Genomic DNA, 230,686 nt, shown 5'->3' with positions numbered 1-230,686 from the left:
AACCTTCGGGAGGACGCTCACCACTTTGTGGTTCATGACTGGGGTGAAGTCGTAACAAGGTAGCCCTAGGGGAACCTGGGGCTGGATCACCTCCTTATACGATACGGATAGTTTGCTTCTGCTTTTTAAAGCGGAAACAAATAAGTCGCGATGAGTGTTCACACAGATTGATGGTTTATGTAGTTTAAGAGATAGAAGATATCCCAATATCTTCGACTTAGTGTCCCGTTCGTCTAGAGGCCTAGGACACCGCCCTTTCACGGCGGTAACAGGGGTTCGACTCCCCTACGGGATACCATTGGGTCGTTAGCTCAGTTGGTAGAGCAGTTGACTTTTAATCAATTGGTCGCAGGTTCGAATCCTGCACGACCCACCATTTTCTCAAGATATGGGGCTATAGCTCAGCTGGGAGAGCGCCTGCCTTGCACGCAGGAGGTCAGCAGTTCGATCCTGCTTAGCTCCACCATTCTTGATTCGATGGGCGATTAGCTCAGTTGGGAGAGCACCTGCCTTACAAGCAGGGGGTCACTGGTTCGAGCCCGGTATCGCCCACCATCTTTAAGTGTTCTTGTAAAAGAATCTTTAAAAATGGTTTCGAAAGAAATCTAGCTCTTTAACAATTTGGAAAGCTGACGAATAACAACAATCCCCATCTCTTTGAGATGCGTTGTTATTCAATTAAAAGTTCTCAAATCCTAAAACTATGTTTTAGGTACCAACACACATTCAAGTGTTCTTGGAAACACCACAATTTATTGTGATGTTTATATTTGAGTCCGGCAAAATCGTGTCTCCATCATGTTTAAAAAATTGGAGACAACTTTGGTTGTTTGACTGTAAGACCCTTTGGGGTTGTATGGTTAAGTGACTAAGCGTACACGGTGGATGCCTTGGCAGTCAGAGGCGATGAAAGACGTAGTAACTTGCGATAAGCCCAGATTAGGTAGTAACAACCATTTGAGTCTGGGATTTCTGAATGGGGAAACCCACTAGCATAAGCTAGTACTGTTAACTGAATACATAGGTTAACAGGGCGAACCGGGGGAACTGAAACATCTAAGTACCCCGAGGAAAAGAAATCAACCGAGATTCCGAAAGTAGCGGCGAGCGAAATTGGACTAGCCCTTAAGCTTTTAATGAGACAGGTGAAGGCTCTGGAAAGTGCCGCGATACAGGGTGATAGCCCCGTAACCGACATCTCATCATCAGTGAAATCGAGTAGGGCGGGACACGTGATATCCTGTCTGAATATGGGGGGACCATCCTCCAAGGCTAAATACTACTGACTGACCGATAGTGAACCAGTACCGTGAGGGAAAGGCGAAAAGAACCCCTGTGAGGGGAGTGAAATAGAACCTGAAACCGTGTACGTACAAGCAGTAGGAGCAGGCTTTGTCCTGTGACTGCGTACCTTTTGTATAATGGGTCAGCGACTTATATTCAGTAGCAAGGTTAACCATCTAGGGGAGCCGTAGAGAAATCGAGTCTTAACTGGGCGTCGAGTTGCTGGATATAGACCCGAAACCAGGTGATCTAGCCATGGGCAGGTTGAAGGTTGAGTAACATCAACTGGAGGACCGAACCGACTAATGTTGAAAAATTAGCGGATGACTTGTGGCTAGGGGTGAAAGGCCAATCAAACCTGGAGATAGCTGGTTCTCCCCGAAATCTATTTAGGTAGAGCCTCGGACGAATACTACTGGGGGTAGAGCACTGTTAAGGCTAGGGGGTCATCCCGACTTACCAACCCTTTGCAAACTCCGAATACCAGTAAGTACTATCCGGGAGACACACGGCGGGTGCTAACGTCCGTCGTGGAGAGGGAAACAACCCAGACCGCCAGCTAAGGTCCCAAATTATAGCTAAGTGGGAAACGATGTGGGAAGGCTTAGACAGCTAGGATGTTGGCTTAGAAGCAGCCATCATTTAAAGAAAGCGTAATAGCTCACTAGTCGAGTCGGCCTGCGCGGAAGATGTAACGGGGCTAAGCTATAAACCGAAGCTGCGGCAATGCATTTTATGTATTGGGTAGGGGAGCGTTCTGTAAGCCGTTGAAGGTGAGTTGTAAAGCTTGCTGGAGGTATCAGAAGTGCGAATGCTGACATGAGTAACGATAAAGGGGGTGAAAAACCTCCTCGCCGGAAGACCAAGGGTTCCTGTCCAACGTTAATCGGGGCAGGGTAAGTCGACCCCTAAGGCGAGGCCGAAAGGCGTAGTCGATGGGAAACGGGTTAATATTCCCGTACTTCAACTTATTGCGATGGGGGGACGGAGAAGGCTAGGTGGGCCTGGCGACGGTTGTCCAGGTTCAAGTGCGTAGGCTTGAGAGTTAGGTAAATCCGGCTCTCTTTAAGGCTGAGACACGATGTCGAGCACCTACGGGTGTGAAGTCATTGATGCCATGCTTCCAGGAAAAGCCTCTAAGCTTCAGATAAGTTGGAATCGTACCCCAAACCGACACAGGTGGTCGGGTAGAGAATACCAAGGCGCTTGAGAGAACTCGGGTGAAGGAACTAGGCAAAATGGTACCGTAACTTCGGGAGAAGGTACGCTCTTGACGGTGAAGTCCCTTGCGGATGGAGCTATTGAGAGTCGCAGATACCAGGTGGCTGCAACTGTTTATTAAAAACACAGCACTGTGCAAAATCGTAAGATGACGTATACGGTGTGACGCCTGCCCGGTGCCGGAAGGTTAATTGATGGGGTTAGTCTTTGGACGAAGCTCTTGATCGAAGCCCCGGTAAACGGCGGCCGTAACTATAACGGTCCTAAGGTAGCGAAATTCCTTGTCGGGTAAGTTCCGACCTGCACGAATGGCGTAATGATGGCCACGCTGTCTCCACCCGAGACTCAGTGAAATTGAAATCGCTGTGAAGATGCAGTGTACCCGCGGCTAGACGGAAAGACCCCGTGAACCTTTACTACAGCTTGGCACTGAACATTGACCCTACATGTGTAGGATAGGTGGGAGGCTTTGAAGACGGTACGCCAGTATCGTTGGAGCCGTCCTTGAAATACCACCCTTGTAGTGTTGATGTTCTAACTTAGACCCGTTATCCGGGTTGAGGACAGTGCCTGGTGGGTAGTTTGACTGGGGCGGTCTCCTCCCAAAGAGTAACGGAGGAGCACGAAGGTGGGCTAATCACGGTTGGACATCGTGAGGTTAGTGCAATGGCATAAGCCCGCTTGACTGCGAGAATGACAATTCGAGCAGGTGCGAAAGCAGGTCATAGTGATCCGGTGGTTCTGAATGGAAGGGCCATCGCTCAACGGATAAAAGGTACTCCGGGGATAACAGGCTGATACCGCCCAAGAGTTCATATCGACGGCGGTGTTTGGCACCTCGATGTCGGCTCATCACATCCTGGGGCTGAAGTCGGTCCCAAGGGTATGGCTGTTCGCCATTTAAAGTGGTACGCGAGCTGGGTTTAGAACGTCGTGAGACAGTTCGGTCCCTATCTGCCGTGGGCGTTGGAAGATTGAAGGGGGCTGCTCCTAGTACGAGAGGACCGGAGTGGACGAACCTCTGGTGTTCGGGTTGTGTCGCCAGACGCATTGCCCGGTAGCTAAGTTCGGAATCGATAACCGCTGAAAGCATCTAAGCGGGAAGCGAGCCCTGAGATGAGTCTTCCCTGACCCCTTGAGGGTCCTAAAGGGTTGTTCGAGACTAGAACGTTGATAGGCAGGGTGTGTAAGCGTTGTGAGGCGTTGAGCTAACCTGTACTAATTGCCCGTGAGGCTTAACCATACAACACCCAAAGGGTTTTGATGGACTCAAAGCAAGAGCAGATTGAATGTGTAGAGAACACAATAACAGCTTTCCAGATTAAAGAATTTGCTTGGCGACCATAGCGATTTGGACCCACCTGATTCCATGCCGAACTCAGAAGTGAAACGAATTAGCGCCGATGGTAGTGTGGGGCTTCCCCATGTGAGAGTAGGACATCGCCAGGCTTACATTTCGTTTTTAGATTTTAGAAAAATCTAAAGGCAAAAACTTAGACTCAAGAGTCTAACCAGTGCGGAGCGGTAGTTCAGTTGGTTAGAATACCGGCCTGTCACGCCGGGGGTCGCGGGTTCGAGTCCCGTCCGCTCCGCCACTTATTCAGAAACCTCGCTATGGCGAGGTTTTTTCGAATCTAAAATTAGAAATACTCTACAGGGGTGTAGCTCCAATTGGCAGAGCAGCGGATTCCAAATCCGCGTGTTGGGAGTTCGAATCTCTCCACCCCTGCCATATATAAGGCTCTAGCCATGCGGCTAGAGCCTTTTTGCTTTTTGATGTTGAACTAATTTAATTGGCAGAGCCGCGGATTCCCCGATTTACCAAAGACAGCGCGTGTTGGGGTGAAGTTTTCGAATCTCTCTACCCCTGCCATATATAAGGCTCTAGTCATGCGGCTAGAGCCTTTTTGCTTTTTGATGTTGAAATATTCAATTGGCTGAGCAGCGGATTCCCCGATTTACCAGAGACAGCGCGTGTTGGGGCGAAGCTTTCGAATCTCTCCACCCCTGCCATCTATATCCACTTTAATCACTTCTTGGCTAACAACTGCATAGTGTTTCCCGTCTCTGGACTGTCTTATAGAATCTATTTATCCAACAACGGCACTTTAGGGTGGGTGAAGTTGTTACTCTAAACAAAAATTTCAACGTAAGTGACTCCTGTAACGTTTTAAATATCAAGGTGTTCACGGCGAGTAGGTCGTTAATTTTTGTCGATTATTTGTCTCTGAGCGGTACAATAATGGTACAAATCTTTCTAGGGGCAGTTATGAGTCAACTTTCTATTCTTGGCTTTATCGCAATCGGTGGTGCTTTCGGCGCATGTTCTCGCTATTTGATATCAGAGTTGTGCATTGTATTGCTAGGTCGCGGTTTTCCATACGGAACGCTTACCGTCAACGTAGTAGGCTCTTTGATTATGGGACTGCTGATCGCCGCCTTTGAAAACGGTCAGCTGTCCACTGAGCCTTGGCGGCAGATTATCGGCCTCGGTTTCCTAGGCGCATTAACAACCTTTTCTACTTTTTCGATGGACAATGTACTGCTGATGCAGCAGGGCGCTTTTTTAAAGATGGGCCTCAATGTGCTACTCAACGTTGTACTTAGTATTTCTGCTGCCTGGGTAGGGTTTCAGCTCCTAATAAAAACTTGAGGTCGAAACGCAAATCTCTTTTTTTAACATTTTTTGAACAGGTCGGCTTGGTTTAACCAAGCCGATTTTATATACTCGTTTCACTTGTCGGAGTGCCTTAAGGCTGAGACCGTTAATTCGGGATCCGTTGAACCTGATCAGATTAGAATCTGCGAAGGGAACAAGAGAGATATCTTTACCAGTATCACACTGGTCTTTTATCAAATATCGGATAGCACTAAGCGCCATCTCCAGCGCAGCGTTCGATACCTCTTGTCGCATCTTTCCGCCAAGCATTTTTATCCAAAATCTTTTTATCTAGAATAACAAGCAAGGAAAAATGCTATGTCGAATCGCAAGCAAGCGAGACTGGAAGCTAAACAATTCATCGATACACTTTCTGTCCAACCATACCCAAACTCTCATAAGGTGTATGTTGAGGGCTCTCGCCCGGATATCCAGGTGCCAATGCGAGAAATTACCCTCGCCGATAGTCTTGTAGGTGGCACTAAGGAAGCACCAGTTTTCTCACCCAATGAGCCTGTGCGTGTCTATGACACGTCTGGACTCTATACTGACCCAAACCATGAGATTGACCTTTATAACGGCTTACCTAAGCTTAGAGAAGGGTGGATTGAAGAGCGCGGTGACACAGAGTTACTTGATGAAGTAAGCTCGGTGTACACAAAGGAACGCTTAGAAGACCAAACGTTAGACGAACTGCGTTACGGTAATCTACCACGCATTCGACGTGCCAAAGATGGTCATTGTGTGACCCAATTGCATTACGCTCGTAAAGGCATTATTACCCCTGAAATGGAATATATCGCCCTTCGCGAAAATATGGGGCGTGCTCAATACCGCGATGAAGTGCTGAATCAACAGCATCCGGGTCAAAGCTTTGGTGCCAATCTGCCAAAAGACATTACCGCTGAGTTTGTACGTAAAGAAGTCGCCGAAGGTCGCGCGATTATCCCTTCTAATATCAACCACCCAGAATCCGAACCAATGATCATTGGACGTAACTTTTTGGTCAAAGTAAACGCCAACATCGGTAACTCATCGGTCACTTCTTCGATTGAAGAAGAAGTAGAGAAACTAGTATGGGCAACGCGCTGGGGTGGAGATACCGTTATGGATCTCTCTACTGGACGAAATATTCACGAAACTCGCGAGTGGATTCTACGTAATAGTCCAGTGCCGATCGGTACTGTACCCATGTACCAAGCGCTTGAGAAAGTGAACGGTGTTGCGGAAAACCTTAACTGGGAAGTGATGCGCGATACTCTAATTGAGCAAGCAGAGCAAGGCGTTGACTATTTCACTATCCATGCTGGTTTACTACTTCGCTATGTGCCAATGACAGCTAAGCGTGTTACTGGCATCGTTTCTCGTGGTGGTTCTATTATTGCGAAATGGTGTTTAGCGCATCACCAAGAAAGCTTCCTATATACCCACTTCCGAGAGATCTGTGAAATCTGTGCCAAGTATGATGTCGCACTTTCTCTTGGCGATGGTCTTCGTCCAGGTTCGGTTGCCGATGCTAACGATGAGGCTCAATTTGCAGAACTTCGCACCTTAGGTGAGCTGACTAAGATTGCCTGGGAATATGATGTTCAGGTCATTATCGAGGGGCCTGGCCATGTTCCTATGCACATGATCAAAGAGAACATGGAACAGCAGTTGGAGCACTGTCATGAAGCGCCTTTTTATACGCTTGGTCCACTGACAACCGATATTGCGCCTGGTTATGACCATATCACTTCCGGTATTGGCGCAGCGATGATCGGTTGGTATGGATGTGCCATGCTTTGTTATGTCACACCAAAAGAGCACTTAGGCTTACCAAACAAGGAAGACGTCAAGACAGGGATGATCACCTATAAACTGGCTGCGCACGCAGCTGATTTGGCTAAAGGTCACCCCGGGGCTCAGGTGCGAGATAATGCTTTATCTAAAGCTAGGTTTGAGTTCCGCTGGGAAGACCAATTTAACCTAGCACTTGACCCAGATACCGCGCGCGCTTTTCATGATGAAACTCTGCCTCAAGAATCTGGAAAAGTTGCCCATTTCTGCTCTATGTGTGGCCCTAAGTTCTGCTCGATGAAGATCTCGCAAGAAGTTCGCGAGTACGCAAAAGACACTCAGCAAGTTGCCGCCGACCAAGCTATCTCAATCAAAATGTTGGATGATCCTCTTGAGGGGATGCGTCAGAAATCGCAAGAATTTAGAGAGTCAGGTTCTGAGTTATACCACCCAGCAGCACATGCCGAGGTAAGTGACTAATGAGCAAAATCCTTATTCCGTCATCACTGATTGAACTGACAGGTCTAGTTCAAGAATGTCTGTTGTTGGCGAAAGAACAGGGTTTTAGTATTGAAGACATTGAGTTGGGTGTGAGCCCAACTCAATCTTTTCAGCTTGTTCGCGACCAACAGACCACACGCATAGCGACAGATCTTATTGATGGATATGACTCTGAGCATGAGAGTTCATTTGTGCTCAATTACCGCTCTGCTTTATCGGTAGAAGCGTGTGCTAAGCAACCGTCGAAAGCGATTTATATTGGTATTGCTGATACGCAGGTATCCGATGAAAAGGATAAAGGGCGTCAGCTTGATATCTGGCGTCACCCCATTAACGATGAAGTGCGAGCGCTTTCCGTTAAGTCGAAGGTAAGCGCGAAGTTTATACCTGAGAGCCACCTTGCTTGGATTGTCACGCTGACAGTACTCGATTTTCCTATCGAAGATGCGTTAACTCTCGCTCGGGGCATGACAACTCAACAAGAGAATGTTTCACGTGAAACACTATCGAATGGCAACGTTGACGAGGGGAAGCCAACTCAGTGGGCTGACCAATTTAATGATTTCCCCACACCTGTACTGGAGGATAACCGACTAGGTATTCAAGTTGGTTGGTCTGCACAAGGCGAGAGCGTCAGCTTTCCAACTCTAACTAAGCAAAGTCTGGGGCTCTATCCAGTTGTTGATGATGTTGCTTGGATTGAGCGCCTACTGCCACTAGGCATCAACACAATTCAACTACGAATCAAGAATCCACAACAAGCCGATTTGGAACATCAGATCATTCGAGCAATTGAGCTAGGTCGTCAGTATCGAGCACAAGTGTTCATTAATGACTATTGGAAACTAGCAATCAAGCATGGCGCTTATGGCGTTCATTTAGGACAAGAAGACATAGAAGAATCGAATTTGGATCAGCTATCTAGAGCCGGCATTCGTCTTGGCCTTTCTACTCATGGTTATTATGAACTACTGCGCATCGTACAAATTCATCCTAGTTACATAGCATTAGGGCATATTTTCCCAACCACTACTAAACAGATGCCATCGAAACCACAAGGTTTGGTGCGCTTGGATCTGTATCAAAAGCTGATTGATAGCATCCCTTATACAAATACAGAGGCTGCTTTCCATCCTTCAAAAGATAAAGCAATTAGTGACAATGTGTTCGGCTTTCCGACGGTCGCGATTGGTGGCATTGACCCATCTAATGCAGACCAGGTTTGGCAAACAGGTGTTTCGAGTTTGGCCGTTGTGCGAGCTATTACGTTGGCTGAATCCCCTCAGTCCGTTATCGAGTTCTTCGCACAACTGATGAAGGAAAGAAAACTAACGTCGACTCATCAGAATAGTGAATTGGTGGATACCAAGAGAGGCGAGCATGCTCACGGATAATCAGTTCCTTCGTTATCAGCGTCAAGTCGCTCTGCCTGAAATTGCCGAAGTTGGGCAAGAGCGTTTGAGCAAATCGCATGTGCTGATCATCGGTTGTGGTGGATTAGGGAGCGCAGCGAGTTTGTACTTAGCATCTGCGGGCGTTGGTAAATTGGTTGTGGTTGATGACGATGAAGTTGATAGCAGTAACCTGCAACGTCAGATCATATATCGTGAACAAGACCTCCAAGTTGCGAAAACAGAAGCGACGGTAAAGCAACTTACTGAACTTAATTCTATGGTTCAAATTCGTGCTCTCAATAAGCGATTGGACAAAGAACAGCTGCAGATTGAGGTAATGCTGGCGGATGTGGTACTCGACTGCACCGACAACATGCCAACGCGCCAGCTCATTAACCAAGTCTGTTTCGAACAAAACACGCCGCTCATCTCCGCGGCGGCAATTGGTTGGCAAGGGCAATTCGCTGTTTTTGATTACCAATCATCAAGTGAACAAGACGTGGAGAGTAAAGCCTGTTACCGCTGTTTGTATCCGTTTGATGAATTACCACACACGCAAAAGTGCAGTGAGAGCGGTGTCCTCGGTCCGGTGGTGGGCACGGTTGGCAACTACCAAGCAATAGCGGCAATTCAAAAACTGGCGACGGGAAAGTTTCATGTCGAGACTGCCAAGCTGCATCTGTTTGATGGATTGAAACTGCAATGGCAAACCATGGCGATAAGCAAAGACAAACAGTGCCAAGTATGTGCTCAGATTTAGCTTACGAGTAATGGGTAGAATTAGGAGAGTTGGAAGTAATGACGTTATCAGAACAACAAACAACACAAATGACCGCTGCTAACTTAGATGTGATCACTATTGTCATCAATGACCAGTCACATCAAGTTGCCAGTAAGTCGAATCTACAGCAAATCATTAGTCAATTTGCGCTGCCTGAAATGGGCTGTGTTTTTGCAATTAATAACAATGTTGTTCCCCGCAGTGAGTGGGCTAGCACAGTTCTTTCACAGGGAGATAGCATCTCTTTGTTTCAAGCGATCGCAGGGGGCTAAAGTCGATGCTCAAAATTGGTGATAAACAATTCGAATCAAGACTGTTCACGGGAACAGGGAAGTTTGCCAACAGCCTATTGATGGCACAAGCAATTCAAGCATCGGGTTCTCAACTAGCGACCATGGCGTTGAAGCGCGTGGACATCAACAACCAGCAAGACGATATTTTGCTGCCGTTAGTAAAAGCGGGCGTGAACTTATTGCCGAACACCTCGGGTGCAAAGAATGCAAAAGATGCTGTGTTTGCTGCTCAACTGGCGCGAGAAGCGTTAGGCACCAACTGGGTAAAACTAGAAATTCACCCAGATCCCAAATACCTCATGCCTGATCCTATCGAAACGCTTGTCGCTGCTGAGCAACTGGTTCGTGAAGGCTTTGTTGTGCTTCCTTACTGCCATGCAGACCCGGTTCTGTGTAAGCGATTGGAAGAAGTAGGATGCGCAGCAGTGATGCCATTGGGTGCGCCAATTGGCTCTAACAAAGGGATTGTTTCTCACGACTTCTTGGAGATTATTATCGACCAAGCTAATGTTCCTGTCGTTGTCGATGCGGGTATTGGCGCACCTTCACACGCCGCGCGTGCGATGGAAATGGGCGCGGATGCCGTGCTCGTCAATACTGCGATTGCAGCTTCGAGCGATTCCGTTGCGATGGCGAAAGCATTTAAGTTGGCGGTAGAGTCGGGGCGTATGGCTTATGAAGCCGGGCTTGCTGGTAAGGTTTCTCATGCGGTTGCGTCGAGTCCACTGACTTCCTTTTTGGATGAGCTCTAAGTGAGGTATTCATGAGCTTCGTTGAGCAGTTTAAACAGCTAAATTGGGATGACATTTCGATGTCGATCTACGCCAAAACGGCACAAGATGTTGAACGCGCGTTGAATAAACCCAAGCGCGACTTGGAAGATTTCAAAGCGCTGATTTCACCAGCAGCAGAAGCTTATTTGGAGCAGATGGCGCAGCTGTCTTACGCGGCAACACGCAAGCGTTTTGGTAATACCATGTCGCTTTACATTCCACTGTACCTTTCTAACTTGTGCGCCAATGCTTGTACATATTGTGGCTTCTCGATGGAGAACAGAATCAAGCGTCGTACTTTGAATAGGGACGAAGTGGCTGCAGAAGTCGAAGCGATCAAGCGTATGAAGTTTGATAGCGTGTTGCTGGTGACAGGTGAGCACGAATCCAAAGTCGGGATGAACTACTTCCGCGAAATGGTACCGATGATTAAGCAACGTTTTAACTATTTGGTTATGGAAGTACAGCCGCTAGATCAAGACCAATACACAGAGCTCAAGACGCTGGGTTTAGATGCGGTGATGGTGTATCAGGAAACCTATCATCCATCTACCTATGCTGAACATCATTTACGTGGCAATAAGCGCGATTTTGAATACCGACTTGAGACGCCCGATCGACTTGCAAAAGCAGGCATCGATAAGATCGGTATTGGCGCTTTGATAGGATTGGAAGAGTGGCGTACTGACTGCTTTTTTGTTGCCGCACACTTGGACTATTTGGAACGAAGGTACTGGCAAACTCGCTATTCAATATCGTTCCCGCGTTTACGCCCTTGTGAAGGTGCGTTGCAACCCAAGTCAGTGATGACCGATAAACAACTTGTTCAGTTGATTTGTGCGTATCGTTTGTTGAACTCAGAGGTCGAGTTGTCACTATCGACGCGAGAGTCTTCGGCATTTCGAGACAATGTATTGCCATTGGGAATCACTTCAATGTCGGCTGCTTCAAAAACTCAACCAGGGGGTTACGCATTAGAGGATGTAGAACTTGAGCAGTTTGAGATCAGTGATGAGCGGAGTGCGAGCAGTGTCGAAACCATGATTAGGGCTAAAGGCTTTGACCCAGTATGGCGAGACTGGCACGCTGCTTACTCTGGTTAGCTCTGGGAGTGAAAGTGTTTCACGTGAAACATGAGATGAGGAAGAGGGTTGGTGCAAAGCATCAACCCTCATTTCATTAGTAGCTATGCGTTAATGGCAGCGTAGCTTGGCGCAGCCACTGTTTAACTTCCCCTTCTACAAGTGGGCTAATCTCATCCCAAACCTTTTGATGGTAGTCGTTGAGCCAAGCGAGCTCGGGACGAGTGAGCATATCAACGTTGATATTGCGCTTATCGATAGGGCAGCGAGTAAGCGACTCAAATGACAGAACAGGGAAGTCACCATTAGTTGGGGTTTCAACAACAAGCTCTAGGTTTTCGATACGGATGCCAAACGCGTCTGCACGGTAGTAACCCGGTTCGTTGGAAAGCACCATACCTTCGGTAATAGGAACATCAATCAACCTTTTTGAAATGCTCGCTGGGCCTTCATGCACACTCAAGAAGTGACCAACACCGTGACCAGTGCCGTGATCGTAGTCGTAACCTTCCGCCCATAGGTGTTGACGAGCGAGGGTATCAAGCTGATAACCGCGAGTTCCCTTTGGAAAACGCGCTCGAGCGATACCGATGTGGCCTTTTAGTGCCAATGTGAACTGATTGATCATCTCTTGGCTCGGTTGACCAATTGCAATCGTGCGAGTGATGTCGGTAGTGCCATTTAGGTACTGACCACCTGAGTCGACTAGGTACAGAGTATTTAACTCAAGCTGACCGGGCTCCGGTTGGTTCTCGTGGTTGTAGTGACACATGGCGGCATTGCTACCGGCGGCAGATATGGTATCGAAGCTAAGATCCATCAGTGTTGGATCCTCGCTGCGAAACGCCTCGAGCTTATCGGCCAAAATCGCTTCGTTGTGTAGGTTGCCAGCAAGCACTTCTGTGTCGAGCCAACATAAAAACTTGCTCATCGCCACACCATCACGAATATGGCAAGCCTTCATACCTGCAATCTCGACTGGGTTCTTTGATGCTTTGGGCATTAGACACGGATCGGCTTTACTGACTACCGTTGCGCCAGCGTTCTGCAGAATCAGCTTAAACCATGCGTTACTTGTCGCAGGGTCAACCAGTACATTCTTGCCAGTTAGGTTTTCTAGTCGTGCTTGCAATGCTTCTGGGTGATGAACCGTCACTCCCGCACCAACATGAGCGTCAAATTCAGCAGGTAGACGAACTGGATCTAGGAAGTATTCTACGCTTGAATCTGAATGCAGAATCGCGTGAGAGAGAAGAACAGGCAAACGTGATACATCAAGACCACGTACGTTCAATAGCCAACAGATAGAATCAAGGGCTGTGATTACTGCGCTGTCTGCGCCGGCTTTTTTCACAAGCTCTGCGATTTCTTGGCGTTTGCTTTCACTTGATTGACCAACTGCTTCTGTTGCCATTAGGCGAACCTCAGAAACCACAGGGGCAGGGCGATCGTGCCATAGCTCATCAATTGGGTTGCTGGCGAGTATCTTAAGTTCAACTGTCTCAGCAAGTTTTGCCTGTGCCGCGTCGAGCCAAGCGGCGCTATGCATACGCGGGTCGATGGCGACAGACGAACCTGCACTGAGTTGCTGCTTGATCCAATCAAGGGCTGGCTCGTCGATAAGATGGCGATATTCGAATAGCTCCGCCGGCACTTGCTTAGTCACTTGTACCGTGTAGCGGCCATCAACAAAAATAGCGGCGTTGTGTTGAGTTATGACGGCGACACCCGCGGAACCGGTGAAACCGGTTAGCCAATGTAAGCGCTCGTTGTGGGCCGGTACATACTCGCCCAGGTACTCGTCTTCATGGGGAACTAATAGAGCATCGATATTGTGCTCTGCTAACCATTGGCGGATAGCCGAAACACGTTGTTCTGTAGTGGTAAGCATCAACATAAATCCTTCATTCGATATTGCGTCCTTCGCAATGATGACTCATCGTTTGGACAATGCGACTAAGCTACTCTTTTTATGTGCTAGCTGCAAATGATCTCAAGTCGCTGGTTTTTTCATTGATTATTTGCCTTATCCAAGCAAGGGCAGGATCATTCTCTCTATCTCGATGCCAAAATAGCGTATATGCCATTGGCGGAAACTCCATTGGCAAGGGGAGAACCGTAAGATCAAGCTGCTTAGAGGCTAACTCTACAAAATGGCTCGGGGCAGTAAAGATAAAATCAGTATAGGAACAAAGACTCGCCGCGCTATTAAAATCAGGCACTGTGATACCGATATCGCGCTCTTTGCCAATGTCTGCTAATCGGTAATCCAGTAGCCAACGTTCATTGCCATCACATCGAACTTGTACGTGACGCTGAGCAAGATAGTTGTCCAGGGTCCAAGGCTGTGTGAGTGCAGGGTGTTGGTTACGCACTAAACACATCTGCCTATCGCGATAGATTTCAGCCTCGCAAATATCGCTAGGAGGAAGCATGGTCAGCTTGGCATCGTTGATGTCGATATCTTTGCCTGTGATGCCGAGATCGATCTCGCCACCTTGTATACGGCGAAAAGTATCGTCACTCCAAGCGTGAGTACTGATGGTAACACCGGGTGCCTGGCTAAAAATTTCCGGCAAGAAATGCGGAAGAATCAGCGGATAAACACTCTCTACCGCGGCAATTTGATAGCGGTAGTCACTGCTTGCGGGTGAAAACTGCTCAGGTTGAGTTAACTGCTCCAACTGATTGATCAAGTTGTCGAGTTTAGGCTTGAGGAATAACGCTTTGGGCGTTGGTTTGAGCCCGTGGGCATGACGCACAAAAAGTGCATCATCAAACTGGCTACGTAACTTCGCTAGGTTTTTACTGACCGCTGACTGACTAAGGCAAAGGCGATGAGCAGCACGAGTTACATTTTGCTCCTCGAGCAATACCCGTAAACACACCAGCAAGTTGAGATCAATTCGCGCCAGCTTTTCAATATTCATAGAAATTCTCAAATGGAATAGTGGTGATGACTAATCATCATTTTTAGGCATATCTAGTTTAGACTACAATCGCGGCTTATTCATTAGTCCAACACTACAACTGGAGATAGCTGTGCAATCGACTCAGTACCCAATGCCGAAGAAGCAACAACTCATTCTGTTGACCCTTTTGGTGCTCTTTAGCCCGCTCGCGATTGATATCTATCTACCGGCTTTACCAATGATCTCCGAGGCGTTTCACGTGGAACATGCCTTGGCACAAGATACGATTACCTGGTTTCTGTTTGCTATGGGGGTAGGGCAACTGTTCGCTGGCCCTCTTGCAGACAAACTCGGACGTCGAACTGTTGCATTGGGTGGCGTTAGCATCTACGCAATCAGCGCTTTATTGGCGTGGAGCGCTCAGAATATCGAGTGGATGTTGGTGTCACGACTGCTACAAGGCTTAGGTGCGTGCGCGACATCGGTAGCGGCCTTTGCAACAGTTCGCGATATGTTTGGCCCTCAGAAAAGCGGCAGGATGATCAGCTATCTAAATGGTGCGATCTGCTTTATTCCGGCTTTGGCCCCTATCTTAGGAAGTTGGCTCACCCAGCAGTTTGGTTGGCGCTCGAACTTCAGTTTTATGGCCGGCTACGCAGTGGTTGTGCTCACTATGTTATGGGTTGGTATGAAAGAAACCAACCCAGAAATGAGTACACAGCCAGTATTTAAACTTGGCCGATATCTGGATGTGGTGAAAACGCCTTCTTTCTTGTTCCATGCAAGTTTATGTATGTTGGCGATGGCGGTTATCTTGGGCTATGTGACATCAGCGCCTGTGGTTCTCATGGAGAACTTGGGCTTGACCATGAATCAGTTTACCTTCTGGTTTGGCGTGAATGCGGTGATTAACATTATCGCATGCATGGCAGCGCCTAAATTTATGGACCGGTTTGGTACTCATTGGGCGCTTACAGTTGGCATCATCACCTTGATGCTCGCTGGCGTGATGATGCTAGCCATGATGGACAAGGCAACAGCATTGGCCTTTATGCTACCGATTTTCTTCTCATCGGTTGGATTTGCTTGGATTCTTGGCGCGGCTGCTGGCAAAGCGCTTGCGCCGTTTGGCGATAAAGCGGGAACAGCCGCAGCGCTGCTTGGCCTATTTCAGATGAGTGGGTCAGGTTTAGTGGTTGGCACGGTGCAGCGATTGTCGATGGAGCCACAAATGATGATTGCAACGCTGATGCTGGTAGTGACTCCAGCACTATTCATCTTGTGGTCTAAACCGGGCAAAAACTGGCATTACGCTACGGCGTAGAGCGCTTGATAAACCGATAAAACGCTGTATATTTGAGCTTTCATAAACGAGCTTGGTGGAAAAAACGCAGTAATGTCAATGACAACCTACGAGATGGCACGTGTTCTAGAGCAACTAGAACAAGCACCAGAAAAAGTAATGTATGGTCGGATCTTAAGTGAGTTAGGTAGCCAAAGTAGCGAACGTATTCGCAGTGCTGCGAAATATGTCCCTTTGCCTGTGCTGCGCGACATGGTGTATCAGTTCCAACAAGTGATAGAAGCGCGCAAGGATGAACAGCTTGATCTGTTGGCCAAAGAGATTGCCGACCAAGGCATTTCGGTGGAAGATTTAAAAAACTACCTTGCCGGTAATAAGTAAACGACACTAGGGTCTGTTGACCTTTCGAGCTGATTTTTGCAGCTCTTTGTGGGAAATTTATACAAGGCAGAGGCTTTGACGTGTAGTTGCTCTACATAAAAAGCCGATAACGCAGTAGAAATGAACCACAAAGGCTGCCCGAAGGGTTCGGCTAGAATCGCTCTATGCTTTGTTAAGAAGTACTGGCTTAGAATAACTAGGCGACATACTCCTTGCCGCGCATAGAACGATTCTATCTCGAACAAAATTTAACCTCGAAAGTTAAACAGACCCTAATATCAAGGCTCGCCAAATGGCGAGCCTTTTTTATGGGTTTACGTTACGGTTGATAGGGTTTTGCAGCGAAATGAGCGTTTCTGTTGATTGAACCTCATCGATTGCTTGCAGTTTGTCGATTAATACGTACTGCAGCTCTTCTATCGAACGACACATCAATTTAACGAAGATATTGTAAGCACCGGTGGTGTAATAGGCTTCAACCACCTCTTCCAGCGCATTGAGCTTTTCTAATGCTGAATGGTAGTCACGTGCGGCATTGAGATTAATTCCAATAAAGCAGCACACGTCGTAACCCAGCTTCTTGCTGTCGACGATCACTTCCGTCCCTTGAATGATGTCTGCAGATTTCATTTTTTCGATTCGCACGTGGATAGTGGCGGGGCTAACTTCAAACAGTTTGGCCATTTCAGCGTAAGGGGTACGAGCATCTTCCATTAATGTTTTTAGGATGGCCTTGTCGAGATCATCCAGTTTGGTGGTTTGAGATTGCATGTCACTCCCTGTTGCGAATGGATACTAAATTTGGATAAGTACAAATGATGACCAGTGGTGTTACAATTATATCCATACTTCCCTGATTTAGTGACTTATTTTGCTGCGTTTCTGCCTTCTCGTTATTAGTGCTTTTTGCTCTGCAATAGCAATCGCGGATGAGAATGACATTTTAGTCATTCATTCCTACCATCAAGGTTTGTTTTGGACAGACTCATTTCAGTATGGTTTAGAGCAGCAGATTGAGCCCTACAATCTCTCCACAAGAGTTCTCTATCTCGACACCAAGCGCATGCAAGATGAGCACTACCTGCAGCAGCTCTATTCGCTATACAGAACCAAATTTGAACAAGAGTCGTTTCACGCCATCGTGGTATCAGACAACACCGCTTTAGAGTTGGTCAATCATCTGGGAGATGTCATAGGCGACACTCCGGTGATCTTTGGTGGTATCAATAATTACGAGCCGTATCTGCATAGGAATATCAACGCCACAGGTGTGAGAGAAAACGTCGACTTGGCGGCGAACATCGCGTTAATTGAGCGGGTTCAGCCACAGCTGGAGTCGATTTATATTATTACCGATCACTCGATAACTGGCGCTGCTGCTCAAAGTGAGATCGGTAAGTTTATGACCGAGTATCCTCAATATCATGGTCGAATCGTCTCCTATATTCCCGACAGTTTTAACCAGTTGCTTGATTTTGTGGCGCAGCTCGACGAGCGCTCTGCGGTTATCTATTGGCTCTACTATCGCTCTCGCAGCGGGGAAGTCGTCTCTGATACGCAAGTATGGAAAGGGCTCAACCAAGCCGCAAAAGCGCCTATTTATATGGCTCATGATTATGGATTGAGCTACGGCGCCGTTGGTGGTGTGATTCAAGATGGGGTTCAGCATGGTCAGCAAACTGGCGCGCTGCTGGTTAAAGTACTCGAAAACCCAGGCTCGCCTTTGCCACCTATAGAAATGGGCATCGCAGAAATTAAACTCGACTACCAAGCGGTTCAACGTTGGGAGCTCGGCGTCGAGGGTGAGGCAAGTGCTGTTCTGTTTAATCGGCCGCCAAGCTTCACTGAAAAGTACAGGCATCAGTTAGAGTTTATCGCTTCCCTCACTGGCATTCTTATCTTGGTTATCATCGGCTTGGTTTACTATTTAGGGCGAATGAAACGCAGTGAACAGCTCGCCAAAGAGAGTCAGACCTTGATCGAGATGGTGTTCGACCAGAGTTACCACTTCATCGGGGTATTAGATAGTCAAGGTGCTGTGATTTCGAGCAATCGTAAACTGCATGATTTACTTCATGATCAGAGTTTTAGTATTGAACGCCCAATATGGCAACACCCGCACTGGGAGAATGAGTCAGCCCAGCAGATCAAGCACTACTTTAACGAGCCTAAGCAGGCGCAAAACGCGCAATTTGAAGTCGAGATTTGGCATGAAGAATTGGGCGCCATCGTGCTCGAGCTAGCGCTAAAACCGATACCGTCCCCTAGCAGTGAGCTGCAGTTTCTATTGGAAGCACGAGACATTACCTCGCGCAAAGTGACCGAAGAACGATTGTTTCAGCGAGAAGCAAACCTGAGCCATTACTATGATCAACAACCGGTGATGATGGTGACTCTGGATGAGCACAACCGTATTCAGCAGGTCAATCAATTTGCAGAGCAACTACTTGGCTACACTGAGGATCAAATCTTGGGTCATCGCCTGAGAGAGTTCTATCTTCACAAGGATGCACTTATCCCACGTCAGGTCCTGCTTCAGCCGAAACAAGCCATCAAAGGGGTATGGCGACGAGATATAGAGTATCGCCACGCAGACGGGCAGACCGTGTGGATTCGCGAGAACATCCGCCCGCTGGTGGAAAGCGGTCATCTGTTGATTGTGGGTGAGGATGTGACCGAAACCCGAGCTTTGGCTGAGCAACTTAAATATCAAGCGGAACATGACTTGTTGACCGGAGCCTACAGTCGCAACTACTTCGAAACAGCGCTTAATCAAGCATTGGAAGAGGTCAAGGACTGTACTCGCACTCATGCGATGTTGTATATCGATTTGGACCAGCTAAAAGTGCTGAATGACACCGCGGGCCATGAAGCAGGTGATGCGGCGATTCAATTCTGTGCCAGCATGTTAGAAGACGTGTTGCCATATAACACCATTTTGGCGCGAATGGGCGGCGATGAGTTTGCAATTCTACTCAATGACTGTACCGAACTGGATGCCAAGAAGCTGGCGACGACCATCATTAATACTCTCAGTGAACAGGCGTTTATTTGGGAAGACATTCGTCTCAGCCTAACCTGTTCAATCGGAATTCGCCTAATTGACCATACCGCTTCCTCGCCGCAAATGGTTCATGCTCAAGCCGATACCGCGTGTCACGCCGCCAAAGAAGAAGGGCGAAATCGCTACAACCTTTATTGTTTGGATGACAAAGAGTTGCGTCGCCGTGAGCAGGAGATGGAGAGCGTCAACCTTGTGCATCATGCACTGGCAAATCAGCGGATTGAATTGTTCGCTCAGCGCATACTGGACTTAAGTGGCGAAGAGCGAGGAATGCATTTTGAAATACTGATCAGGATTAAGAATGGTCAGGGAGAGTACATTTCACCCGGTATCTTTATGCCAGCCTCGGAACGCTACAACATTGCTCATCTGCTGGATAAGCAAGTGGTCACTCAAACTCTCGCCTTTTTTGAGCAGCACCCACAATTGATCGATAAGCTAGCTCTGTGCTCGATTAACTTGTCAGGACACTCGATGGGCAATAGCGAGTTTATTCACTACTTACTCGATATATTGGGTCGTACCAAAGTGCCATGTCACAAGATATGTTTGGAGATCACCGAAACGGCGGCAATGAGCAATATGAATCAAGCCATTGAGTTCTTCAGTCAATTGAAAGCATTGGGCTGTCAGATCGCGTTGGATGACTTTGGTTCAGGTTTGTCGTCGTTTGGCTACTTGAAAAAACTGCCTGTCGACATCGTTAAAATCGATGGCATCTTTGTCGCTGACATGGATAGCAATGAGATCGACCACTTAATGGTGCGCTCGATAAACGATTTGGCGCATCAAATGGGTAAGAAAACGGTGGCGGAGTTTGTCGAAAATAGTCAAATCATCGAACAACTGATGGAGTTGGAAGTGGACTACGCACAAGGCTATTTTATTGGCAAACCCAAACCGCTTGCTGAGTTGGTAGAACAACTGAGCGTGATTGAGAAAGCTTAGTACCAGAGCACAAAATCCAGTACACTTCGCCACATATTCCATGCAACGTTTAGGAGCGCTCAGTGCAACTGCAGCTTCAGTGTGAAGACTCAACTCAACGAACTCGATTTGACCAGCTGACTCAGCGCTGGGGATTGTGTCACAGTGACGATAGCCCATTTGCATTGGTGTTAACGGAGCAAAGGCTTGAACTGCGCAAGTTGGATGAGCCGAAATTGGGTGCCATTTATGTTGATTTAGCTGGTGGTGCGGTCGCGCATCGACGCAAGTTTGGTGGTGGTAAGGGCCAGGCAATCGCTAAAGCCGCTGGTTTGAATAAAGGCAGTACACCGACTGTGCTTGATGCCACCGCCGGGTTGGGGCGTGATGCTTTTGTATTAGCGTCACTCGGCTGCAAAGTACAGATGGTCGAGCGTCACCCTGTGGTTGCGGCGCTGCTTGATGATGGCTTAACGCGAGCCAAGCAAGATAGCGAAATCGGCGCGTGGGTGAGTGAACGAATGAGCCTTATTCACGCCTCGAGTCACGACGCGCTGGCTAAACTGGCGGCAGCCCCCGACTTTGTGAGTCCTGACGTGGTTTACCTCGATCCCATGTATCCACACCCAGAGAATAAGAAAAAGAGCGCCTTGGTCAAAAAAGAAATGCGCGTTTTCCAATCTTTGGTCGGAGCCGACCACGATGCAGATGGCTTATTGGAACCCGCACTAGCCCTTGCTAGTAAAAGGGTGGTGGTCAAAAGGCCAGACTACGCTGAGTGGTTAGATCAACGTCAGCCGAGTATGGCGATTGAAACGAAAAAGAACCGTTTTGATGTGTACGTTAAGGCTGCTATGAGCAAGTGATTAATCTGTCAATTTGATGAAATGTCGCTTGCCTAACCTGAGGGTTATGGAGTATACCTTAGTAAGAATTATTCGTATTCTTAGCTAAGGGTGTCGATGTGGCTAAACGTCTGTGTAAGATGAATCGCAAACAAATTGCAGAAAACTTGGGCGATATTCACCGTCTTGTGGTTGAGCCTAAGTATGTCTGCCGCTCTTGTGCTCGCTCGTCATCGGACAGTTCAAGCCTTTGTAAGCCTGCGGCTATTCCCCCGCAAGCATGCCAAGAAAAATCCATCGGTGAGCAGCAAAAATGTGGCTTATTGATTGAAGCGCTGCCCAAGCCTCGGACATCACCACAGCAAGCGCAAGCGGTACGACGCATCGTTGAGCGGGTAAAACACAAAGCGCAGCAGTCAACATCGCTGGCGCGAACAGAAGCAACAGCAGTGACGACAGAGCCTATCGATAAAAAAGCGATCAAGAAGGCGAAGAAGGCCGCTAAGAAGCAATTTAAGCAACAGAAGAAGCTGATTAAGCTGGCGAAAAAGCACAACAAGTTATTGAAGAAACAGCGCAAGCTTGAGGCGAGTATCGAGGTTGCCAAGCAGCAACAAGCGTTACTCTCTGAGAGCAATCTAAAGCAAAGCAGCGCAAATCTGCATTAATACCAAACAGCATTAAAAAGTCGCCCTCCATTTAGAGGGCGACTTTTTTTAGGCTTGATAGCTTTGCTCTACTTTGCGTTTGACCCAGGTCTCGTTGACCCACAAAGAGAGCAGAATGATGCTGCCGCCAATGGTCAGTTGAACCAAATCGACATCGCGGTTCCAAATCAGAATGTTAACCAGAAGGCCCGCCGGAACCAGAGCATTGTTCATCACCGCAAGGGCACCTGCATTGACCATAGTGGCGCCTTTGTTCCAGGCAAAGTAACCCAAGCCAGAGGCAACTAAGCCCAAGTATATGAGTACACCCCATTGAGTAGTGGTGGTGGGAAGCTTATCGAGGTTGCCCATCAGTGCAAAAGCAATCGTCGCGACACACAACGCCCCCAGATAGAAATAGCCAAATATGGTGTGCTGTGGCAGTTCGACCTGATAACGCTCCATCAGGTACTTGTAACCGACTTGGCCGATGGCAAAGCAGATGTTGGCCCCTTGAACCACCAAAAATCCGACGATGAAGTTTTCGTTGATGCCAGCAAATTTAATCAATCCGGCGCCCACAACGGCAATCGCCGCCGTGACTAGATACCAAGGTGAAAAACGACGTTTAAGCAGATCATAAATTAAGGTGACATAGATGGGGGTGAACACGGTAAACAGCAGCACTTCTGGTACCGATAACAGCAAGAAAGATTGGTAGTAGAAGCAATACATCAAACCGAGCTGACAACCGCCAACCAGCATCAATTTGCCGATCAGCCCTTTGTCGACCCCTTTGAATTTCAAGAAAGGTAAAAATACCAAACTGGCCAGCGCGACTCGTATCCACACTGAAAACCAAGAATCGACCTGACCGGCGAGATAGACGCCGATCAGGCTAAATGAAAACGCCCACAGCAAGGTGACCGCAGATAAATACCCCATAAGTACGACTCATTATCAAAAACAATGTGGGGCAGTGTATACCAAGATTGAACCGTGATCAGTCTTTGAGTGGTACTACCAACATATCGACCGGTGAGCAGTTGATTAACTGTCGAGTCGAAGAGAGCAACTTGCTCCAAAAATCTTGGTGATGACCACATACCACCAGGTCGATATTAAACTCGTTAATTGTATCGCACAGCTCGTTGCTTAAATCACCGCTGCCAACCAGCGTGTGTTTAATCGGAAAATTGGCATGTGCGGCCAGATCTTGTAGCTGTTTCTGCGAAGCCTCAATCGCTTGGTGTTGAGTCTCGGCTAAATTGATGTCGATAAGCCCGGTATAAAGCTCAGCGTAATTGACATCGATATGCACAAAAGAGACGACCGCATCGAGCGGCTTGGCAAGTGCGACCGCCTTATCAACCAACAATTTGCTGTCTTCAGATAGGTCGATGGCAACCAGAATATGTTGATAACTCATAATGCTATCTCCTTGTAAGGGTCTGATTACAGATTAGCACCTTGAATTGATTAATTTTGCCAAAGTGATCTCAGATCCACATTTGCCATACAAAGTGTTATGGTGATGAACATGATATAGTCAATTTAACTTCATAGACTTAGTAGGAGTGGTAGATGCTTTCTCAAGCAATGGTCGAACAATTGAATGAGCAAATTAATCTCGAATTTTTCTCATCCAATCTATACTTACAAATGAGTGCTTGGTGCGAAGACAAAGGATTTGAAGGTGCTGCTGAATTTTTACGCAAACACGCCGTAGAAGAAATGGAGCATATGCAGCGTCTTTTCACTTACGTGAGTGAAACGGGCGCAATGCCAATCCTAGGTGCGATTGACGCGCCTAAACACGAGTTTAATAGTCTGGGTGATGTGTTCCGCGAGACTTTCGAGCACGAGCAGATGATTACCGACAAAATCAACAAGCTGGCTCACTTAGCGTTTACGTCGCAAGACTATTCAACATTCAACTTCTTACAGTGGTACGTTGCTGAGCAGCATGAAGAAGAGAAGTTATTTAAAGGGATCTTAGATAAGTTAGATCTTGTCGGAGAAGACGGCAAAGCCCTGTTCTTTATCGACAAAGATTTAGCAGCTTTGGCAAAAGAAGGTTCATCTTCAATTATGGATGCCCCTGCTGAGTAATTTTCAGCGCGAGACGCTCTAACATAGGTCGTCTTTTTCTCCGGGCATGAATGAAGATGTAGGGAGGAAAAGATGATCAATGCTGATACCGTTCTATTTACACTGATGATGGTGACTCTGGTTAACATGGCGCGTTATTTGACTGCGCTACGTTCTCTAATCTACATCATGCGAGAAGCGCATCCGCTGCTTTACCAACAAGTCGATGGCAACGGCTTCTTTACCACTCACGGCAATGTGACCAAACAAGTCCGACTGTTCCACTATCTTAAGAGTAAAGAGTATCATCACCACCATGATGAGGTCTTTACCGGTAAGTGTGAGCGAGTCAGGGAGCTGTTCATCTTGTCCACCTCTTTACTCGGTGTCACTATGTTGGCTGCGTTTATTCTCTGATCACAGACGAATTGGCAAGCTAGCCAAATGCCGTTAAAATAGCCTTTCGATTTTGCAAAGGATGTGCGCAGGCACATCCTTTTTTATTGGTTTGAAGAGTAGTAGTTCATGGCAGAAAAGTTTGATGTTGTCATTATTGGCGCGGGTGCGGCAGGGTTAATGTGCGCAGCACAAGCGGGCAAACGCGGGCGCAAGACGTTAATCTTGGATCATGCTAAAAAGCCGGGTCGCAAAATATTGATTGCCGGTGGTGGACGTTGCAACTTTACCAACTACGATGTATCGGCCAATAACTACTTGTGTCAAAACCCTCACTTCGTTAAATCGGCTTTGTCTCAATACACCAACTGGGACTTCATCTCGCTGGTCAGTCAGCATGGGATTGAGTTTGAAGAGCGCGACCACGGTCAGCTGTTTTGTGTCGGTGATTACACCTCAAAAGACATTGTAAAAATGTTGCTCACCGAGTGCGATTTACCCACTGTCAGTCAACGTTACCAACAAGACGTGCACCAGATAGAGAAAACCGAGCATGGCTTTACTTTGCATGCCAACAACAGCGTTATCGAGTGTCAATCTTTAGTGGTCGCGACCGGCGGATTGTCGATGCCTAAGTTAGGTGCGACGCCGTTTGGCTACAAGATTGCTGAGCAGTTTGGCTTGAGTGTGGTGCCTACCAGTGCCGGACTGGTGCCTTTTACCTTGCATAAAGAAGATAAGCAGGCGTTAGCTGAACTGTCAGGAATTGCTGTACCTACTGAAATCACTGCCCAAGATGGTACCGTCTTTAAAGAGGCATTGCTGTTTACTCACCGCGGTCTCTCTGGCCCGTCAGTGTTACAAATCTCATCTTTTTGGCGCGCAGGGCAGAAAGTGTCGATCAACTTGGTGCCGGATGTTGACCTTGATGAGTTACTGCAGCGTTCGCTGGAAAAGCACCCTAACCAGAGTTTAAAGAATACTTTATCGAAAGTGTTACCGAAGCGTTTGGTTGAAGTATTGATTGAACTGAAACTGCTCGAAGACAAACCGTTAAAGCAGCTAAACAGCAAACAATTGGCGGCGGTGACCACTCAATTGCAGCAGTGGCAGATCACACCAAACGGTACCGAAGGCTATCGCACCGCAGAAGTGACTTTGGGAGGCGTGGACACCGATCACCTATCGTCAAAAAGCATGGAGTGCAAACAGATCAGGGGCTTGTACTTTATCGGCGAAGTTGTCGATGTGACAGGATGGCTCGGTGGATACAACTTTCAATGGTGCTGGAGCTCGGCTTATGCAGCAGGCCAATGGGTGTAAAAATCCGCGCTGAATCAAATAAGAATTCACTCATTAGTACTACACTTAGCGTTATAAAAAGGTGAAGGGCATCGAAGGAGTGAACTCTATGAGTCAACAAGCACTGATCTCGCGGATTAATGAGTTACCGCGCATAGAAAGCGTGTTGCAAGAACTGCTAGAAATGGTCAACAGAGACACAGTCGATTTTAGCGAGTTGGCCCATAAAATGGCGATGGATCAGGTGTTATTGGCTCGGGTGTTGAGGATGGCCAACTCAGCCCAATTTGGTGGCGTGAAAGGGGTGTCTAACATCAACGACGCCATCGTTCGTATCGGCATTGGCGCCATTCGCAACCTGATCTCTTCATCGATCCTTGCCTCTAGCTTTCCTAAGCTTGAAACCCTCAATATCAAAGACTACTGGGCGGGCACATTTGAAATCGCCACCATCGCCAGTGCGATTGCCAAAGACATCAAGTTGGACCCGAATGAAGCCTTTACTACCGGCATTTTGCACAATATTGGCGAGTTGATGATTCATACTTTAGAGCCAGAAAAAGCGTTGGCGATTCATCAGCGCGTGCGGGCGGGTGAAAACGCCGCGAAAGTGCAAAAAGAGGTGCTGGGGGTCGATGCGCAAGAGCTCGGTGCGGTATTGGCCGAAAGCTGGAAGTTTCCCAATGAGTTGATTGATGCGATAGCGAACGTCAACCACCCTTCGAAAGCGGTGGAGTCGAAGCGTTTAGCGTGTCTGCTCTATTTGGCTCGCGATGCCCACAATCGCTGGGACACCATGTTAGAGGAGCGCGAGAAACAGCGCTATCTGGCCAATAGTCGAGCCGCACAAGCGCTGCAGGTGTCCCCCGAATTAGCGACGAAGATCGATAAGGTACGCGGCCAAGGCAGCGAGCTGGCTTACCAGTTGTTTTGAATAACAGCCTGTCAACTTGGCTGTTTGCTCAGATCTTTTTTGCCAAATTTGATCTGTTGGATCGCTAACCCGGCCACAATCAATACTAAGCCAATCAGTGTCGCTGGGTGGATCTCTTCGCCAATTATGGTCGACAACAGCATCAATGAGATAAACGGCGAGGCAAAAATCAGATTGCTGATGCGCGCGGTATTTTCCGTTAACTTGAGTGCGCTCAACCAGAGGACAAAGGTCACGCCCATTTCAAATAGGCCAACATAAGTGACCGCGAGCCAGCCTTGAATCGTGATCTGGCTTATACCTGTCCCTTCATATAGGGTCAAACCAATGGCAAATGGAATCGCGACCAAAAAACCTAACAGGACCCCAACCACAGGGTCGGCTTTGTTTTTCGCATTTAAGATCCAATACCCCGCCCACAGTAAGGTCGAGAGCAGCGCCAATCCAACCCCTGTCGGGCTGTCAAAGTTGAGCCCAAGCACATCGCCTTTGGTGGCGATGACGATCACCCCCATATAACTAAACGTACAAGCGAACCAGTCCTGCTTGCGAATTTTTTGCCCTAAAAACACCGCCGCCATTAAGGTTAAGGTGATAGCCCAGCTGTAGTTAATTGCCTGCGCTTGTGAGGCGGGCAGTAGGTCGTAGGCTTTAAACAGAATGATGTAGTAGGCGAGTGGATTGATTATGCCAAGCAGCAGGTAATACCAAGGGTTGGATAAGAACGTCGCAGGTAATTGACTCAGCTTACTCGTGACAGCACAGATGACCAGCAGTGCCAATGCAGACACTATGCTGGCAATAGTCAACATCTGGATGGGGGAGAACTCCGCCAGTGTCAGTTTAAAAGCGGTGGCTACTGTCGACCAGAGTAATACGGCACTGAGACCTAATCCTAACGCGCGACGCTCGTTCATGATGCTCCTTATCCTAACTGCCGTGACCATCTTCGGCTCGATCGGCGGCGATAAAAACGCCTAGTCTAGCGGTTCGGTATCTAGCCGACAAACTGGACATTTATCCAGTAGGCAAATACCATTGAATCACTATTTGATTGAATCGTTAAATCTCTATTATGCAATGGATTCTTGAGCATCAAGCGCTGATTGCCAGCGGTGCAGCTTCAGCCCTGTTTAGTGCGATCGTGGCCGGTTGGTGGGTGAAGCAGAAGATGCGCTTTGACCAACAACGGTTAGAACAGCAGTTAATGGCCAATCAGCAACTGACTGATAATCAGATTCACCAACTGCAAGCCCAGTTAGCAGACGCTCAGCAGGAACTCGACGAGTTGGATGCTGAGCGAGACAAAGCCGCCTATGAGCTGAAACAATCACACGGAAAACTGATGGCCGTGCTCGAGAAGCTTCGCTATTTCGATGCGGTCAAACAAGAGCGCCAGCAATACGCGGATGACTTGAATCAAGTCCGTGAGCAAAAAGCTCAACTAGAGGCACAACTGCGTGAGCAGCAGGCACGTCATGAACAAGAAAACAAAGCCAATCAAGAGAAGCTGCAATTATTGGAGCAAGCGGAAGAGCGGCTCAAACAGCAATTTGAGCATTTAGCCAATCAGTTGTTTGAGGCGAAAACCGCTAAAGTTGACCAACAAAACCGCCAGAGCTTAGAGGGCTTGCTATCGCCACTGCGTGAGCAGCTTGAAGGGTTTAAGAAACAGGTTAATGACAGCTTCAATCAAGAGGCCAAAGAGCGCCATACCTTAGTGCATGAATTGAAGAACTTACAGCGTCTTAACGAGCAAATGACCAAAGAAGCACTCAACCTGACTCAAGCATTGAAAGGTGACAACAAGCAGCAAGGCAATTGGGGTGAAGTGGTTTTGGCGCGGGTATTGGCTGAGTCGGGTTTGCGTGAAGGCCATGAATATCAAACCCAAGTCAGTTTGCAAAACGAAGCGGGAAAGCGTTATCAACCTGACGTGATTGTGCATTTGCCGCAAGACAAGCAGGTGGTGATCGACTCAAAAATGGCGCTGGTGGCGTACGAACGTTATTTCAACGCCGAGACAGATAACGCACGAGATAAAGCCCTAAGTGACCACTTACTTGCGTTAAGAGCGCACATCAAAGGCCTTTCACAAAAAGATTATCATCAACTCAAAGGAATCCAGAGCTTAGACTATGTGCTGATGTTTATACCGGTTGAGCCGGCTTTCCAGGTGGCGATTCAGGCCGATCCGAGCTTAGTGAAAGAGGCTATGGAGCAAAACATTATTTTGGTCAGTCCGACTACCTTGCTGGTGGCGCTGCGTACGATTGATAATCTGTGGCGCAATGACAGGCAAAACCAAAACGCTCGAATTATCGCTGAACGAGCCAGCAAGCTGTATGACAAACTGCGACTGTTCGTTGATGATATGGAAAGCCTAGGTGGGGCACTGGATCGGGCCAATCAAAACTATCAAGGGGCGATGAACAAGTTGGCCACCGGGCGGGGCAATGTGATTCGCCAGGCAGAGAGTTTTAAACAGCTAGGGGTTGAAGTGAAAAAGCCTATCACCAGTTCGCTGGTGGAGTTGGCCCAACAGGAGCATCTCACAGAAAACCCTCACACCGTTAAAAATGACTCGCTCGCCCAAAGACATACGGATGAGGATAAAGTAAACTAATCGCCCGCAGTACTGGGCGTTGTTATTCTCGTACTGCTTGAAGAGGAATCATCATGACGGATACAAGCGTGCAATCGAATACAGCATTAGAATCAAATGAAACCACGCATTTTGGTTTCACCACAGTAGCGAAAGAAGAAAAAGTGGCCAAAGTTGCCCAAGTGTTCCACTCAGTGGCGGCTAAGTACGACATTATGAATGACTTAATGTCGGGAGGCATTCATCGCCTTTGGAAACGCTTTACTATCGACTGCAGCGGTGTTCGTCCTGGTCAACGCGTCTTGGACCTTGGTGGCGGTACCGGAGACTTAACCGCAAAATTCTCGCGCATTGTCGGAGAAAAAGGCCACGTCATTTTGGCCGACATCAACAACTCCATGCTCAATGTTGGTCGTGACAAATTGCGCGACAATGGCATTGTTGGCAACGTGCACTACGTTCAGGCCAACGCTGAGGAACTTCCGTTCCCAGATGACTACTTTGATGCGATTACGATCAGCTTCTGTCTGCGCAATGTTACCGACAAAGATAAAGCGCTGCGCTCGATGTTCCGAGTGCTCAAGCCAGGTGGTCGCTTGCTGGTGCTGGAGTTCTCCAAGCCAATCCTAGAGCCGTTGTCGAAGATTTACGATACCTACTCGTTCCACTTGCTCCCTAAGATGGGTGAGTTGGTGGCCAACGATGCAGAAAGCTACCGTTATCTTGCGGAATCTATTCGCATGCACCCTGATCAAGAAACGCTGAAAGGCATGATGGAAGACGCGGGCTTTGAACAGACCAAGTACTACAACCTAACCGGTGGTATCGTTGCGCTGCACCGTGGTTACAAATTCTAAGGTGAGTTGCTATGCCGTTTGAACCACTTGTCACTGCTGTTGTTGAGACAACCTTGAATACCTTGATCAAAGACGACCCAGAGCTGGGACGTCGTTTGGCGCGCTTAAAAGGTCAGGTGATTCAAGTCCATCTCAAAGAGGTCAACAAAACCCTGACCTTTATCTTCAGTCAGCAAATCGACGTATTGGCCCACTATGAAGGTCAACCTGATTGCTACTTATCCTTGAATCTCTCTGTACTGCCAGAGCTGCGCGATCAATCCAATATTACCAAGCTAATCAAACAAGATAAGCTGGTGTTAGAGGGGGATATTCAATTGGCGCAGAAGTTTTCCCAACTGATGAGCGACTGTAAACCGGATATTGAAGAGTGGTTATCGCGCGCCACGGGAGATGTGGTGGCGCACACCCTAGTACAGGGGGCGAAAACCATGGTCGACGGTGTGAAAAGTGAGTGGCGTAAGCAGCAAAGTCACTTGGCCCAAGCGGTGACTGAGGAGTGGCGAATGGCACCTCCACCACTCGAAGTGGCCTATTTTTGCGATCAAGTCGATGAAGTGAAAAGCCAAGCCGCACGTGTAGAGGCGCGCCTCAATCAGTTACTGGAGCGCGCATGACATTAACCGAATTGCGTCGTCTCTATCATATTATTCGCGTGCAATTAGAGTATGGCCTTGATGAACTGCTGCCTACTCACCAACTGACCAAAGCGCCACTATTGGCGCGAAAAAGCCTGTTTTGGATTCGCAATAAACACGCGGACAAGCCGCTAGGGGATCGCCTGCGCTTAGCCTTGCAGGAGCTTGGTCCGGTATGGATTAAGTTTGGTCAGATGATGTCGACGCGCCGCGATCTATTTCCAGAGCACATCGCTGATCCGCTGGCGCTATTGCAAGATCAGGTGTCGCCTTTCGATGGCCAACTGGCCAAACAGCAGATCGAACAAGCGCTAGGCGGACCATTAGAAACCTGGTTTGATGACTTTGATATTGAGCCACTGGCCTCCGCTTCGATAGCGCAAGTGCACACCGCTCGACTTAAATCGACCAACCAAGAAGTGGTGTTAAAGGTTATTCGTCCCGATATTCGTCCGGTGATCGATGCCGACCTTAAGTTGATGTACCGAATGGCGCGTATTGTTGCCAAAGCGCTACCTGAAGCCCGTCGCCTAAAGCCGGTTGAGGTGGTGAGAGAGTATGAAAAAACACTGCTTGATGAACTCGACTTAAGGCGTGAAGCGGCCAATGCGATTCAGCTAAGACGCAACTTCGAAGGCAGCGAGGAACTGTATGTTCCGGAAGTGATTACCGATTTCAGTAATAAAACTGTCATGGTTTCTGAGCGAATATATGGCATCCAAGTTTCTGACATCGAGGGGCTGGTGGCTAACGGCACCAACATGAAACTCTTGGCTGAACGTGGCGTGAGTGTATTTTTCACTCAGGTATTCCGCGACAGCTTTTTTCATGCCGATATGCACCCGGGCAATGTGTTTGTTGAGCCACAGCACCCAGAAAATCCGCGCTGGATTGGCTTGGATTGCGGTATTGTCGGCACCCTAAACAGTGAAGATAAGCGCTATTTGGCAGAAAACTTTTTAGCCTTCTTCAACCGAGATTACCGCCGGGTGGCGGAATTGCATGTTGAATCTGGCTGGGTTCCACGTGAAACCAATGTGGATGAATTTGAGTTCGCAATCCGTATTGTTTGTGAGCCGATTTTTGCTAAGCCGCTTTGCGAAATTTCATTCGGTCACGTGTTACTGAACTTATTCAATACCGCGCGTCGCTTTAATATGGAAGTGCAGCCGCAGTTAGTGTTGCTGCAAAAAACTTTACTCTATGTCGAAGGGCTAGGTCGTCAGTTGTATCCGCAATTAGACTTGTGGGAAACCGCTAAGCCATTCCTTGAAGAGTGGATGATGAATCAAGTGGGGCCAAAGGCCGTCATCAATGCAGTGAAAGATCGAGCACCCTTTTGGGCCGAGAAACTTCCTGAGCTTCCTGAGTTGCTGTACGACAGTCTGCGTCAGGGTAAAATGATGAACCAACGCATTGATCAGCTTTATCAAGGCTATCGCTCGACCAAGCGGCAGCAGGCGACCGGGAAATTTTTATTTGGTGTCGGGGCCACATTAGTCGTATGCTCGGCAATATTGGTCAACAGCACCTATGAGCAACTTTCGTTGGCGAGCGCTTTCGGCGGGGTCACATTTTGGTTGCTTAGTTGGCGAGCTTACCGCCAATAGGCGTTAAACTCTTGAAATAAATTTGTTTAATAAGACCCGAGGTAAAAAGAATGGGTGGTATTAGTATTTGGCAACTCTTGATTATTGCCGTGATTGTTGTGCTGCTGTTTGGTACGAAAAAGCTGCGTGGCATTGGTGGCGATCTAGGTGGTGCTGTTAAAGGCTTTAAGAAAGCCATGAGCGAAGATGAGTCGGACAAAGACAAGAAAGACGCAGACTTTGAGCCAAAAGCGGTAGAGCAGCAGAAAACGGACGCCACTGCTGAAACTAAGAAAGACAAAGAGCAGGCATAGATTGTGTTTGATATCGGTTTTTGGGAACTGGTATTGATCTCTGTCGTCGGGCTAGTGGTCCTTGGCCCTGAGCGTTTGCCTCATGCTATTCGCAGTGTCTCTAAGTTTATTGGCGCCGCTAAGAATATGGCAAACAGTGTCAAAGATGAGCTTTCACACGAGCTAAAGGTACAAGAGCTGCAGGATAATTTGCGTAAAGCTGAGCAAATGGGGATGGAAGATTTATCTCCTGAGCTTCGTTCTTCAGTGGAACAGCTCAAGCAAGCTGCGCAAGATGTTCAGCGTCCTTACGCGAATAAAAGTGATACGCCGACGAACAGTGCTGAGGAGGCCAACGAAACGGTTGAGTCGACTTCAAATGCCAATGATTCCGTGGGCGCTGTTGAGAGTATAAACACTCAGTCAGCCCCGCAGGCTGATAAAAAAGCCGAATAGTCTCGTTTAGGAGGAGCTGCACATCGGTAGCTCCTTTTTGATCTTCTAGAATAGAGGTTTACATGTCTTCTGTTGAGCAGACACAGCCTTTGATCAGCCATCTACTTGAGTTACGAAACCGCTTATTGCGTGCGATTGTCGCAGTGTTGGTGGTATTTCTCGGGCTGATCTATTTTGCCAATGATATCTATGAGTTTATCTCCGCACCTTTGGTAGAAAGGCTACCAGAAGGCGCGACTATGATTGCCACCGATGTCGCATCCCCCTTCTTTACCCCGTTGAAGCTAACCTTAGTCGCCTCTATTTTTCTAGCGGTGCCGTTTATCTTGTATCAAGTTTGGGCGTTTGTTGCTCCAGGCCTCTACAAACATGAACGCCGGTTGATCATGCCACTGATGTTTTCCAGCTCGCTGCTGTTTTATTGTGGTGTCGCTTTTGCCTACTTCGTGGTTTTCCCATTGGTGTTTGGCTTTTTTACCGCGATCTCGTTAGGTGGCGTCGAGTTTGCCACCGACATATCCAGTTATCTTGATTTTGTGCTGGCGCTGTTTCTTGCCTTTGGTATCGCCTTCGAGGTGCCAGTGGCGATTATCTTGCTGTGTTGGACGGGCGCCACTGATCCAAAGAGCCTGAGTGAAAAGCGGCCTTATATCGTGGTGGGCGCCTTTGTCGTCGGTATGATGTTAACGCCGCCCGATATGATTTCACAAACACTGCTGGCGATTCCGATGTGTTTACTGTTTGAAGTGGGTTTGTTCTTTGCGCGTTTCTATGTGCGTAAAGATGACAGTGAGGATAGCGTCGAAGAGTAGCGCTTTGATTGAACGGTACAAAAAACGGGGTTGATAGTGGACTATCAACCCCGTTTTTTATCGGTCAGATAGACTTCGCGAATCACAGGCGAAACAAGGTTTTCGCATTCTGGGTGGTCATTGTGTCAACTTGCTCGATAGTCATGTCTCTTAAGTCGGCCACGCGCTGAGCCACAAGCGAGGTATAGGCAGGTTCATTGCGCTTGCCGCGGTGAGGAACAGGAGCGAGGTAGGGGCAGTCGGTTTCCAAGATCACGTAATCCATATCAAGGTGAGGAATAACCTTGTCCATCCCGCCGTTTTTAAATGTCGACACACCGCCGAGCCCTAAGTGAAAACCCAAATCATTGATCGCCTTGGCTTCCTCTAGGCTCCCGCCGAAACAGTGAAACACACCGGAGAGGGTGCCATTTTGCTCCTTGCTCAGCAGTGCGAGGGTCTCTTGAATGGAGTCACGAGTATGAATCACTACCGGCAGTTGCAGCTCTTTGGCCCAGTTGAGCTGAGTGACAAAGGCCATTTCTTGCTCTGCTCTATAGGTTTTATCCCAATACAAGTCGATGCCGATTTCACCCACCGCGATAAAGTTGTGCTTAGCAAACCAAGAATGAATGACCTCTAGGCTATGTTTGACATTGCCATCAACGTAGCAAGGATGAAGGCCCATCATAGAGCGGCACACTTGAGGAAACTGAGCTTCAGTCGCCAACATAGGTTCAATCGACTCCAAGTCGATATTGGGCAGCAGAATCTGTTCGACGCCTTGCGCTAGAGCGCGTTGAACCACCTCTTCTCGGTCGTTATCAAACTCATTAGCGTAAATGTGTGCGTGGGTATCAATCATGGTCAATCTCTTGCTTGATAGTGAAGCGCTAGTATACGGCAGTGTGAGCCTTGGGTCATTTTTTGCATTTTTCGACGTTGTTGCTAGCGTCGTTGATGTGGAGTGATATTATGCAAACCCAAGCACTTTCACCAGACAAGGAGAATAGAGTGTCAGTATCGATTCAAGGTCAATTCCCTGGCCGTCGTATGCGTCGTCTACGTAAACATGACTTTAGCCGCCGTTTAATGGCTGAAAACCAATTATCGGTGAATGATCTTATCTACCCTATGTTTATTTTGATGGGCAAGGATCGTCGCGAAAGCGTTGAGTCTATGCCGGGCATTGAGCGTTTGTCGATTGATTTAATGCTCGAAGAGGCACAATACCTTGCGCAGTTAGGTGTACCAGCGATTGCTCTATTTCCTGTGGTGAATCAAGATGCGAAGAGTGTCTGTGCAGCAGAAGCCTACAATCCAGAAGGTTTAGTTCAGCGTGCGGTACGTGCGCTCAAAGAGCATATCCCTGAAATCGGTGTCATCACTGACGTTGCACTGGATCCTTTCACGACCCACGGTCAAGACGGCATTATCGATGAAGAGGGTTACGTGCTTAACGACGAAACTACTAAGGTTTTAGTTAAGCAAGCTTTGTCACATGCAGAAGCGGGGGCGGATGTGGTGGCGCCGTCGGATATGATGGATGGTCGTATTGGTGAAATCCGTAAAGCGCTCGAACAAGCCGGGCATATCAATACCCAAATTATGGCGTATTCGGCCAAATACGCTTCCTGTTACTACGGACCATTCCGTGATGCGGTCGGCAGTGCGGCCAACCTAAAAGGTGGTAACAAGAAGAACTACCAAATGGATCCGGCTAACAGCGATGAAGCGATTCATGAAGTCGCGATGGACATTAATGAAGGTGCAGACATGGTGATGGTGAAGCCGGGTATGCCATACCTTGATATTGTTCGCCGCGTGAAGTCAGAACTGGAAGTACCGACGTTTGCTTACCAAGTGTCGGGTGAGTATGCGATGCACAAAGCCGCATTTGCTAACGGCTGGCTTAAAGAGCGCGATACCGTTCTGGAGTCACTACTATGCTTTAAACGTGCGGGTGCTGACGGCATCTTAACCTACTTTGCTAAAGATGTGGCCGAGTGGCTGGCAGAAGACAATGCCCAAGCGGCCACCTTCCTAAAAGTAAACGAAGAGTAAACTGAGTGTTTGGTGAAAAGCTGGCATTTGCCAGCTTTTTTGTTTTGGAGAGAAATCGTGACCATCATCTATCGTGAAGGAAGCTTGGAAGAGTGTGTCCAAGTGGTACAGCAGATTAAAGAATTTGCACATAAAGAAACGGTTGAAAGCTTATCTGCCCGTCTCGAAGGGAAAGTCCGCTCTTTGATTCAGGTAGCGAAACAAGGCGATAACCTGCTCGGATTCAAAATTGGCTATCAGCTAGATGACAACACCTTCTACAGCTGGTTTGGTGGAGTCTCATCACTGGCACGCAACAAAGGCGTTGCCCAACAGTTACTTGAGATTCAAGAGCGATGGGTGAGAGAGCAAGGGTATCGACAGCTCAAGGTGAAATCTCGCAATCAGTTTCCATCTATGCTGCGCTTGCTGCTACGTAATGGTTATATGATCGAAAAATTTGAGCCAAAACAGCCGCTAGAGGAAAGCCGAATTCACTTTGTAAAGCAGATGAGTAGTGAGCAATAAAATTAAATGAGACTTTTTCTCATTTAACTGTTGACCAATTAAATGAGAATGGTTATTATTTATCTCGTCTTAGGGAATGAGAGAAGTTCACAAGGACGTGCACAGCCAGTTTCATCAATGAATTGGTCGAGTGCATGACTGAGAGCTTGCACGAATTCTTTTTGACACGACATTGCTCACATTGCTTCCAGTGTAATTTATAGCTTTATGGCAAAGCAGCTCTTTATGAAATTGCTTTGGCCCTTTTTTGCTAGGCGACATCGAAAGATGTCGCTTTTTTTATGTCTACGATTTGGCAATGAACAAAAGGACACCAATAGTCTTTTCCACAATCCAGGATCAAACACGGATCGATCTCTGCCTGATCGATCAATAATTAAATTGATTAAAAACAGCTATTTAAAGTAGGGTAGAGCAGAAATGGCAGGGAATTAATATCCTGTGGGTAAATACTATAAACAGAGTTATCCACAGTTGGAGGGTGAGGCTGGTGTGAAAAGCAACAAATATGTGAGTAACCCATCAAGAGTTAAAATGGATTCACTGAGTCAGTCATGGCATCCTAAGCAGATCTTTTTGCATTTTCTTTGGATACGTAAAGACTATGGCTCATATTCCTGATAATCCGTTAATTCTGATCGACGGCTCTTCTTACCTTTATCGCGCTTTTCATGCCTACCCTGGCACCATGAGCAACGGTGATATTCCGACTAACGCGGTGTATGGCGTGGTAAACATGCTGCGCAGCATGATGCGTCAATTTGCATCTGATCGAGTTGCGGTGGTGTTTGATGCCAAAGGAAAAACCTTCCGAGATGAAATGTTTCCTGAATACAAAGCTAACCGTCCACCGATGCCGGATGATCTGCGTTGTCAAATCGAGCCATTGCACAACGTCATTCGAGCAATGGGCTTGCCGTTGATCTGTGTACCGGGTGTTGAAGCGGATGATGTGATTGGCACTCTGGCTCACCAAGCGTCGCAAAATGGTGTCCCTGTGCTGATCAGCACTGGTGACAAGGATATGGCGCAGCTGGTCGATGACAACATTACCCTGATCAACACCATGACCAATGTAGTGCTAGACCGTGAAGGGGTGATTGAGAAGTTTGGCATTCCTCCAGAGCTTATCATCGATTACTTGGCCTTGATGGGTGATAAGGTTGATAACATTCCGGGCGTTCCTGGCGTCGGTGACAAAACCGCTACTGCGTTGTTGCAAGGTATTGGTAGCTTAGAAGACATCTATCAAAATCTGGATGACATCGCTGGATTGGGCTTCCGCGGCTCGAAGGCCATGGCGAAGAAACTGATCGACAATAAAGACAACGCCATGATGTCTTATGAGTTAGCGACCATCAAGTTGGATGTGGAGCTCGAGCAAAGCTACCAAGAGCTGGTTAAATCCGTTCCAAATAAAGATGAACTGGTGAAGCTTTACGGTGAGCTGGTGTTCAAATCTTGGCTTAACGAGCTGCTTGAAGGTGGAACTGGTGTGGTTGAAGCCGACGAAAAGTCAGGGGCGATGCGCTCATCTAACACCACGACTAAGGCCCCGGAGCTGAATGTATCGGCGGTCAATATTGACCGGAGCCAGTACCAAACCATTCTCGATCAGCAGACGTTTACCACTTGGCTGGATAAGCTCAAAGCTGCCGACGTCTTTGCCTTTGATACTGAAACCGATAGCCTCGATTATATGGTGGCAAACCTGGTCGGGGTGTCTTTTGCTACTCAAGAAGGCGAAGCGGCTTACGTGCCGGTGGCGCATGATTATTTGGATGCGCCGCAGCAACTCGATCGTGATTGGGTTCTTCAGCAACTGACGCCTATCTTGGAAGATGAAAACCAAGCGAAAGTTGGGCAAAACCTCAAATACGACGCCAGTGTGCTCGCACGCTACGGTATCGAGATGAAAGGCATCAAGCATGACACCATGTTGGCCTCCTACGTTTACAATAGCGTTGGCGGCAAACACGACATGGATAGCTTAGCGCTCCGCTTCCTTCAACATAGCTGCATCTCCTTTGAACAGATCGCGGGCAAAGGCAAAAAGCAACTGACCTTCAATCAAATTGAGTTGGATGAAGCGGCTCCTTATGCGGCCGAAGATGCCGATGTCACATTGCGCTTGCATCACCGTTTGATGGAAAACATCGAGCAGGATGAAAAGCTGAAAGCGGTGTATGAGAACATTGAGATGCCTCTCGTGCCGGTATTGTCGCGCATTGAACGCACGGGCGTGCTGATTGATGACATGAAGCTCGCTGCGCAATCACAAGAAATTGCGAAACGTCTTGATGAACTTGAGCAGCAGGCCTACGAAGTGGCCGAGCAAGAGTTCAATATGAACTCGCCTAAGCAGCTTCAAGCGATTCTATTTGAAAAAATGGGCCTGCCTGTTGTTAAGAAAACTCCATCTGGCACCCCATCGACCAACGAAGAAGTGTTGCAGGAGCTGGCGCTCGACTATCCGCTACCTAAGCTGATTTTGGAATATCGCGGTCTGGCTAAACTGAAGTCGACTTACACCGATAAGCTGCCGAAGATGATTAATCCAGAGACAGGCCGAGTGCACACCTCTTATCATCAAGCGGTGACAGCCACCGGGCGTTTATCATCCACCGATCCAAACTTGCAGAACATTCCAATTCGCAACGAAGAGGGACGCCGGATTCGTCAGGCATTTGTTGCGCCACATGGTTTCAAAATCATGGCTGTCGACTACTCGCAAATTGAGCTGCGTATTATGGCGCACTTGTCGGGGGATAAAGCACTGCTTGAGGCCTTCCAGCAAGGCAAAGACATTCACGCCGCTACTGCCGCAGAAATCATCGGTGTCGATATTGACCAAGTGACCAGTGAGCAGCGCCGCCGAGCTAAGGCGGTGAACTTTGGTCTTATCTACGGTATGAGCGCGTTTGGTTTGGCCAAGCAGCTAGGCATTCCGCGTGGTGAAGCACAGCAGTATATGGACACCTACTTCGAGCGTTACCCAGGGGTGATGCAGTACATGGAAGATACGCGAAGCGCTGCTGCTGAGCAGGGCTATGTCGAGACCATTTTTGGTCGTCGTTTGCACTTACCGGAAATTAAATCGCGCAATGGGATGCGTCGCAAAGCTGCTGAACGTGCCGCGATCAATGCGCCGATGCAAGGTACAGCCGCCGATATCATTAAAAAGGCGATGCTGCTGGTGGATCAATGGATCCAACAAGAGGGCGATGGCCGAGTTAAGTTACTGATGCAGGTGCACGATGAGCTGGTTTTTGAAGTTCAAGAGTCAGCTTTAGCCGAAATTGAAAGTAAAGTACAACAATTGATGGAGTCTGCCGCTGAGCTTGACGTGCCACTCGTCGCTGAGGCTGGTCACGGAGATAACTGGGATCAGGCGCACTAGACAAAATTCCAACTGAAACAGAGAAATAACATGAGCCAGTGCACAAACGCTGGCTTTTTTTTATATCTAAAAAAGTTAGTGGCAATAAGTGCTTGGTGTAGTTTAATAAAATTTTAATGAAAAAAAACTACAAAAATGGTTTTCATTTCTGACCAATTGTTGTACATTAATCGACGTAGGGTACAGAGGTAAGATGTTCTATCTTTCAGACCTTTTGTTTCACGTTATTGGATTAGGCTGATTCAGCCGCCCCAGTCAGCTTTTGACTGGGGCGTTTTTTATTGGGCGAAGCAAAATTTTCCCAGCCATATTTCCCGCATTATTTCGCCCCCATTTCCAGTGCATCTTTCCCGAGGCGTGAACCGCGTCGTTTGTAATTTTGCAAAAATTTGTAACTTTATACCAATCACACTTTAGTTATTTCGAATGGATAATCAAAGCGAGCAAAAACAAGCTTTCGGTGATTTATGATGGCTAAGTGTATAAAAATTAGAGAGTTATATTTTTATTTGAGCAGGCGGGAAGGGTTTGCTGCGGCTGCGCTAGGCTATTGATTTCACGAGCTGAATCGATGACCATTAGCGCATAATAACTAATAACGATGATTTCTCTCCCGTTGCCCCGCCAGGAAGGTGGGGCTCTTATTTTCTAGCGACGTAAAAAAGCCCCGACGCATCAGGGCTCTGTTATTTATCGCTGTGCTTATTCTGCTGCGGCGTTGTCATCAAGTTGCTCTTGTTGCGTGACCTCTTCAGTGAGTTGTGCGGCCAGTGCTGGCGCAAACCACTCATCAAGCTTGTTACGTAGCACGTCGACGCCAATGCCTTTCAATGAAGAGAAGGCTGCGACGCTGACATCACCGCCAAACCCGACTGCATCTTTCTTGATCTTTAACACTTGTGCTTTACGCGCACCACTTTTCAGTTTGTCTGCTTTGGTCAGCAACACTTGGACTGGGATACCGCTGTCCACTGCCCAAAAAATCAGTTGTTGGTCGAGGTCTTTCATTGGATGACGAATATCCATTAATACCACCAACCCTTTTAAACACTGGCGTTTCTGCAAGTACTCACCGAGCGACTTTTGCCACTTCTTCTTCATTTCCATTGGCACTTGGGCAAAGCCGTAGCCGGGTAAATCGACAATGTGACAGCCGTCGGTCACCTTAAATAAGTTGATCAGCTGAGTACGACCAGGTGTTTTACTGGTTTTGGCTAAATTGCGCTGGTTGGTCAATCGGTTAAGAGAGCTAGATTTACCCGCGTTGGAGCGCCCTGCAAACGCAACTTCGATACCTTCATCTTCAGGCAAGTGACGAATATCAGGTGCACTGGTGATGAAATGCGTGTTTTGATAATGAATTTTTACGCTCACTGTTAACTCCATCTCGACTTTGTGTAGTCGATTGATTACTTTTTTGTGAAATTGTGTAAAATAACCGTGCTCGGCATAAGGTCGCCTATTGTACCATGAGTGTGAACGCAGAGTGGTACCGGAAGCTTGATAATTATAATGGAATGTCATGAAGAAATTAGCGCTAATCTTGAGTCTTTTAGCCAGCTGCTCTGTGTGGGCCCAAGGCAGCATTGAAGCTGGTAAAGCAAAATCCCAAACTTGTGTTGCCTGCCACGGTGCTGATGGCAACAGTCAACTCGCTATGTACCCTAAAATTGCAGGTCAGCATGCTAAGTATATTGAAAAGCAGCTTAACGACTTCAAACTAGGGATGACTAGCAATGGTAAGCAAGGTCGTTACGACCCAGTAATGAGTGGTATGGCTATGCCACTGTCAGAGCAAGATATGAAAGATCTCGCTGCTTACTATGCCTCTTTGCCTATCTCTAGCAACTCAACGCCTGAAAACGTGGTAGAGCAGGGTAAGGCTCTTTATACCGCTGGTGATGCAGAGCGTGGTTTAACGGCTTGTATCGCTTGTCATGGTCCGCGCGGCAACGGCACAGAGCTTTCAGGATTCCCTAAAATCTCGGGTCAGCACGCCGACTACATCAAAGCTCAGCTAGAAAAGTTCCGCTCAGGTACTCGTGAAAACGATATGAATGCAATGATGCGTGATATCGCTAAAAAGCTGACTGATGAAGATATCGATACTCTTTCTAAATACGTTGGTGGCCTGCACTAAGCCCTACCTATCCGTTCGAGCATAAGTTGTAATGAAAAAGCCCAAACCATTGTTTGGGCTTTTTCATGTGCGCTTGCTTACGAATGGCTGTGCGTTCAGCCGAGCAATCTTGCTCATTGCGTTGTAAGAGATCGTCCATACTTTGTTTCTTTTTTTCCTTAGGCTTGAACCTAACTTATTGAAAGCTAGAGGTAACAAAATAGTGTTGAAAAAATTGTCTACTTTTTGTCTGTAATGGATTGCATCCAATCAGCAGCCAGTTAAAGTGGACACATCGGCAGGGCGCTGATCAGGGATTTCAGACTAGGACGTCTACCAAGGATGCGAGTAAAGGATACTCGGTCGAACAAATGGAGCAGGGTCAGCAGGACGTTGACTCGATACGGATGGTCAACTTGTCTAATGGTTTAAGACAGCGCAAAGGATCAGGTTAAGGACTAGCCCAGACCACAGGAAGTCAATGGAAAGCCAAAATTCACCAGGACGGTGACAAACAACACCTTTTGCAGGGAAAGCGCGAAAAACAAAAGGACTATTGGGGTACACCTATGTGTACAACACAGTTTTGCCAAACGGCATTTAGAAAGCGATAGAGTTACTCTATCGCTTTTTTTATGGTTAATTTTCTATAATTGGTGATTGTTTGCACAATAACACTCCACTCTGAGCTGAGTTTCTGGTATGTTTCGCATCCCTGTTTGAGGATGTAATCATGCACAATTGCCCATTATGTCAAAGCATCGACACTGAGCACTATTTTGCAGACAAGCGTCGCGACTATCTCCAGTGCCGGCAGTGTGAGTTGGTGTTCGTCAATCCAGATCAGCGTCTGGATGCGGCGCAAGAGAAAGCACACTACGATTTGCATGACAATGACCCCAGTGATGTTGGTTACCGACGGTTTCTGTCTCGGTTAAGTCAACCAATCTTGGAGCGCATTGACCCACACTCTCAAGGGTTAGATTTTGGTTGTGGGCCCGGTCCAACATTATCACTAATGTTGCAAGAGCAGGGACACACGATGAGCTTGTACGACATCTACTATCACCCAGATAAACAAGTGTTAGAGACGTCGTATGATTTCATCACTGCCACCGAGGTGATCGAGCACTTATATGAGCCGGACCGTGTGTGGCAGCAATGGTTAAATTTGGTTAAGCCAGGTGGCTGGATTGGTCTTATGACTAAGATGGTTATTGATGTGGACGCATTTGCGAACTGGCACTATAAAAATGATCCGACTCACGTGATCTTTTTTAGTCGCGCAACGTTTCAATACCTGGCAGAGCGGGATCAGCTCGAGCTTGAATTTATTGGTAATGATGTAATTTTACTGAGGAAAGCCCAGTAATGAGCCGTAGTAAGAAATCGAGATCAGGCGGTAACGGCGATATCGTCGTGGTACGTAACCGCACACAAGCAGATGTAGAAGGTCGTTTGCGTAAAAAGGATAAAAAACGCAAAGGGTTAAAAACGGGTAACCGTAACTCAGATGCGAAAACAGCAAAGCAGCAAACGTCTGGGCAACAGCGTGACCCGCGTTTGGGGAGCAAAAAGAAAATTCCTCTCATTGTTGAGTCGGCGAAGAAACCAACTAAGGCAGAACGTCGTATTAACGCAGAGAAAGAACTCGAGATGCTCGAAAATGATGCTCAGCTCAATGTGCTACTTGATCGCTTAGAAAATGGCGATCACCTAGGTTCTGGCCTACAAAAGTACGTTGATGAGAAGTTAGCGCGAATCGAAGTTCTGATGAAACAACTGGGTCTTTATGAAGAAGAGCCAGAACAAGACGAGGAGCAAGAGGTAGTTGCCCCGGCTTCATCGAAGAAGTCTGCCAAGAAAGTGGACTCTGACGACGAGCTTCTATCTCAGTTCGAATCGTTGGATCTGAACCAATTTAAAGGGTAATGAGACAGTATGAATGTAACCTTATTAGTCATTATAGGCGGCGTCATTATTTTGGGCTTAGCTTCTTATGCAGGTTACCTTCTGCTGCAACTCAAGAAGCAAAAGGAATTGCAGCAGCAATACCAAAAGTTGGCGATTGAAAAGCGCAACGCCAACATCTTCGAGAGTGTCCACGTATTGTGCTTAGCAGGCATTCAAGAACAGTGTGATTTGTCGGAAATCAGTATTCGTCTCTACAACATCATGGACTATGTGCAAGGTGAGCAGCGAGTCGATTTTGAACAAGAGTTTCCGGCCACCTCAGAGCTGTTCCATATCGTGAAAGATATGGCGCGTGGCGAGGAGCGACAGAAGCTGGCGAAAAAAGAGCGGATGAAGCAAAACCTTGAGCGCCACAAAGCCGAGTCTCGACTTCAAGAGGCCATCATCGAAGAGCTTAAACGTCTGCAGAAAAAAGTTCAGCCCCTCAATAACCAGATCACGATTCAAATGGTCTAAGTGTGCTTGATTCGCTCCTGTTTAGGCAGGAGTGATCGAGCTAGCAAATCTGAGTATTGCTCCTCAAAAAGTTACTTGTCTCACCGCCTGCGCGAGCGAGGTGTGGCAAAATAGCCCGCTAATTACAATGGCGCCAAACGCCTGAATAAGCCCCATAGCTCAAACGGAAATACCAACATGTCGCAGCCTGTCGTCGCAAGCCAGCAAATCGTCTGGGATCAAGCCATTCTAGATAAGTACAACTATTCCGGTCCTCGCTATACCTCGTACCCGACGGCGCTAGAGTTTCATGAAGCCTTTACCGTTGCTGACTATGATATGGCTTGTACTCAGTATCCAGATAGGCCGCTGTCGCTCTACATCCATATCCCGTTTTGCCACAAGCTTTGTTACTACTGTGGCTGCAACAAGGTCATTACTCGTCACTCACACAAGGCTGATGAATACCTTGATGTGCTTGAGCTAGAAATTCGTACTCGTGCGGCACTGCTCCAAGAGCGCAAAGTCACGCAACTGCACTTTGGTGGCGGTACGCCGACCTTCTTGTCTAAGGCGCAAATCAGCCGTTTGATGGCGATCTTACGTGGTGAGTTCTACTTTGAAGCTGATGCTGAAATCAGTATTGAAGTCGACCCACGTGAAATTGAGTTAGATATGTTGGATCACTTGCGTGGAGAAGGCTTCAACCGTTTGAGCATTGGGGTTCAGGACTTCAACAAAGAAGTACAAAAGCTGGTCAACCGTGAGCAGGATGAAGCGTTTATCTTTGCCATGGTGGAACGGGCTAAACAGCTGGGCTTTCGTTCGACCAACTTAGATCTTATCTATGGTCTGCCAAAGCAAACCAAACAGTCGTTTGCTGAGACACTCAAGCAAGTTCTGGAGATGACGCCGGGTCGCTTGTCGGTATTTAACTACGCTCACATGCCGCAACTGTTTGCTGCGCAGCGTAAAATTAAAGACGACGATCTGCCTGTAGCCGAAGAAAAAATGGCGATTCTGCAAGACACGATCACCACACTGACTGAGGCTGGGTATCAGTTTATCGGCATGGACCACTTTGCCCTCCCTGACGACGAGCTCGCCGTCGCGCAGCGCAATGGCGTACTGCATCGAAACTTCCAAGGTTACACGACTCAAGGAGAAGCAGATCTCATTGGGTTTGGGGTGTCGGCTATCTCTATGATTGGCGATGCTTACGCTCAGAATCAGAAAGAGCTGAAAAAGTACTACGCTCAAGTTAACGACCAACGTCATGCTTTATGGAAAGGGGTAGCGCTAGATAGTGATGACTTACTACGACGTGAAGTGATCAAGCAGCTTATCTGTAACTTTAAGCTCGACAAAATGGCGATTGAGTCTGAATTTAATGTGACGTTCAACGACTACTTTAAACAAGACTTAGAGCTGCTACAGACTTTTATTAACGACCAGTTGGTAGAGGTCGATGATAGACAAATTCGCGTCACACTGCGTGGCCGTCTGCTGATTCGCAATATCTGTATGTGCTTTGATAAGTACTTAAGAGCGAAGGCTAGGCAGCAGCAGTTCTCTCGCGTTATCTAAATTTTCATCGAACTTGAAGCCACCATTTTTCTCTGTACTGAAAACGGTGGCTTTGTTGTTTCTGGCACTAAGGTTATGGGGCGATATAGGTATCGTGGGCGGTATCCCATAACGCTTTGACCAGCGGGTTATCTAGCTGAGAGCGCTTGCAGCACACGCCGAGTTTAAACGGCTTAATCGAAGCAACTTTAAGACGCTGAATTTTCTCTTTCACTGGGCTGTTATTGATCACCACATCGGGGGCAATGCCTACCCCACAGCCTAATGCCACCATACTGGCAATCGCCTCATGACCAGACACTTGTGCATAAATGGTTGGTTTTATCTTCATCGCCTTAAACCAAGCGTTAGCCCGCTCTCGCGCGGTACCTGACTCAGGGACAATAAAGGGAATCGACGACCAATCCGGCTTTTCTTTCTGCAGCTCCTGAGCAAAGTTGCTCACCCCTAATGGTGCGATGACAGAGAGAGGGATCTCACTAATGGTTTCAAACTCGATTCGCGCTGGCAGTTGTTCCGGTTTTGCCGAGATGGCGATATCGACTTCATCGGCCAGTACCTTTTCAATCGCTTGAGCTGGGTCTCCGGTTGAGAGTTTAAATTCGATAAATGGGTGCTGGAGACGAAACTCTGAAAGCAGTTCGGGAAGATGACTGTAACTGGCTGTCACCGAACAGAACAAGCGAATCTCGCCTTTTAATTCCTGCTCCTGACCTTTGAGCTGAGAGTGGTAGTTTTGCCATTCTCCAACTATTTTCAGCGCGACTGGCAACAACTTTTTCGCCGCAGGGGTCAACTCGACACTTCGATTGTCGCGCACAAACAGCATTTGGCCGTTATCGCTTTCGAGCTTTTGTATTTGACGGCTGAGCGCCGACGGGCTGATGTGCATCGCCGAGGCCGTTTTGGCGAAGCTCTTACTATCACACAGATGAATGAACAACTGCAGACATTTAATGTTCATGAAAGGGTCATATCCTTGTTGCATTAATTGCAATTACTAATTGTGAATATATCACTTTAAGCAATTAAATACCTGTTTTAGTATGAACTCATTCGGTCTGCAAGCGACCGACCTCAACGGAAAAATTCTTTAAAGGAGCGCCCTAATGGCTAACTATTTCAACACTTTAAACCTACGTGAGCAGCTAGACCAATTGGGTCGCTGTCGTTTTATGGACCGCAGCGAATTCGCGACTGAAGCGGATTACTTAAAAGGTAAGAAGATTGTCATCGTTGGTTGTGGCGCTCAAGGCCTAAACCAAGGTCTGAACATGCGTGACTCTGGCCTAGATGTGGCATATGCACTACGCCAAGCGGCGATTGACGAGCAACGTCAGTCATACAAAAACGCAAAAGAGAACGGTTTTGAAGTAGACAGCTACGAAAAGCTAATTCCTAGCGCAGACCTAGTGATCAACCTGACTCCAGATAAGCAGCACACTAACGTGGTTGAAACCGTTATGCCGCTAATGAAAGAAGGTGCTGCACTGGGTTACTCACACGGCTTCAACGTGGTTGAAGAAGGTATGCAAATCCGTAAAGACCTAACCGTGGTGATGGTTGCACCTAAGTGTCCAGGTACAGAAGTACGTGAAGAGTATAAGCGTGGCTTTGGCGTTCCAACACTTATCGCTGTTCACCCAGAGAACGATCCAAAAGGTGAAGGTTGGGATATCGCCAAAGCATGGGCGGCAGGTACAGGTGGTCACCGTGCGGGTTGTCTAGAGTCTTCATTCGTTGCAGAAGTGAAATCTGACCTAATGGGTGAGCAAACTATCCTATGTGGCATGCTACAAGCTGGTTCTATCGTTTCTTACGAGAAGATGGTGGCTGAAGGTATCGACCCAGGCTATGCAGGTAAACTTCTACAATATGGTTGGGAAACCATTACTGAAGCACTGAAATTTGGTGGTATCACCCACATGATGGACCGCCTATCAAATCCAGCGAAAATCAAAGCATTTGAGTTATCGGAAGAGCTAAAAGAGCTGATGCGTCCACTGTACAACAAGCACATGGATGACATTATCTCTGGTCACTTCTCAAGCACCATGATGGCAGACTGGGCAAACGACGATGCGAATCTACTGGGCTGGCGCGCAGAAACTGGTGAAACGGCGTTTGAAAACTACCCAGAAACAAACGTAGAAATCTCTGAGCAAGAGTACTTCGACAACGGTATCCTAATGGTTGCTATGGTTCGCGCGGGTGTTGAGCTTGCGTTTGAAGCGATGACTGCATCAGGCATTATCGATGAATCTGCATACTACGAGTCGCTACACGAGCTACCACTTATCGCCAACACCGTTGCCCGTAAGCGTTTGTACGAAATGAACGTGGTTATCTCAGACACAGCAGAATACGGTAACTACCTATTTGCTAACGTTGCGACGCCGCTACTTCGCGAGAAGTTCATGCCAAACGTGAGCACCGACGTGATAGGTAAAGGTCTAGGTGAAACGTCTAACCAAGTGGATAACGCTACACTAATCGCAGTAAATGACACTATCCGTAACCACCCAGTAGAGTACATCGGTGAGGAGCTGCGTGGGTACATGACGGATATGAAGAACATCGCGGTAGGCGGCTAATCTTCTTCGCTAATGAGCTTAATTTCTTTGTCGGTAATACTCATTTGCTAGCGCAAACTCCGTGTTACCTCCGCGGACTTAAGCTCTTAGCTGTGAAGACCTAATTCTTCGCAATTTGTTTAAGGGACTTAATCTCTTAGCTTCGAATATACAATCTGCGAAATTGCGTTAAAGCAAAGCAGTCAGAACTCCAGATAGACTGGGGTCAATAAATACAAAATAAGACACAACATCTAAGCAAAAGGCCTGGTCACCGTTGACCAGGCCTTTTTTTTAACGCTAATCTTCGAGATACGAGAGCGGACTTCGTCCTGCTAGAATCTAGAACGCTTCGCTTCTCGCTTATTTGTCAGCAAGCTTCGCTTCTAGATCCGCCAGCTTGGCTTCCATCTCGGTCAGCTTCTGACGAGTGCGCAGCAATACTTGGGTTTGCACATCAAACTCTTCACGGCTAACCACGTCGAGCTTGTTAAGCTGACCTTGAATGACTTGGCGAACTTTTTGGTCGACGTCTGCACCTAGCTCTTTTACTGGCGCAGGCATAGAATCGTGAATTTGTTTAGCGATTTGCTCTAGTTTCTTTGGGTCAAACATGTGACTAAAACTCCTTTCAATTTGTCCTCATTCTATGTAATTGATACGCGAAAGTCGCTAGTTGGATAGCAAAATTTCGAAGCGACCATCAGCAAGTAGGGCAAAAAAAAGGTCACCGAAGTGACCTTTTACCTATTAACTATCTGTTGGGCTATCGATTGTCGGCGATTTCTCGACAAGCTGCTTTGGCTTCATCAGCACGAGCCAGTTTTTCCAACTCCTTGTCTTCGACAAAGATTGGCAGTGGCTTGTGTTTTTCCGCTAGGTAGCTGTAAATCACCGGCAGTACAAACAGAGTAAAGATAGTACCGATTGCCAGACCCGCAACGATGACAATACCGATACTAAAGCGCTGCGCTGCACCAGCACCACTTGCGTACATCAGCGGGATAAGACCAGCAATCATGGCTGCTGTGGTCATTAGGATAGGGCGTAGACGAACTTTCGCCGCTTCCATGACCGCTTCTGTTTTGCCGAGTTTGTTATGTAACTGCTCTTCTTTCGCCACTTCACAGATCAGGATACCGTGTTTGGTAATCAGACCAACCAGCGTGATGAGGCCTACCTGAGAGTAGATGTTCATCGTTGCTGCACCCCAAGCTAGCGCAATCAGGGCACCGCAAATTGCGAGTGGTACTGACACCATGATGACCAGTGGATCTTTCACCGATTCAAACTGAATCGCCAGAACTAGGAAGATGATCGCCAATGCAAGACCAAAGGTTGCGTATAGTGCGCTACCTTCAGTGACATACTGACGCGCTTCACCCATGTAGTCATGGTTGTAACCACTTGGCAGTTTCTCGGCGGCAATCCCTTCAAACCAGTTAATAGCATCACCCATGGCCGTGCCCGGTGCTGGCACCGCGCCGACGGTTGCTGAGTTAAGCTGGTTAAAGTGAGGAAGAGAGCGAGGCTCTGCCACCACATCGATGGTAATCAAACTACCCAATGGAACAGCTTTGCCATTCGCACTGCGCACGTAGTAGTTATTCATCGATTCTGGATTCAAACGCCACTTGCGTTCAACCTGAGGAATAACCTCATAAGAGCGGCCGTTAAGGTCGATACGGTTAACGTAACCGTCTGCCATCATAGTACTCAGCGTGATACCAATATCTTGCATGGTCACACCGTATGCACCGGCTTTGTCTTTGTCGATGTTGATTTTCATCGTCGCTGAATCGTAGTTCAGATCCAGGTCGGAATAGACAAACATCGGGCTCGACTTCACTTCGGTCAGCACGTCGGTTGCGATAGAGAACAAGCTCTCAAACGCATTTGGCGTAGTGATAACAAACTGAATCGGCAGACCTGAGCCCGCACCTGGAAGCTCTGGCATCTGGAATGCCGTTACCGCCATGCCCGGCACGTTACTGACTAAGCCACCGACACGGTTTGCTACTTCAGACTGGCTGGCTTCGCGCTCGCTCCACGGCACCATAGAGGCAATACCAAACGCCTGGTTCGAGTTGGGCACCCCGGTAAATACCTGGGCAAAAGCGACTTCTGGCTGATCAGACAGAATCGCATTGACGTCGTTCATGGTGTTTTGCATGAAGTCTAAGTTTGCGTTAGACGGGGCGGTACCCAATAGCATGACCACGCCTTTATCTTCCGACGGTGCCAGTTCACTTGGGATGAACTTGAACAGCATTGGCAGGCTGGCAAATACGATAATCGCAAAACCAATCACCACAGGGCGGCGTTGCATCACGGCTTCAAGCATCTTCGCGTAACGGTTAGTCATGCCATCGAGGACATGGTGCACCTTCTGCTCAAACTTGCTTGGTGCTTCATTGGCCTTAAGCATTTTTGAACACATCATTGGCGAGAGAGTCAGGGCCACGATGCCAGAAACAAACACTGAACCCGCTAGGGTTAAGGCAAACTCTTTGAACAGTGAGCCAGTGATCCCACCCATTAACGCAATCGGCGCATATACCGCACCGAGTGTCAGCGTCATAGCAATAACCGGAACGGCGATTTCACGGGTACCGATGATCGCGGCGCGGAATGGCGATTCGCCGAGCTTGATATGGCGGTCGACGTTCTCAAGAACAACGATCGCATCATCTACTACAAGACCGATGGCTAGAACCATCGCCAGTAGCGTCATCAGGTTCCAAGAAAAGCCCATTGCCTGCATCACCATCGCCACACCAATCAGCGATAAGGGGATGGTCACAATAGGGATCAGTACCGCGCGGAATGAACCCAGGAACAAGGTGATCACCACCAGTACGATCAATGCCGCTTCTACGATGGTTTTGATGACTTCATTAATCGACTCATTGATCGCGATGGTAGAGTCATACATCACGTTCATCTTGATGGTACTTGGCAGGTTACGCTCAAGCTGAGGCAGTAGCTCAAGTACATCAGCGGCAATGTTAATCGGGTTGGCGCTTGGTGCGGCGTTAATCGCTGCGACCACCGCTTCCTGGCCATTGGCGCTGGCGCGGTAGACATCGTGACTCTTCTCTAAAGTTACTTTAGCGATATCACTTAAGCGGGTAACATCACCTTCATCACTGCTGATCACTAAGTTCGACAGCTCATCAACGTTGGATACTTGCGTATCGGCGCTACCGTTGTAGAGAACGAATTCACCGATGGCTTGACCTGTCGCCGACTGATAGTTGTTGGCGTTTAATACGCCCATCACATCGGTCGCGGTTAGGTTAAGCGCGGCCATCTTTGCCGGATCGAGCCAGATGCGCAGGGCGTATTTCATACCACCGTAGAGGTCGACTTTAGACACACCGTTAACCGTAAACAACTGTGGGTTGATCACGCGTTCTAGATAATCCGTGATTTGGCTCGAAGAGAGTTCATCACTGGTAAAGCCAATGTAAAGTACCGCTGTGGTCGAACCGGTAGACATAGTTACCGTCGGGTCTTCCGCTTCTTTTGGAAGCTGAGAGCGCACCGAGTTAGTCTTAGCCAGCACGTCCGACAAAGCAGCGTTAGGGTCGGTGTTTAACTTCATATTGACGGTGATGGTGGATTTACCCAAAACCGATTGAGAAGTCATGTAATCAATATTGTCCGCTTGCGCGACGGCTTGCTCCAGAGGCTGAGTAATAAAGCCTTGGATCAAGTCTGCACTGGCGCCGTAGTAACTGGTTGAAACCGTCACTACCGTATTGGTCATTTCAGGGTATTCACGGACCTGCATTTTGAAGATCGCTTGTAAACCAAGCAGAGCAATCAAAAAGCTGATCGATACCGCTAAAACCGGACGTTTAATAAAAACATCAGTAAAGCGCATGAGGCCTCCAGTTACAGCATTGGTGTTTCAGCGGGTGGAGTAGTTGCATCGCTTTCTACTACACGAACTTTTGCTTGGTTACTTAGACGTACTTGACCTGAAGTCACCACCACATCACCTGGATTCACACCTTCAAGGATGTGGGCGATATCTTGCGTACGTTCACCGACTTTCACCACTTGCTGGATCACGCGTTTTTCACCATTCTCTTCTTTGACGATGTAAACATTGTCACCATATAGAGTAAAGGTGATCGCGGTCTGCGGCAGAGTCACTTGGTTTTCAAGCTTAGGCAGGATGATGTTGGCACGTGCAAACATACCACTACGTAGCTGACCATCGCTGTTTGGAATGTCAGCTTGCACCTGAATCAGACCACTTTGGATGTTAACCGCAGGTTCAATGGCTGAGATTGAGCCTTTGAACGCTTTTTCAGGGTAGGCATCGACAAAAATATCGACGTCTTGACCCATCGAGATACGAGAAATATCCGTTTGAGGAACGGTAAAGCGTAGACGCATTACGCTGGTATCCTCTAGGCGTACGATGTCGGTGCCCGATTGTAAGTATTGGCCCAAATAGACATTACGAATACCCACAACACCATCGAATGGGGCTTTAATCTCACGGCGATCAATTGCGGCTTTCAGGCTCTCGATATCGGCTTTCAGTGAGAAGTAGTTCGCTTCTGCTTCGTCGTAAGCTTCTTTAGAGATAGAGCCTTTAGTGTACAAGCCTTGATAGCGCTTATATTTAGCTTCAGCAGCAGGCAGTTTGGCTTCTGCACTCTTTAGGTTGGCTTTTTCTACTTCAGAGTCGAGCAATACTAAAGGCTGGCCCTTTTGCACTTGTGTACCTGAATCAAAGGCAATTTTGTCAATCACGCCGCTGGTTTCATTGGCAACGGTGACCCCTTGGTTTGGCTCGATAAAGCCGATTGCCTCAATCACAGGCACCCAATCTACGGCATCAACAGTGGTTACTGTGACCGGAAACTCAGGCTCAGGTCGGTTTGCCATGTACTCAGCGATTTTCTGCTGCTTGAATAGGTTGAAACCTATCACGCTGCCAAATAGCAGTACCGCGATAAGTAGCATAAAAAAGGTCCACTTTTTCATTCTGACTAGAACTCCAACTTAGTGTTTTATAATCGCATCCCAACTGGCTTCGATCGCGGCTTCAATCGCGTCTTGATCCAGTTGGTAATATCCGAGAGATTGTTTACGGGCCAAAGTGACACTGACTTCTAAACTCAGTGCTGCTAGAACCGGATTGTCTAAAGGTTTGAATACGCCCTGTTCACGACCTTGGGTAAACATTTTGTCTACCTTGTGAAACATTTTTCGCTCGACTTCTTTGGTCTCATGGCTACGCACACAAGGCAAAGAGTCGTACTGGGCACGGTTTTTAAACAGCTCAATGTTCGACCCTGAATGGTCAAAAATGTTTAACCACATTTTGCGAAACCTTTGTTTTAAAGGCATATTCTCATCAACGCCACGCTGAATGATCTCAGCGTTGCGTTGACAAACGGTTAAACGCACTTGTTGTAACAAGTCTTCTTTATCAGCGAAGTAGCGATAAATCGTTCCTGCTGCAACCCCTGCTGTTTTGGCTAGCTTATGCATTGATAGGCCATGGAAGCCTGATTCCGCGATCAGTTTTTCCGCTGCATCAATAATCTTCTGTCTTTTATCTTCCATTGGATGATACCCAGATTGGCATAGCATGACTGTGAATGAACGTTCATTCATTATAGCGTAGGTCACCCTTGCATATGCAACAAAAATTAACAAAACAGAGATAAATAATTCTCAATCACGCAGAACAGCGCCGTGCATTCGATCTGTATTCGGTATAAACATAGCAATCTAGTAGTGTCACCATTATTATATGCGCCACCTTTTCCCACTTCTGAGATAGCCATGAAGCTGAACCCCAACCAAGACCAAGCTGTGAAATACGTATCTGGACCTTGTTTAGTGCTTGCCGGCGCGGGGTCGGGTAAAACGCGCGTGATCACCAACAAGATTGCGTACCTGGTGCAGCAGTGTGGCTACAAAGCGCGCAATATTGCGGCGGTGACCTTTACCAATAAGGCGGCACGCGAGATGAAAGAGCGTGTCGGTCAGACGCTGGGCAAAAACGAATCCAAAGGCTTGATGGTTTCGACCTTTCATACCTTGGGTCTTAACATCATTAAGCGCGAATACAAAGCGCTCGGTTTAAAGTCTGGTTTTTCGTTATTTGATGATCAGGACCAGCTCGCATTGTTAAAGGAACTGACAGAACAACAGTTGGACGGCGATAAAGACCTATTGCGTCAGTTGTTGAGTACTATTTCGAACTGGAAAAATGACATGTTGACGCCCGATCAAGCCAAAGCTATGGCGAAAGGGGAGCAACAGCAGCTGTTTGCCTTCTGCTTCGAGATGTACCAAAAACAGATGAAGGCCTACAACGCCCTCGATTTTGATGACTTGATTTTGTTGCCAGTGTTGTTGCTGCGTACCAACCAAGAGGTGCGCCAGCGTTGGCAAAATCGTATTCGTTATCTGCTGGTGGATGAGTATCAAGATACCAACACCAGCCAGTATGAGTTGGTCAAGTTGATCGTGGGAGAGCGCGGGCGCTTGACCGTGGTGGGAGATGATGACCAGTCTATCTACTCTTGGCGCGGGGCAAAGCCGCAAAACTTAGTGTTGTTGGGCGAAGATTACCCCAACTTACGCTTGATTAAGCTGGAGCAGAACTACCGTTCAACCAGCCGCATTCTGCGAGCGGCGAATATTTTGATTGCCAACAATCCGCACGTGTATGAAAAATCGTTATTTTCTGAAATCCCTGACGGCGAGAAGCTCAAAGTCTTGTTGGCGAAAAACGAGGAGCACGAGGCGGAGCGTATTACCGGTGAGTTGATTGCACATAAGTTTGTTAACCGCACTGACTACAAAGATTACGCGGTGCTGTATCGTGGTAATCACCAATCGCGCTTGATTGAAAAGTCGCTGATGCAAAACCGAGTACCGTATAAGTTATCGGGTGGCACCTCATTTTTCGCGCGATCAGAGATCAAAGACATCATGGCTTACCTAAGAGTGTTAGTGAACCCTGATGATGACAACGCTTTTTTACGTATTGTGAACACGCCGCGCCGTGAAATCGGCCCAGTAACTTTAGAAAAACTGGGCAGTTACGCCAATATGCGCGGAAAAAGTCTGTTTGAGGCCAGTTTTGAGCTTGGGCTTGAGCAATCGCTCAGTGGTCGCGGGCTAGAAAACTTACGCCGATTTACCGCTTGGTTGGTAAAAATAGCGGATCAAGCTGAGCGCGGCGATACGGTTGAAGCGGTTCGCTCTTTGGTTCGCGATATCAATTACGAAGATTGGTTGTATGAAACCTCTGCAAGCCCTAAAGCGGCAGAAATGCGAATGAAGAACGTATCCGATCTCTATTCTTGGATCGTTGCCGATTTAGAGGGAGACAACTATGACCAAGAAGAGAAAAGCCTCAAAGAAGTGGTTCAACGCCTGACATTGCGTGACATGATGGAGCGTGGTGAAGAGGATGAAGAGAGCGATGCGGTTCAGCTCATGACATTGCATGCTTCGAAAGGCTTAGAGTTTCCATACGTTTACTTGATTGGTGCCGAAGAAGGGATATTGCCACACCAAACCAGTATCGACGAAGACAACGTCGAAGAAGAGCGCCGTTTGATGTATGTGGGTATCACTCGTGCCCAACGCGAGTTGACCTTCACTATGTGTAAGGAGCGGCGTCAATTTGGTGAGCTAGTTAAACCGACACAGAGTCGTTTTTTGGATGAACTGCCGTTTGATGATGTCGAATGGGAAGTGACCAAAAAGCCGGTGACCCAAGAGGAACGCATGGCCAAGGGGCAGGCGCACATTGCAAACTTGAAAGCGATGTTTAATAAGAAGTAATGAAAAAGGCTTGGTATCGACCAAGCCTTTTTTCTATCGGATTTGATGCTCTATATAAAGAGGGAGTTTACAGCCCTTCGATCATGTGATCGATAGCGGCGATGATCTCGTCATCAGAACAGTCCATACAGGTACCTTTGGCAGGCATCGCGTTGAAACCGTTGATCGCGTGGTTGTTGAGCACGTCACGACCTTGCGCCAATCGAGGAGCCCAGTCGCCAGCATCACCTGTTTTCGGTGCGCCACTCACGCCAGATGCGTGACACGCGATACAGAATGTGCCGTACACGCTTGCACCATCACGAGGACCGGTTGGCTCAGCTTTTACTGGCTCTGCTCCCGCGAGGTAAACATCACCTACAGGCTTAATACGCTCAGCAATAGCATCATATTCTTCTTGGCTTACACTGGCTGCAAAAGAGGCGCTAGAAAAAGTGATTGCAGCGACCAAAGCGGTTAACATTTTTCGAGACATATCCATTAAACTCACTTTACATTCCTGAAGGTAAGTGCTTGCTTACCTGTTATTAGAGTGGGATTTGATCAACAGCGACGAAAAGCGCGTAAAACCCTGAGTTGCTGTTAAATCAATGTAAATAATGGGTGATTATATCCTGTTAACTTGTTGCAATAAACAACAAGTTAACCGCTTGTAGACTAGTATCTAATGGGAAATAGGGGTTTATCACACTTTAATTGCCCAAAAAGGCGCCAAACAATAAAAAAAGTTTAAAAAGTACTAGACGACATTGTGTGATATCCGTATTATTCCACTCCGCCGATAGGGCATGCGCCCGTAGCTCAGTTGGATAGAGCGTTGGCCTCCGGAGCCAAAGGTCGAAGGTTCGAATCCTTTCGGGCGTACCATTCGCTCAAAGGTGTATCGGTGAAGTACAGTGGTGGCTATAGCTCAGTTGGTAGAGCCCTGGATTGTGATTCCAGTTGTCGCGGGTTCAAGTCCCGTTAGCCACCCCATTTATTCTGGTAGCATAAGCTTCCCGTTCTGATTAAATGCAGGGCAAAACATATCGTCGGTGAATAGCGCAGCTTGGTAGCGCATCTGGTTTGGGACCAGAGGGTCGGGGGTTCGAATCCCTCTTCACCGACCACTATTTAGCTATTATGAGTCAATCTGGTAATAGCGCACCTTGGTAGCGCATCTCATTTTTTGAGAAAGAGCGGACCAGAGGGTCGGGGGTTCGCCTGATGTTTAAATCACGCTCTTCACCGACCACTATTTCGTTTTTCGCTATAGCGATGAACACTATAATCTGATGGTGGCTATAGCTCAGTTGGTAGAGCCCTGGATTGTGATTCCAGTTGTCGCGGGTTCAAGTCCCGTTAGCCACCCCATTACTTTAGGTAACATAAGTTTCCTGTTCTGGTTAAATACAGAACAAAACATATCGTCGGTGAATAGCGTTGTTTGTAGCGCATCTCGGCTCTTGGAATAAGCGGGACCAGAGGGTTGACCCTCTCTAACGTAAACCAAGTAAAAAATATATCGTCGGTGAATAGCGCAGCTTGGTAGCGCATCTGGTTTGGGACCAGAGGGTCGGGGGTTCGAATCCCTCTTCACCGACCACTATTAGAAAAGCCGTAGCAGAAATGCTACGGCTTTTTTACTTTCTGGTATTTAGGATTTGATCCTGAGTGGGGTTCGCCTGACGTTCAAGGAATAGCTCTTCATCGGCCACTATTGAAGCCCTAGACTAGCCGTCCGCGACGAGAGACTAGGGCTTTTTACTGTCTGTAATATAGTCAATTCGAACCCAAAGCGGGGTTCGTCTGATGTTCAAGGAATGGCTCTTCACCGGCCACTATTAAGAAGCCTCGTCAGCAATGACGAGGCTTTTTTGCATTTGGAGTCTGGACTAGAACCTCAACAAAGCCCTAACTGGCCATCCGCAACGAAAGAGCAGGTTGCTTGCCTTGTACAGTGGTACTGCTAGTGCGGTGAGTTTGTCTTTATTTATTGATTACGCATCAACATCTCTTTTTATCTTGTCATTCCGCAAAAATATCGTGGTCAATATCACTAAATTTTTACTTATTAACTAGAATATAGTTTGGTTAAATTGTGACTTAACTCAGATCATAATCTTATTATCTGTACTTTAATAGATTTATGTTTTTTATTTGTTAATTGGTGTTTTGTTGTTTGGTGTGAATTTATATTCAAATTGAGTTCTGATTTTTTATAACTAAAAGTAGTAATTAATAACTCTGAGCCCTTATTTTTCAGCTTTTTGTTTGAGTTGAGTTTGTGGTTAGACCAATTGATCATCTAGCTGTTTTGCATATTTATTTTGCTATAGTGCTTGGTTTTTGTTCGATTTCGACTTTTTATCCTATGTTTGTTGCTTTTCTGTGAATTATTTGCCAAATTGATGACCTTATAAATTGCCGGAACACTATTCTGGCAGGAATGGATTCACTTTTCAGACAGGGCAGAAAGCTGCCAAAGCAGTAGAGGTCTGGTTAATGTCACTCTTAGAAGTTAAAAACCTTCGTATTGAATACCCTTCGCGTCATGGGGTGCATGCCGCTGTTAAATCACTCTCTTTTAATATTGAGCGTGGCGAAATCGTCGGTGTGGTTGGCGAGTCAGGTGCCGGTAAGTCGACCGTAGGTAATGCGGTTATCGATCTACTTAGTCCTCCAGGGCGTATCGCCAGTGGTGATGTGTATCTCGATGGAGAGCTTATTTCAGGCTTGAATCCTGAGCAGATGCGCAAAGTCCGCGGCTCCAAAATTGGATTTATCTTCCAAGACCCAATGACGTCGCTCAACCCACTGTTTACCGTCGAGCATCAGTTAAAAGAGACAATTCATGCCAACATGAAGGTGTCGGATGAAGAAGCTTATCAGCGCGCATTGTCACTGATGCAACAAGTGGGTATCCCTCAACCAGAAAACCGTCTCAAGCAGTACCCTCACCAGTTCTCTGGCGGCATGCGTCAGCGCGTGGTTATTGCCATCGCTTTGGCTGGCGAGCCTGATCTGATTATTGCAGACGAGCCGACGACCGCTTTGGATGTATCGATCCAAGACCAGATCCTGACTTTGATTCGCGATTTGTGTATTAAGAACAATGTCGGCTGTATGTTAGTGACCCACGATATGGGTGTCGTGTCGAACGTAACTGACCGCGTGGCGGTGATGTACCGAGGCGATTTGGTTGAGTTTGGTCCAACGGCTAAAGTGCTTGGCGACCCAGACCATACCTACACGCGCAGCTTGATCTCGGCGGTACCACGTTCCGACATGAAGCTGGACCGTTTTCCATTGGTGAGTTACATCGAAGAAGCGGCCGAGATGAAGCCGTTAGATGTTAAGAATCACTGGTTAGGGCAGAGTCAAGATGAGCGTGAATACACAGGTCCACTGCTCAATGTTGAGAACGTTAATCTTCGCTTCGTCACCAAAGACTCTCTATTTGAAAGTCGCCGCGAGTATGTTCAGGCATCAAACAATGTCAGCTTTGAAGTGTACGAAGGTGAGACGTTCGGTTTGGTGGGAGAGTCTGGTTCAGGTAAGTCGACCATTGCACGTGTGATTGCTGGCCTGTATGCGCCAGACCAAGGTCGCGTGACGTTTGAAGGTATTGACCTAACCGGCTTGAAGTCAGAGAAAGAACGTCGCCCAATGCGCCGTCAGATGCAGATGGTGTTTCAAAACCCATATACATCAATGAACCCGCGCATGAAGGTGTTTGATATCATTGCCGAGCCTATTCGTTTCCATAAGCTGACCAACAGCGAAACGGAGACACGCCAAATCGTAAATGATTTGCTCGAGCACGTGGGTTTAGGCCATATGGCTGGTCTTAAGTACCCGCATGAATTTTCTGGTGGTCAGCGTCAGCGCATCTCGATTGCTCGCGCCTTGGCGACGCGACCACGTCTGTTGATTTGTGATGAGCCAACGTCTGCATTGGATGTGTCGGTTCAGGCGCAGATCCTAAACCTACTCAAAGATTTACAAGATGAGTTAAATCTCACCATGCTGTTCATCAGTCACGACCTGCCAGTGATTCGCCAAATGTGTGATCGCGTAGGGGTGATGCAAATGGGCACTCTGTTAGAAGTGGCGCCAACCGAGCAACTGTTTAGCGCTCCACAGCACGAGTACAGCAAGCAACTTATTTCTCTGATGCCAGAATTTACCGGTTTGAGAGAAGAGGTAGTAAAAACGGCGTAAGTCGTCGATCTTACCCAGCATTTTGGGTGAATAAACAGAAGCAAACACAACAACTAGGGATAGAAAATCCCGCATAAGGAGTTATGCAATGAAAACCATGAAAAGCAAACTAGTAGTGGCTTTAATGGCAGCTGGCCTTAGCTTTGGCGCAGCAGCTGCAGATATCACCGTCGCTTATGACGCAGATCCAGTGTCTCTTGACCCGCATGAGCAATTGTCTGGCGGTACACTGCAGATGTCTCACATGGTCTTTGATCCGCTTATCCGTTTTAACCAAAAAATGGAATTTGAACCTCGCTTGGCTGAGTCTTGGGAACGTATTGATGGCGAAACCATGCACTTCAATATTCGTCAGGGTGTTAAGTTTCACTCGGGCAACATGCTGACTGCTGATGATGTGGTTTGGACGTTTAACCGTCTGAAAAACTCTCCAGACTTTAAAGGCATCTTCGGCCCAATCGCGTCAATCACTAAAGCGGGCGATTACAAAGTAGAAGTAAAAACTGACGGCGTTTACCCACTGGTTGAAAACGTGATGACTTACCTGTTCCCAATGGACAGCAAGTTCTACTCAGGTAAGACAGATGACGGCAAAGATAAAGCTGAGCTAGTTAAGCACGGTAACTCATTTGCATCGACTAACGTTTCTGGTACTGGTCCTTTCATCATCACTCAGCGCGAGCAAGGCGTGAAAGTGACGTTTGAGCGTTTCAATGATTACTGGGATAACGCATCAGGTGGTAACGTTGATACGCTAACGCTGGTTCCAATCAAAGAAGACGCGACTCGTGTTGCAGCGCTTCTGTCTGGTGATGTCGACATGATTGCACCGGTAGCACCAAACGACTACAACCGTATTGAAAAGGCAAAAGATGTAGACCTTTACACTATGCCAGGTACGCGTGTTATCACCTTCCAAATGAACCAAAACAGCAACCCTGCACTGAAAGACGTACGTGTTCGTCAGGCGATTGTCTACGCGATCAACAACGAAGGTATCACCAAGAAAGTTATGAAGGGTGCGGCAACAGCAGCAGGTCAGCAGAGCCCAGTTGGCTTCGTTGGTCATAACCCAGATCTTAAGCCTCGTTACGACCTGAAGAAAGCGAAACAGCTGATGAAGGAAGCGGGTTACGAAAATGGCTTCACGCTAACTATGATGGCGCCGAACAACCGTTACGTAAACGACGACAAGATTGCTCAAGCGACCGCCGCTATGCTGTCTAAGATTGGTATCAAAGTTGATCTGAAGACAATGCCTAAAGCGCAATACTGGCCAGAGTTCGACAAGTGTGCGGCAGACATGCTGATGATCGGTTGGCACCCAGATACTGAAGATTCAGGTAACTTCACTGAGTTCCTAGCGATGACGCGTAATGCTGAAACGGGTAAAGGTCAGTACAACTGTGGTCACTACTCTAATGCAGAAGTGGACAAGTTGATCGAAGAGACTAACAAGATGACTGACCTAGAGAAACGCAGTGCAGCTCTGAAGAAAGTTGAAGAGATCCTGTACAACGAAGCGGCGTTCGTTCCTCTACATTGGCAAGATCCTTCTTGGGCAGCGAAAGGCAACGTTGATATTGGTCCAATCATCAACGGTATGAACTTCCCTTACTTCGGCGACCTTGTTGTTAAATAAGCGCGTGTTGTAAATCGAAGTTGTGGCATCCACCATCCGGTGGATGCCCAGTTAATTTTTTGGTACTTAACTTTGTTTCAGTCGGGTTGAGTGCCATTTTTAAGACTGAAAGTTGCGAGCGATATTGATCGATTTCGCAGACTGAATTCTATGGAAAGTAAAGGGGCAAGGAATGTTTTCGTTTCTGGTCAAGCGCCTGTTTCAGGCACTGATAGTGATGTTTGTGATCAGTTTGGTGGCGTTTGCCATTCAGGACAATCTGGGTGACCCATTGCGTGAGCTGGTAGGTCAGTCGGTTTCTGAAGCAGAGCGTCAAGCTTTGCGTGATGAGTTAGGCCTTAACGATCCCTTCATTACAAAATACACTCGCTTTGTTGGCAATGCTATACAAGGTGATTTAGGTACTTCATATTTCTTCAAGCGCCCAGCGGTTGAAGTGATCTTGGACAAGTTGGTTGCCACGCTCGAGCTGGTGTTTGGTGCAACCTTGATAATTATTGTCTTCTCTATTCCTCTTGGCGTTTACTCGGCCATTCATCCCAAAAGTGTGTTCACTAAGATAGTGATGGCGGGCAGTAGTATCGGCATCTCGATTCCGGTGTTTTTGACCGCAATTATGTTGATGTATGTGTTCTCTATCGAGTTAGGTTGGCTGCCATCCTATGGGCGGGGCGAAACCGCGAATGTCTTAGGTTGGGAGTCTGGGTTCTTCACCTTAGATGGCTTAGCGCATTTGGTACTTCCATGTATCGCACTGGCTTCGATCATGCTACCGCTGTTTATTCGCTTGGTACGCTCAGAGATGCTTGAAGTATTGAGCTCGGAGTACATCAAGTTTGGTAAAGCGAAAGGTTTGGCGCTGAACAAGATCTATTACCAACACGCGCTGAAAAATACCATGTTACCGGTCCTCACCGTTGGTGGTGTACAGATTGGTACTATGGTTGCTTACACCATCTTGACTGAAACGGTTTTCCAGTGGCCAGGTACTGGCTTCCTTTTCCTTGAAGCGATTAACCGTGTGGACACCCCGCTTATCACTGCTTACGTTATTTTCGTCGGCCTGATCTTCGTTGTGACCAACACCATTGTTGATTTGCTGTACGGCATCATCAACCCAACCGTTAATTTGACAGGTAAAGGAGCATAATCATGAGTCAAACAGTGGCTGCTCCTTCTCGCTGGGAGCGTTTCAAACAATCGGATTTTCTTTATTACTTTAAGCGCGATAAGGTCGCCATGGCGAGCTTTAGCGTATTTATGTTGTTTTTGATAATGGCTTTGGCAGCGCCGGTCATTGCACCTACCGACCCTTATGATCTCTCCTCGATAGATATCCTAGACTCGGAATTGCCTCCTTCTTGGATGGAAGACGGTGATGAGCGCTTCCTGTTGGGAACGGACGAGCAGGGCCGTGATATTTTCTCGACTATTCTTTATGGTTCACGCTTATCTCTCACCATCGGTTTCTTAGCCGTTGGTTTGCAGCTGATCCTGGGGATTGTCATCGGTCTATCAGCGGGTTACTTCGGTGGCCGTATCGATAGCTTCTTGATGCGCTTTGCCGATGTGCAGCTCTCGTTTTCAACCATGATGGTTGCGATCATCGTCTCGGCCATTTTCAAGGCCAGCTTTGGTAGCGACTTCTACAGTCAGTACGCGGTGGTGATGCTGGTGGTGATCATCGGTGTTGCTGAGTGGCCGCAGTACGCGCGTACCATTCGAGCCTCGGTGTTGGCGGAGAAGAAAAAAGAGTATGTTGAGGCTGCACGCGTGATGGGCTTTAAAGCGCCACGTATCATGTTCCGTCACATACTGCCTAACTGTCTGTCACCGATTTTGGTTATCTCAACGGTACAGGTGGCAAACGCCATTATGTCAGAGGCGGCACTTTCTTTCCTAGGCTTAGGCCTGCCTGTTGACCAGCCATCGTTGGGCGCGCTGATCAGTATCGGCTTTAACTACATCTTCTCAGGTGCTTGGTGGATTACCGCCTTCCCAGGTGTGGTGTTGGTCACATTGGTACTGGTGATCAACTTGCTAGGTGACTGGTTACGAGATGTATTTAACCCCAAAATTTACAAAGGGTGATCCAGCCTAGGATTTCCAGCTAAAAATCTCACTACACTAAGAGCCGTCATTCATTGCGGCTCTTTTTTTGCATTCTCAATAACGATGCGCTTTAGCGTCAATAAGATAGCGATAATAGCATCAGTGAACCAACACGGATTTAGTTTGAACAGTATGGGTATCAATATGGCGTTGAAGCCGAACAAAACGTATTGGAAGCAATGGACACTCTTAGCGGTATTGGCTGTACCATTTTGGTCACCGCTGGTGGCCGCAGAAGAATTTCTCTGTGATGCCACGCAAGCCTCGACCGAACAACTGCCTGTGCTTGATGCAAGTTGTCCAGTAGGCAACGGTTTATGGGGAAAGTCGATCCCGAAAGGCTCGCAATCGACCTTTTGGATTCAATGTGGGGTGTTTAGCCAACCTTTATCTTTACCTAAGGCAAAGCAGCTATATAAGCACATTAGTACCGATGTCTGGGCCAAACCAGAAGACAAAGCCTATCGCTGCCTCATTGGGCCGTACAATGATTTCGTCATCGCAAAGCAAGAGCTGGCCAAGATCCAGACTGAACCAGGCTACAAGCAAGCATTTATTCGTGAGGTGGTGAAAGGCGCTCCGGTGAAAGCGCCAAAACCAAAGGCGAAACCTAGTACTAAACCGGCGGCAAAGCCTAAGCCAAGTAAGCAAGCGACCACCGTCATTCCAGAGCCGGTTAAACCTCAGCCGGTAGTCGCTCCGCCACCAGAGGCTCCACAAACTCAGCCACAACCGACTGAGCGTGAGCAGGATGTAACGATACGCCTGACGACCAAGGTCGCAGGGGTGGAATACAAGGTTCCGTATGTGATGTTTAGTGACGACCAGTTCTACATGGAGCATGAGCTGCCTTGGAACCGAATGGATTACGACGGCGCGTATAAATTGTGTTCTCGCTTGGGGATGCGTATGGCCACGCAGCAGGAGTGGCAAGCATTGCTTAATTCGGGAATGATGACCAAAGCTAAATGGCCGATGCACCTGCCATACTGGGGCGCTGAACGTACGGGGTTATTCACCAGTGGCAAAGTCAATCAGCTGAAAGGCTCGTCGCTACTTAATGTGATTTGTGTGAAGTAAAAAAAGCAGGTCTGAGACCTGCTTTTTTGTTAATTTTATTTTAAAAACAACCGGTTAACGCATAGTGACAAACTCTTCTGAGCCGGTTGGGTGAATAGCAACCACTGAGTCAAAATCCGCTTTGGTTGCGCCCATCTTCATCGCGACACCAAAGCCTTGGATCATTTCATCAACCGTGAAGCCGATACCGTGTAGACCCACGACGGTCTCTTCTTCACCGGCACAAACCAGTTTCATCTTACATGGCTGGCGATGTTTAGTGACGGCGGTGTACATTGCGGTAAAGCCCGACGTATACACTTTAATGTTTTCTTTGCCGTACTTCTCTTCAGCTTCCTGAGTTGTCAGGCCAATAGTACCGATAGGTGGATGGCTAAATACCACGGTAGGCACTAGGTTGTAGTCCATCTTCGCGTTAGGTTTATTGTTAAACAGGCGCTCAGATAGCTGACGACCTGCTTTAACTGCGACAGGAGTAAGTTCGATGCCCCCTTCCATAATATCGCCCACACAGTAGATGCCTGGCACGTTGGTTTGCTGGAACTCATCCACTTTGATGTAACCCGCTTGGTTGGTTTCGACACCGGTTGAAGCAAGGTTAATTGCGTCAGTCGCCGGGTGACGGCCAATCGCCCAGATTAATTGGTCAACGTTTTGTGTGTTGCCGTTTTCAAGGTGTAGCGTTAGGCTTCCATCGGCTTCTTTCACCACTTGTTTTGGAATCGAGTGAGTGTGCAGTTTCGGCCCTTCAGCTTCCATCACTTCAACTAAGGTTTCGATGATCATAGGGTCGAAGCTACGCAGTGGTGACTCTTTACGGCAGAACAGATGTGTTTCAGTGCCTAAGGCATTCAATACACCTGCAATTTCTACAGCGATGTAGCCCGCACCAATCACCGCGACACGTTTTGGCTGTTCGTTCAGCTCAAAGAAGCCGTTGGAGTCAATGCCGTATTCAGCCCCAGGAATGTTTGGAATGGTTGGACGTCCACCGACAGCGATTAAGATATGGTCTGCGGTGTAATGCTCACCGTTTACTTCTACCGTTTTAGCATCAACAAACTTAGCAAAGCCTTTGATCACCTGAACCTTATTGTTACCAAGAACACGGTCGTAAGATTGGTGGATACGGCCAATGTATGCCTGACGACTCTCAACCAGTTTGCTCCAGTCGAAGCCTTTCACGTCGACGTCGAAGCCGTAATCTTCAGCGTAGAGGTTCATCGCTTCAGCGATTTGCGCGCCATGCCACATCACTTTTTTCGGTACACAACCCACGTTAACGCAGGTACCGCCAAGGTCTTGTGCTTCGATGAGGGCTACTTTTGCGCCGTACATAGCTGCACGGTTTGCCGATGCGATGCCGCCTGAGCCGCCACCGATACAGAGGTAATCAAAATGAGTCGCCATTACTTTCTCCGAGCTGATTAATTTTTTGAATGCGTTATAGAGTATATCGGGATGAGTGAGAGTAAACTCAATCCGTTACTATGCTTTGCTGCTACTTATCATAAATCGACAACGCACTATTTCCCAATGAGAAAAAGTGCGCAGGATTATGACAAATAGCGATAAAGCCAAGCGTTAAGTTCTAGGCTGGATTACTCTGGAACAATCCATTCTACGTTAAAGTGACCAGTCGCCGGGGCGATGGCTTGTTTTAAGAACGGTAGTATCTCGTTCATTTGGCTTTCGAGTTTCCACGGCGGGTTAATGACTATCATGCCCGATGCTGTCATACCGCGCTCGTTGTTATCCGGTGCGACGCCGAGCTCAATTTGTAAGATTTTACGAATGCCGAGCCCTTGTAAGCCTTCAATCATGTCTTCAATATCGCAGCGGTTAACCACAGGGTACCAGATGGCGTAGATGCCGGTCGCCCAGCGTTTGTAGCTCTGGTAAATCGCTTGAACCACATCTCGATACTCTTTGGCCAGCTCATAGGGCGGGTCAATCAGTACCAAGCCACGGCGCTCTTTGGGCGGCAAGCTGGCTTTCAAACGCTTAAACCCGTCTTCCTTAAAAATGCTGACTTGGCGATCTCGGTGGAACTCTTGCTCCAGCAACGGGTAGTCGCTGGGGTGAAGCTCGGTGAGCACCATGCGATCTTGGCGACGCAACTGAGCGCGGGCGACCCGAGGTGATCCCGGGTAATAACGGAGCGTATCACCGTTATTGAGTGCCTTAACTGCATCGAGGTAGCTTTCCAACGCAGCTGGAATAGGCTGTTGCTGCCACACCCGGGCGATGCCTTGTTTGTATTCACCCGTTTTCTCCGACCATTCATGAGTCAGGTCGTAACGACCAACGCCTGAATGGGTATCGTGGTAAACAAAAGGCTTATCTTTTTGTTTCAAAGCGTCGAGGATCAGGCTTTGAACAATGTGTTTAATCACATCGGCATGGTTGCCGGCATGAAAGCTGTGGCGATAACTTAACAAAATGACACTCTCATATGGGGAGGCAAACAAAATAGGCTTTAGTATATACCCAAATGCACCCAAGAGGCAGGCTTGAGCCATTTGGCTGAGCGGTGTTGGCTTGGGGTAAAGATAACGCCAACTATTGAAAAATCGTGAACCTACCTATATTTACTAGTAAAGCCACGATAAATTTGTACGGCGAACGCTCGGTTCGCATCGCCAATAAAAGGAATGTTTATGTCTAATCCACTTCTTAGCTTTACTGATTTGCCACCGTTTTCGCAAATTCAGCCAGAGCATGTCAAGCCAGCGGTAGAGCAGGCGATAGCAGACTGTCGGGCCAAGATTGAGCAGGTGCTCGATGGTAATGACCAACCCACTTGGGACAACTTAGTCGCGCCAATTGAAGAAGTGGATGACAAGCTGAGCCGTCTTTGGTCGCCTGTCAGCCATATGAACTCTGTGGTCAACAGTGATGAGCTGCGCGAAGCGTACGAGAGTTGCCTACCGCTATTGTCTGAGTACGGTACTTGGGTTGGTCAGCACAAAGGGCTGTTTGAGGCATACAAATCGATCAAAGCGAGCGAGGCATTTGCTAGCCTGACGCGTGCCCAACAAAAAACCATCAATGACGCATTGCGCGACTTTGAGTTGTCGGGCATTGGCCTCCCTGCCGATCAGCAGCATCGTTATGGTGAAATCAGCAAACGCATGTCGGAGCTGGGCTCTAAGTTTTCGAATAATGTTTTGGATGCCACCATGGGTTGGACTAAACACATTACCGATGAAGCTGAGTTAGCCGGCATGCCAGAATCGGCGTTGGCGGCAGCGAAAGCGGCGGCCGAAGCGAAGCAACTGGATGGCTACCTGCTGACATTGGATATCCCATCTTACTTACCCGTGATGACCTATTGTGATAACCAATCGCTGCGCAAAGAGTTGTACGAGGCGTATGTGACTCGCGCATCGGATCGCGGTCCCAAAGCGGGTGAATGGGACAACACTGAGATCATCAATGAGCAATTAAAACTGCGCTACGAAGTGGCTCGTATGCTCGGTTTCAATACCTTTAGCGAAAAATCGCTCGCCACTAAGATGGCCGAGAGCCCTTCGCAAGTGTTGGGTTTCCTCAATGATTTAGCCAGCAAAGCCAAACCGCAAGGTGAGCGAGAAGTCGAAGAGCTGCGCCAATTTGCCAAAGCAGAATTTGGTGTTGAGGCGCTTAACTTGTGGGACATCGCTTACTACAGCGAAAAACAGAAGCAGCACCTGTTCCAAATCTCGGATGAAGAGCTGCGCCCTTATTTCCCTGAAGCCAAAGTGGTAAGTGGCTTATTTGAAGTTCTCAATCGTGTGTTTGGTATGAGTGTCAAAGAGCGTGAGGGTGTGGACACTTGGCATGAGTCGGTGCGTTTCTTTGATATTTTTGATGCGGATGAAAATCTGCGCGGCAGTTTCTATCTCGACTTGTATGCGCGTGAGCACAAGCGAGGTGGCGCGTGGATGGATGAGTGCCGGGTGCGCCGCATCAATGCCTCGGGTGAGTTGCAAACGCCTGTGGCGTACCTCACCTGTAACTTCAACCGCCCTGTTGGTGATAAGCCGGCGTTATTTACTCATGATGAGGTAGTGACCCTGTTCCACGAATTTGGTCATGGCATTCATCACATGTTGACTCAAGTGGATGTGGGTGCGGTATCGGGCATTAATGGTGTGCCTTGGGATGCGGTAGAACTACCGAGCCAGTTCTTGGAGAACTGGTGTTGGGAAGAAGAGGCGCTTGCGTTTATTTCCGGCCACTACCAGACGGGCGAGCCATTGCCGAAAGAGATGTTAGATAAGATGCTCGCGGCGAAGAACTTCCAATCAGCGATGTTTATTCTTCGCCAATTGGAGTTTGGTCTGTTTGACTTTACCTTGCACACTGAATTCGACCCAGACATTGGCCCACGCGTATTAGAAACGCTCGCAGATGTGAAAGCCAAAGTTGCGGTATTGCCTAGCCTTGAGTGGAACCGATTCTCGCATAGTTTTAGTCATATCTTTGCGGGTGGATATAGCGCAGGTTACTACAGCTACCTATGGGCTGAAGTGCTCTCTTCGGATGCGTTTTCGAGTTTCGAAGAGGAAGGGATTTTCAACCGCGATACTGGCCAACGTTTCTTGAATAACATTCTAGAGATGGGTGGAAGTGAAGAGCCGATGGAACTGTTTAAGCGTTTCCGTGGACGTGAGCCACAAATTGATGCGCTTTTGCGCCACTCGGGCATTGCTGCTTAACCCAGAAACTGATTGTTATCTCAATAATTTATCGCCCCGCTACTGTAGCGGGGCTTTTTTTGGTTACTATGTCGGTGACACTGATAAGGAGAGAGTAGTATGACTTTTAAGATGGGGGCACTGGTTGCAGTTGCCTTTGGTCTAGCGCTAACAGGATGCGCAGAACTGAAACAGGCAGGGACGGACATTGGCCATGCTACCCGTGATGCGGGGACGGCGATCGGCCATGCGGCACGTGACACCACCAGAGCGATTGGCCATGCATCACGAGATGCGGTGACATCGGTCAAAGAAGATTTGAGTGATTAGTCGGCCAACTGATTGCGTAGCCATTTATCTAATGACACAACACCCGCTCCCCAGATAGTGCTTATCAACAACATTAAACCCCACAACTGATGGTCGTAGAAGCCTTGCTCCCACAGCGCAGGATAAGAAACCACCGCGATGATATTGAAAGCAAATAACAAGATGGCGACAGGTCGAGTGAAAAGCCCAAGTGTGAGAAAAACCGGCAGGCACAACTCTGCGGCAGTAGCTAGATAAGCGGCGAATCGCCAAGGTAAAAATGGAACTTGATACTCATACTCAAACAGGTACAAGGTACTGTCCCAGGTGGCAATTTTAGTCAGTCCTGCATTAAAAAATACCCAAGCTACCCAGCATCGACATAACAGTAACAGCAGTGGCACTAAGCTCTGCTGGAGAGTGCTTACTAGCTGGTCATAGCGACTTAGCCAAGCATTGATTGAATAAGACATAGTGTGTTCCTAGTTTACTGCTCAAGGGTGAAACCCGAGAGCATTTCAAGTTGGTTGAGTCGGTCGAGACACGCAAGTAGCGACGGCGCGACATCGCCGAGTAAGGTTTGGGCTTGGAGCTGCTTGAGTAGTGTGTACTCGTTTTCCGACAGCGTGCTGCTCCAGACACCGCAATGGGCTTGATAGGCCATCACCCCTTGTTCTGCTTGATTAAGGTCTAGAGCAGAAAAGTCGTTGTGTTGGATAGCTCGTCGCAGTGAGAATAACGCGTAACAGGAGGAAAACCCGACCACACTAGCGTGAAGATGCACTCTTATCTGCCCCTGTAAAGCTGGGGGAATTTGACTCAATGAGTCTAAAGGACGAAGTTCGCTCGGCGCTGCTGTTTGATTGTGTTGCTGGATGGCTCTATCCATCGCCCACTCAAAATGAGCCACTTCAGCGCTGTAGGGGGCGGCTTCTACGAGGGCAGGAAACTGAGTCAAGGTATCGGAAAATCCGCGTCCATAATGACTGACGTCACCCGATGTGAGAGGGTGTTGCAACACATGCCGGCGAGCAACCTGGGCAAAACACTCTTCTCCCCATAGTGCGAGTAACATCGGGTAGGTGGCTTGCAATACTTCGCTCAAACTGATGATAAAGTTGTTGCGATAAATCTGCAGTCGCTGCTCGGCACTAAAGTCATCGCTGACAATATCGCATTGCTCCGCGTTGGCTTGGTAATGCAGCGCGGCGTTGAAGCTGGACTGCAGCTGGGCAAGACTGGGTGGGTGACTCATGAGGCCTGCCTATTTTGATGTTGGTGTAAGTAATCACTCGCTTTCTCTGCCTCGGCGAGCAGAACGGTCGGCGCTGGAATGTCTATGTCCCACTCAATCAGGGTATGACGTGCTCCGTTTCGCTCCAACCAATAGTCGAACAGTTGCCAAACCGCATCACTGACTGGTTGACTGTGAGTATCAATCCATATTTCGCCTTGCTCTAGCGCTTTGACCGTAAATCCAGCCAAGTGAATCTCGTCTACCGCGTGAGCGGGGATGGCATCAAGATAGTGGTAAGGGTCAAAGCCATGATTGAATGCGGAAACATGGATATTATTTAGGTCAAGTAGCAAACGGCACTCGGTACGCTGTTGTACTTCACGTAAAAACGCCCACTCGCTGATGGTGGAATGCTGATAGCGTAAATAACTGGATGGATTTTCGATCAAAAGGGGGCGTTTAAGCGCATCTTGCACTTCCAGCACATTACGACAGAAAACTGTTAACGCTTCTTCGGTGTAGGGAAGCGGCAGCAAGTCATTGAAGTAGTGGCCGCCATTTTGACTCCAACTGAGATGGTCTGAAATCAACAATGGATCGAGCTCGTCGACTAAATGCTGTAATTGGGTTAGATGGTGGCGATTGACCCGCTCGACACTACCAAGTGAAAGGCCAATGCCGTGACAGCTGATTTGATAATGATTGGCGAGTTCTCGTAACTGATGGCGTGCATCTGAGTTGGGTTGAAAGTAGTTTTCGCTGTGGATTTCAAGCCAGCTCAACGAAGTGGGCTGCTGGGTAAAAAAATCCAGGTGCGGAGTTCTCAATCCAACGCCAACCTGTTGATGAAAATGGGTCACGGTACGCTCCTTGTCGGCGAAATGAAAAGCGATCTGGATGAGCTCAGATCGCCAAACAGTGTCGGGTTATGATGATTGAGTGCTACCGCCGGAGAGTTTGCCGCACAAGCCTTTTGGTACCACCACAAAGGCATCGGATTGGTTATCTTGTTTTGCTGTTCCGGCACATGAGCTGGTTTTGGTCGCACAATCGTTTTTGCCCGCTTTCGCCACGCCGTAGCATTTCTCTTTTTCTGCAGCAACGGCAGGTGCCGCTGTCAATAGGGTTCCGCCTAGAGCAATAAGGCCAGTTATCGCGGTGGTCACAGCAAGGTTAGACTTTTTCATAATAGATTCCTCTGAATGGGTTGCTTTACTTATATCGGCAAACTGCTGGTTAAAAATCCAACGGCTTGCTTACCCAATAGGAGCGAAGTCGGTAGAGAAAACTTTCATCAAAATTATCTTTCTTCGAATATTTGTTGGCTTTTTAAATGTAAGGCAATGAAAAATAGAGCAATTTATTTTTGATTTTATTACTGGGACTATTTGTGTTGCGGTTGATGGTGTCCCTAGCATCTTAAGGTCACTCGGGTATAATGCCGTTATATGTATAGATAAACAGTAGCTGAGCACCCCATGGATCCTTCATTACTCCTCGATGGTTTGAACGACAAACAGCGTGAAGCTGTCGCCGCCCCACTTGAAAACCTGCTCGTGTTGGCGGGCGCAGGCAGTGGTAAAACACGTGTGCTGGTTCACCGTATCGCGTGGTTAATGTCGGTCGAACAAGCGTCGCCGTTTTCGATTATGTCGGTGACCTTTACCAATAAAGCCGCGGCGGAAATGCGCGGGCGTATTGAAGAGTTGATGATGGGCAGCGCATCGGGAATGTGGAACGGGACTTTCCATGGCATTTGTCATCGGATTTTGCGTGCACATTACCTAGATGCCAAGCTACCGGAAGATTTCCAGATTATTGATAGCGACGATCAGCAGCGTTTACTGCGACGTCTCATCAAAGCGCAAAACCTCGACGAAAAACAGTGGCCTCCGCGTCAGGTCGCTTGGTGGATCAATGGTAAGAAAGATGAAGGTTTACGCCCGAAACATATCGATGCCTACCACGATCCGGTGACCAAAACTTATCTCCAGCTTTATAGCGCTTACCAAGAAGCGTGCGATCGCGCCGGCTTGGTCGATTTTGCCGAGATCTTGCTCCGAGCGCATGAGCTGTTGCGTGAAAAGCAGCATATTCGCGAGCATTATCAGGCCCGTTTCAAACACATCTTGGTCGATGAGTTTCAAGATACCAACAACATCCAATACGCATGGCTCCGTATGATGGCAGGGCCAGACTCTCACGTGATGATTGTCGGCGATGATGATCAGTCTATCTATGGTTGGCGTGGGGCCAAAATCGAAAACATTGAGAAATTCACCCGTGAGTTTCCAAGTGTCAATACCATCCGCCTTGAACAAAACTACCGTTCGACCAAAACCATTCTTGAAGCGTCCAATACCTTGATTGCCAACAATACCGAGCGTATGGGTAAAGAGTTGTGGACAGACGGTGCAGAAGGTGAGCCTATCTCTGTTTATTCGGCTTATAACGAATTGGATGAAGCGCGCTTTGCGGTCAACAAGGTCAAAGAGTGGCAAGACAAGGGGGGAGCGCTGAACGACGCGGCGATGCTATACCGTAACAACGCTCAATCGAGGGTATTGGAAGAAGCGTTGATTCAAGCCGGGCTGCCGTACCGAATTTATGGCGGCATGCGCTTCTTCGAACGCCAAGAGATCAAAGATGCGCTCAGCTACCTAAGATTAATGTCCAACCGCAACGATGATGCGGCCTTTGAGCGCGTGGTAAATACACCCACCCGGGGTTTGGGCGATAAAACCTTAGAAACGATTCGTTTTGCCGCTCGTGACCGAGGATGCACCTTGTGGCAAGCGAGTACTGCGCTGCTCGAGGAGCAAGTGCTGCCAGGCCGAGCTGCTGGCGCATTAAGCCGCTTTGTCGAACTTATTCAAGCTCTTGAAGACGATACGTTTGAAATGTCCTTGCATGAGCAGACTGACCACGTGATTAAGTATTCAGGTCTGTTTGCCATGTATGAACAAGAGAAGGGTGAGAAGTCGAAAGCGCGAATAGAAAACTTGGAAGAGCTGGTGACGGCAACCCGCCAGTTCGAGAAACCAGAAGAAGCGGAAGAGATGACGCTGCTGACCGCGTTCTTGACGCACGCCGCCTTAGAAGCGGGTGAGGGCCAGGCGGATGAGTTTGAAGATGCGGTGCAACTGATGACCCTGCACAGTGCCAAAGGACTTGAGTTCCCGTTGGTATTTATGGTCGGCGTCGAGGAGGGCATGTTCCCTAGCCAGATGTCCGCCGAGGAGGCGGGCCGCTTGGAAGAGGAACGTCGCCTCTGCTATGTGGGTATGACGAGGGCGATGGAAAAACTCTACATTACCTATGCGGAAATGCGCCGGCTATATGGCCAAGATAAGTATCACAAGCCTTCCCGTTTTATTCGTGAACTGCCAGAAACGTGCTTGGATGAAGTGCGGATGAAAGCGCAGGTCAGCCGTCCGGCTAGCTCGGGGCGCTTTAGCCAAACGGTAGTCAAAGAGAGTTTTAACGAAACTGGCTTTAGTTTAGGTGCGCGCGTGATGCATCCAAAATTTGGTGAGGGCACCATCATTAATTTTGAAGGCAGCGGCCCACAAAGCCGAGTACAAGTGGCGTTTAACGGCGAAGGCATTAAGTGGCTGGTAACGGCGTACGCCAAACTAGAAAAGCTGTAATTCTCTAAAGTGGTTTTTCAATATGTTTGAGCTTTAGACGAGGCGACAATCGAGCGAGACCCCTGAGCATAGGGAACCTATGTGATGGGGCGAGTGAGGGCAGGCAACGGAGTATAAAGTTTAAACATGCAGAAAAATAGACAAAGAAAAACCCCGAGGGCTTACGCCCATCGGGGTTATAGTCTTACTCGCAGCAATCCAGCTACTAAAAGTGCTCCATGCATCAAATCCATGATAGTGTGCTGTAATCCGTCAGCTTAGTCCTTTCGTCGCCTTCCTAGCGGTGTCCTAATGATCTTATCCTGATCTGCTAACAATCCTCGTTAGCGCACTTCACTTGTTCCCTGAGCGGTGTCCCTGACATCATCCTGATGTTAAGTCCTTGCCTCATCCAGAGGTGTCCATTTCCCATCCTTAGTAGCAACCATCCTAGTTACTATTGCGTCCGTTCAATGTCCAATTTGCTTTCCATGCCGACTACTCATCCTGAGTAACCGTATCTTCATCCTGAAGATTACCAAATCCGTGGTAATTTCCTGTTCCGTGTCAGCATCCTTCCGACAAGGTTCATATTACTCGTTTGTCGTAAGCGAGCAAGAGTAGGCAAACGTTTATTTCGATAAAAATTCGCTTGGTTTTTAATCAAGTTCAAATAAAACAATGGGTTAAAGTGTTGTGATTACATTTTTCTTAGCAAAAAAGCTATATTTACTCACTGCTATGTAAGAGATCTCGCACAAACTCGCGGGCTGATCGGTATGCCCGCCTGAATAATGGGTCAATCTTCAGTGAGTAAATGCTATGGGAATGGAAATTATTCCCATCTAAAACAGGAGTTTGCTTAGCGATTGCCACAAAATACTGAGGCCGACCACACTGAACAAAACGCCACACAAACCATCAATATAGACCGCAAGTGCTTTGATTCTGCGCTGCATGCGTGATGTAGAGAGTGCCCAAGCGAGAAAAGAAAACCAGCCGAGCGATAAGCTCCATAGAATCACCAGCGCTATCCCTTTGCCGGTTAACGACATGCTGGCAGGCACTAGGCTCGACATTAAGCTGACAAAAAACACTAACGCTTTGGGGTTGAGAATATTGGTAGCAAAACCACGTGAAAAAGCTTGGCGCTTATTACTCAGCAGTAAGTGTGCCGACTCGGTATTCTGCTGTTCACTGACAGGTTGACGCAGTGTGTTAACGGTCGCTTTAAGCGCACCATAGCCGAGATAGGCTAAGTAGCTGCCTCCGGCAAACTGCAATAGGGCAAATAGGGTTGGTTGCTGATGAACGAGATAGCTTACCCCGGTTAAACTCAGCAATGAGTGAAGCAGAATGCCAAACGACAGCCCTAGCGCGATGTACAGTCCTGTCTGGCGGCCATAGCGTGTGGCATTTTGTACCACTAAAGCAAAGTCAGGCCCCGGACTCATTAGAGCAACAAAGTGGACGACGGCGAGGGTAGATAAAATAGTCAGTTCATTCATGGCGATATTTGTTAATCATTACAATGCATCACTTGATGGTGCCATTGTTTTTACGGTTAGGATTGTAAAAAACTAACACTGATCAATTAATCTTAGAGGGGCTGACCCCAAAAGTGGACTTGAACGCTTTGCTAAAATGAGCCTGATCATAGAAACCGACTTGATGAGCAACTTCGGTGCCGTTTACTCCCGCTTTTAGCAGCTTCATGCTCTGTTCCATCCGTAAGCGATTAAACCAAGCATATGGGGTGAGTCCGACCTTTGCTTTAAAGTGACGCTGAAACTGAGTTGGGCTTAGTTGGCACAGGTTAGAGAGTTGCGCTAATCGAACAGGTTGGTCAAGGTGAGCGAGGAGATACTCTTTTAAAGTTGCCATTGACTGCTTGCCTAGTGGCAGGGCGCGTTTCTGGCTGCTACTGGCGTAGCGTTTGAATAAGTGTTCAAACCCCTCATAAGGCAAGCAGTCCTTGGCTAATTGACTGACTTGATCTTGCGCTAACCACTGATGGAGTGAACTTAAAGTATTAAACACGTCACTATCTGACACGATCAGTTGTTTAAAATGAATTAACTGATTAGGTTGGCTCAACTGAGCCAGGTCACTGAGCCACGATGGGTCGAGTTCAAATACTCGCACTTGATAGCCACTATCGAGTATCGATTGTCCATCGTGGAGTTCGTCTGGTGGCATGATCACCAGTTGGCCTTGGCCAACATTATGCCGCACTCCTTGGTAGTGAAAGGTCTGCAGCCCACCAGTGATTAGACCAATATGAAAATCAAGATGGTAGTGTCGTGAAAAAGCGAACGAACGGTAGTTCGCCTCAATTAAACTGATTTCTCTATTTGGTGTGGTGTGATAGTTGACCTGATCCATAAAACAAAAAGCTTGGTGATTATTTCACCAAGCTTATAACTTGAGCGTAACCTTGTCTTGTAAAAAACGATCAGCTCGCGGTGGCAGCAGCGCGTTTCACCTGACGATTGTTCTTTATCCCATCGACACTAAACACCAGCAGTGCTCCCCAAATAAACGCAAACGTCACCGCTTTGTCGGCGCTAAAGGCTTCGCCATACACCAGCACTGCCAGTAAAAACATCAAGCTCGGGCCGATGTATTGGAAAAACCCCAGTGTCGAGAGTTTTAGTCGTGTTGCGGCACCGGTAAAACAGAGCAACGGCAGTGTGGTGACAATACCCGCTGAGATTAACAGCAGATTGAGTTGAGTACTGTTGAGTGCCATATTCGACGTTGGGGTGTCGGCTATCCATACTAGATAGATGGCAGCGGCGGGTAACAGTAATAGCGTTTCAATAAACAGTCCGGTTTGCGCATCTAAGCTGACTTTTTTACGTAGTAAGCCATAACAACCAAAACTGAGGGCGAGAATAATCGCTACCACGGGCACTGAGCCGAAGGCGATTAATTGCACCATCACCCCGCAGCTCGCCAGCAGCACCGCAAACCACTGCATTTTGCGTAAGCGCTCGCCGAGAAACAGCATTCCAAGCACCACATTGATCAGTGGATTGATGTAGTAACCTAAGCTGGCATCGAGCATGTGATTGGCATTGACTGCCCAAATGAAGATTAGCCAGTTGGCGGCAATCACAACCGACGTCACTAACAGATAGGCCATCTTCTGTTTCGACTTTACTACCTCAATCACACCGCGCCAACGGCGACCAAGGTGAAGCAGTAGCGCTAGTAACAGAAACGACCAAACAATGCGGTGACTGAGAATTTCTAACGCAGAGACATCCGCGAGCGACTTAAAATAGATGGGGGCGATGCCCCACATGGTGTAGGCACCAATCGCGAGCAATACACCCTGTTTGGCTCTTTGTTGTTCTTCTAAAGTCATGGCGGTTTACTCATGTTAAAGATTTTTACAAACTGAAACATGCAGTATACGAATGACAATTAAAATCACCTAGCAATTTGCGGTTTTATTCACCTTTAAACCCCACTACAATGTGCCCCTTGCGCTAAAGGCGCACATGCCTTGTAACTCGACAGAGATAACTGATGACCTCAACACTACTCGCTCAGCAACCACCGGCCGACTTGCCGACGCCACAAGACATCTTGCAAGATGTGTTTGGCTATCAGCACTTCCGTGATGGTCAGCAAACAGTGATTGAGTCAGCGGTGGCTGGGCAAGACAGTTTAGTGATTATGCCTACCGGTGGTGGTAAATCACTCTGCTACCAAATTCCTGCATTGGTGCGCGAAGGGTTAACACTGGTGATTTCACCACTGATTTCATTGATGAAAGACCAAGTGGATCAATTGAAAGCTAATGGGGTGGCGGCAGAATGCATTAACTCTACGATGCCGCGAGAAGAGTTGATCTCGGTATACAACCGTATGCATTCAGGGGCGATTAAACTGGTTTACGTGTCGCCGGAGCGGGTGCTGATGCGCGACTTTATCGAGCGGCTGCATAATTTGCCGTTGTCGATGATAGCGGTCGATGAGGCGCACTGTATTTCTCAATGGGGGCATGATTTCCGCCCAGAGTATGCCTTACTTGGTCAGCTCAAGCAGACGTTTGCTCGTGTGCCCGTAATGGCGCTGACAGCGACCGCCGATGATGCGACACGCAAAGACATTGTTCAGCGCTTACAGCTCAATCAGCCTCACGAGTATTTGGGCAGTTTCGACCGACCGAATATTCGCTACACCTTAGTGGAAAAGCATAAGCCAGTGTCGCAAGTGGTGCGTTTTCTCGAACAGCAGCGTGGCCATTGCGGCATCATCTACTGTGGCAGTCGCAAGAAAGTGGAAATGGTCACTGAAAAGCTGTGCAATAACGGCCTGCGAGCGGCGAGCTACCATGCTGGACTGGATGCTGACGAACGCGCCTACGTGCAAGAAGCATTTCAGCGCGATGATGTCCAAATTGTCGTGGCCACTGTGGCGTTTGGTATGGGGATTAACAAGCCCAATGTGCGTTTCGTCGTGCACTTTGATATTCCACGCAATATTGAGTCTTACTACCAGGAAACCGGCCGTGCGGGTCGTGATGGCTTACCGGCTGAAGCCATGATGTTGTACGATCCTGCCGACATCAGTTGGTTGCGCCGCATGCTCGATGAAAAAGACGACGGTCCGCAAAAGCAGGTTGAAGCGCACAAACTGAACGCAATGAGTGCGTTCGCCGAAGCGCAAACGTGTCGTCGTCAGGTGCTGCTCAACTACTTTGGCGAGTATCGTGATAAGCCATGTGGCAACTGTGATATCTGCCTCGACCCACCTAAACATTTTGATGCCACCGAGCAAGCGCAAAAAGCCTTGTCGTGTGTCTACCGCGTGAATCAGAGCTTTGGTATGGGCTATGTGGTGGAAGTGTTGCGTGGGATGCAAAATATCCGTATTCGCGAAAATGGGCATGACAAGCTCTCTACTTATGGCCTGGGTCGAGACAACAGCCATGACTATTGGGTCAGCATCTTTCGTCAGTTGATCCACAAGGGTCTGCTGTTTCAGAACATTACCCGTAACTCCACCTTACAATTGACCGAAGAGGCACGTCCTCTGCTGCGTGGCGAGATGTCACTGGAACTTGCTGTACCTAGGTTAGACACGGCGGCGCGTGCAGCGAAGTCGGATAAGTTATCGAGCAAGAACTACGATAAGAAGCTATTTGCCAAATTACGCAAATTGCGTAAAGCGATTGCCGATGAAGATGGCTTGCCGCCTTACGTGGTATTCAGTGATGCCACCTTGATTGATATGGCGGAAATCCTACCCACCTCCTATGGTGAAATGTTAGCGGTCAACGGTGTCGGCCAGCGCAAGCTAGAGAAATACGCCGATCCTTTCTTAGATTTAATTCAGGAGCATTTGACTCATCATGGCTGAGACACAAACGGAATTTGGTCTAATCGAATATCAGGCCGATGAAGGTCGCTTAATCATTCGTACCCCAAGTTTTGATTTTGATAGTTTTCCCGAATTGGCGCAGCGGTTAGTTTCCATGTTGTCTGCCACGGTGATCGAAAAGCAGTGGGACGCCGATATTCACTCTTGGCTGATTGATTTTGAAGGTTGCCAACTGTTCTTAAAGTCAGAACACTATAGTGAAAGTGTTTGGTTTGAAGCCTTGGCAATGGATGCCTCGCGTGAAGAGCTCGACTTCTTAGCCTCTCTGTTTAAGAAGGGTTTTTAACCCCATTTCCCTCCGCCAACGATTGCGTCATATTGCTCGCTTGCAGTGCAAGTTGGTTAATGTATAATCGCCGGCCGCGATATTAGCTTGGTGCAAATATCGACATTTTTTGTTTCACATTATTGGTCAGAGTCCTTCCTTGGCTTGGAAGTGATTCGATTTGGGTTCCCTCACCCCCAAACCAAACTAAAAAGGTATCGCATGAGTAACTTTACCCCTGCGCAGCAGCGCAAAGCCCTTTTTCTATTAGTTCTGTTTCACCTGATCATTATTGCCTCCAGCAACTACTTGGTTCAGCTTCCGTTTACCGTGTTTGGTTTTCACACCACATGGGGCGCATTTACCTTTCCATTTATCTTCTTAGCCACCGACCTCACTGTGCGCATTTTTGGTGCTCAGCTGGCTCGCAGAATCATTTTCTTGGTGATGCTTCCTGCGCTTGCGGTGTCGTACGGGTTGTCGGTACTGTTTTATGAAGGCGCATTCCAAGGCTTGAGTCAGTTAGGTGAGTTCAACTTGTTTGTAGCGCGGATCGCGATTGCTAGCTTTATGGCCTACCTACTCGGCCAGATCCTTGATGTGCACGTGTTTAACCGCTTACGTCAGCTAAAACAGTGGTGGGTGGCACCGACCTGTTCGACTTTGTTTGGTAATGCGCTAGACACCATCGCCTTCTTTGCCATTGCGTTCTACCAAAGTCCGGACCCATTTATGGCCGAGCACTGGACTGAAATCGCGCTGGTGGACTACGGGTTTAAATTGATCATCAGCCTAGGCCTATTTGTGCCTATGTATGGTGTCTTGCTTAACTATTTGGTGAGAAAGCTCACAGCGGTTAACCCAGACTTTAAGGTGGTGGGGGCCAACTAGTTAGTGGTTTCTTAGTGGTCTAGATGAAAATAAAAAAAAGCCCGAGCGATGCTGTCGTTCGGGCTTTTTTGTATTGGAAATCAGTATTCCACAATCGATAGCGGCCAGCCGATATCGCTCTGGCGGTTAGCTTCAATCTCAAGCTCTGCGGCGGTCAGCGGGTTGGCCTGGAGCCAGTCACCTTTGATGGTGAGGGTAAGTTTGTCGTCATTGGAGCTTAGGGTCACATTTGGCTCTAGCTCTGGATTGCGACGATGAGTCAACAATACTGACAGACGCAGCAGTCTCAGTACACGCTTGGCACTGGTGCTTGACAGGGCGTGCTGCTCAGGTAGTGAAGTCAGCTGCTCTCGGTAGCGGCGAGTCAGTTCACCCAATAGGTGCTTCTGGGCACGAGTAAAACCGGGCAGATCTAGGCTTTGTAGTAGGTAAGCACTATGCTCGCCACCTTTTTTGAAGTCGATGGTGAGTCCGATTTCATGCAGCTTAGCCGCCACTTCCAGTAGCATTGCGCCGTGTGGTTCAGCTATCCAGTCGGGTTGGCACTCAGCCAGCAGCTTACCTGCCATGTTCGCTACTTGCTCACTGTAGGCGATGTCCATCTGATAGCGGTTCTGCACGCTAGTAATGGTGCGCGCGCGAATGTCATCTTGTTTCAGTTCATCAACCATGTCGTAGACTAAGCCTTCACGCAGTGCGCCACCGGCGAGCGTCATAGACTCGATTTGCAGCAACTCAAAGATCGCGATCAGTATCGATAGTCCGCTTGGAAACACTAGCGCGCGCTCCAAAGTCAGTCCTTCAATTTCGAGCTCTTCTAAGTGATCCGCCAGCATCGCTTGTTTTTGCAGGCGCTTGAGTTTGCTATGAGTGATCACCTCATCCATGCCTTGCGCTAGCATGATTTCTTGTAGCGCTTGCACGGTACCTGAAGCACCAACACACACATCCCAACCAATTTGACTATAACGTTCAAGTATTGGCTCAAGTGTTTGTTTGGCTGCTTGAATCGCATTGTTAAAATTGGAGGCAGTTAACTGGCGATCTTTGAAATGACGCTCAAGCCAAGTCACGCAGCCCATTTTCAGGCTGGTGAGCGCTTTAGCCTCAAAACCCTCACCAATTATAAGCTCAGTACTGGCGCCGCCAATATCGACCACCAAACGGCGGCCACTGCCACCTGAGGTATGAGCAACGCCGCGATAGATCGTCGCAGCCTCTTCTTCGCCACAGATCACCTCGATGTTGTGGCCCAGAATCTGGTTGGCGGTTTGAAGAAAAACATCCGCATTGGTGGCGGTGCGCAGTGTCGCGGTACCGACAATGCGAATGTTCTGCTTAGGGATATCTTGCAGTCGTTCGGCAAAGAGACTCAAGCAGTCCCATCCACGTTGCATGGCTTCTTGGCTTAGCGCGTTGTTTTCGTCTAAGCCAGCCGCAAGGCGAACTTTGCGTTTAATTTTGGCCATGGTTTGAACGCTGCCATCAATGTGACGCACAACGAGCATATGAAAACTGTTCGACCCGAGGTCGATAGCAGCGTAAAGCGGAGATGAAACGGCTTGGCTCATAGTCGACTTAAGAATCCTTTTGTTGGCGCTGACGTGAGCGGTTGTTTGGGCGACGTTGACCTGAACGGGATCCGCCCGTGTTGGTACGACGTTGCTGCTGTGGACGATTTGAGCGCATACGAATTGGGGCTGGCAGATCTTGGATCAGCGCGCTTGGGTCGTAGTCTGACACTGGAATGGTGTGCTCAATGTACTCTTCAATTGGTGGAAGGTTAATCGCGTAATCTTCACAGGCAAAGCTGATAGAATGGCCGCTCGCTCCTGCGCGTCCGGTACGACCGATGCGGTGTACGTAGTCTTCGCAATCGTCAGGTAAATCAAAGTTAAACACGTGCGTAACTTGTGGGATGTGTAAACCACGTGCTGCCACGTCAGTCGCAACCAATAAGTCAACTTCACCCTTAGTAAACTGCTCGAGAATACGTTCACGTTTCTTCTGTGGAACGTCACCAGTAAGCAGACCGACACGATGACCATCTGCCGCCAAGTGGCCCCAAATAGACTCACACTTGTGCTTAGTGTTGGCGAAAATGATCGCGCGCTCTGGCCACTCTTCTTCGATCAAAGTTTGCAGTAGCGCCATTTTATGTTCGTTCGATGGGTAGAACAGCTCTTCTTGGATGCGGTGACCGGTTTTCACTTCTGGCTCAACCACAACATGCTCTGGGTTGTGCATGTGCTCAAATGCTAATTCTTGAACGCGGTAAGACAGCGTGGCAGAGAACAGCATGTTCAAACGCTCTTTCGGTTCAGGCATGCGGCGGAACAAGAAGCGGATGTCCTTGATAAATCCAAGATCAAACATGCGGTCGGCTTCATCCAGTACCACAGCTTGAATATGGTTTAGGTTAAAGACCTTTTGCTTGTAGAAATCGATAATACGGCCAGTGGTGCCAATAAGGACATCCACGCCTTCTTCGAGCTTAGCAAGCTGTTTATCGTAGCTTTCACCGCCGTAGGCAAGTGCCGCTTTGATACCAGTACTCGCAATCAGCGGTTCAGCATCGTTATAGATCTGAATCGCGAGTTCGCGAGTTGGCGCCATAATAATCGCGCGTGGCTGGTTTGGCTTACGACCTTCATGCTCCGAAGTAGTCAATAAGTGGTTAAAGGTAGCAGTCAGGAAGGCAAGGGTTTTGCCTGTGCCCGTTTGGGCCTGGCCTGCAATGTCTTGGCCGGTGAGCAGTACCGGCAACGCCAAAGCTTGGATTGGGGTACAAAATTCGAACCCTTTTTTCTCCAAACCTTCAGTGATTTGAGGGGCTAATCCCAAATCGGCGAACTTTTGCTCTGTGATATGCGTCTTTTTCATTGCTATAGAATATCAGCTTAAGCTTGCAATACGAAAGTAAATACATTCCAATAGGGCATCTAAATACTGGTTATCATCCAACCAGTTCCGAAAAAACACATTGGAGTGGAAGATGAGTGATAAGATTTTGCAGCTAACTGATGACGGTTTTGAGAACGATGTGATCAACGCTGCAGGCCCAGTTCTGGTTGATTTTTGGGCAGAGTGGTGTGGTCCTTGTAAGATGATCGCGCCTATCTTGGACGAAATCGCTGACGAGTACGAAGGCAAACTCACTATCGGTAAACTAAATATCGACCAAAACGCAGGTACTCCACCTAAGTTTGGTATCCGCGGTATTCCAACGTTGCTTCTGTTCAAAGACGGCAACGTCGCAGCGACTAAAGTAGGTGCTCTTTCTAAGACTCAACTTAAAGAGTTCCTAGACGCTAATCTGTAATTCGCTGATTAGATAAGACCGTGCAGTCCCACTGCACGGTTTTGTTTTTGAACACCAACAAAATCTAGACTAGGCTAGTATTTAGTGCTAATTTATCGCACGTTAAATAAACAAGTATCTCTTCTTGGTCGATCCTGTGACCAAATCCATCTTAACCAAAAAAACAGATCCTATTTTGACTAAACAAGTATCCACCACCATGAATCTAACAGAACTGAAGAACAGACCTGTGTCTGATCTTGTCAAACTTGGCGAAAGCTTGGGCCTTGAGAACCTAGCACGTCTGAGAAAGCAAGACATCATCTTCGCCATCCTTAAAGCGCACGCGAAAAGTGGTGAAGATATTTTTGGCGACGGGGTTCTGGAAATACTTCAAGACGGCTTTGGTTTCTTACGTAGTGCGGACAGCTCATATTTGGCGGGTCCTGATGATATTTACGTTTCTCCAAGTCAAATTCGTCGCTTTAACTTGCGCACAGGTGACTCGATTGCCGGTAAGATTCGTCCGCCAAAAGATGGTGAGCGATACTTTGCACTATTAAAAGTCAACACGGTTAACGATGACAAACCAGACAACGCGCGTAACAAGATTCTATTTGAAAACTTGACGCCACTGCACGCTAACGAGCGTATGGTGATGGAGCGTGGTAATGGTTCGACAGAAGATATTACTGCTCGTGTTCTCGACCTCGCGTCGCCAATTGGTAAAGGTCAGCGTGGTCTGATTGTTGCTCCGCCAAAAGCGGGTAAAACCATGCTGCTGCAAAACATTGCACAGAGCATTGCTTACAACCACCCAGAGTGTGAGCTAATGGTTCTTCTTATCGACGAGCGTCCAGAAGAAGTCACCGAGATGCAACGCCTAGTCAAAGGTGAAGTGATTGCCTCTACCTTCGATGAACCAGCATCTCGTCACGTACAAGTTGCCGAAATGGTAATCGAAAAAGCGAAACGTCTTGTTGAGCACAAGAAAGACGTGGTTATCTTGCTTGACTCTATCACTCGTCTAGCGCGCGCCTACAACACAGTCGTACCGTCATCTGGTAAAGTGTTGACCGGTGGTGTGGATGCTAACGCACTGCATCGTCCTAAGCGTTTCTTTGGTGCAGCACGTAACGTCGAAGAGGGTGGTAGCTTGACGATCATCGCTACTGCGCTAGTGGATACTGGCTCTAAGATGGACGAAGTGATCTACGAAGAGTTCAAGGGTACAGGTAACATGGAACTGCATCTGAACCGTAAGATTGCCGAGAAGCGTGTCTTCCCTGCGATTGACTTCAACCGCAGTGGTACTCGCCGCGAAGAGTTGCTCACCAAAAATGATGAGCTACAGAAGATGTGGATATTGCGTAAGATCGTTCATCCAATGGGTGAAATCGATGCAATGGAATTCCTCATTGATAAGTTGGCCATGACCAAGACTAACGATGAATTCTTCGATGCGATGCGTCGCCAGTAATCGCTGATAAATATTGACAACGCCCCCGCAGTAGCGGGGGCGTTTTTGTTTGCATTCTCAGCATAGAGGGCGCACAATGAGTGAAATGTTACAAGGAGGTTAACATGCAACAAGGAATGTTGTCGTCACTACTCCTGTCTAGCCTATTGTTGTTGTCGGTGCCGAATGTGGCAGCCTCTGAGATGGAGGTGCAACAGGTCGATCAATGGCTCCAAGCGCCACAAGTGCAGGGGAAAGTCGGCGAGCTTTTTCAGTTGGCTATCGAAGATGATGTCGATGGGCTTAACTTTGCACTGCAAAGGTTGTCGTTACCCTTTCAGGAAGCCACGCGTTTTCTGCTGTTGAAAAAGATCGAAGAGCATAACTTAGTCCTGACTTCGAAAATGGCACTGTTTATTGAACAGCAAAAGGCCATGGTTCCGACTTATCAGGTGCTAGAGCGTGGAGATGGGTATGAGTTTTCAGTGCCCGCCTTTGACTATCCCGCTATTGCTAATCGACTGCTCAAGCAGTGGCGTCAAGACCAATCAACCCTACATTTTTTACTGGCTGCGGAGCGTCAGGATCTCGTGCTCAAGCAGTGGTTATCTGGCAGCGACTATCAAGTACAAACCCGCGAAGCATTGCTAATACGTGAGCTCGACAGCTTATCTCCTGGGGCCGTTAGTTATCTCACCCAGCAGCTTACCGAAGAGGCAGTGACCAGTTGGTTGCCCTCGTCGTCGGTGATGGTGCGCTTAGCCCACGTGAGCAGTGACCCTGGCGTCTACAAATTACTGTGGCTAATGAAAGCGGACTTCCAAAGTGAGCAAGAATTGATTCGTCTGGCACAAGTCGGTGATGCGTTTTCACTGAGTCAAGTTATTGCTGCCGCACACAACCCGAGCTTAAAACAGCTTGCGATCAGCGAGCTTGCCAAGGTGCGTCCGATGACCGAGCCAGTGAAAGAATTTTTGATCAGCAAAATGTCGCTCTCAGAAGATGCGCGCTTTATCGCTGGAGAGTTGGTCTCTCACGGTCATCGCTCTTGGTTGCAAGAGTTAGTCAACAGTAACCCGTCGGTTAACCGCGGTGCGATAAACAGTGTGATCGGACAGTAGCGCTTGGCAGTATAACCACAACAAAAAGAGGGATCGGTCGATTCCTCTTTTTTGTTATACTGCCTGCAGATTAACCAGCCGATTATTAGGTCTATGAGTTTTAAGGATTTACGCGATTTTATCGCTCATCTAGAGAAAGAAGGGAAGCTCACACGCATCTCTCAACCAGTTGACCCAGATTATGAAATGACAGAGATCAGTGACCGCACTCTAAGAGCCGGTGGTCCAGCTTTGTTGTTTGAGAATCCTATCGGTTACAACACGCCCGTATTAACCAATCTATTTGGTACCCCTGAGCGTGTGGCGATTGGAATGGGGCGCAATGACGTTAAGCAGCTGAGAGAAGTCGGCAAATTGCTGGCTTATCTTAAAGAGCCGGAACCGCCGAAAGGCTTTAAGGACGCACTCGACAAGCTACCCGTATTTAAACAGGTGCTGAACATGCCGGCCAAGCGCTTACGCAAAGCGTCGTGTCAGGAGGTGGTTTGGCAGGGTGACCAGGTCGACCTCGATAAGATTCCGGTGATGAGCTGTTGGCCAGGAGATGTAGCGCCGCTGCTAACTTGGGGGCTGACGGTGACCAAAGGTCCGAGTAAGAAGCGGCAGAATCTTGGTATTTACCGCCAGCAAAAAATTGCCAAAAATAAAATCATCATGCGTTGGCTTGCTCACCGTGGTGGGGCGCTTGACCTACGTGATTGGATGGAGACGCATCCGGGTAAACCTTTTCCTGTCTCGGTTGCGTTTGGCGCCGATCCAGCGACCATTCTTGGTGCGGTCACGCCCGTTCCTGATACCTTGTCTGAATATGCGTTTGCTGGCTTGTTACGTGGAAGCAAGACCGAAGTCGTCAAATCGATAAGTAATGATTTAGATGTGCCTGCTAGTGCTGAAATCGTGATGGAAGGTTATATCGACCCAAGTGAGTTTGCTGACGAAGGTCCGTATGGCGACCACACTGGTTACTATAACGAGAAAGAGAAGCATCACGTCTTTACCATTACCCACATTACCATGCGTAAAGATCCCATCTACCATAGCACCTATACCGGGCGCCCGCCTGATGAACCCGCAGTATTAGGGGTTGCGCTGAACGAAGTCTTTGTGCCGATTTTACAAAAGCAGTTTCCTGAAATCGAAGACTTCTACTTACCACCAGAAGGTTGCTCATACCGAATGGCGGTGGTGACGATGAAGAAGCAGTATCCAGGTCATGCTAAGCGAGTCATGATGGGAGTCTGGTCTTTCTTGCGTCAGTTTATGTACACCAAATTTGTTATTGTCTGCGATGAAAAAGTGAATGCGCGCAATTGGTCTGAAGTAATTCAGGCGATGACTGAAAACATGGATCCAGTCAAAGATGCGCTGTTTATTGAGAATACGCCAATCGACTCGCTAGACTTCGCTTCTCCTGTTGTTGGTCTGGGTTCGAAAATGGGGTTAGATGCGACCGTTAAGTGGCCCGTTGAGCAGCAAGGAATAGAGAGTGCTGAAAAGAGCTATCCAACCCTGAGTGAACAATCGATGGCTGAATTTATCAGCAGTCAGCCGGAAGTCGTCGACTTCTATATTCCAGAGACATCCATCAAGCATGGCTTTGCGGTTGTCAGCATCAAAAAGTCCGCTGCAGGTCAGGCTTGGCTTGTGGCACAAAGAATAGAAGCTTTCTTGTTAGCACATGGAGAGCCGAAGTTCATTGTGCTCTGTGACGATGATGTTAATGTGAGAGATTGGAATGACATTATTTGGGCGATTACCACTCGTATGGACCCAGCACGCGATACCCAACAAGTACCACAAACGGATCAGCATGTATCTCGACTTGTTCTTGATGCAACCAACAAGATAGAAAATGAAGAAGTGACTCGTGAGTGGGGTACGCCGATAACGAAAGACCCACAAATTGTCGCAAAAATCGATGCGTTGTGGGATAAGTTGGGTATCCTATGAGCAAGACGGTGACCTTGCTACCCGACAATGTTGAATTTGAAGTAGCAAAGGGTCAAACCGTGTTGGAAGCGGCGCTCAACAATAATATTCGCTTTCCACACCGCTGCCAGGTTGGCGCATGTGCTGCCTGTTTATGTCGTAAACTAGAAGGGACAGTCTCTTATCGCCTTGAACCTATGCTCACCGAGAAGGAGCAACAACAAGGATGGATATTTGCTTGCCAAGCCTTCGCCGAAAGTAATTTAGTACTTACTTTAGAAGAGTAAGTAAGAGGAACACCATGACTATCCAATGTAAAGTAAAGTCGATTCAGCCGTTGGCTTGCAATACTTACCAAATCCTTTTGCATCCCGAGAGTCCAGTCAATTTTAAGGCCGGGCAATATTTAATGGTGGTGATGGGCGAGAAAGATAAGCGACCGTTTTCCATCGCGAGCAGCCCATGCCGTCATCAAGGAGAGTTGGAGCTGCATATTGGTGCGGCGGAACACAATGCATATGCCCATGAAGTGGTCGAATCTATGAAAGCAGCACTGGCAAGCGATGGTGAGATTACCATCGATGCGCCACATGGTGATGCTTGGGTTCAAGAGCAAAGCGAGCGTCCATTGTTGCTCATTGCTGGTGGTACAGGGTTTAGTTATGTTCGCTCCATTTTAGACCACTGCATTGCTCAGAATTTTTCTAATGAAATCTATCTCTATTGGGGCGGTCGTGATGAATGCCAGCTCTATGCCAAGCAAGAGTTGGAACAGATTGCACAGCAAAACAGCCATGTTCACTTTATTCCAGTTATTGAGCATGCTGAGAAAGATTGGCAAGGCAAAGTGGGCAATGTGTTACAAGCCGTTGAGCAAGATTTTGAGTCACTGGCCGAGTACGACATCTATATTGCAGGACGTTTTGAAATGGCGGGTGCTGCACGTGAGTTGTTTACGCTCAACAAAGGAGCACAAGCGGAGCGAATGTACGCGGATGCGTACGCGTTCATTTAAATGACCGAGAATTGACTAAAAAGGGAGCGTTTAGCTCCCTTTTTATTGGCCTTTGCATGATATTTCATCGAATGACCGATTTTTTCGTTTTTTTTATCAAAAGAGCTTGCGCTTCAATATCAACTCCCTATAATGCGCACCCACTGACACGGCAGGCGCCACAAGGCTTTAGGCCTTAGTCAGTAAAGCTAACTAGTCATATTTCAGGCTGAAAAGATTGAAATAAAAAGTTCAAAAAAGTGTTTGACACTAAGATTTGAATCGCTAGAATAGCTGCCTCTTCCGAAGTGATATTGGTCACAAAGAAGAGAGCTCTTTAACAATATAAACCTATCAATCTGTGTGGGCACTCGTTGATGATAATCCAATTAGAAATTTCTCTAAATAAAGAGGGGTTTCAAATTAGGTTTCAATGATACGAAGTGACCATTGAATCGAAAGATTCAGCACAGTCAATTCAAACATTACTTTATGTAATGTTCAGTATTCATTGAGCCTCCCCTGTTTATTTAGGGAATCAAAACTTTAAATTGAAGAGTTTGATCATGGCTCAGATTGAACGCTGGCGGCAGGCCTAACACATGCAAGTCGAGCGGAAACGAGTTAACTGAACCTTCGGGGAACGTTAACGGCGTCGAGCGGCGGACGGGTGAGTAATGCCTGGGAAATTGCCCTGATGTGGGGGATAACCATTGGAAACGATGGCTAATACCGCATAATAGCTTCGGCTCAAAGAGGGGGACCTTCGGGCCTCTCGCGTCAGGATATGCCCAGGTGGGATTAGCTAGTTGGTGAGGTAAGGGCTCACCAAGGCGACGATCCCTAGCTGGTCTGAGAGGATGATCAGCCACACTGGAACTGAGACACGGTCCAGACTCCTACGGGAGGCAGCAGTGGGGAATATTGCACAATGGGCGCAAGCCTGATGCAGCCATGCCGCGTGTATGAAGAAGGCCTTCGGGTTGTAAAGTACTTTCAGCAGTGAGGAAGGGGTGTGCGTTAATAGCGTACATCTTTGACGTTAGCTGCAGAAGAAGCACCGGCTAACTCCGTGCCAGCAGCCGCGGTAATACGGAGGGTGCGAGCGTTAATCGGAATTACTGGGCGTAAAGCGCATGCAGGTGGTTTGTTAAGTCAGATGTGAAAGCCCGGGGCTCAACCTCGGAATTGCATTTGAAACTGGCAGACTAGAGTACTGTAGAGGGGGGTAGAATTTCAGGTGTAGCGGTGAAATGCGTAGAGATCTGAAGGAATACCGGTGGCGAAGGCGGCCCCCTGGACAGATACTGACACTCAGATGCGAAAGCGTGGGGAGCAAACAGGATTAGATACCCTGGTAGTCCACGCCGTAAACGATGTCTACTTGGAGGTTGTGGCCTTGAGCCGTGGCTTTCGGAGCTAACGCGTTAAGTAGACCGCCTGGGGAGTACGGTCGCAAGATTAAAACTCAAATGAATTGACGGGGGCCCGCACAAGCGGTGGAGCATGTGGTTTAATTCGATGCAACGCGAAGAACCTTACCTACTCTTGACATCCTCAGAAGCTTGTAGAGATACGAGTGTGCCTTCGGGAACTGAGAGACAGGTGCTGCATGGCTGTCGTCAGCTCGTGTTGTGAAATGTTGGGTTAAGTCCCGCAACGAGCGCAACCCTTATCCTTGTTTGCCAGCACTTCGGGTGGGAACTCCAGGGAGACTGCCGGTGATAAACCGGAGGAAGGTGGGGACGACGTCAAGTCATCATGGCCCTTACGAGTAGGGCTACACACGTGCTACAATGGCGCATACAGAGGGCGGCCAACTTGCGAGAGTGAGCGAATCCCAAAAAGTGCGTCGTAGTCCGGATCGGAGTCTGCAACTCGACTCCGTGAAGTCGGAATCGCTAGTAATCGTGGATCAGAATGCCACGGTGAATACGTTCCCGGGCCTTGTACACACCGCCCGTCACACCATGGGAGTGGGCTGCAAAAGAAGTGGGTAGTTTAACCTTCGGGAGGACGCTCACCACTTTGTGGTTCATGACTGGGGTGAAGTCGTAACAAGGTAGCCCTAGGGGAACCTGGGGCTGGATCACCTCCTTATACGATACGGATAGTTTGCTTCTGCTTTTTAAAGCGGAAACAAATAAGTCGCGATGAGTGTTCACACAGATTGATATGTTTATACACGTTAAGAGACGATACTGGGTCTGTAGCTCAGGTGGTTAGAGCGTTCGCCTGATAAGCGAGAGGTCGGTGGTTCAAGTCCACTCAGACCCACCAATCTTCCTCCCAGAAGAATTGGCACACAGTATCAACACCTGATGGGGCTATAGCTCAGCTGGGAGAGCGCCTGCCTTGCACGCAGGAGGTCAGCAGTTCGATCCTGCTTAGCTCCACCATCTTTAAGTGTTCTTGCAAAAGAATCTTTAAAAATGGTTTCGAAAGAAACATTGCTCTTTAACAATTTGGAAAGCTGACGAATAACAACAATCCCCATCTCTTTGAGATGCGTTGTTATTCAATTAAAAGTTCTCAAATCCTATTCTTTTGAATAGGTACCAACACACATTCAAGTGTTCTTGGAAACAGCACAATTTATTGTGATGTTTAATATTTGAGTCCGGCAAAATCGTGTCTGCACATGTATAAAAATGCAGACAAACTTTGGTTGTTTGACGTAAAGACCCTTTGGGGTTGTATGGTTAAGTGACTAAGCGTACACGGTGGATGCCTTGGCAGTCAGAGGCGATGAAAGACGTAGTAACTTGCGATAAGCCCAGATTAGGTAGTAACAACCATTTGAGTCTGGGATTTCTGAATGGGGAAACCCACTAGCATAAGCTAGTACTGTTAACTGAATACATAGGTTAACAGGGCGAACCGGGGGAACTGAAACATCTAAGTACCCCGAGGAAAAGAAATCAACCGAGATTCCGAAAGTAGCGGCGAGCGAAATTGGACTAGCCCTTAAGCTTTTAATGAGACAGGTGAAGGCTCTGGAAAGTGCCGCGATACAGGGTGATAGCCCCGTAACCGACATCTCATCATCAGTGAAATCGAGTAGGGCGGGACACGTGATATCCTGTCTGAATATGGGGGGACCATCCTCCAAGGCTAAATACTACTGACTGACCGATAGTGAACCAGTACCGTGAGGGAAAGGCGAAAAGAACCCCTGTGAGGGGAGTGAAATAGAACCTGAAACCGTGTACGTACAAGCAGTAGGAGCAGGCTTTGTCCTGTGACTGCGTACCTTTTGTATAATGGGTCAGCGACTTATATTCAGTAGCAAGGTTAACCATCTAGGGGAGCCGTAGAGAAATCGAGTCTTAACTGGGCGTCGAGTTGCTGGATATAGACCCGAAACCAGGTGATCTAGCCATGGGCAGGTTGAAGGTTGAGTAACATCAACTGGAGGACCGAACCGACTAATGTTGAAAAATTAGCGGATGACTTGTGGCTAGGGGTGAAAGGCCAATCAAACCTGGAGATAGCTGGTTCTCCCCGAAATCTATTTAGGTAGAGCCTCGGACGAATACTACTGGGGGTAGAGCACTGTTAAGGCTAGGGGGTCATCCCGACTTACCAACCCTTTGCAAACTCCGAATACCAGTAAGTACTATCCGGGAGACACACGGCGGGTGCTAACGTCCGTCGTGGAGAGGGAAACAACCCAGACCGCCAGCTAAGGTCCCAAATTATAGCTAAGTGGGAAACGATGTGGGAAGGCTTAGACAGCTAGGATGTTGGCTTAGAAGCAGCCATCATTTAAAGAAAGCGTAATAGCTCACTAGTCGAGTCGGCCTGCGCGGAAGATGTAACGGGGCTAAGCTATAAACCGAAGCTGCGGCAATGCATTTTATGTATTGGGTAGGGGAGCGTTCTGTAAGCCGTTGAAGGTGAGTTGTAAAGCTTGCTGGAGGTATCAGAAGTGCGAATGCTGACATGAGTAACGATAAAGGGGGTGAAAAACCTCCTCGCCGGAAGACCAAGGGTTCCTGTCCAACGTTAATCGGGGCAGGGTAAGTCGACCCCTAAGGCGAGGCCGAAAGGCGTAGTCGATGGGAAACGGGTTAATATTCCCGTACTTCAACTTATTGCGATGGGGGGACGGAGAAGGCTAGGTGGGCCTGGCGACGGTTGTCCAGGTTCAAGTGCGTAGGCTTGAGAGTTAGGTAAATCCGGCTCTCTTTAAGGCTGAGACACGATGTCGAGCACCTACGGGTGTGAAGTCATTGATGCCATGCTTCCAGGAAAAGCCTCTAAGCTTCAGATAAGTTGGAATCGTACCCCAAACCGACACAGGTGGTCGGGTAGAGAATACCAAGGCGCTTGAGAGAACTCGGGTGAAGGAACTAGGCAAAATGGTACCGTAACTTCGGGAGAAGGTACGCTCTTGACGGTGAAGTCCCTTGCGGATGGAGCTATTGAGAGTCGCAGATACCAGGTGGCTGCAACTGTTTATTAAAAACACAGCACTGTGCAAAATCGTAAGATGACGTATACGGTGTGACGCCTGCCCGGTGCCGGAAGGTTAATTGATGGGGTTAGTCTTTGGACGAAGCTCTTGATCGAAGCCCCGGTAAACGGCGGCCGTAACTATAACGGTCCTAAGGTAGCGAAATTCCTTGTCGGGTAAGTTCCGACCTGCACGAATGGCGTAATGATGGCCACGCTGTCTCCACCCGAGACTCAGTGAAATTGAAATCGCTGTGAAGATGCAGTGTACCCGCGGCTAGACGGAAAGACCCCGTGAACCTTTACTACAGCTTGGCACTGAACATTGACCCTACATGTGTAGGATAGGTGGGAGGCTTTGAAGACGGTACGCCAGTATCGTTGGAGCCGTCCTTGAAATACCACCCTTGTAGTGTTGATGTTCTAACTTAGACCCGTTATCCGGGTTGAGGACAGTGCCTGGTGGGTAGTTTGACTGGGGCGGTCTCCTCCCAAAGAGTAACGGAGGAGCACGAAGGTGGGCTAATCACGGTTGGACATCGTGAGGTTAGTGCAATGGCATAAGCCCGCTTGACTGCGAGAATGACAATTCGAGCAGGTGCGAAAGCAGGTCATAGTGATCCGGTGGTTCTGAATGGAAGGGCCATCGCTCAACGGATAAAAGGTACTCCGGGGATAACAGGCTGATACCGCCCAAGAGTTCATATCGACGGCGGTGTTTGGCACCTCGATGTCGGCTCATCACATCCTGGGGCTGAAGTCGGTCCCAAGGGTATGGCTGTTCGCCATTTAAAGTGGTACGCGAGCTGGGTTTAGAACGTCGTGAGACAGTTCGGTCCCTATCTGCCGTGGGCGTTGGAAGATTGAAGGGGGCTGCTCCTAGTACGAGAGGACCGGAGTGGACGAACCTCTGGTGTTCGGGTTGTGTCGCCAGACGCATTGCCCGGTAGCTAAGTTCGGAATCGATAACCGCTGAAAGCATCTAAGCGGGAAGCGAGCCCTGAGATGAGTCTTCCCTGACCCCTTGAGGGTCCTAAAGGGTTGTTCGAGACTAGAACGTTGATAGGCAGGGTGTGTAAGCGTTGTGAGGCGTTGAGCTAACCTGTACTAATTGCCCGTGAGGCTTAACCATACAACACCCAAAGGGTTTTGATGGACTCAAAGCAAGAGCAGATTGAATGTGTAGAGAACACAAAACAGCTTTCCGAATTATTAAGTTCTAGGAACTTAAACAGAATTTGCTTGGCGACCATAGCGATTTGGACCCACCTGATTCCATGCCGAACTCAGAAGTGAAACGAATTAGCGCCGATGGTAGTGTGGGGTTTCCCCATGTGAGAGTAGGACATCGCCAGGCTTTAAATCTGCACTTGCTTAGTGAATAAGCAAGTCACCATAAAGTTCTAATTTAGTTTAGAGTTTTATGTTGACTTTCAACGCAGACAGCGTATTATACGCGTCCTGCCTAAGTGCTAACGCACTGAAAGCACAGCTCTTTAACAATATAAACCTATCAATCTGTGTGGGCACTCGTTGATGATAATCCAAATAGTTTCTTCGGAAACAATTTAGGTTTCAATGAACTGAGTGACCATTTGAATGAGCAATCATTCGAGCACAGTCAATTCAAGTTTTCTAGCAACTAGCTTCTAGTCACTAGGAACTTATCAGTATTCATTGAGCCGACAAAATCTTAAATTGAAGAGTTTGATCATGGCTCAGATTGAACGCTGGCGGCAGGCCTAACACATGCAAGTCGAGCGGAAACGAGTTAACTGAACCTTCGGGGAACGTTAACGGCGTCGAGCGGCGGACGGGTGAGTAATGCCTGGGAAATTGCCCTGATGTGGGGGATAACCATTGGAAACGATGGCTAATACCGCATAATAGCTTCGGCTCAAAGAGGGGGACCTTCGGGCCTCTCGCGTCAGGATATGCCCAGGTGGGATTAGCTAGTTGGTGAGGTAAGGGCTCACCAAGGCGACGATCCCTAGCTGGTCTGAGAGGATGATCAGCCACACTGGAACTGAGACACGGTCCAGACTCCTACGGGAGGCAGCAGTGGGGAATATTGCACAATGGGCGCAAGCCTGATGCAGCCATGCCGCGTGTATGAAGAAGGCCTTCGGGTTGTAAAGTACTTTCAGCAGTGAGGAAGGGGTGTGCGTTAATAGCGTACATCTTTGACGTTAGCTGCAGAAGAAGCACCGGCTAACTCCGTGCCAGCAGCCGCGGTAATACGGAGGGTGCGAGCGTTAATCGGAATTACTGGGCGTAAAGCGCATGCAGGTGGTTTGTTAAGTCAGATGTGAAAGCCCGGGGCTCAACCTCGGAATTGCATTTGAAACTGGCAGACTAGAGTACTGTAGAGGGGGGTAGAATTTCAGGTGTAGCGGTGAAATGCGTAGAGATCTGAAGGAATACCGGTGGCGAAGGCGGCCCCCTGGACAGATACTGACACTCAGATGCGAAAGCGTGGGGAGCAAACAGGATTAGATACCCTGGTAGTCCACGCCGTAAACGATGTCTACTTGGAGGTTGTGGCCTTGAGCCGTGGCTTTCGGAGCTAACGCGTTAAGTAGACCGCCTGGGGAGTACGGTCGCAAGATTAAAACTCAAATGAATTGACGGGGGCCCGCACAAGCGGTGGAGCATGTGGTTTAATTCGATGCAACGCGAAGAACCTTACCTACTCTTGACATCCTCAGAAGCTTGTAGAGATACGAGTGTGCCTTCGGGAACTGAGAGACAGGTGCTGCATGGCTGTCGTCAGCTCGTGTTGTGAAATGTTGGGTTAAGTCCCGCAACGAGCGCAACCCTTATCCTTGTTTGCCAGCACTTCGGGTGGGAACTCCAGGGAGACTGCCGGTGATAAACCGGAGGAAGGTGGGGACGACGTCAAGTCATCATGGCCCTTACGAGTAGGGCTACACACGTGCTACAATGGCGCATACAGAGGGCGGCCAACTTGCGAGAGTGAGCGAATCCCAAAAAGTGCGTCGTAGTCCGGATCGGAGTCTGCAACTCGACTCCGTGAAGTCGGAATCGCTAGTAATCGTGGATCAGAATGCCACGGTGAATACGTTCCCGGGCCTTGTACACACCGCCCGTCACACCATGGGAGTGGGCTGCAAAAGAAGTGGGTAGTTTAACCTTCGGGAGGACGCTCACCACTTTGTGGTTCATGACTGGGGTGAAGTCGTAACAAGGTAGCCCTAGGGGAACCTGGGGCTGGATCACCTCCTTATACGATACGGATAGTTTGCTTCTGCTTTTTAAAGCGGAAACAAATAAGTCGCGATGAGTGTTCACACAGATTGATGGTTTATGTAGTTTAAGAGAAAGAACATCCCCCAAGATGTTCAACTTAGTGTCCCGTTCGTCTAGAGGCCTAGGACACCGCCCTTTCACGGCGGTAACAGGGGTTCGACTCCCCTACGGGATACCATTGGGTCGTTAGCTCAGTTGGTAGAGCAGTTGACTTTTAATCAATTGGTCGCAGGTTCGAATCCTGCACGACCCACCATTCTCTCCACGAGAATGAAAAAACAATGTGGGCGATTAGCTCAGTTGGGAGAGCACCTGCCTTACAAGCAGGGGGTCACTGGTTCGAGCCCGGTATCGCCCACCATTCTCTAAATGTTTTTGGATAGACTTCTCCAAACCACTTCAGTAAAGCGTACGTGGTTGGAATTCTCGACGCCGAAAGTCTTTAGAAAATGTAACTTCCTTGTGAAGAAACATAGCTCTTTAACAATTTGGAAAGCTGACGAATAACAACAATCCCCATCTCTTTGAGATGCGTTGTTATTCAATTAAAAGTTCTCAAATCCTATTCTTTTGAATAGGTACCAACACACATTCAAGTGTTCTTGGAAACAGCACAATTTATTGTGATGTTTAATATTTGAGTCCGGCAAAATCGTGTCTCCATCATGTTTAAAAAATTGGAGACAACTTTGGTTGTTTGACGTAAAGACCCTTTGGGGTTGTATGGTTAAGTGACTAAGCGTACACGGTGGATGCCTTGGCAGTCAGAGGCGATGAAAGACGTAGTAACTTGCGATAAGCCCAGATTAGGTAGTAACAACCATTTGAGTCTGGGATTTCTGAATGGGGAAACCCACTCGCATAAGCGAGTACTGTTAACTGAATACATAGGTTAACAGGGCGAACCGGGGGAACTGAAACATCTAAGTACCCCGAGGAAAAGAAATCAACCGAGATTCCGAAAGTAGCGGCGAGCGAAATTGGACTAGCCCTTAAGCTTTTAATGAGACAGGTGAAGGCTCTGGAAAGTGCCGCGATACAGGGTGATAGCCCCGTAACCGACATCTCATCATCAGTGAAATCGAGTAGGGCGGGACACGTGATATCCTGTCTGAATATGGGGGGACCATCCTCCAAGGCTAAATACTACTGACTGACCGATAGTGAACCAGTACCGTGAGGGAAAGGCGAAAAGAACCCCTGTGAGGGGAGTGAAATAGAACCTGAAACCGTGTACGTACAAGCAGTAGGAGCAGGCTTTGTCCTGTGACTGCGTACCTTTTGTATAATGGGTCAGCGACTTATATTCAGTAGCAAGGTTAACCATCTAGGGGAGCCGTAGAGAAATCGAGTCTTAACTGGGCGTCGAGTTGCTGGATATAGACCCGAAACCAGGTGATCTAGCCATGGGCAGGTTGAAGGTTGAGTAACATCAACTGGAGGACCGAACCGACTAATGTTGAAAAATTAGCGGATGACTTGTGGCTAGGGGTGAAAGGCCAATCAAACCTGGAGATAGCTGGTTCTCCCCGAAATCTATTTAGGTAGAGCCTCGGACGAATACTACTGGGGGTAGAGCACTGTTAAGGCTAGGGGGTCATCCCGACTTACCAACCCTTTGCAAACTCCGAATACCAGTAAGTACTATCCGGGAGACACACGGCGGGTGCTAACGTCCGTCGTGGAGAGGGAAACAACCCAGACCGCCAGCTAAGGTCCCAAATTATAGCTAAGTGGGAAACGATGTGGGAAGGCTTAGACAGCTAGGATGTTGGCTTAGAAGCAGCCATCATTTAAAGAAAGCGTAATAGCTCACTAGTCGAGTCGGCCTGCGCGGAAGATGTAACGGGGCTAAGCTATAAACCGAAGCTGCGGCAATGCATTTTATGTATTGGGTAGGGGAGCGTTCTGTAAGCCGTTGAAGGTGAGTTGTAAAGCTTGCTGGAGGTATCAGAAGTGCGAATGCTGACATGAGTAACGATAAAGGGGGTGAAAAACCTCCTCGCCGGAAGACCAAGGGTTCCTGTCCAACGTTAATCGGGGCAGGGTAAGTCGACCCCTAAGGCGAGGCCGAAAGGCGTAGTCGATGGGAAACGGGTTAATATTCCCGTACTTCAACTTATTGCGATGGGGGGACGGAGAAGGCTAGGTGGGCCTGGCGACGGTTGTCCAGGTTCAAGTGCGTAGGCTTGAGAGTTAGGTAAATCCGGCTCTCTTTAAGGCTGAGACACGATGTCGAGCACCTACGGGTGTGAAGTCATTGATGCCATGCTTCCAGGAAAAGCCTCTAAGCTTCAGATAAGTTGGAATCGTACCCCAAACCGACACAGGTGGTCGGGTAGAGAATACCAAGGCGCTTGAGAGAACTCGGGTGAAGGAACTAGGCAAAATGGTACCGTAACTTCGGGAGAAGGTACGCTCTTGACGGTGAAGTCCCTTGCGGATGGAGCTATTGAGAGTCGCAGATACCAGGTGGCTGCAACTGTTTATTAAAAACACAGCACTGTGCAAAATCGTAAGATGACGTATACGGTGTGACGCCTGCCCGGTGCCGGAAGGTTAATTGATGGGGTTAGTCTTTGGACGAAGCTCTTGATCGAAGCCCCGGTAAACGGCGGCCGTAACTATAACGGTCCTAAGGTAGCGAAATTCCTTGTCGGGTAAGTTCCGACCTGCACGAATGGCGTAATGATGGCCACGCTGTCTCCACCCGAGACTCAGTGAAATTGAAATCGCTGTGAAGATGCAGTGTACCCGCGGCTAGACGGAAAGACCCCGTGAACCTTTACTACAGCTTGGCACTGAACATTGACCCTACATGTGTAGGATAGGTGGGAGGCTTTGAAGACGGTACGCCAGTATCGTTGGAGCCGTCCTTGAAATACCACCCTTGTAGTGTTGATGTTCTAACTTAGACCCGTTATCCGGGTTGAGGACAGTGCCTGGTGGGTAGTTTGACTGGGGCGGTCTCCTCCCAAAGAGTAACGGAGGAGCACGAAGGTGGGCTAATCACGGTTGGACATCGTGAGGTTAGTGCAATGGCATAAGCCCGCTTGACTGCGAGAATGACAATTCGAGCAGGTGCGAAAGCAGGTCATAGTGATCCGGTGGTTCTGAATGGAAGGGCCATCGCTCAACGGATAAAAGGTACTCCGGGGATAACAGGCTGATACCGCCCAAGAGTTCATATCGACGGCGGTGTTTGGCACCTCGATGTCGGCTCATCACATCCTGGGGCTGAAGTCGGTCCCAAGGGTATGGCTGTTCGCCATTTAAAGTGGTACGCGAGCTGGGTTTAGAACGTCGTGAGACAGTTCGGTCCCTATCTGCCGTGGGCGTTGGAAGATTGAAGGGGGCTGCTCCTAGTACGAGAGGACCGGAGTGGACGAACCTCTGGTGTTCGGGTTGTGTCGCCAGACGCATTGCCCGGTAGCTAAGTTCGGAATCGATAACCGCTGAAAGCATCTAAGCGGGAAGCGAGCCCTGAGATGAGTCTTCCCTGACTCCTTGAGAGTCCTAAAGGGTTGTTCGAGACTAGAACGTTGATAGGCAGGGTGTGTAAGCGTTGTGAGGCGTTGAGCTAACCTGTACTAATTGCCCGTGAGGCTTAACCATACAACACCCAAAGGGTTTTGATGGACTCAAAGCAAGAGCAGATTGAATGTGTCGAGAACACAATAACAGCTTTCCAGATTAAAGAATTTGCTTGGCGACCATAGCGATTTGGACCCACCTGATTCCATGCCGAACTCAGAAGTGAAACGAATTAGCGCCGATGGTAGTGTGGGGCTTCCCCATGTGAGAGTAGGACATCGCCAGGCTTACATTTCGTTTTTAGATTTTAGAAAAATCTAAAGGCAAAAGCTTAGACTTAGAGTCTAACCAGTGCGGAGCGGTAGTTCAGTTGGTTAGAATACCGGCCTGTCACGCCGGGGGTCGCGGGTTCGAGTCCCGTCCGCTCCGCCACTTATTCAGACAAAGCCCTAGCGTTTCTGCTAGGGCTTTTTCGTATCTATGGGATTGATTTGGTCTTCGACCAACGAGTCCCGCAAAAGGTTTGCCCGTTGACTGCAACCCCAGCCGTCCGCCACTTATTTAGAAACCCAGTCTTCGTACTGGGTTTTGCCGTTTTGGTAGCCCGTTGCTGACGCAACGGGCTTCTAGCGCTTGAGGGCAATAGAGAGAGTAGCCTCTTTTAGAAAACGAACTGACGCCATTCAAACCAAATATCTGATTATTCTTGCTCATGACAACCGCGAGACCTGAGTTAACGATTTGATAGGTAGAGCAACGATGCAATCTTTGTTTTGTTCTAAGCGGTTTTAGCTAGGTAATTTCTGAACATCTAGTTAATGCGATCGGTAGGATGTATTGCGTAAGAGGTGTCATAGCTGGATGTCTGTGTAACACGACATTCTTTGAGTAATGGCTGCATCCTTCTCTACAGCGAAATGTTGTTAGACATAAAAAAGCCACTCGATTAGGAGTGGCTCTGTTTGAACTGTTGAATGTCTATTATGCAACAGGCTCTTTAATCAGAGTTAATGCCTTCTTTGATACTTCGTGGGCGGCGTTGGTTAGGTTCTGTCTTTCTAGGGCGGTTGCCAAATAACTATAGTCCGAAACACTCGAACGAACGCTAAGGGCCTTCTCTAGATGTTGCTGTGCTTGCTGCCAATGCTCGTTACGTAAATAGAGTTGAGCGAGTGCACTGTTCGCCGCCGCGTTATTGCCATCTTTACGAAGAACGCCTTCTAAGAATGTTATTGCGGGATGGTTGTCGGCAAGTCTTAGCTGGGGAATCAATTGATAAAGGTCACTATTGGGATGCTTTTTAAGTGTCTCTTTGAGTAAAGTGAATGCTTCGTGATCGGCTTGTCGTGAGATAAGTTGCTCTGCGAAACATTGCACTAAGTGCAGATCAGCCTTCACTTTTCTCGATAGACTGTTCCAATGAGCGATTAATCCTTCGCTGCCATTATTCTCCGCAACTTCTTTGATCAGCCCACATTGCGCGCGCTGAATGAGCGGCAGTTGCTCTTGTTCGCTAATAATGTTGCTTTTGACCAGCTTGGGTACCAAATCTAGCAATGGCTGCCAAAGCTTCAGCTCAATGTAAACCTGTTTGAGCAGATTTAACACGATAGCGTTATTCGGGTAGCTGCTTTTTAGGTTAGAGAGGGTATCAAAAGCTGCATTGTAATTAGCATCTCTAATCTGCTGTTTGGCTCGAGTGAGCTCTACCGCGAGCTGTGCATTCTCCTGCTGAGCGGCGAGTTCTAGATAGCGGTCACGCTGTTTGGTGTCGCCTAGACCTTGTGCGGCTTCAGAGGCGACTAGATAGCACAATAGCGGCATATCATGATGATTCGCCCACTTGGTGACCTTTTTCTCCGCTTGTTTGAAGTCACCTTCGAGCAGTTTAATGATGCCTTCATTGGTATAGCGGCGTGAACGGCGCATCTTGCGCACGCTGAAATAGTTCCATGTTGCTGAGCTAGCGTAGAGTACCTTCTTGACCAAGTATTCTAAGCCGAACAATGCCGCTAAAGCGGCGATGATGAATATCACCAATGTCGTAACACTCATCTCAATGGTCTTTTCGGCGATAGAGATCAACACATAGCCTTGCTGGCCAGAGTATTGAGTGCCGGCGAACAGCCCGAGTCCAAGGACGACAAATAGAAAAATCATGCGAAACATTATTTATCCTCCGTGACCAGCGTGGTGACTTCACGGCGTAAACGTTCGCGAATCACGTCAGACAGTTGCTGCTGAGTTTCGAGCTTGACTGGATAATCAACTTGAACTTGTTGCTGGCTTAGCTGTTCGAGCGCTTTGTTAAACTCTATCACTTGATTTGCGTCTTGATTGAAGAAGGTCGCAGACCACTTATCCGCCGTTGTTAGCGCCGTGGTGTATATTTCTTGCTGTTCTACATATACCGCTTTAATTGCGGTCTCCAACTTAGCTTTAATATTCTCTTTAAGATAGAAATGCTGTTGTGGCGAAAGTAACGGGATGACATTTCCGTCTCGAGTGCGGAAGGTAATAAAGTTCTCAGAAAAGTCTTTCAGCGAGGTGAGCAAGTTATCTTGCCAATCGACAATATCTTGTGAAACGACTTGTTGTTGCTGCTGTTCCGCTTCTGGGAGCAGGGCATTGGCAAGAGGCAGATTATCTACCTGCTGTTGCAGAGCGGTAATGCGCAATACCAGGCCTTCACGGTCAATATTTGGAATGGTTTTCAACTTAGTAATATCGTTCGCCATTGATTTACGCAGCGGCACTAGGCTTGGGTCATTCAATGCGGCAATACGTTGATCGGCGCTTTCCATCAATCGAGTCGCACTTTCGACATCATGTTCAAGAAACAGCTTACGTCCAGCGAGTTTGACTAAGTAGTCTGCTTCAGCAAGCAGCCAATCGTTGGGGCGGCGACCTTTGACATCAGCCATTGCCACCTGCAAGCTTTCAATGCTCTTTTGCTGTTGAGCTAATACCGTTTCAGCGCGGTGAGTCATTTCGCTCGCTTTAGCCAGAGTCTGTTGAGTGGCTGACTCGAGCTGAGATTGCATGGCGGATTGAGTCTGGGTCAGTTGATTCTGCAGCGCTTCAATTTGGGTTTGGTACTCGGCTTGCTTCTGCTGCATTTGGAATGTGAGTCCGCCACCGAATATCAGTGAGAGAATAATAGCAACCGTACCCAGTTTGACACCGCGCTTGCCCTGTTTCTCTTCCAGTATCACTGGCTCTGGTGCTGGTTCTGCTTGAGCTTCAGTATTGATGGTCTCTTCGGTATGGTTCGATTGGTCAGACGCTTGAGTTTCTAATTGATTTGCTTCTTCTACCTGATGTTCTTCGCGGTCAGGGGCAATGTTGTCTTTGTTATTTTTACTTGTCATTACTTATATCCTGTTGGGTTGGCCGGAGAGCAGCCAATAACACTGAATTCGAGGCACTGAAGGTGTTGGTCACCACTTTAAAACCGGCTTCTCGTGCTTGTTGTGCGATACGCTCACTGGGTACCCATAAGTGGAGCGTAAATAACCAGTTCTGTTGAGCAGGCGTCAATTGTGATAGCAAGTGCTCTAACTGACCTGAACTGGTGACGATCAATTGAGTTATCTGTTTATCTTGCCAGATTGGGATCAGTAAATCTGAGCGGAGAGCGAGGTTTTGTCGCTTGTAGACTTCGCGATACTCAACCTTAGCTTTGCGGGCGGATAGGGTGTCAAAGATCAGCTCTCGACCCCCGTTACCACGCAGAATCAATACTCGTTTTCCTGATACCTCGCTTAGGGCATCCAAACTCAGCAGATGCTCACTATCGCTGCGCTCAGGGTAGTGTACTTTTTGTTGGGTGACTTTGCTTAAAACATGTGCAGTTTTTTGACCAACGCCAAGGTAGGTTGCGCTTGTGGGCCAGAGGTGGGCTTGTTGAGTGAGGTACTGATCGGTTGCTGTAACGGCGTGCTGACTGACGGCAATGATGATATCAAAATCATCAATGGCAGTTTCTAACCCGGAAAGCTGCTCTCCGGGAGTAATGTCGATCAGAGGCTGGTGATAGCTGGCTACCCCCGCCTCGGAAAGTTGCTGACAAAGCTCGAGGCCTTGTTGTCCCGGCCGTGTGACCAGCACTGCCATTATAGTTACTCGTGTTCCGCGTAGAGTTTAGTCAGAATCTCTTTTGCACCATCTGCCAATAGTTGGTTGGCAAGTTCTACACCAAGAGCTTCAGCATCAGTACGAGAACCACGGATCTCACCACGAACAATCTTTGAACCGTCCGGTTCGCCAACTAAAGCGCGTAGCCAGATGTTGTCGCCATCGATAATTGAGTAGCTACCGATTGGCACCTGGCAGCCCCCCTCTAGGGTTAAGTTCATTGCTCGCTCGCACAGCACTCGATCTGTGGTCTCTTTGTGGCTAAGTGGCTCAAGCAATTTGATTAAACGCTCGTCATCAAGACGACACTCAATACCCACCGCCCCTTGACCAACAGCCGGCAGAGATTGTTCTGGCTCGATGATGCTCTTGATACGTGCTTCTAACTTAAGGCGCTTAAGGCCTGCGGCGGCAAGAACAATGGCATCATACTCACCCGCATCCAGCTTAGCTAAGCGGGTACCAACGTTTCCACGTAGCTCTTTGATCACCAAATCGGGACGGGCTTCTTTAAGCTGACATTGGCGACGCAGACTACACGTGCCCACGATAGCGCCTTGCGGTAAGTCGTCGATGCTGTTGTAGGTATTGGAAACAAACGCATCACGCGGATCTTCACGTTCGCAAATGGTGACCAGCCCTAATCCCGGTGGGAAATCGACAGGGACATCTTTCATTGAATGGACGGCAAGGTCGGCGCGCCCTTCCAACATCGCCACTTCCAATTCTTTTACAAACAAGCCTTTGCCACCGACTTTTGCCAGTGGTGTGTCCAAAATGATGTCACCTTTGGTCACCATAGTGACCAACTCAACTTCTAAGCCTGGGTGAGCTTGTTGTAAAGCATCTTTAACGAAATGAGCTTGCCAGAGTGCGAGTGGACTTTTGCGTGTCGCGATACGAATTGGAGAGTTATCAGTCATAGTCTTCTAGTGGTAACAAGTGAATGGACATCATCCTACCATTGTCGGATAAAAAAGCATTACTGCATACTCAATCGGTTGAGAGATAGCTGTCGCTAGCACATAATCATCAAAAGAGTGTGATTTATGTCTCGTTTGTAAAATAGGCTATTATTATTAATAGTAGTTACGTACCACACTAACAGCGGCAAAATCAGATGGACAAAAATGTGTCGAATCGATCGTACATTTCTTTACCAATCCGAAGAAAAATGATAGATTGATCACGTTTTGTTGGTGCTTTAGAACAATTAATAGTCAAGGCGCCATCTAGGAAATGATTCAAGGAAACTCCCTTGCAGGCTTACACCAAGACGCTTACAACTCGACTCGATAATCTCAACCAGCAACGCATTGAGCGTGCGCTGGCTCTTATGGATCTGTCCAGTCAACGAGTGTTCCATTTGATTCCTACCCTTCTTCATTTCAACCATCCGCTATTCCCTGGCTATTATGACGCGAATGTTCCTTATGGGATTCGTGACTTTGAGCTGAATGAGATTCAACAGCAGTTTGTTGAAGATACTGAGCTGACTATTGGCCAACCACTCTCGACCAGTGAGCATCCTGAGATTTACGGCCTATACACGATGGGTAGTACTTCTTCGATTGGTCAGAGCACGTCGAGTGATTTAGATATTTGGGTGTGCGTTTCGCCAAAGATGGATTGTGAGGCGCGTGAAAGTTTGACCAATAAGTGTTTGCTGATTACCGATTGGGCACAGACTCAAGGGGTTGAAGCCAATTTCTTTTTGATGGACGAACAGCGTTTTCGCTCGAATCACTCTGAAGCGATGACAGGGGATAACTGCGGTTCGTCACAGCACCTGTTATTACTTGATGAGTTTTATCGCAGTGCGGTGCGTTTAGCGGGTCAGCGCCTGCTGTGGCAAATTGTGCCGCCAGAGATGGAAGAGTGCTACGACGAATACGTCCAAGATCTGTGCAGTAAAGGCCATATCGATTGTAGTGATTGGATTGATTTCGGTAAGCTAAACCGAATTCCAGCCGAAGAGTATTTCGGATCCAACCTATGGCAGTTGTACAAGAGTATCGACTCGCCTTACAAATCGGTACTTAAAGCCATTCTGCTTGAGGCGTATTCGTGGGAGTACCCACATACTCAACTGCTCAGTATCGACACCAAACGACGTTTTTTTGCTCACGAACCAGACCTGTATGGTATGGATGCGTATTACTTAATGCTAGAGAAGGTCACTCGTTATCTTGAGCGGGTGGGTGATACGACTCGCCTTGATTTAGTTCGTCGCTGTTTCTATCTCAAAACTCACGAGAAGTTGTCACGTGAGCCCAATGCAGGTTCGGTGGCTTGGCGACGTCAGGCGCTGGGTGAAATGGTCGAACAGTGGCAGTGGTCGAGTGACGTGATTGCCGAGTTAGACGATCGCCGAAACTGGAAAGTCGAACAAGTTAAAGTGGTGCATCATGCCTTGCTTGATGCCTTGATGCAAAGCTATCGAAACTTGATTCAGTTTGCGCGTCGCAATGACATTACTTCGGCGATCAGCCCTCAGGACATCAGCATTCTAGCGCGTAAACTCTATGCTGCGTTTGAGGTGTTACCAGGCAAAGTCACGCTACTGAATCCTCAAATTTCGCCCGATTTGCACGAGCCGGATCTGACCTTTATCGAGGTACGTCCTGGACGCACCAACAAAGCCGGTTGGTATCTCTACAAGCAACCGCTCACACCACATCGAATTATTGGTCAGGCGCCGCTCGAACATAACGAGTATTTGAGTAAATTGGTCGCTTGGTCATTTTTTAATGGCTTAATTACTGAGTCGACACGTTTGCACTCTGTGATCCGCGATGCACATCTTGATATCGACAAGTTCTATCAGATGGTCAGTGACTTACGTAACACCTTCTCGCTGCGTAAGCGCCGCCCGACCATGCAAGCATTGTCGAGCCCATGCGAGATCAGCCAGTTGGCGATGTTCATCAACTTTGAGAATGACCCTACCACCGAATTAAGTGGTAAATCACTGAAACTGGATCCGAAAACGACCGACATCTTTAGCTTTGGCGCGGAACAGAATAGCCTAGTTGGCAGTGTTGATCTGGTTTACCGTAACTCTTGGCATGAAGTGCGTACTCTGCATTTCCAAGGCCAAACCGCGATGTTAGATGCGCTGAAAACGGTACTGGGTAAGATGCACCAAGATGCGATTCCACCCGAATCGGTCGATGTGTTCTGCTACAGCAAGAACTTACGTGGTGTGATGCGCAACAAAGTGTATCAGCTACTGGCAGAGTGCATTGATTTGCGCCTCAAGCCGGTAGAGCAAGAGAAGCGTCGCCGTTTTAAGGCGCTACGCCTAGGTCAGCAAACTTTTGGTCTGTTTTTCGAACGTCGAGGCGTTTCGGTGCAGATGCTCGAAAATTCGGTCGACTTCTATCGCAGTATCTCCACCAACAAACTGCAAGGTTCGCCATTATTAATGCTCGATAAAGAGCAAGACTACCAGATGCCGGAAGTGATCGATGGTTTTGCCAGTGAAGGCCTAGTGCAGTTCTTTTTCGAAGATAACGACAAAGGCTTCAACATCTATGTGTTAGATGAGGCAAACCGAGTGGAAGTGTATCACCAGTTTAAAGGTGAGAAAGATGAGATGATCGCGAGCGTCAACAGCTTCTACACTTCAGTTCAAGACGATAACTCTGTCTCCTCCAAATTGATCAATTTCAATTTGCCTCAGTACTACCAAATCGTTCATCCTGAAGATGACGAACCGTATATTGTCCCATACCGAAATGATGGGGCGAGTTACTCAAGACCGAGTAAAATCGTCAACGGATAAGCAAAAAAGAGCATCTGAGATGCTCTTTTTTTATGTGTTGCGTGGAGGTTGCTTAAGCCCAATCGATCGCTTCGTTGGCGTGTTTTTCACACTCTTGCTTAACCATAGCGATTAACTCAAGCCCGGTTTTCGAGCAGCGCCACTCTTGGTCCACATAAGCAAAGTGAAAACCGCCGGATTTCGAGGCTAACCAAACTTCTTTCATCGGCTCCTGACGATTGATAATAATCTGGCTACGATCCTCAAATTCTAGGGTCATCACATTACCAGACGTCTCATAATCGATGTCTGCGCCTGAATCATCAATCAATTCTTCGATGATTTGCATTTGAACATCTACCAGTTGATGAAATTCAGTCTCATTCATCCTATCTATCCTATTGCTTTTCTTGAGTGTGGTGCGATTATAGGGGGCATTGACAGAATAATCACGATACAACCGATGAAAAAATCACTCATAACACTCTTTATCGTTTCAGTCCTTGGGCTAGCGGGCTGTGGGCAAACAGGGCCACTTTACATGCCAGAAGATGCTCAACAAAATGAGCAGCCGACGCAATAATTAAAATCAGAATATAAGGGAAAGTACTTTGGATTACTTCAACTATCAGGATGATGGCCAACTATGGGCCGAAGGTGTCGCATTAACCGACCTGGCCGAGCAGTTTGGCACGCCTCTCTATGTTTATTCTCGTGCGACGTTGGAGCGTCATTGGCACGCTTTCGATAAATCGGTCGGTGAGCATCCACATTTGGTTTGTTATGCAGTGAAAGCGAACTCTAACTTGGGTGTACTTAATGCGTTGGCACGTTTAGGTTCGGGCTTTGATATCGTCTCTGGTGGTGAGCTTGAGCGAGTGATCGCGGCAGGTGGTGAACCGAGCAAAGTGGTTTTCTCTGGCGTTGGCAAAACAGAAGCGGAAATGAAGCGCGCGCTTGAACTTGGGATCAAGTGTTTCAATGTTGAGTCTGAGCCGGAGCTCGAGCGACTAAACAAAGTGGCTGGTGAGCTTGGGGTGAAAGCGCCGATTTCACTACGCATCAATCCTGATGTTGATGCCCATACCCACCCTTATATCTCTACGGGTCTACGTGACAACAAGTTCGGTATCGCATTTGACCGAGCGCCGGCGGTGTACCAGTTTGCTTCAAGTCTCGAACATCTGACGGTGAAGGGCATCGACTGCCATATCGGATCGCAGCTTACTGATATTGAACCATTTATTGATGCGACAGATAGACTGCTCGCGCTGATAGATGACCTTAAAGCGCAAGGCATTACCATTGAGCACTTGGATGTTGGTGGCGGTCTTGGCGTTGTGTACCGTGATGAGTTGCCGCCAGAGCCGTCGGATTATGCAAAAGCCTTGTTGGGTCGTTTGACTAATCATCAAGACCTCGAGTTGATCTTTGAGCCGGGTCGCGCGATTGCTGCCAATGCCGGTTTATTGCTGACCAAGGTTGAGTTTCTTAAGCACACCGAGCACAAGAACTTCGCCATCATTGATGCGGCGATGAATGATCTGATGCGTCCTGCGCTCTATCAGGCGTGGCAAGATATTGTGCCAGTAGCGCCGAGAGAGGGTGAGGCTTTGACCTATGATTTGGTTGGCCCTATTTGTGAAACGGGGGACTTCTTAGGTAAAGATCGCTCATTGGTGCTGCAAGAGAACGATCTATTAGCCGTGCGCTCTGCGGGTGCGTATGGTTTTGTGATGTCCTCTAACTACAATACACGTTGCCGCGCCGCTGAAGTGATGGTCGATGGCAACCAAGCGCATTTAGTTCGCGAGCGAGAACAGCTCTCGAGTTTGTGGGCGCTTGAAAACGTACTTCCGGAGTAATTGAAGTCCTATGCATTTCCATTTTTCTAAAATGCACGGTTTGGGTAATGACTTCATGGTCGTCGACTGCATTACGCAAAACATTTTCTTTTCCCCTGATTTGATCCGTCGCTTGGCGGATCGTCACACTGGCGTAGGTTTTGACCAACTGCTGGTGGTTGAAGCACCGTATGACCCGGAAACCGACTTCCACTATCGAATTTTTAATGCCGATGGCAGCGAAGTGGAACAGTGTGGTAATGGTGCGCGTTGTTTTGCCCGGTTTGTGCGTATGAAGGGCTTAACCAATAAGTACAGCATCAGTGTTAGCACTAAAAAGGGTAAAATGGTGCTCAACATTGAAGAAGATGATCAGGTGACGGTCAACATGGGCGTCCCTGAGTTTGAGCCAAGTAAGATCCCGTTTAAAGCCAAACAAACTGAAAAAACCTACATTCTCCGCACTGAAGAGCACACGCTATTTTGTGGCGCGGTCAGCATGGGTAACCCACATGTGGTGACCGTGGTGGATGACGTCACCACCGCAGACGTGGAAACATTAGGTCCGTTACTCGAATCACATGAACGATTCCCAGAGCGAGTCAATGCGGGCTTTATGCAGGTCGTCAATCGCAATGAAGTGAATCTGCGCGTGTATGAGCGCGGTGCAGGTGAAACCCAAGCCTGTGGTAGCGGTGCCTGTGGCGCGGTTGCGGTCGGTATTGTGCAAGGGGTGCTTGATGATAACGTCACCGTGCGCCTGCCAGGCGGGACGCTCAACATTCGTTGGCAAGGGCCAGGCAAGCCGCTTTACATGACAGGACCGGCAACCCATGTGTTTGACGGTCAACTTAGCTGCTAATACTAACAAGGAATTCAAGTGTCTCAAATTGAAGCGGATGCACTGACGGCCGAAGCGGTGGCCGAATATCTACGTGACAATCCGGACTTTTTTAACCATCGCCGCGAGTTGGTTGACAGACTGGCCCTGAACCACCAAGAGCAAGGTGCCGTGTCGCTGGTTCATGTACAAATGAACCGTCAAAGGCAGCGGATTGAAGAGCTGGAAGAAGAGATCACCGCGCTAATGTCATTGGCAAAAAGTAACGATCAAACCTTTCATGAGTTTATGCAGTTGCAAGAGCAGATCCTCAAATGTGATGCCTTGGCTGATGTGGTGAAAGCGATTGAAGAGATGGCCAAATCATTGGGGTTAGTAGCGTATTTACGTCTGTTTAATAGTGAGTCGACTCGCTATGGACTGAGCCGCGAGCACTACCAACGTTTTGCAACTAATCATCTTAATGGCAAAGAGGCCTACCTCGGTCGGATGCGTAAAGTCGACCGTGAACTGCTGTTTGGTGAACGCTCACACGCGCCAGAAATGGGATCGTATGTGGTATTGCCGTTGCAGAAAAAGCATCTACAAGGGGTATTGGTGTTTTCCAGCAGTGATGGGGGACATTTTCAGCCGCATATGGACACCTTATTTTTACGCCACTTGGCGCTCGTTGTGTCGCATTTGATTGACGCTCTGCCATGGCAAAGTGACGAACATGAGCGAATCAGCCACACCTCTGCCTAACGGCCTACAAGCTCCCCTCGAACGCTTCTATGAATATTTACGGAGCGAAAAGGGGTTGAGCCTACACACTCAGCGTAACTACAAACAGCAGTTGCAAACCATGGCGCAGCACCTGCACCACCTTGGCCTCAAACATTGGCAACAAGTGGATGCAGGCTGGGTGCGCCAGTTGGCCAGCAAGGGCATGCGCGAGGGCATGAAAGCCAGCAGTTTGGCCACCCGTCTTTCGTCATTGCGTAGCTTTTTTGATTTTCTGATCTTACGTGGAGAAATGAGTGCCAATCCAGCCAAAGGCGTTTCAGCGCCGCGTAAAAAGCGTCCACTGCCGAAGAATCTCGATGTCGATGAAGTCAGTCAACTGCTTGAGGTGAATGAGGATGATCCGTTGTCGATTCGAGATCGAGCCATGATGGAGCTGATGTATGGCGCAGGTTTGCGTTTGGCGGAAATGGTCAGTGTCAATGTCAAAGACGTTAGCTTGTCGTCCGGCGAACTGCGCGTCGTGGGTAAAGGTGACAAAGAGCGCAAAGTCCCGTTTTCGGGCATGGCGGCCGAATGGGTGGGTAAGTGGCTAAAAGTGCGCCCGACGTTAGCAAAGTCTGATGAGCCAGCGCTGTTTGTATCAAAGTTGGGTGGTCGAATTTCTCACCGCAACGTGCAAAAGCGTATGGCTGAGTGGGGGCAAAAACAAGCGGTCTCAAGCCATATTAGTCCGCATAAATTACGCCATTCATTTGCGACACATGTGCTGGAGTCGAGCAATAACCTGCGAGCGGTACAAGAGCTGCTCGGACATGAAAACATCTCGACAACGCAAATCTATACCCACTTAGATTTCCAGCATCTCGCTCAAGTTTACGACCAGGCTCATCCACGAGCGAAAAAGAAGGGCAGTGACTAATGCGGTTTTTTCGTCAGCTACATCCAATCAAAGCGATGACATTCGATCTCGACGATACTCTGTATGACAACCGGCCTATTATTCGTCAGGTCGAGCAGCAAATGGTGCAGTGGCTGCATCGTACCCATCCGATTTCAGCTACCCAACCGTTGAGCTGGTGGCGCGATCTCAAGCTGCAACTGGCACAGCAAGATACTTGGCTGGTGAATGATGTGACGTTATGGCGCTTCAAGCAAATCGAACAGGGGCTAACCCAACTGGGTTATAGTGCAGCACAGGCGCAGCAAGCGGCACAAGAGGCGATAGATAAGGTGCTAAGCTTGCGCAGTGATTTTACCGTACCGCAACAGACACATACGGTTATGAGTGAGCTTGCCCAGCGCTTGCCGCTGGTGGCCATCACTAATGGTAACGTCGATGTCGAGAAAATTGGCTTAGCAGACTACTTTTCTTTGGTGCTCAAAGCTGGGCCCGATGGTTACGCCAAGCCTCACCGGCAGTTGTTTGACAAGGCGCAGCAACACCTAGCGGTCACAGCCGAAAATATTCTCCATGTTGGCGATCACCTGATCAGTGATGTGCTCGGCGCGAAGCAAAGCGGTTTGCAAGCCTGCTGGTTCAACGATCAACAGGTCGATATCTATCGCACAGCTAAAGCACGAATATTACCCGATGTGGAAGTCAACCATTTGCATCAGTTACTGCAGTTGAGTGCGAGGTAACTATCATCCGCTAAAATCAGCGCTTTTCTTGAGAGTAACGATCCATTAGCTTAGAACGCTATGTAATTGATGAGAAACGTCTCTTAGGCCTTTTAATGCGTACTTATTCAGCTCTGATTGGCAGTGAACAAGCACTGATTGACTTTGTGAATGCCAAGTCTGTATCGTCGGCTTGCTTGGTTCAACTGTTCTCCAGCCAATCTGAGCATCTGGTGGCCAGTTACGCAGCTCGCATCATCGAGCGGATACCGCAAGCTCACATCATAGGCCACAGCACTCGCCATGTTATTCATCAACAGCAGATCGTGTCCGGTACGCTGATTGTACTCTCATGTTTTGAACATACCGAGATCACGTCCGCTTGTGTGGCGTTGAGCGACAACCCCGATGCTGAAGCCGATCAGCTATTAACCCAGCTAGCACTCAAGCCGAACTCTAAAGCGATCGTCAGTTTTTCCCAGCATACCCAGCGACACGATTTCAATCTGTATCAAGCGCTCGGCACCATGACTGATGTGCCTATCAGTGGTGGCGTAGCGGCTCATGTGGATGGTAACAGCGAATGGACCTTGTTTGGTCAACAGGTGTTGTACAAACATGCTGTGGCTGTTGCGCTGCATAGTGACCAGCTACAGGTGTGGCGCAATGCGTTCGCTGAGTGGACACCGATTGGTAGCACCTTGACGGTCACCGACGCTCAAGATTCTCGCCTTATTTCGCTCGATCATCAGCCAGCTTATGCGCTGTATCAGCAACGTTTAGCTGAGGGGAGTCGATTAACCTTGGAGCACATGTTGAGCTTCCCACTGCAAAGCCGGTCAAACGGTGCAGTAAGCTGTCCGCGCGAGATATACCCAGACGGAAGTATTGAACTCGACCATCCCGTTAGCATCGGTGATGAAGTGCGGCTGTGTTACAACCACCCCTCGCTAACGTTGGAGCAGGTACGCTACGATGTCAGCCAACTGGCGCGTCACAATCCAGAGTCTGTCTTTATCTACAACTGCGAATCGCGTTTGGAGTTTCTTGAAGGGGTGAGTGAAATCCAACCATTTGCCGAGTTTGAGCACTGCAGCGGCTCGTACTGCCTTGGGGAGCTGTACCGCGATCAACAGCAGCAAATATTGCATCATAGTATGACTTATCTGGCGTTGAGTGAAGATGCCCAACGCCCAGCTTTAACGAATGCGCTCAGTGATGCGTTTCCGGTTTCTCCTCTGTTTCATCTGATCCGCTATTCCATCGCCGAACTTGACCAGACGCGGCTGGAGATGGAGCAAAAGTTGGCCAAACAAACCGAGCGATTGATCAACAGCTATCGGATTGATAAACACACTGGGCTGAAAAATCGTGTGGCGCTGCAAGAGCGGCTGAAGGTCATTAAGCATGATGAGCACATTGTGACCTTAAAGCTGTCGAACTTTCATCAAGTCAATGAAAAGTATGGCTATCAAGTGGCGGATGAGTTAATTCGTGATTTGACCGAGCACTTTACCCAACGACTGAGTGATCTGCGTGGCCTCGATTTCGTCGAGCATCTATATTACATCGGTACCGCAGAGTGGGCGGTGGTGTTCAATGCAGAGACCAGCAGTGAAGCGATTCAGCACGACTTTGCCTTGTTTGCCGACCAAATAGAACACATCAATTTTGAGCCTTACGGTTTGCCTGAAATCGACCATTTGTCGATTTCGATTACCGGAGGCATCGCCAGTCGCTGTGACTTCGCTGATGTGGCGGGTGAAGAGTTGTTGCTCAAGTCTATCGATGCAAGGCGCACCGGTATGGCGCGCAATACCCATTTCTACAATGCCAAAGATTGCGCGCTGAGTCTTGTCGAGCAGCAACAGAAGCTAGAGTTGATGGCCACAGTGAGTCGAGCCATTCTTAATAAACGCATACTCACATACTCGCAGCCGATTTTTTCTGCCCACGATCGTCTCCAGGTTGGCCAAGAATGTTTAGTCCGTATCGATGACGATGGCGATATTATCTCTCCGGGGCGCTTTTTGCCTATCATCGAGGGGACGCATCTCTACACCCGTCTCAGCCGGCATATGCTGACGTCCACCATTGATTATATGAGTGATAAACCTGGCGCGTTCTCCATCAATTTGTCGCCACAAGATATGTTGAGCGATAAAACGCTATGCCTGCTGGAGCAGGCGATCGGTAAACTGGATGATCCTTATCGTCTCGGCTTGGAAGTGCTGGAGTCTGAACAGATCAAAGACTTTGGGCGAATGGCGGAGATTTGCAGCCACTTTAAGCGGATGGGTGTGCGTTTGCTGGTGGATGACTTTGGCTCTGGATACTCCAATATTGACGAAATTATTCGCCTCGAGCCTGATGTGATCAAGTTTGATGGCAGCTTGATTAAATCGATCGATATTGACCCCAAGCAGCGTCAGATCACCGGCCAGTTGGTTAAGTTATGCCAAGTACTCAAAGCAAAAACCGTGGCAGAGTTTGTCCACAACCAAGAGGTGTGCAGCATCGTTGAAGACCTAGGGATTGATTATCTGCAGGGCTTCTATTTCGCCAAGCCGACACGGCTATTTTAAATCCTGGTCTGGCTTTAGTGCATGGCCACTTTTATCTGCTTGAAACACTTTAAGGTAGTGGTGAAAAAAGTGCTCTAACTGCTCGGATTGACGCTGATACCCCAGCTCACTCAACACCTGCGCCCCCACTTCTAAGGTGCATAGATGCCCCGGCTGTTGATTGCGGCGCAACTGATAGCGAGAGTGTGTCGTCGGTTGAAGGCTGAGCTTGGGCAAGGCTTGCAACCAGTCACTTTTGCGCAGCATCTTGCTCGCCTCTTGCCATGTCCCATCGAGAACAATCAACAATGGCTGCTTTTGCTCAGCGTAGTCAGTCATGGTGACGATCGGTTGACTGTCCTCTGTAGGATAGAGCAGATAGGCCTTATAGCGATCGCTTTGGATGAGCTCGATAAGTTTAGGACAGGCGTGAGTTCGCTGCCAAACATGACGGCTACAGGAGGCGAGGCTTTTCTCTAGCCAGCGTCCGGTGTTGGTCTCTCGCGAGGGCTCATTGGGGTGCATCAGTAGCGCAATATGCAGCTCAGCCTCTATGCTAGGGACTAAGTGACACACACAGTGAAAACGCAATTGGCACCCCGGGCAGGCAGGTGGCAGTGACGTCGCCAATGTGCTCATAGTGTGGCGCCTTCTTGCTGCGGCGTTAATCCGTCGGCAAAGAGCTGTACGGCACTGATGTCATCGTAACTGGCAACCGGAGCGACACTTGGGTTGAGGGGATACTGCTCGCCGTCAAACTTGAGCAGATGTTGATTCGGTATCGCGCCGCCACCGCTGACAAAAAACACCAAGTCTTGCCAGCCGTTATGGTTGTTGCGGCCAAGGTTGAGTGGGGTTCGTACTTGGGTGATACGGCTATTGAAGCGCCAGGTTTGTGCTTGATTGTCGAAAATCAGCAAGGTACAGCCGCCGCTGCCGCACCAATCGAGCTGGACGAGCAGCTCATTGTTACCGTCGCCGTTGAGGTCGTACACCAACCAGCGATAGCGAGTACCGGATGCGGGTGTGTTGGTTTGTTTGAAGTAGGTGGCGAGCGCGTTGGCCACCATAGGGTTGTACTCGGCTGATGATGGAACCGCATTGGCATCTTGCACTGAGACTGAGCCGGTGGTTGCGGGTTGGCGTTGCTCGGAGTTAAACAGGATGAGGCCACCATCGGCAATATCGTAAACCACATTGCCTACTTTTTCTTTGTCCGCGGTGAGCGTGGCATCTTGGCGAGTATAGATGCGTTCTGATAACAGAGGTTGCTGTTGGTGGTGAGTCATCACTACCTGGACTTGCTGCTTGTTGAGCTGTTGCCAGTAACCGCGCTCGACCGAGTCAGACTGACCGTTATCGTAGCGATAGGTGGTTGTCGCACTGTGGTCGCGATTCAGGTCGAGGAATACGCTGAAATCTTTGCTTTGGGTGGATGTTGCTTGATAAAAACCGGCCCAGCTCTGGGTCGCATCTTGATTCGACAGGGTGGCGCAGCCCTGATAGGTCTGGTTGTCGAGTTTCAGTATGGCACTCCAGCCATACAAGGAGTCGCTCATGCCGTCGACACAGCTGCGCTGATTCAGCGCCAACTCACCTTGAGCAAATTGGTAACTGCGCTTTTCCGAGTCAATCTTGCTCGACACTAGCTTAAGTGGCTGTGGCTGTTCGCCCATTTTCGCGAATACCCATTGATTGCCATCGAGACGCAGCGACCAAAATGGTTCATTGCCGAACGCGCGTGTTGGCTGAGTCGCTTGATTGCAACGCTGCGGATTTTCCGCGGTGATAAGGTTAAACGAATCGACTACAAAGCGGGCGCTATAGTCGGCGACAAAGCCATCGGCTTTGCCCGTTTCTAAGTGGCCGATGACCTCACCATACAGGGGCTGGTAGGGGCTTCGTACCAGTTTCAAGCCTTGTTGAAAGCGATCGTTCGACAGCTCCAGCCAGTACTGTTTTTTACTGCCACAGGGGGTGATCGAACGGACTTCATGACCCAGCACAATCTCACCGCGCATCACAAAGGGTTGCGCCTGAGTGGAGTTTGGATTGTCCAAACTGGCCAGCGCCGTGGTGGAATCAGGGCGGCTGGTGGACGTTGTTTGTGAACACGCTGTCAATGTCAGCAGGGTGATGAGTGTGGCTGGGTTTCGGAGCGCCTTCATGGTATACCTTCCCTATTCAGAAACTGGCGGACCCTATTATGGCATATTGGCTATTCAAAACAGAACCGGACACCTTTTCTATTGACACGCTTCGTACACAAAATCGCTCATGTTGGGAAGGCGTGCGCAATTACCAAGCGCGGAACATGTTACGTGATCAGGTCAAAGAGGGCGACTTAGTGCTGATTTATCACTCATCGTGTAAGAAGGTTGGCGTGGCTGGAGTGGCAAAAGTAACCAAAGCGGCGTACCCCGACCATTTTGCCTTTGACCCCAGCAGCGACTACTACGATCCCAAATCCACAGCGGACAATCCACGTTGGTTTATGGTCGATATTGAATACGTGCGACACACTGAGCGGTTGATCCCACTGTCGGTCATGAAAACGATGCCAGAGCTGGAGAACATGCCACTGGTAAAACGGGGCAACCGTTTATCGGTGATGCCTGTCACTGAACAAGAGTGGCAGGCAATCCTCGATAAAGAGAAGTTGCCATAATAAACAGGCTGCCAAATGGCAGCCTGTGAGTGTGGTTGGGTTAGAACAGGTGGCGATGTAAGTAGTGGGCGACCGCGTCATCAGCGTTACTGCCAATCACTTCAATGTGCGGCAGTGCCTGTTTTACTTTGTGGTGCGCGGTGGCCATCACCAGCCCTTTGCCCGCCATATCAAGCATCTCGGCATCATTCATTCCATCACCAAAGGCGATACAATTGTCCAAGGTTAAGTTCAGCGACTTGGCAACGGCATCAAGTGCGTGGCCTTTTGACACTTCTGCGGCCATCACTTCTAAACACCAAGGGGTAGAAAACGCGATATTCAGTTGTTGACCAAATTGCTCACGCAGCTTTTGTTCAAAGGTGACTAAATGGTCGTGATCGTGCTCTGGGTGAGTAAAAAATATCTTGGCGATGCCATCGGTTGGCGCCGCAGCGGCGTCGAAACGTTTGTAGCTAAAGCCAGACTCACTATGGAATTTCGCCAGCGTCTCATCATCTCTATCCAGCAACCAATCTTCGTTCTGATACATGTGGATAAAAATTTGCTGATCGTTTCTGATCACATCGATCACGGATTGAACTAGCTCTTCGGGTACATTGTTGCTGTACATCAGTTGATCGTTCTGGTCGTGTACCCGTGCGCCATTTGAGGTGATCATATACGCTGGGATGCCTGCGATTTGGCGAATGCTAGCGACATCAACGTGATGGCGTCCAGTGGCAAAGACAAAAGTGAAGCCTTTTTCATGCAGTGCTTGCAGAGTTTGCTTGGAAAACTCGCTTAACTGGTGGTTAGGTGCGAGCAACGTGCCATCGAGATCCGAAGCCACGATATGAAAAGGAGTATCTTTGCGTGTGTCTGTCATATCACCCTCAGTAAAAGTGCGTTGATGAGCCTGATTAGCTAAGGCTACAGTTTACTTGAAGCGAAAGGGGAAAAAGAGGGTAAAGATCGCTTTCCCGTATTTCCTATTTTAGTACTGGTCGAAGAAAGCCAGTGTGGCGTCTAACGCTTGGTTTCGGTATTGGTCTTGTTCAAACAACAGCTCGTGCTTGGCGCCAACGATCACCTGCAGTTGACTCTCAGGCTGGGTTTTGCTGAGTTTCTTCATTAGGCGTGTTTGCGCGGCGTTGGAGACAATCTGGTCGTCGCCCGCTTGCATGACTAACAGCGGAGTTTTGAGTTGGCGCGTCATCAAATAGCATTGCTTGCACGCCATTAGTCCTTGCCACACCCAACGGGTGCTGGCGCCGCCGATTCTCAGCTCCGGGTGTTGCTCATACAGATCGCGAAACCACTGATAGCGCACTTCACTTTGACTCAATAAATTGCCGACAAAGGGTTTGGGAAAATAAGCGACTTGTCCAGGCGCAAAAGTGGGGGTGGCGTGCCATGCGGTGAGCAGTTGGCCGACCATCAAGGCAAAAGGACGCAAATGCCAAGGCACATTGACACCAAACATGGGGGCGCTTAGCGCGGCGGCATCAAACGGGCTACGGTGGGTTTGCATGTAGCGGGTGGCGATATTTCCGCCCATGGAGTGGCCAAGCAGGTAGCGTTTTTGGTAATGATCGAGCTGAAAGTGACGCACCATAACGTCCAGATCGTGCACATAGTCGTCAAACTCATCGACGTAGCCCATTTGTCGATCTTCGATCATGCGATCCGATAAACCTTGACCGCGATGATCATAGGAGTAGATATCGTAGCCTTGTTGGAAAAGGTCGTAAAACAGCTCTTGGTACTTAGCGCAGCACTCAATCCGGCCATTGACCACGACAATCGCTTTGGTGTGCTCGGCAGAGGTTAAACGGATCCAGTACAGCGATTTCTTGTCAAAAGTTTTGAGGTAACCCTCCTCTCGAGACGACCAGAATGCAGCAATATCGGTTTGGATAGCTTGCTCAAAGTTGGACTCTTGAGTATAAGAAGGAGTAATGTTGTAACTGGAGTCATTCATGGGTGTTAAACCTAAGTTCGATTTCGCGATTCGACAACAACAGATTATGTGTGGCTAGCTCGCTTTAGTCGAGAGGAAAAAACGATGGATATGCATGTTTGGCTTGCTTATGTAGTAACCGCAATCGTCTTTAGTCTGGCACCAGGCTCAGGAACGGTGAACTCAATCAGCAATGGTCTAAGTTATGGAACGCGCCGTTCGCTAGCGGCGATCGCTGGACTGCAAATCGGTTTGGCCATTCATATTGTGCTTGTCGGTGCGGGCATTGGAGCGCTGGTGGCACAATCTGCTCTCGCGTTCAGTGTGATTAAATGGGTGGGGGCGGTCTATCTGGTTTGGCTCGGCATTCAAAAATGGCGCGACCGCTCCAGCATGCATACCGCAGAGAGCAGCCAAGCGCTGTCGGCAGGTACATTGATGCGCAAAGCGGTATTGATCAACCTGACCAATCCGAAATCGATTGTATTTTTGGTGGCTCTGTTTCCACAGTTTATCGACCCTAGCCAAGACCAAATGACTCAATTGCTGGTACTCGGTGTCACCACTGTGGTGATTGATTCCTGCGTGATGCTCGGTTACACCAGTTTGGCCTCGCAAATGGGGCGCTTTATTCGTTCTGAGCGAATGATGTCAAAAATCAACAAGGTCTTTGGCTCGATGTTCATGGGCTGTGGCGCGTTACTCGCGGCCGCCAAAGCCTAACTCGATCCGCGCTCATGTACAGACGAACGCAAGATACCTTTGTTGCTCGACAGCCAATTTTAAACGCCAAGCGGCAAACGCTGGGCTATGAGTTGTTGTTTCGTGATGGTGAAAGTAACGCCTATCCGCAGCATATTGATGCTAACCGAGCAACGTATCGAATAATTGTTGAGAACTTTTTGTCGCTGGGCACCAATCCGGCGATGTCGACCTCTCGTTGCTTTATTAATTTCCCGCAGCAATCTCTGCTGCGCCTGTTGCCCTTATCACTGCCCAAAAACAAAATCGTGGTAGAGGTGTTAGAAACCTGTATTCCCAATGATGAGCTGTATGAGGCGTTGAAACAGATCCACAGTCAGGGTTATATCATTGCCCTTGACGATTTTGTTTATAAGCCTGAATGGGAACGGTTCCTGCCCCTAGTGCATATCGTCAAGATCGACATAATGGCCACCGGGCTTGAGGCCTCTTGCGCTCTAGTTAAAGAGCGCTTAGCGATGGGGGTGAAACGTAAGTTTCTTGCCGAGCGTGTCGAAACGGAAGAGGAGTTTCTCGCCACTCGCTCCGCTGGTTTCACTTTTTTCCAAGGCTATTTTTTTAGTAAGCCTGAAGTGGTACGGCAGCGATATGTGAGTCCTGAGCATCTGATCGCGATGGAGCTCTTTCAAGAGGTGTGTAAGCCGGAGGTGAATTTCCTCAAAGTGGAGCAAATTGTGGCGCGCGATGTGGCGCTGTCATACCAGTTGCTGCGTTTCGTCAACTCGATGTCGGACCGAATCGCGGTGCCGATCTCTTCATTTCGCCAAGCCTTGGTCTATCTTGGCCAAGATAAAATCAAAATTTTTGTCTCACTAGCGGTTGCTTCATACATCTCAGTTAATAAGCCGAGAGAGTTGTATACCCTGTGTTTGCAGCGCGCTCAGTTCTTTATGTTGATGTCGCGCGATAACCCGTTCAGTCAGTATCGTGATCAGGCGTTTTTGATCGGTCTGTTCTCTATGCTGGATGCGATGTTAGATATGTCGCTGACGGATTTAGTGGCTCAGTTGCCGCTATGCTCGACCATCAAGCAGGCCCTTTTAGAGCGCCAAGGCCCATACGGCCAGCTGATCAACCTTGAAGAGTGTTACGAAAGTGCTGACTGGGAGGGAATGGAGAGTGCCTGCCAACAACTGAACCTTTCTATGGGGGAAGTGATGCCCCGTCTTTCTGAAGCTCAGCGCTGGAGCAGTGAGCTGAATCAGGTTTGCTAGGTCAATAGACCCTAATCCCTAGCCAAATATGAAATCTTTATGACAATCTCGCTGACGGGATTGCATCTTCACTCGTTGTTAGGTACATATATTCGCATATCCATATGTGAGTATATAGAGATGTTGCCTCATCAATTTTTCAAACTGCTTGCCGATGAAACACGAGTGCGCTGCCTAATGCTGATCATGCGTGAACAGTGTCTTAGTGTCGGTGAGCTGACCGAAGCCCTAGATCAAAGCCAACCCAAAATTTCTCGTCACCTTGCTCAATTACGCGCGAGTGGCGTTTTGGTGGATGTTCGACAAGGGCAGTGGGTATTCTACCGACTGGCCCCAGACTTACCTGGCTGGATGAAAAAACTCATCGACGATCTAGTGGCGTCTAACTGTTTAAAAACGGAATACCACCAAGATATTGAACGTCTTCATGCCATGCAGGTTCGTCCTGTGTGCTGCCAATAATTGAGTTAAGAGAGTGAACTATGACTATTAAAGTAGGGATTAACGGCTTTGGCCGTATTGGACGTCTTGCACTTCGCGCGGCCTTTGACTGGCCAGAACTGGAGTTTGTCCATATTAACGATGTGGCAGGAGACGCAGCGACGCTTGGCCACTTACTCGAATTCGATTCTGTGCAAGGGCGTTGGCATCATGAGGTTTCTGCTGGCGGTAATGAGTTAGTGATCGCCGGCAAAGTGATCAAAACCAGCCAAGAGAAAGCGATCGATGCGGTCGATTGGTCTGGCTGTGACGTGGTGATTGAAGCCACGGGTGTTCACCGTAAAACTGAGTTGCTCAACTTGTATTTGGAACAAGGGGTCAAGCGCGTAGTGGTATCGGCACCAGTGAAAGAGCCGGGTGTGGCGAATATCGTGGTTGGCGTTAACGATGAAATTTTCGACCCGAGTCTTCATCGTATCGTCACAGCGGCGTCGTGTACCACCAACTGTATTGCGCCAGTAGTGAAAGTGATTCATGAGAAACTCGGTATCGAGCAGTCTTCATTTACCACGATTCATGACTTAACCAATACTCAAACGATTCTCGATGCACCGCATAAGGATTTACGTCGTGCGCGCGCTTGTGGCATGAGTTTGATCCCAACCACCACAGGCAGTGCGACCGCGATTGTCGAAATCTTCCCTGAATTGCAGGGTAAGATCAACGGACACGCGGTACGCGTACCGCTGGCGAACGCCTCGCTGACCGACATCATCTTTGATGTGAAACGTGATACCACCGCTGAGGAGGTCAACGCCCTGCTGAAAGAGGCCGCTCAAGGTGAACTGCAAGGCATTCTTGGTTTTGAAGAGCGTCCTTTAGTCTCGATTGATTATCGTGGTGACCAGCGTTCGACCATCGTCGATGCGCAGTCCACTATGGTCGTTGGGACTCGCATGGTTAAAATTTATGCGTGGTACGACAATGAGATGGGCTACGCGACTCGCACTGCCGAACTGGTGCGTAAAGTCGGTTTAGCGTAAGGAGATAGTGATGACACACCCAACCTGGCAATTAAATCTAGACAGTGGCGCGCTGGTTCTTACTCCCTGCCCAGGGACCAAAGGCGTCGACCTTAATACGTCGTTGGCTCAACTCAAGCAACAAGGTGTCGAAGCGATCGTCACCGCGCTCGATGATGCTGAGTTAGCCAGTAAACAAGTGGAGGCGTTGGGCCGTGAGGCGCAGCAACTCGGTATGCAGTGGTTCCAAATCGAGATTGAAGATGACTGTGCACCGGGTGAAGGTTTTGCGGCTAAGTGGCAGCAAGCAAGTCCGGTTCTACACAAGATTGTTGATCGTGGTGGCAAAGTCGCTATGCACTGTATGGGGGGCTCGGGTCGTACAGGCCTGTTTGCGGCGCATTTACTGCTTGAAAAGGAATGGCCTTTAGAGCGCATTATCGAGCAGGTGCAAGCACTAAGACCAGGGGCATTTACCAAGCCAGTACAGCTTGAATACATTACCTCGGTAGCGGCGCGATAGTCCGGTTAAGGGCTTTTGGTCACCCATAGGTCAAAAGCCCTTGTTATCGAACCAAGCAAAAGGTGAGAACACATGTTATCGAGTTTGAGTAAAAGCGTTCGCCAGTACATGCTGGTGACTTTCAATTACTGGAACTTCACCATCACCGATGGTGCATTGCGAATGTTGGTCGTGCTCTATTTTCATGATCTGGGCTACTCCACCTTAGAGATTGCCTCCCTGTTCTTGTTTTATGAGTTCTTTGGTGTCGTGACCAACTTAATCGGTGGTTGGCTGGGGGCGCGTCTGGGGCTGAATAAGACCATGAATATTGGCCTTGGAATGCAGATCTTTGCCTTGGCGATGTTAGCGGTTCCGACAAGTTGGTTGACCATCCCTTGGGTGATGGCAGCTCAGGCTCTGTCTGGTATTGCCAAAGATTTGAACAAGATGAGTGCCAAGAGCTCGATTAAGACCTTGGTGCCAGACGAGCAGCAAGGTGCGCTGTACAAGTGGGTTGCCATATTAACCGGTTCGAAAAACGCGCTGAAAGGGGCGGGCTTTTTTATCGGTGGTTTATTGCTGTCGCTGGTGGGCTTTAAATACGCGGTATTGTTGATGGCCAGTGTGCTGACGTTGGTCTTCATTGGCAGCCTGATTGGACTTGAGAGCAATATGGGTAAGGCCAAAAACAAGCCTAAATTTATCCAGATTTTCTCTAAGTCGGAGTCGATTAATATCTTATCGGCGGCGCGCTTGTTCCTATTTGGAGCGCGGGACGTTTGGTTTGTCGTGGCGCTGCCTATCTATCTTGGCTCGGTATTTGGTTGGTCACACCTATCGGTCGGTGGCTTTCTTGCCGCGTGGACCATTGCTTATGGGTTTGTGCAAGGCGTCGCGCCACGAATTACCGGTAAGGCGCAAGGAAAAGTGCCCGACGGACAGGCGGCTCTGCTCTGGGCCGGGTTGCTGACTTTGGTGACGGCGTCGATAGCCTATGCCGTACAGATTGGCTGGCAGCCACAGTTGGTGATTGTCGGCGGACTGATGCTGTTTGGAGCGATTTTTGCCGTCAACTCATCACTACACTCCTACTTGATTGTCAGTTATGCCAAAGGAGATGGTGTCTCACTCGATGTTGGATTCTATTACATGGCCAATGCGATGGGGCGCTTGATTGGTACCATTCTCTCCGGGTGGGTATTCCAAATGGCGGGACTCTCTGCCTGTTTGTGGGTATCGGCTGCATTCTTGCTCCTGACCAGCATTATCTCGTTAAGATTGCCTAAACTGAATCAAGTGACCGCCTAGTCAATCGCCAACAGTGTTAACCAAAAGCTGACCTAGCCGATACCTAGGTCAGCTTTTTTGTTGCTATAGTCGCCTGATATCCACCAGTGATTTATCACTAAGCTATTTATCACCAAGTAATGAGGTACTGTGTGAGAGAAAGGGTACTGTTTTTTGATACGTTGCGCTGCGTTGCGGCGATAGCGGTGATAGCGATTCACGTATTAGCGCCGTATCGTCAGCAGCTTGGTCTGATCTCATTCGATGCTTGGGCCAGCGCGGTGACCATCAATAGCGTTTCTCGCTGGGCAGTGCCGGTGTTCATTATGATCACCGGCGCGTTAATGCTGACCGACCGTCGCCCATTTGACCTTCGCTATTATCTGAAGCGTCGGCTGGGTAAAGTGTTGGTGCCGTTTGTGGTTTGGTCGCTATTTTACGCTTTGCTCTCTGGAGTCACATTAAACGGCTACGATGTGAGCGTGACCGAGCAGGTTCTGACCCAAAGCCCGTGGCATGCCACCTACTACCATCTCGGCTTCTTTTACTACTTTATTCCGCTCTATTTTTTGATTCCTTTTTTTCAATTTGTGCTGCGCCAGTACGGTAATCATTCGCTCTACCTATACGTTGCCTTATGGCTTTTCACCACGCTGCTCTATCTGGCGGGGATCGACGGCGTATGGAGTAATCAAATGTGGCTGTACAGTGGCTACTTACCGCTCGGTTACTTACTTTATCAACGCGTTCCCATCGGGCGTGGCAGTGTCTTGCTGTTTACCTTGTTCGGTGCGCTGGCTTTAGCCACAACGGCTTGGATGGTGATTGGCGATAGCTTGGCTGCTGAAAAGTATAGTGTGGGCCGTTGGCTGTCATACAAAACCCTGAATGTGGTCTTGGCGGCGAGTATGGTGTTCATGCTATGTCGTTATTTTACCGAGCGGCTATCAAGCCGAACCCAAGGTGTATTGAGCGTGATTAGCCAACACAGTTTGGGTATCTACTTGCTACACCCCATTTTTTTGTGGCCGATGAAAACCTTCGGTTGGTATCAAGGGCACCCATTGTGGGTCATACCGGTTTGGACTGTGCTCAGTGGTTGTGGCGCCTTAGGGCTGAGTTATCTGCTGTCACGCTCAAGCAATACGCGTTGGTTACTGCCCTAGCGGTTTAGCGCGAAGTGAATGAAGGTGTCCCCTCTATACGTGAGTATGCCTTGATCGCCGGGGTTGAGGGCATGGAAGTAGTGCACGCCAACTTGAAACTCGCGCTTAGGGCCAATGCGTCCTTTTTGCACGTAGATCCAGTACTCTTGGTCTTCTTCTCCTGGTTGAGGGTCGTCAATGGCAATCGACTGTTTATCAAGAATCGTCACCTCAATGTGTTGCTCCGGTGCATTTTCCCCTTGAATGTGTTTACGGTATAGATGTGTGAACGCCCAGCCACTAACAAGGGCAATAACAGCAATAGCAATAAACAACGTGATCGGCATGATATTCGTATCCCCTATGGTTTGTGCTCATACTAGCGATATTTTACTAATGATTCTGGGCACGGGTCTTGCTGCAAAAACAAAGTGACCAGTGTGACAAATTTATTCGAGGCATATCACACTTGATCGGGGTTTGATGTCGCAACGTTTTTTACTCTTTGATTCTTTTATACAAATCGGTTTGCAAGCGGAATAAAAAGTGGGACATTAGATAGAAGAAGGATCAAATACCCCCTAAACTTAGAGCGTGGAGGGATGTTATGTCTGATATCGAAAGCGTAGTGACACGAACCAGAAAGCTTGAGTCGCTACTACGAACTCAATATCACGCGGATGGAAAAGGACTGCATCAGCTGATCACCAGCTGTGAAGAGCGTTTGCCTCATGATGTGATTGAAAAACTGCGTTATATAGCGACGATACGCAATAAGATTGTCCATGAACACGATTTCCAGTTAGACAGTCGCAAGCAGTTTATGACAGTGTGTGATGAGTGTGAGAAAGAACTTACGCCGCGCAGCAGTCGTTTTGTGTGGCGGGCGGCAATTACATTGATGACTTTGATCACCTTAGCGGCATTGGTGTTTTACTATGCTCATTGGGATGAATTGTCCAAACATTTGTAATCGGAAGGCCAAAACCCCACTTTTTATACTTTGCTGCAAATGTCGACATGTCGCCGATTTTTGCATCTAAATGACTAAAAAATTGCTACATATATCAAAAAGGGACGCATTTGCGTCCCTTTTTGTTGGTGTCTTTTAACTTAGTACATCATCGGCAGTGTCATTAGGCCTACGACAACGGCGATCATTACAAGTCCTTGTTTTTGTGAAGAAGAAATCATAGCACTGCTCCTGTAAATTGATGATTGAAGGTATGTTAAGCAGAATAACAGCTTTTTACTGGTTAGATCAAGGATAAGTGTCATTAAGCTCCAAAAAAATAACTTTTCTCCTGTCGATTAATGTCTTTTGTCGTAAGTTTAATGAAATTTTTTGCTTGTTAGGTGGTGGTTGTGTCGGTTGAAAATTGTCACATTATCACTATAAATATCTGTTTTTATTTATTTTTTAGATTGGCCAATTGTTGGCTAGTGATGTTTTGTTCTATTTATGCGGCTTATTGTAGTTGAGATCTTCCTGAGCGGACATATCCGTTATTTAGAAATTTTCTGTGTGTAGGTTTTGGTTTTGGTTGCATATTGTTAGCGGGTATTTGTCAGCGATATCGAGCTAAAATTTTTGGTTTTACATATTCACAACAAAGTTGAACTTAGTTAACCAGTTAATATTAAATAGTTTTTTCTATTTTCATGTGGGTGGTGTTTGGATTTTTTCACTTTTGGAGCGTTCAGTGGTGCTAGGGGCTATTTGCTTAGAATGCAACATGCTTGTTTAGCTGCGGGTGTTTGGCGAGAAAAAAGCACGGCAAGAGAAGTATTATCAAGATCCAAGTTTTGCCGTTCGAAACTAGACATCTTTTTCGTGCTGCCTACACTAGCAGCTCGTTTTTTATGAGGTGTTCGAATGTGGGGCTGGCTATCGGTTGCCTTGTCTGGGTATATCAGTATTTCCGCGATTGAAGGAAATCACATCAAACAAGCAACGGTGTTTAAAACATTAACCTTGCTGATGCTGCTGGTGATGCTTTGGAGTCAGGAGAGGCTGATTGGCGTCGCTGTTTGGTGGGTCTCGCTGGGACTGCTTGTGTCTATCGTCGCTGATGGACTCTATATCCTCAAAAAGCACCTAAGACTCTGTTTTGCCGGATTCATCACCGCCCAGCTCTGCTATAGCGCTTCATTCTGGGTAAAGCTGTCAGGTGATATTGTATGGTGGCTACCTGCGATGCTGCTAGGCATTGGTGTCGTCGCCTTTTTCCTGTTGTTGCCCAAAATTGATCGACTCATTTTTCCTGTCGTCATGATGGGTATGGTGCTGCTACAACTTAATTGGGCGGCCGGTGAGGTGTGGTTGCTCAATCGCACTGTTGCGAGTGCGCTCGGTTTTACCGGATCATTAACCTTAACCCTTTCGGCAATGCTGCTAGCCATCCATGATTATCGCCATCCGATTGATAAAGGGCGTTATCTGATCTCTGGCAGTTATCTACTCGCCCATAGCCTGATTACTGCTTCTTTACTTATCTAAAATCAATGAAGATAACTGGCCTCGCTCATATCCTTAGCCAAACACGATTAATGAGGACGCCCTATGGCCAGTGATATTCACGCCCACAAAGTATTAGCCGCATTGCGAGAGCACCCGATGACTAAAGCCGAGCTTGAGCATTGGGTTAACACTGAATTTGGCGAAGCGGCCCGCTTTCGCACCTGCAAATGTCAGGGTTTCGATTTGCAGCGCTTGCTTGATTTCTTTCTTGAGCGAGAGAAAGTCATCGTGTGCGATGGTGTATGGACAGTGAATGCAGAGCGAGTCTGTCAGCACTGATCTCGGCCGCTTGGGCGTATGCTCAACTGATGGCGATAAAAGAATAATTCCAAATTAAGCAACGAGGTTGTTATACTTCCGCGACTTCGCTTTGCCTGACTGATTATCACTTTGGAGGTCCCTAATGGACATTCTTTCTGCCGCGACCATGCTGTTTTTGATCATGGATCCGCTTGGCAATTTGCCTATTGTCCTGTCGATCTTAAAGCACTTAGATCCCAAGCGCCGACGTAAAGTTTTGATCAGAGAGCTGTTCTTTGCCCTTGGGATTTTGATGCTGTTCCTGTTTGCTGGAAAAAGTATTCTTAACTTCCTTCACGTTCAGCCTGAAACCTTGAGCATTTCTGGCGGCATCATTCTGTTTATTATTGCGATCAAGATGATTTTCCCCAGCGGTGGCAGTATTACTGGACTCGCCGCCGGTGAAGAGCCGTTTATTGTGCCAATGGCGATTCCAATGATCGCCGGGCCCTCGGTTATTGCTGCATTGCTGCTGCTTTCCAGTCAACACCCAGACAAGTTGTTAGAGCTCTCTGGCGCGGTTTTGCTGGCTTGGGGGGTAACCTTCTTTATTCTGATGTTCTATAACTTCTTCCACCGTATTTTGGGTGAGCGGGGATTGAAAGCGGTTGAACGTTTGATGGGTCTGTTGCTGATCATGATTTCGACCCAGATGTTCTTGGATGGGGTCAAAGGGTATATGGCCTAGCAATACAAAATAGCCGCTCAGATGAGCGGCTATTTTTTTAAGACATGTACTTGCGGCGGATATCAAGCAGCGAAAAAATACCGAATATCAAGATCGACCATTTTTCCCAACGGCTTATCTTCACTTTATCCCCAAATGCACCGATGAAAATCGCCATTTGCAGGCCATGCATAATGAACAAAAAGGCGGTCATGATGTACAAGGCGATAGCTGCATTGCCGGGAAAAGGCATGAAGATATTGACAATCAACACCAACCAGACAAAACCGATTGCGCCTTTGGCTAACCATATTAATGCTTTCATTTTACTGTCCTTGCGGTAGAGGTTGACGATTAAACAAGCGGAAGCTCACTTGGCCTGCAGTTTTTTCACGATGCAGATGCCAGTGCGCAGGGATCACACCATCGAGCGAGAGTTCTTTCTCTGTTTCAACATAGATAACAGCATGCTCGGCCAGCCAACCATTCTGCTCAAGGAGTTGAGTCACTTCATTTAAAAGGCCTTGGCGGAAAGGTGGATCGATAAACACCACATCATGTGGCGTTCCTTGCTGTTTTAAATAGTTTAACGCATCACTATTGATTGGGTTGAGATTACTGGCGTTCAGAGCAGCAATGTTGGTTTGTAACTGCTTAAAGGCGGTCGGGTTTAGCTCAATTAAGGTTACCTTATCGGCCTGGCGAGATGCCGCCTCAAAAGCCAGTCCACCGGATCCTGAAAACAGGTCGAGACACTTGGCTCTCGGAACATCTTGTGCGATCCAGTTAAACAGAGTTTCTTTAACGCGGTCTGTGGTGGGTCTTAAGCCTTGTGCATCGTGCACAGGGAGTTTACGTCCTCTCCATAAGCCGCTAATAATACGAACAAAGCCGGTTGAGGGCTTTTTTTGTGATGTGTTTTGCTGGCGACGTCTTACCATAGATTTTTTGACCGCTAATAAAGTGATACTATAGCCAGTCGCTCTGCTGTTGAGCGCTAACATACAGCCCTAATTTGTTGATGACAGAGTGTATACCATCACTCTAATAGTGAAAACTGCTCGCTCTGCTGTCATTTTTCTTTTGTTGCCGACAACAAACACGGCAAAAAAGAGTCTGAGTTAATTAAGACGATCTAGGATAGCCCCAGATGACGGAAAAAAAGAAGCGCGGATTACTCTCATGGCTTGGTTTTGGTGACGATGAGCCAACTAAGCAATCCGCCGAAGAACAACAACCGACCGAACAACAGTCAAACGACGAACCCTCACCAGCGCTTGACGAACCTGAAGTAGAGCCGAAGACTGAGCTAGCAGAAGCAGAAGCAGAAGCAGAAGCAGAAGCAGAAGCAGAAGCAGAAGCAGAAGCAGAAGCAGAAGCAGAAGCAGAAGCAGAAGCAGAAGCAGAAGCAGAAGCAGAAGCAGAAGCAGAAGCAGAAGCCATTGAACCGGTAGAGGTTGTCGAGCCACCACAAGCCGCTGCGCCTCGTGTCGCCGAACAAGAAAAGCCGAGTGAAGGCTTTTTTGCGCGTCTCAAGCGTAGTTTAGCCCGCACCAAAGCCAATATCGGTGCTGGTTTCTTTGGTCTCTTCAAAGGTAAGCAGATCGATGATGAACTGTTTGAAGAGCTGGAAGAGCAACTGTTGATCGCCGATGTCGGTATGGATACCACACTGAAAATCATCGACAACTTAACCGAAAAAGCGTCCCGTCAAGAGTTGAAAGATGGTGAAGCGCTTTACGGCCTGTTGAAAGAAGAGATGGCGGAGATATTGTCTCAGGTCGAAAAACCATTGCAAATCGATGCTGAGAAAACGCCGTATGTGATTTTGATGGTAGGTGTAAATGGTGTGGGTAAAACCACCACGATCGGTAAACTCGCCAAGCAATTCCAAGCGCAGGGTAAGAAAGTGATGCTGGCAGCAGGTGATACGTTCCGTGCTGCTGCGGTTGAGCAGTTGCAAGTGTGGGGCGAGCGCAATAACGTGCCTGTCGTTGCTCAACACACGGGGGCCGACAGTGCGTCGGTCATCTACGACGCCATTGAGTCGGCGAAAGCCAAAGGAGTTGACGTGGTCATCGCTGATACCGCGGGACGCCTTCAAAACAAAGCGAACTTGATGGAAGAGTTGCGTAAAATTGTGCGTGTTATGCAGAAAGTCGATGGGTCTGCACCGCATGAGATCATGCTGACCTTGGATGCGGGTACCGGGCAAAATGCCATCAGCCAAGCGAAGCTGTTTAGTGATGTCGCACCATTGACCGGCATTACTCTCACCAAGCTCGACGGTACTGCGAAAGGCGGGGTGATTTTTGCCCTCGCAGACCAATTCCAGATCCCAATTCGTTACATTGGTGTGGGCGAGGGTATTGACGACCTGCGTCCATTTGAGACACAAGAGTTTATCGACGCGCTATTTAGTCGTGACGAGTAATCGCACGGGTGCGCAGCAAGGTGTGTCCTCGCTGCGCACTAAGCGCCGCTATTAACACGGTATAGAAGTTCGCAAGAGGGATTTCGGGTGATAAAGTTTCAGCAAGTGAGCAAGGCTTATCGCGGTGGACGACAAGCGCTGCAGAAAGTCGATTTTCATCTGCGCCGCGGTGAAATGGCTTTTCTTGGCGGCCATTCCGGTGCCGGTAAGAGTACTCTGCTCAAATTAATTTGTGCGATTGAGCGACCAACCGACGGTAAGATCAGTTTCAACGGTCACGATATCACGCGAATTCCGAATAAAGACATTCCCTTCCTACGCCGCAATATCGGCATTGTGTTTCAAGATCACCGGTTGCTGATGGATAGAACCGTGTTTGACAATGTCGCCCTGCCGATGCGCATTGAGTCGATCACTGAAAACGAAATCAAACGTCGCGTATCGGCTGCGTTGGATAAAACCGACTTGCTCGACAAAGCCAAATGTTTGCCCAGCCAATTGTCTGGGGGCGAACAACAACGTGTCGGGATTGCGCGCGCTGTGGTGAATCGTCCCACGCTGTTACTGGCTGATGAACCAACAGGTAACTTAGATCCTGAGCTATCCAATCGCGTGCTGAAATTGTTTGAAGAGTTCAATCGTGCTGGAGTCACCATCTTACTGGCGACCCACGACATAGGTTTGGTCAACACCAGGCCGCAATATCGACATTTAGAACTGAATCAAGGATTTTTGAGCGAGGTGGAAGACTATGGCCAATAAACCTCGCAGCCGAGCGACCGCGACCGCCAAGAATCGAGTCAAGAAAGACAGCTTTCTTAAGGTGCACTTTAAACAGGCCAAGCACTCATTGCGTGAGCTTTGGCAGCGCCCCTTGGGTAACTTGCTGACGCTGGCGGTGATCTCGATGGCATTGGCGATGCCTTCAGTGTTGTATTTGCTGGGCAAAAACATAGCTCAAGCCTCGAGCGATGTGACCAGCCCGTCACAAGTCAGCGCTTATATTCAAGAGCGCACCCCAGAAGCGCGAGTGATGGTGCTTAAAGATCAGCTGGAAAGTGATGCCGACGTTGCTCAAGTGGAATACATCTCACCGCAACAAGGCTTGGATGACTTAAGCCAATACTCCGGGTTTGAGCAGGCGATCAGTCTACTGGATGACTACGCGCTGCCCGGCGTATTAGTGATCACACCAAGCAAGGATGACCAACCAATGATCAAGCAGTTGGCCGACCGAGTCGCGCAGTGGGAAGAGATTACCGATGTGCGTCTGGATGAAGACTGGTTGACTCGCCTTGATGCGATTAAAAACCTGGTGAGTGGCATTGTGATCACGCTGTCGGTGTTGATGTTAGGCTCGGTGTTTTTGATTGTCGGCAACACACTCAGGTTTAATGTGTTGGCCAACAAGGAAGAGATTCAAACCATGAAGCTGATTGGTGCGACCAACAGCTATATTCTGCGTCCCTATCTCTATTCAGGCATGTGGTTTGGTGTCCTTGGCGCTGTGAGTGCATGGATCTTAACCGCGCTGATCACCGTATTACTCAACAGCCGCGTCGAACAGTTGGCCTTGTTGTATGACAGTCGTTTCCGCTTAGTTGGGCTAAGTTGGGATGAGTCTTTATTGCTGGTGATGCTAGGGACATTCCTCGGCTGTTTGGCAGCCAAAGTATCCGCTCAACGTCATTTAAAAGAGATTGAGCCGGTGTAGTGGGAACCCTTTGACTTGGACGTTGTCATACTATTGAAAAAAGTAGACGCTACCGTATACTTCCTACTTGTATAGACGATTTGTTTATGCATAATTGCTTTCCCCTGCTTGAATCTTGTTCATTTTAGGTTCAAGATTGATGGGTTAAAACTTAGTCCAGATCAGAGATTGATGAGGAACGGAATGACTAACCAAGCATATCCAATGGCGGTTGTTACACAAGATAGCTTAGACAGCTATATCCGCTCAGTAAATAGCTACCCAATGCTGACTGCTGAAGAGGAACGTGAACTTGCTGAGAGACTGCATTACGACGGTGAAATCGAGGCGGCAAAAGGTCTGATCCTTTCGCACTTGCGCTTCGTGGTACACGTCGCTCGAGGTTATTCTGGTTACGGCCTTCCAATGGCCGACCTTGTTCAAGAAGGCAACATTGGCCTAATGAAAGCCGTTAAGCGCTTCAACCCAGAAGTGGGTGTACGTTTGGTCTCTTTCGCTGTGCATTGGATTAAAGCTGAAATCCATGAATACGTATTGCGCAACTGGCGTATCGTCAAAATTGCTACCACCAAAGCGCAGCGCAAACTGTTTTTTAACTTGCGTAAGTCGAAAAAGCGCCTGGGTTGGTTTAACAATGGCGAAGTCGAGACAGTGGCTAAAGAGCTTGGTGTAGAGCCAGCTGAAGTCCGCGAAATGGAGTCTCGTCTGGCCGCACAAGACGCAGCGTTCGAGATGCCAAACGACGACGATGACTCAGCGTCAGCCTATACCGCCCCTATGGTGTATTTGGAAGACAAGTCGTCAGACGTTGCAGACAATGTCGAAGCCGCCAACTGGGAAGCACACACCAATAATCGTCTCAGCTTAGCGTTGAGCAGCTTGGACGAGCGTAGTCAGCACATAGTGCGCTCGCGTTGGTTAGAAGACAGTAAGGCGACGTTGCAAGAACTGGCTGAAACCTACAATGTGTCTGCGGAGCGCATTCGACAGCTTGAGAAGAATGCAATGAAAAAGCTTAAAGCAGCGGTGGGTGAATTCTAAGTCGCTCAACACAGATGACGAAAAAGCCGAGATCGAAAGATCTCGGCTTTTTTATTATCTGATCACCGCAAAGCGAGCTAAAGGGATCGTTTTGCCCAATCTGTCCTGTGGGTAACTCTGTGAGAAGTTTCTTGGCTATCTGTCAGAAAGCAGGGTGAATAAAGGGTTGGCATCGCTGTTGTCGATGGGGATAGTTTTCTCTTTACACACAATCAAATAAGGATCATCACTATATGTTGTGGATCCAAGTTGCTCAAAACACCTTATCAACGTAATCCACAAACTTATCCACAAATGGTTGAATTATGATCGCTGGTGGATAACCCTACAGCCATAGAGTACTTGTTGACCACTGGATAGGTTACAATGGCGTGAGATAATTCAGTGATAAAAGAGAAAGGTTATGGATCAGTTTAAACATATCGATGTGTCAGGCGCTCAAGCATTATTAGCGCAAGGGCAGGCGCGTATGGTCGATATTCGTGACCCGCAGTCTTTTGCGGTCAACCATGCTCAACACGCTTTCCACCTGACCAATGATACTATGGTGACGTTTATGAACGAGGTCGAGTTTGACCAGCCGGTCTTGGTGATGTGTTATCACGGCATCAGCAGCCAAGGTGCGGCGCAATATTTGGTTAACCAAGGCTTCGAGCAGGTGTATAGTGTCGACGGTGGTTTTGAAGCTTGGCACAGAGCCGGGCTTCCGACGGAATCGAATCTAGGATAGTAGTATGGTGCGACTGATCACTCTCAATAATCCAAGAATGGCTCAAGCGTTCATTGATTACATGGCCTCACGGCAGATCGATGTGCAGATGATGCCTGAGGGCGAGGGACAGTTTGCACTCTGGTTACTCCAATCAGAACACCAAATAGAAGCGGAAGCTGAGCTCAATCAGTTTCTCGCTAACCCCAATGCCAGTAAGTATCAAGCGGCTTCATGGGAGCTTGCTGAAACCCGCCGCAACGCATTTAAGTATCACTCTCCGAGTATGCTGGCTATGGTCAAAGCCAAAGCGGGGCCGATAACATTGGCCATCATGTTTACCTGCCTGGTGATGTTCGTATTGCAGCAATTGGGAAGTGGACGCGGCGTGTTTGACGCGTTGCATTTTCCTGCGATTGACGGTCAACAATGGCAGCTATGGCGCTGGTTTAGCCATGCGCTACTGCACTTTTCAGTGATGCATATAGCGTTCAATTTGTTGTGGTGGTGGCAACTTGGTGGCGATATAGAGCAGCGGTTAGGCTCGAGCAAACTGATGCAGATTTTTGCGGTTTCCGCGGCGCTATCTGGCGCTGGTCAATATTGGGTCGAAGGGGCCAACTTTGGCGGTTTATCTGGGGTTGTGTATGCGTTAGTCGGCTATCTCTGGATGTTAGGTTATAAAGCGCCTCAACTGGGATTGACGCTCGCAAAGCCTGTGATTGGTTTTATGCTGGTATGGCTGGTACTTGGCTTTGTGCAACCGTTTATGGCGATTGCCAACACGGCTCACTTAGCCGGCTTGCTGTCGGGAGTGGTACTGGGCCTAGTGGATGCCAATCGAGTGGACAAGCTTAGATAAAAAACGGCGCTGAAGCGCCGTTTTTATTGGTGCCGTTTCTTACTGGTATAGATATTTAGTAAACAGTAGATCGGCAATAATGGTTTTGCCTGTTTCTGGAAGTAGGGTGGCATTTAACTGCTCAACCAGAGTTTTACGCAGATCTTCTCGACCTGCGAGTGAGGTGATGGTCTCTTCGGTTTGTTTACCCAGGAGTTCAACCACAGCGTCGCGGATTAGCGGTTGGTGGCGCTCTATCACGCTAAGATCGGCTTGGCTGGCGACCATGATATCGATTCGTACCTGAATATAGCCGAGCTTTTTGCCCTTAGTATAAAAGTTGGTGGTTAAATCGGGCTCTAGGGTAAAGTAAGCCAGTTGCGGTGTGCCTTCTTGCTCTGCCAGTGCTGGCAGGCTGACAAGTAACCCCCAAGCGATAATTATTTGGCCAAGATAACGTTTCATCATATTTATAACTTTTCTTTCTTCCAATCACGATACTCGAATCGCCTGAGTCTTGTTACAATAGAGCATCTTTTTGTAATAAAAATGCGTTAGCCACGCTTATAGGTGGTTAACATTAAAGAATGAAGCTTTATTGTACGATGATAAGGCTGCTTATTGAATACTAGTATGAATCAATCAACTGCGCTCTATTTATCTGCTTTACGTCAAGTTGAATGGCAAGATCCTACTGATTTTAACTTTCCGACGGCGGCTGCGAAGAACTGGTTGCTGGAACAGGGCTCGTTGTCACGTTTATTGGAGTCCCATTGCCATAGCTTGAGCGTCGATTTGCTGCACAACAGGATCGTCAAAGCAGAAAAACTCAACGCCCAAGAGATTGGCTTGTTGGCCGATGAGCAATGCTTGCTGCGCAAGGTGGTTTTAAAAGGGGACGGTCAAGCTTGGGTATTGGGGCGAACGCTGATCCCTGAAACCTCAATGCAGGGGCAGCATTTTGATCTCGCAGAGCAAGGTGAAATCCCACTTGGGCTGACCGTATTTAGTGCTAGCAACGTCAAACGCGATGCGCTGCAAGTTGCGACTATTAAGCTGGATGGTCGAACCCTACTGGCGCGCCGGTCGCGTTTATGGATGAATCACAAACCTATGCTGGTGGCCGAGCTGTTTTTGCCCACCGCCCCGATTTATGCAAAGGAGAAGAGTTGCAATGACCGCGGATAAAGCTGTTGCTTACTGGCAGTTAATGCGCATGGACAAGCCAATCGGTACTTTGTTATTACTTTGGCCAACCTTGTGGGCACTGATTATCTCGGCGCAAGGGATGCCAAGCGTAAACGTTCTAGTCGTATTCGTGTTGGGGGTGATTTTTATGCGTGCGGCAGGGTGTGTGATCAATGACTTTGCCGACCGCAAGGTGGATGGACACGTCAAGCGCACCAAGCAGCGTCCATTACCTTCCGGTAGGGTGAGTGCAAAAGAAGCGCTAGGTTTGTTTATCGTGCTTGCCGTCAGTTCATTCTTATTGGTCATGAGCATGAATGCACTGACCATTAAACTCTCTTTTGTCGGTATCTTTCTCGCATTTATCTATCCGTTTATGAAGCGCTACACCCATTTACCTCAGTTGTTTTTGGGGCTGGCGTTCAGTTGGTCTATCCCTATGGCGTGGGCTGCTGAGGCCAACGAAATCCCTATGATGGTCTGGTTTATTTTTGCCATCAATGCGCTGTGGACGATCGCCTACGACACTCAATATGCCATGGTCGACAGAGACGATGATTTGAAAATTGGTATTAAGTCGACGGCGATACTATTTGGTCGCTTCGATAAGATGGTGATTGGCGTGTTGCAACTGATGACATTGGCCATGCTCATGTGGGTGGGCGTTTACTACCAGCTTGGTGCCAGCTACTACTGGTGTTTGCTTATTGCTGGCGCGCTATTTGTGTTTCAGCAGCACCTGATTCGTCATCGGGATCGTGAACTCTGCTTCCGCGCCTTTCTCAACAACAATTATGTCGGTATGGTCATCACTATCGGATTGTTTATTGCCTTTTGGTAAATGAAAGAGGGCATCATGATGATGCCCTTATCGTTTCTATTTTTGCTCGGTAGCTTGATAGATACTTTCTTTGATGGTCAAGCGCACTTCTGGATAAAGCATAGAGTAGAGCAGTTTGGCTAACTCTTTGCTCTTGATGCTATCGCAGTTGCCATCACTGTCGAGATACGCTTGCTGTTTGAGCGTGGTAAACATTGCTGAGAATACCCCTTTGTCAAAGAACTCCGGAGCGTTGATTCCATGCAAGCGGCCCAAACGCTGAGCAATATCTTGGCTCTTCTGCTCTAAATCAGATTTAGCGAGATCAGGGCTTGCCACCAATAAGTTCAGCGCAATGGCATAACGTTGTAGCGTTTCTGTGATGGTGCGGCCCAATAGAACCAGAACTTGATTATTGGCTTGGTTCATTGCCACGTTGTGCTGGTCATCAATCGTGACTAAGCCCTGATGTGCTAACTCTTCAATATAGGCTTCAGTGAGATCGGCCAACTTTTCTGGTTCGATACTCAAAAACAGCTCCTGTTGCAAGAACGGATAGATGAGCGACACATTCTGTTGGATCTGCTGTAGCGATAATTGCTGCTGACGAACCAACATCTGTGCGATGAGTGCAGGGATAGCCAACAAATGAATAATGTTATTGCGATAGTAAGTCATCAAGATCGACTGGTTGCGATCCAGTGAAATAATATCGCCCATGCTATCGGTTTCGATAATAAATTTATCGAGCGACTCGGCATGCTTAACCAGGGCCTCTGCGTCGTCTTGCGGGACAGTGTAAGTGTCGGAATAGGGCACATTGTTGAGAATCGACAGATAACAATTGATCTGGTTGACTAGACTGTCGCGCGACAAAGCACGTTGACGAGAAGCCAATAGCGCCGTCGCACATAATGTCATGGCATTGGCTGCTGCGGCATCGTTGATGTGCGTCATCATCTTAGTGGCCAGCGAGTTCACCACTGGGTTAAGCCATTGTGGTTTGCTGCTACCCATAGGATCGATATCTTTAGTCCACTCTGGGGCTTGCTCGTTGAGGTATTGATTGAGCGGAATCGGCTCACCAAAGTTCACATACCCTTGACCGAAGTTCTTGAGTTTGCGAATGGTACGAAGCACTAAGCTGGCGTTCTCTTTTTCTTTGCGTTTGCCGCGCAGCTCTTTAGCGTAGGTGCCAACTTCCATCACATGCTCATAACCGATGTAGACCGGAACCAGGGTGACCGGACGGTTCAAACCACGCAACATGGCTTGAATGGTCATGGCAAGCATGCCGGTTTTGGCTTGCAGTAAGCGACCAGTGCGTGAGCGACCACCCTCGCTGAAGTACTCAACCGAATAGCCTTTGGCAAACAGCTCGGCTAGATACTCGCGGAAGATAGTTGAGTAGAGCTTGTTACCCTTAAAGCTGCGGCGGATAAAGAAGGCGCCGCCGCGGCGGAAAATCGGCCCGGCTGGGAAGAAGTTTAGGTTGATACCCGCGGCGATGTGCGGCGGAACCATGCCCTCGTGATACAGCACATAAGAGAGCAACAGATAGTCCATATGGCTACGGTGACAAGGCACATAGACAATTTCATGGCCGTCTTGGGCGAGTTTGCGCACGGTGGCGGCGTTATTGATATTCAAGCCTTGGTAGATGCGATTCCATAGCCAGCCCAACAGTCGATCGCCACTTTTGACCAATGAGTAAGAAAAGTCAGCGGCAATCTCATCCATGATCGCGTGGGCTTCTTTGCGCACTTTATCGATTGGGACATCTTTTGAGTTGGCTTCGTCACGAATCACCTTTTCAATCGCCTTGGATCTCATTAGACGATTAAACAGGGCTTGGCGGCTCGGTAGGTTCGGGCCTGACGCTGCGAGTTTTTGGCGTGAAAAGTGGATACGTGCAACACGCGCCAGTTTATGAGCAATGGATGTGTCTGTGCCGTGTGAATCTGCCATGTAGCGCAATGACACTACTGGGCTAATTCGAACTAAGCAATCACGGCCTGATAGCAACACAGCTTTGGCTTTTTGTGGGCCATTGAGCGATTGCAGGTAAGGCTTTTGCTGCGACTCTTTGCCAGGTTTGCGCCCCCACAAAACCGTGGTGGGAATCACTTGCACATCCAACTCAGAATCAAACTTATGCAGCTCTAGCAGATCAGAGAATAGAGTGACCGATTCATTCGGGACGTCTTGGTCATCGCTGATCACAATGTCGCGAGCAGAGGTAAACACGTAACGTTTAAATGACTTACCATTGATTTCTGCTGCTTGCAGTGGGTCTGGTAAGCCGAGTGCCAACGCCTGTTTCTGCAGCGCCAGCAAGTCAACATTTGATCGATATGGCAGTGCGTAAATAATCGGCTTGTTTATATCAATACTATGATCTTCAATAGGATTTGAAGGAATTGTTGTCCCTTTTACTAACAGCGACATCGGCAGTTTTAGTAAAGAGTGCGATAACATTCGTCCAGAAGACATAAGGTTCTTGGCCTCAAAAGTAAATAAATTGCATAAGCAGATTTCCATTTCTTTTAATATAGAAGTGGAGATGTGCCCAAGCGTGATTTTTATAGCCGGCAAGGATACCAGAAACTGGTCGAACCTTTTACCTATTATTGATTAGGAAAACGTCAATCTTTACCTCGATAGCATCGCCCTATCAACTGACAAGAGATCGCACTTGCAAACCAAAACAACCCATGGACTCAAACGCCTGAAAAAGGCACTAAGATACTCCCTTCAAGGACTCAAAGCCGCGTTTAACAGTGAACCGGCGTTCAAAGAAGAAGTGTTACTCGCTGGCATCATGATCCCACTCGCATTGCTCCTGGCAGATCAAGCGTGGCAGCGTATTGCGCTTATTGGCAGCGTGGTATTGGTGCTGCTCCTTGAGTTAGTCAATAGTGCGATTGAAGCGGCCGTTGACCGAATGGGAACCGAGTACAACGCGTATGCCAAGCGGGCAAAAGACATCGCTTCTGCCGCGGTTATGCTTAGTATGTTACTCACAGGTTATGTGTGGCTTGAAGTGCTGTTTTTCTCTTAACCGCGCAAGGGCGCGTCAAACCTACTAAAAAACAATCAATTGGCTTTTCATTTTCAAAATTACTGGATATACTCACAGTTAACTGTATAAAAAGACAGGTGACTTATGAAGCCGTTAACGCCCCGCCAACAACAAGTATTTGACCTCATCAAAAGTAAAATTGATGACACGGGTATGCCACCCACCCGCGCTGAAATCGCACGCGAGCTGGGCTTTCGCTCTGCGAACGCAGCAGAAGAACACTTAAAAGCGCTTGCGCGCAAACAGGCGATTGAAATCATCCCTGGCGCTTCGCGCGGCATTCGTATTCTGCTTGAAGACGCAGCCAATGACGAAGAGGGGCTCCCTCTGATTGGTCAGGTCGCGGCAGGTGAACCGATCCTTGCGCAAGAACATGTCGAGACGCACTACCAAGTCGATCCAGGCATGTTTAAGCCACAAGCTGACTTCTTGCTGCGCGTTAACGGTGAGAGTATGAAGGATATCGGCATCATGGACGGCGACTTACTTGCGGTGCACAAAACCCAAGATGTGCGTGATGGTCAAGTGGTGGTGGCGCGCGTCGATGACGATGTCACTGTTAAACGTCTAGAACGTAAAGGTTCGACGGTCTTGTTGCATGCCGAAAACCAAGAGTTTGCGCCTATCAAGGTCGATTTGACCAGTCAGCATCTCACTATTGAAGGGCTTGCGGTCGGCATCATTCGTAATACCGACTGGATGTAAACCCCACCTGAGATTCATTCTCATTTGTTGATTTTGTAATTGATATTCATTATCATCTTCAATCTGAATACAGAAGGAAGATGATAATGGCCGCTAAATCCGCAGCGAACAAACATCGTTACCAAATTCCACTGGGCTTGTTGCAACCTATGTGGTTGCGTAGCCGTGAAACTTTGGTCGATAACGCGCTTGTTTACGACCCTATCGCAACGCGAGCCTGCCAGCGTTGCCAACTTGCTCCTGAATGTTTCTCTGGTGACATCGACCAGAAGCAATTACTGCATGTCACCCTTGCCCGTCTGTGCGATCAGCACGTCTCCGCCTTTATTAAGCGCAACCCTGATGGTTGGATTATTAACGTCGGCGCGGGTTTAGATACCCGTTTTTATCGCGTTGATAATGGCCGCTGCCATTGGTTAGAGCTTGATGTTAGCGAACACTTACTCTGGCGCGAAAAGCTTTTCCATAGAAGTGAGCGCTACCACCACTTGTGCGGTAGCGTTGACGATCTCAGTTGGCTTGAGCAGTTACCCATCGCTGAAAAAGCGCCAGTGTTGATCGTGTGTGAACACGCGTTGTTAGATTGTACTGAGCGGCAAGTGGCCAAATTCGTCCAAGCGTTAGGATGCCATTTTGACAGTGCTCAGGTGTGTATGGTGCTGGCTGGCGACCTGTGCAACAGTAAATTGGGCCGCAAGATGGGCACGTCTCACTATCAGCACGGCTATCGTTCGCCCGGAGAGGCGATACTCAATTGTTTACCTTGGGCGCGTTGGGTGCGCACTGACTCTCCACTTGATCGTGACTGCGGGCGCTGGAAAATGTGGCAGCGTTTGGTGACTAAACTACACGGCTATAAACAGCGATTAACTCCGGTAGTGGTTCAGCTTCGCTGGTAATCTCGGTTACACTGGTGACACTATGTCTTAACGAGTTACTCTGTGTCACTGCTACAAACTCTTTCCGATCGCACTGTACATAAACAAGTGCTGCTTCTCGCCATTCCTATGGTGCTTTCCAATATTACTGTCCCACTACTTGGCTTAGTTGATGCTGCGGTGGTCGGTCACCTCGAGCATGCCTGGTATTTGGGCGGCGTGGCTCTTGGCAGCACCATGATTAGTGTCACCTTCTGGCTACTGGGCTTTTTACGCATGTCGACGACGGGGCTGACCGCTCAGGCACATGGCGCGAACAATAAGCACCAGTTTGGCCTGGTTTTTACCCAAGGCATGGTAATGGCACTGCTTTTGGCGGCGCTGTTTCTTGTGCTGCATCAACCCATAGGTCATTGGGTGCTCGGACTCAGCGAGGCCAGTGATGAGGTCAAGCAGTATGCGGCGCAGTATTTCTTTATCCGTGCCTGGAGCGCCCCAGCCGCTCTCGCCAACTTTGTCTTACTCGGTTGGCTGCTCGGTGCGCAAAACGCTAAAGCGCCAATGTGGATGGTGATTATTGTCAATGTGACCAACATTGTACTCGATCTGCTGTTTGTGGTTGGTCTGGGCTGGAAAGTGGAGGGCGCTGCACTTGCCTCTGTGGTGGCCGACTACACAGGGATGAGCTTTGGTCTAGTGTGCGTTTGGCACCGATGGCATCGAGAGGCGCTGCCGTCACTGGTTAAACTGCTCAAAGATACTCGCCAAGATCTTAGCCGCTTTGTCCGGCTCAATCGCGATATCTTTTTGCGCTCGCTCTGTTTACAAGCGGCGTTCACCTTTATGACTTTTCAGGGGGCGAGTTTTGGTGACGAGATTGTCGCCGCCAATGCAGTATTAATGAGCTTTTTGATGATGATTTCCTACGCGATGGATGGTTTCGCCTATGCGATGGAAGCCATGGTTGGAAAGGCGATGGGCGCGAAAGACAAGCGCCAACTCTCGCGCTCGTTAGTGGGAACGGTCTTTTGGAGTCTGATCATCTGCTTGATGTTGACAGGAGTATTTGCTCTATCCGGATCGCGCTTGATCGCGATGATCACGGATATTGAATCGGTTCGAACGATTGCAGCGGTTTATCTGCCATGGCTGGTGGCGATGCCGCTGGTATCGATGTGGTGTTTTCTATTGGACGGGGTGTTTATTGGCGCCACTAAAGGTGGAGAGATGCGCAACGCCATGTTTGTCTCAACCAGTGGCTTTTTCTTAGTGTTTTATGCGAGTGCTGAGCTGGGGAATCACGCCTTGTGGCTGGCGATGCTCAGTTTTATGGCGCTGCGTGGCGTAACGCTGGCCGCTGCGCTCTGGTACCAATGGCGTCGGCAAACCTTTTTGCTGCATGCATAAAAAAAGCCGGACACTGTCCGGCTTGTTGTGATTAAAACAATCGATTAAGACCATTGAGCGCCGCGACGCGGTATGCTTCTGCCATGGTCGGGTAGTTAAAGGTGGTGTTGACGAAGTATTCAATGGTATTCGCTTCGCCTTTTTGCTCCATAATCGCTTGCCCGATATGAATGATCTCGGCTGCACGCTCACCAAAACAGTGAATACCTAAGATCTCTTTGGTTTCGCGATGGAACAAAATCTTCAAGCTACCAATATCTTTCCCGGCGATCTGGGCGCGAGCTAAGTGTTTGAAAGAGGAACGGCCCACTTCGTAAGGCACTTTTGCCGCCGTCAGCTCCTGTTCTGTTTTACCTACCGAGCTGATTTCAGGAATGGTGTAGATGCCGGTGGGAATATCCTCGATAAGATTACCATCGGCTTGACCCTTATTGATCGCCTGTGCCACAAAGCGGCCTTGGTCGTAGGCGGCACTGGCCAGGCTTGGATAGCCAATCACATCGCCGACTGCGTAGATGTGTTCGACTTCGGTCTGATAATTGCCGTCGACCTTCAACTGGCCGCGTGAGTCTGCTTGAAGTCCGACCGCCGCTAAGTTCAGTTTGTCGGTGTTACCGGTACGACCATTCGCGTAGAGCAGACAATCGGCACGCATTTTTTTACCTGATTGAAGATGAACAATCACGCCATCTTCGGTGCCTTCGATTTTTTCGTACGTTTCATCGTTACGAATCACCACACCGCTATTCCAGAAATGGTATGACAAGGCGTCGGAGACCTCGTTATCGAGGAAAGACAACAAGCGATCACGAGTGTTGATCAGGTCAGTTTTTACCCCCAAGCCACGGAAAATAGACGCGTACTCACAGCCGATAACGCCCGCACCGTAAATGATGATATGACGCGGATCGTGCTTAAGGTTCAAAATCGAGTCGCTATCGTAGATTCGCTCATGCAGAAAATCGACGTCTGCAGGTTGGTAAGGACGAGAGCCGGTCGCGATCACAAAGCGATCCGCGCTGTACGTTTCTTCGGTCCCATCGCTTTGCATGACCGCAATCGTATATTTATCGATAAAGCGCGCAGTGCCAAAAATCAGCGAACACTGGTTACGGTCATAGAACCCTTGACGCAGCCGGGTTTGCTTATCGATCACCGACTTGGCGTGACCAAGAATATTGGAAAAGGTGGAGTGGATGCTGGTGTTGTTGTGACAAAACAGCGGGTTGTTATTGAACTCGATGATGCGGCTCACCGCATGACGCAATGCTTTGGATGGAATTGTTCCCCAGTGGGTACAGCCACCGCCGACACTACTCTCTTTTTCTACAATGGCGACGTTTAATCCTGCTTTGGTTAATCCCATCGCTGCCCCTTCACCACCGGGACCACTACCAATAACGATTACATCAAAGTGGTTGTTCTCCGCCATAGCGTATTTTTCCTTGTTATAGAGTCTTAACATTGCTGTAGCGAGATTTTAACTGATTCACTGCAAGCGTAAATGACAAGCACACTAGAGAGTCGGCGAGATCACGCACAAGAGGAGAAATTGCTTAAAGGGTATGCCGTATGTCTCTAATTGATGGTGATAAGATTGAATTCTTATCTCAGCTCGGTTTAATTGCCACTCGGTCATCAAAGCTAACGATTTTGGCTTATCTCGTTAGGTCAATCGTTGTATATTAACGGCATCAGCAGTAAAGACAGAATGACAACTATGAAATCCATGGGAATTAGGGCGCAGCAGAAAGAGAAAACTCGTCGTTCTTTAATTGATGCTGCGTTCAGTCAACTCAGTGCCGACCGCAGCTTTTCCAACCTAAGCTTGCGAGAAGTGGCGCGCGAAGCCGGCATTGCGCCGACCTCGTTTTACCGCCATTTCAAAGATATGGACGAGTTGGGTTTGACCATGGTGGATGAAGGCGGCCTATTGTTGCGTCAGTTAATGCGCCAAGCACGGCAACGCATCGTAAAAGAGGGGAGTGTGATTCGCACCTCGGTAGAAACCTTTATGGAGTTCATCGAAAGCAGTCCAAACGTTTTTCGTTTGCTACTGCGCGAACGCTCTGGTACCTCGTTTGAATTTCGTAATGCGGTCGCGCGCGAAATCCAACATTTTGTCGCAGAGATGACAGAATATTTGATCAGTACCGGCATGACGCGTGACGAAGCCTATACTCAGGCTGAAGCGTCAGTAACCTTAGTCTTTAGCTCTGGGGCTGAGGCATTAGATTTAGATAGACACCAACGCGACGAACTCGCGGAACGTCTAATTATGCAACTGCGAATGATAGCCAAAGGCGCTTTCTGGTATCGCAAAGAACGTGAACGTAACCGATTAAAAGGTGGGGTAGATTAATGTCGAACGAAACAAACCAAGTTAATCGTGGCTCAGAACGAAAAACACTGGTGCTTGCTCTAGTAGCAGGCATGTGTGGTGACGCAATGCTGTCTTGGCTAACGATGAGCGAAGTCTCTTTTTCTATTTTTCCACTGATAGCGCTGGTGCTGTCAGTACAAGCACTGTACCGCGAGTACCTAGCTAACCCAGTGTCTGAAGATCTTCCATTGGTTGGGTTAGCCTGTTTCTTTGTCGGGGCGTTTGGCCACTCTGCCTTTGTTAAAGCGCAATACCCAGAGGCAGGCTCGAACATGTTAGCGATCTTCATTACCTTAGGCTTGCTGCTTTGGGTGGCAAAGAAGCTCGGATTCCTTACCTCCAGCGAAAAAGCGCAATCTTAAGCGTTCATCACTACAAGCAAAAACGAGCCGCTAGCGGCTCGTTTTTATTTCGACGGGATTAACCTTTACGTTCCAGAAGTACACCGGCTTCCATGTGGTGGGTGTATGGGAACTGATCAAACAGCGCGAAGCGAGTGATGGTATGGGTTTCGCTCAACACCTCTAAGTTCTCTTTTAATGTCTCTGGATTGCATGAGATGTACATGATGCGCTCATAGCCTTGCACCATCTTACAGGTGTCGATATCCATACCTGCGCGAGGTGGATCAACGAAGATGGTGTTGCAGTTGTAACTGTTCAGTTCGACACCCGCATCCTTCAAACGGCGGAACTCTCGCTTGCCTTCAATCGCCTGAGTAAACTCTTCAGCAGATAGGCGTAGGATCTGCACATTGTCGATGTTATTCGCCTTGATATTGTACTGAGCCGATTCAACTGATGGCTTGGCTAGCTCAGTCGCCAGTACTCGGTCAAAGTTTTGTGCCAGTGCAAGTGAAAAGTTGCCATTGCCGCAGTAAAGCTCAAGTAAGTCGCCTTGGCTATCTTGGGTGCAATCGACCGCCCACTCCAACATCTTCTCTGCCACCTTGCCATTGGGCTGGGTGAAGCTGTTTTCTACTTGCTGATAGACATAAGGCTGCCCATTGACATCGAGCTTCTCGATCACATAGTCACGATCAAGCACAATCTTCATCTTACGCGCACGGCCAATGATGTTGAGGTTAAAGCCTTCATCATTTAGGCGCTGTTTTAATGCCTTAGCTTCGGTGGTCCACTGTTCATCAAGCTGACGGTGGTAAAGTAGTGAGACTAAAATCTCGCCACTTAAGGTCGATAGAAAGTCGACTTGGAACAGTTTACGGCGCAGTGAATCATTGTCTTTCATCGCGTCGATGAGCAGTGGCATCAGATCGTTGATCAAACGGCTCGCGGCTGGGAACTGGTCTACACGGTATTTTTCACGAGTCTCTTGGTTGAACATGATGTAGTAGAGCTCATCACCCTCATGCCAAACTCGAAATTCCGCGCGCATGCGGTAGTTTTGCTCTGGAGATTCAAATACTTCCAACTCAGGTACATTGTAAGCTGCGAACATCTCTGTGAGACGGCCGACCTTCTCGGCCAATTGTTCTTGGTAGCGTTGCGGGTTTACATCAAGAGTCGCCATGATTATTACCTTTGGTATTCGTACCTGTGGAGGGTGTATTTAATTTAAGAGCGCAGATTTTATTCAATCTCAGCGCTATGTCCAGCGCTTCGCGGCCAATCTGGCAAAGATTGGTGGTAAAGCTCAGAGAAACTAAGCTTGATCAGCGCGACTAATTTATAGATTAGAGCAATATTGGCTGGACAAACTATTGAATCCTCAATAACATCGTCGCCAAGCTGGTGCTGTCTAGATGTATAGATGGCCAAAAGGGAATCTGGTGTGAATCCAGAACTGACGCGCAGCGGTAAAAGAGAACGAAAGCTCAAATAGACACTGCATCGAATCGATGTGGGAAGTCGAGTGACTAGGTGGCTAAGCCAAGCTCTTGAGTCCGAATACCTGCCAGCGGCTGAGTGATGTTCACTCAGTAGGACTTACGCGATTTAGGATTACAACATGAACCGATCTATCTTAGCGCTAGCCGTTACGTCACTGCTAGGGCACGCCTCTTATTCTTTCGCCACAGAGATCTCTGTCGACGAAACCATCATAGTCACCGCCAACCGATTTGAGCAAAGCACCGAAAGTGTGGTGGCCCAAGTCGAAGTCGTGACTAGAGCCGATATCGAACGTATTCAAGCCAAGTCGATTACTGATGTTTTTCAGCGCTTGACCGGCGTCCAAGTGTCACAAAATGGTGGCAGAGGTCAGCAAGCATCGATTTTTGTTCGCGGTGCTAACTCGGACCAAGTGCTCGTTCTGATTGATGGGATTCGTTTTGCACGCGCCGCAAAAGGTGGGGTTGATTTTAGCCAACTGCCGATCGCGTTCGTTGAGCGTATCGAGTATGTGCGTGGGGCTAGAGCAGCGATGTATGGCTCTGAGGCGATTGGCGGTGTGATCAATATTATTACCCGCGCCAGTTCCGATAACGATACAACCCAAGTCAGCGCCGGACTAGGTAGCCTTGACTACCAACAGTTAAGCGCTGTAAGTGGTGTCAAAGTGGGCGAGCACGGTCACCTCAATCTCTCTGTTGGTTACGATGCCGACCAAGGGTATAACGTGCGCCCTGTAAAAGGCGTCAATGATCAAGACCGTCACGGCTTTGAGTCGCGTAATGCGCTGATTGGCTATGTGCATGATTTTGATAGTCAATGGAGTGGGCATGCCAACCTACGTTTCTTTGACAACATTTCTCAATACGATGCAAGTTACTCGACAAGAGACTACAAAGAAGCCCAAGTACGCAACACAACAGTGGCCGGCGGCATTAAGTATCAGGGTGACGCGCTGACTTCGCAGGTGCTAGTCAACTATCAAAACCAAGACAATTGGAACTACACGAAAGACCAAGGCAAACACTCAACTAGCGCTGTCGCCGATGAGTTACAGCAAACTAACTTCCAATGGCTTGCTAACTATCAGTTGAACGAGGCTGTGGTTGTTAACGGCGGCGTGGATTGGCGCAATGAAGCCTATATTGTTAAACCGTCTGATGTTGAGTACGACCGTAATAACACCGCAGTGTTCGCGGCGTTGAATGCAGACTATCAACAATGGTTTGGTGAGTTGAGTTTGCGGGTTGACGACAATCAGCAGTTCGGTTCAGAAACGACTTACAATACCGGAGCGGGTTATCGATTGGGTTCATGGCTAGTTGTGAAGGCTGCCTATGGGACTTCATTTAAAGCGCCCAATTTATATCAACTGTACAGTTATTACGGTAACCAAAAGCTTAATGCAGAGAAAGCCGACTCGTTGGAGTTAACGCTTAGTGGTGCGGTTTATGGTGTCGACTGGTCGATCACCGGCTACGATACCAACATAAACAACCTAATCGATTACAATTTTACTACCAGTAAGTACTACAACTCGCCAGGTGAGAGCCAGTTGCGAGGGGTAGAAATTGTCGCCATGTTCAATACCGAGTGGATTTCTCACCAGCTTAGTGCCGATCTTAAAAATCCTAAAGATCAGTCAGGTAAGCAGCTAATCCGTCGTGCGCAAGAAATCTACAAGTATAATGCCCTTGCTCAATTTAATGAGTTTGACGTTTCATTGGGTTACCAATATGTTGGTAAGAGACCTGACTTCTCGCAAGAACTGGCCGCTTATGGTTTGTTTGACTTAGCAGTCAGTTATTATGCGAACGAGCATTTAACTCTCAACGGTCGAATCGAAAACCTCAGCGACGAGCAGTATCAAACCGCAGCGGGTTATCCTGCGCCGGAGCGTGGTTATTACCTCAACGCCATTTATCAGTTTTAGTTATGCAGCCGCCTTCTCCAGGCGGCTTTGTTTTATCGAGTGTGTATGAAAAAGAACGTCATTGTTAGTTGGTCCAGTGGTAAAGATTCAGCCCTTACCCTTGAGAGGTTGATGGAAAGCGAGCACTATGAGGTAGTGGGCTTGTATACCACTTATGTAAAAGATGAAGTGCCTTTTCAGGCCACGCCTCTATATCTACTGGACATTCAAGCTGAACTGCTAGGCCTGCCTCTTATCAAAATAGCGCTGCCCGAGGAATTTCCAGCGAACGATATTTACCAATCGACCATTATTAATGCCTTGAAGCAGAGCCAGCTTGATATCGCAGCGGTTGCCTTTGGTGACATGTTCTGTAATGGCATTGAAGCCTACAGGCGCAGCTATATCGAGCCGGCAGGGTGGGAGTGTGTGTTTCCCTTATTGGGAGAACATAGCGCGCAGCTAGCACAAGAAATCCTCGAACGAGGGATCCAAACCTTAGTCGTGACCACAGATGGCACTCAGCTTGATAGCGCCTATTGTGGCCAATGGTACACGCAAGAGTTTATCGCTAGTCTGCCTCAAGGTGTGGATCCATGCGGAGAAAATGGCGAATTTCACACCCTAGTGACCTCGACCCGCAGCTACTCGGGAAGGATTGCGCTAGAATTGACTCACCTAGAGCGAGGGCAAAGGTTCACTCATCAGAGATACTCAGCGAAGAGATTGCCAAATTGAAACCAGTGGGTATCATTGCCAAGTCAAAACTTAACGAGCAAATCAAGTGGCCCATCAGCAAGCGAAAATCCTTATCTTTGACTCCGGAGTCGGTGGTCTTTCTGTCTATAAAGAGATCGTCGCCAAGTGCCCACAGCTTGACTATTTGTACATTTTTGACAATCAAGCCTACCCCTATGGAGAGCTAGAGCATGACGTTTTGGTGTCTCGAGTCGAGGCTCTGGTGACATCGCTGGTGGCGCAATACGCTATCGATTTAGTGGTGATCGCCTGTAATACCGCAAGTACCATAGTGCTGCCGAGCTTGAGGGCAAAACTTAGCATCCCAGTGGTCGGGGTGGTGCCCGCGATTAAACCGGCGTCGAGTCTGGCCAATCAGGCGGTAGGACTGATAGCGACACCGGCGACTATCACGCGTCCCTATACTCATGATCTGATCCGCAACTTTTCCCAGCGTAAACCGGTCGAGCTTATCGGCTCAACACGCTTAGTGGACATGGCAGAAGAGAAACTGCGTGGGCAAGCGATCGACTTCAATGAGTTGCACGCTATTCTGGCTCCTCTGATCAATAAAGTGGATGTTGCTGTTTTAGGTTGTACACACTTCCCGCTCATCAAAGCGGAAATACAGCAAGTGTTATCAGAAAAGGTGATGTTGATTGATTCGGGTGAAGCAATTGCTCGTAGAGTGGAGACATTGCTGGCAACCAAAGGGGATGAAAATCAAATGGGTAAGCGAGAGATTTTGTCCACGGCTCCCCCTTGGGAAGAGGGAGCGCTCAATATAGCATTGGAAGAACTGGGGTTTACCCCTGTTCGTTATTATCCCCTTGAGATTTAGGATCGTTAGCGATTCGTACTTTTAGAGTGCGCTGCATATAGTCCTGCTCATTCAGTGCATCAATCGTCGCTTGAGCATCGGTCGCGGCAACAACGACAAAACCAAATCCTCTTCGTTTACCGGTACGTTTGTCTTTCATAAGGCGAACGGCAAATACCTCACCGTGCTTAGCGAACAGATCTTTGACATGAGATTCGTTTGCTTTATAAGGCAAGTTGCCTACGTAAAGCGTTTTTGTCGCGGGATCGTTGGTTGAATCTGTTTCGATGTTTGTGGTGGAAAGTTTAGGTATAAAAGCGCAAGCCACAACACCAACAACAAAGCTTAAAGCTGGAGGAACGTCTACCAGCGAAAAGATGATTGCACCGATTACAGCTAGGGCGACAATCATTAAGGTTGATTTGTTTGAATTCATATTGGAATACAACTTTTAGGTTTGAGAAATAAAGGTCTACTGTTAACAAAATAGACACAGGGATATTACGTATATGGTTGTTGTTTTTCCAACCTATTGATGTGACATGTCTCAAATGTTGAAATTTTATTCTATTTTCAGCGCTTTGTTTTCTTTTTGACCAAACAGAAGTTAATTTCAAAAAAACACTTGTCTTCCTTTCAGACCTCCCTATAATGCCGCCTCACCGACACGGAGTGAGACAAACGTCACACAGCGTGTTGAAAAGAGAGAAAAGAAAGTTTGAAAAAATGCTTGACTCTCTAAATGGGAAGCGTAAGATACGCACCCCTAACGACGAGGCGCTGAGCGCGACGGAAGTTAGAAAAAGCTCTTTAACAATATAGACCTATCAATCTGTGTGGGCACTCGTTGATGATAATCCAAATAGATACTTCGGTATCAATTTAGGTTTCAATGATACGAAGTGACCATTGAATCGAAAGATTCAGCACAGTCAATTCAAACATTACTTTATGTAATGTTCAGTATTCATTGAGCCAAACAAAATCTTAAATTGAAGAGTTTGATCATGGCTCAGATTGAACGCTGGCGGCAGGCCTAACACATGCAAGTCGAGCGGAAACGAGTTAACTGAACCTTCGGGGAACGTTAACGGCGTCGAGCGGCGGACGGGTGAGTAATGCCTGGGAAATTGCCCTGATGTGGGGGATAACCATTGGAAACGATGGCTAATACCGCATAATAGCTTCGGCTCAAAGAGGGGGACCTTCGGGCCTCTCGCGTCAGGATATGCCCAGGTGGGATTAGCTAGTTGGTGAGGTAAGGGCTCACCAAGGCGACGATCCCTAGCTGGTCTGAGAGGATGATCAGCCACACTGGAACTGAGACACGGTCCAGACTCCTACGGGAGGCAGCAGTGGGGAATATTGCACAATGGGCGCAAGCCTGATGCAGCCATGCCGCGTGTATGAAGAAGGCCTTCGGGTTGTAAAGTACTTTCAGCAGTGAGGAAGGGGTGTGCGTTAATAGCGTACATCTTTGACGTTAGCTGCAGAAGAAGCACCGGCTAACTCCGTGCCAGCAGCCGCGGTAATACGGAGGGTGCGAGCGTTAATCGGAATTACTGGGCGTAAAGCGCATGCAGGTGGTTTGTTAAGTCAGATGTGAAAGCCCGGGGCTCAACCTCGGAATTGCATTTGAAACTGGCAGACTAGAGTACTGTAGAGGGGGGTAGAATTTCAGGTGTAGCGGTGAAATGCGTAGAGATCTGAAGGAATACCGGTGGCGAAGGCGGCCCCCTGGACAGATACTGACACTCAGATGCGAAAGCGTGGGGAGCAAACAGGATTAGATACCCTGGTAGTCCACGCCGTAAACGATGTCTACTTGGAGGTTGTGGCCTTGAGCCGTGGCTTTCGGAGCTAACGCGTTAAGTAGACCGCCTGGGGAGTACGGTCGCAAGATTAAAACTCAAATGAATTGACGGGGGCCCGCACAAGCGGTGGAGCATGTGGTTTAATTCGATGCAACGCGAAGAACCTTACCTACTCTTGACATCCTCAGAAGCTTGTAGAGATACGAGTGTGCCTTCGGGAACTGAGAGACAGGTGCTGCATGGCTGTCGTCAGCTCGTGTTGTGAAATGTTGGGTTAAGTCCCGCAACGAGCGCAACCCTTATCCTTGTTTGCCAGCACTTCGGGTGGGAACTCCAGGGAGACTGCCGGTGATAAACCGGAGGAAGGTGGGGACGACGTCAAGTCATCATGGCCCTTACGAGTAGGGCTACACACGTGCTACAATGGCGCATACAGAGGGCGGCCAACTTGCGAGAGTGAGCGAATCCCAAAAAGTGCGTCGTAGTCCGGATCGGAGTCTGCAACTCGACTCCGTGAAGTCGGAATCGCTAGTAATCGTGGATCAGAATGCCACGGTGAATACGTTCCCGGGCCTTGTACACACCGCCCGTCACACCATGGGAGTGGGCTGCAAAAGAAGTGGGTAGTTTAACCTTCGGGAGGACGCTCACCACTTTGTGGTTCATGACTGGGGTGAAGTCGTAACAAGGTAGCCCTAGGGGAACCTGGGGCTGGATCACCTCCTTATACGATGATTACTCACAATGAGTGTCCACACAGATTGATATGTCTACATTAGAGCCCTCCTTAGTGTCCCGTTCGTCTAGAGGCCTAGGACACCGCCCTTTCACGGCGGTAACAGGGGTTCGACTCCCCTACGGGATACCATCTTTAAACATTCTTATGAGTGTGTTTAAAAATGGTTACCTCATTGAGGTGATTTGCTCTTTAACAATTTGGAAAGCTGACGAATAACAACAATCCCCATCTCTTTGAGATGTGTTGTTATTCAATTAAAAGTTCTCAAATCCTATTCTTTTGAATAGGTACCAACACACATTCAAGTGTTCTTGGAAACACCACAGTTTATTGTGATGTTTAATATTTGAGTCCGGCAAAATCGTGTCTCCATCATGTCCTGTTTGTCTTCACTTTTCAAAGTGAAAGCAAAGAGTTAATTGGAGACAACTTTGGTTAGTTGACTAGAAGACCCTTTGGGGTTGTATGGTTAAGTGACTAAGCGTACACGGTGGATGCCTTGGCAGTCAGAGGCGATGAAAGACGTAGTAACTTGCGATAAGCCCAGATTAGGTAGTAACAACCATTTGAGTCTGGGATTTCTGAATGGGGAAACCCACTAGCATAAGCTAGTACTGTTAACTGAATACATAGGTTAACAGGGCGAACCGGGGGAACTGAAACATCTAAGTACCCCGAGGAAAAGAAATCAACCGAGATTCCGAAAGTAGCGGCGAGCGAAATTGGACTAGCCCTTAAGCTTTTAATGAGACAGGTGAAGGCTCTGGAAAGTGCCGCGATACAGGGTGATAGCCCCGTAACCGACATCTCATCATCAGTGAAATCGAGTAGGGCGGGACACGTGATATCCTGTCTGAATATGGGGGGACCATCCTCCAAGGCTAAATACTACTGACTGACCGATAGTGAACCAGTACCGTGAGGGAAAGGCGAAAAGAACCCCTGTGAGGGGAGTGAAATAGAACCTGAAACCGTGTACGTACAAGCAGTAGGAGCAGGCTTTGTCCTGTGACTGCGTACCTTTTGTATAATGGGTCAGCGACTTATATTCAGTAGCAAGGTTAACCATCTAGGGGAGCCGTAGAGAAATCGAGTCTTAACTGGGCGTCGAGTTGCTGGATATAGACCCGAAACCAGGTGATCTAGCCATGGGCAGGTTGAAGGTTGAGTAACATCAACTGGAGGACCGAACCGACTAATGTTGAAAAATTAGCGGATGACTTGTGGCTAGGGGTGAAAGGCCAATCAAACCTGGAGATAGCTGGTTCTCCCCGAAATCTATTTAGGTAGAGCCTCGGACGAATACTACTGGGGGTAGAGCACTGTTAAGGCTAGGGGGTCATCCCGACTTACCAACCCTTTGCAAACTCCGAATACCAGTAAGTACTATCCGGGAGACACACGGCGGGTGCTAACGTCCGTCGTGGAGAGGGAAACAACCCAGACCGCCAGCTAAGGTCCCAAATTATAGCTAAGTGGGAAACGATGTGGGAAGGCTTAGACAGCTAGGATGTTGGCTTAGAAGCAGCCATCATTTAAAGAAAGCGTAATAGCTCACTAGTCGAGTCGGCCTGCGCGGAAGATGTAACGGGGCTAAGCTATAAACCGAAGCTGCGGCAATGCATTTTATGTATTGGGTAGGGGAGCGTTCTGTAAGCCGTTGAAGGTGAGTTGTAAAGCTTGCTGGAGGTATCAGAAGTGCGAATGCTGACATGAGTAACGATAAAGGGGGTGAAAAACCTCCTCGCCGGAAGACCAAGGGTTCCTGTCCAACGTTAATCGGGGCAGGGTAAGTCGACCCCTAAGGCGAGGCCGAAAGGCGTAGTCGATGGGAAACGGGTTAATATTCCCGTACTTCAACTTATTGCGATGGGGGGACGGAGAAGGCTAGGTGGGCCTGGCGACGGTTGTCCAGGTTCAAGTGCGTAGGCTTGAGAGTTAGGTAAATCCGGCTCTCTTTAAGGCTGAGACACGATGTCGAGCACCTACGGGTGTGAAGTCATTGATGCCATGCTTCCAGGAAAAGCCTCTAAGCTTCAGATAAGTTGGAATCGTACCCCAAACCGACACAGGTGGTCGGGTAGAGAATACCAAGGCGCTTGAGAGAACTCGGGTGAAGGAACTAGGCAAAATGGTACCGTAACTTCGGGAGAAGGTACGCTCTTGACGGTGAAGTCCCTTGCGGATGGAGCTATTGAGAGTCGCAGATACCAGGTGGCTGCAACTGTTTATTAAAAACACAGCACTGTGCAAAATCGTAAGATGACGTATACGGTGTGACGCCTGCCCGGTGCCGGAAGGTTAATTGATGGGGTTAGTCTTTGGACGAAGCTCTTGATCGAAGCCCCGGTAAACGGCGGCCGTAACTATAACGGTCCTAAGGTAGCGAAATTCCTTGTCGGGTAAGTTCCGACCTGCACGAATGGCGTAATGATGGCCACGCTGTCTCCACCCGAGACTCAGTGAAATTGAAATCGCTGTGAAGATGCAGTGTACCCGCGGCTAGACGGAAAGACCCCGTGAACCTTTACTACAGCTTGGCACTGAACATTGACCCTACATGTGTAGGATAGGTGGGAGGCTTTGAAGACGGTACGCCAGTATCGTTGGAGCCGTCCTTGAAATACCACCCTTGTAGTGTTGATGTTCTAACTTAGACCCGTTATCCGGGTTGAGGACAGTGCCTGGTGGGTAGTTTGACTGGGGCGGTCTCCTCCCAAAGAGTAACGGAGGAGCACGAAGGTGGGCTAATCACGGTTGGACATCGTGAGGTTAGTGCAATGGCATAAGCCCGCTTGACTGCGAGAATGACAATTCGAGCAGGTGCGAAAGCAGGTCATAGTGATCCGGTGGTTCTGAATGGAAGGGCCATCGCTCAACGGATAAAAGGTACTCCGGGGATAACAGGCTGATACCGCCCAAGAGTTCATATCGACGGCGGTGTTTGGCACCTCGATGTCGGCTCATCACATCCTGGGGCTGAAGTCGGTCCCAAGGGTATGGCTGTTCGCCATTTAAAGTGGTACGCGAGCTGGGTTTAGAACGTCGTGAGACAGTTCGGTCCCTATCTGCCGTGGGCGTTGGAAGATTGAAGGGGGCTGCTCCTAGTACGAGAGGACCGGAGTGGACGAACCTCTGGTGTTCGGGTTGTGTCGCCAGACGCATTGCCCGGTAGCTAAGTTCGGAATCGATAACCGCTGAAAGCATCTAAGCGGGAAGCGAGCCCTGAGATGAGTCTTCCCTGACCCCTTGAGGGTCCTAAAGGGTTGTTCGAGACTAGAACGTTGATAGGCAGGGTGTGTAAGCGTTGTGAGGCGTTGAGCTAACCTGTACTAATTGCCCGTGAGGCTTAACCATACAACACCCAAAGGGTTTTGATGGACTCGAAGCAAGAGCAGATTGAATGTGTCGAGAACACAATAACAGCTTTCCGAATTATTCGATTTGCAAGCAAATCTCACCCTAAAGGGCCGCACTAAAGTGCATTTGAATTTGCGAGCAAATTGATAAAGAATTTGCTTGGCGACCATAGCGATTTGGACCCACCTGATTCCATGCCGAACTCAGAAGTGAAACGAATTAGCGCCGATGGTAGTGTGGGGTTTCCCCATGTGAGAGTAGGACATCGCCAGGCTTTAAATCTGCACTTGCTTAGTGAATAAGCAAGTCACCATAAAGTTCTAATTTAGTTTAGAGTTTTATGTTGACTTTCAGCGCAGACAGCGTATTATACGCGTCCTGCCTAAGTGCTAACGCACTGAAAGCACAGCTCTTTAACAATATAAACCTATCAATCTGTGTGGGCACTCGTTGATGATAATCCAAATAGTTTCTTCGGAAACAATTTAGGTTTCAATGATACGAAGTGACCATTGAGTCTTCGGACTCAGCACAGTCAATTCAAACATTACTTATGTAATGTTCAGTATTCATTGAGCCGAACAAAATCTTAAATTGAAGAGTTTGATCATGGCTCAGATTGAACGCTGGCGGCAGGCCTAACACATGCAAGTCGAGCGGAAACGAGTTAACTGAACCTTCGGGGGACGTTAACGGCGTCGAGCGGCGGACGGGTGAGTAATGCCTGGGAAATTGCCCTGATGTGGGGGATAACCATTGGAAACGATGGCTAATACCGCATAATAGCTTCGGCTCAAAGAGGGGGACCTTCGGGCCTCTCGCGTCAGGATATGCCCAGGTGGGATTAGCTAGTTGGTGAGGTAAGGGCTCACCAAGGCGACGATCCCTAGCTGGTCTGAGAGGATGATCAGCCACACTGGAACTGAGACACGGTCCAGACTCCTACGGGAGGCAGCAGTGGGGAATATTGCACAATGGGCGCAAGCCTGATGCAGCCATGCCGCGTGTATGAAGAAGGCCTTCGGGTTGTAAAGTACTTTCAGCAGTGAGGAAGGGGTGTGCGTTAATAGCGTACATCTTTGACGTTAGCTGCAGAAGAAGCACCGGCTAACTCCGTGCCAGCAGCCGCGGTAATACGGAGGGTGCGAGCGTTAATCGGAATTACTGGGCGTAAAGCGCATGCAGGTGGTTTGTTAAGTCAGATGTGAAAGCCCGGGGCTCAACCTCGGAATTGCATTTGAAACTGGCAGACTAGAGTACTGTAGAGGGGGGTAGAATTTCAGGTGTAGCGGTGAAATGCGTAGAGATCTGAAGGAATACCGGTGGCGAAGGCGGCCCCCTGGACAGATACTGACACTCAGATGCGAAAGCGTGGGGAGCAAACAGGATTAGATACCCTGGTAGTCCACGCCGTAAACGATGTCTACTTGGAGGTTGTGGCCTTGAGCCGTGGCTTTCGGAGCTAACGCGTTAAGTAGACCGCCTGGGGAGTACGGTCGCAAGATTAAAACTCAAATGAATTGACGGGGGCCCGCACAAGCGGTGGAGCATGTGGTTTAATTCGATGCAACGCGAAGAACCTTACCTACTCTTGACATCCTCAGAAGCTTGTAGAGATACGAGTGTGCCTTCGGGAACTGAGAGACAGGTGCTGCATGGCTGTCGTCAGCTCGTGTTGTGAAATGTTGGGTTAAGTCCCGCAACGAGCGCAACCCTTATCCTTGTTTGCCAGCACTTCGGGTGGGAACTCCAGGGAGACTGCCGGTGATAAACCGGAGGAAGGTGGGGACGACGTCAAGTCATCATGGCCCTTACGAGTAGGGCTACACACGTGCTACAATGGCGCATACAGAGGGCGGCCAACTTGCGAGAGTGAGCGAATCCCAAAAAGTGCGTCGTAGTCCGGATCGGAGTCTGCAACTCGACTCCGTGAAGTCGGAATCGCTAGTAATCGTGGATCAGAATGCCACGGTGAATACGTTCCCGGGCCTTGTACACACCGCCCGTCACACCATGGGAGTGGGCTGCAAAAGAAGTGGGTAGTTTAACCTTCGGGAGGACGCTCACCACTTTGTGGTTCATGACTGGGGTGAAGTCGTAACAAGGTAGCCCTAGGGGAACCTGGGGCTGGATCACCTCCTTATACGATACGGATAGTTTGCTTCTGCTTTTTAAAGCGGAAACAAATAAGTCGCGATGAGTGTTCACACAGATTGATATGTTTATACACGTTAAGAGACGATACTGGGTCTGTAGCTCAGGTGGTTAGAGCGTTCGCCTGATAAGCGAGAGGTCGGTGGTTCAAGTCCACTCAGACCCACCAATCTTCCTCCCAGAAGAATTGGCACACAGTATCAACACCTGATGGGGCTATAGCTCAGCTGGGAGAGCGCCTGCCTTGCACGCAGGAGGTCAGCAGTTCGATCCTGCTTAGCTCCACCATCTTTAAGTGTTCTTGCAAAAGAATCTTTAAAAATGGTTTCGAAAGAAACATTGCTCTTTAACAATTTGGAAAGCTGACGAATAACAACAATCCCCATCTCTTTGAGATGCGTTGTTATTCAATTAAAAGTTCTCAAATCCTATTCTTTTGAATAGGTACCAACACACATTCAAGTGTTCTTGGAAACAGCACAATTTATTGTGATGTTTAATATTTGAGTCCGGCAAAATCGTGTCTGCACATGTATAAAAATGCAGACAAACTTTGGTTGTTTGACGTAAAGACCCTTTGGGGTTGTATGGTTAAGTGACTAAGCGTACACGGTGGATGCCTTGGCAGTCAGAGGCGATGAAAGACGTAGTAACTTGCGATAAGCCCAGATTAGGTAGTAACAACCATTTGAGTCTGGGATTTCTGAATGGGGAAACCCACTAGCATAAGCTAGTACTGTTAACTGAATACATAGGTTAACAGGGCGAACCGGGGGAACTGAAACATCTAAGTACCCCGAGGAAAAGAAATCAACCGAGATTCCGAAAGTAGCGGCGAGCGAAATTGGACTAGCCCTTAAGCTTTTAATGAGACAGGTGAAGGCTCTGGAAAGTGCCGCGATACAGGGTGATAGCCCCGTAACCGACATCTCATCATCAGTGAAATCGAGTAGGGCGGGACACGTGATATCCTGTCTGAATATGGGGGGACCATCCTCCAAGGCTAAATACTACTGACTGACCGATAGTGAACCAGTACCGTGAGGGAAAGGCGAAAAGAACCCCTGTGAGGGGAGTGAAATAGAACCTGAAACCGTGTACGTACAAGCAGTAGGAGCAGGCTTTGTCCTGTGACTGCGTACCTTTTGTATAATGGGTCAGCGACTTATATTCAGTAGCAAGGTTAACCATCTAGGGGAGCCGTAGAGAAATCGAGTCTTAACTGGGCGTCGAGTTGCTGGATATAGACCCGAAACCAGGTGATCTAGCCATGGGCAGGTTGAAGGTTGAGTAACATCAACTGGAGGACCGAACCGACTAATGTTGAAAAATTAGCGGATGACTTGTGGCTAGGGGTGAAAGGCCAATCAAACCTGGAGATAGCTGGTTCTCCCCGAAATCTATTTAGGTAGAGCCTCGGACGAATACTACTGGGGGTAGAGCACTGTTAAGGCTAGGGGGTCATCCCGACTTACCAACCCTTTGCAAACTCCGAATACCAGTAAGTACTATCCGGGAGACACACGGCGGGTGCTAACGTCCGTCGTGGAGAGGGAAACAACCCAGACCGCCAGCTAAGGTCCCAAATTATAGCTAAGTGGGAAACGATGTGGGAAGGCTTAGACAGCTAGGATGTTGGCTTAGAAGCAGCCATCATTTAAAGAAAGCGTAATAGCTCACTAGTCGAGTCGGCCTGCGCGGAAGATGTAACGGGGCTAAGCTATAAACCGAAGCTGCGGCAATGCATTTTATGTATTGGGTAGGGGAGCGTTCTGTAAGCCGTTGAAGGTGAGTTGTAAAGCTTGCTGGAGGTATCAGAAGTGCGAATGCTGACATGAGTAACGATAAAGGGGGTGAAAAACCTCCTCGCCGGAAGACCAAGGGTTCCTGTCCAACGTTAATCGGGGCAGGGTAAGTCGACCCCTAAGGCGAGGCCGAAAGGCGTAGTCGATGGGAAACGGGTTAATATTCCCGTACTTCAACTTATTGCGATGGGGGGACGGAGAAGGCTAGGTGGGCCTGGCGACGGTTGTCCAGGTTCAAGTGCGTAGGCTTGAGAGTTAGGTAAATCCGGCTCTCTTTAAGGCTGAGACACGATGTCGAGCACCTACGGGTGTGAAGTCATTGATGCCATGCTTCCAGGAAAAGCCTCTAAGCTTCAGATAAGTTGGAATCGTACCCCAAACCGACACAGGTGGTCGGGTAGAGAATACCAAGGCGCTTGAGAGAACTCGGGTGAAGGAACTAGGCAAAATGGTACCGTAACTTCGGGAGAAGGTACGCTCTTGACGGTGAAGTCCCTTGCGGATGGAGCTATTGAGAGTCGCAGATACCAGGTGGCTGCAACTGTTTATTAAAAACACAGCACTGTGCAAAATCGTAAGATGACGTATACGGTGTGACGCCTGCCCGGTGCCGGAAGGTTAATTGATGGGGTTAGTCTTTGGACGAAGCTCTTGATCGAAGCCCCGGTAAACGGCGGCCGTAACTATAACGGTCCTAAGGTAGCGAAATTCCTTGTCGGGTAAGTTCCGACCTGCACGAATGGCGTAATGATGGCCACGCTGTCTCCACCCGAGACTCAGTGAAATTGAAATCGCTGTGAAGATGCAGTGTACCCGCGGCTAGACGGAAAGACCCCGTGAACCTTTACTACAGCTTGGCACTGAACATTGACCCTACATGTGTAGGATAGGTGGGAGGCTTTGAAGACGGTACGCCAGTATCGTTGGAGCCGTCCTTGAAATACCACCCTTGTAGTGTTGATGTTCTAACTTAGACCCGTTATCCGGGTTGAGGACAGTGCCTGGTGGGTAGTTTGACTGGGGCGGTCTCCTCCCAAAGAGTAACGGAGGAGCACGAAGGTGGGCTAATCACGGTTGGACATCGTGAGGTTAGTGCAATGGCATAAGCCCGCTTGACTGCGAGAATGACAATTCGAGCAGGTGCGAAAGCAGGTCATAGTGATCCGGTGGTTCTGAATGGAAGGGCCATCGCTCAACGGATAAAAGGTACTCCGGGGATAACAGGCTGATACCGCCCAAGAGTTCATATCGACGGCGGTGTTTGGCACCTCGATGTCGGCTCATCACATCCTGGGGCTGAAGTCGGTCCCAAGGGTATGGCTGTTCGCCATTTAAAGTGGTACGCGAGCTGGGTTTAGAACGTCGTGAGACAGTTCGGTCCCTATCTGCCGTGGGCGTTGGAAGATTGAAGGGGGCTGCTCCTAGTACGAGAGGACCGGAGTGGACGAACCTCTGGTGTTCGGGTTGTGTCGCCAGACGCATTGCCCGGTAGCTAAGTTCGGAATCGATAACCGCTGAAAGCATCTAAGCGGGAAGCGAGCCCTGAGATGAGTCTTCCCTGACCCCTTGAGGGTCCTAAAGGGTTGTTCGAGACTAGAACGTTGATAGGCAGGGTGTGTAAGCGTTGTGAGGCGTTGAGCTAACCTGTACTAATTGCCCGTGAGGCTTAACCATACAACACCCAAAGGGTTTTGATGGACTCAAAGCAAGAGCAGATTGAATGTGTAGAGAACACAAAACAGCTTTCCGAATTATTAAGTTCTAGGAACTTAAACAGAATTTGCTTGGCGACCATAGCGATTTGGACCCACCTGATTCCATGCCGAACTCAGAAGTGAAACGAATTAGCGCCGATGGTAGTGTGGGGCTTCCCCATGTGAGAGTAGGACATCGCCAGGCTTACATTTCGTTTTTAGATTTAAGAAAAATCTAAAGGCAAAAGCTTAGACTTAGAGTCTAACCAGTGCGGAGCGGTAGTTCAGTTGGTTAGAATACCGGCCTGTCACGCCGGGGGTCGCGGGTTCGAGTCCCGTCCGCTCCGCCACTTATTCAGACAAAGCCCTAGAGTTTCTGCTAGGGCTTTGTCGTATCTATGGGATTGATTTGGTCTTCGACCAACGAGTCCCGCAAAAGGTTTGCCCGTTGACTGCAACCCCAGCCGTCCGCCACTTATTTAGAAACCCAGTCTTCGGACTGGGTTTTGTCGTTTTTGGCCAGTTAGCTTCCGTTCATCGAGAATATGGCGTTTTTGATCAGCATCGCCATTTAACTTTCGACTGTGCTAACGCTTTGCCCTAACTTTATCAATGGCTACTACCTTGGATAGGTATTGCTCCTCAAAGCGCTCTATATTTAGTGCTGGCGACCAATAAAAGCCTTGTCCAACCTTACCCCCTAGCTTTTCGACAACGTGTAACTCTTGTTGGCTTTCTATCCCTTCAATGACCGTTGTTGCCCCCAGTGCTTCTGCCATGCTGATAAGCGTTTTCACTATGGTCTGATTAATTTGGCTGTGGTGAATATCTTTGATGAAGATCCGATCTATTTTCACTTCATCGATATGCAGTTTGCTTAGGTATGCCATAGATGAATAACCAGTACCAAAATCATCAAGAGCGATGCCAAAGCCCATTTGCTTGATCATTGCTAGCTTATCCAGTATCTCTTGCGAGCTTTCAAGCTCTTGAGATTCGGTAATCTCTAAAGAAAATTGACTCGGTATGACGTTATATCTTTCTCTAGCAGAGCGAAGGAATGAAATGAAATCATGCTGGCGCAAGTCCATGACCGAGATGTTAATGGAGAGCGTTATTGGAAATTGATGACGACCCATCCAAGCGAACATTTTCTTGATCGCCATACGAGTTAAGCTATGTATAAGCCCACTTTGCTCGGCAAGCGGAATGAACACCGCTGGAGAAACCGTGCCGTGGACTGGATGCCACCAACGCATCAGCGCCTCTCCACCAACAACGGTTTGCTGAGCAATGTTTATTTGGGGTTGAACGTGCAGCTCAAGCTGATCGTTCTCGATAGCCAGTTTGAGATCATGCAGAAGTTCGACTCTAAGCGAAGTTTTGTCACTCATCTCATTGCTATACTCGAGCCATTTCACGCCTCTTGCTTGAGCTTCAATAAGAGCCATATGGGCTTTCTGATGTAGTTCATTGATTCGCCCATTATGGTCAGTCTCTGCGCTCGCCATTCTAATATTCAAGTCGTTAAAGTACTCGGTGTTAGCTAGGTTGCGTTGCCATATGTTGGTCAGTGTTTGAAACTGGGACTGCAATGGTGTGCTTTTATCGGCAAAGATGAGTGTCTGTTCGGGAGGCATAGTGATTGCGAAATAGCGCTTGAGCAAAGGTACTTCAATTCCAATGTGCCAAGGCAGTGCCGAAATATCTCTAGATAGATTGATCAGCAAAGAACGTTTGGCTTTAAACACAGTTTCGTTTCCCAGTAGGCCAATTAAGTGTTCAATGCCCTCGATATGAACCAAGATCAATCGAACACTATTCTTATCTATCCCCCTGTTAGCAAACATCTCATCGATAGCGTGTTGATAGAAGTATTGGTTAGGCATGTCCAGACTATGGTCTATTAGCCGATGCTGTTTGTCTAACAGCTCTTGATGATGAAGGCGTTTGGCGAGCCCGACTGACAGCAGATAGAGCTCAGCCAATGAACCAATAATAAAACTGTGTAGGGTAATCATATTGACAGGCAGCAGACCCGAGTAGGTGAGCAACCCACTGGTAGCGCCAGCAAAGGTACACACCCAAGAGAGTAGGTAAGAAAAGGCGGGAGTATAGCCTCTTTTTAGGGCAATAAAGGCTGTGCTGATACAGAGATAGCTCACGGGTAGAATCATCAGCGAGGTAACGATCATTCGCTGTTGTTCGCTAAGGAAAAGCGAAATCCCAATTAGAATCGGGAGGACCCATTTGGCTTTCTCTAGTATAGGGTAGACTCGTGGCCGATATGTCCTGACCTCGAGAAAGTGCTTGGCAAACATCAAAGCCGACCAGAGCAACAGTAAGTGTAAAACGCCCATATGTTTGGCTAACCATCGGCAAAACTGATCGGGCAAAATCAAATAGCCAAAGCCATGTAACGCTGCAAACTGCAAAAATATAAACAGTTGGAACAGTAGATACCAAACGTACTGAGTGTTGCGTAGGTTTAGTGCATAGACCACACAGTTATAGATGGCCAGTGCGAGAAAAGTGCCGATTACAACTCCCCAAAACAAGCGCATTTGATCTGCATATAGATTGTAAGCGGTGTCAGTCATGATTTTGAGCGGCACTATCGAAGGGCCGTCGGTCTGCTTACTGATCAATAAGGTTAGATTACTGTTTGACTCGATATTGAAACGAAACACTTTATCTAAGTAGCTTTGTGAATTGATTGGTCTGTCATTGATGCCCAACTGCTGTGACTGTATCAGCTTATCTCCCTCGAATAGGTACACATCGAGGTGTTGCAAAATATGATTTTGTGACAGTAATACTAGCGATTTGGTGCTTGAGAGCGATTGAGCGGAAATGGTGAGCTGGTGCCAATAGTGGTTTGGATTGGGTGTAGTGGACTGCTGGTAAAATTCGGTGCTAAATGTTGTCGATTGCAACACTTGTTGCGCCTGTAGATTGGGTTCGCCCACAGCGGTTAGCAGTGGGGTGGGAACCTTGACTTGTGCAAAGTCATCGTCAATAACAATAGGCGATGCAACTCCTATGCGACAACAAAACAGTAGGCAAATCAACACTAGTCGAATCATAGACTACCTGTACCAAGATGACGTGTAATATTTAGCCCATCGACTAGGCTTGGTTATCTTAAGTCAAGCTACTGCGATATTCGCACTGAGTGTGACTCAATCCCTTGGATTAAGTATATGCAATGAAGGCCATAGTTCAATTTTTGCTCGCAAAGTAAACAGGCCACCGAAAAGGTGGCCTGCGTAGTTGCTATTGAATGAATTGCTCTATCAATGGTTTAGAGAATAATGTCTCTCACTTCTGGATCTTTACGCTCGAGATAGTGGGTCGATTTGATGCGACGAATCGTGCGGCAACGGCCACGGATTAGCAAGGTTTCGGTTGTCGCTATATTGCCTTGGCGAGCAATGCCCTCTAACAGGTCACCTTTAGTAATGCCTGTCGCAGAGAAAATAACATTGTCACTGCGAGCCATATCTTCCATTGCGAGTACGATATTTGCTTGTACTCCCATCTCTTCACAGCGTTTTAGTTCTGCAGCGCCATAGATGCGGTTTTCCTCGGTGTCACCTTTTACTTCATGGCGTGGCAGTAATCGGCCATGCATGTCGCCATCAAGAGCGCGAATCACCGCGGCAGAGACAACGCCCTCTGGCGCGCCACCGATACAGTACATCGCATCCACTTCACTATCTGGCATACAGGTAAGAATTGAGGCAGCAACATCGCCATCTGGCACAGCAAAAACGCGAACGCCCATGGCTTGCATCTCGGCAATAACATCATCATGTCGAGGCTTGGCTAAGGTAACAACTACTAGTGTGTCGATAGACTTATTGAGCGCAGAGGCGATGTTTTCTAAGTTCTCTTTGAGCGGCTTGTTGAGGTCAATGCAACCTTTAGCGCCGGGGCCAACGACTAACTTTTCCATATACATATCGGGTGCTTTTAGAAAGCTGCCCTTTTCGCCTGCTGCCAACACCGCTAAGGCGTTCGATTGCCCCATTGCAGTCATTCGAGTACCTTCGATTGGATCGACGGCGATATCGACTTCGTCGCCGCCAAGGCCCACTTGTTCACCGATGTAAAGCATAGGTGCATCATCGATTTCACCCTCACCAATAACGATTTCGCCGCTGATCTCGGTTTTATTGAGTAGGCTGCGCATGACTTCGACTGCTGCACCGTCTGCGGCATTCTTATCGCCTCGACCCAGCCACTTATATCCGGCAAGGGCTGCGCCTTCGGTAACTCGAGAAAAGGCCATTGCTAAATCGCGTTTCATGATGACTCCAATATAAAAGGAAAGAGAGAATTTGAACCGGCCGAATTTTAGCACATCAAAAAGGAAACGTTTGCTTTTTTGCTAGATTAACCATTGAACTGGATCAATCATGCTGGTTATATTGAGTCTCAATTGCTCTCAACACCGCTGAAGTTAGGGTATTGTCAATTTGCGCTGAATTTTTAATCGAATGGCGCAAAAACTACAACATAGGGAGTGTTTCTCTGCTCTCGCCTGAGTAGAATGGTAGCAAATGAGGTTTTGGTCACCGATGATCAAATCCCTTCTCAGAATAACCTATAGGTAGGCTAAGATGTCTTTTGAAGTACTAGAACAATTAGAAGCAAAAATTCAAACCGCTGTTGATACGATTGCCCTTCTACAGATGGAAGTGGAAGAGCTGAAAGAAGAGAAAGAGAAGTTAGCGGCTGAAGCAAACGAACTGCGTAGCAGCCGTGAAGAGCTGGAGCAAAAGGCGCAACAAATGCAGCAAGAGCATACCGCGTGGCAAGAGCGCATCCGTAACTTGCTGGGCAAAATGGACGAAGTTGAGTAATCGACATTTCCTGAATAGCAAAAGGCTGAACCTAGTGGTTCAGCCTTTTTAGTTTTAAGTACTCAATGATGTTTAGACTTGAGGACGCACACCTAACGTGTGGCAAAGTGCATAAGTCATTTCGGCGCGGTTTAGTGTGTAGAAGTGGAAATCTTTTACCCCTTCACGACTTAATATACGCACCATGTCAATCGCTTGGCTGGCACCAACCAGTTGGCGGGTGGTTGGGTCATCATCGAGCCCTTCAAATTGTTTAGCCATCCAGCCTGGCACTTTCACCGCATTTTGCGCGGCAAATCGAGAGGCTTGTTTGAAGTTAGAGACAGGGAGAATGCCCGGTACAATTTCGACATCAATGCCTGCGGCGACACAGCGGTCACGAAAGCGTAGGTAGCTTTCTACGTCAAAAAAGAACTGGGTAATCGCTCGGTTTGCGCCAGCGTCGACTTTGCGTTTTAGGTTGAGTAGATCGGCCTGAGCACTTTTTGCCTCAGGGTGGACTTCTGGGAAAGCAGCGACAGAGATATCAAAGTCATGACGCGCTTTTAATAGCTCAACTAAGTCAGAGGCATACATGTCAGGCTTGCCACCACCTGGTGGGATGTCGCCACGCAGCGCGACGATATTGTGGATACCGTTCGCCCAGTAATCGTCGGCGATTTGGATCAGTTCTTCTCGGGATGCGTCGATACAGGTTAAGTGTGGGGCTGCAACCAAACCAGTCTCTGATTTGATTTCTTTAATGATCGAGTGAGTTCTGTCGCGCTCTCCTGAGTTTGCCCCGTAAGTAACAGAAACAAACTTTGGCTTAAGCTCTTTCAGGCGATGGACCGAATTCCACAGCGTTTCTTCCATTTTCTCGTTGCTTGGCGGAAAAAACTCAAAAGACACATTAATATTGTCAGACAGTTCAGCAATATTCTGATTTAAAGCGTCGATATGACTGGCGTGTGTGTATCCCATCTTACTCTCTCCCTGTGGCAGCCCTGCCAACAAACTAAATATTCAAATCGACGTTTAGACGTCTATATGTCTACAGAATGTATTGAATACGTTTTAAAGTCAACTATGTCAGTATGAATTTTTCTCAAGTTAATAATGAGCAGTTTTCAACTTAGTCGCCAGCCTTAGTTATCGCACTGATGAGCGATAAAAAAGGCGCTAGCTTAATACTAGCGCCCTATATCTAAAGTAGGCTGGAGAGTAGGTTGAGGTCTGATTGGATTGCGCCTGCGGTGACCTCTCGCCCCGCGCCAGGACCACGAATCACCAACGGGTTATCTTTATACCATTTGCTCTCAATCGCAAAGATGTTGTCACAGGGAAGCAGGTTCGCTAGTGCATGCTCTTTGCTGAGTGCCTCCACCCCAACGGTGGCTTTGCCGTTTTTCTCTAGGCGGGCAACATAACGCAGAACTTTGTCTTCACGTTGCGCTTTTTGCAGCCGCTCGGCGAGTAGCTCGCTCAGCAGTTGGCTGTTATCAAAAAACTCATCCAGTGATAACTCAGCCAGTTCATCGGGCACTAGGCTTTCTACTTTAACCGCTTCTGGCTCCAGGGCTAATCCCGACTCACGGGCGAGGATAACCAACTTACGCATTACGTCTGAGCCGTCGAGGTCGCTTCGAGGGTCCGGCTCAGTGAGCCCTTGCTGCCAGGCGAGGTCAACCAGTTCTGCAAAAGGGACGCTGCCGTCATACTGCTGAAACAGCCATGATAAGGTGCCAGAAAAAATACCCGATAAAGCGGTAATATCATCGCCACTCTCACGCAGATCTCTCACCGTATGGTTAATCGGCAGACCTGCACCGACCGTGGCGTTGTACAGCCAGTGGCGATTAATTTTCGCGAACGCATCTTGGACTTGATGGTAGTACTGGCTTGAGGCTGAGCCAGCAACTTTATTGGCAGAAATGAGGTGCATCCCTTGCTCGGCAATCTCTAAATAGCGTCCTGCGAGTTCTTTGCTGGCGGTGACGTCGAGCACGACCAAATCATCATAGCCCTGGATTGCGCCGAGCTTTTCTATCCATTGACCATCTTGGTAACTTACCGCTTCTTCATCAAAATGAGCGCTGACTTGGTTCGGGTCTATCCCTGCGGGATTGAACCAATAGGTTTGGCTATCGATGACGGCAACCAACTCAAAGTTCATGCCGTGGCGCTTTTCGAGTTCGGTCTTTTGCTCGCTAAATAGCGTTAACCAACTTGAGCCGATGTTGCCTTTACCACACAAGGCAATGGCGACGCGCTTTTGCGCTTGAAATAACTGACTATGAATGGCTTTCACCAGAGGGTGAGTCTGAGTCTGACGCAATACCGCGACTAGGCTTAATCCGGACAGCGACTCAGAAATGAACTCGACCGGCGCATTTTTGAGTTGTTGGTAAAAGCCATAGCAGTGATTCGGGTTTTTGGTGACACCAGCGCCGACCGCGGCAACCATGGAGTAACCCTCTTTGAGTTTTAGCTCAGCTTCAAAGGCGACGTCTTGCAGGTGCTCAAGAGCGCCGCCGACGATTTCACTGGTGTAAGCCAAGTTAATTCGATGCTTGTCTGGCTGTGCTTCATAAGTGAGTGGTTCAAGTTGCGCTCGCTTGAGACTAGACAAGACTTCGCGCTCTAGGCGCTCAAAGTTGTGTCCTGCGGCGAAACTGAGTTGAATCAACAGCACCTCATCCAGAGAAGAGATAATTTTGGCTCCGCGTCCTGACGCCAAGACGCGCTCAATACGGGTAGAACCAGACTCGGGTTGATAGCTGCAACGCAAGTGCAGATCCATCGTGCTCTGGGCCACAGGCTGCAGAGTGCGGCTATGCAGTACGGGCGCGGCCAAGCGCGCGAGCTCGCTGGCTTCATCGAGTCTGAGTAGCGGCAGCAAACAAGCGTCGCTGACCAGTCTTGGGTCGGCACTGTATACCCCAGCGACGTCACTCCAGATAGTCACACGGCTCACTTCCGCCAGTGCGCCAATAACGGTAGCGGAATAATCTGAGCCATTACGACCGAGCAGAACCGTATGCCCTTGTGTGTCTCGAGCCATAAAGCCGGTGATCACCACCCGATGATGCGCGTGCTGAATCAGGGCTTCTTTAATCAGCGGGTAAGAGGCACCGAAGTCTACCTCAGGCTGTGTGCCCGATTCCGCGCGTAAAAATGAGCGCGCGTCTTGAGCGACGGCGGCTAATCCGTTTTGATTAAGTAGTGCGGCAAGCAAACGTGAAGACCACACTTCACCATGGCCCAACACCGATGCTTTGTCTGCTTGAGTTAGCGGTGCGGTCAACTCGCCGAGCGTACTGAACTCATCGTGTAGTGTGGCGAGCAGCTGTTGCTGAGCCTCGCCCTCAATCAGTGATTCGATAAGCTCAGACTGATATTGACGTAAAGATTGCAACTCTTCATGGGCGAGGCGGCCATCTTTATGTAACGCTTCGGTGAAGGCGATCAATCTATTGGTGGTTTTGCCTGCGGCAGAGACAACAATCAGATCGTCGCTGTTTGAGTATTGTTTTAAAATGCCCGCAACGCGTTGATAGCAATCTGGGTCAGCGAGGCTGCTGCCACCAAATTTATGCAGTTGGCGAGGAGTCTTAGACATTATTGCGCCTCCTTGACTGTCGCAAAGGCTTGCTTGAGATCGTCAATGAGATCGTCGCTGTCTTCTAAACCCACAGACAGACGCAGCAACAGTTGAGAAATGCCCGCTTCTGCCAAGGCGACGTCACCCATCGCACGGTGAGTCATTGAGGCAGGATGACAAATCAGGCTCTCCACCCCACCGAGAGATTCGGCCAAAGAGAACAGTTCAAGTTGGCCGACAAACGCCTTCAATTGCTCAAAGCTGCCTGCAAACTCAAAGCTCAACATAGAGCCAAAGCCACTTTGTTGCTTTTTGGCAATCTCATGCCCTGGATGCTCGGGCAGGCTAGGGTGATAGATGGTGCCGACCAAAGGCTCGCTTTGCAGATAGTGCAAAATGGCATTGGCACTCTCTTCGTGCGCTTTCATTCTCGCGCCTAAGGTGCGAATGCCACGCAGGGTCATGTAGCTGTCGAAAGGGGTACCCGTGGCGCCCAGGCAGTTGCCCCACCACGCAAGCTCCTCAGCATGTTGCTCTGTTTTGGTGATCACCACACCGCCAATAACATCAGAGTGGCCGTTGATGTACTTAGTCGTCGAATGGATAACAAAATCTGCTCCAAGCTCAAGCGGCTTTTGGAAAACGGGCGTCAAGAAGGTATTGTCGACCGCCACCAGAGCTCCAACTTGATGCGCTTGCTGGCAGACCTGTTCAATGTCCACCACGCGCACTAGAGGGTTGGATGGGGTTTCGAGCAAAACAAGCTTTGGCTTTTGGCTCAATGCATCGGCGAGCGCTTGTGGGTCGGATTGATCGACAAATAGGACTTTGAAGTCCCCTTTATTGGCCCGCGTATTGAATAGACGGTAGGTGCCGCCATAACAGTCGTGAGGAGCGACAATCAAATCCTGAGGCCCCAAGAAAGCCGATACCCAAAGGTTGAGTGCCGAAGTTCCGCAGTTGGTTACCACCGCGCCTTTACCTGATTCGAGCTCGTACAGGGCGGTTTCTAGTAAGCCACGATTAGGATTACCTGAGCGGGTATAGTCATATTTTGGTACTTCCCCAAACGCAGGGAAACCATAGTTCGTCGAGAGATAAATAGGGGGAACAACGGCGTGATGTTGAGTGTCTGACTCGATACCAGTACGTACCGCGATTGTGGCTGGTTTGCGGGTGCTCATAGGTGTTTCCTTTCGAACTATCGTGACTATTTGTGGGGAATACGCTATACCTGAACGGGTAAAAGCAGCGCTTCCTGCTCCATATCTCACCACTTTACTTGTCAAAAATGTGGACGTCAATACTTCTAGACGTCTATATGTCTTTGCTTGTGGACATAAATCCCGCTAAAATTGCGGTTTCTAATTTAAAACACAATTATTTACAAAGGTGCGCAATGGCAGACTGGAATGGCGAATACATTAGCCCATACGCTGAGCATGGAAAGAAAAGTGAACAAGTAAAGAAGATCACTGTTTCTATTCCATTGAAAGTATTAAAGGTTTTAACTGATGAGCGCACGCGTCGTCAGATCAATAACCTACGCCATGCGACCAACAGTGAGTTGCTGTGCGAAGCGTTTTTGCATGCGTATACCGGACAGCCACTACCGACGGATGAAGATTTGCGTAAAGATCGTCCGGATGATATTCCGGCCGAAGTCAAAAAACTGATGACCGAAATGGGCATCGAGTTTGAAGCATTTGATGAATAGAACCCTTGCACCTAATTTTTCGCTTAGCGCCTAATAAAAAAAACCGCTGTATCAAACAGCGGTTTTTATTGCAACTTGTATCTTACTCGCTCATGTAGTTTTCAGGCATTTCGATACGTGCAACACCAGAATCTACTGCTGCTTGAGCCACGGCTTTCGCCACGCGAGGCAGTAGTCGCGGATCCATTGGTTTAGGAATGATGTAATCAGGACCAAAAGAAAGCTTATCAATGCCCGCAGCAGTGAGCACTTCAGCCGGGACCTCTTCTTTGGCTAGTTGACGAATCGCTTCAACGGCGGCAAGTTTCATCTCATCATTAATTTCACTGGCGCGTACATCCAGAGCGCCGCGGAAAATGAATGGGAAACAGAGTACATTGTTGACTTGGTTTGGGTAATCACTGCGACCAGTACCCATGATTAGGTCTTGGCGAACTTGTTGAGCAAGCTCTGGCTTGATTTCTGGATCTGGGTTTGAACAAGCAAATACCACAGGCTTGTATGCCATCAGTGCCAGCGCTTCTGGAGACAGCAGGTTTGGCCCCGATACGCCAAGGAACAAGTCAGCGCCTTCAATTACATCTTCCAGCGTACGTTTATCTGTGTTGTTGGCAAACAGTTGCTTGTACTCATTTAGGTCGTCACGACGGGTGTGAATAACGCCTTTGCGGTCAAGCATGTAAATTTTCTCGCGCATCGCGCCACATTTGATCAGCAGTTCCATACAGGCGACGGCCGCAGCACCTGCCCCCAGACACACGATAGTTGCGTCTTGCAGTTTCTTTCCTTGTAACTCAATCGCATTGAGCATACCTGCTGCGGTGACAATCGCGGTACCATGCTGATCGTCGTGGAAGACCGGCACATCACAACGCTCAATCAGCTGCTTTTCAATCTCAAAACAGTCAGGTGCCTTGATATCTTCGAGGTTGATACCACCAAAGGTGTCGGCAATGTTTGCCACGGTATCGACAAACTCTTCGATAGTGCGGTGTTTCACTTCAATATCAATCGAATCAAGACCTGCAAAGCGCTTAAATAGCAGTGCTTTACCTTCCATCACAGGCTTTGATGCCATTGGGCCTAGATTACCTAAACCAAGAATAGCGGTACCGTTAGAGATCACCGCAACCATGTTGCCTTTTGCTGTGTACTTATAAACGTTATCGACGTTTTGCGCGATTTCACGTACAGGTTCTGCTACACCTGGGCTGTAGGCGAGAGCCAGATCTTTTGCTGTCTCGGCCGGCGTAGTGAGTTCGACCGAAATTTTGCCTGGGGTTGGGTAGGCATGGTAATCCAATGCTTGTTGACGAAATTGTTCTTCAGGGGATAGTGGTTGACGATTGTCATCAGACATAGGTGTGGGTACTCGTTAATAGTTATAAGGAAAGGGGGAACCCATTTTAGAGTAACTAAGTCAAGCTGCATAGGTCAGGATGCGAGCGGAAGCAATAAAAAGTAGTAAAAGTAGGCTGATAAGACCAGATATCAAGAGATATCGCTAGGTCTTGCCGTCATTGGTAACACAATGCACTGATAACGCCGAGATAACCTGATTATAGGCAACAAAAAAGGACGCCTGAGCGTCCTTTTCTTGATTCGATATCTAAGCAGTGATTACTTCTTGCTTGATAGAGCACCGAAACGCTTGTTGAAGCGATCAACACGGCCGCCTGTATCAACGATACGTTGCTTACCAGTGTAGAACGGGTGACATTTGTCACATACGTCTAGGTGGATAGAATCTTTGTCTAGCGTTGAGTTGAACTCAAAAGAGTTACCGCAAGAACAAGTCGCTTTAACTGCTTTGTACTCTGGGTGGATACCAGCTTTCATGGGAGAACCTCTGAATATAGGCCGTGTCGCTATCCGATGCTAAGCCGGACACCACACGTAGTTAATAAAAATTGCTTGGATACCGCTGCCAGTTGGCAAGCCATATCTCTAAGGCGCGATATAGTAATGAATCGAGACTCAGGGATCAAGCCGTTAGCGAAGAAAACTGCTACTTTTTTAGCCGCAAGGGGGAGGGGAGTATCTGACTGTCTCTCTTTCTTGTGCGGGGCTTTTCCCTTAGACTAAACCACGTTACCTCTCCAAGAGCTTGATAGCGATTATGCGCCCAACGATTGCTCGAGTTGCGCTGCCTGTGCCACTCGATAAACAATTTGACTATCTGATACCCAGTCACCTGTTTCCCATTATAGGGGGACGGGTCTCTGTACCATTTGGTCGTCAAACCTTGGTTGGGGTGGTCACGGCACTGACTCATGAATCGCAGTTTGATCAGAGCAAGCTCAAACCCATTCAACAAGTCCTCGACAACCAGCCCGTATGGCCGCAAAAACTCTACCAGTTATTACAGTGGTGCAGCCTTTATTATCAATACCCGCTGGGAGATACGCTTTTTAATGCCATGCCGAGTGCGCTGCGCAAAGGAAAGCCGGCGGACTTTGCCACTTTAGTCTCTTGGCAATTAACTCGTCAGGGCCGCGATCAACTGATGCAGGGATTTGGCCGAGCGGTGAAACAGGCTAAAGTGATGCATATGCTCGAAGGCGGGCCAGTGGCGCATCAAGCCATGCTTGATCAGGAGATAAGCTCATCGGTGCTGAAAACCTTGGTCGAGAAAGGTTGGATTGAATCCGTTGAGAAAAAGCCAGAGCTCGGTCAATGGCCTCATGATATTGAAGCGGCGGTAGATAAGCCCAAACTCAATGCCGAGCAGGCGGTGGCGATTGCGACAGTTAATAGCAATGACGGGTTTGCTTGTTATCTGCTGGAAGGGGTAACCGGCTCGGGCAAAACCGAAGTCTACCTTAACCTGATTAAGCCCGTACTCGAGAAAGGCGAACAAGCGCTAGTATTGGTGCCAGAAATCGGCTTAACGCCACAAACCATCAATCGATTTAAAAAGCGCTTTAATGTCCCGGTCGAGGTGATCCATTCAGGATTGAATGATACGGAGCGTTTAAACGCTTGGCTTAGCGCTCGAGACAAGGCCGCGGGTATCGTGATTGGTACTCGCTCGGCGTTACTGACGCCATTTGCCAAGCTAGGCATCATTATTGTCGATGAAGAGCATGACGCTTCATACAAGCAACAAGACAGTTTGCGCTACCATGCTCGTGATGTTGCGGTGATGCGTGCCAGTAAAGAGCAGATCCCAATAGTGCTCGGCTCTGCCACTCCAGCCCTTGAGACTTTATATAATGCGCTGGCTGGCAAGTACCACCATTTGGTGCTGAGTGCGCGCGCAGGCAATGCGACCGCAACCACCAATAAAGTGCTTGATGTTAAAGGGCTCTATCTCGAAAGCGGCTTATCGGCCCCTTTGATTGCTGAGATGCGTAAACACCTCAATGCCGGCAATCAGGTGATGCTGTTTCTCAATCGGCGCGGTTTTTCACCGGCATTAATGTGCCATGACTGTGGCTGGATTGCTGAATGTAAGCGCTGCGATGCCTATTACACTTATCATCAACATAGTAACGAGATCCGTTGCCATCACTGCGGTTCACAGCAACCCATTATTCATCAATGCCAAGGGTGCGGCTCGACCCATTTAGTCACCGTTGGCGTGGGGACCGAGCAGCTTGAGACCCAATTAGCCGAGCTATTTCCTGATTACCGAACCATACGTATTGACCGTGACAGCACCCGGCGCAAAGGCAGCCTGGAAAGTGCGTTGGAGTCGATTCGTCGTGGTGAGTATCAGATCCTGATCGGCACTCAAATGTTAGCCAAGGGCCACCATTTTCCTGATGTGACATTAGTGGCGCTGCTGGATGTGGACGGCTCACTGTATAGTAGCGATTTTCGTGCCTCTGAACGCTTGGCACAGCTGTTTATTCAGGTCGCGGGTCGTGCAGGCCGTGCCAGCAAGCCGGGCGAGGTGATTTTACAAACCCACCACCCCGAGCATAGTTTGCTGCAAGCGCTGCTGAATAAGAGTTACCATTACTTTGCCGAAACCGCGCTGCAAGAGCGCAAAGTGGCGCAGTTACCCCCTTTCTCTTTTCTGACCTTGTTTCGCGCCGAGGCCAATCAGTCGGAGCTGGTGGAAACGTTCTTGCGCCAAGTTCGTCATACTTTGGAATCACACCCCCTGTTTGAGCAGGGATGCCAAGTGTTAGGCCCGACGCCCGCGCCGCTAGCCAAACGCGCCGGAAAGTTCCGTTGGCAGCTATTATTACAGACCGAAAGTCGTCCTGTGATGCAAAAGCTACTGACCAGTGCAAAGCCCGCCATTGCGCTGTTGCCCCACGCCAAAAAGGTGCGTTGGACACTCGATATCGAGCCGCAAGACTTGAGTTAACGGCTTACGCAATGGATGGCATAAATGGTCATCGCCAGCCTTTATCATAACTACGGCGTTCCCTATTCACGTTTTTTTCATTTATTTGTGATGAAGATCGCCTACTGACTGCTGATTTTGTTAAATCTCCCGTAACTTTGTGTTGTGAAATGAATACACTAGGTGAGTTGCAATGCGTTGTTTTCACATCATACTTTGCAAGTTAAACGATTGCTTAATGCAAGTAATTAGAAGATAGGTTTTAGCCTGCGAGTTCGTGCCGCTGTTTTTGCACTGACGGCATGATGTTTTATCTAGAGGCTTAGGTGGCATTGGCTACCAGATTGGAATATTTAAGAGGTTAGTACACTATGGCGACAATGAAGGATGTTGCCCAGCTTGCGGGAGTTTCGACAGCGACGGTTTCGCGTGCGCTAATGAATCCGGAAAAAGTATCATCAGCGACGAGAAAACGAGTAGAAGACGCTGTTTTAGAAGCTGGATATTCACCAAATTCGTTGGCAAGGAATCTGCGCCGCAACGAATCCAAAACGATCATCGCGATCATTCCTGATATCTGTGACCCTTATTACACTGAAATCATTCGCGGCATCGAAGACGCGGCGATGGAGCATGGCTACATTGTACTACTAGGCGATAGTGGTCAGCAGAAAAAGCGCGAGAGCTCGTTCGTCAACCTTGTATTCACCAAGCAAGCCGATGGCATGTTACTGCTCGGTACAGATTTGCCGTTTGATGTCAGCAAACCCGAGCAGAAAAACTTACCGCCTATGGTGATGGCGTGTGAATATGCGCCTGAGCTGGAGCTTCCTACGGTGCATATCGACAACTTGACCTCTGCTTTTGAAGCGGTCAACTACCTCACTCAAATGGGGCATAAGCGCATCGCCGAGATATCTGGACCACAGTCCGCGGCTCTGTGTCATTTCCGTCAGCAGGGGTACCAGCAAGCGCTGCGCCGAGCCGGAGTGACGATGAACCCTAACTATCGTGCATTTGGCGATTTCAGCTTTGAATCGGGTGCGCGAGCGGTACGTCAATTACTGTCGTTGCCTGAGCCGCCGACCGCTGTGTTCTGCCACAACGACGCGATGGCGATCGGTGCGATTCAAGAAGCGAAAAAGCTTGGCATCCGAGTGCCTCAAGACTTGTCTGTTGTTGGCTTCGACGATATTCAGTTCGCTCAGTACTGCGATCCACCGTTAACGACGATTTCTCAGCCTCGTTACGAGATTGGCCGTCAAGCTATGCTGATGATGCTAGAACTGCTGCGTGGTCATGACGTACGAGCTGGCTCGCGTTTGCTTGAAACCACACTCGTGGTTCGCGACAGTGCCGCGCCACCACGCGTGATATAAAAGAGTTTAGAATTGGGCGGCGCATTTTGATGCGCCGCTTCCATTTCAATACTGTTCTCACGTCGCAATCTGCTTTAACATATCGCTCAATTGACATTAATTTCATTGATATTCTGTCGTGGCCAATCGAGATTACGTAAAAAGAGGGCGTGGCACCAATAGCCGCAAGCCCACCAAAAAGAAAACCCCAGCACGAGGTAAACCATGGCGCAGTGGCCTACTGGCCGTGACCTTGGTGGCTGCTTTTGGCTATGGACTGTATTTGCTGAGTCAAGATCCGGAGCCACCGACACCTGTTGCTCAGCCGGCGAAACCTCAGCCGAAGCCAAAACCTCAAACTGCCTTACCGCCACCGCCTGAAGAAAAGTGGGATTACGTCGAGTCGCTACCGAGTCGAGAAGTGGAAGTGCAAGCCAAAGAACAAGTGGTGTCGGAAATTCCTTATATCATGCAGTGTGGTGCCTTCAAGAACGCCAAAGATGCCGAAGCGCGTAAGCTCGATATCGCGTTCCAAGGTATTAACAGCAAGATTCGTAAGAAAGAAGACAGCAGTTGGTATCGCGTGGTGCTGGGGCCCTACAAGTTTAAGCGCGACGCCGAACGCGACAAGCACAAATTGCAGCGAGCCAAGATAGAGCCGTGCGCGATTTGGAAAGAGGCGCAATAAAACCCTGCAATAACGAACCCGAATGGGTTCGTTTTTTTTGGTGGTGTTTCTCCGCTGGGTTTACCCTTGAATTCGCAAATCTTCAACCTCATATTGTTTCTATCACTGAATGAAAAAAATTATGAGGCCCTACTCGTGACTACCATTGTATCCGTACGTCGTAATAACAAAGTCGTCATCGCTGGTGATGGACAAGTATCGCTAGGTAACACAGTAATGAAGGGCAATGCGCGCAAAGTGCGTCGCCTCTATAACAACAAGGTTCTAGCGGGCTTTGCTGGTGGCACCGCAGATGCTTTTACTCTGTTTGAGCGCTTTGAAAGCAAGTTGCAAATGCACCAAGGCCACCTAACCAAGGCAGCGGTTGAACTGGCAAAAGATTGGCGCAGTGACCGCGCTCTGCGTAAATTGGAAGCGCTGCTGGCCGTTGCCGATGAAACCGCTTCTTTGATCATCACCGGTAACGGTGACGTAGTGCAGCCTGAAAACGATCTGATTGCGATTGGCTCTGGCGGCAACTTCGCTCAAGCTGCGGCAACCGCACTGCTAGAAAATACCGATTTAGATGCGCGTGAAATCGCGGAAAAATCACTCAAAATTGCTGGTGACATTTGTGTCTTCACCAACCATCATCACACTATTGAAGAACTAGAAACCTCTGCCGAGCATGCTGAGTAAAACCAAAGATAGTGGCCAACCAATCTTAAGGAACTGAACTATGTCTGAAATGACACCTCGTGAAATTGTGCACGAACTTAACCGCCATATTATCGGTCAGGAAAAGGCTAAGCGCTCGGTCGCGATTGCGCTGCGTAACCGCTGGCGCCGTATGCAGCTTGAAGAGAGCTTGCGCGTTGAGGTTACCCCAAAAAATATTCTGATGATTGGCCCAACCGGTGTCGGTAAAACTGAGATTGCACGTCGATTGGCAAAGTTGGCCAACGCTCCGTTTATTAAAGTTGAAGCCACCAAGTTTACCGAAGTGGGTTACGTAGGTAAGGAAGTCGAGACGATTATCCGCGACCTGACTGATGTGGCGATAAAAATGACCCATCAGCAGGCAATGGAGAAAGTGAAGTTCCGCGCTGAAGAGCAGGCGGAAGAACGAATTCTCGATGCGCTATTGCCACCTGCGCGTGACGCTTGGGGACAAAATGAGCAGCAGGATGAAAGCGCATCCAACACACGTCAAATCTTCCGTAAGAAATTACGTGAAGGCAAACTCGACGATAAAGAAATTGAAATTGATATCGCGGCACCGCAGATGGGTGTTGAAATCATGGCGCCTCCTGGCATGGAAGAGATGACCAATCAGCTGCAAGGCATGTTCCAAAACCTAGCGGGCGATACCAAGAAAAAACGCAAGCTGAAGATCAAAGATGCCTTCAAAGCGCTTACTGAAGAAGAAGCAGCGAAACTGGTCAATCAAGAAGAGCTAAAAGAGCAAGCCATCTACAATGTTGAGAACAACGGTATCGTCTTTATCGATGAGATCGACAAGATTTGTAAGCGTGGTGAGAGCTCGGGCCCTGATGTTTCGCGTGAAGGGGTGCAACGTGATCTGCTCCCTTTGATTGAAGGCAGCACAGTGTCGACTAAGCATGGCATGGTTAAAACTGACCACATTCTGTTTGTTGCTTCTGGCGCTTTCCAAGTAGCGAAACCATCTGACTTGATCCCTGAGTTGCAAGGTCGTTTGCCAATCCGCGTTGAGCTAGAAGCGCTATCAAGCCATGACTTTAAGCGCATTCTTACTGAGCCAAAAGCGTCGCTGACGGAGCAGTACATTGCGCTGATGAAAACCGAGCAGGTCGATATCGAGTTCACCGAAGAAGGCATTACCCAAATTGCTGAAGCCGCTTGGACGGTGAATGAAACCACAGAAAACATTGGTGCGCGTCGTTTACACACGGTGATGGAGCGACTAATGGATGAGATTTCATTCGAAGCCACCGACAAGTCGGGTACTAAGCTGGTCATTGATGCTGACTATGTGAAGTCACGTCTTGGTGAGTTTGTTGAAGATGAAGATCTCAGTCGCTTCATCCTATAAGTAATCGCATCCTATGCTTGAATCACAAAGCCGACCTTAGGGTCGGCTTTGTTGATCTTGGTCTCTTTTTATTGCCGATGTGAATTATTCGGAAATAATTCACAAATTTAATCAATCTTTCGATTATTCCTTTCTCTCATATTTTGTTACATTTGTCGGTGTTGAGGAGTTACTAGCAACATCTTGTTTTTGAATGGTTTATGTAACTCAATCAACATTAAATGGAGAAAAATAATGAATGATCTTGGCTTAGGACAAAGCTCGAAGGTGGAGAAACGACGTCAGACTCTTCACCGCACTCTGCGTGCCGCGGTATATGGTGTTCCGCTGCTTGCATTAGGGTTAACAGTGAATAGCTCAGTATTAATGACTGATGCGGGCTATAGCTATGTACACCAAAATAATATTACCGGTGAACTGGATGTGTTTACCGAGCCTGGCATTCACTTTCGTATGCCGTTTCTGTCAAAGATTACCAAGTACGATCAAGTGATTACGGTGTCATTTGGCAACAGCAAAGGTGAGGATTTCTATCAGCGTTTGGAGCCGGTGCAGGTTCGTTTTGCGGATACCTACATCGGCCAGATTCCTGTCACGTTTCGCTTTAAGTTGAGCAACGATCCTCAAGCCATGATTAAAATGCACCGCGAGTTTCGTAATAACAGCAACTTGATCGATGCGCTACTGGTTAAAAATGCCCGCAACGTCACCGTGATCACCGCGACCCAATACACTGGGGAAGAGTTTTTCCAGGGCGGCTTGAACCAGTTTAAGTCGAAGCTTGGTGACCAGCTACGTAATGGTATCTATACCACTGAGCGTCGTCAGGTCGAAGTTGAAGAGTTAGACTTAGCGCCGGTGGGTGTCGATCAGTCGAACGCCAACCAATTGCAACGAACTAACCAACTGGTGTGGAAAACGGTTCCGGTGCTCGATAATGCAGGGCAGCCAGTGCGTCAAGACAATCCACTGCAGCAATATGGGATTCAAGTGACGCAGGTAACCATCGGCGATCCTCAACCTGAGAAACAGCTCGACCAGCTGTTGGCGGATAAGAAACGTCTAGTTGCAGACCGAATTCGCGCGATTCAGGAGCAAGAGACGTCGAAGGCCCAAGCCGAAACTGAACAGCTACGCAAAGAGATTCAGCGCACTCGCGAGGTTCAGGATGCGCAGCGTCAAAAGGAACTAGCGATTATCTCACAGCAAAAAGAGGTGGAAGTCGCACGGCAAATTGCTGAGCGTGAAATCGTAGAGGTCGAGAAAACCAAACGCCTAGCCGAAGTCGACAAAGAGAAAGAGCTGGCAATCGCTGAAGCCAACTTAGCGATTCAAAAAGCCAACGCCTTGTCTGCTGAGTATGAAGCGAAAGCGATTTTGGAGAAAGGTCGTGCGGAAGCGGAAATCTTAAAAGCCAAGTATGCGGCGCTGGGTGCGAACCGTGAAGTCTATTTGGCTGAGTTGAATCGAGATGTAGCAAACTCGCTTTACAATAACTTGCAAAACTTCCAAGTGCAGATGCCGCAAAACTACATTGGCGGTGGTGACCAGAGTGGGCTGACCACCAATCTGGATGTAATTACTGGATTTGGTGCGCTGGGCCTGATGGATCAAACCAAAAAGGTGGTGCAAAACTAACGTCTTGACCAATAAAAAAGCTGGCATTCGCCAGCTTTTTTCATATTGAGATGGCTAAACCATCAAAACAAAAATTACCGCTAGTGCGGAAATCAATCCAGCAAAGGCATAACACGCGATCTTGCCAACCACACCAGTGTGGAATTTCAAGTCGTGCATACCATGATGAATACGGTGCATCGCATGCCACATTGGGAGCGCCAAAGTACCGATAATGAACAGTGCCCCTATGATGCTGGTGGCAAAATCCGCCACGCGCTCATAGCTGAGTGACTGTGGGTCAATAATGCCAAGTGGTGCAAGCACGCCCAGAACCAAAATGGTCACCGGTGTGATCATGGCAAACCATGTGCCTCCCGCGCCAAATAGACCCCACCAAATAGGCTCGTCGGAACGTTTCGGTGTTCTGTTTACAGAGTAGTTGGGTTTCATCGTTACTGCTCCTTACACCACGATAAGTACAATGAGTGAGATAAATGCCACGGCCGCCCACTGAGTCAGCACAATGATCTTCTTATCGACGGGTTTACCCTTGAGGCGAATCGGCATCACTTGCGGCATCATGCTGAAAAACGTTTGTGCATGCAGCAGGCTGCCGAGTAGTGCCACAATGTTGATTGCGACCACCACTGGGTTAGCCATAAAGTCTAACCAGGTTTGCCACGCTTGCGGCCCTTTTACCAAAGCACCTAATCCAAAGGTTAGGAATAAAGTAAACAGCACCAATGGCAGCACGGTTGCTTCACGAAGCATGTAGAAGCGGTAAAAAGGATGGTCTTTCCACCAGGTGCGTTTCATTTCACGAACGTAAGGTTTGCGGTTGCTCATCCTTATGCCTCCTCTTTGACTGGTTTGCCATCAGGCTTTAGCATCGCGATGACAAAATCCATCGAAGACTCGACTTTGCCTTGGTTGACCGCTGCTGCTGGATCCACGTTCTTAGGACACACATCAGAACAGTAGCCGACAAACGTACAGCCCCAAGCACCATTTTCACCGTTGATGAGTTGCATACGCTCGGCTTTACCATTGTCACGGCTATCGAGGTTATAGCGATGCGCTAGGGTCAGAGCGGCGGGTCCTATAAACTCAGGGTTGAGGCCAAATTGTGGGCATGCCGCGTAACATAGACCACAGTTGATACAGCCAGCAAACTGCTTGTACTTGGCCATCTGCTCTGGTGTTTGTAAGTTGGTGCCATCTTCTGGCTTACGATCATTGCCAATAATGTAAGGTTTGATCGCTTCAAGACGTTCGATAAACGGCGTCATGTCGACAATCAAGTCTTTCTCGATTGGGAAGTTGGCCAAAGGCTCAATTTTTACGCCGCTTGGGTAGTCACGCAGAAAGCTCTTACATGCCAATTTCGGCACCCCGTTGACCATCACCCCACAAGAACCACAAATCGCCATACGACAAGACCAACGGTAAGAGAGGTCTTTGTCTAAGTTGTCTTTGATGTAACCAATCGCGTCGAGGATCGACATGGTTTCATCAAATGGCACTTCGAAAGCTTGTAAATGCGGCTCTGCGTCATGCTCTGGGTCGTAACGCAGAATGTCGACTTTTTGAATGCGGTTGGCTGACATTATGCTTGCTCCTCTGCGTTCTTCGCAGCTTCTTCTGCTGCGGCTTTTTCAGCGGCTTCACCATAGAGACGCGCTTTCGGTTGCGACTTAGTGATGGTGACCTTGCTGTAGTCGATGCTCGGTGCAGCGTCAGGCTGGTAGAATGCGAGCGAGTGTTTAAGGAAGTTTTCGTCATCGCGCTCAGTGCAGCCGTCATCAAGGCGCTGGTGGGCACCACGAGACTCTTTGCGCAAGATAGCTGAATGAACCATCGCCTCCGCTACTTCTAGACCGTAACCGACTTCGATAGCGTACAGAAGGTCAGTATTGAAGACCTTGCCTTTATCTTTGATGCTGATGCGCTTGTAGCGCTCTTTCAGTTCGGTGATCTTATCAATGGTCGCTTGCATCAGATCTTCTTGGCGGTAGATACCACAGCCCGCTTCCATGGTGTGACCCATTTCAGTTCGGATGTCGGCCCAGTTCTCGTCGCCTTCTTGATTCATCAGTGCTTTGATGCGCGCTTCAACCGCTTGGACTTGCGCATCGATGGCAGCGTCGTTCCAGCCTTTAAACTCGGCGGCGCGTTGGACCGCTTGTTCACCCGCGACTCGTCCAAATACCACAAACTCAGCCAGTGAGTTTGAACCCAGGCGGTTGGCACCGTGCAGGCCGACCGAGGCACATTCGCCCACAGCGAATAAACCTTTAATGCGTGTTTCACACTCGCCGTTGGTCTCAATCCCGCCCATGGTGTAGTGAACGGTAGGACGAATTGGGATCGGCTCTTTGGCTGGGTCAACGTTCACGTAGGCTTTGGCAAGCTCACAGATGAACGGTAGACGCTCTTGTAGGTACTCTTCGCCAAGGTGGCGTAGGTCTAGGTGCACCACATCACCGAGAGGGTGCTTGATGGTGTTGCCTTTTTGTTGCTCGTGCCAGAAAGCTTGCGATACTTTGTCGCGTGGGCCGAGCTCCATGTATTTGTTCTTTGGTTGGCCTACCGGCGTTTCTGGGCCCATACCGTAGTCTTGCAGATAGCGATAGCCGTTCTTGTTGACGATGATACCGCCTTCGCCGCGACAACCTTCGGTCATCAGGATGCCTGTGCCTGGAAGGCCGGTTGGGTGGTATTGAACAAACTCCATATCGCGTAGTGGCACGCCGTGACGATACGCCATCGCCATACCATCACCGGTGACGATGCCGCCATTGGTATTACAGTGGTAAACACGACCGGCACCACCCGTGGCGAGAACCACAGATTTCGCCTTGATAGTGACTAGCTCACCTTCGGACATGTGAATCGCGATCAAGCCTTGTACTTCGCCGTCATCAACGATGAGGTCGACCACAAAGTACTCATCAAAGCGCTTGATGTTTTGGTATTTCATTGAGGTCTGGAACAGGGTATGAAGCATATGGAAGCCGGTTTTGTCAGCCGCAAACCAAGTACGCTCGACTTTCATGCCTCCAAAGCGACGGACGTTGACTTCGCCGTTCTCTTTACGACTCCATGGGCAGCCCCACTGCTCCATTTGGATCATTTCGCGAGTCGCATTTTCTACAAAATATTCAACAACATCCTGTTCGCATAGCCAGTCACCACCGCCAACAGTGTCGTTAAAGTGGTTGTCTAAGCTATCTTCATCCTTGATAACTGCTGCTGAGCCACCCTCGGCAGCCACGGTGTGGGAGCGCATTGGATACACTTTAGAAATCAGAGCGATTTCTAAGTCAGGGTTTGCTTCAGCTGCTGCAATAGCAGTACGAAGACCGGCGCCGCCTGCGCCGATGACTGCGATATCTGTGGTGATAGTTTGCACAGTTATCCTCCAGTGTGAAATTGCGGTGTATTCCGCTTGTTATAGTCAGGGGGCCGACATTTTGCTGACGACTCAGTGCGCAGCATGTTGAAACCCCCAAAAGTGGTAGGGTTAGTGTAGAAGAGCTCATTAGCAGAAAAATTGATGTAATTGGGTTTTTGCACCGGTAATGCATGCAAGAGCATAAAAAATATAGGTTATGTGACTGTAATCACGCAGGAAAATACTATGAGCTAAATGATAATCTGCGTGGGTGTTACTGGCTTGTTACCGGCTATCTCATTGATGAATAGAATCGGTTTTCAACTATGTAAATTTCCCTGTAGTACGGAAAAATCTGGCTTCTTTCAGCGTGACGAATTGAGCTAGGAAAAACTCGACAAAGTTGCTATGTTCCCAGCCTGATTGAATGATGAGATTGAAAGTATGACTACTGATTGGCAACCCACCGCCCCTATTGAGCAGCTTCGTCAGCGTGCAAGCATTATCCGCCAAATTCGCCAGTTCTTTGCAGAGCGGGACGTGCTCGAAGTGGACACACCGGCGATGAGTCACGCCACCGTGACCGACATTCATCTCCATACTTTTCAGACTGAATTTGTCGGCCCCGGTTATGCGGATGGGCGCAAGCTTTACTTTATGACTAGCCCCGAGTTCCATATGAAGCGGTTATTGGCAGCGGGTAGTGGTTGTATTTATCAAATCAATAAAGCCTTTCGTAACGAAGAGAGCGGCCGCTATCACAACCCCGAGTTTACTATGCTCGAATGGTATCGGGTCGGTTTTGACCATCATCAATTGATGGATGAAATGGATGCGTTATTGCAACGAGTTCTGCAATGTGGCGCTGCCGAGCGGATGACCTATCAGCAAGCGTTTATCCGTGTATTGGGCGTGTGTCCACTGCAAGGGTCTATGTCGGAGCTAAAACAGGCAGCGGCAACGCTGGGTTTGAGTGATATCGCTGAGCCAGAGCAAGACAGAGATACCTTGTTGCAACTGCTGTTTAGTATCGGCGTGGAGGACAAGATTGGTCAGACTGTGCCTGCGTTCGTCTATGACTTTCCCGCCTCACAAGCCGCGTTAGCCAAAATCAACCCTAACGATCCCAGAGTAGCAGACCGTTTTGAAGTCTATTTCAAAGGTATTGAACTGGCGAACGGTTTTCATGAGTTGGACCATTGGCAGGAGCAGTTGGCGCGGTTTGAGCAAGATAACGCCAAGCGCACCGAGATGGGGCTGAGCGCACAACCGATTGATTATCATCTCATCGAAGCCTTGAAATCGGGATTGCCAGAGTGTGCGGGTGTCGCGCTAGGCATTGATCGCTTGATAATGTTAGCGATCGGCTGCGATCACATTGATCAAGTGACCGCGTTTCCTTTTCCGCGCGCCTAGAGAAATGTGCAACAGATTCTTATTCTGAGCGCATTTGACTCGCGTAGGCCCTCTATCCTAGTTATACTCCCAATCTGAATTTTAGCCTAGTGCTGCTGATCCGCTTGGAGGCAGCGCTATTATCGAAGAGCACAGGACATGCAAGAGTACATCGCATTTTTTCAAGAGAACATGATTCTCTCTCTGGTTTGGGTTGGTCTATTGGTTGCCCTTATTATGAATATTGTTAAGTCAACGACCGCGGCATACAAAGAGATCACGGCGGCGCAAACCACGCAACTGATGAACCGTGAAAACGGTGTAGTTGTGGATATCCGTAGTAAAGATGAGTACCGCAAGGGTCATATTACTGATGCAGTTCACATTTTACCGTCTGACATCAAAGCGGGTAACTTTGGCGGCCTTGAAAACCATAAATCTGACCCAATCATTGTGGTATGTAAGTCGGGCCAAACCGCGCAAGAGAGTGCCAACTTACTGGCAAAAGCTGGCTTTGAGAACGTCAACTTGCTGAAGAACGGTTTGATCGCTTGGAGTGAAGCGAACATGCCACTTGTGAAAGGGAAGAAGTAACCCAACCACACCCGATACCTTAAGCGCTGATTGAAAAGTCAGCGTTTGTTTTAGAGAGATGTGAAGAGTTCCACGAATTTCATTGGAAACCTAGTCATAGTCACCGCTCTCGGTTAGTCTCGATGCAGACTATTTATCGCAGGATTAAAGGATTTTAAAAATGGCTGAAGCAGCACCACAACAAGAAGCGCAAAACTTCGCAATTCAACGTATCTTCCTTAAAGACGTCTCTTTCGAAGCGCCGAACTCACCAGACATGTTCCAAAAAGAGTGGAACCCTGATGTTAAGCTGGATCTAGACACGCAAAGCCGTGAACTAGGCGAAGGCGTATACGAAGTTGTTCTGCGCCTGACAGTGACAGTGAAGAACGCAGAAGAGACCGCTTTCCTATGTGAAGTACAACAAGGTGGTATCTTCACTGCAGAGAAAATGGAAGCAGGTCAACTTGCCCATTGTCTAGGCGCTTTCTGCCCGAATATCCTATTCCCATACGCGCGTGAAACTATTTCAAGCCTAGTCGTGAAAGGCACCTTCCCACAGCTTAACCTAGCGCCAGTGAACTTTGACGCTCTGTTTATGAACTACCTGCAGCAGCAAGCTCAGCAAGAAGGTCAGTCAGAAGCGTAATGACGGCATCACTCTCGGCGTTGGTTGAGAGAGTTGCGAAAAAATGCACAGGCGTCATATCGATGATGCGCTGTGCATTTTTTATTTGTACTTATATCGCTGGGCGTTTGTTGCTACTCTTTAGCTCACAGAGCGAGAGACTATCGACAAACTTCTAGTCTTGATCAGAACCAGGCGGAACAATGAAAGATAAGACCAATAATGGCTACGGTAAAGAGATTGCCATGACAGTGCTGGGTGCGGGCTCTTACGGCACCTCCTTAGCTATCTCTCTGGCACGTAACGGTGCCAACGTTGTAATTTGGGGACATGAGCCAGAGCATATGGCTCGCCTAGAAGCGGACCGCGCCAACCATGAATTCTTGCCGGGCATCGAGTTTCCTGAGTCGTTGATTGTTGAATCTGACTTAGAGAAAGCGGTTCAGGCCAGCCGTGATCTGTTGGTGGTAGTGCCGAGTCATGTGTTTGGTATTGTATTGAGTAACGTCAAGCCATTCCTTAGTGATGATTCACGAATTTGCTGGGCGACCAAAGGGTTAGAACCTGAAACAGGACGTTTACTTAAAGAAGTCGCGCACGATATTCTCGGTGAAGGCTATTCGCTGGCGGTGTTATCAGGGCCGACCTTTGCTAAAGAACTGGCGATGGGAATGCCAACGGCCATTTCGGTGGCGTCACCGGACACCCAGTTTGTCGCAGATCTACAAGAAAAAATTCACTGCAGTAAAACCTTCCGTGTCTACGCTAACAGCGACTTTATCGGCATGCAGCTTGGTGGTGCGGTGAAAAACGTGATTGCGATTGGCGCAGGGATGTCTGATGGGATTGGCTTTGGTGCCAACGCGCGTACCGCGCTGATCACACGAGGACTTGCAGAAATGACTCGCCTAGGCGCAGCGCTCGGCGCACAGCCAGAGACATTTATGGGGATGGCTGGTCTTGGCGATTTGGTGTTGACCTGTACCGACAATCAGTCGCGTAACCGCCGTTTTGGTTTGGCGCTAGGTCAGGGTAAAGACGTTGAAACAGCGCAACAGGAAATTGGCCAAGTGGTGGAAGGATATCGCAACACCAAAGAGGTCTATTTGCTCGCTGAACGGATGGGGGTCGAAATGCCGATTGTTGACCAAATATATCAAGTATTGTATCAAGACAAAGATGCCCATTTAGCCGCGCGAGATCTGTTAGCGCGCGATAAGAGAGCCGAAGCCTAAAGAATGTAATGACACCGGTCGAGGACTGACCGGTGCTAGGGAATACCATGAAACATTGTGAAAAACAGAAGGTATGGCAAACCATTGTTCGAGAAGCTCGTGAGCTGTCTGAACAGGAGCCAATGTTAGCAAGCTTCTACCACGCGACCATAATTAAGCATGACAGCTTAAGTGCGGCGCTGAGTTATATCCTCGCGAATAAACTCAACACCGCCTCGATGCCCGCGATGGCGGTGCGTGAAGTGGTCGAGGAAGCGTTAAATGCAGACCCAAGTATCAGTGCCGCCGCTGCTTGCGACATTTGTGCGACGGTCAATCGTGACCCTGCTGTTGCAATGTATTCGATGCCGCTGTTATACCTCAAGGGCTACCACGCGTTGCAAGGCTACCGAGTGGCCAACTGGTTATGGAAGCAAGGCCGAATTGCTCTAGCAACTTACCTGCAAAATCAAATTTCGGTCGCTTGTCAGGTCGATATTCATCCCGCGGCGCGCATTGGCCGTGGCATTATGCTTGATCATGCAACGGGCATTGTGATTGGTGAGACCGCGGTCGTCGAAGATGATGTTTCGATTCTGCAAGACGTTACCCTCGGCGGCACCGGCAAAGAGTGCGGCGATCGCCACCCGAAAATCCGAGAAGGTGTGATGATTGGCGCAGGTGCCAAGATCCTCGGCAATATTGAAGTGGGAGAAGGGGCGAAAATCGGCTCTTGTTCGGTGGTGCTTCAGCCTGTTCCTGCTCATACCACCGTCGCGGGTGTACCAGCGAAGATAGTGGGCCGACCAAAGACGGATAAGCCTTCTCTCGACATGGACCAGCAATTTAATGGTCGCTCACAGAGCTTTATCGGTGGTGACGGGATATAGCGCAAACAACGCCTAGCTTCGAGAACGGACTTCGTGCTGCGAGATGCTAGAGCGCTTTGCTCCGAGAATCGAGAGCGGACTTCGTCCTTCGAGAGGAGTTTGTGATGAGTGAGTCGAAAGTTGCAGGCAAAGTTTGCTGATATTTAAGCTTAATCGTCTGAATTTAAAAGAAAAGGGTTGACACTGTCTATCAACCCTTGCATGGTTTTCTCGCTTCTCGCTTCTCGCTTCTCGCTTCTCGCTTCTCGCTTCTCGCTTCTCGCTTCTCGCTTCTCGCTTCTCGCTTCTCGCTTCTCGCTTCTCGCTTCTCGCTTCTCGCTTCTCGCTTCTCGCTTCTCGCTTCTCGCTTCTCGCTTCTCGCTTCTCGCTTCTCGCTTCTCGCTTCTCGCTTCTCGCTTCTCGCTTCTCGCTTCTCGCTTCTCGCTTCTCGCTTCTCGCTTCTCGCTTCTCGCTTCTCGCTTCTCGCTTCTATTCAGTAAACAGTGTCTCGTATTTGACAAACGCGGTTTGTGTTTCACCGTAATACAGGGTGCCATCAGACTGAATAGCCACTCTGAGCCAGCTCTCTGCGGAGGCGGGTTTTGCGACAGAAATCTGCCAATACTTGCCTGTGGAATCAGTCGCCTGCATATCCAGTGGCTGGGCCGGACTCTCTTGATCAGCAACGATAGACAGCTTAACCCCCTCGAGCGGAAATGCAGATTTGAGTGATAAGTCCAATCCTTGGCCGGTCAACTTGTCCGAACGAAACTGCACTTTAAATTCACCGTTTTCCATGTCACACAAGCCGCTGGTATACCGACAATTAGACTTGGCGGCGAGCTTATAGGTTTCCCCTTCCTTGGCAGCGTGAGGCTTTTCACTCAGTGCGAGGTCGGTACCAAAGTAGGCAATCAAAGAAAGGATCGGAGCGATCAGTAAGGCGATTAGAAAGTGCTTGTTTTTGAACATCTTGCATCCTTGCTACAAGGTTAAAGGGCTAAGTTAACTCAATTTAGCGAATAAAAAAGCCCCCGTAGGGGCTTTTGTGGTTTGAGTAGAATATTTTAGTGGTCTACTGCACCGCCAGCGCCTGCTGGAACACGTACGTGTTCAACTAAGTCTTTCACTTCTTGTGGTGTTTCTGCAGTCACTTTCGATACTGCGAACGCTACGATGAAGTTAAACACTGCGCCAATTGCACCAAATGCGTTTGGTTCGATGCCTAGGAACCAGTTGCTGCCCCAGCTTTCTAGGTATTTCCAATCGGCGATGAACAGAATGCCTTTGTGCTGGAATACGTAGAACAGAGTGATACTGATACCTGCAATCATACCGGCGATCGCACCTTCTTTGTTGATGCCTTTACTGAAGATACCCATCATCAGTGCCGGGAAGATGGACGATGCGGCGAGACCAAAGGCCAGTGCTACCGTACCTGCTGCAAAGCCTGGTGGGTTGAGGCCAAGATAACCTGCCACCGCAATCGCCACCGCCATGGAGATTCGACTGGCGAGCAGCTCTTTCTTCTCTGAGATATTCGGGTTAATGACACCTTTGATTAAGTCATGGGATATCGCGGACGAGATAGCCAACAATAGACCTGCCGCCGTTGATAGTGCCGCTGCCAGACCACCCGCTGCCACTAGGGCGATAACCCAGTTAGGTAGCTTCGCAATCTCAGGGTTAGCCAGTACCATGATGTCACGGTCAACTTTTAACTCGTTCGTCGCTGCGCTTGAAGTGTACTGGATGTTGCCATCGCCATTCTTATCTTCAAAGCCAAGTAGACCGGTTTTCTCCCAGTTCTTGAACCAGTCAGGACGCTCGTCATAAGCAAGGTGCTGACCTGGCGCTGGGTTAACTGTATCCATTAGATTTAGACGAGCCATTGCAGATACTGCTGGAGCAGTCGTGTATAGGATAGCGATAAATACTAGCGCCCAACCTGCAGAGGTACGTGCGTCACGAACCTTAGGTACCGTGAAGAAACGGATGATTACGTGTGGCAGACCTGCAGTACCGATCATCAGTGACATAGTGTAAACGAACATGTTGAGTGTATCGCCACGCACTTGAGTGGTGTATTCACTAAATCCGAGTTCGGTCACCACCTGGTCGAGCCTATCGAGCAGATACACATCGGTGCCTTGGATGGTACTCCCGAGACCAATTTGTGGTAGTGGGTGACCCGTTAGTTGCAGAGAGATAAAGATTGCAGGAATAGTGTAAGCTAAAATGAGTACGCAATATTGAGCAATCTGCGTGTAGGTAATCCCTTTCATGCCGCCCATTACCGCGTACATGAATACGATACACATACCAATCAGAAGGCCCGTAGAGTAGTCCACTTCGAGGAAACGACCGAACGCAACGCCGACCCCTTTCATCTGACCGATAACGTAAGTGACCGATGCAATGATAAGACAAACAACCGCTACGATACGTGCCGCATTTGAGTAGAAACGCTCACCTACGAACTCTGGTACAGTAAACTTGCCGAACTTACGTAGGTAAGGTGCAAGTAGCAATGCTAGGAGTACGTAACCGCCAGTCCAACCCATTAGGAATACCGAGCCGCCGTAACCCATGAAGGCAATCAGACCTGCCATGGAGATAAACGATGCTGCAGACATCCAGTCAGCTGCCGTTGCCATGCCGTTAGCGATTGGGTTGACGCCACCGCCTGCAACATAGAACTCTTTTGTCGATCCAGCACGTGCCCAAATCGCGATACCGATATAAAGGACAAAGGTCGCACCAACCACGAGGTAAGTGATAGTTTTCAAATCCATCTGAGTTACTCCTTACTCATCTACGCCGAATTCACGGTCGATTTGGCGCATTTTCCACGCGTAGTAGAAAATAATACCTAGGAAGGCATAGATTGAGCCTTGTTGAGCAAACCAGAAACCAAGTTTGTACCCGCCTAGTTGAAATTGATTGAGCACATCTACAAATAAGATGCCGCAGCCGAATGAAACGACAAACCAGATAACCATTAGGGTTATCATCAGTTTAACGTTCTTATCCCAGTAGGCTTTGGCTTTATCCTGACTTTCAAACGCCATTGCCGTCTCCTTACGTGTTTGTTGTTAAGAAAATGTTTCAATATCTACATTAGCAAGGGTGGGACAAGAACTCTTTTCAACTTTAGTCGCGATGGGAAAAACAAAAAACGCCCATATAACGGGCGCTTAGTGAGTTTGTCATCAAAATTGCGATGTTAATGAGCTGTTAAATTAGCCTAAAGTCTAACGTTGACGCTCACCGAGAAGGCGTTTTATCTAACTTAGGTAAAAATCTTTGATCCCAAGCAGCAAATTATTGACCGCGACCGCCGCTAGGATCAGCCCCATCACTCGGCTGATGATGGCCGCACCGACATTCCCTATCCATTTTTGGATATGTGTGGCACCCAGTAGCAGTAGCAAGGTGATGACCAGTACCAACAGCATCACTGCAGCGGTCAAACCTTGATCGATTAGCGAGTGACGATGGTTATCGGTCAGCATGACTATCGCCATCATGGCGCCCGGGGAGGCAATAGATGGGATGGCGAGTGGGTAAACCGCTAGGTCGGCCAAGTCTGAGTGACTGATGTTTCCGGTGAGTTTGCTCTCTTGATCTGGCTTTGATTCACCGAAGATCATCGTCAACGCAAACAGCAATAACACCAATCCGCCAGCCGCTTGAAAGGCGGGTAAGGGGATTTGCATCGCCTCGAGCAATAACTGTCCGGCGATTAGGAAAAACAGTAACACGCCTGTGGCAATCGCTACGGCTTTCAAAGCCACTAAGCGGCGCTGCTTGGCCGTTAAATGATGAGTCTGTGACAGATAGACAGGAACGGATCCGATAGGGTCGATAACCGCCCACAACACAACGAATTGGGTAATTAGAATACTAAGCAAAAGCGTGACTCCCGAAGTAAGGTTCAAGGGTGAGTCAGATTTTGGCCTGACTCGGTCAGCATATCACTTTAAAGCGGAGTAAAGGTGAGAATTAAGTGAATTATACTTCGGATTCTAGCTGTTGGAGCAAAATAACGGCTTGAGTCCGGTTTTTTACCCCTAACTTACGAAATATTGCCGTCATATGGGCTTTGATTGTCGCTTCTGAAACATTTAACTCATAAGCAATCTGCTTATTGAGTAGACCATCAGAGAGCATTCCTAGCACTTTATACTGCTGAGGTGTCAAAGTGGCAATTTTTTCTGCTAAATCATTACAAGCTGCATTGTTAGTGATAGAGCCCTCTGGGAAAAACGGTTCGCCATTGAGCACTTGGTTCAGTGCGCTGACCAGCTCTCGCATGTCACTCGATTTAGGGATAAAACCAAACGCTCCGTGACTCTTTACTTGAGTGACCACCGCCGGCTCTTCGCTGGCCGATACCACCACGATCGGTAAATCTGGGTACTCAGCCCGCAGTTGAATCAGTCCTGACATGCCATTAGCGCCTGGCATTTTAAGATCAAGCAGCAGTAAATCGGGCTCTTGTTCTTTGGCCAATAACGCAAGTAGAGCCTCAAGGGAATCGGCTTCGAGCAGGTTCGCCCCACTAACCGCCATGTGCACCGATTGGAAAAGCGCGTTACGAAATAGCGGGTGATCATCAGCGATGATTATGGTGTAGGTCGAATCCATGACGTTAACTACTTATGAAGGTTTGGTTAATAGAATTATTAACACCTTTGCATTTGTGGACAATATTTATTCGCTAAAAGTCTGAACTGTATCGGGTTTTATTAGCGATATTGCATATAGATGCTAGCCAGAGGTAAAAAAACAGTGCCCACATCAATCGCAGGCACTGTTTGAAAAGATTAAAGCCAGTTTACGATGCTTAAAGGTTATGGGTGTCCAAATGCTCAAGGAAGGTTTCGGCATCCATAAAGCCGGTAATTCGTCCGCCGGTGACCTTCGCGCCATCAGTTGACCAAAACTCAATCGTAGGCAGGCCCAACACGTTAAGCTTTTTCAGTAGCTCGATGTCTTCGACTTGATTACGGGTTACGTCGGCTTGCAACAACACAAAGTTTTGTAATCTGGCTTCGACTTGTGGCTGGTGGAAGGTGTACTTTTCAAATTCCTTACACGCGACACACCAGTCGGCGTAAAAGTCGAGCATCACTGGTTTGCCTGCTTGCTTAGCCGCAGCCAGTTGCTGTTCGAGTTGCGCCACATTACTCACTTGAATGAACTCAATCTGGTTTTGCTGTTGGCTGGCAGAGCCATTGAAGTAGTATTGCAGCGCAGGTTGTGCTGAGGCAAACAGCCCGAGTACCGCGATGATGCCCACCGTACTTTGCTTCCAGCCACCGAATTCTAAGCTGTTTTTAATGTGATAAAGCCAACCAAACGCGGCAATGCCAAGTGCAGACCACAAACCAGTGGCCCACACTGGCGGTAACAGGCGCTCAAGTAGGAAAATCGGCGCGGCTAACAAGACAAAACCAAACAGGGTCTTTACTCTGTCCATCCAGTTGCCCGCTTTGGGGAGCAGTTTGTTACCAAACACGGCCACCAACATCAGTGGAATCCCCATTCCGATCGCGAGGGCGTACAGCGCGATGCCGCCAGTGAACAGATCACCGCTTTGTGCCACATACAATAGCGCGCCAGACAAAGGAGCGGTGGTGCAGGGCGAGCAGACCAAACCGGAAATCGCACCCATAGCAAACACGCCTGCGCTGCTGCCCCCTTGCTGCTTGTTACTGAGGTTGTTGAGCCAAGTTTGCATCCCACTTGGCAATTGCAGGGTATAGAGCCCAAACATCGACAGCGCGAGCGCGATAAACAAAGCACTTAAGCCGATCAAGACGTAAGGGTGTTGCATGGCGGCCTGAAATTGCAATCCTGCCGATGCGACAACGAGCCCCAGTAAGGTATAAGTGAGCGCCATCCCTTGCACATAGATAAAGGCCAGGCCGAGTGCGCGGCCATGACTGAGCTTGCCACTACCCAGCACGATACTGGTTAAAATCGGGTACATAGGCAGGACACAAGGGGTAAATGCTAATCCAACTCCGAGCGCCAAAAACAGCAGTGGTGTCCACCAAGTGTCGCTGAGTTTTGATGCCAAACTGGCATCATTGGATTGAGGCGTAGCGTCAGCTGAAGGTTGTTTGGCCGCTTCTACTGTGGTTTTTTGCATCACTTGCGCAGCATCAGAAAACTGAAAGCTGGTGATATCGACAATGCGCGTCTCTGGTGGATAACAGAAGCCTGCCTTGGCACAGCCTTGATATTGCACGATCACGCGCGCGCCGTCTTGGTAATTGAGTAGCGGTACTTCAACAAACAGAGGCGAGGTGTAGATATTGACGTCACCAAAAAACTCATCTTTATACGGTTCACCATCACGCATGACGATGTCGCCTAACTCAAGGTTCTCTCCACTGACTGAGATTCTATGTTGGTAAAGGTAGTAGCCCTGTTTGACCTGCCAATCGAGCATCAAGCGATCGCCTTGCTGCACCGCATTAAACGGGAAGGCCTGATCAACGGCAACAAAGCGATTGTTATCGGTAAAACCTGTGTTATTGGTAAAGCTGGGCGAGGCGTTTGAATTACCAAACAGCGCCATCGCTGGTGTAGGGATGACGCTCAAACAAAACAGTAATAAAGAAAAAGCGAAGCGCATAAATCGTCACAAGAGTTAAATTTGGTTTATTTTAACTCAATCAGACAGGGGAAAGGGGAAATTAGTTTCAACTTGAACTGAGAAATGTCTGTTTGCGCCACCTCCGGGGTAGGCGGCGCAGACAGGGCTTATGCCACGCCCAAACGTGCGCGCACCACTCGCTCGCATGCATCTATGCTGTCGGTATCTTTAGGGATCACCAGCACGGTATCATTGCCACCGACGGTGCCTAAGATTTCAGTATGTGGATCTATGTCTACCAAACGAGCCACCAACTGAGCGCTGCCAGGGTGGGTTTTGACCACCACCATCGCCTGATTGTGGGTAATAAATTCGATCTGAGATGAAATTGACGATTCAACCCGAACCGGCGCGGTTTCAACGGTAATGCAGTAGACTTTTTTACCGCAGGCGTTTTGAACTTTCACCACCCCCAGTTGAGAGAGCAGTCTTGAAACGGTCGACTGGCTTATCCCTTCAAAACCTATGTTGATCAGCGCTTCACGCAGCTCATTTTGAGTGGCAAAGCTTTGTTGTTGCAGCAGGCGTTTACACGCAGCAGTGAGCGTTTTGTCTTCACTGTAATCAATGGTGGTTGGATGTAGAGTTTCACTCATGGGAACTCCTCAATAAAACATGACGTAGGGTGGTTCGTCCATGTAACAATCAGCACCGCTCCCTATGGATGCTGGCGAATTTTGAGCGTTCACTTCTGCGGTGAATTTGTCATCATCGAAATAATACCACCAAAGGATGTATGGCTTTGTGAATAGGATCGCCAAACAAACAACTAGTTAATTATAAATTAGTTAGAGATATATGCTGCTTGGTTTGGATAATTATTCCACAAAGGGAATAATTATCCAGTAGAGCTGACCGCCTGGAGGCGCATTAGAGGTGCGGATGGGCTAGCGGGCTTCGGTCATGATTTCGCGCGAGAATACTTTTTCACAGTAGTGGCATTTTAGCTGAACATTGTCGTGCTTTTGCTGCACTTTGAATTTGCTTTCTACCGGTTCACCGTGAGAAATACAGTTACTGTTTGGGCACTCAAACACACTTTCGATGCTTTCAGGCAGCACCAAGTTAAGCTTGTTCACCACCTTATATTCTTCGATTTGATTGACCGTCGCTTTAGGCGCATATAACGCCAGTTGGTTGGCTTGTTCTTTAGTCAGATAGACGTTCTCAATCTTGATCAGATCTTTGCCGCCCAGCGCCGACGAGGGCAGATTAAGCCCGATGGTAATGCGCTGATTGGTTTTGTGCATCTTGAACAGTTTCAGTACTTTAATGCCGATATTGGCAGGAATATGGTCAATTACTGAGCCGTTGCGGATCGCTTCTACTTGTAGTTGAGTTTGTTTCACCATGATAAGTCTCCTGCTAATTAAAGGTTGGCGTTGAGTACAAGGGCAAGTAAGGCTTCACGAGCGTAGACGCCATTTTCTGCTTGTTCGAAGTAGTAAGCGTGTTTGGTTTTATCGACATCGACGGTGATCTCGTCAACGCGAGGCAATGGGTGAAGTACTTTTAGATTGTCGCGTGCGCCTTCAAGAGTAGCGGCAGTTAAAATAAACGCCGATTTCATGTGCGCGTATTCTGATTCATCAAAGCGCTCTTTCTGTACTCGAGTCATGTACAAAACATCCAGCTCTGGCACCACCTCTTCAATGTTGTTGTGCATGCTGAATTTGATGCCTGCTTCTTCAAGCTCTTCACAGATGTAGTCGGGCATGGCGAGCGCATCCGGGGCGATAAAGAAGAAGCGCACATTGTCGAATTTTGCTAGCGCTTGGGTGAGTGAGTGAACGGTACGGCCATACTTCAAGTCACCGACAAAGGCGACGTTGAGGTTATCAAGCGTACCTTGCGTTTCATGAATAGAGAACAGGTCGAGCAGCGTTTGCGTCGGGTGCTGGTTGGCTCCATCACCGCCGTTAACAATCGGCACGCCATTTGAGAACTCTGAAGCCAGACGCGCCGCGCCCTCTTGCGGGTGGCGCATCACAAATGCATCGACATAGGATGAGATCACTTGGACTGAGTCCGCTAACGTTTCGCCTTTTTTCGCCAGAGAAGTGTTACCACCGTTGTCGAAACCAATCACGCTGCCGCCAAGTCGTTCCACTGCGGTTTCAAATGAGAGGCGCGTGCGCGTTGATGGTTCAAAGAAGCAGCTAGCGACGACTTTGTTTTTCAGTAGTTCAGGGTTGGGCTCTGCCTTCAATTTTGCTGCGGTGTCGACGATCAACTCCAGCTCTGCACGGCTGAGTTCAGGGATGGAGATGATGTGCTTTTTATACAATGAATGCGCCATAGCTTACTTCCTCGTCGTAAATGACAGACAAAAAAAAGCCCCCTAAAAATAGGAGGCGGATATTGGATCGATGGAGACAAAAAATAGCACAGCCAACGTCCCCGATTCAGGGCGCGTTTTGTAACAACGGTGGGTTGTATTGAGCTGCTTCACTTATGTTCTCCTAGACAAATTGCGGAGGATTATACGGACAAAAATCGCCAACGCAAGCGTTTGCGGAAAGTATCCAAAAATTGGATTTTTATGCGAAATTGGCCGATTTTACCCACCTTTTCTCATCTATTGTGGCTACTTGGCTTAGCCGGTATTTGTGTGGTTTTCTGTGCTAATTGGATGAAAAAAAATGCGGGTTTTATTCACCGTGTTTTTGCACATCGTGAATGCCACCCGCATTTCCCTGCAAATTACTCGTTTATCTGAGAATTAACTCCGCGATATAGAGTATTCGCGATTAATATCTTTGCGTGATATTAGTCGCCTAGTGTTGCAACCATCACCGCTTTGATGGTGTGCATGCGGTTTTCCGCTTCATCGAACACGATAGAGTGTTTAGACTCCACCACTTCGTCTGTCACTTCCACACCGTCTTTCAGTTGTGGGTATTCCGCCGCAAGCTGTTTACCAACCGTTGTGTCTTCACCATGGAATGCTGGTAGGCAGTGCATGAATTTCACATGTGGATTACCCGTGGCTTTTAGCATCTCCATGTTAACTTGGTAAGGCATCATTAGGTTGATGCGCTCAGCCCATGCTTCTTTCGCTTCGCCCATCGATACCCATACGTCAGTGTATAGGTAGTCACAGCCTTGAACGCCTTCTTGAACGTCTTCCGTTAGGGTGATCTTCGCCCCTGTTTCTTCAGCGATTGCGCGACAGGTAGCGACTAGCTCTTCTTCTGGCCAGAACGCTTTTGGCGCCACAAGACGTATGTCCATGCCCATTTTCGCTGCGCCAACCATGAGTGAGTTACCCATGTTGTTACGAGCGTCACCGAGGTAAGCAAACTTCATTTCGTGTAGCTGTTTACCACGGCCGTGTTCCATCATGGTTAGGAAATCAGCCAGGATTTGAGTTGGGTGGAACTCATCTGTTAGGCCGTTCCATACAGGCACGCCAGCGTAAGCGCCAAGCTCTTCAACGATTTCTTGACCAAAGCCACGGTACTCGATGCCGTCATACATGCGGCCAAGTACGCGCGCTGTATCTTTCATCGACTCTTTGTGACCGATTTGAGAGCCAGAAGGGCCTAAGTAAGACACTTGAGCGCCTTGGTCAAAAGCGGCAACTTCAAAGGCACAACGGGTGCGAGTCGAGGTTTTCTCGAAGATAAGGGCAATGTTTTTGCCTTTTAGACGAGGTTGCTCATAGCCGTTGTATTTTGCTTTTTTCAATTCCGCAGAAAGGTCCAAGAAGTGTTGGATTTCACGTGGAGTAAAGTCTAGTAGTTTTAGGAAGTTACGGTTGCGTAGGTTGAAAGCCATGATGTTTTCCTTCTTAGGGTTTAGCGCTCTCTTATTGCAGGGAAAGAGGTAAGAAAACGCAGTAATTATTGGTGTTTGTTTCTTTAAGTGTTTGCCACAGTGGGGAGCGAGGCATGAGGGTCTTGATTCAACGAGGGTGACTTCTCAATGACTCGCTCCAGTGATGGTTTTAGCCTTTGGTGATATTGGTGCCCGCTGTGCCTTGCAGAATGCGTAGGCCATCTTCCAAAGAGCCGATACCCACCACTTTTCCGCCTTGCTTGATGAACTCGCACGAGGCTTCGATTTTTGGTCCCATGGAACCGGCATCGAACTCGTATTTGGCCAGTTCTGTTGGTGTGGTGCCGCGCAGGGCATGCTGGGTTGGTTTGCCCCAGTCAAGGTAAACCGCATCAGCGTCAGTTAGGATAAGCAGCGCATCCGCATCGAGCTGTTTGGCTAGGAAGGCTGCCGACATGTCTTTGTCAATCACCGCTTCTACACCCACCAATTTGCCGTTTTCGCGTTTGACTGGAATACCGCCACCGCCAGTACAAATCACCAAGTGACCTTGTTCGATAAGCGCTGTGATCGCTTCGTGCTCGACAATGCCGGTTGGCTGCGGGCTCGGTACCACGCGGCGGAAGTGCTTGCCGTCAGGTTTGATGGTCCAGTGGTATTTTTCAGCCAGCTCGCGCGCCTCGGCTTCTTCGTAAATCGGGCCAATTGGCTTGGTTGGATCGGCAAAGGCAGGGTCGTTAGGATCGACCGTCATTTGCGTCAGCATGCAAGTCGCGTTGACGTTAGGCATTTGGTTTTTGAACTCTTGCATCAACATGTAGCCGATCATGCCTTGCGTTTCGCTGCCGAGTACATCAAGTGGGTAAGGGGCGACCTTTTTGTATTCCAACCCTTGTAGGGCCAATAGACCAACTTGTGGACCATTTCCGTGCACCAGTACCACGTTGTACTCTTGTGCGATTTCTGAAATGGTTTTTACCGCGATCTCAATATTGTGGCGTTGCACTTCTGCCTCTAATGGCTCACCGCGACGAAGTAGGGCATTGCCGCCCAGTGCTACAACAACTGTTTGTTTTGTCATGTTGAAAATCTCTCTGCAGTGGCGAGAGCCTTGCCCTCGCCTTTAATCACTTACTTAGATACCGTCACGTTCGATAGGGCAGCTCATGCAGCGAGCGCCGCCGCGACCACGACCTAGCTCATCACCTGGGATAGGTAGAACTGTGATGCCTGCTTTGTCGTATTTCTCGTTGGTGTAAGTGTTGCCTTCGTAGCCAATCACCACGCCTGGTTTCACTGTTAGAACGTTGTTGGCATCGTTCCACTGTTCACGCTCTGCGTGGAAGTTGTCACCACCTGTGGTGATAAGGTTGAGTTTGTCGACGCCAAGCGCTTTCTCGATAGCGGTAACGAAGTAGCCTTCTTCTTTCACGTTGACCGCGCCAGATCCATCGCCAGTTAGGCTCCAGCATTTGACATCTTTACGCACCACTTCTGGGTAGACCGAGAAGGTGTCTTCGTTCATGTGGGTCATGACGGTGTCTAAGTGCATGCAAGAGCGGTGTTTTGGTAGCTCCATTGCAATGATTTGCTTGGCTTGACCGTGCTTGAATAAGCCTGATGCTAAGTGTTCAACACCTTGAGCGGTGGTGCGCTCAGACATACCGATAAGAACCGTGCCGCGGCCAATAACTAGAACGTCGCCGCCTTCAATCGTAGAGTTGTCGTAGTTGATGTTTTCGTCGTCGCCGAAGTACTTAATGAAGTCTTGGCCAGCGAAGGTTGGGTGCCAGCGGTAGATAGCGCGAACATGGTTGGTTTCACGTTGACGCGCCGGTTTCGCCATTGGGTTGATTGACACGCCACCATATACCCAGCAAGACGTATCGCGGGTGAATAGGTGGTTTGGTAGCGGCTCAATGATGAAATCTGTTGGTGCATGTAGACCTTGCATCATAGAAGAAGATTTCATCGGCATCTCTGCGTAAGAAAGACCACCGGTGAGGATTTTAGCCAGCTCTAGGTTTGGAAGGTCGCCTAGGTAGCAACGAACGTCGTTAGCGAATGTTTTGCCCAAGCGGTAATCAGACACTTGACGCGCAAGCAGCCAATCTTTGGCTTCAGGGACTGCCAGTGTATCAGCCAGTAAGTCGGTGAGCAGCAGCACTTCAACACCTTGGTTACGTAACGTTTGAGTGAACACATCGTGTTCTTTACCTGCGCGCTCAACCGCTAATACATCATCAAAAAGCAGATCGTGACAGTTAGATGGGGTGAGGTGAGTCAGAGCTCGTCTAGGACGGTGAACCAGAACGCGACGCAATTGACCGATTTCAGAACCTACGTAAAACTTACTCATGATCGTATCTCTCTTATTTATTCATTAGTCTTAATTTCTAAAACTAATATTTAATTAGTAGGGAATAGAAGCGTGAATTTATTTATTCACTTATTTTGTTTCTGGAATTCATATTACGCCTGTTGGCCGAGGATTCTTAGAGGTCAATCACAGTTCGTTTTTTATGCTTCAGCCCTTGTCCTATAAGGGTTTTAACAATATCTATGCAGTTGTTATCTCGCTGTAACGCCCCTAAATAGCCATTGGATTTGGAACTTTATGCACAGAAATATCCAAGATGCTTGATAACAATTAAATGGCAGGAAAAATATTCAATAAAAAACTAGTGATAATAAGTTGAATAAAGCGGAAATATGCAGTGAATCTTTCTAGATAATGGTTTTTGAATGATATTTTAGGTTTTTTATAACAAAGTATTGGTGGCAATTGTTATGTGGATCACATTGTAATAATTAGCGGCTTATTTAAAAGTAAATCCAGTTAATAAATACTAATAATGAAATGGCCTAGATTTTCTAATTACTTATAGGTCTGAATAAATAGATTCTGAATTGCGGTCGTGCCTCCCTTTTCAGAATGACCGGGTAGGCTCATGATTGCGAAAGTGAGTAACCTGACTCACGTCATTCCAGAAGCGATAGACGAGTTATCTGCAATCTGGCGTTGCTGGTTTGGTTGAGTAGATTCTGAATTGCGGTCGTGCCTCCCTTTTCAGAATGACCGGGTAGGCTCATGATTGCGAAAGTGATTAACCCGCCTCGCGTCATTCCAGAAGCGATAGACGAGTTATCTGCAATCTGGCGTTGCTGGTTTGATTGAGTAGATTCTGAATTGTGGTCGTGCCTCCTTTTTCAGAATGACGGGGTAGGCGCGTGATTGTGGAAGTGAGTAACCCACATAGCGCCATTCCAAACACAAGAAAAGCCGCACAAGGCGGCTTTGAGGTGGCTCACATCCTGTGAACCAGGGTTAGGAAAAGAAATCTTTGATTGCGATGGGGCTAGATTAGAGCACCGATGCTCAATACCACCACACAGAACAGGGTGAGGATAGCTAACAGTGGTGCTACCCATTTGACCCAGCGTACATAAGGCACTCGGGCAATCGCCAAGCCACCCATAACCACGGCTGAAGTTGGAGTAATCAAGTTCACTAAGCCAGATGCCGATTGGTAAGCGGTAATCACCAACTCACGACCCACACCTGCGAAGTCGGCAAGCGGCGCCATGATTGGCATAGTGAGAACGGCCAAACCTGACGTTGATGGCACAAGGAACGAGAGTAGAATCTCAAGGAAGAACATCACATTGATAAACACCACTGACGACAAACCTGTGACCATCTGCTCTGCTGAGAAAAGAATCGTATCGGTGATCATGCCGCGGTCCATTACCACCACAATACCACGTGCAATACCGATGATAAGCGCGACGCCAAGCAAGTCTCGAGCACCATCAATAAAGCTGTTGGTGAACTCCTCTTCACTCATTCGAGCCACGATACCGACAATAATCGTCGCTGCTAGGAACATCGCTGAAATCTCAGCCATCCACCAACCGGCAACTGACACACCGTAAATCATCACCCCGAATGAGCCGCCAAAGATGGCAAGAATGGCTTTACGGGTAGTGGTGAACTCTAGGCCCTCTTCAGACTGGTTGCCGAGGAAGTGCGCTTTATTCTCTTCGTACTTATCGTAAACGATTGATTTAGATTGGTCCTGACGCACCATGCGTGCATAGCGCATGACGTAAGCGACACAGATAGCCCAGCCAATCACCAACATAATAACGCGCAGCATAATGCCGTCAGTGAACGGAATGCCCGATGCGTTAGCGGCAATAACCGTGGCGAATGGGTTGATGGTAGAACCAAGACAGCCAATCCCCGCACCGAGTAATACGGTTGCAGCGGCGACGACAGGGTCAAAGCGCGCCGCCATCATTACAGGGACTAACAAGGTGTAGAAGGGGAGTGACTCTTCCGCCATGCCGTAGATGGTACCACCTGCGGCAAACAGAGCCATCAAGATCGGGATCATCATCTCTTCGCGACCTTCTAGGCGATGCGTGACACGTTCGATACCCGCGTCAATAGCTCCTGTTTTGGTCACAAGTCCTAGGAAGCCACCAATCACCAAAATGAACAAGGAAACGTCGATAGCTGCGGCTTCGTAGCTATTATGGTCGTAGAAACCATCGATCGGTGCCAGTAGGACATCAATCACGCCTTGAGGGTTGCCCTCAACCGCTTGATAGGTGCCGGTGACGGGCACTTCTCGCCCTAAGTCTTCATTCATGGCGCGGTCGTATTGACCCGCAGGGACAATCCAAGTCAACATCGCCACCAAAGCAATGAGGACAAACAGAATGGTGTAGGCTGAAGGGAACTTGAAGTTGGCAAAGAAGCCGCCTTTTTTCTCTTCGGTAGGTACAGTTTGAGTTGTCATAGCGATCTCCTTACTTTTATTTATATACCAATAAATAAAAGTGAATCAGCGACTAATAGTTATTAAATAATTAACTCTTGCTAGAGTAAGTTATTGGTATTAGGGATTGTAATTCGGGCTTGTTGATACCCTATATCGCTATTTTAAAAGCATTGAATGGTCAGTAACTTTGGGGATCTTCACAAAAACATAGTGACATTTTTTGACTAGAAATGAGCGTTGGAAAACCAGCGATTATTTGGTTGCTATAGGTGGATTAATATTCCAGCTTCATTCTGTTGATGTAGGGTTTTAGCCAAACGCTATTGGGTGGGTTAAATAATGCGGAATTTTATTCAAAGCGACGAATTAAAATGCATAAAAGCTTTTCGGAGAGTTTATTGATTAAGGTCAAAAATAGAATGTGAGCTAGGTTTTTTTACACTGAATAAAATAAAGGGAGCTAGGCTCCCTTTATTATTTTTATCGATTTTCTATCAAGCTAAACGCTAGATAAGTAGCCCGCCAAAGGTGAAACCAAGGGCAACCGCAGAGGCGATGGTGACCACACCAGGAATAAAGAATGGGTGGTTAAATACATACTTACCTATGCGTGTTGAGCCGGTGTCATCCATTTCAACCGCTGCAAGTAGGGTTGGGTAGGTCGGCAGCACAAATAGGGCACTTACCGCGGCGAAAGAGGCCACTGCGGTCAATGGGGCTACGCCGATGGCCAGTGCTGCAGGCATCAGTGCAACTGTGGTTGCACCTTGTGAGTAGAGCAGCATCGAAGCAAAGAACAGCACCATAGCCAGCATCCACGGGTAATCAGCAAGTAGCGCGCCGGCAACGTCTTTGATGCCATCGACGTGAGCGTTAACAAAGGTCGAGCCAAGCCAAGCGACACCGAGTACACAGACACAAGCCGTCATACCTGAGCGGAAGGTGGCCGCTGATGGGATTTTCGCAGCATCGATCTTAGTGACGAGCACAATCGCAGCGGCAGCAGCGAGCATCACGGTCATGATGGCTTCGTTGCGACCAAGCGCTGGGTCTTTGATTAGGCCCACAGAGCCAGAGATAGCAGCGGCATAGCAGACAACAAAACCAATCGCGGCCAAGAAGATGTAGGTGGCGGTTTTCGCGGTAGGCAAGATCTCACGTTTGGTCTCGCCGCTCAGCTTGATCAACCCTTGCTCTAGACGTTCCTGATAAATCGGATCGTCTTTCAGCTCGCCGCCCATAAAGTTAGCAACAAAGGCGCCAATCATACAGGCAACAAAGGTGGTTGGAATACAGACCGCCAATAGGGTTAGGTAGTCGACACCCATAGGGGCCAACATGGCTGCGAAGGCGACAACCGCTGCGGAGATTGGTGAAGCGGTAATGGCGATTTGTGAGGCAACCACCGCAATCGATAGTGGACGAGACGGACGAACTCCCTGACCTTTCGCCACCTCGGCAATCACAGGCAACGTAGAGAACGCTGTGTGTCCGGTACCCGCCATTAAGGTCATCAAAAAGGTGACAATCGGCGCATAAAAGGTGATGCGCTCAGGGTGTTTACGCAAAAAGTTTTCGGCCACTTGTACCAGCCAATCCATACCACCGGCAACTTGCATTGCAGCAATGGCAGTAATGACCGACATGATGATAAGAATAACGTCGACAGGGATAAACGCTTGGCTGGTGGGCACGCCTAATACCAGCGACAGTGCAATCACACCTGCACCACCGGCTAAACCAATGCCAATCCCGCCAATTCTTGCTCCTAAGTAGATAAAGAGCAGAACGACAATGAGTTCGACTGCTACCATATTGATACCTCTCAATGTAAATGATGATTCTAATTATCTAACCATTCAGGCTCTAACTGGTTAGATAATGAGAATAAAACCTTGTTATTTATAAGGAAAATGAGTGTAAGGCTTAAAAAAGGGCCGCAATGGCCCTTTCTCGCTTTGCTACTCGTAGCGTTTCGCTTTGTAGGTTGGGTGCATAAAGTTCTCGACACAGAGAATGTCGTCCAACTCTTCTGCTGTCAGCAGACCTCGCTCCAACACCACCTCACGCACGCTCTTACCCGTTTCGGCACAAATTTTACCGACGATGTCCCCTTCATGGTGACCAATGTATGGGTTGAGGTAGGTGACGATACCGATAGAGTTGTAAACGTAATTCTCGCACACCTCTTTATTGACCGTGATGCCGTCGATGCATTTGTCGCGTAGGTTTATACAAGCGTTAGACAGAATCGAGATAGACTCAAACATGCTTTGCGCAATCACAGGCTCCATCACGTTGAGCTGCAACTGACCGCCCTCTGCAGCAAACGAAATGGTGTTGTCGTTACCCAGTACCTTAAAGCACACTTGGTTAACCACTTCTGGTACCACAGGGTTTACTTTAGCCGGCATGATTGAAGAGCCTGCTTGCAGTTCTGGTAGGTTTAACTCGTTAAGGCCAGCGCGTGGACCTGATGAGAGCAAACGCAGATCGTTACAGATCTTAGACAGCTTAACCGCTAGACGTTTTAGTGCGCCGTGGGTCATTACGTAAGCACCACAGTCAGACGTCGCTTCAATTAAGTCTTCCGCAGGGACAACATCCAAGCCGGTCACTTCAGCCAGATGTTTGACCGCCGCGGCCTGGTAACCTTGTGCAGCGTTAAGACCGGTGCCGATCGCGGTTGCGCCTAGGTTGATTTCGAGCAGCAGTTTTGAGGTGTAATCCAGCGCGCGAATCTCTTCGTTCAGCGTGACCGCCCAAGCGTGGAACTCTTGACCGACCGTCATTGGAACCGCATCTTGAAGCTGAGTACGACCCATCTTCAAAATATCTTTAAACTCTTGCGCTTTAAGTTCGAATGCACCTTTTAGGTACTCAATCGCATCCATGAGCTGGTGAACACTGTTGTAAACCGCGATACGAAAACCGGTTGGGTAAGCACAGTTGGTTGACTGGCTCTTATTGACGTGGTCATTTGGGTTGATGAACTGGTATTGGCCTTTTTCTTTACCCATTAGTTCCAACGCCAGGTTAGCGATCACTTCATTGGTATTCATGTTGACCGAGGTTCCAGCCCCGCCTTGGAATACGTCTGAAGGGAACTGATCCATGCACTTTCCTGTTTCAAGGATCAGGTCACACGCTTCAATGATGTGGTTAGCGACATCTTTGGCAATCACGCCAAGCTCTTTGTTGGCAAGCGCAGCGGCTTTTTTGGTCATGACCATACCGCGAACAAACTCCGGCACGTCAGAGATGGTCATGTTAGAGATATTGAAGTTTTCAATGGCGCGTAGGGTATGAATGCCGTAATACGCGTCAGCAGGTACGTGGCGTTGGCCGAGTAAGTCTTCTTCGATACGGGTTGCTGTAGTCGCCATTGCGGCGGCATCAGTTAGGGTAGCCATACAGGATCCTTAGAGATTTATTCTGATATTAAGGGTAACTTCTAGCCATATCTGTAGTTTAAGAATCCATTCGGCAGAGTTTTTGGCTGTATAATCCATCCTGACTTATGTGGCACATAATACTGTACCTAGCGCATAAAAATAGTAACTTGATCACTTTTTTTGCTTTTATTTGCTTAAAGTTTTGCAAACTATGAACGGGGTATTGATAGCCGTTTTCGAGGCAGTGTTGCGGTGAGTGAAAAGGGTCAGGTCGGACACGAATCGTTACCGCTTTCGTTTGAGCTCTTGCACCTTTGCACGTACACTGAACTCAACAAAGGAGGGCGTGTGTTTCCTATCTTACTTCTGCTATTTATTTTTGTTCCTATCATCGAAATAGGTCTATTTATTCAAGTGGGTGGTTACTTGGGCATATGGCCGACCATCGCTTTGGTGCTGATCACCGCATTTGTCGGCGCGTCTTTGGTACGTAGCCAAGGTTTACAGACACTGATGTCAGTGCAAACCCGCCTGCAACAAGGGGAACTGCCAGCGCAACAGATCCTTGAAGGGGTGATGCTTGCGGTGGCTGGCGTGTTGCTGCTTACCCCAGGCTTTATGACCGATGCGCTGGGTATGCTGGTGTTGCTTCCAGCGCCACGTGCTGTGATGGCTAAATACCTGATGAGCAAGATGGTGGTCAAATCGGTGGGTGGCGGCTTCCACGGCAGCTTTAATGGTCAACCTTTTGAACAAGGGCCGTTCGAACAAGACCCGTTTAAGCGTCACGACTCGTCGGGTAACACCTTTGAAGGTGAGTACCAACGCAAAGACGATGATGATGATCGCAATCGACTTAACTGATCAACTGCCAGTGATCAAAAAGGGCGCGTATCCACGCGCCTTTTTTGATCAATAATACGAAATTCGTATAGAGCTAAAACTCTATTCATTAGTAAAAGCTTAACTATTTCAATGCGATAATCTCATTATTGAAACTTCTGTTATCCTCGGGTGTTGAAAATATGACCGTGCTTCAATTATTCATCAAATCTATGAGATCGAAATCTCACTGTCACTGAATGTAATTTTTAGTTTCATAAAAAACATCAACACTGAGCATGGTTTTAAAATAACTCGTCACACAAAAAGTGATTTGGAACACGCTTTCTAGTTGTTGCTCAACATTGAAAGCGATGCATGGTGGATAACATGAAACAAAAATTGACTCCTACACTCCTTGCCGCAGTGGTCGCGGGCGCCCTCTCGTCGCCAGCAATGGCGGACATCATCCTCTCTCAATATGTTGAAGGGGGGAGTTACAACAAAGCGATTGAGATTGCCAATACCGGCGATAGCCCTGTCTCGCTTGATGGCTACGAGCTGGCTAAACAAAACAATGGCTCAGGCGAATGGGGAAGTAAACTCTCGTTAAATGGGCAAGTGCTCGCTGCGCAAAGTGTCTTGGTTGTGGCACACACCAGTGCCAGTGACGACATTAAAGCGGTCGCAGATATCTTAAACAGCGCCACGGCGAACTTTAATGGCAACGACCCGATGGCGCTGCTAAAAGATGGCGCTGTGCATGATGTGATTGGCACTGTGAACGACGGCAGCAACTTTGCCAAAGATGTCACCCTAGTCCGTAACTCAGATGCGATGACCCCATCTTCTACTTATGACGCTTCTCAATGGTCATCGCTGGCGAAAGATAGCATCGACGGTTTGGGCGAGCTTGATGGTGGCACAGCACCAGAGCCGTTTGCCTGTACCCAAGATGGTCAGACGCCGAGCTTCACGTCTATTCAAGAGATCCAAGGCGAAGGCGATACTTCACCATTTATCAACGGCTACCCATACATCACCAATGAAGACTTTTTCGTTAAAGGTGTGGTGAGTGCCGTTACCACCGGCCTGACCAAAGGTTTCTACCTGCAAGCATTAACTGACGACTACAACCCACAGACATCAGAAGGCTTGTTTGTACACACTAACCAATCAAGCTCTGGGCTAAAAGCGGGGGATGTGGTGTGTGTCAAAGGTAAGGTGCAGGAGTACTACAATCACACCCAACTTAAAGCAGAGAACAACAACTGGGTTAAGCAAGGTGAGCAAGCGGCACCTAGCGCGACAGACATTGAAATCCTAACCAGTGATGCCAACTTTGATCGCACGCTAGAGCGCTACGAAGGTATGCTAGTGCGCACCACGGAAGCGCTGGATATGCGTGTCACCCGTACCTTTGGTTACGACTATGCGGCGCGTCGCAACAATATGGTCTTGGCTCAAGGTCGCATCAGTATGCAGCCAAACCAAAACTTTGTCGCTGGCTCTGAACTGGCGAAACAGCAAAGTATCGAAAACGCAGAGCGTCGCCTTTATGTTGAGTCCGATCAGAAAGCGGCCAACGGTCAAATTCCTTATTATCCAGAATTTGGTCGTACCGATATCGACCAAGATGGCTCGACTGAAGATTACATCCGTATCGACGACACCATCGTTGGTCTAGAGGGTGTGATCACATACAGCTACGGTGATTACCGCTTGATCCCAACCAATACCTTGACCAGCGAAAGCTTTGTGCGCAACGACCCTCGCACGCAAGAGATTGAGATGAAAGAGGGCGACTTACGCATCGCGACGTTCAACGTATTGAACTACTTCAACTCTCCATTTGGTGGCGACACTAACCCACATGGCAACAACCGTGGTGCCAACAACTTTGAAGAGTTCGAAGTCCAGCAAGCGAAGATCGTCAACGCGATTCTACGTCTCGATGCAGACATCATTGGCCTGATGGAAATTGAGAACAACGGCTTTGGTCAAAATGGTGCTATTCAACAGTTGGTTGAGCAGCTTAACCAGCGTATTGAGCGCAAGAAAGATCGCTACGCCTTCGTTGCAGTGGATAGCAATGGCGACCAAGTGACGGATGAAAATGACTACATTGGTACCGACGTGATCACCACCGGCGTGATCTACCGCCCTAAAGTGGTTAAGTTGAAACAGTCGCGCGTGATTGCGATGCCAAGTCAACAAGCCCCAGAAGTGCTAGACGACAAAGGTAAAGTGATTGAAGACGGTAAAAACTATCAACGTGATTCTCTAGCGCCGACGTTCAAAGTGAAAGGCACTAAGGAGACGATTACCGTTGCGATTAACCACTTCAAATCAAAAGGTTCAAAGTGTTGGGAAGACGCAGCGCCTGTTGAGCAAGGTGGTCAAGGCGGTCAAGATCTGGATAAACAAGGTTCGTGTGAAAACTTCCGTGTGGCGGCAGCCGTGGCACTGGGTGACGCACTGAAAGAGATCGACGGTCATAAAGTGATCTTGGGTGATATGAACTCTTACGGCATGGAAGATCCAATGCTCGTACTGACCGATTACAGCCAAGAGAAGTATGGTAAAACCATTAAAGCCGCACGTAACACTTACATTGGTGGCGAAATGCAATTTGGCGACCAAGGTGCGGTGATTACCGACAGCTACGGTTACATTAATGCAGTGGCGAAAGCCCATCCAAACAGTTGGAGCTACTCGTTCAACGATGAAGTGGGCGCGCTTGACCACCTATTGATTAGCCCAAGTCTAGAGAAGCATTTTGTGGATGCGACAGACTGGCACATTAACGGTGGTGAATCGACCCTGTTTGACTACAACAACGAGTACAAAGGTGACCTGCCTAAGTACAGCGATCACTTCCGTTCATCAGACCACGACCCAGCGGTACTTGAACTGAAGATGGGTGGCTCTTTTGGCATCGGTGCCATGATGTCACTGTTCGGTATTGCAATGTGGCGTCGTCGCCGCTAAATCGATCACGATGTAAAAAGATAAGGCCAGCACTGCTGGCCTTAATTTTTGTCAAAGACTTGCCTTTCCAAACGGGTGCGGCACAATACCGCCCTTATAGGAACCCTTATCACACGCTGTTACGCCAATGCTGTTAATTATCGATAATTACGATTCGTTCACTTACAACCTCTACCAGTACTTTTGCGAGTTGGGTGCTGAGGTGAAAGTGGTGCGTAATGACGAGATTGATATTGCAGGAATTGAAGCGCTTAAGCCGAGCCATTTGGTGATCTCTCCTGGGCCGTGTACACCCAATGAAGCGGGCATTTCGCTGGCGGCGATTGAACACTTTGCCGGAACATTGCCGATTTTAGGAGTGTGTCTGGGCCATCAGGCGATTGCGCAAGTGTTTGGTGGTGAGGTGGTGCGCGCTCGGCAAGTGATGCACGGTAAAACTTCACCGATTCGCCACAACAACCGCAGTGTTTTTTCGGGCCTGAACAACCCCCTAACCGTGACGCGCTACCACTCTCTGGTGGTCAAAAATGGCACCCTGCCGGACTGCTTTGAACTCACGGCTTGGACCGAGCTCAGTGATGGCTCTATGGATGAAATCATGGGCTACCAACACAAAACCTTGCCCATCGATGCGGTACAGTTTCATCCCGAGTCAATTAAAACAGAGCAAGGCCACCAAATCCTCGCCAATTTTGTCGCGCGCCGACTGCTTTAAACAAGGATGCACGGCTTTATCGTGCTCCTAAAGCCTGACTAAGATCACTTTTCTTAACATTTCTTTCATAATTCCCGCTTTGAATAGTCTGTGAAAAACTATGCGTACGGTTCGCTGCGCCTGCGCTCCAGCCCTTGTTGAGCCTATGATTAACCTAAGCTTATCTTTGCTATAAGAATATATTGCTTCATAAAAGTGATGGCGTGATGCATAAATACGCACAGATGGTGAGTGTTGGCCTTTGATAGGGTTGTTAAAAAGAATAAATCACTATTGAAATGGTTAATTAAATGTAAATACAATGCCGTAATTGCTTAATGGCAAAACAATATCTTATTTCATTGAATCGAAGTAAGGACACCATATTCGCTATGCATGCGGTATCGAGAGGGAATGTGCAATGACTGTAGAAAATAAAGTAGAACGCGGTTTGTTTGATGAGGTGATGGTACCTTGTTATAACCCAATGGAAATGATCCCAGTAAAAGGCGAGGGCTCTCGCGTTTGGGACCAGCAAGGTAACGAATATATCGATTTTGCTGGTGGTATTGCCGTGAGCTGCCTAGGTCATTGTCACCCGGCTATGGTGAACGCACTGACCGAACAAGGTCAAAAGCTGTGGCACCTCAGCAACGTGATGACCAACGAACCGGCACTTCGCCTAGCGAAGAAGCTCACCGAAGTCAGCTTTGCAGAAAAAGTGTTCTTCGCTAACTCAGGCGCAGAAGCGAACGAAGCTGCACTCAAGCTTGCTCGTCGTTACGCAGCAGATAAGTTTGGGCCTGAGAAATCAGAAATCATCGCCTTTACTCAAGGCTTCCACGGCCGTACTTTCTTCACCGTGACCGTCGGTGGACAAGCCGCATACTCAGATGGCTTTGGTCCTAAACCGGGCGATGTGACTCACCTACCTTACAACGATGTGGATGCGCTGCGTGAGCACATTTCAGATCGCACCTGTGCCATTATGATGGAACCTCTGCAAGGCGAAGGCGGCATCATTTCACCAACGGATGAGTTTGTTCAAACGGTTCGTGAGCTGTGTGATAAGCACAACGCACTGCTGATTTTTGATGAAGTTCAGACGGGTAATGGCCGTACCGGTAACTTCTATGCTTACCAAGGCTTGGGTGTGACACCCGATATCCTAAGTACCGCAAAATCACTCGGTGGCGGTATTCCAATCGGTGCGATGCTAACCACGACTGAGCTTGCTCAGCACTTGAAGGTGGGGACACATGGTTCGACTTATGGTGGTAACCCATTGGCGTGTGCCGTCGCTGAAGCGGTTGTGGATGTCGTGAGTCAACCGGAAACGCTTGCTGGCGTGGCTAAGCGTGAAGCGCTATTCCGCGAGGGTCTAACTAAGCTCAACGACAAGTACAACATCTTTGCCGAAATTCGCGGTAAAGGCCTATTGCTTGGTGCGGCGATGAACGAAGCGTGGCAGGGCCGTGCTCGTGATGTTCTCGTAGCAGCCGGTAAACAAGGTTTGATGGTGTTAGTGGCAGGGGCAAACGTCGTGCGTTTCACTCCATCACTGGTCATCACAGAAGAAGAAATTCAACAAGGACTGGATCGCTTAGATAAAGCACTAGCGACATTAGTTAAATAAGAATAAAAGTTTCGAGCTACGAGTAGCGAGATATAGGTTTTTAATCTCGTTACTCGCCATCTATCGACTCGAAACTCTAATTACTTGCATCAGGAGGGAAGTATCGATGCTGGTTGTTCGCCCAATTGCAATGTCGGATTACGACGCGCTGCACACCTGCGCAGTGGAGTCGGGTCACGGATTCACATCTCTACCGGTTAACGAAGAACTGTTGACCAATCGCATTACCCATTCAGAGTACAGTTTTGCTAAACCCGACGTAACCGAACCTGGTGACGAAGGTTACCTGATGGTCGGCTTTGACCATGAAACGGGTGAAGTTGCAGGCTGTACTGGTATTGAAGCGTCGATTGGTTGGGATGTGCCTTTTTACTCCTATCACATCAGTACCGTGGTGCATTCATCGCGCAAGCTGGGCGTTAACAATACGGTTAAGCTGCTGACTTTTGGCAACAACTACACAGGTTGCAGTGAGATTTGTACCCTGTTCTTGCGTCCGAGTTTCCGTCAAGGATTGAACGGCCGCTTGATGTCGAAATGTCGCTTCTTGATGATGGCTGAGCACCCGCACCGTTTCTCTAAAACCATTTTTGCTGAGATGCGCGGCGTCTCTGATGAAGACGGTAACTCGCCGTTTTGGCAGTGGTTGCAAGAGCACTTTTTCTCGATTGACTTTACCATGGCCGATTATCTAACCGGCATTGGTGCTAAAGGCTTCATTGCGGATCTGATGCCGAAACTTCCGATTTACATCAACTTGCTGAGTAAAGAGGCTCAAGCGGTGATTGGTCAGGTGCACGAAAACACTAAGCCTGCACTGCGTTTGCTGGAGAAAGAGGGCTTTACTTGCCGCAACTACGTCGACATTTTTGACGCGGGCCCGACCGTTGAGTGTGACTTGCGTAATATCGAGTCGGTGCGCCACTCGATCCGTGCCAAGGTGACGGTTGCTGAGCATGCAAGTTCGCAAGACTTCTTAATCTCGAACACCTCATTCGAACACTTCCGTGCAACCGCAGCAAAAGCGGCGTACGACCGAGAAACAGACTCTGTGATCCTTTCACCAACGGTAGCGGAAGCGCTACAGGTGAAAGAGGGTGAGTTTGTACGTATGTTGCCGCAGTAAATAAAGGATATTAGACAATGACACATTGGATTGCAGGAGAGTGGCTCGCAGGACAAGGCGAGCCAATGGACTCGGTTAGCCCATATAACAACGAGGTTATTTGGCAGGGCGTCAGTGCAACGCCGCAACAAGTGGACCAAGCTGTAGCGGCGGCGCGCAGTGCCTTCATCGCTTGGAAGAAGCTCAGCTTTGCCGAGCGTGAAGCGGTCGTGCTGGCGTTTGCTGAGCAGGTCAAACAGCACAGCGAGCAAATCGCCGAAATCATTGCCAAAGAAACCGGTAAACCGATTTGGGAAACTCGCACCGAAGCTGCGGCGATGGCCGGTAAGATTGCCATTTCTATTCGTGCCTACCATGAGCGTACCGGTGAGTCACAACGTGAAGCGGCGGGTAACCAAATTGTGTTGCGTCATCGACCATTGGGTGTGATGGCGGTGTTTGGCCCTTATAACTTCCCTGGTCACTTGCCAAATGGTCATATTGTGCCTGCGCTTCTCGCTGGTAATACGGTGGTATTTAAACCCTCAGAGCAAACTCCGCTAACTGGAGAGTTTGCGATGAAGCTGTGGGAAAAAGCGGGATTGCCAAAAGGGGTGATCAACCTAGTTCAAGGCGCTAAAGAAACAGGGATTGCCCTGGCTGAATCGAAAGGCATTGATGGCGTGCTGTTTACCGGTAGTGCTAACACCGGGCATATTCTGCACCGCCAGTTTGCCGGTCAGCCGGGTAAAATGCTTGCGCTAGAAATGGGTGGCAACAACCCAATGGTCATTTCAGAGCATTATGGCGAAGTCGATGCCACTGTCTACACCATTATTCAGTCAGCGTTTATCAGTGCAGGACAACGTTGTACCTGTGCTCGTCGTCTGTATGTGCCTGTGGGTGAGAAAGGCGACGCCTTGATCGCCAAATTGGTTGAAGCCACCAAAAAGATTCGCGTTGATCAGCCATTTGCTGAGCCGGCGCCGTTTATGGGGCCGCAGATCTCTAAAGCTGCCGCAGACTTTATTCTGGCAGCGCAAGCGAACTTACAGAAACTGGGTGGCGAGAGCTTAGTGGAAGCGACAGCCGGTGAAGCTGCATTCGTGACCCCGGGCATCATCGATGTCACCGCGATTGCTGAGTTACCAGACGAAGAGTACTTTGGTCCATTGCTACAAGTGGTGCGTTACCAAGGCTTAGACAAAGCGGTAGAACTGGCGAACGATACTCGTTTTGGCCTGTCGGCAGGTCTTGTTTCGACTGATGACAGCGAGTGGGACTATTTTGTCGACCACATTCGCGCCGGTATCGTCAATCGCAACCGCCAGTTGACCGGAGCCAGTGGTGATGCGCCATTTGGTGGCCCTGGGGCATCAGGCAACTTGCGCCCAAGTGCGTTTTACGCCGCTGATTACTGTGCTTATCCAATGGCCTCAATGGAGGGCGAAGCCACTGTGCTTCCTGCCAGCTTGAGCCCTGGTGTAGAGCTATAAATCGAATAGGTTCGCTTTTGCCCGGCCGCGGGCATAGCAACGTCATCGGCTGAAGGCTATCGGATTGACTTTTCTGGACATGTCAGTCCGGTGGCCTCTTTTATAAAACCAATAACTAAGTAAACAACCCTAACAAGGAGGCGGTATGTCGCCAGATGTTTTATTCCAGTCGTTATGGAGTGACTATATTCAACGCTTGTGTCCCTCTGCTGAAAAAGTGCATCAACTGCTGCAAGAGGATGAAGCACTGATCAATGACCACATTGCCCTGCGCACATTTAATGTTGCGCCGCTTGGCATCGCAACCTTAGCTCAGCCTTTCCTTGATGCGGGTTACAAGCCATGTGGTGATTACGTGTTTGAAAGTAAGAAGTTGGTGGCTAAGCACTTTGAGCACCCAGATCCAAAACAGCCAAAAGTCTTCATCAGTGAACTGAAAGTGGATGAGTGCTCGAGTGAGCTACAAGCTATCGTTGCCAAGCTAGTTGAGCAAGTAGACGCCGATAAGCTAAAAGGTCATGAGTTCTTGTATGGCGGTCGTTTGTGGCAGTTGAGCTTTGATGATTACCAAACCCTAGCGAAAGAGAGTGAATACGCTGCCTGGTTAGCCGCCCATGGCTATGGAGCTAACCACTTTACCGTCAGTGTTAACCAACTTAACGCATTTGATGAAGTGAAAGGGGTCAATGACCACCTGCGTCAGGCGGGCTTTACCATCAATGAGTTTGGTGGCGAAGTGAAAGGCTCACCTGAGGTATTACTCGAGCAGTCTTCTACTATGGCTGACAAAGTTGCCGTTCAGTTTACTGAAGGCAGTGAAATCATCCCTGGTGGCTTCTATGAGTTCGCCAAGCGTTACCCAATGAGTAACGGTGAACTGTATCCAGGATTTGTCGCCGCTTCAGCGGATAAGATTTTTGAGAGTACTAACGGGTAGCGATTCTACTGTTGGTGAGCAGTCGTTGAAAATGTCATTCTGAACAGCGAGGCACGAGCGTGATTCAGAATCTATTGATTGGCTGCACAAAGTATAGATTCCAGATAGCTCGTTCCTCACTTCTGGAATGACATCCGCTCAAAAAACAAAAGCCACCCAACTTGCATTGGGTGGCTTAAAATCATATTTCGTCGTGTTTTTTACTCTAGGAACTAGGTACTAAACACTCGTCACTGACAGTTAACGCGTACCGTAAACCACGATAGTCTTACCGTGAGCAGAGATCAGGTTTTGCTCTTCAAGCATCTTCAAGATACGACCAACGGTTTCACGAGAACAGCCAACGATTTGACCGATTTCTTGACGGGTGATCTTGATTTGCATGCCGTCTGGGTGGGTCATTGCATCTGGTTGCTTCGCTAGGTTAAGTAGCGTTTGCGCGATACGGCCTGTCACGTCAAGGAAGGCAAGGTCGCCCACTTTTTGGCTGGTCACTTGTAGACGACTTGCCATTTGAGCTGATAGGCGCATTAGGATATCTGGGTTAACTTGGATCAGCTGACGGAACTTCTTGAATGAGATTTCCGCTACTTCACAAGGAGATTTTGCACGAACCCAAGCGGTACGTTCTTGATCTTCTTCGAATAGGCCAAGTTCACCGATAAAGTCGCCTTGGTTTAGGTAAGAAAGGATCATTTCCTTACCTTCTTCGTCTTTGATAAGAACCGCTACAGAACCTTTAACGATGTAGTACAAAGTTTCGGCTTTCTCGCCCGCGTGAATTAGCGTGCTTTTTGATGGGTACTTATGAATATGACAATGTGAAAGGAACCACTCTAATGTAGGGTCGGTTTGAGGTTTACCTAGAACCATAATATCTCACTTCCTCTGCAGGGTACGCTTGCTGCTTTCCATGTTGTCGCAAGCCTTAAATCAAGACTTACTAGGATAAGAGCACTTTATCAATGCTGCAAGCCAACTTGTGTTTCGGTATCAAATAGTATCCTTTTTCGAAAACGATTTCTTGATTTTAATCGGGTCCGACTAGGGTTTTACTAAGCAAAAATGTGCACATGATCACGGTATGAAAAGTAATCGTGTTTTGGCTGTGAGCCTTAACCAATTTTTCCAGTTTCAATCAATTGTTGCAGTAAAGGTCTAACAATTAATTCCATCGCGAAACTCATTTTTCCGCCCGGTACCACTAGGGTGTTGTGGCGTGACATAAACGAGCCGTCAATCATGGCCAGTAAATAGGGGTAGTCGACGTTCTTAATCCCGCGCAGGCGAATCACCACAAAGCTCTCGTCTAAGCTGGGGATGCCTTTGGCGTTAAGCGGGTTAGAAGTATCGACGGTCGGGACACGTTGAAAGTTAATATGCGTGCGCGAAAACTGCGGGGTAATGTAGTTGAGGTAATCGTCCATCGAGCGGACAATCGAGTCCATCACTGCCTCACGTGAGTGGCCGCGGTCTCGGGTATCTCGCACAAATTTTTGAATCCACTCTAGGTTGACGATAGGCACCATGCCAATCAGGAAGTCTACATGCTGCGCCACATTGACATCGCCATCGACTACACCGCCGTGCAAGCCCTCGTAAAACAACACATCCGAGTTTTCCGGCAAGTCTTGCCATGGGGTGAACGTTCCCGGCATTTGATTATATGGCACCGCTTCATCGAAGGTATGCAAGTAACGACGTACTTGTCCAACCCCTTCTTGGCCAAACTTACGAAAGAACTCGGCCAGTGCAGCAAAGTCGTTGGCTTGCGGGCCAAAATAGCTGATATGGCGGCCTTGCTCACGAGCCTTGCGAATCTCGACGTCCATCTCTGGGCGGGTGAAACGGTGGAAGCTGTCCCCTTCAACCCAAGCGGGTTTGATGTTCATCATATTGAACATCTTACGAAACGCTTCTGAAGTGGTGGTGGTACCGGCGCCAGATGAACCGGTCACCGCGATAATAGGGTGTTTTGCTGACATGACAAACCTTGTCTGTAAATAACTTTCCTGTTAACGCTGACCACTATAACACGCTTTTTCAGCGAGTCACTGTATGTCATGCGCTAAATGCTTAGAACTTGTTTTTCAGTTGAATGTCGACGCTTTCATGCAGTTCGGAGTAAACCACCACCGCTTCGCCTGATTGTAATTGTGCTTTAATTTGCTCAATTTTTTGGGGCAAGGAAACTTCAGTAGCGCCGTAGTCTGTGCCCTCTCGGAGCACAAACTCACGGATCAGGTTGTCTAGGGTGTCTGGGTCAATTTGTTGCCATGGAACGATCATAAATACCTCATTATTTTATGCTCGATAGTGCAGTGCGGCTATTATGCAGAAACGGCCAAACTTTCATAGTAGGCAGGGAGGGCTTCTTCCAACCAGAAACGAGGTTTGAGCGCCGTTCCGGTCACGAAGCCCACATGCCCGCCTTGTTCAAACAGTCGATAATCGATGTTGTCGGGCAAAATGTATTTGGGGATCACCGCATCGGTCATAAAGGGATCATCTTTAGCGTGGATGATCTGCGTCGGCAGTTGAATCTCTTGCAGGCGATGAATTCCCGAGCAGCGCTGGTAGTAGTCAGCGGCATCTTTAAAGCCATGCAGTGGCGCAGTGATAAGATCATCAAAGTCGTACAAACGAGTGACGCGCTTAATGTGCTGATAACTGACACCGAGCTCGCCCTTAAGTAGATGGTGTTTCTGCAACGCACTCTTTTTGAGCGAGGAGAGCAAGTAGGTTTTGTATAACTTGGAAAAGCCTTTCTCGATCCGCTCTGAGCATGCCGAAAGATCGAGTGGCGCTGAAACAATAGTGGCGGCGTCGAGTAATGGGTTATCTCGATACTGTGCGAGGTAGTTGGCCAACATATTGCCACCTAGCGAAATGCCAACGGCGACCTTTTTCTGGTTTGGGAAATGTTGATTCAGATGCTGGAGAAACAACCGCGCGTCTTCGACTTCGCCTGAGTGGTAAGCGCGAGCCAGCCGATTGGGTTTGCCGCTGCAGCCGCGAAAGTGCATCATCACCGACAGCCAACCTTGATTGGCAAAGGCGTGCATCAGCCCGTTAGCATAAGGACTGTAAAAGCAACCTTCAAGGCCATGGAACAGCACAAACAGCGGTTTTTGTTTGGCGCTTGGCTGGTCGTAGGGCTCACTCCAAGCGATGTCGAGAAAGTCACCATCCGGCGTATCTAAGGTTTGCCATACAGGATCAAACAAGGCTTTTTTACGGATTAAACGAGGGGCTAATGTCTGCAGGTGCGGATTGGCTAAGCCAGTCGCTGCGGTAAATTGAGTCATGGTGTGTCCCTTGTTTAGCGGCTTGCGATATCGTCGTACGGCTGGGAGAAAACGGCGTAGAGGGGTTCCCCTCCTAATTGGCGGCAGTAACGCAAAGTGAGCGGTTCGCCATGGTTGGGGGCTAAGGTTAGGCTGTTGATGCAATCGACCAGATCCGATTGCTGCTGCTTTTCGAGCTGCAATTCAAATTGGAGTGCTTCGCGATATAGGGTATCTGGTAGATGCAGCTTGAGTTTTCGCCTTAGCTCGCGATAGTTAAGTAGCAGCGCTTCACTGCGACCTAGACACTCCTCGACCTGATGCCAATCTTGGTCGGAAAAACAGACCTGCTGCTCATCTAGCCACTTGAGCAGTAGCAGCAGGTTCACGTTGCCTTTGAACTGGTTTTGCAGGGTTAGGCACGCCTCTTTAACCTCTCGCACACTGTAATATTGCAGGCTAAATTGCCATAAGTGCTCCAGGGTTAAAGATATTGGGGCGTGCTCTGAACTCATTGACTATTGAACTCCAGTTCCATCTGTTCAAGCTGTTCCTGAACAGCCATCCATTCCATTTCCACCTCTTCAAGCGCACTTTTACTGTCGGCTTGAGTGGCGAGTACTTCATTAAGTTTAGCTTTATTTTCGGCGTGATAAAGCGAGTTGTCTGAGAGCTGCAGCTCGGCTTGCTCTAGCGCGACACCTAATTTATCCATTTTATCTTCAAGTTTTGTCAGGTTTTTGCGAATTGGCGCGGTCTGCTTGCGAAACTCCGCTTCGCGGCGCTTTTGCTCTTTCTTCGCCGCGGCGCTATTGGTTGAGCTCTTTTCTGGCTGCTGCTCTTGCGCTTCACGTCGTTGCAGTTTCTGCTGGTCCGTGAGCCATTTGTAATAGTCGTTCAAGTCACCGTCGAATGGCGCGACCTGACGGTCATGCACTAGGTATAGATCATCGGTGGTTGCGCGCAGTAGGTAGCGATCGTGCGAGACGATCACCATCGCCCCTTCAAAGGTCTGCAAGGCGAGGGTGAGTGCTTGACGCATATCGAGATCAAGGTGGTTGGTGGGTTCATCGAGCAGCAATAGGTTGGGTTTTTGCCATACCAGCAGCGCCAAGACCAGACGCGCTTTTTCGCCACCGGAGAAAGGAGCGACTTTTTCAAGCGCTTTCTCCCCCTGGAAGCCAAAGCTACCTAGGTAGTTACGCAGTTCGAGTTCGTTTTTATCCGGGGCAATCTGCATCATGTGTTGCAGTGGCGTCTCTTCTGGGTGCAGCGTCTCTAACTGATGCTGAGCGAAGTAGCCGATTTTAACGCCCTGCGAATAGGTCAGGTCGCCGCTTTGAGCTTGAAGCTCGCGAGACAGCAGCTTGATCAGCGTCGATTTACCGGCGCCGTTGCGGCCGAGTAGTCCAATTCGACTGCCTGGAACGAGATTGAGGCGGATCTTTTCTAAGATCAGCGTGTCATCGTAACCGGCAGAGACATCGTCCATCATGATGATAGGGTTTGGTAGAGCGGCCGGTTGGCGAAACTCAAAACTGAATGGGTTATCAAACTGAGCTGGCAGCACTTTCTCCATTCGCTCTAGTGCTTTAATGCGGCTCTGAGCTTGGCGCGCTTTGGAAGCTTTGTAGCGGAAGCGATCAATATAGCTTTGCATATGCGCCATCTGCTTTTGCTGCTTCTGGTACATCGCTTGTTGCAGCAACAGTTTTTGCGCGCGTTGATCTTCAAACGATGAGTAGTTGCCGGTGTACTCGTTGAGCAATTGGTTTTCGACGTGAATAATGCGCCCGACGATAGGGTCAAGAAAATCTCGGTCGTGAGAGATCAGCACTAGGGTCCCAGGGTAGTTTTGCAGCCAGCGTTCAAGCCACATCACTGCGTCTAAGTCTAAGTGGTTGGTCGGTTCGTCGAGTAAGAGCAAATCGGATCGGCATAGCAGCGCTTGGGCTAAGTTAAGACGCATGCGCCAGCCACCAGAAAATTGGGTCAGACTCCAACTCATTTGCTGCTGGCTAAAGCCTAAACCATCGAGGAGCTCAGCGGCGCGGGCGCGGATACTATAACCGCCGATGGTTTCGATTTTTCCGTGGATCTCTGCCACTAAGGTACCGTTATCTTGCTGTTCGGCTTTGGCAAGGTCGGCTTCTAAGCGGCGGTACTCACGGTCGCCATCAATGACATATTCGATTGCGCTGCGTTCGAGTGCAGGTGTTTCCTGTGCCACCCAAGCCAGCTCCCAGTGAGCGGGTTTGGCAAAATGGCCAGCGTCGATGGAGAGCTCATCTTTAATCAAGGCGAACAGCGTCGATTTTCCGCAGCCGTTTTTTCCGACCAGACCGACTTTGTCACCTGGCTGAATGGTTGCCGACGCTTGTTCAAGCAGAGGTTTGCCGCCGCGCAGTAGCTGTATGCCAGAGAAGGTAATCATAATATTTGCTTTATCTTTGCTCGTAATGGGTCGAATAGTAGGGCAGTTGGCAGATGATGTCGATTATTGCGTTATTCTGGTGAACAACGTATAACAATCTGATAACCACGGTTATCATCTAACTCCCAGATAGTTAAGGATTGCAATCGAATTCATGGAGACCACAACCGCAGCCAAACCCAAAGTCTTGGTGCTTTATGCTCATCCCGAGTCGCGAGCATCGGTGGCCAACCAAATCATGATCAAGAAAATCGAGTCACTTGATCACGTCACAGTACACGACATCTACGCCCATTATCCTGATTTCTTTATCGATGTGGTGGCCGAGCAAAAGTTGCTCGATGCCCACGATGTGATTGTCTTTCATCACCCACTTTATATGTACTCTTGCCCAGCTTTACTCAAGGAATGGCTCGACCGCGTGCTCGGCAAAGGGTTTGCTTTTGGTAAAGGTGAAGCATTGAAAGGCAAGTACTGGCGCAGTGTGATTACCACGGGGGGCAAGGAAGAGGCGTTTGGCAAATCAGGTTATAACCGCTATCCGCTGGCCGAGATTTTACAGCCGTTTGAGTTGACCGCGGCGTTGTGTCAAATGCATTGGATCGAGCCCTTGGTACTGTATTGGGCGCGTAATGTTTCAGAAGCGGATCGTTACCAGCATGCCGAAGCTTATCGTCACTGGTTAATGGACCCTCTCGCGGAGTTTGTAGCGCAACAAGGAGCTGCCAATGGCATTGGAAAGTGATTTTCTCCACAGCAGTGTCATCTTCCTCACCGCGGCCGTCGTGGCCGTACCGATTGCACAGCGCTTGGGACTGGGCTCAGTGCTGGGGTATTTGTTGGCCGGGGTGGCGATTGGTCCTTGGGGCTTGGGTCTAATTAGTGATGTCGAAGCGATTCTGCATTTCGCTGAGTTTGGCGTGGTGCTGTTACTGTTTCTGATTGGCCTGGAGTTGAACCCGAAGAAACTGCTACAGATGAAGGGCCCCATTTTAGGTTTGGGTGGGGCGCAGGTGGTCATTACCACTTTAGTGCTTGCGAGTATTGCACACTTGGTTGGCACTTCATGGCAAACCAGCTTAGTGATTGGCATGGGATTAGCGCTCTCCTCGACCGCGATCGCATTGCGTGTAATTGATGAGCAGGGGTTAGCTGGCAGTGAAACGGGCCAATCAGGCTTCGCTGTGCTGCTGTTTCAAGATATTGCGGTCATCCCTATGTTGGCCTTGTTGCCCGTGCTCGCGGGCAATACCGCGGGTGATTGGCTCGACGCGTTATGGATGTTAGCTGGCGTGGCGGGTTTATTGGTCGGTGGTCATTATTTGTTGCGGCCGCTGTTTCGCTATGTGGTGTTAAGCGGAGTTCGTGAACTCTTTACTGTTGCCGCGCTGCTGTTGGTGATAGGCATTGCTTTAGTGATGAAGCAGATTGGGTTGTCGATGGCCCTGGGCACGTTTCTCGCTGGGGTGATTCTGGCAGAGAGTGAATATCGCCACGAGTTGGAAATTGCTATCGAACCGTTCAAAGGTTTGCTGCTGGGGCTGTTTTTCATTGCCGTGGGTATGGCGGTGAATCTAGGGCTGCTGGCGCTGGAACCGTTGGCGGTGCTCTCTGCTGTGGTCGCTCTGGTGGTAGTGAAAGGCTTTATCCTCTATTTGTTGGCTCGCCTCGCGGGCAGTCAAGCCAAGTCTCGCAGTAAAATGGCCGCGATCTTAAGCCAAGGTGGCGAGTTCGCCTTTGTGATTTTCACCGCAGCAAGTAGCGAAGGGCTGCTCAATCAACAGCAAACCTCTTTTCTGTTGGTGGTGGTCAGTCTGTCGATGGTGACGACGCCACTATTATTGATGGCGCAGAGTAAATGGTATGCACGGCGTTTGAACAGTGAGACGCAAGAACAGCTGAAGAGCGATGTGATCAACAAGCAGCCACGTGTCATTATCGCCGGTTTCGGTCGTTTTGGTCAGATTATCGGTCGTTTGATGTACGCCAATAAAATCAAAGTGACGGTACTTGAGAGCGATGCCAGCCAAATCAAGCTGCTGCGCAAATATGGTTATAAGGTGTTCTACGGTGACGCCACCCAACTCGACTTACTGCGCGCCGCGGGTGCCGATAAAGCTGAAGCGATGATTATCTGTACCGACTCGCCAGACGAGATCATGCAAATCATCGAGTTATGCCAGACTCACTTCCCTAATCTCAAATTGCTGGCGCGTGCGCGCAGTCGGGTAGAGGCTTATCAACTGCTGAGTCATGGTGTCGACAGTTACTCTCGTGAGACCTTCCTAGGTGCACTCGACCTTGGGCGCCAGGCTTTGGTCAAACTGGGCATGCACCCATACCAAGCTAAACGCGCCGAAGCGCATTTTAGGAAACTGGATAATGCAATGCTGAAGGAGTTACTTCCTCAGCATAACGATGATAAACAATTGGCCTTAAGAGCCAAAGAAGCCCGTAAAGAACTGGAAGAGATCTTTGGTCGTGAACTAGAAAGCGATCAACAAGCCAAGAACTTCTGGGAATAAA

At 48.6% G+C, this 230,686-nt stretch carries 183 protein-coding genes, 21 tRNA genes, 15 rRNA genes, 1 pseudogene and 2 riboswitches (1 of these 222 only partly in view); of the genes and pseudogenes, 145 read left to right on the top strand and 75 right to left on the bottom strand.

Annotated elements, in window-relative coordinates; genetic code table 11:
* The 16 genes from MTO69_RS13475 to thiH all read left to right on the top strand — a co-directional run.
* A 16S ribosomal RNA gene (locus tag MTO69_RS13475) occupies window positions 1-97 on the top strand (it extends 1,455 nt beyond the left edge of the window).
* Window positions 98-222: 125 nt separating this feature from the next.
* Window positions 223-298 (top strand) — tRNA-Glu (locus MTO69_RS13470).
* A gap of 2 nt (window positions 299-300) precedes the next feature.
* Window positions 301-376 (top strand) — tRNA-Lys (locus tag MTO69_RS13465).
* Window positions 377-390: 14 nt separating this feature from the next.
* Window positions 391-466, top strand: a tRNA-Ala gene (locus MTO69_RS13460).
* Between the two features lie 13 nt (window positions 467-479).
* Window positions 480-555: transfer RNA gene (locus tag MTO69_RS13455), tRNA-Val, on the top strand.
* Between the two features lie 303 nt (window positions 556-858).
* Window positions 859-3,748 (top strand): 23S ribosomal RNA (locus tag MTO69_RS13450).
* Window positions 3,749-3,838: 90 nt separating this feature from the next.
* Window positions 3,839-3,954 (top strand): 5S ribosomal RNA (rrf, locus tag MTO69_RS13445).
* Together the 16S, 23S and 5S rRNA genes with 6 tRNA genes alongside form the textbook arrangement of a ribosomal RNA operon.
* Before the next feature lie 69 nt (window positions 3,955-4,023).
* Window positions 4,024-4,100 (top strand) — tRNA-Asp (locus MTO69_RS13440).
* 60 nt (window positions 4,101-4,160) lie between these two features.
* Window positions 4,161-4,237, top strand: a tRNA-Trp gene (locus tag MTO69_RS13435).
* A 537-nt stretch (window positions 4,238-4,774) separates the two neighbouring features.
* The gene (crcB, locus tag MTO69_RS13430; protein ID WP_248329945.1) at window positions 4,775-5,158 is read left to right on the top strand and encodes a fluoride efflux transporter CrcB; all 384 of its coding nucleotides are present in this window, start codon (window positions 4,775-4,777) and stop codon (window positions 5,156-5,158) included.
* Between the two features lie 78 nt (window positions 5,159-5,236).
* A riboswitch (TPP riboswitch) is annotated at window positions 5,237-5,335 on the top strand.
* Window positions 5,336-5,482: 147 nt separating this feature from the next.
* A complete protein-coding gene (gene thiC, locus MTO69_RS13425; RefSeq protein WP_248329943.1) occupies window positions 5,483-7,423 on the top strand; it encodes a phosphomethylpyrimidine synthase ThiC in 1,941 nt (646 codons plus the stop codon).
* On the top strand, window positions 7,423-8,838 hold the full coding sequence (locus MTO69_RS13420; RefSeq protein ID WP_248329941.1) for a thiamine phosphate synthase: 1,416 nt from the start codon (window positions 7,423-7,425) through the stop codon (window positions 8,836-8,838). Before thiC ends, MTO69_RS13420 begins: the two co-directional genes overlap by 1 nt.
* Window positions 8,825-9,598: a HesA/MoeB/ThiF family protein gene (locus MTO69_RS13415; protein WP_248329939.1), complete on the top strand. Its 774-nt coding sequence runs from the start codon at window positions 8,825-8,827 to the stop codon at window positions 9,596-9,598. Before MTO69_RS13420 ends, MTO69_RS13415 begins: the two co-directional genes overlap by 14 nt.
* Before the next feature lie 38 nt (window positions 9,599-9,636).
* Complete coding sequence (gene thiS, locus MTO69_RS13410) at window positions 9,637-9,891, top strand: sulfur carrier protein ThiS (RefSeq protein ID WP_248329937.1); 255 nt, start codon at window positions 9,637-9,639, stop codon at window positions 9,889-9,891.
* Window positions 9,892-9,896: 5 nt separating this feature from the next.
* The gene (locus MTO69_RS13405) at window positions 9,897-10,664 is read left to right on the top strand and encodes a thiazole synthase (protein ID WP_248329935.1); all 768 of its coding nucleotides are present in this window, start codon (window positions 9,897-9,899) and stop codon (window positions 10,662-10,664) included.
* Window positions 10,665-10,675: 11 nt separating this feature from the next.
* Window positions 10,676-11,788, top strand: a complete 1,113-nt coding sequence (gene thiH, locus MTO69_RS13400; protein WP_248329933.1) for a 2-iminoacetate synthase ThiH — start codon at window positions 10,676-10,678, stop codon at window positions 11,786-11,788.
* Between the two features lie 76 nt (window positions 11,789-11,864).
* On the opposite strand, the gene MTO69_RS13395 is transcribed toward thiH, so the two are convergent.
* Window positions 11,865-13,658 (bottom strand): aminopeptidase P family protein, encoded by a 1,794-nt coding sequence (locus MTO69_RS13395; RefSeq protein ID WP_248329931.1) that lies wholly within the window; start codon window positions 13,656-13,658, stop codon window positions 11,865-11,867.
* A 79-nt stretch (window positions 13,659-13,737) separates the two neighbouring features.
* Complete coding sequence (locus tag MTO69_RS13390) at window positions 13,738-14,697, bottom strand: LysR family transcriptional regulator (protein WP_248329929.1); 960 nt, start codon at window positions 14,695-14,697, stop codon at window positions 13,738-13,740.
* 133 nt (window positions 14,698-14,830) lie between these two features.
* Between MTO69_RS13390 and MTO69_RS13385 the strand changes: the two genes are divergently transcribed.
* Complete coding sequence (locus tag MTO69_RS13385) at window positions 14,831-16,003, top strand: multidrug effflux MFS transporter (protein ID WP_248334479.1); 1,173 nt, start codon at window positions 14,831-14,833, stop codon at window positions 16,001-16,003.
* Between the two features lie 72 nt (window positions 16,004-16,075).
* Entirely contained in the window at window positions 16,076-16,363 is a 288-nt protein-coding gene (locus MTO69_RS13380; RefSeq protein ID WP_248329927.1) for a hypothetical protein, read from the top strand.
* Window positions 16,364-16,669: 306 nt separating this feature from the next.
* On the opposite strand, the gene asnC is transcribed toward MTO69_RS13380, so the two are convergent.
* A complete protein-coding gene (asnC, locus tag MTO69_RS13375; protein WP_248329925.1) occupies window positions 16,670-17,134 on the bottom strand; it encodes a transcriptional regulator AsnC in 465 nt (154 codons plus the stop codon).
* Window positions 17,135-17,237: 103 nt separating this feature from the next.
* On the opposite strand from asnC, the gene MTO69_RS13370 reads away from it, so the two are divergent.
* From MTO69_RS13370 to MTO69_RS13360, 3 genes are all read left to right on the top strand, one after another.
* Window positions 17,238-20,375 carry an ABC transporter substrate binding protein gene (locus tag MTO69_RS13370; RefSeq protein WP_248334478.1) on the top strand — a complete coding sequence of 1,046 codons (3,138 nt, stop codon included), beginning with the start codon at window positions 17,238-17,240 and terminating at the stop codon, window positions 20,373-20,375.
* A 62-nt stretch (window positions 20,376-20,437) separates the two neighbouring features.
* Window positions 20,438-21,220 (top strand): class I SAM-dependent methyltransferase, encoded by a 783-nt coding sequence (locus tag MTO69_RS13365; protein ID WP_248329923.1) that lies wholly within the window; start codon window positions 20,438-20,440, stop codon window positions 21,218-21,220.
* 98 nt (window positions 21,221-21,318) lie between these two features.
* On the top strand, window positions 21,319-21,867 hold the full coding sequence (locus MTO69_RS13360) for a hypothetical protein (protein ID WP_248329921.1): 549 nt from the start codon (window positions 21,319-21,321) through the stop codon (window positions 21,865-21,867).
* 48 nt (window positions 21,868-21,915) lie between these two features.
* Here MTO69_RS13360 and MTO69_RS13355 read toward each other — a convergent pair whose 3' ends face one another.
* Window positions 21,916-22,791, bottom strand: a complete 876-nt coding sequence (locus MTO69_RS13355) for a carboxylate/amino acid/amine transporter (protein ID WP_248329919.1) — start codon at window positions 22,789-22,791, stop codon at window positions 21,916-21,918.
* A 58-nt stretch (window positions 22,792-22,849) separates the two neighbouring features.
* Window positions 22,850-23,275, bottom strand: a complete 426-nt coding sequence (gene uspA, locus MTO69_RS13350) for a universal stress protein UspA (protein ID WP_248329917.1) — start codon at window positions 23,273-23,275, stop codon at window positions 22,850-22,852.
* 155 nt (window positions 23,276-23,430) lie between these two features.
* Between uspA and ftnA the strand changes: the two genes are divergently transcribed.
* From ftnA to MTO69_RS13330, 4 genes are all read left to right on the top strand, one after another.
* Window positions 23,431-23,958: a non-heme ferritin gene (gene ftnA / locus MTO69_RS13345; protein ID WP_248329916.1), complete on the top strand. Its 528-nt coding sequence runs from the start codon at window positions 23,431-23,433 to the stop codon at window positions 23,956-23,958.
* A gap of 72 nt (window positions 23,959-24,030) precedes the next feature.
* Window positions 24,031-24,354: a universal stress protein UspB gene (gene uspB, locus MTO69_RS13340; RefSeq protein WP_248329914.1), complete on the top strand. Its 324-nt coding sequence runs from the start codon at window positions 24,031-24,033 to the stop codon at window positions 24,352-24,354.
* Between the two features lie 108 nt (window positions 24,355-24,462).
* Window positions 24,463-25,656: an NAD(P)/FAD-dependent oxidoreductase gene (locus tag MTO69_RS13335; RefSeq protein WP_248329912.1), complete on the top strand. Its 1,194-nt coding sequence runs from the start codon at window positions 24,463-24,465 to the stop codon at window positions 25,654-25,656.
* Window positions 25,657-25,744: 88 nt separating this feature from the next.
* Window positions 25,745-26,569: an HDOD domain-containing protein gene (locus tag MTO69_RS13330; protein ID WP_248329910.1), complete on the top strand. Its 825-nt coding sequence runs from the start codon at window positions 25,745-25,747 to the stop codon at window positions 26,567-26,569.
* 11 nt (window positions 26,570-26,580) lie between these two features.
* On the opposite strand, the gene MTO69_RS13325 is transcribed toward MTO69_RS13330, so the two are convergent.
* Window positions 26,581-27,486, bottom strand: coding sequence for a DMT family transporter (locus tag MTO69_RS13325; RefSeq protein WP_248329908.1), 906 nt, complete (start codon window positions 27,484-27,486; stop codon window positions 26,581-26,583).
* A 158-nt stretch (window positions 27,487-27,644) separates the two neighbouring features.
* On the opposite strand from MTO69_RS13325, the gene rmuC reads away from it, so the two are divergent.
* The 7 genes from rmuC to tatC all read left to right on the top strand — a co-directional run bounded on the left by rmuC (window position 27,645) and on the right by tatC (window position 33,819).
* Entirely contained in the window at window positions 27,645-29,195 is a 1,551-nt protein-coding gene (gene rmuC / locus MTO69_RS13320) for a DNA recombination protein RmuC (protein WP_248329906.1), read from the top strand.
* A gap of 53 nt (window positions 29,196-29,248) precedes the next feature.
* Complete coding sequence (ubiE, locus tag MTO69_RS13315; RefSeq protein ID WP_248329904.1) at window positions 29,249-30,031, top strand: bifunctional demethylmenaquinone methyltransferase/2-methoxy-6-polyprenyl-1,4-benzoquinol methylase UbiE; 783 nt, start codon at window positions 29,249-29,251, stop codon at window positions 30,029-30,031.
* Between the two features lie 11 nt (window positions 30,032-30,042).
* On the top strand, window positions 30,043-30,648 hold the full coding sequence (locus MTO69_RS13310; RefSeq protein WP_248329902.1) for a ubiquinone biosynthesis accessory factor UbiJ: 606 nt from the start codon (window positions 30,043-30,045) through the stop codon (window positions 30,646-30,648).
* On the top strand, window positions 30,645-32,279 hold the full coding sequence (ubiB, locus tag MTO69_RS13305) for a ubiquinone biosynthesis regulatory protein kinase UbiB (protein WP_248329900.1): 1,635 nt from the start codon (window positions 30,645-30,647) through the stop codon (window positions 32,277-32,279). Before MTO69_RS13310 ends, ubiB begins: the two co-directional genes overlap by 4 nt.
* 50 nt (window positions 32,280-32,329) lie before the next feature.
* A complete protein-coding gene (gene tatA, locus MTO69_RS13300; RefSeq protein ID WP_248329898.1) occupies window positions 32,330-32,572 on the top strand; it encodes a Sec-independent protein translocase subunit TatA in 243 nt (80 codons plus the stop codon).
* Between the two features lie 3 nt (window positions 32,573-32,575).
* Window positions 32,576-33,007, top strand: a complete 432-nt coding sequence (gene tatB / locus MTO69_RS13295) for a Sec-independent protein translocase protein TatB (RefSeq protein WP_248329896.1) — start codon at window positions 32,576-32,578, stop codon at window positions 33,005-33,007.
* Window positions 33,008-33,069: 62 nt separating this feature from the next.
* Entirely contained in the window at window positions 33,070-33,819 is a 750-nt protein-coding gene (tatC, locus tag MTO69_RS13290) for a twin-arginine translocase subunit TatC (protein WP_248329894.1), read from the top strand.
* Between the two features lie 82 nt (window positions 33,820-33,901).
* On the opposite strand, the gene MTO69_RS13285 is transcribed toward tatC, so the two are convergent.
* Entirely contained in the window at window positions 33,902-34,663 is a 762-nt protein-coding gene (locus MTO69_RS13285; protein ID WP_248329892.1) for a TatD family hydrolase, read from the bottom strand.
* 149 nt (window positions 34,664-34,812) lie between these two features.
* On the opposite strand from MTO69_RS13285, the gene hemB reads away from it, so the two are divergent.
* From hemB to polA, 3 genes are all read left to right on the top strand, one after another.
* Window positions 34,813-35,862: a porphobilinogen synthase gene (gene hemB / locus MTO69_RS13280; RefSeq protein WP_248334477.1), complete on the top strand. Its 1,050-nt coding sequence runs from the start codon at window positions 34,813-34,815 to the stop codon at window positions 35,860-35,862.
* A gap of 57 nt (window positions 35,863-35,919) precedes the next feature.
* The gene (locus MTO69_RS13275; protein ID WP_248329891.1) at window positions 35,920-36,369 is read left to right on the top strand and encodes a GNAT family N-acetyltransferase; all 450 of its coding nucleotides are present in this window, start codon (window positions 35,920-35,922) and stop codon (window positions 36,367-36,369) included.
* Window positions 36,370-36,973: 604 nt separating this feature from the next.
* Window positions 36,974-39,769 (top strand): DNA polymerase I, encoded by a 2,796-nt coding sequence (gene polA, locus MTO69_RS13270; RefSeq protein ID WP_248329889.1) that lies wholly within the window; start codon window positions 36,974-36,976, stop codon window positions 39,767-39,769.
* A gap of 702 nt (window positions 39,770-40,471) precedes the next feature.
* On the opposite strand, the gene yihA is transcribed toward polA, so the two are convergent.
* On the bottom strand, window positions 40,472-41,143 hold the full coding sequence (yihA, locus tag MTO69_RS13265; protein ID WP_248329887.1) for a ribosome biogenesis GTP-binding protein YihA/YsxC: 672 nt from the start codon (window positions 41,141-41,143) through the stop codon (window positions 40,472-40,474).
* A gap of 148 nt (window positions 41,144-41,291) precedes the next feature.
* On the opposite strand from yihA, the gene MTO69_RS13260 reads away from it, so the two are divergent.
* From MTO69_RS13260 to hemN, 5 genes are all read left to right on the top strand, one after another.
* On the top strand, window positions 41,292-41,909 hold the full coding sequence (locus MTO69_RS13260; RefSeq protein ID WP_248329885.1) for a c-type cytochrome: 618 nt from the start codon (window positions 41,292-41,294) through the stop codon (window positions 41,907-41,909).
* A gap of 712 nt (window positions 41,910-42,621) precedes the next feature.
* Window positions 42,622-43,260, top strand: a complete 639-nt coding sequence (locus tag MTO69_RS13255; protein WP_248329883.1) for a class I SAM-dependent methyltransferase — start codon at window positions 42,622-42,624, stop codon at window positions 43,258-43,260.
* A complete protein-coding gene (gene yihI, locus MTO69_RS13250; protein WP_248329881.1) occupies window positions 43,260-43,820 on the top strand; it encodes a Der GTPase-activating protein YihI in 561 nt (186 codons plus the stop codon). The genes MTO69_RS13255 and yihI overlap by 1 nt, the downstream gene beginning before the upstream one ends.
* A gap of 9 nt (window positions 43,821-43,829) precedes the next feature.
* Window positions 43,830-44,318 carry a DUF2489 domain-containing protein gene (locus MTO69_RS13245; RefSeq protein WP_248329879.1) on the top strand — a complete coding sequence of 163 codons (489 nt, stop codon included), beginning with the start codon at window positions 43,830-43,832 and terminating at the stop codon, window positions 44,316-44,318.
* A gap of 177 nt (window positions 44,319-44,495) precedes the next feature.
* Complete coding sequence (gene hemN, locus MTO69_RS13240; protein WP_248329877.1) at window positions 44,496-45,884, top strand: oxygen-independent coproporphyrinogen III oxidase; 1,389 nt, start codon at window positions 44,496-44,498, stop codon at window positions 45,882-45,884.
* Window positions 45,885-45,957: 73 nt separating this feature from the next.
* On the opposite strand, the gene ilvY is transcribed toward hemN, so the two are convergent.
* Window positions 45,958-46,848, bottom strand: coding sequence for an HTH-type transcriptional activator IlvY (gene ilvY, locus MTO69_RS13235; RefSeq protein ID WP_248329875.1), 891 nt, complete (start codon window positions 46,846-46,848; stop codon window positions 45,958-45,960).
* Between the two features lie 145 nt (window positions 46,849-46,993).
* Between ilvY and ilvC the strand changes: the two genes are divergently transcribed.
* On the top strand, window positions 46,994-48,478 hold the full coding sequence (gene ilvC / locus MTO69_RS13230) for a ketol-acid reductoisomerase (protein WP_248329873.1): 1,485 nt from the start codon (window positions 46,994-46,996) through the stop codon (window positions 48,476-48,478).
* 342 nt (window positions 48,479-48,820) lie between these two features.
* Here the strand turns inward: ilvC and ubiK are convergent, their stop codons facing one another.
* The 4 genes from ubiK to MTO69_RS13210 form a co-directional block, all read right to left on the bottom strand.
* Window positions 48,821-49,072 carry a ubiquinone biosynthesis accessory factor UbiK gene (ubiK, locus tag MTO69_RS13225; RefSeq protein ID WP_248329871.1) on the bottom strand — a complete coding sequence of 84 codons (252 nt, stop codon included), beginning with the start codon at window positions 49,070-49,072 and terminating at the stop codon, window positions 48,821-48,823.
* 151 nt (window positions 49,073-49,223) lie between these two features.
* Window positions 49,224-52,346, bottom strand: coding sequence for a multidrug efflux RND transporter permease subunit (locus MTO69_RS13220; RefSeq protein WP_248329869.1), 3,123 nt, complete (start codon window positions 52,344-52,346; stop codon window positions 49,224-49,226).
* 11 nt (window positions 52,347-52,357) lie between these two features.
* Window positions 52,358-53,464: an efflux RND transporter periplasmic adaptor subunit gene (locus tag MTO69_RS13215; protein ID WP_248329867.1), complete on the bottom strand. Its 1,107-nt coding sequence runs from the start codon at window positions 53,462-53,464 to the stop codon at window positions 52,358-52,360.
* An 18-nt stretch (window positions 53,465-53,482) separates the two neighbouring features.
* Entirely contained in the window at window positions 53,483-54,049 is a 567-nt protein-coding gene (locus MTO69_RS13210; protein WP_248334476.1) for a TetR/AcrR family transcriptional regulator, read from the bottom strand.
* Window positions 54,050-54,271: 222 nt separating this feature from the next.
* Here MTO69_RS13210 and rep point away from each other — a divergent pair, with 222 nt between their 5' ends.
* Entirely contained in the window at window positions 54,272-56,290 is a 2,019-nt protein-coding gene (rep, locus tag MTO69_RS13205; RefSeq protein ID WP_248329865.1) for a DNA helicase Rep, read from the top strand.
* 67 nt (window positions 56,291-56,357) lie between these two features.
* Here the strand turns inward: rep and MTO69_RS13200 are convergent, their stop codons facing one another.
* Complete coding sequence (locus MTO69_RS13200; protein WP_248329863.1) at window positions 56,358-56,771, bottom strand: c-type cytochrome; 414 nt, start codon at window positions 56,769-56,771, stop codon at window positions 56,358-56,360.
* A 309-nt stretch (window positions 56,772-57,080) separates the two neighbouring features.
* Between MTO69_RS13200 and MTO69_RS13195 the strand changes: the two genes are divergently transcribed.
* From MTO69_RS13195 to MTO69_RS13150, 10 genes are all read left to right on the top strand, one after another.
* Window positions 57,081-57,157, top strand: a tRNA-Arg gene (locus MTO69_RS13195).
* A 32-nt stretch (window positions 57,158-57,189) separates the two neighbouring features.
* Window positions 57,190-57,265 (top strand) — tRNA-His (locus MTO69_RS13190).
* A gap of 57 nt (window positions 57,266-57,322) precedes the next feature.
* Window positions 57,323-57,399: transfer RNA gene (locus tag MTO69_RS13185), tRNA-Pro, on the top strand.
* 168 nt (window positions 57,400-57,567) lie between these two features.
* Window positions 57,568-57,643 (top strand) — tRNA-His (locus MTO69_RS13180).
* A gap of 155 nt (window positions 57,644-57,798) precedes the next feature.
* Window positions 57,799-57,875: transfer RNA gene (locus MTO69_RS13175), tRNA-Pro, on the top strand.
* An 899-nt stretch (window positions 57,876-58,774) separates the two neighbouring features.
* Window positions 58,775-60,493 carry a dipeptide ABC transporter ATP-binding protein gene (locus MTO69_RS13170; RefSeq protein ID WP_248329861.1) on the top strand — a complete coding sequence of 573 codons (1,719 nt, stop codon included), beginning with the start codon at window positions 58,775-58,777 and terminating at the stop codon, window positions 60,491-60,493.
* Between the two features lie 88 nt (window positions 60,494-60,581).
* Complete coding sequence (locus MTO69_RS13165) at window positions 60,582-62,135, top strand: ABC transporter substrate-binding protein (RefSeq protein ID WP_248329859.1); 1,554 nt, start codon at window positions 60,582-60,584, stop codon at window positions 62,133-62,135.
* 172 nt (window positions 62,136-62,307) lie between these two features.
* On the top strand, window positions 62,308-63,285 hold the full coding sequence (locus MTO69_RS13160) for an ABC transporter permease (RefSeq protein ID WP_248329857.1): 978 nt from the start codon (window positions 62,308-62,310) through the stop codon (window positions 63,283-63,285).
* A gap of 2 nt (window positions 63,286-63,287) precedes the next feature.
* Entirely contained in the window at window positions 63,288-64,226 is a 939-nt protein-coding gene (locus tag MTO69_RS13155) for an ABC transporter permease (protein ID WP_248329844.1), read from the top strand.
* 153 nt (window positions 64,227-64,379) lie between these two features.
* Complete coding sequence (locus MTO69_RS13150; RefSeq protein WP_248329842.1) at window positions 64,380-65,327, top strand: SPOR domain-containing protein; 948 nt, start codon at window positions 64,380-64,382, stop codon at window positions 65,325-65,327.
* Between the two features lie 54 nt (window positions 65,328-65,381).
* Here the strand turns inward: MTO69_RS13150 and gorA are convergent, their stop codons facing one another.
* Window positions 65,382-66,737, bottom strand: coding sequence for a glutathione-disulfide reductase (gene gorA / locus MTO69_RS13145; protein ID WP_248329840.1), 1,356 nt, complete (start codon window positions 66,735-66,737; stop codon window positions 65,382-65,384).
* Between the two features lie 191 nt (window positions 66,738-66,928).
* Complete coding sequence (locus MTO69_RS13140; RefSeq protein ID WP_248329838.1) at window positions 66,929-67,768, bottom strand: 23S rRNA (adenine(2030)-N(6))-methyltransferase RlmJ; 840 nt, start codon at window positions 67,766-67,768, stop codon at window positions 66,929-66,931.
* A 219-nt stretch (window positions 67,769-67,987) separates the two neighbouring features.
* Between MTO69_RS13140 and prlC the strand changes: the two genes are divergently transcribed.
* Together prlC and MTO69_RS13130 are read left to right on the top strand one after the other, a co-directional pair.
* Window positions 67,988-70,030, top strand: coding sequence for an oligopeptidase A (gene prlC, locus MTO69_RS13135; RefSeq protein ID WP_248329836.1), 2,043 nt, complete (start codon window positions 67,988-67,990; stop codon window positions 70,028-70,030).
* Between the two features lie 99 nt (window positions 70,031-70,129).
* Window positions 70,130-70,339, top strand: a complete 210-nt coding sequence (locus tag MTO69_RS13130; protein ID WP_248329835.1) for a hypothetical protein — start codon at window positions 70,130-70,132, stop codon at window positions 70,337-70,339.
* Here MTO69_RS13130 and MTO69_RS13125 read toward each other — a convergent pair.
* From MTO69_RS13125 to MTO69_RS13110, 4 genes are all read right to left on the bottom strand, one after another.
* On the bottom strand, window positions 70,336-70,791 hold the full coding sequence (locus MTO69_RS13125) for a DoxX family protein (protein WP_248329833.1): 456 nt from the start codon (window positions 70,789-70,791) through the stop codon (window positions 70,336-70,338). The two genes, MTO69_RS13130 and MTO69_RS13125, sit on opposite strands and share 4 nt — an antisense overlap.
* Before the next feature lie 14 nt (window positions 70,792-70,805).
* The gene (locus tag MTO69_RS13120) at window positions 70,806-71,573 is read right to left on the bottom strand and encodes an HvfC/BufC N-terminal domain-containing protein (RefSeq protein ID WP_248329831.1); all 768 of its coding nucleotides are present in this window, start codon (window positions 71,571-71,573) and stop codon (window positions 70,806-70,808) included.
* Complete coding sequence (gene bufB, locus MTO69_RS13115) at window positions 71,570-72,415, bottom strand: MNIO family bufferin maturase (RefSeq protein ID WP_248329829.1); 846 nt, start codon at window positions 72,413-72,415, stop codon at window positions 71,570-71,572. The genes MTO69_RS13120 and bufB overlap by 4 nt, the downstream gene beginning before the upstream one ends.
* Before the next feature lie 66 nt (window positions 72,416-72,481).
* Window positions 72,482-72,742 carry a BufA1 family periplasmic bufferin-type metallophore gene (locus MTO69_RS13110; RefSeq protein ID WP_248329827.1) on the bottom strand — a complete coding sequence of 87 codons (261 nt, stop codon included), beginning with the start codon at window positions 72,740-72,742 and terminating at the stop codon, window positions 72,482-72,484.
* Window positions 72,743-73,033: 291 nt separating this feature from the next.
* On the opposite strand from MTO69_RS13110, the gene uvrD reads away from it, so the two are divergent.
* On the top strand, window positions 73,034-75,205 hold the full coding sequence (gene uvrD / locus MTO69_RS13105; RefSeq protein WP_248329825.1) for a DNA helicase II: 2,172 nt from the start codon (window positions 73,034-73,036) through the stop codon (window positions 75,203-75,205).
* 824 nt (window positions 75,206-76,029) lie between these two features.
* On the opposite strand, the gene MTO69_RS13100 is transcribed toward uvrD, so the two are convergent.
* From MTO69_RS13100 to rarD, 3 genes are all read right to left on the bottom strand, one after another.
* Complete coding sequence (locus tag MTO69_RS13100) at window positions 76,030-76,692, bottom strand: LysE family translocator (RefSeq protein WP_248329823.1); 663 nt, start codon at window positions 76,690-76,692, stop codon at window positions 76,030-76,032.
* Between the two features lie 82 nt (window positions 76,693-76,774).
* Complete coding sequence (locus MTO69_RS13095) at window positions 76,775-77,569, bottom strand: helix-turn-helix transcriptional regulator (protein WP_248329821.1); 795 nt, start codon at window positions 77,567-77,569, stop codon at window positions 76,775-76,777.
* Window positions 77,570-77,639: 70 nt separating this feature from the next.
* Window positions 77,640-78,557 carry an EamA family transporter RarD gene (rarD, locus tag MTO69_RS13090; RefSeq protein ID WP_248329819.1) on the bottom strand — a complete coding sequence of 306 codons (918 nt, stop codon included), beginning with the start codon at window positions 78,555-78,557 and terminating at the stop codon, window positions 77,640-77,642.
* A 164-nt stretch (window positions 78,558-78,721) separates the two neighbouring features.
* Here rarD and recQ point away from each other — a divergent pair, with 164 nt between their 5' ends.
* The 3 genes from recQ (at window position 78,722) to MTO69_RS13075 (ending at window position 81,737) form a co-directional block, all read left to right on the top strand.
* A complete protein-coding gene (recQ, locus tag MTO69_RS13085) occupies window positions 78,722-80,560 on the top strand; it encodes an ATP-dependent DNA helicase RecQ (protein WP_248329817.1) in 1,839 nt (612 codons plus the stop codon).
* Complete coding sequence (locus MTO69_RS13080) at window positions 80,553-80,867, top strand: DUF3630 family protein (RefSeq protein WP_248329815.1); 315 nt, start codon at window positions 80,553-80,555, stop codon at window positions 80,865-80,867. The genes recQ and MTO69_RS13080 overlap by 8 nt, the downstream gene beginning before the upstream one ends.
* A 201-nt stretch (window positions 80,868-81,068) precedes the next feature.
* On the top strand, window positions 81,069-81,737 hold the full coding sequence (locus tag MTO69_RS13075; RefSeq protein ID WP_248329813.1) for a 7-cyano-7-deazaguanine/7-aminomethyl-7-deazaguanine transporter: 669 nt from the start codon (window positions 81,069-81,071) through the stop codon (window positions 81,735-81,737).
* An 80-nt stretch (window positions 81,738-81,817) separates the two neighbouring features.
* On the opposite strand, the gene gppA is transcribed toward MTO69_RS13075, so the two are convergent.
* Together gppA and rhlB are read right to left on the bottom strand one after the other, a co-directional pair.
* Entirely contained in the window at window positions 81,818-83,308 is a 1,491-nt protein-coding gene (gene gppA / locus MTO69_RS13070; protein ID WP_248329811.1) for a guanosine-5'-triphosphate,3'-diphosphate diphosphatase, read from the bottom strand.
* A 7-nt stretch (window positions 83,309-83,315) separates the two neighbouring features.
* Window positions 83,316-84,620, bottom strand: a complete 1,305-nt coding sequence (gene rhlB / locus MTO69_RS13065) for an ATP-dependent RNA helicase RhlB (RefSeq protein WP_248329809.1) — start codon at window positions 84,618-84,620, stop codon at window positions 83,316-83,318.
* 112 nt (window positions 84,621-84,732) lie between these two features.
* Between rhlB and trxA the strand changes: the two genes are divergently transcribed.
* The 18 genes and pseudogenes from trxA (at window position 84,733) to MTO69_RS12975 (ending at window position 102,235) form a co-directional block, all read left to right on the top strand.
* Window positions 84,733-85,059 (top strand): thioredoxin TrxA, encoded by a 327-nt coding sequence (trxA, locus tag MTO69_RS13060; protein ID WP_038139762.1) that lies wholly within the window; start codon window positions 84,733-84,735, stop codon window positions 85,057-85,059.
* Between the two features lie 199 nt (window positions 85,060-85,258).
* Entirely contained in the window at window positions 85,259-86,518 is a 1,260-nt protein-coding gene (rho, locus tag MTO69_RS13055) for a transcription termination factor Rho (protein WP_176289271.1), read from the top strand.
* A 104-nt stretch (window positions 86,519-86,622) separates the two neighbouring features.
* Complete coding sequence (locus MTO69_RS13050) at window positions 86,623-87,618, top strand: hypothetical protein (protein ID WP_248329807.1); 996 nt, start codon at window positions 86,623-86,625, stop codon at window positions 87,616-87,618.
* Window positions 87,619-87,711: 93 nt separating this feature from the next.
* Window positions 87,712-89,403, top strand: a pseudogene (ubiD, locus tag MTO69_RS13045) (4-hydroxy-3-polyprenylbenzoate decarboxylase); the annotation flags it as partial.
* A gap of 161 nt (window positions 89,404-89,564) precedes the next feature.
* Window positions 89,565-89,834, top strand: coding sequence for a 2Fe-2S iron-sulfur cluster-binding protein (locus MTO69_RS13040; RefSeq protein WP_248329803.1), 270 nt, complete (start codon window positions 89,565-89,567; stop codon window positions 89,832-89,834).
* A 14-nt stretch (window positions 89,835-89,848) separates the two neighbouring features.
* The gene (gene fre / locus MTO69_RS13035) at window positions 89,849-90,562 is read left to right on the top strand and encodes an NAD(P)H-flavin reductase (protein ID WP_248329801.1); all 714 of its coding nucleotides are present in this window, start codon (window positions 89,849-89,851) and stop codon (window positions 90,560-90,562) included.
* A 527-nt stretch (window positions 90,563-91,089) separates the two neighbouring features.
* Window positions 91,090-92,641, top strand: a 16S ribosomal RNA gene (locus MTO69_RS13030).
* A 103-nt stretch (window positions 92,642-92,744) separates the two neighbouring features.
* Window positions 92,745-92,821 (top strand) — tRNA-Ile (locus MTO69_RS13025).
* 43 nt (window positions 92,822-92,864) lie between these two features.
* Window positions 92,865-92,940, top strand: a tRNA-Ala gene (locus MTO69_RS13020).
* Between the two features lie 301 nt (window positions 92,941-93,241).
* A 23S ribosomal RNA gene (locus MTO69_RS13015) occupies window positions 93,242-96,131 on the top strand.
* A gap of 109 nt (window positions 96,132-96,240) precedes the next feature.
* Window positions 96,241-96,356: ribosomal RNA gene (gene rrf, locus MTO69_RS13010) — 5S ribosomal RNA — on the top strand.
* A 338-nt stretch (window positions 96,357-96,694) separates the two neighbouring features.
* A 16S ribosomal RNA gene (locus MTO69_RS13005) occupies window positions 96,695-98,246 on the top strand.
* A gap of 125 nt (window positions 98,247-98,371) precedes the next feature.
* Window positions 98,372-98,447 (top strand) — tRNA-Glu (locus MTO69_RS13000).
* A gap of 2 nt (window positions 98,448-98,449) precedes the next feature.
* Window positions 98,450-98,525 (top strand) — tRNA-Lys (locus MTO69_RS12995).
* Window positions 98,526-98,554: 29 nt separating this feature from the next.
* Window positions 98,555-98,630, top strand: a tRNA-Val gene (locus tag MTO69_RS12990).
* Between the two features lie 364 nt (window positions 98,631-98,994).
* Window positions 98,995-101,884, top strand: a 23S ribosomal RNA gene (locus tag MTO69_RS12985).
* A 90-nt stretch (window positions 101,885-101,974) separates the two neighbouring features.
* Window positions 101,975-102,090, top strand: a 5S ribosomal RNA gene (gene rrf, locus MTO69_RS12980).
* Window positions 102,091-102,158: 68 nt separating this feature from the next.
* Window positions 102,159-102,235: transfer RNA gene (locus MTO69_RS12975), tRNA-Asp, on the top strand.
* 549 nt (window positions 102,236-102,784) lie between these two features.
* Here the strand turns inward: MTO69_RS12975 and MTO69_RS12970 are convergent.
* The 4 genes from MTO69_RS12970 to hemC are packed head-to-tail and all read right to left on the bottom strand — an operon-like array spanning window position 102,785 to window position 106,863.
* Window positions 102,785-103,972: a heme biosynthesis protein HemY gene (locus MTO69_RS12970; protein WP_248329799.1), complete on the bottom strand. Its 1,188-nt coding sequence runs from the start codon at window positions 103,970-103,972 to the stop codon at window positions 102,785-102,787.
* On the bottom strand, window positions 103,972-105,174 hold the full coding sequence (locus MTO69_RS12965) for a uroporphyrinogen-III C-methyltransferase (RefSeq protein WP_248329796.1): 1,203 nt from the start codon (window positions 105,172-105,174) through the stop codon (window positions 103,972-103,974). The genes MTO69_RS12970 and MTO69_RS12965 overlap by 1 nt, the downstream gene beginning before the upstream one ends.
* Window positions 105,164-105,919: a uroporphyrinogen-III synthase gene (locus tag MTO69_RS12960; protein ID WP_248329794.1), complete on the bottom strand. Its 756-nt coding sequence runs from the start codon at window positions 105,917-105,919 to the stop codon at window positions 105,164-105,166. Before MTO69_RS12960 ends, MTO69_RS12965 begins: the two co-directional genes overlap by 11 nt.
* Window positions 105,920-105,924: 5 nt before the next feature.
* Window positions 105,925-106,863, bottom strand: coding sequence for a hydroxymethylbilane synthase (hemC, locus tag MTO69_RS12955; RefSeq protein ID WP_248329792.1), 939 nt, complete (start codon window positions 106,861-106,863; stop codon window positions 105,925-105,927).
* 335 nt (window positions 106,864-107,198) lie between these two features.
* On the opposite strand from hemC, the gene MTO69_RS12950 reads away from it, so the two are divergent.
* Window positions 107,199-109,727, top strand: a complete 2,529-nt coding sequence (locus tag MTO69_RS12950; protein WP_248329790.1) for a class I adenylate cyclase — start codon at window positions 107,199-107,201, stop codon at window positions 109,725-109,727.
* Window positions 109,728-109,779: 52 nt separating this feature from the next.
* Here MTO69_RS12950 and cyaY read toward each other — a convergent pair whose 3' ends face one another.
* The gene (gene cyaY / locus MTO69_RS12945) at window positions 109,780-110,094 is read right to left on the bottom strand and encodes an iron donor protein CyaY (protein ID WP_248329789.1); all 315 of its coding nucleotides are present in this window, start codon (window positions 110,092-110,094) and stop codon (window positions 109,780-109,782) included.
* A 75-nt stretch (window positions 110,095-110,169) separates the two neighbouring features.
* Here cyaY and lptM point away from each other — a divergent pair, with 75 nt between their 5' ends.
* The 7 genes from lptM (at window position 110,170) to MTO69_RS12910 (ending at window position 117,322) form a co-directional block, all read left to right on the top strand.
* A complete protein-coding gene (gene lptM, locus MTO69_RS18925; RefSeq protein WP_432715637.1) occupies window positions 110,170-110,289 on the top strand; it encodes an LPS translocon maturation chaperone LptM in 120 nt (39 codons plus the stop codon).
* Between the two features lie 28 nt (window positions 110,290-110,317).
* A complete protein-coding gene (lysA, locus tag MTO69_RS12935) occupies window positions 110,318-111,571 on the top strand; it encodes a diaminopimelate decarboxylase (RefSeq protein ID WP_248329785.1) in 1,254 nt (417 codons plus the stop codon).
* Window positions 111,572-111,581: 10 nt separating this feature from the next.
* On the top strand, window positions 111,582-112,412 hold the full coding sequence (gene dapF / locus MTO69_RS12930) for a diaminopimelate epimerase (protein ID WP_248329783.1): 831 nt from the start codon (window positions 111,582-111,584) through the stop codon (window positions 112,410-112,412).
* Window positions 112,413-112,430: 18 nt separating this feature from the next.
* Window positions 112,431-113,135, top strand: coding sequence for a DUF484 family protein (locus MTO69_RS12925; RefSeq protein WP_248329781.1), 705 nt, complete (start codon window positions 112,431-112,433; stop codon window positions 113,133-113,135).
* Complete coding sequence (gene xerC / locus MTO69_RS12920; protein WP_248329779.1) at window positions 113,107-114,036, top strand: tyrosine recombinase XerC; 930 nt, start codon at window positions 113,107-113,109, stop codon at window positions 114,034-114,036. Before MTO69_RS12925 ends, xerC begins: the two co-directional genes overlap by 29 nt.
* A complete protein-coding gene (yigB, locus tag MTO69_RS12915; RefSeq protein ID WP_248329777.1) occupies window positions 114,036-114,758 on the top strand; it encodes a 5-amino-6-(5-phospho-D-ribitylamino)uracil phosphatase YigB in 723 nt (240 codons plus the stop codon). The genes xerC and yigB overlap by 1 nt, the downstream gene beginning before the upstream one ends.
* Window positions 114,759-114,853: 95 nt before the next feature.
* Window positions 114,854-117,322 carry a bifunctional diguanylate cyclase/phosphodiesterase gene (locus tag MTO69_RS12910; RefSeq protein WP_248329775.1) on the top strand — a complete coding sequence of 823 codons (2,469 nt, stop codon included), beginning with the start codon at window positions 114,854-114,856 and terminating at the stop codon, window positions 117,320-117,322.
* On the opposite strand, the gene MTO69_RS12905 is transcribed toward MTO69_RS12910, so the two are convergent.
* Both MTO69_RS12905 and MTO69_RS12900 read right to left on the bottom strand, forming a co-directional pair.
* On the bottom strand, window positions 117,314-117,940 hold the full coding sequence (locus tag MTO69_RS12905; RefSeq protein ID WP_248329773.1) for a tRNA-uridine aminocarboxypropyltransferase: 627 nt from the start codon (window positions 117,938-117,940) through the stop codon (window positions 117,314-117,316). The two genes, MTO69_RS12910 and MTO69_RS12905, sit on opposite strands and share 9 nt — an antisense overlap.
* Window positions 117,937-119,469, bottom strand: a complete 1,533-nt coding sequence (locus tag MTO69_RS12900) for a COG3650 family protein (RefSeq protein WP_248329771.1) — start codon at window positions 119,467-119,469, stop codon at window positions 117,937-117,939. Before MTO69_RS12900 ends, MTO69_RS12905 begins: the two co-directional genes overlap by 4 nt.
* Window positions 119,470-119,507: 38 nt before the next feature.
* On the opposite strand from MTO69_RS12900, the gene MTO69_RS12895 reads away from it, so the two are divergent.
* Entirely contained in the window at window positions 119,508-119,969 is a 462-nt protein-coding gene (locus tag MTO69_RS12895) for an EVE domain-containing protein (RefSeq protein WP_248329769.1), read from the top strand.
* Between the two features lie 40 nt (window positions 119,970-120,009).
* Here the strand turns inward: MTO69_RS12895 and MTO69_RS12890 are convergent, their stop codons facing one another.
* Window positions 120,010-120,837, bottom strand: a complete 828-nt coding sequence (locus tag MTO69_RS12890; protein WP_248329767.1) for a Cof-type HAD-IIB family hydrolase — start codon at window positions 120,835-120,837, stop codon at window positions 120,010-120,012.
* 108 nt (window positions 120,838-120,945) lie between these two features.
* Window positions 120,946-121,932 (bottom strand): alpha/beta fold hydrolase, encoded by a 987-nt coding sequence (locus MTO69_RS12885; RefSeq protein WP_248329765.1) that lies wholly within the window; start codon window positions 121,930-121,932, stop codon window positions 120,946-120,948.
* 84 nt (window positions 121,933-122,016) lie between these two features.
* Between MTO69_RS12885 and rhtB the strand changes: the two genes are divergently transcribed.
* From rhtB to MTO69_RS12850, 7 genes are all read left to right on the top strand, one after another.
* Window positions 122,017-122,634, top strand: a complete 618-nt coding sequence (rhtB, locus tag MTO69_RS12880) for a homoserine/homoserine lactone efflux protein (protein WP_248329763.1) — start codon at window positions 122,017-122,019, stop codon at window positions 122,632-122,634.
* A 14-nt stretch (window positions 122,635-122,648) separates the two neighbouring features.
* Window positions 122,649-123,887, top strand: coding sequence for an EAL and HDOD domain-containing protein (locus MTO69_RS12875; RefSeq protein ID WP_248329761.1), 1,239 nt, complete (start codon window positions 122,649-122,651; stop codon window positions 123,885-123,887).
* 120 nt (window positions 123,888-124,007) lie between these two features.
* Window positions 124,008-124,349 carry a metalloregulator ArsR/SmtB family transcription factor gene (locus MTO69_RS12870; protein ID WP_248329759.1) on the top strand — a complete coding sequence of 114 codons (342 nt, stop codon included), beginning with the start codon at window positions 124,008-124,010 and terminating at the stop codon, window positions 124,347-124,349.
* A 20-nt stretch (window positions 124,350-124,369) separates the two neighbouring features.
* Window positions 124,370-125,371, top strand: a complete 1,002-nt coding sequence (locus tag MTO69_RS12865; RefSeq protein WP_248329757.1) for an ArsJ-associated glyceraldehyde-3-phosphate dehydrogenase — start codon at window positions 124,370-124,372, stop codon at window positions 125,369-125,371.
* Between the two features lie 10 nt (window positions 125,372-125,381).
* Window positions 125,382-125,873 carry a cyclin-dependent kinase inhibitor 3 family protein gene (locus tag MTO69_RS12860; RefSeq protein ID WP_248329755.1) on the top strand — a complete coding sequence of 164 codons (492 nt, stop codon included), beginning with the start codon at window positions 125,382-125,384 and terminating at the stop codon, window positions 125,871-125,873.
* Between the two features lie 72 nt (window positions 125,874-125,945).
* Window positions 125,946-127,163, top strand: a complete 1,218-nt coding sequence (arsJ, locus tag MTO69_RS12855; protein ID WP_248329753.1) for an organoarsenical effux MFS transporter ArsJ — start codon at window positions 125,946-125,948, stop codon at window positions 127,161-127,163.
* Between the two features lie 131 nt (window positions 127,164-127,294).
* Window positions 127,295-128,308: an acyltransferase gene (locus MTO69_RS12850; RefSeq protein ID WP_248329751.1), complete on the top strand. Its 1,014-nt coding sequence runs from the start codon at window positions 127,295-127,297 to the stop codon at window positions 128,306-128,308.
* Here the strand turns inward: MTO69_RS12850 and MTO69_RS12845 are convergent.
* Window positions 128,305-128,634 (bottom strand): DUF2500 domain-containing protein, encoded by a 330-nt coding sequence (locus tag MTO69_RS12845; protein ID WP_248329749.1) that lies wholly within the window; start codon window positions 128,632-128,634, stop codon window positions 128,305-128,307. The two genes, MTO69_RS12850 and MTO69_RS12845, sit on opposite strands and share 4 nt — an antisense overlap.
* Window positions 128,635-128,894: 260 nt before the next feature.
* Between MTO69_RS12845 and MTO69_RS12840 the strand changes: the two genes are divergently transcribed.
* From MTO69_RS12840 to MTO69_RS12825, 4 genes are all read left to right on the top strand, one after another.
* Window positions 128,895-129,260 carry a DUF4145 domain-containing protein gene (locus MTO69_RS12840; RefSeq protein ID WP_248329747.1) on the top strand — a complete coding sequence of 122 codons (366 nt, stop codon included), beginning with the start codon at window positions 128,895-128,897 and terminating at the stop codon, window positions 129,258-129,260.
* Between the two features lie 903 nt (window positions 129,261-130,163).
* Complete coding sequence (locus MTO69_RS12835; protein WP_248329745.1) at window positions 130,164-130,787, top strand: lysoplasmalogenase; 624 nt, start codon at window positions 130,164-130,166, stop codon at window positions 130,785-130,787.
* 63 nt (window positions 130,788-130,850) lie between these two features.
* Window positions 130,851-131,087 carry a YecH family metal-binding protein gene (locus tag MTO69_RS12830; RefSeq protein WP_248329743.1) on the top strand — a complete coding sequence of 79 codons (237 nt, stop codon included), beginning with the start codon at window positions 130,851-130,853 and terminating at the stop codon, window positions 131,085-131,087.
* 124 nt (window positions 131,088-131,211) lie between these two features.
* Complete coding sequence (locus tag MTO69_RS12825) at window positions 131,212-131,796, top strand: YhgN family NAAT transporter (protein WP_248329741.1); 585 nt, start codon at window positions 131,212-131,214, stop codon at window positions 131,794-131,796.
* A gap of 37 nt (window positions 131,797-131,833) precedes the next feature.
* On the opposite strand, the gene MTO69_RS12820 is transcribed toward MTO69_RS12825, so the two are convergent.
* On the bottom strand, window positions 131,834-132,100 hold the full coding sequence (locus tag MTO69_RS12820) for a DUF1145 domain-containing protein (protein WP_248329739.1): 267 nt from the start codon (window positions 132,098-132,100) through the stop codon (window positions 131,834-131,836).
* Between the two features lies 1 nt (window position 132,101).
* Window positions 132,102-132,716: a 16S rRNA (guanine(966)-N(2))-methyltransferase RsmD gene (rsmD, locus tag MTO69_RS12815; protein WP_248329737.1), complete on the bottom strand. Its 615-nt coding sequence runs from the start codon at window positions 132,714-132,716 to the stop codon at window positions 132,102-132,104.
* A 209-nt stretch (window positions 132,717-132,925) separates the two neighbouring features.
* On the opposite strand from rsmD, the gene ftsY reads away from it, so the two are divergent.
* From ftsY to glpG, 6 genes are all read left to right on the top strand, one after another.
* Entirely contained in the window at window positions 132,926-134,209 is a 1,284-nt protein-coding gene (gene ftsY, locus MTO69_RS12810; protein WP_248329735.1) for a signal recognition particle-docking protein FtsY, read from the top strand.
* Between the two features lie 87 nt (window positions 134,210-134,296).
* On the top strand, window positions 134,297-134,971 hold the full coding sequence (gene ftsE / locus MTO69_RS12805; protein ID WP_248329733.1) for a cell division ATP-binding protein FtsE: 675 nt from the start codon (window positions 134,297-134,299) through the stop codon (window positions 134,969-134,971).
* Window positions 134,961-135,923: a permease-like cell division protein FtsX gene (ftsX, locus tag MTO69_RS12800; protein ID WP_248329731.1), complete on the top strand. Its 963-nt coding sequence runs from the start codon at window positions 134,961-134,963 to the stop codon at window positions 135,921-135,923. The genes ftsE and ftsX overlap by 11 nt, the downstream gene beginning before the upstream one ends.
* A 183-nt stretch (window positions 135,924-136,106) precedes the next feature.
* A complete protein-coding gene (gene rpoH / locus MTO69_RS12795; protein ID WP_248329729.1) occupies window positions 136,107-136,964 on the top strand; it encodes an RNA polymerase sigma factor RpoH in 858 nt (285 codons plus the stop codon).
* A gap of 403 nt (window positions 136,965-137,367) precedes the next feature.
* The gene (gene glpE / locus MTO69_RS12790; protein ID WP_248329727.1) at window positions 137,368-137,694 is read left to right on the top strand and encodes a thiosulfate sulfurtransferase GlpE; all 327 of its coding nucleotides are present in this window, start codon (window positions 137,368-137,370) and stop codon (window positions 137,692-137,694) included.
* Between the two features lie 4 nt (window positions 137,695-137,698).
* Window positions 137,699-138,535 carry a rhomboid family intramembrane serine protease GlpG gene (gene glpG / locus MTO69_RS12785; RefSeq protein WP_248329725.1) on the top strand — a complete coding sequence of 279 codons (837 nt, stop codon included), beginning with the start codon at window positions 137,699-137,701 and terminating at the stop codon, window positions 138,533-138,535.
* A 39-nt stretch (window positions 138,536-138,574) separates the two neighbouring features.
* Here glpG and MTO69_RS12780 read toward each other — a convergent pair whose 3' ends face one another.
* A complete protein-coding gene (locus MTO69_RS12780; protein ID WP_248329723.1) occupies window positions 138,575-138,982 on the bottom strand; it encodes a flagellar basal body-associated protein FliL in 408 nt (135 codons plus the stop codon).
* A gap of 165 nt (window positions 138,983-139,147) precedes the next feature.
* Between MTO69_RS12780 and MTO69_RS12775 the strand changes: the two genes are divergently transcribed.
* Together MTO69_RS12775 and ubiA are read left to right on the top strand one after the other, a co-directional pair.
* A complete protein-coding gene (locus tag MTO69_RS12775) occupies window positions 139,148-139,702 on the top strand; it encodes a chorismate lyase (RefSeq protein ID WP_248329721.1) in 555 nt (184 codons plus the stop codon).
* Complete coding sequence (gene ubiA / locus MTO69_RS12770; RefSeq protein ID WP_248329719.1) at window positions 139,689-140,543, top strand: 4-hydroxybenzoate octaprenyltransferase; 855 nt, start codon at window positions 139,689-139,691, stop codon at window positions 140,541-140,543. The genes MTO69_RS12775 and ubiA overlap by 14 nt, the downstream gene beginning before the upstream one ends.
* Before the next feature lie 36 nt (window positions 140,544-140,579).
* On the opposite strand, the gene plsB is transcribed toward ubiA, so the two are convergent.
* Window positions 140,580-143,015 carry a glycerol-3-phosphate 1-O-acyltransferase PlsB gene (plsB, locus tag MTO69_RS12765; RefSeq protein ID WP_248329717.1) on the bottom strand — a complete coding sequence of 812 codons (2,436 nt, stop codon included), beginning with the start codon at window positions 143,013-143,015 and terminating at the stop codon, window positions 140,580-140,582.
* Between the two features lie 202 nt (window positions 143,016-143,217).
* On the opposite strand from plsB, the gene MTO69_RS12760 reads away from it, so the two are divergent.
* The 4 genes from MTO69_RS12760 to dinF all read left to right on the top strand — a co-directional run bounded on the left by MTO69_RS12760 (window position 143,218) and on the right by dinF (window position 146,594).
* Window positions 143,218-143,583, top strand: coding sequence for a diacylglycerol kinase (locus MTO69_RS12760; RefSeq protein WP_248329715.1), 366 nt, complete (start codon window positions 143,218-143,220; stop codon window positions 143,581-143,583).
* Between the two features lie 105 nt (window positions 143,584-143,688).
* Window positions 143,689-144,309, top strand: coding sequence for a transcriptional repressor LexA (lexA, locus tag MTO69_RS12755; RefSeq protein ID WP_248329713.1), 621 nt, complete (start codon window positions 143,689-143,691; stop codon window positions 144,307-144,309).
* An 86-nt stretch (window positions 144,310-144,395) separates the two neighbouring features.
* Window positions 144,396-145,208: a class I SAM-dependent methyltransferase gene (locus MTO69_RS12750; RefSeq protein ID WP_248329711.1), complete on the top strand. Its 813-nt coding sequence runs from the start codon at window positions 144,396-144,398 to the stop codon at window positions 145,206-145,208.
* Window positions 145,209-145,250: 42 nt separating this feature from the next.
* Window positions 145,251-146,594 carry an MATE family efflux transporter DinF gene (gene dinF / locus MTO69_RS12745; protein ID WP_248329709.1) on the top strand — a complete coding sequence of 448 codons (1,344 nt, stop codon included), beginning with the start codon at window positions 145,251-145,253 and terminating at the stop codon, window positions 146,592-146,594.
* Window positions 146,595-146,625: 31 nt separating this feature from the next.
* Here dinF and sthA read toward each other — a convergent pair whose 3' ends face one another.
* A complete protein-coding gene (gene sthA, locus MTO69_RS12740; protein ID WP_248329707.1) occupies window positions 146,626-148,026 on the bottom strand; it encodes a Si-specific NAD(P)(+) transhydrogenase in 1,401 nt (466 codons plus the stop codon).
* A gap of 288 nt (window positions 148,027-148,314) precedes the next feature.
* Here sthA and fabR point away from each other — a divergent pair, with 288 nt between their 5' ends.
* Both fabR and MTO69_RS12730 read left to right on the top strand, forming a co-directional pair.
* Window positions 148,315-148,956, top strand: a complete 642-nt coding sequence (fabR, locus tag MTO69_RS12735; protein WP_248334475.1) for an HTH-type transcriptional repressor FabR — start codon at window positions 148,315-148,317, stop codon at window positions 148,954-148,956.
* Window positions 148,956-149,339 carry a YijD family membrane protein gene (locus MTO69_RS12730; RefSeq protein WP_248329705.1) on the top strand — a complete coding sequence of 128 codons (384 nt, stop codon included), beginning with the start codon at window positions 148,956-148,958 and terminating at the stop codon, window positions 149,337-149,339. Before fabR ends, MTO69_RS12730 begins: the two co-directional genes overlap by 1 nt.
* A gap of 58 nt (window positions 149,340-149,397) precedes the next feature.
* Here the strand turns inward: MTO69_RS12730 and trmA are convergent, their stop codons facing one another.
* Window positions 149,398-150,507: a tRNA (uridine(54)-C5)-methyltransferase TrmA gene (gene trmA / locus MTO69_RS12725; protein ID WP_248329703.1), complete on the bottom strand. Its 1,110-nt coding sequence runs from the start codon at window positions 150,505-150,507 to the stop codon at window positions 149,398-149,400.
* A gap of 202 nt (window positions 150,508-150,709) precedes the next feature.
* Window positions 150,710-150,910, top strand: a riboswitch (cobalamin riboswitch).
* 35 nt (window positions 150,911-150,945) lie between these two features.
* Here trmA and btuB point away from each other — a divergent pair.
* The 3 genes from btuB to murI are packed head-to-tail and all read left to right on the top strand — an operon-like array spanning window position 150,946 to window position 154,318.
* Window positions 150,946-152,760 (top strand): TonB-dependent vitamin B12 receptor, encoded by a 1,815-nt coding sequence (gene btuB, locus MTO69_RS12720; protein WP_248329701.1) that lies wholly within the window; start codon window positions 150,946-150,948, stop codon window positions 152,758-152,760.
* Between the two features lie 45 nt (window positions 152,761-152,805).
* A complete protein-coding gene (locus MTO69_RS12715) occupies window positions 152,806-153,477 on the top strand; it encodes an ATPase (protein ID WP_248329699.1) in 672 nt (223 codons plus the stop codon).
* A 46-nt stretch (window positions 153,478-153,523) separates the two neighbouring features.
* Window positions 153,524-154,318 carry a glutamate racemase gene (murI, locus tag MTO69_RS12710; protein WP_248329697.1) on the top strand — a complete coding sequence of 265 codons (795 nt, stop codon included), beginning with the start codon at window positions 153,524-153,526 and terminating at the stop codon, window positions 154,316-154,318.
* On the opposite strand, the gene MTO69_RS12705 is transcribed toward murI, so the two are convergent.
* On the bottom strand, window positions 154,284-154,733 hold the full coding sequence (locus tag MTO69_RS12705; protein ID WP_248329695.1) for an RNA-binding protein: 450 nt from the start codon (window positions 154,731-154,733) through the stop codon (window positions 154,284-154,286). The genes murI and MTO69_RS12705 overlap by 35 nt on opposite strands.
* A gap of 553 nt (window positions 154,734-155,286) precedes the next feature.
* Between MTO69_RS12705 and MTO69_RS12700 the strand changes: the two genes are divergently transcribed.
* The 10 genes from MTO69_RS12700 (at window position 155,287) to MTO69_RS12655 (ending at window position 166,213) form a co-directional block, all read left to right on the top strand.
* Window positions 155,287-156,838, top strand: a 16S ribosomal RNA gene (locus tag MTO69_RS12700).
* 65 nt (window positions 156,839-156,903) lie between these two features.
* A tRNA-Glu gene (locus tag MTO69_RS12695) sits at window positions 156,904-156,979 on the top strand.
* A 338-nt stretch (window positions 156,980-157,317) separates the two neighbouring features.
* Window positions 157,318-160,207, top strand: a 23S ribosomal RNA gene (locus tag MTO69_RS12690).
* Between the two features lie 161 nt (window positions 160,208-160,368).
* Window positions 160,369-160,484: ribosomal RNA gene (rrf, locus tag MTO69_RS12685) — 5S ribosomal RNA — on the top strand.
* Between the two features lie 317 nt (window positions 160,485-160,801).
* Window positions 160,802-162,353, top strand: a 16S ribosomal RNA gene (locus MTO69_RS12680).
* Between the two features lie 103 nt (window positions 162,354-162,456).
* Window positions 162,457-162,533, top strand: a tRNA-Ile gene (locus tag MTO69_RS12675).
* 43 nt (window positions 162,534-162,576) lie between these two features.
* Window positions 162,577-162,652: transfer RNA gene (locus MTO69_RS12670), tRNA-Ala, on the top strand.
* 301 nt (window positions 162,653-162,953) lie between these two features.
* A 23S ribosomal RNA gene (locus tag MTO69_RS12665) occupies window positions 162,954-165,843 on the top strand.
* Window positions 165,844-165,952: 109 nt separating this feature from the next.
* Window positions 165,953-166,068: ribosomal RNA gene (gene rrf / locus MTO69_RS12660) — 5S ribosomal RNA — on the top strand.
* A 68-nt stretch (window positions 166,069-166,136) separates the two neighbouring features.
* Window positions 166,137-166,213: transfer RNA gene (locus tag MTO69_RS12655), tRNA-Asp, on the top strand.
* A 237-nt stretch (window positions 166,214-166,450) separates the two neighbouring features.
* Here MTO69_RS12655 and MTO69_RS12650 read toward each other — a convergent pair.
* The gene (locus MTO69_RS12650) at window positions 166,451-168,949 is read right to left on the bottom strand and encodes an EAL domain-containing protein (protein ID WP_248329693.1); all 2,499 of its coding nucleotides are present in this window, start codon (window positions 168,947-168,949) and stop codon (window positions 166,451-166,453) included.
* A 218-nt stretch (window positions 168,950-169,167) separates the two neighbouring features.
* The gene (gene glpX, locus MTO69_RS12645) at window positions 169,168-170,175 is read right to left on the bottom strand and encodes a class II fructose-bisphosphatase (protein WP_248329691.1); all 1,008 of its coding nucleotides are present in this window, start codon (window positions 170,173-170,175) and stop codon (window positions 169,168-169,170) included.
* Between the two features lie 313 nt (window positions 170,176-170,488).
* Here glpX and zapB point away from each other — a divergent pair, with 313 nt between their 5' ends.
* Window positions 170,489-170,731, top strand: a complete 243-nt coding sequence (gene zapB, locus MTO69_RS12640) for a cell division protein ZapB (RefSeq protein WP_248329689.1) — start codon at window positions 170,489-170,491, stop codon at window positions 170,729-170,731.
* 72 nt (window positions 170,732-170,803) lie between these two features.
* Here zapB and metF read toward each other — a convergent pair whose 3' ends face one another.
* From metF to MTO69_RS12625, 3 genes are all read right to left on the bottom strand, one after another.
* Window positions 170,804-171,694 (bottom strand): methylenetetrahydrofolate reductase, encoded by an 891-nt coding sequence (gene metF / locus MTO69_RS12635; RefSeq protein WP_248329687.1) that lies wholly within the window; start codon window positions 171,692-171,694, stop codon window positions 170,804-170,806.
* 223 nt (window positions 171,695-171,917) lie between these two features.
* Window positions 171,918-174,332, bottom strand: coding sequence for a bifunctional aspartate kinase/homoserine dehydrogenase II (locus tag MTO69_RS12630; protein WP_248329685.1), 2,415 nt, complete (start codon window positions 174,330-174,332; stop codon window positions 171,918-171,920).
* Window positions 174,332-175,498: an O-succinylhomoserine (thiol)-lyase gene (locus MTO69_RS12625; RefSeq protein ID WP_248329683.1), complete on the bottom strand. Its 1,167-nt coding sequence runs from the start codon at window positions 175,496-175,498 to the stop codon at window positions 174,332-174,334. The genes MTO69_RS12630 and MTO69_RS12625 overlap by 1 nt, the downstream gene beginning before the upstream one ends.
* Before the next feature lie 215 nt (window positions 175,499-175,713).
* Here MTO69_RS12625 and metJ point away from each other — a divergent pair, with 215 nt between their 5' ends.
* Window positions 175,714-176,031, top strand: a complete 318-nt coding sequence (gene metJ, locus MTO69_RS12620) for a met regulon transcriptional regulator MetJ (protein ID WP_176286713.1) — start codon at window positions 175,714-175,716, stop codon at window positions 176,029-176,031.
* A gap of 82 nt (window positions 176,032-176,113) precedes the next feature.
* Here metJ and MTO69_RS12615 read toward each other — a convergent pair whose 3' ends face one another.
* Window positions 176,114-177,391 carry a malic enzyme-like NAD(P)-binding protein gene (locus MTO69_RS12615; RefSeq protein ID WP_248329681.1) on the bottom strand — a complete coding sequence of 426 codons (1,278 nt, stop codon included), beginning with the start codon at window positions 177,389-177,391 and terminating at the stop codon, window positions 176,114-176,116.
* 260 nt (window positions 177,392-177,651) lie between these two features.
* Complete coding sequence (gene rpmE, locus MTO69_RS12610) at window positions 177,652-177,870, bottom strand: 50S ribosomal protein L31 (protein WP_176286715.1); 219 nt, start codon at window positions 177,868-177,870, stop codon at window positions 177,652-177,654.
* A 280-nt stretch (window positions 177,871-178,150) separates the two neighbouring features.
* Between rpmE and priA the strand changes: the two genes are divergently transcribed.
* The 6 genes from priA (at window position 178,151) to MTO69_RS12580 (ending at window position 186,068) form a co-directional block, all read left to right on the top strand.
* Complete coding sequence (priA, locus tag MTO69_RS12605; protein ID WP_248329679.1) at window positions 178,151-180,352, top strand: primosomal protein N'; 2,202 nt, start codon at window positions 178,151-178,153, stop codon at window positions 180,350-180,352.
* A 350-nt stretch (window positions 180,353-180,702) separates the two neighbouring features.
* Window positions 180,703-181,710, top strand: a complete 1,008-nt coding sequence (cytR, locus tag MTO69_RS12600) for a DNA-binding transcriptional regulator CytR (RefSeq protein WP_248329677.1) — start codon at window positions 180,703-180,705, stop codon at window positions 181,708-181,710.
* 118 nt (window positions 181,711-181,828) lie between these two features.
* Window positions 181,829-182,377, top strand: a complete 549-nt coding sequence (locus MTO69_RS12595; protein WP_248329675.1) for an SPOR domain-containing protein — start codon at window positions 181,829-181,831, stop codon at window positions 182,375-182,377.
* Window positions 182,378-182,512: 135 nt separating this feature from the next.
* A complete protein-coding gene (gene hslV, locus MTO69_RS12590) occupies window positions 182,513-183,055 on the top strand; it encodes an ATP-dependent protease subunit HslV (protein WP_176286719.1) in 543 nt (180 codons plus the stop codon).
* 40 nt (window positions 183,056-183,095) lie between these two features.
* Window positions 183,096-184,430 carry an HslU--HslV peptidase ATPase subunit gene (gene hslU / locus MTO69_RS12585; RefSeq protein WP_248329673.1) on the top strand — a complete coding sequence of 445 codons (1,335 nt, stop codon included), beginning with the start codon at window positions 183,096-183,098 and terminating at the stop codon, window positions 184,428-184,430.
* 234 nt (window positions 184,431-184,664) lie between these two features.
* Window positions 184,665-186,068 carry an SPFH domain-containing protein gene (locus MTO69_RS12580; protein WP_248329671.1) on the top strand — a complete coding sequence of 468 codons (1,404 nt, stop codon included), beginning with the start codon at window positions 184,665-184,667 and terminating at the stop codon, window positions 186,066-186,068.
* Window positions 186,069-186,122: 54 nt separating this feature from the next.
* Here the strand turns inward: MTO69_RS12580 and frdD are convergent, their stop codons facing one another.
* Genes frdD through frdA form a run of 4 tightly spaced genes read right to left on the bottom strand, consistent with a single transcriptional unit; the run spans window position 186,123 to window position 189,462 of the window.
* Complete coding sequence (gene frdD / locus MTO69_RS12575) at window positions 186,123-186,500, bottom strand: fumarate reductase subunit FrdD (RefSeq protein WP_248329669.1); 378 nt, start codon at window positions 186,498-186,500, stop codon at window positions 186,123-186,125.
* Window positions 186,501-186,512: 12 nt separating this feature from the next.
* Entirely contained in the window at window positions 186,513-186,896 is a 384-nt protein-coding gene (gene frdC, locus MTO69_RS12570) for a fumarate reductase subunit FrdC (protein ID WP_248329667.1), read from the bottom strand.
* Window positions 186,897-186,898: 2 nt separating this feature from the next.
* Window positions 186,899-187,657 (bottom strand): succinate dehydrogenase/fumarate reductase iron-sulfur subunit, encoded by a 759-nt coding sequence (locus tag MTO69_RS12565; protein WP_248329665.1) that lies wholly within the window; start codon window positions 187,655-187,657, stop codon window positions 186,899-186,901.
* Window positions 187,657-189,462: a fumarate reductase (quinol) flavoprotein subunit gene (gene frdA / locus MTO69_RS12560; RefSeq protein WP_248329663.1), complete on the bottom strand. Its 1,806-nt coding sequence runs from the start codon at window positions 189,460-189,462 to the stop codon at window positions 187,657-187,659. The genes MTO69_RS12565 and frdA overlap by 1 nt, the downstream gene beginning before the upstream one ends.
* Window positions 189,463-189,888: 426 nt before the next feature.
* On the opposite strand from frdA, the gene epmA reads away from it, so the two are divergent.
* The 5 genes from epmA (at window position 189,889) to cysE (ending at window position 194,144) form a co-directional block, all read left to right on the top strand.
* Window positions 189,889-190,860: an elongation factor P--(R)-beta-lysine ligase gene (gene epmA / locus MTO69_RS12555; protein WP_248329662.1), complete on the top strand. Its 972-nt coding sequence runs from the start codon at window positions 189,889-189,891 to the stop codon at window positions 190,858-190,860.
* A gap of 138 nt (window positions 190,861-190,998) precedes the next feature.
* Window positions 190,999-191,433: a rhodanese-like domain-containing protein gene (locus MTO69_RS12550; RefSeq protein WP_248329660.1), complete on the top strand. Its 435-nt coding sequence runs from the start codon at window positions 190,999-191,001 to the stop codon at window positions 191,431-191,433.
* Between the two features lie 160 nt (window positions 191,434-191,593).
* Window positions 191,594-192,061, top strand: coding sequence for a protein-export chaperone SecB (gene secB / locus MTO69_RS12545; RefSeq protein WP_248329658.1), 468 nt, complete (start codon window positions 191,594-191,596; stop codon window positions 192,059-192,061).
* Between the two features lie 182 nt (window positions 192,062-192,243).
* On the top strand, window positions 192,244-193,275 hold the full coding sequence (gpsA, locus tag MTO69_RS12540; protein WP_248329656.1) for an NAD(P)H-dependent glycerol-3-phosphate dehydrogenase: 1,032 nt from the start codon (window positions 192,244-192,246) through the stop codon (window positions 193,273-193,275).
* Between the two features lie 47 nt (window positions 193,276-193,322).
* Window positions 193,323-194,144, top strand: a complete 822-nt coding sequence (gene cysE / locus MTO69_RS12535) for a serine O-acetyltransferase (RefSeq protein WP_248329654.1) — start codon at window positions 193,323-193,325, stop codon at window positions 194,142-194,144.
* A 149-nt stretch (window positions 194,145-194,293) separates the two neighbouring features.
* Here the strand turns inward: cysE and MTO69_RS12530 are convergent, their stop codons facing one another.
* The 16 genes from MTO69_RS12530 to aspA all read right to left on the bottom strand — a co-directional run bounded on the left by MTO69_RS12530 (window position 194,294) and on the right by aspA (window position 212,776).
* The gene (locus MTO69_RS12530) at window positions 194,294-194,644 is read right to left on the bottom strand and encodes a hypothetical protein (protein WP_248329653.1); all 351 of its coding nucleotides are present in this window, start codon (window positions 194,642-194,644) and stop codon (window positions 194,294-194,296) included.
* Entirely contained in the window at window positions 194,613-195,095 is a 483-nt protein-coding gene (locus MTO69_RS12525) for a hypothetical protein (RefSeq protein WP_248329651.1), read from the bottom strand. The genes MTO69_RS12530 and MTO69_RS12525 overlap by 32 nt, the downstream gene beginning before the upstream one ends.
* A gap of 95 nt (window positions 195,096-195,190) precedes the next feature.
* Window positions 195,191-196,918, bottom strand: coding sequence for a sodium:solute symporter family protein (locus MTO69_RS12520; protein WP_248329649.1), 1,728 nt, complete (start codon window positions 196,916-196,918; stop codon window positions 195,191-195,193).
* A 12-nt stretch (window positions 196,919-196,930) separates the two neighbouring features.
* On the bottom strand, window positions 196,931-197,194 hold the full coding sequence (locus tag MTO69_RS12515; RefSeq protein WP_248329647.1) for a DUF4212 domain-containing protein: 264 nt from the start codon (window positions 197,192-197,194) through the stop codon (window positions 196,931-196,933).
* Window positions 197,195-197,410: 216 nt separating this feature from the next.
* On the bottom strand, window positions 197,411-198,037 hold the full coding sequence (locus tag MTO69_RS12510; protein WP_248329645.1) for a MarC family protein: 627 nt from the start codon (window positions 198,035-198,037) through the stop codon (window positions 197,411-197,413).
* Window positions 198,038-198,137: 100 nt separating this feature from the next.
* Window positions 198,138-198,773 (bottom strand): response regulator, encoded by a 636-nt coding sequence (locus MTO69_RS12505; RefSeq protein WP_248329643.1) that lies wholly within the window; start codon window positions 198,771-198,773, stop codon window positions 198,138-198,140.
* Between the two features lie 199 nt (window positions 198,774-198,972).
* Window positions 198,973-200,772, bottom strand: a complete 1,800-nt coding sequence (locus MTO69_RS12500; RefSeq protein ID WP_248329641.1) for a protein-disulfide reductase DsbD — start codon at window positions 200,770-200,772, stop codon at window positions 198,973-198,975.
* A 128-nt stretch (window positions 200,773-200,900) separates the two neighbouring features.
* The gene (locus MTO69_RS12495; protein ID WP_248329639.1) at window positions 200,901-201,389 is read right to left on the bottom strand and encodes an arginine repressor; all 489 of its coding nucleotides are present in this window, start codon (window positions 201,387-201,389) and stop codon (window positions 200,901-200,903) included.
* Between the two features lie 291 nt (window positions 201,390-201,680).
* Window positions 201,681-202,145 carry an aspartate carbamoyltransferase regulatory subunit gene (pyrI, locus tag MTO69_RS12490; RefSeq protein ID WP_248329637.1) on the bottom strand — a complete coding sequence of 155 codons (465 nt, stop codon included), beginning with the start codon at window positions 202,143-202,145 and terminating at the stop codon, window positions 201,681-201,683.
* A 17-nt stretch (window positions 202,146-202,162) separates the two neighbouring features.
* Complete coding sequence (gene pyrB, locus MTO69_RS12485; RefSeq protein ID WP_248329634.1) at window positions 202,163-203,092, bottom strand: aspartate carbamoyltransferase; 930 nt, start codon at window positions 203,090-203,092, stop codon at window positions 202,163-202,165.
* Window positions 203,093-203,562: 470 nt separating this feature from the next.
* The gene (locus MTO69_RS12480) at window positions 203,563-204,573 is read right to left on the bottom strand and encodes an ornithine carbamoyltransferase (protein WP_248329632.1); all 1,011 of its coding nucleotides are present in this window, start codon (window positions 204,571-204,573) and stop codon (window positions 203,563-203,565) included.
* A 169-nt stretch (window positions 204,574-204,742) separates the two neighbouring features.
* Window positions 204,743-205,654, bottom strand: a complete 912-nt coding sequence (gene arcC / locus MTO69_RS12475) for a carbamate kinase (protein WP_248329630.1) — start codon at window positions 205,652-205,654, stop codon at window positions 204,743-204,745.
* 54 nt (window positions 205,655-205,708) lie between these two features.
* Window positions 205,709-206,932 carry an arginine deiminase gene (gene arcA, locus MTO69_RS12470; protein ID WP_248329628.1) on the bottom strand — a complete coding sequence of 408 codons (1,224 nt, stop codon included), beginning with the start codon at window positions 206,930-206,932 and terminating at the stop codon, window positions 205,709-205,711.
* Window positions 206,933-207,932: 1,000 nt separating this feature from the next.
* Window positions 207,933-209,381 carry a YfcC family protein gene (locus MTO69_RS12465; protein ID WP_248329626.1) on the bottom strand — a complete coding sequence of 483 codons (1,449 nt, stop codon included), beginning with the start codon at window positions 209,379-209,381 and terminating at the stop codon, window positions 207,933-207,935.
* Between the two features lie 488 nt (window positions 209,382-209,869).
* On the bottom strand, window positions 209,870-211,177 hold the full coding sequence (locus MTO69_RS12460; RefSeq protein ID WP_248329624.1) for an anaerobic C4-dicarboxylate transporter: 1,308 nt from the start codon (window positions 211,175-211,177) through the stop codon (window positions 209,870-209,872).
* A 147-nt stretch (window positions 211,178-211,324) separates the two neighbouring features.
* Window positions 211,325-212,776, bottom strand: coding sequence for an aspartate ammonia-lyase (gene aspA / locus MTO69_RS12455; protein WP_248329622.1), 1,452 nt, complete (start codon window positions 212,774-212,776; stop codon window positions 211,325-211,327).
* A 330-nt stretch (window positions 212,777-213,106) separates the two neighbouring features.
* On the opposite strand from aspA, the gene MTO69_RS12450 reads away from it, so the two are divergent.
* The 7 genes from MTO69_RS12450 (at window position 213,107) to MTO69_RS12420 (ending at window position 222,439) form a co-directional block, all read left to right on the top strand.
* Window positions 213,107-213,622 carry an FxsA family protein gene (locus tag MTO69_RS12450; RefSeq protein WP_248329620.1) on the top strand — a complete coding sequence of 172 codons (516 nt, stop codon included), beginning with the start codon at window positions 213,107-213,109 and terminating at the stop codon, window positions 213,620-213,622.
* 348 nt (window positions 213,623-213,970) lie between these two features.
* Window positions 213,971-216,571 carry an ExeM/NucH family extracellular endonuclease gene (locus MTO69_RS12445; protein WP_248329618.1) on the top strand — a complete coding sequence of 867 codons (2,601 nt, stop codon included), beginning with the start codon at window positions 213,971-213,973 and terminating at the stop codon, window positions 216,569-216,571.
* Between the two features lie 127 nt (window positions 216,572-216,698).
* Complete coding sequence (locus tag MTO69_RS12440) at window positions 216,699-217,286, top strand: aminodeoxychorismate/anthranilate synthase component II (RefSeq protein WP_248329616.1); 588 nt, start codon at window positions 216,699-216,701, stop codon at window positions 217,284-217,286.
* 400 nt (window positions 217,287-217,686) lie between these two features.
* Window positions 217,687-218,901 carry an aspartate aminotransferase family protein gene (locus MTO69_RS12435; RefSeq protein WP_248329614.1) on the top strand — a complete coding sequence of 405 codons (1,215 nt, stop codon included), beginning with the start codon at window positions 217,687-217,689 and terminating at the stop codon, window positions 218,899-218,901.
* Between the two features lie 106 nt (window positions 218,902-219,007).
* Window positions 219,008-220,027, top strand: a complete 1,020-nt coding sequence (gene astA, locus MTO69_RS12430; RefSeq protein ID WP_248329612.1) for an arginine N-succinyltransferase — start codon at window positions 219,008-219,010, stop codon at window positions 220,025-220,027.
* A 17-nt stretch (window positions 220,028-220,044) separates the two neighbouring features.
* Window positions 220,045-221,502 (top strand): succinylglutamate-semialdehyde dehydrogenase, encoded by a 1,458-nt coding sequence (astD, locus tag MTO69_RS12425; protein WP_248329610.1) that lies wholly within the window; start codon window positions 220,045-220,047, stop codon window positions 221,500-221,502.
* A 145-nt stretch (window positions 221,503-221,647) separates the two neighbouring features.
* Complete coding sequence (locus tag MTO69_RS12420; RefSeq protein ID WP_248329608.1) at window positions 221,648-222,439, top strand: DUF1338 domain-containing protein; 792 nt, start codon at window positions 221,648-221,650, stop codon at window positions 222,437-222,439.
* Window positions 222,440-222,679: 240 nt separating this feature from the next.
* Here the strand turns inward: MTO69_RS12420 and crp are convergent, their stop codons facing one another.
* From crp to MTO69_RS12390, 6 genes are all read right to left on the bottom strand, one after another.
* Window positions 222,680-223,312 (bottom strand): cAMP-activated global transcriptional regulator CRP, encoded by a 633-nt coding sequence (crp, locus tag MTO69_RS12415; protein WP_004410522.1) that lies wholly within the window; start codon window positions 223,310-223,312, stop codon window positions 222,680-222,682.
* 242 nt (window positions 223,313-223,554) lie between these two features.
* The gene (locus MTO69_RS12410; RefSeq protein ID WP_248329606.1) at window positions 223,555-224,424 is read right to left on the bottom strand and encodes a phosphoribulokinase; all 870 of its coding nucleotides are present in this window, start codon (window positions 224,422-224,424) and stop codon (window positions 223,555-223,557) included.
* Window positions 224,425-224,515: 91 nt separating this feature from the next.
* Window positions 224,516-224,728 carry a YheU family protein gene (locus MTO69_RS12405; protein ID WP_248329604.1) on the bottom strand — a complete coding sequence of 71 codons (213 nt, stop codon included), beginning with the start codon at window positions 224,726-224,728 and terminating at the stop codon, window positions 224,516-224,518.
* A 41-nt stretch (window positions 224,729-224,769) separates the two neighbouring features.
* Window positions 224,770-225,747 (bottom strand): hydrolase, encoded by a 978-nt coding sequence (locus MTO69_RS12400; RefSeq protein WP_248329602.1) that lies wholly within the window; start codon window positions 225,745-225,747, stop codon window positions 224,770-224,772.
* 14 nt (window positions 225,748-225,761) lie between these two features.
* Window positions 225,762-226,241, bottom strand: coding sequence for a TIGR02444 family protein (locus tag MTO69_RS12395; protein WP_248329600.1), 480 nt, complete (start codon window positions 226,239-226,241; stop codon window positions 225,762-225,764).
* Window positions 226,238-228,160, bottom strand: a complete 1,923-nt coding sequence (locus MTO69_RS12390; protein ID WP_248329598.1) for an ABC transporter ATP-binding protein — start codon at window positions 228,158-228,160, stop codon at window positions 226,238-226,240. Before MTO69_RS12390 ends, MTO69_RS12395 begins: the two co-directional genes overlap by 4 nt.
* A 154-nt stretch (window positions 228,161-228,314) precedes the next feature.
* On the opposite strand from MTO69_RS12390, the gene kefG reads away from it, so the two are divergent.
* Both kefG and kefB read left to right on the top strand, forming a co-directional pair.
* Window positions 228,315-228,905, top strand: a complete 591-nt coding sequence (gene kefG / locus MTO69_RS12385; protein WP_248329596.1) for a glutathione-regulated potassium-efflux system ancillary protein KefG — start codon at window positions 228,315-228,317, stop codon at window positions 228,903-228,905.
* Complete coding sequence (gene kefB, locus MTO69_RS12380) at window positions 228,889-230,685, top strand: glutathione-regulated potassium-efflux system protein KefB (protein WP_248329594.1); 1,797 nt, start codon at window positions 228,889-228,891, stop codon at window positions 230,683-230,685. Before kefG ends, kefB begins: the two co-directional genes overlap by 17 nt.
* Window position 230,686: the final 1 nt, after the last annotated feature.

Source organism: Vibrio sinaloensis (assembly GCF_023195835.1).
GTDB classification, from domain to species: domain Bacteria; phylum Pseudomonadota; class Gammaproteobacteria; order Enterobacterales; family Vibrionaceae; genus Vibrio; species Vibrio sinaloensis_C.
This window is presented reverse-complemented; position numbering and strand designations above follow the sequence as displayed.

Bases quoted from the DNA above. Each gene is read 5' to 3' on its own strand.
- crcB (WP_248329945.1), top strand. From the start codon at position 4,775: ATGAGTCAACTTTCTATTCTTGGCTTTATCGCAATCGGTGGTGCTTTC.
- thiC (WP_248329943.1), top strand. From the start codon at position 5,483: ATGTCGAATCGCAAGCAAGCGAGACTGGAAGCTAAACAATTCATCGAT.
- MTO69_RS13420 (WP_248329941.1), top strand. From the start codon at position 7,423: ATGAGCAAAATCCTTATTCCGTCATCACTGATTGAACTGACAGGTCTA.
- MTO69_RS13415 (WP_248329939.1), top strand. From the start codon at position 8,825: ATGCTCACGGATAATCAGTTCCTTCGTTATCAGCGTCAAGTCGCTCTG.
- thiS (WP_248329937.1), top strand. From the start codon at position 9,637: ATGACGTTATCAGAACAACAAACAACACAAATGACCGCTGCTAACTTA.
- MTO69_RS13405 (WP_248329935.1), top strand. From the start codon at position 9,897: ATGCTCAAAATTGGTGATAAACAATTCGAATCAAGACTGTTCACGGGA.
- thiH (WP_248329933.1), top strand. From the start codon at position 10,676: ATGAGCTTCGTTGAGCAGTTTAAACAGCTAAATTGGGATGACATTTCG.
- MTO69_RS13395 (WP_248329931.1), bottom strand. From the start codon at position 13,658: ATGCTTACCACTACAGAACAACGTGTTTCGGCTATCCGCCAATGGTTA.
- MTO69_RS13390 (WP_248329929.1), bottom strand. From the start codon at position 14,697: ATGAATATTGAAAAGCTGGCGCGAATTGATCTCAACTTGCTGGTGTGT.
- MTO69_RS13385 (WP_248334479.1), top strand. From the start codon at position 14,831: ATGCCGAAGAAGCAACAACTCATTCTGTTGACCCTTTTGGTGCTCTTT.
- MTO69_RS13380 (WP_248329927.1), top strand. From the start codon at position 16,076: ATGTCAATGACAACCTACGAGATGGCACGTGTTCTAGAGCAACTAGAA.
- asnC (WP_248329925.1), bottom strand. From the start codon at position 17,134: ATGCAATCTCAAACCACCAAACTGGATGATCTCGACAAGGCCATCCTA.
- MTO69_RS13355 (WP_248329919.1), bottom strand. From the start codon at position 22,791: ATGGGGTATTTATCTGCGGTCACCTTGCTGTGGGCGTTTTCATTTAGC.
- uspA (WP_248329917.1), bottom strand. From the start codon at position 23,275: ATGAGTTATCAACATATTCTGGTTGCCATCGACCTATCTGAAGACAGC.
- ftnA (WP_248329916.1), top strand. From the start codon at position 23,431: ATGCTTTCTCAAGCAATGGTCGAACAATTGAATGAGCAAATTAATCTC.
- uspB (WP_248329914.1), top strand. From the start codon at position 24,031: ATGATCAATGCTGATACCGTTCTATTTACACTGATGATGGTGACTCTG.
- MTO69_RS13335 (WP_248329912.1), top strand. From the start codon at position 24,463: ATGGCAGAAAAGTTTGATGTTGTCATTATTGGCGCGGGTGCGGCAGGG.
- MTO69_RS13330 (WP_248329910.1), top strand. From the start codon at position 25,745: ATGAGTCAACAAGCACTGATCTCGCGGATTAATGAGTTACCGCGCATA.
- MTO69_RS13325 (WP_248329908.1), bottom strand. From the start codon at position 27,486: ATGAACGAGCGTCGCGCGTTAGGATTAGGTCTCAGTGCCGTATTACTC.
- rmuC (WP_248329906.1), top strand. From the start codon at position 27,645: ATGCAATGGATTCTTGAGCATCAAGCGCTGATTGCCAGCGGTGCAGCT.
- ubiE (WP_248329904.1), top strand. From the start codon at position 29,249: ATGACGGATACAAGCGTGCAATCGAATACAGCATTAGAATCAAATGAA.
- MTO69_RS13310 (WP_248329902.1), top strand. From the start codon at position 30,043: ATGCCGTTTGAACCACTTGTCACTGCTGTTGTTGAGACAACCTTGAAT.
- ubiB (WP_248329900.1), top strand. From the start codon at position 30,645: ATGACATTAACCGAATTGCGTCGTCTCTATCATATTATTCGCGTGCAA.
- tatA (WP_248329898.1), top strand. From the start codon at position 32,330: ATGGGTGGTATTAGTATTTGGCAACTCTTGATTATTGCCGTGATTGTT.
- tatC (WP_248329894.1), top strand. From the start codon at position 33,070: ATGTCTTCTGTTGAGCAGACACAGCCTTTGATCAGCCATCTACTTGAG.
- MTO69_RS13285 (WP_248329892.1), bottom strand. From the start codon at position 34,663: ATGATTGATACCCACGCACACATTTACGCTAATGAGTTTGATAACGAC.
- polA (WP_248329889.1), top strand. From the start codon at position 36,974: ATGGCTCATATTCCTGATAATCCGTTAATTCTGATCGACGGCTCTTCT.
- MTO69_RS13260 (WP_248329885.1), top strand. From the start codon at position 41,292: ATGAAGAAATTAGCGCTAATCTTGAGTCTTTTAGCCAGCTGCTCTGTG.
- MTO69_RS13255 (WP_248329883.1), top strand. From the start codon at position 42,622: ATGCACAATTGCCCATTATGTCAAAGCATCGACACTGAGCACTATTTT.
- yihI (WP_248329881.1), top strand. From the start codon at position 43,260: ATGAGCCGTAGTAAGAAATCGAGATCAGGCGGTAACGGCGATATCGTC.
- MTO69_RS13245 (WP_248329879.1), top strand. From the start codon at position 43,830: ATGAATGTAACCTTATTAGTCATTATAGGCGGCGTCATTATTTTGGGC.
- hemN (WP_248329877.1), top strand. From the start codon at position 44,496: ATGTCGCAGCCTGTCGTCGCAAGCCAGCAAATCGTCTGGGATCAAGCC.
- ilvY (WP_248329875.1), bottom strand. From the start codon at position 46,848: ATGAACATTAAATGTCTGCAGTTGTTCATTCATCTGTGTGATAGTAAG.
- ilvC (WP_248329873.1), top strand. From the start codon at position 46,994: ATGGCTAACTATTTCAACACTTTAAACCTACGTGAGCAGCTAGACCAA.
- ubiK (WP_248329871.1), bottom strand. From the start codon at position 49,072: ATGTTTGACCCAAAGAAACTAGAGCAAATCGCTAAACAAATTCACGAT.
- MTO69_RS13220 (WP_248329869.1), bottom strand. From the start codon at position 52,346: ATGCGCTTTACTGATGTTTTTATTAAACGTCCGGTTTTAGCGGTATCG.
- MTO69_RS13215 (WP_248329867.1), bottom strand. From the start codon at position 53,464: ATGAAAAAGTGGACCTTTTTTATGCTACTTATCGCGGTACTGCTATTT.
- MTO69_RS13210 (WP_248334476.1), bottom strand. From the start codon at position 54,049: ATGGAAGATAAAAGACAGAAGATTATTGATGCAGCGGAAAAACTGATC.
- rep (WP_248329865.1), top strand. From the start codon at position 54,272: ATGAAGCTGAACCCCAACCAAGACCAAGCTGTGAAATACGTATCTGGA.
- MTO69_RS13200 (WP_248329863.1), bottom strand. From the start codon at position 56,771: ATGGATATGTCTCGAAAAATGTTAACCGCTTTGGTCGCTGCAATCACT.
- MTO69_RS13170 (WP_248329861.1), top strand. From the start codon at position 58,775: ATGTCACTCTTAGAAGTTAAAAACCTTCGTATTGAATACCCTTCGCGT.
- MTO69_RS13165 (WP_248329859.1), top strand. From the start codon at position 60,582: ATGAAAACCATGAAAAGCAAACTAGTAGTGGCTTTAATGGCAGCTGGC.
- MTO69_RS13160 (WP_248329857.1), top strand. From the start codon at position 62,308: ATGTTTTCGTTTCTGGTCAAGCGCCTGTTTCAGGCACTGATAGTGATG.
- MTO69_RS13155 (WP_248329844.1), top strand. From the start codon at position 63,288: ATGAGTCAAACAGTGGCTGCTCCTTCTCGCTGGGAGCGTTTCAAACAA.
- MTO69_RS13150 (WP_248329842.1), top strand. From the start codon at position 64,380: ATGGGTATCAATATGGCGTTGAAGCCGAACAAAACGTATTGGAAGCAA.
- gorA (WP_248329840.1), bottom strand. From the start codon at position 66,737: ATGGCGACTCATTTTGATTACCTCTGTATCGGTGGCGGCTCAGGCGGC.
- prlC (WP_248329836.1), top strand. From the start codon at position 67,988: ATGTCTAATCCACTTCTTAGCTTTACTGATTTGCCACCGTTTTCGCAA.
- MTO69_RS13130 (WP_248329835.1), top strand. From the start codon at position 70,130: ATGACTTTTAAGATGGGGGCACTGGTTGCAGTTGCCTTTGGTCTAGCG.
- MTO69_RS13125 (WP_248329833.1), bottom strand. From the start codon at position 70,791: ATGTCTTATTCAATCAATGCTTGGCTAAGTCGCTATGACCAGCTAGTA.
- MTO69_RS13120 (WP_248329831.1), bottom strand. From the start codon at position 71,573: ATGAGTCACCCACCCAGTCTTGCCCAGCTGCAGTCCAGCTTCAACGCC.
- MTO69_RS13110 (WP_248329827.1), bottom strand. From the start codon at position 72,742: ATGAAAAAGTCTAACCTTGCTGTGACCACCGCGATAACTGGCCTTATT.
- uvrD (WP_248329825.1), top strand. From the start codon at position 73,034: ATGGATCCTTCATTACTCCTCGATGGTTTGAACGACAAACAGCGTGAA.
- MTO69_RS13100 (WP_248329823.1), bottom strand. From the start codon at position 76,692: ATGAATGAACTGACTATTTTATCTACCCTCGCCGTCGTCCACTTTGTT.
- MTO69_RS13095 (WP_248329821.1), bottom strand. From the start codon at position 77,569: ATGGATCAGGTCAACTATCACACCACACCAAATAGAGAAATCAGTTTA.
- rarD (WP_248329819.1), bottom strand. From the start codon at position 78,557: ATGACTTTAGAAGAACAACAAAGAGCCAAACAGGGTGTATTGCTCGCG.
- recQ (WP_248329817.1), top strand. From the start codon at position 78,722: ATGACCTCAACACTACTCGCTCAGCAACCACCGGCCGACTTGCCGACG.
- MTO69_RS13080 (WP_248329815.1), top strand. From the start codon at position 80,553: ATGGCTGAGACACAAACGGAATTTGGTCTAATCGAATATCAGGCCGAT.
- MTO69_RS13075 (WP_248329813.1), top strand. From the start codon at position 81,069: ATGAGTAACTTTACCCCTGCGCAGCAGCGCAAAGCCCTTTTTCTATTA.
- gppA (WP_248329811.1), bottom strand. From the start codon at position 83,308: ATGAGCCAAGCCGTTTCATCTCCGCTTTACGCTGCTATCGACCTCGGG.
- rhlB (WP_248329809.1), bottom strand. From the start codon at position 84,620: ATGAAAAAGACGCATATCACAGAGCAAAAGTTCGCCGATTTGGGATTA.
- trxA (WP_038139762.1), top strand. From the start codon at position 84,733: ATGAGTGATAAGATTTTGCAGCTAACTGATGACGGTTTTGAGAACGAT.
- rho (WP_176289271.1), top strand. From the start codon at position 85,259: ATGAATCTAACAGAACTGAAGAACAGACCTGTGTCTGATCTTGTCAAA.
- MTO69_RS13050 (WP_248329807.1), top strand. From the start codon at position 86,623: ATGCAACAAGGAATGTTGTCGTCACTACTCCTGTCTAGCCTATTGTTG.
- MTO69_RS13040 (WP_248329803.1), top strand. From the start codon at position 89,565: ATGAGCAAGACGGTGACCTTGCTACCCGACAATGTTGAATTTGAAGTA.
- fre (WP_248329801.1), top strand. From the start codon at position 89,849: ATGACTATCCAATGTAAAGTAAAGTCGATTCAGCCGTTGGCTTGCAAT.
- MTO69_RS12970 (WP_248329799.1), bottom strand. From the start codon at position 103,972: ATGTTTCGCATGATTTTTCTATTTGTCGTCCTTGGACTCGGGCTGTTC.
- MTO69_RS12965 (WP_248329796.1), bottom strand. From the start codon at position 105,174: ATGACAAGTAAAAATAACAAAGACAACATTGCCCCTGACCGCGAAGAA.
- MTO69_RS12960 (WP_248329794.1), bottom strand. From the start codon at position 105,919: ATGGCAGTGCTGGTCACACGGCCGGGACAACAAGGCCTCGAGCTTTGT.
- hemC (WP_248329792.1), bottom strand. From the start codon at position 106,863: ATGACTGATAACTCTCCAATTCGTATCGCGACACGCAAAAGTCCACTC.
- cyaY (WP_248329789.1), bottom strand. From the start codon at position 110,094: ATGAATGAGACTGAATTTCATCAACTGGTAGATGTTCAAATGCAAATC.
- lptM (WP_432715637.1), top strand. From the start codon at position 110,170: ATGAAAAAATCACTCATAACACTCTTTATCGTTTCAGTCCTTGGGCTA.
- dapF (WP_248329783.1), top strand. From the start codon at position 111,582: ATGCATTTCCATTTTTCTAAAATGCACGGTTTGGGTAATGACTTCATG.
- xerC (WP_248329779.1), top strand. From the start codon at position 113,107: ATGAGCGAATCAGCCACACCTCTGCCTAACGGCCTACAAGCTCCCCTC.
- yigB (WP_248329777.1), top strand. From the start codon at position 114,036: ATGCGGTTTTTTCGTCAGCTACATCCAATCAAAGCGATGACATTCGAT.
- MTO69_RS12910 (WP_248329775.1), top strand. From the start codon at position 114,854: ATGCGTACTTATTCAGCTCTGATTGGCAGTGAACAAGCACTGATTGAC.
- MTO69_RS12905 (WP_248329773.1), bottom strand. From the start codon at position 117,940: ATGAGCACATTGGCGACGTCACTGCCACCTGCCTGCCCGGGGTGCCAA.
- MTO69_RS12900 (WP_248329771.1), bottom strand. From the start codon at position 119,469: ATGAAGGCGCTCCGAAACCCAGCCACACTCATCACCCTGCTGACATTG.
- MTO69_RS12895 (WP_248329769.1), top strand. From the start codon at position 119,508: ATGGCATATTGGCTATTCAAAACAGAACCGGACACCTTTTCTATTGAC.
- MTO69_RS12890 (WP_248329767.1), bottom strand. From the start codon at position 120,837: ATGACAGACACACGCAAAGATACTCCTTTTCATATCGTGGCTTCGGAT.
- MTO69_RS12885 (WP_248329765.1), bottom strand. From the start codon at position 121,932: ATGAATGACTCCAGTTACAACATTACTCCTTCTTATACTCAAGAGTCC.
- rhtB (WP_248329763.1), top strand. From the start codon at position 122,017: ATGGATATGCATGTTTGGCTTGCTTATGTAGTAACCGCAATCGTCTTT.
- MTO69_RS12875 (WP_248329761.1), top strand. From the start codon at position 122,649: ATGTACAGACGAACGCAAGATACCTTTGTTGCTCGACAGCCAATTTTA.
- MTO69_RS12870 (WP_248329759.1), top strand. From the start codon at position 124,008: ATGTTGCCTCATCAATTTTTCAAACTGCTTGCCGATGAAACACGAGTG.
- MTO69_RS12865 (WP_248329757.1), top strand. From the start codon at position 124,370: ATGACTATTAAAGTAGGGATTAACGGCTTTGGCCGTATTGGACGTCTT.
- MTO69_RS12860 (WP_248329755.1), top strand. From the start codon at position 125,382: ATGACACACCCAACCTGGCAATTAAATCTAGACAGTGGCGCGCTGGTT.
- arsJ (WP_248329753.1), top strand. From the start codon at position 125,946: ATGTTATCGAGTTTGAGTAAAAGCGTTCGCCAGTACATGCTGGTGACT.
- MTO69_RS12845 (WP_248329749.1), bottom strand. From the start codon at position 128,634: ATGCCGATCACGTTGTTTATTGCTATTGCTGTTATTGCCCTTGTTAGT.
- MTO69_RS12840 (WP_248329747.1), top strand. From the start codon at position 128,895: ATGTCTGATATCGAAAGCGTAGTGACACGAACCAGAAAGCTTGAGTCG.
- MTO69_RS12835 (WP_248329745.1), top strand. From the start codon at position 130,164: ATGTGGGGCTGGCTATCGGTTGCCTTGTCTGGGTATATCAGTATTTCC.
- MTO69_RS12830 (WP_248329743.1), top strand. From the start codon at position 130,851: ATGGCCAGTGATATTCACGCCCACAAAGTATTAGCCGCATTGCGAGAG.
- MTO69_RS12825 (WP_248329741.1), top strand. From the start codon at position 131,212: ATGGACATTCTTTCTGCCGCGACCATGCTGTTTTTGATCATGGATCCG.
- MTO69_RS12820 (WP_248329739.1), bottom strand. From the start codon at position 132,100: ATGAAAGCATTAATATGGTTAGCCAAAGGCGCAATCGGTTTTGTCTGG.
- rsmD (WP_248329737.1), bottom strand. From the start codon at position 132,716: ATGGTAAGACGTCGCCAGCAAAACACATCACAAAAAAAGCCCTCAACC.
- ftsY (WP_248329735.1), top strand. From the start codon at position 132,926: ATGACGGAAAAAAAGAAGCGCGGATTACTCTCATGGCTTGGTTTTGGT.
- ftsX (WP_248329731.1), top strand. From the start codon at position 134,961: ATGGCCAATAAACCTCGCAGCCGAGCGACCGCGACCGCCAAGAATCGA.
- rpoH (WP_248329729.1), top strand. From the start codon at position 136,107: ATGACTAACCAAGCATATCCAATGGCGGTTGTTACACAAGATAGCTTA.
- glpE (WP_248329727.1), top strand. From the start codon at position 137,368: ATGGATCAGTTTAAACATATCGATGTGTCAGGCGCTCAAGCATTATTA.
- glpG (WP_248329725.1), top strand. From the start codon at position 137,699: ATGGTGCGACTGATCACTCTCAATAATCCAAGAATGGCTCAAGCGTTC.
- MTO69_RS12780 (WP_248329723.1), bottom strand. From the start codon at position 138,982: ATGATGAAACGTTATCTTGGCCAAATAATTATCGCTTGGGGGTTACTT.
- MTO69_RS12775 (WP_248329721.1), top strand. From the start codon at position 139,148: ATGAATCAATCAACTGCGCTCTATTTATCTGCTTTACGTCAAGTTGAA.
- ubiA (WP_248329719.1), top strand. From the start codon at position 139,689: ATGACCGCGGATAAAGCTGTTGCTTACTGGCAGTTAATGCGCATGGAC.
- plsB (WP_248329717.1), bottom strand. From the start codon at position 143,015: ATGTCTTCTGGACGAATGTTATCGCACTCTTTACTAAAACTGCCGATG.
- lexA (WP_248329713.1), top strand. From the start codon at position 143,689: ATGAAGCCGTTAACGCCCCGCCAACAACAAGTATTTGACCTCATCAAA.
- MTO69_RS12750 (WP_248329711.1), top strand. From the start codon at position 144,396: ATGGCCGCTAAATCCGCAGCGAACAAACATCGTTACCAAATTCCACTG.
- sthA (WP_248329707.1), bottom strand. From the start codon at position 148,026: ATGGCGGAGAACAACCACTTTGATGTAATCGTTATTGGTAGTGGTCCC.
- fabR (WP_248334475.1), top strand. From the start codon at position 148,315: ATGAAATCCATGGGAATTAGGGCGCAGCAGAAAGAGAAAACTCGTCGT.
- MTO69_RS12730 (WP_248329705.1), top strand. From the start codon at position 148,956: ATGTCGAACGAAACAAACCAAGTTAATCGTGGCTCAGAACGAAAAACA.
- trmA (WP_248329703.1), bottom strand. From the start codon at position 150,507: ATGGCGACTCTTGATGTAAACCCGCAACGCTACCAAGAACAATTGGCC.
- btuB (WP_248329701.1), top strand. From the start codon at position 150,946: ATGAACCGATCTATCTTAGCGCTAGCCGTTACGTCACTGCTAGGGCAC.
- MTO69_RS12715 (WP_248329699.1), top strand. From the start codon at position 152,806: ATGAAAAAGAACGTCATTGTTAGTTGGTCCAGTGGTAAAGATTCAGCC.
- MTO69_RS12705 (WP_248329695.1), bottom strand. From the start codon at position 154,733: ATGAATTCAAACAAATCAACCTTAATGATTGTCGCCCTAGCTGTAATC.
- MTO69_RS12650 (WP_248329693.1), bottom strand. From the start codon at position 168,949: ATGATTCGACTAGTGTTGATTTGCCTACTGTTTTGTTGTCGCATAGGA.
- glpX (WP_248329691.1), bottom strand. From the start codon at position 170,175: ATGAAACGCGATTTAGCAATGGCCTTTTCTCGAGTTACCGAAGGCGCA.
- zapB (WP_248329689.1), top strand. From the start codon at position 170,489: ATGTCTTTTGAAGTACTAGAACAATTAGAAGCAAAAATTCAAACCGCT.
- metF (WP_248329687.1), bottom strand. From the start codon at position 171,694: ATGGGATACACACACGCCAGTCATATCGACGCTTTAAATCAGAATATT.
- MTO69_RS12630 (WP_248329685.1), bottom strand. From the start codon at position 174,332: ATGTCTAAGACTCCTCGCCAACTGCATAAATTTGGTGGCAGCAGCCTC.
- MTO69_RS12625 (WP_248329683.1), bottom strand. From the start codon at position 175,498: ATGAGCACCCGCAAACCAGCCACAATCGCGGTACGTACTGGTATCGAG.
- metJ (WP_176286713.1), top strand. From the start codon at position 175,714: ATGGCAGACTGGAATGGCGAATACATTAGCCCATACGCTGAGCATGGA.
- MTO69_RS12615 (WP_248329681.1), bottom strand. From the start codon at position 177,391: ATGTCTGATGACAATCGTCAACCACTATCCCCTGAAGAACAATTTCGT.
- rpmE (WP_176286715.1), bottom strand. From the start codon at position 177,870: ATGAAAGCTGGTATCCACCCAGAGTACAAAGCAGTTAAAGCGACTTGT.
- priA (WP_248329679.1), top strand. From the start codon at position 178,151: ATGCGCCCAACGATTGCTCGAGTTGCGCTGCCTGTGCCACTCGATAAA.
- cytR (WP_248329677.1), top strand. From the start codon at position 180,703: ATGGCGACAATGAAGGATGTTGCCCAGCTTGCGGGAGTTTCGACAGCG.
- hslU (WP_248329673.1), top strand. From the start codon at position 183,096: ATGTCTGAAATGACACCTCGTGAAATTGTGCACGAACTTAACCGCCAT.
- MTO69_RS12580 (WP_248329671.1), top strand. From the start codon at position 184,665: ATGAATGATCTTGGCTTAGGACAAAGCTCGAAGGTGGAGAAACGACGT.
- frdD (WP_248329669.1), bottom strand. From the start codon at position 186,500: ATGAAACCCAACTACTCTGTAAACAGAACACCGAAACGTTCCGACGAG.
- frdC (WP_248329667.1), bottom strand. From the start codon at position 186,896: ATGAGCAACCGCAAACCTTACGTTCGTGAAATGAAACGCACCTGGTGG.
- MTO69_RS12565 (WP_248329665.1), bottom strand. From the start codon at position 187,657: ATGTCAGCCAACCGCATTCAAAAAGTCGACATTCTGCGTTACGACCCA.
- epmA (WP_248329662.1), top strand. From the start codon at position 189,889: ATGACTACTGATTGGCAACCCACCGCCCCTATTGAGCAGCTTCGTCAG.
- MTO69_RS12550 (WP_248329660.1), top strand. From the start codon at position 190,999: ATGCAAGAGTACATCGCATTTTTTCAAGAGAACATGATTCTCTCTCTG.
- secB (WP_248329658.1), top strand. From the start codon at position 191,594: ATGGCTGAAGCAGCACCACAACAAGAAGCGCAAAACTTCGCAATTCAA.
- gpsA (WP_248329656.1), top strand. From the start codon at position 192,244: ATGAAAGATAAGACCAATAATGGCTACGGTAAAGAGATTGCCATGACA.
- cysE (WP_248329654.1), top strand. From the start codon at position 193,323: ATGAAACATTGTGAAAAACAGAAGGTATGGCAAACCATTGTTCGAGAA.
- MTO69_RS12525 (WP_248329651.1), bottom strand. From the start codon at position 195,095: ATGTTCAAAAACAAGCACTTTCTAATCGCCTTACTGATCGCTCCGATC.
- MTO69_RS12520 (WP_248329649.1), bottom strand. From the start codon at position 196,918: ATGGATTTGAAAACTATCACTTACCTCGTGGTTGGTGCGACCTTTGTC.
- MTO69_RS12515 (WP_248329647.1), bottom strand. From the start codon at position 197,194: ATGGCGTTTGAAAGTCAGGATAAAGCCAAAGCCTACTGGGATAAGAAC.
- MTO69_RS12505 (WP_248329643.1), bottom strand. From the start codon at position 198,773: ATGGATTCGACCTACACCATAATCATCGCTGATGATCACCCGCTATTT.
- MTO69_RS12500 (WP_248329641.1), bottom strand. From the start codon at position 200,772: ATGCGCTTCGCTTTTTCTTTATTACTGTTTTGTTTGAGCGTCATCCCT.
- MTO69_RS12495 (WP_248329639.1), bottom strand. From the start codon at position 201,389: ATGAGTGAAACTCTACATCCAACCACCATTGATTACAGTGAAGACAAA.
- pyrI (WP_248329637.1), bottom strand. From the start codon at position 202,145: ATGGTGAAACAAACTCAACTACAAGTAGAAGCGATCCGCAACGGCTCA.
- pyrB (WP_248329634.1), bottom strand. From the start codon at position 203,092: ATGGCGCATTCATTGTATAAAAAGCACATCATCTCCATCCCTGAACTC.
- MTO69_RS12480 (WP_248329632.1), bottom strand. From the start codon at position 204,573: ATGGCTTTCAACCTACGCAACCGTAACTTCCTAAAACTACTAGACTTT.
- arcC (WP_248329630.1), bottom strand. From the start codon at position 205,654: ATGACAAAACAAACAGTTGTTGTAGCACTGGGCGGCAATGCCCTACTT.
- arcA (WP_248329628.1), bottom strand. From the start codon at position 206,932: ATGAGTAAGTTTTACGTAGGTTCTGAAATCGGTCAATTGCGTCGCGTT.
- MTO69_RS12465 (WP_248329626.1), bottom strand. From the start codon at position 209,381: ATGACAACTCAAACTGTACCTACCGAAGAGAAAAAAGGCGGCTTCTTT.
- MTO69_RS12460 (WP_248329624.1), bottom strand. From the start codon at position 211,177: ATGGTAGCAGTCGAACTCATTGTCGTTCTGCTCTTTATCTACTTAGGA.
- aspA (WP_248329622.1), bottom strand. From the start codon at position 212,776: ATGGCTACCCTAACTGATGCCGCCGCAATGGCGACTACAGCAACCCGT.
- MTO69_RS12445 (WP_248329618.1), top strand. From the start codon at position 213,971: ATGAAACAAAAATTGACTCCTACACTCCTTGCCGCAGTGGTCGCGGGC.
- MTO69_RS12440 (WP_248329616.1), top strand. From the start codon at position 216,699: ATGCTGTTAATTATCGATAATTACGATTCGTTCACTTACAACCTCTAC.
- MTO69_RS12435 (WP_248329614.1), top strand. From the start codon at position 217,687: ATGACTGTAGAAAATAAAGTAGAACGCGGTTTGTTTGATGAGGTGATG.
- astA (WP_248329612.1), top strand. From the start codon at position 219,008: ATGCTGGTTGTTCGCCCAATTGCAATGTCGGATTACGACGCGCTGCAC.
- astD (WP_248329610.1), top strand. From the start codon at position 220,045: ATGACACATTGGATTGCAGGAGAGTGGCTCGCAGGACAAGGCGAGCCA.
- MTO69_RS12420 (WP_248329608.1), top strand. From the start codon at position 221,648: ATGTCGCCAGATGTTTTATTCCAGTCGTTATGGAGTGACTATATTCAA.
- crp (WP_004410522.1), bottom strand. From the start codon at position 223,312: ATGGTTCTAGGTAAACCTCAAACCGACCCTACATTAGAGTGGTTCCTT.
- MTO69_RS12410 (WP_248329606.1), bottom strand. From the start codon at position 224,424: ATGTCAGCAAAACACCCTATTATCGCGGTGACCGGTTCATCTGGCGCC.
- MTO69_RS12405 (WP_248329604.1), bottom strand. From the start codon at position 224,728: ATGATCGTTCCATGGCAACAAATTGACCCAGACACCCTAGACAACCTG.
- MTO69_RS12400 (WP_248329602.1), bottom strand. From the start codon at position 225,747: ATGACTCAATTTACCGCAGCGACTGGCTTAGCCAATCCGCACCTGCAG.
- MTO69_RS12395 (WP_248329600.1), bottom strand. From the start codon at position 226,241: ATGAGTTCAGAGCACGCCCCAATATCTTTAACCCTGGAGCACTTATGG.
- MTO69_RS12390 (WP_248329598.1), bottom strand. From the start codon at position 228,160: ATGATTACCTTCTCTGGCATACAGCTACTGCGCGGCGGCAAACCTCTG.
- kefG (WP_248329596.1), top strand. From the start codon at position 228,315: ATGGAGACCACAACCGCAGCCAAACCCAAAGTCTTGGTGCTTTATGCT.
- kefB (WP_248329594.1), top strand. From the start codon at position 228,889: ATGGCATTGGAAAGTGATTTTCTCCACAGCAGTGTCATCTTCCTCACC.